The organism is Pseudomonas sp. P7548 (assembly GCF_013386585.1).
Lineage (GTDB): Bacteria > Pseudomonadota > Gammaproteobacteria > Pseudomonadales > Pseudomonadaceae > Aquipseudomonas.
Genome location: NZ_JACARO010000008.1, coordinates 1 through 175,199, shown reverse-complemented (window position 1 = coordinate 175,199; position 175,199 = coordinate 1). Strand labels below are relative to the sequence as shown.

Below are 175,199 nucleotides of genomic sequence, written 5' to 3'. Positions count from 1 at the left end.
AATTTGCTGAAGCGAGGCCAGCCGGTCACGATTCAGTACCCGAATTTCTTGACGACCATAGAGCATTGGAACCACCTGATCCCATCCCGAACTCAGTAGTGAAACGATGCATCGCCGATGGTAGTGTGGGGTTTCCCCATGTGAGAGTAGGTCATCGTCAAGATTAAATTCCAAAACCCCATTTGCGAGAGCAGATGGGGTTTTGTTTTGGGCGGTCGAAAACCGGATCACTCCACATCCCCCGACAAATTTGCACAGTTATTTCTGAACCAGACCACTAGAATAGCCACCTAACCTTTTTTAGAGTCTGAGCCCTACTTATGCCCGATCCGGTTGATGCCCTCGAGGTGTCGGATTTACCACTGGACGACCTGGTGGCATGCCATGAGTGCGATCTGCTGATGCGCAAACCAGCGCTCGCCCTCGGCGAAAAGGCCCAATGCCCGCGATGCGGTTACGAGCTCTACGCCCACCGTCACAACGTCGTTGAACGCAGCCTCGCGCTGGTGATCGCCGCGTTGCTGTTGTTCATTCCTGCGAACTTTTTACCCATCATGCAGCTCAACTTACTTGGGCAGACGTCCGAGGACACGGTATGGAGCGGCGTCGTCGGTCTGTTCGACACAGGCATGCAAGGTGTCTCCGTCGTGGTATTCCTGTGCAGCATGGGGATCCCCTTGCTCAAGCTGTTGTGCCAATTAGCCGTGTTGCTCAGCATTCGCTGGAACATCGGCCGCAGCTATGGGCTGCTGCTGTACCGCATCTACCACCACATGAAGGATTGGGGGATGTTGGAGGTCTACTTGATGGGCGTGCTGGTGGCGATCGTAAAACTCGCCGACATGGCCGCCATCACGATTGGCCTTGGGCTGGCCTGCTTTGTCAGCCTATTGATGGTTCAGGTGTTGCTTGAGGTGGTGATGTCGCCCCACCAGATCTGGGAAGCCCTATCAGGAGAGGACGAACATGCGGGCGATTGATGCAGGCATTCTGATTTGTACCGAATGCCACGAGTTGAACAAACAGGACCCCGACAGCGATGAGCAGATCTGCACCCGCTGCGGTGCGTTGATCCATGCCCGCCGTCCCAACAGTCTCACTCGTACCTGGGCGCTGCTGATTACCGCGGCCATCTTGTACATTCCTGCCAACCTGTTACCGATCATGACCATCAACTCGCTCGGTCAGGGTGACCCCAGTACGATCATGGCCGGGGTGATCCAGTTGATGCAGCATGGCATGTTCCCCATCGCTGCCGTGGTGTTTATCGCCAGCATCCTGGTGCCGACGTTCAAGCTGGTGGGCATCGGTCTGCTACTGTTCTCGGTGCAGCGCCATCAACCGCTGTCTGCGCAACAACGTATTGTGATGTACCGTTTTATCGAGTTCATAGGCCGCTGGTCCATGCTGGATATCTTCGTGATCGCCATCCTGGTGGCGGTTGTAAACTTTGGGCGACTTGCCAGTGTCGAGGCCAACCTCGGCGCTGCCGCGTTCGCCAGTGTGGTGATCTTGACGATGCTTGCCGCAGTAACTTTTGATCCCCGACTGATTTGGGATAACACGGAGTCGGACGACGACCATGAGTGATTTGCCAAAAGCTAAAACCCGCCCGGCCTCCAACTGGTCGGCCATTTGGGTCCTGCCCCTGATTGCGTTGATTATCGGCGGCTGGCTGGGATGGCGTGCCTATACCCAGCAGGGCATCGAAATCCAGGTTCGCTTTGAAAGCGGCGAAGGCATCCAGGTCAACAAGACCGAAGTGGTCTACAAAGGCATGCCGGTGGGCAAGGTCAAGGCCTTGGCCCTGGACGACGAGGGCAACAATCGCGGGGTGATTGCCACCATCGAGATGAACAAGGACGTCGAACAATACCTCAAGACCAACACTCGCTTCTGGCTGGTCAAACCGAGCGTCAGCCTCGCCGGTATCACCGGCCTGGAAACCCTGGTCTCAGGTAACTACATCGCCGCCAGCCCTGGCGATGGTGAGCCCACACGCAAATTCAAGGCGCTCTCCGAAGAGCCGCCGTTGTCCGATGCCAAGCCCGGCCTGCACCTGACGATCAAGGCCGACCGCCTCGGCTCCCTGAACCGCGGCAGCCCGGTGTTCTACAAGCAGATCCAGGTTGGCCAGGTCAAAAGCTACCTGCTGTCCGAAGACCAGAGCACCGTCGAGATCAAGGTCTACATCGAGCCGACCTACGCCAGCCTGGTGCGCAAACACACCCGTTTCTGGAACGCCAGCGGCATCAGCATCGACGCCAACCTCTCCGGCGTAAAAGTGCGCAGCGAATCCCTGTCCAGCATTGTCGCCGGCGGCATCGCCTTCGCCACACCGGAAAACCGCAAGGACAGCCCGCCCACCGACCCAAGCCTGCCGTTCCGCCTGTATGAAGACTTCGACGCCGCCGCAGCGGGCATCAAGGTCAAGGTCAAGCTCACCGACTTCGAAGGCCTGCAAGCCGGGCGCACACCGGTCATGTACAAAGGCATCCAGGTTGGTAGCCTGAAAACCCTGAAGATCGACCCGGACCTGTCCAGCGCCAACGCCGAGCTGACGCTCGACCCATTGGCAGAAGACTACCTGGTACAAGACACCCAGTTCTGGGTGGTCAAACCGTCGATCTCCCTGGCCGGCATCACCGGCCTGGAAGCCTTGGTCAAAGGTAACTACATCGCTATCCGCCCCGGCGACAAAGGCAGCGCGCCCCAGCGCGAATTCGTCGCCCGCGCCAAAGCGCCACCGTTGGACCTGCGCTCGCCAGGCCTGCACATGGTGCTGTTCACCGACAACCTCGGTTCCCTGGATGTGGGCAGCCCGATCCTCTACAAACAGGTCAAGGTCGGTTCGGTGCAGAGCTACCAGTTCTCGCGCAAGAACAAGCAACTGGTGATCGGCGTCCACATCGAGAAGGAATACGAAAACCTGGTCAACGGCTCGACGCGTTTCTGGAACGCCAGCGGCGTCACCCTGACCGGTGGCCTCACCGGCGGCATTCAGGTGAAAAGTGAATCCCTGGCCAGCCTGATGGCTGGTGGTATCGCCTTTGAAACCCCAGAGCCGAACGTGCCGTTGAAAAAGCGCATTCCGCGTTTCCGTCTGTTTGCCGACCGCGAAGCGGCCAATCAACACGGCACTCTAGTGACCATCAAGGTTGATCGCGCCGACGGCCTGCGCCCAGGCACACCGATCCGCTTCAAAGGGCTGGATGTGGGCAAGATCGAGAATGTCGACCTGAGTGCCGACATGCAATCGGTCCTGCTCAGCGCGCGCATTACCCAAGTGGCTGATCGCATTGCACGCACGGGCAGCCAGTTCTGGGTGGTCAAGCCTGAATTGGGCCTGATGAAAACCTCGAACCTGGAAACGTTGGTCACCGGCCAATACATCGAAGTGCAGCCCGCCGTCAAAAACGCCGGGCCGCAAAAAAGCTTCGTGGCGCTGGCCCAACCACCGGAAGCCGTGCACCAGGAAGAAGGCCTGAGCCTGACGCTCAGCGCGGCACGTCGTGGTTCGTTGAAGGAAGGCGTTCCCGTCACCTACCGTGAAGTGACCGTCGGCAAAGTCACCGGTTACGAGTTGGGCCAGACGGCCGACCGCGTGCTGATCCACATCCTTATCGAACCCAAATACGCACCGCTGGTACGCAGTGGCAGCCGTTTCTGGAACACCAGCGGTTTCGGCCTCGACTTCGGCCTGTTCAAAGGCGCAACGGTGCGCACCGAGTCCCTCGAAACCCTGGTGGCCGGTGGCATTGCCTTTGCGACACCAGACGGCGAGCGCATGGGCAACGCTGCACGGCCGCAGCAAACTTTCCCGCTGTTCGATAAGTTCGAGGATGAGTGGCTGACCTGGGCGCCCAAGATCCCACTCGGCAAATAAACCGCGTCGCCTTCATCGCGGGCAAGCCCGGCTCCCACAGTTGGAATGCGTACCTCTGTGGGAGCGGGCTTGCCCGTGAAGAGGCCAGAACAGGCAATAAAAAAGGCCCCTGGATTCTCATCCAGGGGCCTTTCGCATTTCAGCTGAAAAAATCAGACCTCATCCAACTCCGGCTCATCCGCCTGCACATTCACCGTCGCCTTCACCACATCATGACGACGGATGTACTTCCAATCCGCCTCATCGATATAGATCCCGTTCGGCCCGCTACCGCCCTCCAAGTCGATCGCCACCTGCGCCGACACCTGCGGCTTCACACTCGCCAGGATCGGCACAAAGCCCAACTGCAGGCTGGTTTCCAGCAACGCCGCCTGGTTCTTCTCGTCGATGTCCGCCGCTTCATCGAGGTAGTACGGCAGGCGCACGCGCCCCGCCTGGTCGCGGTCCATCAAGTGCAGCAACAAGTACATGTTGGTCAGCGCCTTGATGGTCATGGTGGTGCCGTTGGACGCCGCACCGTCGATGTCGGTATGAATCACCGGCTGGCCGTGCACCTTGGTGATCTCGAACGCCAGTTCGAACAAGTCCTTGAGGCCCAACTGGTTATGGTTGGCGGCCACCAGGCGAGCCAGGTATTCCTTGGCCTCTTCGTTCTTGTTGTCCTGCTCGGCGCTCTGGCTGAGGTCGAACACCGACAGCGTTTCGCCTTCCTCATACTGGCCGGCACTGTGGATGATCTGGTCGATGTGCTTGAGGGCTTCCTTGTTCGGCGCCAGCACGATGCGGAAGCTCTGCAGGTTGGACACCTGACGCTTGTTGATCTCGCGGTTGAACAACGCCAGTTGGTGCTCAAGGCTGTCGTAGTCGCTGCGGATATTGCGCAGGGTCCGCGCGATATCGGTGACCGCCGCCCGGCGTGCCTTGCCCAGGGTCAGGGCTTCGTCGGTACGGTGCGCATAGGCGTTGATCAGCAGTTGCAGGCGACGCTCAACGTCGTCCTCACTGTCGAACTTGGCCACGCCCTTGAGGCGCACTTGCGCATACAGCGCTTCGATCTGGCCATCAGCGCGCAGCAAGCCTTGCCAGCTGTCCTGATAGTCATTGAGCAGCGGCAGCAGGTTGTCCATGGAGTCGTCGACTGGGTCCATGAACGGTGTACCAAACGGCAAGTCAGCCGGTAGCAGCTGACGACGACGCAAGGCGTCATCCAGGGTGCGCTGCTTGGCTTCCATATCGCCAATCTGGCGGCCCACCAGTTGCAGCTTGGCCGACAGTTGCTGGACGCGCTCGGTAAACGCATCACTGGAGCGTTTCAACTCATCCTGGGCCGCTTCCATCTGCGCCAGGTTTTCGAGTTTCTCGCCTTCCTCTGCGCTCAGGGTTTGTGCGCGGCGGAAGTCTTCCAACGCTTTCTGCGCATCCAGCACCTGCTGGTACAACGCTTCGGTCTGGGTCTTGCTCGCTGCGCGGTCAGCGGCTACCGCCTGCTGGGTCTTGAGCTGCTTGAGTTCTTTTTCCAGGCGCTCCTTCTGGTCACGCAACGCTGCGCGGTCCGCCAGGGCCTGCAATGCCGGTGGCTCGATGTGCGAGATGTCGATGGACAGCCCCGGCACTTCAAAACGTTCACCCTTGAAGCCATCGAGGATCTGCTCCAGGGATTTGACCCAAAGGCCGTCCTCGTCCAGCGTGATGCCATGCTCGCCCAACGGCAGGCTGAACAACGAACTGTTGAACAGGCGCATCAGACGCTCGACGTCCTGCTGTGAGAATTCTTCGCGCAGCTTGGCGTAGCTGTTGTTGTCCGCGTGATCGAGCTGCTGCTTGACCGACTTCAGGCGCTTCTCCAGATCGCGCAAGCGTTCGTCCAAGTCCTCGGCGCTGAACTGCCGCGACTGCGCCAACGCGCCCGCCAGTTCATCGTGAGCATCCTTGGCCGCCAGCAACTGCTGCTCCAGCACCTTCACGTCATCGACCAGTGCAAAGCGATGCTTGAGCACCGACAGCTCGCCCAGCCAACGCTGGATGCCACTGATCTCCCGCTCCAGGCGCATCAGCTCCTGGGTGCCGCCGCGCTGGTCATTCTGCAGCGCGTCCTGCTCGTTACGGTAGTGCTCGGCCTGGATGGTCAGCTCTTCCTTGCGCGCACTGGCGTAGTCCGACCAAGTGCCCAGCAACGAATCCAGCAACGGCGACAGGCGATGCAGTTTGCCGCGCAGAACATCGCGCTGTTTCACCCCATTGGACAGCGCTTCCACCAGCGGCCCGGCGGCCACCAGCGAGTTGTAGTCCTGCTCCATGCGTCGCACATCACGGAAGGCTTCTTCGCACGCGGCGATGTAGTCCACGCTGCCGGAACGCAGGCTGTGTTCGAACGCATCGAGGAACAACTGCTTGAGCTTGGCCGCGGTGATTTCGCGCATGTGCAGCAGGTTGATAAACAGTGCGCGGAAGGTCTTCAGGCTCTGCTCGCTGGTGGAGCGCAGCGGAATCAACGTCAGGTCCAGTGGGATCGACGTGTGGCCACCCACCAGCAACCGGCGCAGTTCATCGGGCTTGAGTTCGTAGGCTTTCAGACCTTCGCGCTCAAGGTTGGTGAACAGCTCCTTCTGGCGCAGGCAGGTGTCGTTCTTCTGGTAGTGCGCCAGATCCAACTTGCCGGCATAGGCAAAGAACTGGTGACCGAAACCGCCGCCCGGGCCGCGACCGACCACACCGATCACGTGCGGGCCGTGGGGCAGGGACACTTCCACAAGGATGTAGCTGGTGTCGCTGGCAAAGTAGAACCGGCGCGATTGTTCCAGGGTGTACTTGCCGAAACTCATGTCCGACATGCGTGCCAAAATCGGGAACTGCAAGGCGTTGATCGACGCGGATTTACCCAGGTTGTTCGCGCCATACACCGACAACGGTTCTTCCAGCGGGAACAGGCCCAGGCTGTAACCGGCGGTGTTCAATAGGGCGAAGCGGCGGATGCCGTAGCGTTCCTTACTCATGCGTCGGTCTCCTGTTCTTCAGCAATGGCACGGGCCAGGGCGTCTTCTTCGCTCTCGTCTGCAAAGTCGCTCAGGTCCAGCGGGTCATCGGTTTTCAGCAGTTTTTCATCGCTGTCTTCATCGATGATCACCGGTGCCGGCAACGGCAACACGCTGTGGACGCTGGCCGCGAGGTCGCGGTCCTGCTGCACCGACAGACACACGTCGAGGAAGCGGTGCATCGGCGGCAGGAAGCGGTACACGCCGTTGTCTTCGCTGGCAAAGCCCAATTGGGTCATGCGGCGCATGATCTTTTCTTCGAGTTCTTCCTGGGTCTGCACTTCGGCCTGGATAAACAGGTCGCGGTACTTCTCCAGCAACGACGGCAACTCATCGCGGCCCAGACTGCCACCGTCGAGCACGGCAATCGGGTCGCGGCCCTGGTCGGCCAGGTGCTCGACGATGATGAAGGTGAACAGCGCCAGGCGTTGCGCGGTCTTGTTCACCTGTGCGGCGGCCACGGCAGTGTCCGGCACGAAATAGTAGAAGCCGCGCGTGTCGCACACCAGCTCAAAGCCCAGGGCCTTGAACAGCGTGCGGTACTGGTCTTGGAAGTTCGACAGTTGCGCGTACAGCTCCGGGTCGCGGCGGCTGACGTGGTAACCCTTGAACAGCTCGCGAAAGATCGGCGCCAGCTGGGACAGTTCGGAAAGATCAAGATGCATGAGGTGTGCTCGCGGAATTCTCGGTCGCTTCAACAGCGGCCGGGAGCAGGGCGAAGGAGCGCAGGCTGACCTGGTGCTCGTGTGTGTGGTAATCGCGGCGTTCCAGGCGTTCGCGCTTGAAGCGTTTTTCGCGGGACAGGCGCGAGAACCAGTACAGCAATTCGTCAGTGGCGCCGTTCGGTTCCTGCTCCAGCAGCCAGGTCATCAGGTCCGGCATCGGCAGTGCCTCTTCGCAGCGCTCGAGCATTTCCTTGACCGTGCGCGGTGCGCGCTGGGCGTCGCCTTTGTAGGACTTGTGCGCTTTTGGAAACTTTGCCGGTTTCGGTTCGAAGTTCGCCAGCGCGTACACATAAGCCTCCACCTGGCTCGCGCTGCCCAGAAAGGTGCTTTGCGGGCGGGTGAACATCGGCATGGCCGCCTGAGGCACCGCGTCCAGGCCTTTGCGGCGGATGGCCGACAGGGCCAGCGCCGCGCCACGGGTCACGGCGTTGTGGCGGCGTGCCTCTTCACGCAGGGGCAGCAGCAGTTCCCGCGCATGGCGCAAGGTCAGCTGGGCGCTGGTCTGCATTTCGAGAATGCGCGCGTGGGTGCGCAGCAGCATGTCGTCGTCCACCAGATGGCCTAGGCGCTGTTGCTCAGTCAGCAGGCGCAGCAACACGTTCTCCACCTTGCGCACGCCCTGCTCGAAGGCACCGTCGGCGTTCACCAGCTGGATCATTGGTTCGACGTATTCGTCCCAGGTCGCCAGGACCTCGGCGTAACGCTGGCGCAACGGGATCTGCCGGTCGCTGGTCTTGGCCCGGTCGGCCACGGCGGCGAGGGCCTGTTCGTCGTTGGCGAGTTTTTTCAGCACGTCCCGCACGCGCATGTCGAGCAAGCGCAGCTGGCGGGCCAGGTCGTGGCCATCACGGATGTCGAAGGCGTCCTGGATATAACCGGCCAGGCGCTCAAGGTGGCGCAGGTAGGCTTCGATTTCCAGGCACAGGCCAAGCCGGTGCTCCTTGCGAAGATAGGCCAGGAAGTCGTGGATCTGCGCATTGAGCTCGAAACGGTTCGGGCTCTTGGCGACAGGCACCAGGATATCCAGGCGAATCCACACGTCCAGCAGGCTGGTTATGTCCTGTGGCGTGCTGTCCAGTTGTTGGGCGGCCAATTGTGCGCGCAGTTCGCCCAGGCTCAAGGTGCCTTGGTCGAAGTGTTCGCACAGTGGCTCAAGTAAGGCCCAGTGTTCGGCGAGGGCGCGCAGGACGCGCTTGGGTTCGATCATGGGAAAGGCCGCTGGTTGGCGATGAAAAGTCGCGATTGTACTGCATCGGGCGGGGGATTTATCCACAGCCGGTCAGTGCGCAGTGGGCGATTGTTGCCGAACAGCGGTAGAATCCCCGCTCTTTAGTTATCCACAAGTGGCCGAGCTGTGCTTATCGAGTCCCGACGTCGCGCTTACTTGACCGCCATGCAGGTGGTCAACTGGCTGCCCCGCACCGAATTGCCGTTTGCCGCGCCGTCGCGGCCCGAGCTGCTGGAAGCGCTTGAGCCCTATGAGGCGCTCGAGGCGTCGGGCGAGGAGGCGGCGGCGCCGGTCGCGGTGGCCAAGCCGCCTGCGCCCGTACGTCCGGTGGCGGAACGCGCCAAGATCGAAGTGCCACGCCCTTCGACGGCGGCCAAGGCGACCGTGGTGGCCGAGGAGGCGGCCCCGGTGGTCAAGGCTCCTGTCGTGCCGCCGCCGCGTTTTGCCCTGCAATTGCTGCGCGCCGGGCGCTGCCTGCTGCTGGTGGAACTGCCCACCGGTGAACGCTTCCAGACCCGCGACCCGGCCTACATGCTGCTCAAGGACATGCTGCGCGCCGCCGGCCTGCCCGACAGCCCGCAAATCGTCGGTGACCCGGTGCGCTGGCCGCTTCTGGTACGCGGCAACATGGACCAGGGCCCCGAGGCAGCACGGGATTTTGTGCAAGGTTTTGTGTCGGCACGCCTGGAGGACGAACCCTGCGTGTGCCTGTGGCTGATCGGCCTGCCTGCCGTGCGCTTTGCCGGCGAGGCCAACGCCGAGTCCTGGTATCGCGAGCTGCAGGTCGAAGGCCTGGGCTCGGTATGGGCCCTGCCGGGCCTGGAACTATTAATGGAAGAGCCACAGCGTAAGGCTGATGTCTGGCAAGCCATGCGCCGGCTGATGGCGCGCTGGAAAACAACCGATGAGTGAGGCTTTATCCTTTCGCCCGATGACCGAGGCTGACCTCGACGCGGTGCTGAAAATCGAATACGCGGCCTTCAGTCACCCCTGGACCCGTGGGATCTTTCTCGATGGGCTGGGCAAATACCAGATCTGGCTGATGTTCGAAGGCGAGCAGCAGGTGGGCCACGGCGTGGTGCAGATCATCCTCGACGAAGCACATTTGCTGAACATCACCGTCAAACCCGAAAACCAGGGCCGTGGCCTTGGCCTGGCGTTGCTGGAACACCTGATGTCGCGTGCCTATGCCGCCAGTGCCCGGGAGTGCTTCCTGGAAGTGCGCGACAGCAATACTGGCGCTTTCCGCCTGTACGAGCGCTACGGTTTCAACGAAATCGGCCGCCGCCGGGATTACTACCCCGCCGTGGGCGGCCGTGAAGACGCGGTTGTCATGGCCTGCACCCTGGTCGATTAACCACACATTTCCAATGTGGACACCGGCCTCTGTGGGAGCCGGGCTTGCCCGCGATGACGGTGTTTCATTCACCGCCGCCTTCGCAGCGATGCGGCGATCCGACAAGCCAGCTCCCACAGGGTTCGCTCGACGATAAATCTATGTATCAAGGTTTACCGTCTATCGGGTCGACATCTGCCAATTCCGCCTCATCCAACCCATTCCCGCCGCCAATCTCATCTTCACCGACGATGCTCAAATCCCAGTCTGCCTGGTCACCCTCGCCAGGCTCGCGGGCATCCCGTGCACCGTCTTCATGGATCAGCGTTTCCGGGCTCAAATCATCGTCCGTCGGCTCGTGATCATCGGTGGATGCGCCGGTAAGCCCGGCCTCACGCACCCGTTCGTCGGGCAGCCGGTGTTCACGTTCACGCCGAGGGATCTCATCGCCGATTTCTGCTGTGGGTTCTTCTTCATCAAAATCCAGCTCGCGCATCGAACCCATGCGGTCTTCATTGTCATCGATGGGTTCCGGCTGTGTGGCACCGTAGGGACGTCGTGATTCAGTCATGGCCAATCCTCATACTGTGGGGCTTATAGTGTGTGGACAGGCTGCACGGCCCAAAGATTCAAGCGGATTCACGCTTGTTATTCACCGGCAGGGCGTGACCTGGACGTGGGGTTGTCAGTCACAAAACTGCGCATCATTCCTGAGGCTTTCCCTGATGAACGAACTACAAGACCTGCTTGATAACAACGAACGCTGGGCGGACGCGATCAAACAGGAAGATCCCGAATTCTTCGCCAAGCTCGCCCGCCAGCAAACCCCGGAATACCTGTGGATCGGCTGCTCCGACGCCCGCGTACCGGCCAACGAGATCGTCGGCATGCTGCCGGGTGATCTGTTCGTGCACCGCAACGTGGCCAACGTGGTGCTGCACACCGACCTTAACTGCCTGTCGGTGATCCAGTACGCGGTGGACGTGCTCAAGGTCAAACACATTCTCGTCACCGGCCACTACGGCTGCGGCGGCGTACGCGCCTCGATGCAGGACCGCCAGTTCGGCCTGATCGACGGTTGGCTGCGCACCATTCGAGACCTCTACTACGAAAACCGCGATGTGTTGGCCCAGTTGCCGACCGAAGAAGAACGCGTCGACCGCATGTGCGAGCTGAATGTGATTCAGCAAGTGGCCAACGTCGGCCACACCAGCATTGTGCAAAACGCCTGGCACCGTGGGCAGAGCCTGTCGATCCATGGCTGCATCTATGGCATCAAGGACGGTCGCTGGAAGAGCCTGAACACCACCATCAGTGGTTTCGAGCAGTTGCCGCCGCAATATCGCCTGCGTCCGCTGGGCGAAGCTTAAGGCCGGTTCCGTTCGCACCATTGCCTGCCTTCGGCGTTCGGGGCTTCCTCGCTTCCGGTGATCCAGCCCCGGCAGTTCTGCTCGCCGCACTGGCAGGCGAATTGCCGGAACAGCACGTCCTCGGTGGTGGCGTAATCCATGGTCAGTTGTTCGCCGGCCTCGATGTTACGCACGGTCCAGGCTTCCAGGTAATGCAAGTCGAGGAACACGTTCGGATTGCAGGAATGCATGACCAGGCCAGTGAACCAACAGTCGTACAGGTGGATGCGAGGGGATAACCGCAACGTGTGCACGCGTCGCTCGCTCAGTGCATAACCTGAGATCTTGGCGATGCACACGCGACTGTCAACGGCGACACGTGTCCGGATGCCGGTTTGCATGCCATTGGCCATTTGCATCACTTCAAAGTGCTCCGTCGAGGGGTAGCCCTCCGCCAGTAGCAACTTGAAGGGATAAAGGTAAGTGCTTGTGGCTTTTTTAGCCTTGTCCTTGGCTTTAGTGTTCATGACTCTCCTTGTATAGGCTGCATCGACCTGCGGAGAGTGTCTGACTGCCAGTCTTGCAGCGAATGGGCGCACTTCAAGACTTGCTCAAGTTACAACCAATTTCTACTGTCAAATCTGGCAGTAGAAATTGGTTTTTTTTCTGTGTGTCTTACAGCGCCGGGGCCGTGACGGAAGGGGCTGGCGCGGCGCTTTTCAACTGTTTGAGCTGTGCCTTGACGGTGGGCGTGGCGCATTGGGCATTGGCTCGCTCCGGCGACAGGTTGCGTACCGAGGTGTAGAACAGTTCGCAGGTCTGCTCTTTGCGGGTGACCTGCCAGGTGTTCATGCAGGCCTTGAGCAACACGTTCGGATCGCTCGCCGGTTTCTGTCCCATCCCGGCTTGCCAGCAAGCAGCGCTCAGGTCCTGGCCCATCACCTTCAAGCCGGCCTCATCGGCCTTTTGCTCGTTACCGTCATAGGTGTCCGGGTCGGCCGCGTACCAGATGTAACTGGGGTGGTTGGCGCCCAGCACCGACACGGTTTTGCCCGCTGCCGGGCTGATCTGCGCCAGGCCCAGCACGCCCACGGTCTGGCCATATTGCTGTTTGATCCAGCTGCGCACCGGCGCGCCGAACGCCACCATCGGCAATGAGCCGCCGGGTTGCAGGCTCAACTCCTTGACCATGCGCGTCTGGTAGTCGGTGAAGTAGCTGTAGACGTTCTCCAGGTCCTTGCCGGCGTTGGACGGCGCGGCAATCGGGGCAATGTCGATGATGGTCTGGTACGCCGGCGTTTCGGTGGCCGGGATGCCGTTGTCGGTGAGCAGGGTGGCCCAACGGTCGGTGGTCGCCGATTCCAGGTAATCCTGGGCCTGGGTCAGCGAATAATCCGGCGGGAAGTGCAGCAGTTCGATGCTTTTGCGGTTTTCCAGGGCCATGCCCAGCGGCAGGAACAGGTACCAGTTATAGGCCCATTTGCCGTCTGTGTTGAGCTTGCTGGCGCCCTGGTAGGCCAGGTCGGCCGTGTTGAGCAGCGTGGTCAGCGGTTGGCCGTAGTTGTCGGGCACGCCGCTGAAGGTGGCCGACACCTGCCCGTCATGGGTCTTCACACTGACTTTGGCCCGGCTGTAGCCGTCCCGCTGGAGGCTCTGGTTCAAATAATGCTCGGCGGTTTGCTCCAGCGTCCACGGGCGGTAGCAGATCACGTTGCAGTTATTGGGAAAAGCGAACAGCTGGGTCACACGTTGCGTGCTGCCCAGCGGCACTTCGATGTCGGCCTGTACGACCGCACTGGCCATCAGTGCGGCCAGGGTGAAGGACAACCTGGTCGGTTTAAACATTGTCGGTTCCTTGTCAGCGAAAGCCCGTCTGCGCGGGGTGAAAGCCCACGTGCACACAGTAGCGGTTGACCAGGAAAATCGCGTGCTAAATCGCCAGGTGTGTCGCTATTGGATAAGAAAACCTACAGGGTGAACTGCAACGCGTTGGTCAGATCGCCCATCGGTTTCTGGCCACGGGCGGTCATGGCGTCGTCACGCTGCTTGAGGCCGTCCAACGTCTCCAGTTGGAACACACGGGTGATCAGGCGCAGGATCGACGCCGTGTCGTAAACCGTGTGGTCCACCGTACCCTTGCGTGCAAATGGCGACACCACCAGTGCCGGAATCCGCGTACCCGGGCCCCATCGGTCGCCTTTTGGCGGTGCCACATGGTCCCACCAGCCGCCGTTTTCATCGACGGTCACTACCACCACCATGTTTTTCCACTGCGGGCTTTCCTGCAGCACCTTCAAGGCACGGGCGATATGGCGGTCGCCCGAGGCTACGTCGGCATAGCCTGCGTGCATGTTCAGGTTGCCTTGGGGCTTGTAGAACGTGACGGCGGGCAGCTTGCCGGCCTGGGCATCGGCGAAGAACGTGTTGGTGCTCGACTCATCGCCCAAACCACCGTCGCGCAGGCGTTTGTCTCGCTCGGCGCGGTTTTCCGGCCCTTGTTTCTTGAAGTAGTTGAACGGCTGGTGGTGGTACTGGAAGTTCGGGATCTTGGGGATACCGCCCGAGTCCTTGAACTGGTCCAGCGTGGCCTGCCAGGCTCCTGCATACCACGCCCAGTCGACGTTCTTTTTCGACAGCTTGTCGCCGATGTGCTCGTGGGTTTGCGGCACCAGCACGTTGGGCAGATCGGGTTTGGAATAATCCGGGTTTTCCGGGTCGCGGATCCAGGTCGGCCAGTAGGGCGGGGCCAGGGTGTTCACGCCGTAGCCGTCCGGGGTCAGCGCGCTGGGGCCGAACTGCGGCGGGCCGGTCATGGCGCTGGCCGGGGATTTGTCCAGAGGCTTGAGACGCGGATCGGTGGGGTCATCACTTTGCAGCGTGGCGATCTGGGCCTTGGCCACCGATTGCGCGGCATTCGGGTAAAACGGTGCCGTGGCGCTGATCAGGTACTGGTGGTTGAGGAACGAGCCACCAAACGCGCCCTGGAAGAAGTTATCGCAGAGCACAAACTCCTTGGCCACATCCCACAGGCGCAGGGAATAACGACTCTGGGCGTAATACCCCATCACCAGGCCACCGGAGTCGGCCCAGGCGACAAAGTTGTCGTTCTTGCCGCCGTTGATCTGCATCTGGTTCTGATAGAACACGTGCCACAGGTCGCGGGTCACCAGGCTCAAAGGCAGGTCTTCGGCGTTCGGGCCCTTGAGGGCGAAGGGCGCGTTGGGCAGGTTTTCCTGGAATTGCACTTCGCTGGGGTAGGTCACCCCGTCCACGGTTTGCGGGCCGACTTGCAGCACACCGCCCCAGGCCGGAGGCAGGGTGGTCAGCAGGCTGCCGTCGCGGTCGCGTTGTTGCACGTCGGCCGCAGAAAGGGCGGACAGAGGCTTCTCGACACCGGGGAAGTCAGCAAACAGGTTGTTGAAACTGCGGTTTTCGGCGTAGATCACCACCACGGTTTTCACCTGGTCGTGCAGGGCCTTGTCCAGCTCTTGCGGGGTGAGCGGTCGCGCCACCGGCTTGCCCGGTGCTTCGCTGGTGTTGCCGCACGCACTCAAGGTGGCGCCGACCCCCAGCACTGCCGCGCCTCCCAGGAAACGCCGGCGGCTGGTGTCAACCGGCGCCGGGTCTGCGGAATCGGGGGAAGGGCGGTCTTCGTGCTCATCACTCATTGCTGGGAGTCCTTGCTGGCGAGATGTTGCAAGATATTTCGCAGGACGGTAACAACGCAATGTGACGGAAAGAAGACAACGATTCGAACACCCGCCCTTTGTAGTGAGCGGGCTCGCCCCGCGCGGCGGTGTATCAGATAAGCACAATGCGCCTGACACGCCGCCGCGCGGGGCAAGCCCGCTCACTACAAGGGAGTTATGGCATGACGGGCGGCAAATACTTCAACGTGGTGCCAAGTGCCCACAACAGGAACAGCACCAACGGCGTGTGCACCAGCAACTGCACAAACGAGAACCCGATCAGGTCTCGCGCCTTCAACCCCAGTACGCCCAGCAGCGGCAACATATAGAACGGGTTGATCAGGTTCGGCAGCGCCTCGGCAGCGTTGTAGATCTGCACCGCCCAGCCCAGGTGGTATTGCAGGTCATTGGCCACCTGCATCACGTAAGGCGCTTCGATGATCCACTTGCCGCCACCCGACGGGATAAAGAAGCCCAGCACTGCCGAGTACACGCCCATCAACAAGGCATAGGTGTCGTGGGAGGCGATGGACGTGAAGAACAGCGAGATATGGTGCGCCAGGGTCTGGCCGTCGCCGCCCTTGACCACGGTCATCAGCGCCGCAATCGAGCCATACAGCGGGAACTGGATCAGCACGCCCGTGGTGGTCGGCACCGCACGCGCCACGGCATCAAGGAAGCTGCGCGGGCGCCAGTGCAGCAGCGCACCGACCATGATGAACAGGAAGTTGTAGGTGTTGAGCCCCGAGATGGCGCTGATCGCCGGCTTGGTCGAAAACTCGTGGAACAACCAACCTGCCGCCAGCAACGCCAGCAGGATGGTCAGCAACGGGCTGTGTTCCAGCCATTCGCCAGGGCGGGTAGGCGCTTGTACCTTAGGCAGATTGAACGCCGGGTCGACGCCGCAAGCCTTGGCATCACGGGCGCTGTTCGGCCCAGGTGCGGTGGCGTAGGCGATGATCAGCGAGACCACGATGAGTGCCAACAGCAGCACGCCCGATTGCCACAGGAAGATGGTGTCGGTGAACGGGATCACCCCGGTAATCGACAAAATCGACGGTGGCAGGCTGGCCGGGTTGGCCTGCAGTTGCGCGGCTGACGACGACAGTCCCAACGCCCAAACCGCACCAAGACCCAAGTAGGCCGCGGCACCCGCTGCACGGTAATCCATGCGCAAATCGGTGCGACGGGCCAGCGCACGCACCAGCAAACCACCAAACACCAGGGACAGGCCCCAGTTCAGCAGGGACGCAACCATGGAGATCAACGCCACCCACGCCACGGCCGAGCGGCCGTTCTTGGGGATGCGCGCCAGGCGGTCGATCAGCTTCTCCGCAGGCGGGGAGCTGGCGACCACGTAACCGCCGATCACCACAAAGGCCATCTGCATGGTGAACGGGATCAGGCTCCAGAACCCGTCGCCAAAGGCCTTGGCGGCTTCGGCCGGCGCAGCGCCCATGCCCAGGGTCGCCACGGCGACAATAATCACGGCGAGGGCGGCGAACACCCAGGAATCTGGAAACCAGCGCTCGGCAAAGTTGGAGCAACGCAGGGCAAATCGGGCATAGCGGCTTTCTTCGATAGCATCGGCCACGAGTCATTCCTCTTGTATTTATTATGGGTGTTGGCAGTTTTACGGCATGTTCCGCTACGGCCATTGATATGGGAATGCAGTTATCTTCATCGATCAATGAGGAAAACAAATATATCTGTCGTGATTGCCATCACCCGGCCCAGCTCATAACCTGCACGCCATTTTGTTTGTCTGCCGAGCCTTGTCATGACTGCCACCTCTTTCCCACGGGCGCAGCGTTTTTCCCGCTCCGACTATAAAACCCTGGGCCTGGCCGCCCTGGGCGGGGCCCTGGAAATCTACGACTTCATCATCTTCGTGTTCTTCGCGCTGACCCTCAGCCAACTGTTCTTCCCGCCGGAAATGCCCGAGTGGCTACGCCTGCTGCAAAGCTTCGGCATCTTCGTCACCGGCTACCTGGCGCGGCCGCTGGGCGGCATCCTGATGGCGCATTTCGCCGATCACCTGGGGCGCAAACGGGTGTTCAGCCTGAGTATCCTGATGATGGCGCTGCCCTGCCTGCTGATTGGCGTCATGCCAACCTACGCGCAAATCGGCTATTTCGCCCCATTGATCCTGCTGGCGTTGCGCGTGCTGCAAGGGGCCGCCGTGGGTGGTGAAGTGCCGAGCGCCTGGACCTTCGTCGCCGAACACGCGCCGAGAAACCATCGCGGCTATGCCCTGGGCTTCCTGCAAGCCGGCCTGACCTTTGGCTACCTGCTCGGCGCACTGACCGCCACGCTGCTGGCGCAAGTTTTCACCCCGGCCGAAATCCTCGACTACGCCTGGCGCTTCCCCTTCCTGCTCGGCGGTGTGTTCGGCGTGATCGGCGTGTGGCTGCGCCGCTGGCTCAGCGAAACCCCGGTGTTCCTCGACATGCAGGCCCGCCGCCAGGCCGCCGCCGAACTGCCGTTGCGCACGGTGCTGCGCGACCACCGCGCCGTACTGCTGCCGGCAATGATCCTCACCTGTGTGCTCACCTCCGCCGTGGTGGTGCTGGTGGTCATCACCCCGACCATGATGCAGAAAACCTTCGGCATGAGCCCCAGCCACACCTTCGCCTTGAGCGCCTTGGGCATCGTGTTCCTGAACATCGGCTGCGTGCTCGCCGGCCTGCTGGTGGACCGCATCGGCGCCTGGCGCGCGGTGCTGGTCTACAGCCTGCTGCTACCGGCGGGGATTGCCGTGTTGTACGCCAGCCTCATCGCCGGTGGCGTCTGGCTGGGCGCGGCGTATGCCGTGGCGGGCTTGAGTTGCGGCGTGGTCGGCGCGGTGCCGTCGGTGATGGTCGGCCTGTTCCCGGCGCAGGTGCGGGTGTCCGGCATTTCCTTCACCTACAACATTGCCTACGCGCTGTGGGCGAGCACCACGCCGCTGCTGCTGATCGCGCTGATGCCAACCAGCCCGTGGATCTGCGTGGGCTATTGCGTGGTGATGGGGGCGGTGGGCGTGGTGAGTGTGGCGCTGTTTGGCAAGCGCCACACCTTGGCCGCCTAGGACTCAGGTCAGGAAATGCCAGAGCAACAACGTACCGATCAAGCCGACGACTGAAACGATGGTCTGCAACACCGACCACACCCAGATCGTTTGCTTTAACTGCAGGCCGAAATACTCGCGCACCATCCAGAACCCGGCGTCGTTGACGTGGCAGAAGAACACCGAGCCGGCGCCAATCGCCAGGGCCACCAGTGAGCTTTGCGTCGCCGCCAGCCCCGCCATCATCGGCGCGAGGATGCCCGCCGTCGTGGTGGTGGCGACGGTGGCCGAGCCGGTGGCCTGGCGCAAGGCCACGGCGATCAGCCAGGCCAGCAGCAGGTACGGCATGTGCGCACCTTCGGCGACTTTACTGATGGTCTGGCTGACGCCCGCGTCCAGCAAGGTTTGCTTGAGGCCGCCACCGGCGCCGATGGTCAGCAGCAGCACGGCGATTGGCGCGAGGGCCTTGCGCAGGGTGTTGCCGACTTCGGCACGCGGCATGCCGGCAGCCCAGCCCAGGCAGATCACGGCGGCGATTACGGCCAGGCCGAGGGCGATCAGCGGTTCACCGAGGAACTTCAAGGTCAGCGCCACCGGGCTTTCCGGTGACATGGCGACCTTGGCCAGGGTGCTGCCGAGCATCAGGATCACCGGCAACAAAATAATCAGCAACGACACGCCGAAGCTTGGCTGGCGCGGTGCTTTAGGCGGTGCGCTGAACAGGGCGCCGATGTCGGCGGGTTCATCCACATGCAGGCGCTTGGACAACCAGTTGCCGTAGATCGGGCCGGCCAGGATCACCGCCGGCACCGCCAGGCAGAAACCCAGCAGCATGGTCAGGCCCAAATCGGCATGCAGCGCACCCACCGCAATCAGCGGGCCTGGGTGCGGCGGCATCAGGGCGTGCAGGGTGGTCATGCCGGCCAGCGCCGGGATGGCGATTTTCAGCAGCGGCAGGTTCGATCGATTAGCCATCACGAAGATGATCGGCACCATCATCACCAGGCCGACTTCGAAGAACAGCGGCAAGCCGATCACCATGGCCACCAGCGCCATGACCCAGGGCAATGACTTGCCCTTGCCCAGGCCGAGCAGGGTGGTGGCGATGCGGTCGGCGGCGCCGGACTCTGCCATCAGGGCGCCGAGCATCGAGCCCAGGGCAATGATGATGCCGGCTTCACCCAGGATCGCGCCGGCACCCTTGCTGAACGCCTTGGCGACTTCTTCCGGTGGCAGCCCGGCGCCGACACCGGCGATGAAGGTGCCAATCAGGATCGACAGGAACGGCGGCAACTTGGTCGCGCTGATCAGTACGATGATGCTGGCGATGGCCAGCAGTACACAAAACATGAGGCGGGTGTCGTGAACCATCCACGCGGCAGTCGATAACTCCAAAACGGGACTCCTTATCGAACAGGTTGGCTAATTTGTTTCTTTTTGTTTCCTGCACGAAAAGCATACCTGATAGAACCGTGGCAGAGCGCCCGTGTGCGATTTTGGTGCGGCAAAAATAACGCCGGACTGGCGGCCGGATGACAAATCCGCAAGGCATGCCACTTTTGGGCGTCAGGACTCTATCTTTGTAGGAGCCGGCTTGCCGGCGATGCCGCCCGCAAGGTCGACGCAATCCCCAAAACCGTTATCGCCGGCAAGCCGGCGCCTACATAACGAATCAGGAGTACCGTTTCATGAGCGCAGGACACAACCACGCCCAGGTACGCGCCGGCCACGAGCGCAAGTTATGGATGGCCCTGTGCCTGACGGGCAGCTTCATGATCGCTGAAGTGATCGGTGCCTTCGTCACCGGCAGCCTGGCGCTGTTGTCCGACGCGGCGCACATGATGACCGACGCCCTGGCCCTGGCGATTTCCCTGGTGGCCATTCAGGTCGCCAAGCGCCCGGCCGACCGCAAGCGCACCTTCGGCTATGCGCGCTTCGAGATCCTGGCGGCGGCGTTCAATGCGTTGCTGCTGTTCGCCGTGGCGTTCTACATCCTGTATGAGGCCTACCAGCGGCTGCAGGCGCCGGCTGAGATCCAGTCCACCGGCATGCTGGTGATTGCGGTGCTGGGGCTGATCGTCAACCTGATCTCCATGCGCCTGCTCAGCGCTGCCAGTGGCGAGAGCCTCAACGTCAAGGGCGCCTACCTGGAGGTGTGGAGCGACATGCTCGGCTCCATCGGCGTGATCATCGCGGCGGTGGTGATCATGCTCACCGGTTGGGGCTGGGTCGATTCTCTGGTGGCGGCGGCCATTGGTTTCTGGGTGCTGCCACGCACCTGGACGTTGCTCAAGGAAAGCATGAACGTGCTGCTGCAGGGTGTGCCCGATGGCGTGGATATCGATCAGGTCGAGCAGCGCATTCGCAGTGTGCCGGGGGTCAAGGACGTGCACGACTTGCACATCTGGGCCCTGACCAGCGGCAAGAATGTGCTGAGCACGCACCTGGTCGCCGATGCGTCCCAAGGCTCCGAGCAACAGATCCTCAGTCGAGTGACGGAGTTGCTGCACGAACAATTCGATATTTCCCACGCCACCATTCAGGTCGAGGGCGAAGGGTTCCAGCACGATGAGCATGACGAGGTGCATGCCTGACGGATTTGTAATCTTTCCTCCACCGCCGCGATAAGTGCCGAACGCTACAGTGCCCCCGCTGGGAAACCTCAGCAATTTCATGGGCGTGGAACTCTCGTTATGGCACTTTTGCTTAGAACACTGTTGGGGGCGGCGGCCTTATGGGCAGCCGCCAGTGCCGTCCAAGCACAAACCCTCACCCTCGACTCGGCCCTGCAAACCGCCTTCGCCAACAACCCGGACCTGGCGGCTGCGCAATGGGAAATCGACATCGCCAGGGGCGGTCGCCAGCAAGCGGGGTTGATCCCCAACCCGGTGGTTTCGCTGGATGCCGAAGACACCCGCCGCGACACCCGCACCACCACCCTCAAGCTCAGCCAGACCCTGGAACTGGGCGGCAAGCGTGGCGCGCGTATCGACGTGGCGACGCGGGCCCAGGACGCGGCGGCGCTGACCCTGGAGCAGCGGCGCAACGGCCTGCGCGCCGAGGTGATCGACAGCTATTACAGCGCCCTGCGCGCCCAGAAGCGCCTTGATCTGGCGCAGCGCTCGCTGGCCCTGGCCGAGCGCGGCCTGGTGGTCGCCAATGGGCGTGTGACAGCAGGCAAATCGTCGCCGGTGGAAGCCACCCGCGCTCAGGTGCAACTGTCGGAAATACGCCTGGAGCTGAACCGCGCCGAGGTCGGTCTCTCCGACGCCTATCGTCGCCTGGCCGCCAGCACCGGCAGCGCCGCCATCGACTTCCAGGCTGTTGCGGCGCCCACCCAAGTGGCACCGCAGTTGCCCGCCTCGGCCCAGTTGCTGGCACGCCTGGAACACACCACCGAACTGCGCCTGGCCGAACTGCAGATCGTGCAAAGCGAAGCCAGCGTCGGCCTGGAAAAAGCCCAGCGCATTCCTGACCTCGACCTGTCCATCGGTAGCCAATACGACGCCAGTGTGCGCGAGCGGGTGAACCTGATCGGCGTGTCGATGCCCATTCCGTTGTTCAACCGCAACCAGGGCAGCGTACTCGCGGCGAGCCGTCGTGCCGACCAGGCCCGCGACCTGCGCAACGCCATCGAGCTTCGCCTGCGCACCGAAACCCGCCAGGCCCTGGACCTGTGGCAAACCGCGAACACTGAAGTGCGTGCGTTCAACCAGCAGATCCTGCCCGCCGCGCAACGTGCGGTGGACAGTGCCACCCGTGGCTTCGAGATGGGCAAGTTCAACTTCCTCGACGTGCTCGACGCCCAGCGCACCTTGATCGCAGCCCGCACCCAATACCTCGCGGCCACCGCCCAGGCCACCGACGCCTGGGTGCGCATCGAACGAATCTACGGCGACCTCGCCCGGTTTTGATTTTCTGGAGTCCTCTATGAACCCTAAACATGGCGTGGCGCTTGCCGTCGCCCTCGGCCTGATGCTGTCCGGTTTTGCCAAGGCCGACGAAGAAGAAGGCGCACTTGAACTCACCGAACAGCAGATCCAGGCGGCCGGCATTCAGCTTGCTCAGGCGCAGCCCCGTGCGATCAGCACGATGCTCACGCTGCCCGGCGAAGTGCGTTTCGACGAAGACCGTACCTCGCACATCGTGCCCCGTGCGGCGGGCGTGGTGGAGTCGGTGAAGGTCAATCTTGGCCAGTCGGTAAAGAAGGGCGAGGTGCTGGCAGTGATCGCCAGCCAGCAGATTTCCGACCAACGCAGCGAGTTGGCGGCCAGCGAACGTCGGGTCGAACTGGCCCGCACCACCTTGCAGCGTGAGCGTCAGTTGTGGCAGGACAAAATCTCCGCCGAGCAGGATTACCTGCTGGCGCGCCAGGCCCAGCAGGAAGCCGAAATCGCCCTGAACAATGCGCGCCAGAAGATGAACGCCCTCAGCGGCAGCGCGGTGTTGGTGGGCGGCAATCGCTATGAATTGCGTGCGCCGTTCGCCGGCACCGTGGTGGAAAAACACCTGGGCGTGGGCGAGGTGGTCAGCGAAACCAGCAACGCCTTTACCCTCTCGGACCTGTCTCAGGTGTGGGTCACCTTCGGTGTGTTTCCCAAGGACTTGAACAAGGTGCGTGTCGGCAAACCGGTGACCGTCAGCTCCACGGAAATGGGCACCGAGGTGCAAGGCACCGTGGCCTATGTCGGCAACCTGCTCGGTGAGCAAACCCGCACCGCCACCGTGCGCGTGACCGTGCCCAACCCCGATGACGCCTGGCGCCCCGGCCTGTTTGTGTCGGTACAAGTGGCCACCGACACCTACCAGGCCAAAGTCACCGTGCCGCAGGCCGCGATCCAGACCGTCGAGGACAAACCCTCGGTGTTCGTGCGCACCCCGGACGGTTTTATCACCCGCCATCTGGAACTAGGCGTCAGCGAAAACGGTTACGTCGAAGTGCGCCAGGGCCTCGACGCCGGGACACAGGTGGCCACGGTCGGCAGCTTCATCCTCAAGTCCGAACTGGGCAAAGGCTCGGCCGAACACGCCCATTGATCCTGCGAGTGATTCCCCATGTTTGAACGCCTTATCCAATTTGCCATCGAGCAGCGCATCATCGTGCTGCTGGCGGTGCTATTGATGGCCGGTGTCGGCATCGCCAGCTATCAGAAGTTGCCTATCGACGCGGTGCCCGACATCACCAACGTGCAGGTGCAGATCAACTCCGCAGCGGCCGGTTACTCGCCGCTGGAAACCGAACAGCGCATCACCTTTCCCATCGAAACCGCCATGGCCGGGCTGCCGGGCTTGCAGCAGACCCGTTCGCTGTCGCGCTCCGGGCTGTCCCAGGTTACGGTGATTTTCAAAGACGGCACCGACCTGTTCTTCGCCCGCCAGTTGGTCAACGAGCGCCTGCAAGTGGCCCGCGAGCAGTTGCCCAACGGTATCGAAACCGCCATGGGGCCGGTTTCTACAGGCCTCGGTGAAATTTTCCTGTGGACGGTGGAGGCCAAGGAGGGCGCGCTCAAGGACGACGGCACGCCCTACACCCCGACTGACCTGCGGGTGATCCAGGACTGGATCATCAAGCCGCAACTGCGCAACGTGCCGGGCGTGGCCGAGATCAATACCATCGGCGGTTTCGCCAAGGAGTATCAGATCGCCCCCGACCCCAAGCGCCTGGCGGCCTACAACCTGACCTTGGGCGATCTGGTCACGGCGCTGGAGCGTAACAACGCCAACGTCGGCGCCGGGTATATCGAGCGCAGCGGCGAGCAGTTGTTGATTCGGGCACCGGGCCAGGTGGCGTCCGTCGACGACATTGCCAATATCGTGATCACCACCTCGGACGGCACGCCGATTCGTGTGCGTAATGTGGCACAGGTCGACATCGGCCGTGAGTTGCGCACAGGGGCGGCCACCGAAAACGGCCGGGAAGTGGTGCTGGGCACGGTGTTCATGCTGATCGGCGAAAACAGCCGCACGGTGTCCCAGGCGGTGGCGAAAAAACTTGAGGAGGTCAACCGTTCGCTGCCTGAAGGCGTGGTGGCGGTCACCGTGTACGACCGCACCCACCTGGTGGAGAAAGCCATCGCCACCGTGAAGAAAAACCTCTTCGAAGGCGCGCTGCTGGTGGTGGCTGTGCTGTTCCTGTTCCTGGGCAACATTCGTGCGGCACTGATCACCGCGATGGTGATTCCGCTGGCGATGCTGTTCACCTTTACCGGGATGTTCACCAACAAAGTCAGCGCCAACTTGATGAGCCTGGGCGCGCTGGACTTCGGCATCATCGTCGACGGCGCGGTGGTGATTGTCGAAAACGCCATTCGCCGCCTGGCCCATGCGCAAGAACGTCACGGGCGCTTGCTGACGCGCAGCGAACGCCTGCACGAAGTGTTCGCGGCCGCCAAGGAAGCGCGGCGTGCGCTGATCTTCGGGCAACTGATCATCATGGTGGTGTACCTGCCGATCTTCGCCCTCACCGGCGTGGCCGGGAAGATGTTTCACCCGATGGCGTTCACCGTGGTGATCGCCTTGTTCGGCGCGATGATCTTGTCGGTGACCTTCGTGCCGGCGGCCATTGCGCTGTTCGTCACCGGCAAGGTCAAGGAAGAAGACAACGGGGTGATGCGCACCGCACGTCGCACCTATGCGCCGGTGCTCGACTGGGTGATGGCGCGCCGTCCGCTGGTGTTCGGGTTGGCGGTGTTGACCATCGTGGGTTCGGGCTGGGTCGCCAGTCGCATGGGCAGCGAGTTTATCCCCAGCCTCAGCGAAGGCGACTTCGCCCAGCAAGCCCTGCGCGTACCCGGCACCAGCCTCACGCAATCGGTGCAGATGCAGCAGCAACTGGAAAAAACCTTGATGGCCCAGGTGCCGGAAATCGAGCGGGTGTTTGCGCGCACCGGCACGGCGGAAATCGCCTCGGACCCCATGCCGCCGAACATTTCCGACAGCTACGTGATGCTCAAGCCGAAGGACCAATGGCCGGACCCGAAAAAGTCCCGCGAAGCCCTGATCGCCGATATCCAACGGGCCAGTGCGATTGTGCCAGGCAGTGCGTATGAACTGTCGCAGCCGATCCAGTTGCGCTTCAACGAGCTGATTTCCGGGGTGCGCAGCGATGTGGCGGTGAAGGTATTTGGTGATGACATGGCGGTGCTGAACAAGACGGCTGCCGAGATCGCCGAGACCTTGCAAACCCTCAATGGCGCCTCGGAAGTGAAGGTGGAGCAGACGTCCGGCTTGCCGGTGCTGACCATCAATATCGACCGCGACAAGGCCGCGCGTTTTGGCCTGAATGTGGGCGATGTGCAGGACACCATTGCCGTCGCCGTCGGTGGGCGCCAGGCCGGCACGCTGTACGAAGGCGACCGCCGATTCGACATGGTCGTGCGTTTGTCCGACGCGTTGCGCACCGACATCGATGGTTTGTCGCGGTTGTTGATCCCGGTACCGGCGTTGGCCGGCAATGCCTCGGGGCAATTGGGGTTTATTGCGTTGTCCCAGGTGGCCAGCCTGGACCTGGTGCTTGGCCCCAACCAGATCAGCCGCGAGAACGGCAAGCGCCTGGTGATCGTCAGCGCCAACGTGCGTGGGCGTGACATCGGCTCGTTTGTCGAGGAGGCCGAGGCGGCCATTACCGCGCAAGTTAACGTGCCGGCCGGTTACTGGACCACCTGGGGCGGCCAGTTCGAACAGTTGAAAGAAGCGTCCGAGCGTTTGCGCATTGTGGTGCCGGTGGCCTTGCTGCTGGTGTTCGGGTTGCTGTTCATGATGTTCAACAACCTCAAGGATGGGTTGCTGGTGTTCACCGGCATTCCGTTCGCGTTAACCGGTGGTGTCATGGCGCTGTGGCTGCGGGACATTCCGCTGTCGATCTCGGCGGGGGTGGGGTTTATCGCGTTGTCCGGCGTGGCGGTGCTCAACGGGCTGGTGATGATTGCGTTTATCCGCAACCTGCGCGAGGAAGGGCGTTCATTGTCGGCGGCGATCCATGAAGGGGCGTTGACACGCTTGCGCCCGGTGCTGATGACGGCACTGGTGGCGTCCCTCGGGTTCATCCCCATGGCGCTGGCCACTGGCACCGGCGCCGAAGTGCAGCGCCCGCTGGCGACGGTGGTGATCGGCGGCATCATCTCTTCCACCTTGCTGACCTTGCTGGTGCTGCCGGCCCTCTACCAATGGGCCCATCGCAAAGAGGAGTCATGAAAACACTGTGGACAAAATGAGGGAGCTGGCTTGCCTGCGATGCAGGCACCTCGGTGTCTCCGTTGCAGTGCGGTGATGCTATCGCAGGCAAGCCAGCTCCCACCCGAAGCACAACAGAAGATGCTGATTTATAGGGGGAAGATCAGCCGGAACAACGTGAAGCCTCCAGGCAGGCTGCGCACATCAGCCTGGCCCTGATGCAGGCTCATGATCGAACGCACGATGGCCAGTCCCAGACCGGTGCCGCCTTCGGTGCGTGCACGGCTGCTGTCGACACGGTAGAAGCGCTCGAACAGGTGAGGCAAATGTTGCGCTTCAATCCCCGGGCCCGGGTTGCTCACTGACACTGAAGCGTGGTTGCCATAGGCCTCCACCAACAGCGAAATGTTTGAGCCTTGCGGCGTGTGGCGAATGGCATTGGACAGCAAGTTGGAAAGCGCGCGCTGGATCATCAGGCGGTCGCCCTGCACCTGGGCATCGCCGCTCAAGGTCAGGGTCAACTGCTTGTCCTCGGCGCTCAGGGCGAACAATGCCATCACCCGGTGGGCTTCGTCGGCCAGTGACACGGCGGTGAACGAAGCCCGTGCGGCGGGGTGGCTGACCTGGGCCAGGAACAGCATGTCGGAGACGATGCGCGCCAGGCGCTCCAGCTCTTCGGTGTTGGATTCAAGCACCGCCTTGTATTCCTCAGGCGGTCGCTGGCGCGACAGCGTCACCTGGGCCTTGCCCATCAGGTTGGTCAGGGGCGCACGCAGTTCGTGGGCGAGGTCATCGGAGAATTGCGAGAGCTGCTGCACCCCGGCGTCCAGGCGCTTGAGCATCACGTTGAAACCCTGCGCCAGCTCACCCAGCTCCTGCGGCAAGTTGTCGACGGACAGGCGATGGGTCAGGTCCTGGGTGGTGACCTTGGCCGCGACCTGGCTGAATTGCTTCAACGGCGCCAACCCACGTTGTACCAACCACCAGGCGCCCATGCCGATCAGGATCAGCAGCATCGGCAAGGCGATCACCGTGGCGCGCAGGTAGGCACTGAGCAAGGCCTGGTCGTCCATGCGGTCCAGGGACAGCACCACGCGCACCCGTTCGCCACTGGCCAGGCGCATCAGGCTTGAGGCACTCAGGACTTGGTTGCCGTAGCTGTCTTCCCAATTGAGATAACCGAGGGTGTCGCGATGGGCATAGTCAGTCAGCAACGGCTGCTGAGGCTTGGCTCCGACACTCAGCAACACGCGGTCATCCGGCGCGGTAGCGACGATGGTCAGGTAGAAATTGTCATGACCGATTACCAGGTCCATCAGCGAGTGCGGGCGGCCGCGAATGGCGTCGGTGTCCAGGCCTTGGGCGAGGCTGTGCTGAATCTGCTCCATCTTGCTCTCCAGGCCTTTGCGCGCGAGTTTTTCCAGCTCGTGGCTGAGCGCCACGTAGGCCAGGGTCGCCAACAGCAACACCAGGCCTGCGCCCATCAGGCTCACGGTCAGCCCCAGGCGCATCGACAGGCTGCCGGTCCTCATGGGCGCGCCTCCAACACGTAGCCCACGCCACGGATGGTGTGGATCAGCTTGACCTCGCTCTGGTCGTCCACCTTGGCCCGCAGGCGGCTGATGGAGACCTCCACCACGTTGGTGTCGCAGTCGAAATTCATGTCCCACACCAGCGAGATGATCTGTGTGCGGGTCAGCACTTCACCGGCCTGGCGCATCAACACCTGGAGCAGGGCGAATTCCTTGGTGGTCAGGTCGATGCGCCGTGTGCCGCGATAGGCGCGGTGGCGGCGCGGGTCCAGTTCCAGGTCCGACACGCAGAACACTTCGGGCTGCGGGATGTGTTCGCTGCGCCGCAGCAGGGTGCGCACCCGCGCGAGCAATTCGGGAAATTCGAAGGGCTTGACCAGGTAGTCGTCGGCGCCCATGTCCAGGCCTTTGATCTTGTCGTCCAGGCGGCCACGGGCGGTGAGCATCATCACGCGCTGGGTGCCGTTGCGGCGCAATTGTTCCAGCACTTGCCAGCCATCCTTGCCGGGCAGGTTGACGTCTAGGATCACCAGTTCGTAAGCGTGCTGCCCGGCCAGGTGCAGGCCGTCGATGCCATTGGTGGCGCAGTCGACCACATAGCCGCTTTCGCTGAGGCCTTGTTGCAGGTAAGCGGCGGTTTTTTGCTCGTCCTCAACCACAAGGATACGCATGGGGATTGACCTTTTTCGCAATGAGAAGGGGGATCCATTTCCTTATGGAGGGTGTTGCCGGGGAGTCGCAGACTCTGAACCGTGAAGTAACTTCAGGGTCAACTGCGACCATCGGTCGCAACTAAAGTGAACAGCCAAAAAAAACGCCCCAGTGGGGCGTTAAAAATCCATCTCTTTCCAAAGGAGCTACACAAAAGCTTCAGAGATGAATGTGCTCGGTGTTGCCAGTTGAGGCCAGTCTACGAAGTTCAACTTAACAAGAAGGTGAGGCCAATATTACAGTTTTGATAACTGGCAATTTGTGAACAGATGTTAGTCAAGCGCGAACGAATGTAATGAATCAGAGAAGGGTCATGGGGTATTCGGCAATCACGCGGAATTCTTCCAAGTCTGACTCGAATGCACTGGAACGCACCGTGGCCTGGCGCAAACGCAGTGACAAGTCTTTCAAGTTGCCACTTTGCACCACGTACTTGGCTTCGATATCACGTTCCCAACGACGTTGATCGGTCAGCGGGTTGCCCGCCCCGTCGCGGCGCATGTACACCGCGTTGGCGTTGCTGTAGTCGGCGCCGGTGCCCTTGCCGTAACGGGTCATGAACGACAGGCCGGGAATGCCGAACGCCTGCATGTCCAGGTCGTAGCGCACCATCCACGAACGCTCCTTGGGTGAGTTGAAGTCGCTGTACTGGATCGAGTTGTTGAGGAAGATCGAGTCTGACTGGCGCAGGTAATCAAAGTCGTCGTCACCGTTGTTGCGCTGGTGCGACACGGCCACGCTGTGGGCGCCGACCTTCACCCCGACCCTGGCACTCCAGATGCTGTTGTCGAATTCACCCAGCCGCTTCTTGCCCTCATCCACGGCCTTGTAATAGTTGACGTCGCCGAACAGCGAGACGTCTTCGTTCAGCGGGTAGCTGGCGGCGCTCCCCAGGTAATACTGATCCCAGGCGTCCTTGAGGCGGCTGCTGTACAGGCTCAGGCTGAGGTGCTTGTTCACCGTGTAATCGCCGCCGAAATAGCCGATCCAGGGCGAGTCGACCTTGCCTGCATAGAACGTTGCAAAGCCGTTGTTCATGCCACTTTCATTGGGCTGGCTCATGCCGCTCAAACGGCCACCTTGCAGGCTCAGGCCTTCGACGCTGGTGTTTTGCGCGGTCACGCCACGAAAGCTTTCGGGCAATAGGCGCGAGTCGCCGTAGGCCACCACCGGCGTGACTGGGAACACGTCGCCGGCCTTGATCACGGTGTCGAGTACACGCAGTTTTGCGGCGCCGCCGACTTTGCTGTAGCCGGTTTCCGGATGGTCTTCGCTGTCCACCGGCAGCACGCCGAACGAACCCTTGCCGCCGCTGCGACCGGTGCCCGAATCGAGCTTGAGGCCGTACAGGGCAAATGCGTCCAGGCCAAACCCCACCGTGCCTTGGGTAAAGCCCGATTCGAACTTGCCGATCAACCCCTGTGCCCAGGCTTCGGAATAGCCATTGCCGGTAGGGCTGGACTGGCCCTTGCGGTCATCGCGGTTGAAGTAAAAATTGCGCGCCAGCACATTCAGGCTGCTGCCTTCGATAAAGCCTTCGGGCTTGTCTTCCACAGCCACGGCGGCCAGGGGCAATGCGGCAATCAATGAAAAGGGAAGGGTGTAATACACAGTGCTCATGTTGCGCTCCTCGGTAGTGGCAGTGTTCAGCTTCTTATGGAGGTGGGCGTTCTTATTGATCTGGCCCGGGCTGATAGTTGCAAACCGCAGATAACGGCGAAGTGGCACGAACATTACAATTCTGGAAACTAACTTCCATCTAACAAATAAGTAATGTTCTGGTGAACATGTCGTCAGGGTTCGCTGTTTATTCTCGGCGCTGAACTTTAAGTCGAGGAACACGTGATGAACTTTTATAAACTTGGCCTGGGTGTACTGGCTGTGGTGTTGTCATTCGGTGCAGAAGCCGAGGGCGGTGGTGATCGCACCTTTGCCTTGATGATGGAGCGCAATGAAAAAGCGATGGCCGACTATGCCAACCGGGTCGGCAAGCCGGTGCCCGAAGTGCAGGCGTACCGCTACGGCATGAAGCTGGACATTGCCAAGGTGGTCAACGTCACGCCGCCGATCCGTTCGTGCAATCCGGTGCCGTCGCGCATGACCTATGAAGACTCCAGCGGCAAGCTCAATACCCTTGAATATCAGGTGATGGGCGTATGCCGAAATAACGGTGGTTAATGGATCCAAAAAATCAGTGGGGTACTGCAAAAAAAGCGCTTCAGAAAACGCCGGCAGCGCCGATGCAGGTCAGATCCTTCTCCCTATTTGACCCATCGGTGCCCCATGTTCAACACCCGTTTGAAGCAGGAGCTGTCGGCTCTTCGCGAAGAATTGTCCAGCTTGCAACAGGTCAAGGAGAGCCTGGAAAGCGAAATGCTGTGCCTGACGCTGGATGCTGACGGCCGTGTTGAGTGGGCCAATGCCAATTTCCTGCAGGAACTGGCTTACCAATCCGGCAGCATCGTGGGGCGCCCCATCGAAGACCTCGTGCCGGCGCATGTGCGTCAGGACGAATTTCAAAAGCGCTTCAAGAATGCCCTGGTGCGCGGTGAACACTTCGCCGGCACCGTGCGCCTGATGCGTGGCAATGGCCAGGAAGCCTGGCTGCGTTCGATCGTGCAGCCGGTGCGCAGCTCGGATGGGCGCATCAAGCATTTCTCGATCTACTCCAGCGACCTCACCCGCACCATCGAGGCATCGCGCGAGCATGAAAACCTGATCACTGCGCTGGTGCGCTCCACCGCTGTCATCGAGTTCGACCTCGGCGGCCACGTGCTCACCGCCAACGACCGTTTCCTGGGCGGCATGGGTTACAGCCTGGCGCAGATCCAGGGCAAACATCACCGCATGTTCTGCGAACCGGAGGAGTACAACAGCGCCGAGTACCAGCACTTCTGGAAGCGCCTGAATGCCGGAGAGTTCGTGGCGGCGCGCTTCAAGCGTGTGGACAGCCGTGGCAACACCGTGTGGTTGGAAGCCACCTACAACCCGGTCATGGATGCCACCGACCGGTTGTACAAAGTGGTCAAGTTCGCCACCGTGATCACCGACCAGGTCAACCGGGAACAAGCGGTTGCCGAGGCCGCCAATATCGCCTACAGCACGTCGCTGCAAACCGACAACAGCGCCCAGCGCGGCACCACCGTGGTGACCCAGGCGGTGGATGTGATGCGTGACCTGGCCAAGCACATGCAACAGGCGGGCGAAGGGATCGAGGCGCTCAACGACCAATCCCAGGTGATCGGCACCATCGTCAAGACCATCAGCGGCATTGCCGAACAAACCAACCTGCTGGCGCTCAACGCGGCCATCGAAGCGGCCCGCGCCGGCGAGCAGGGGCGCGGTTTTGCGGTGGTGGCCGATGAGGTTCGCCAGTTGGCCTCGCGTACCAGCAAGGCCACCGAGGAGATTGTCGGCGTGGTGCGCCAGAACCAGGACATGGCCCGCGATGCCGTGGCCCTGATGACCGACGGCCGCCTGCAGGCCGAGCAAGGCCTGGCCCTGGCGGCCGAGGCGGGCACCGTGATCGTGGAGATTCAGGACGGTGCGCAGAAGGTGGTCAGCGCCGTGGGGCAATTCGCCAATCAGCTGTCGAGCTGAACGTAGGGCTCAGGTATCGTAGGCTTCTTTCCTGCTTGATGAGCCGACCGTCCATGAGCCCTACCCACCGTCGCCCCGTTCCGCTGTCCAAGGCCTACCGCTTGCTCAACCACGGGCCGACCGTGCTGGTGAGCGCTGCGCACGAGGGCCGGCGCAATATCATGGCCGCTGCCTGGGCCATGCCGCTGGATTTCGAGCCGCCCAAAGTCGCGGTGGTGCTGGATAAGTCCACCTGGACCCGCCAATTGCTCGAAGGCGCCGGCACCTTTGTGCTGCAAGTCCCGTGCGTGGCCCAGGCCGACCTGGTGCAGACGGTCGGCAACACCAGCGGGGCTGATATCGATAAGTTCACCGCCTACGGCCTGCAGACCTTCCAGGGTGAACACACCGAAGCCCCGTTGTTGGAAGGCTGCGTGGCCTGGCTGGAGTGCCGCCTGCTGCCCGAGCCCCACATCCAGCAGACCTATGACCTGTTTCTGGGCGAAGTGGTCGCGGCGTATGCCGACGAGCGCGTGTTCAGCGAAGGGCATTGGCATTTCGAAGGGCAGGACCCGTTGCGTACCTTGCACCACATTGCGGGCGGAAATTTCCTGAGCATCGGTGAGCCGATTACCGGCCGCCAGTTGTAGGCCTTACCCCTCGGTGTAAAGCCGGGCCCAAACCAAATGTGGGAGCGGGCTTGCTGTGGCGAGCAAGCTTGCTTGCGCTGGGGTGCGAAGCGCCCCCAAAAAGCCGGCTCCAGCTGCGCTGTCGAGCGGGATCAAGCTCCCTCGCCACAGCAAGCCCCACATGTTTTGACCGCGTTTTCAACAGCGGTCCTCAGCGTCCGAGCATTTTTACCCAGCGCGACGGCGGCATGCCGTAGGTGCTGCGAAATTGCCGGGTCATGTGGCTCTGGTCGGTAAAGCCGGCCGTCATCGCCGCATCCACCAACGATTGGCCTTGGGCCAGCAGGCTGCGCACCAGGTCCAGGCGGCGCATGGTCAGGTAGCGGTAGGGACTGGTGCCGAACAGCAGGCGGAAATCCCGCGACAACGCCCAGCGGTCGCGGCCGGCGTGGTCGGCCATTTCTTCCAGGGTGATGCTGCGGCCCAGGGCGCTGTGGATAAATTCCCGGGCGCGTTCGGCGGCCACGTAATCGAAGCTCTTGCGACTGACGATCCCCCCCGAGACATTGCTCAGTGCGTGAGCCAGGTCGAACAGGGCGTCCTGTTCCTGCAGCGGGTCGATGGGGTTGTCCAGGTTCTGCAGCAGCACTTCGCTGGCGCGAAACAGCCTGGGGTCGGTGGACAGGCCATTGGGGATGAACGGCAACGGCTTGCCGCCGAGAATCTGCTGGATCAGCGACGGCTCGACGTAAATCATCCGGTACTTGAAGCCTTCCTCGCTGCCGGCGTGACCGTCGTGGGTTTCATCCGGGTGGAGCACCATGGTCGTGCCGGGCACGCTGTGGACCATGTCCCCGCGATAGTGAAAGCTCTGCACGCCGGACAAGGTCCGCCCGATGGCGTAGGTGTCGTGGCGGTGCGGGTCGAAGGCGAAGCCGGCAAAGTATGCCTCGATGCGGTCCAGGCCACTGGCGTGTGGCGCGCGGTGCAGCCAGTCGAGGGAGCGTGTGGAGTGGCCCATGGTGGCTTGTCACAAAAAAGAGGTGGAAACACGTTAACCCAGTCTGCATTCCTTGTCTGCCGGGGTCTTGTACGATTGTGCAGGGGTGGGGCGGGGCCTATGATCGCGGCACATGTGTTGCGTTGATGGAGCTGCCCCATGGATTTTTTCAAGCTTGCTTACCTGGCCCCACTGGTTTCATTGGGCTTGCTCTGGATCGTTGCCGTCGTCACCCCAGGGCCGAACTTCTTCAATATTGCCCAACTGGCCGCCAACGGTTCGCGTCGCCATGGTGTGGCGGCTTCGGCAGGTGTGGCTTCTGGAACGATCTTGTGGGGGCTGGCAGGGGGCTTGGGGATCAAGTCGCTGTTCACCGCCGCGCCCATGCTGTACCTGGCCTTCAAGATTGTCGGCGGCTGCTACCTGATCTACTTGGGGCTCAAGCTGTTCAAGCGTTCGGCGCCGGCCGCCGGCTCGGACCTGTTGCCGAATGAGCCTCGGCGCTCGATGTTTTCAGCCTGGCGCCTGGGGCTGCTTGGCAACGTCTCCAACCCCAAGTCGGCGTTGTTTGTCGCGACGATCTTTGCGTCGACCATGCCGCCCTCACCGTCGCCGATGTTGTTGACCCTGGCGGTGACCGTCATGGCCACCTTGTCGTTCAGTTGGTACTGCGCCGTGGCGTTGGTGTTTTCCAGCGAGCGCATGGCCAACCTCTACAGCCGTTCGCGCAAGTGGCTCGACCGCTTTGCCGGTGGCTGCTACGTGTTGTTCGGCGCACACCTGGTAGCGAGCCGCTGACCTGCCATGGTAAGAAGCCTTACTTTCAACAGTGAGGCTGGGTCATGAGCAAGGTGCGGGTAGGTATTATTTTTGGTGGCCGTTCGGCTGAGCACGAAGTCTCGCTGCAGTCGGCGCGCAACATTGTCGACGCCCTCGACCGCACACGTTTCGAGCCGGTGCTGATCGGTATCGACAAGGCCGGCCACTGGCACCTCAACGACACCTCGAACTTCCTGATCAATCAGGAAAACCCGGCCTTGATCGCCCTCAACCAGTCCAACCGTGAATTGGCGGTGGTGCCCGGCAAGGCCAGCCAGCAGGTGGTGGAAACCACCGGTAACGGCTTGCTCGAACATATCGACGTGATCTTCCCGATCGTCCACGGCACCCTGGGCGAAGACGGTTGCCTGCAAGGCCTGCTGCGCATGGCCGACCTGCCTTTTGTCGGCTCTGATGTGCTGGGCTCGGCGGTGTGCATGGACAAGGACATCAGCAAGCGCCTGCTGCGTGATGCGGGCATTGCCGTCACGCCGTTCATCACCCTGACCCGTGGCAACGCGGCGCGCACGTCCTTTGACAGGGCGGTGGATAAGCTCGGTTTGCCAATGTTCGTCAAACCCGCCAACCAGGGTTCATCGGTAGGCGTGAGCAAAGTCGGCAACGAAACCGAATACCTGGTTGCCGTTGAACTGGCGTTGGGCTTTGATGAAAAAGTGCTGGTGGAGTCGGCCGTGCAGGGCCGTGAAATCGAATGCGCCGTGCTGGGCAACGACAACCCCATCGCCAGTGGCTGCGGCGAGATTGTGGTGAACAGTGGTTTCTATTCCTACGACAGTAAATACATCGACGCCCAGGCCGCCCAGGTGGTGGTGCCGGCGGACATCAGCCAGGAAGCCAGCGAGCGAATCCGCCGCCTGGCCATCGAGGCCTTTGAAGTGCTGGGTTGCTCCGGCCTGGCGCGGGTCGACGTGTTCCTCACCGAAGACGGTGAAGTGCTGATCAACGAAATCAACTCGCTGCCCGGCTTCACCCGCATCAGCATGTACCCCAAGCTGTGGCAGGCAGCGGGGATGAGCTACAGCGAACTGGTCAGCCGGTTGATCGAGCTGGCGCTGGAGCGACATGCGGGGCGCAAGGGCCTGAAGATCAGCCGCTGACCTGATAAAAAACAATCTGCGCAGGTAAAACCCAGGCCGCCTTCATCGCTACACGGTTTGATCGACGGTTCCCTGTTGATTAACCCGTCAGTCGCCGACCGCTTCGCCTTCGCGCCGAGGGTCGGCTCCGCCGCTCAGCATTGCCTTGCCCTGGGTATCGCGGGTGCGAACGATGGCCTGTATGCCACTGGTCATGTCGATTTCGCTCAACGCGTGTCCCTTGTCCTTGAGCGCTTGTTTCAACGCTGGGCTGAACAGGCCTTGTTCCAGCTCGGTCGCCCCATTGCGGCTGCCGAAATTGGGCAGGCTGATGGCGGCTTGCGGGTCGAGCTTCCAGTCCAGCATTGCCACCAATGATTTGCTGACGTACTCGATGATCTGCGAACCACCGGGCGAACCTACCGTGGCCAGCAACTCGCCACTCTTGCGGTCGAACACCAGCGTCGGCGCCATGGCCGAACGCGGGCGCTTGCCGGGTTCGACACGGTTGGCCACCGGTTGCCCGTTTTCTTGCGGGATGAAGGAAAAGTCGGTCATCTGGTTGTTGAGCAAAAAGCCCTGGACCATCACATGGGCGCCGAACGCCGCTTCCACCGTGGTGGTCATCGACACGGCGCCGCCCTGGTCATCCACGGCCACCACTTGCGAGGTGGAGATGCGCAGCGGCGAGCGGTCCGGTGCATAGGCCACCTGGACGCCAGCAGGTGTGCCCGGCTTGGCGATGCCCATGCTGCGTTCGCCGATCAGGCTGGCGCGCTGGGCCAGGTAGCCCGGTGCGACGAGACCGGCGACCGGTACGGGCACGAAGTCAGCATCGGCCACGTACAAACCACGGTCGGCGAACGCCAGTCGACCGGCCTCTGCCAGCAGATGAACAGCCTCAGGCGTCGGTTCAAGGCCGGCAGCTGATGGGCTCTTGACTGGCGTCATCGGCGCGATGGCCAAGCGCGGGTCGCGGGCTTCCAGTGCCTGCAAGGTGCCCAGGATTTGCGCGACTGCGATCCCGCCGGAGGACGGCGGCGGCATGCCGCACACCTTCCACTGTTTGTAGTCCGTACATAGTGGTGCGCGTTCCTTGGCGGTGTAGCCCTTGAGGTCCGCCTGTGACAGGCTGCCCGCGTTGCGATGGCCCTGGACCTTGCGCGCGATCTCATCGGCAATCGGCCCGTGGTACAGCGCGTCCGGCCCCTCTTTGGCAATGCGCTTGAACACGGCGGCCAGCGCCGGGTTTTTCAGCAGCGTACCGGTGGCCTTGGGGGTGCCATCGGCGTTCAGGAAATACGCCGCCATGTCGGGCGACTGGGGAATGTAGCGGTCAGCGGCGATCAGCGCGTGCAGGCGCGGGGAAATCGCAAAGCCCTGTTCCGACAAGCGAATCGCCGGCTCAAACAGTTTGGACCATTGCAGGTGCCCGGTTTTCCTGTGCGCCATTTCCAGCGCGCGCAGTACGCCAGGAGTGCCCACCGAGCGCCCGCCGATCTGTGCCTCGGGGAACGCCATGGGCGTGCCGTCGGCCTTCAGGAACAAGCGCTCTGTCGCACCGGCTGGCGCGGTTTCGCGACCGTCGTAGGCGTGCACGTTTTTCCCGTCCCACAGCATGATGAACGCGCCACCGCCGATACCGGACGACTGCGGTTCCACCAGGGTCAACACCGCCTGCATCGCGATGGCGGCGTCAATCGCCGAGCCGCCCTGGCGCAACATCTCGCGCCCGGCTTCAGCCGCCAGCGGGTTGGCGGCGGCGGCCATGTAGCGCTCGGCATGGCGGGGGGTGAGGTCGGTGCGATAGCCCGAACCCAGTTCCGGTGCCGGTGGCTGTTCGTTGACTGGGGTATGGCAGGCCACCAGGGTGAGGGCTGCTGCAATGACCGACAACTGCCGGCGGGAAATCGATAACACGCGCTGAACTCCGTTCATTTTGAGAATGATCTGTTGTCCTTGGGGTACTGCCTTTTACAGGTAAATCGTGCCTTGCAGGTAGAGCACGGCATGGCCCGAGATGATCACTCGGTCACCCTGGAGCGCGCAACGCAGTTGACCACGGCGCAGTCCACCTTGTTCTGCCGTGAGTTGCTGCTTGCCCAGGCGTTCGGCCCAGAAAGGGGCGAGGGAGGTGTGGGCGGAGCCCGTCACCGGGTCTTCGTTGACGCCTACGTTCGGACCGAACCAGCGGGAAATGAAATCGAACCGCGCGCTTTTGGCGGTCACGGCGACCCCGCGTTTGGGCAAACCCTTGAGGCGGGCAAAATCCGGCGTCAACGCGGCGACCTGCGCTTCATCGTCAAGCAGCACGATGTAGTCATCGGTGGCGAAGACGTCGGCGTTCTCAATCCCCAGTGCGCTCAACAAGCCGGTCGGTGGTTCACACGGTTGGGGCTGCTTGGCCGGGAAATCCATTGCCAGTTCGTCGCCATTGCGCGTGACCCGAAGCTCGCCGCTGCGGGTGGCAAAGCGCAACACCTCGGGTGCATCCGCCAGTTTGTGGATCAGTACCCAGGCGGCGGCAAGCGTGGCGTGGCCGCACAGGTCCACTTCGACTTCGGGGGTGAACCAGCGCAATTCGTAGACCTCGCCACGGGGCACAAAGAAGGCGGTTTCCGAAAGATTGTTTTCGGCGGCGATGTTCTGCAGCTGTTCGCTAGGCAGCCACTCGGTGAGCGGGCAGACGGCTGCCGGGTTGCCACCAAAGGCGTGGCGGCTGAAGGCATCGACTTGGTAGATGTCCAGTTGCATCGGGGGCACTCCGTGTGGGGGAGGTGGGACACTAACAGCGGTGGCCTGGAGCGTCGCCGTACAGATGGCGTGTTTTTTTGTGCGCATGAGGTTGCTTCAGGGCCGCTTGTCGAGGCGCGCCCAGCGTGGGCTCAGCCCAGCCGCAATACCATCGCCCCGGCGGCGATGATGCAGGCTGCAATCACGCGCACCCGGGTCAGGTGCTCCTTGAGCACCAGGGCCGAGATCACCACGCCGAACAGAATCGACGTTTCCCGCAAGGCCGAAACGGTGGCGATGGGGGCGGCCGTCATCGCCCAGAGTGCCAGACCGTAGGACGCCACGGTGCCCAGGCCACCGATCACGCCCTGGCGCCAGTAGCGCACACAGTATTGGCCGAACACCGTGCGCTTTGCAGCCAGTGCCCAGGCCGCGAGGGGGATGCCGGTGAGCAGGAAAATCCACAGCGTGTACGCCGCAGGCGCCCCCGACTTGCGTACGCCCAGGCCGTCGACAAGGGTGTAGCCAGCGATCACGCCGGCGTTGACCAGCGCTAACACCAGCCCTTTGCGCTGGCCGCCCGAGGGCGCGACGGCCATGCTCAAGATGCCGCTGGAGATGATGGCAATGCCAGCCCATGCCGCCACCGACAAGGGCTCCGCCAGCAGCAATACACTCACCGCGGCCACCAGCAACGGCGCGGTGCCCCGCATGATCGGGTAGGTCTGGCTCATGTCGGCAATGCGATAGGTCGATGCGACCAGGACGAAGTAGAGCACCTGCAAGATCACCGACGCCCCAATGAACGGCCAACTTTCTCGCGCCGGCAAGGGGAGAAAGGGAATCACCGCCAAGGCCATCAGCGACGCGACGGACGTGATCATGCAAGTGGTCAGCAGCTTGTCCCCGCCACCCTTGACCACGGCATTCCAGGTGGCATGCAGCACAGCGCCCAGCATGATGACGGCGAACACATCAAGGCTCATGAATCGGGTTTCCTGTCGGGCTCAAGCCAGCAGCGTGGGGATGGACCGCTGCGAGTATGCCCCAGTACTTTTCTCGAGGCATAAAAAAACGGCCTACCTTTCGGTAAGCCGTTTTTAGTACTTGGTGGCTACACAGGGACTTGAACCCCGGACCCCAGCATTATGAATGCTATGCTCTAACCAACTGAGCTATGTAGCCAAGTGGCGCGCATTATTCGCGTAGAACGACAATGCGTCAAGCGTTTATTTTGAATTTTTATCTACGCTTTCAACTGTTTAACCGAAATCATCATTTGAAGCGACGAGCGGCGGGGGCTGACGGTCTCAACCGTCGAGATGTTCGTGCGTGCCTGGACGCCAGGTGATGTGGGAGCGATCGAGGGGGAGGGCTTCCATTGAGCGGGCATCCTTGCCGCCCAATAGTGGCTGATCAGCCAGGTTTACGGAGACAGCGGGTTGTGGGTGACGCGCTTGAGCTGTTCACGCGCTCGTGACAGACGTGAGCGAACGGTACCAATAGGAATGTCCAACACATCAGCGGTGTCCTGGTAGCTGCCGTCGGTTTCCAGCGAGGCATACAGCGTTTTGCGCATCTCCAGGGGCAGGTGATCAATCGCAATCAGGGTTTTCTCCAGTCGACGATTGATTTCAAACTCCCAGTCCAGGTTTCTATTTTCCTCCTGCCCATGCCAAAGCGCTTCGTCGAACTCACAATGCACGGGTTTGGCATACAGGCGCCGGAAGTGGTTGCGGATCAAATTTTGCGCAATTCCGCACATCCAGGTGCTGAGGGTGGCGTTACCGCTGAAACGCTCGCGGTTACGCCAGGCTTCCAGGTAAGTCAGCTGCAGAAGGTCGTCTGCATCCTCAGGATTGAGCACGCGTTTCTGGATGAAGCGCCGAAGCTTTTTTTGCTGGTCGTCTGTCAGTTGAAGCATGAATTGAGGCGAGCTACCGACGAGGTGCGCTAAAGCTTCAATCGGAATATTCATGATTTTTTCCTCAGGGTAGACACAGTCGAAAGGATGTCGACCGAACCCCTTTTGCATCGCCTGTGCCAAGCGGAAGAAATCACTAACTACTTGATTTTTATATGTAAATATCTTGAATTTAGATGGTTTTGCGCAACGGCTTGCACGAAGCGATCGAGGCTCGTGCAGGTTTTTTCAACCGGGGCGTGATGGTGAATGACGATGGAACCGTTTGGGGGGTGGCTGCCACGAAGGGGGACACTCTTTCAGTACTGGCCTGTCCATGAAAGTCGAATCCAGCAACGACGTCCGAACGATCCAGCATTTGGATCTACCTGTTGTCAGCCCTCCTGCCACGGCGCGTACGCCTGTGAAGGGGGTTGACGAGACGACCCAACTATTCAATCCGGAAGTGGAAGCCCATAGCCGAACGCTGAACCAGCGCGCGTTGGGCGTGCGTGTGCCCCCTGCCGAGAAGCTTGCGCAGTTGTACGAACAATTGGGGCACCCAGCCCAGGCGACCCTGGCGGCCACTTCACGGCGAATCAGGCTGCAATTGCTGCAGCAACCCGGTGTCGACAGGTTGCTCGAAATGACGGGGGGCGATCCGGCACGGGCATTCGTTGTACTCAAGCACGTGGCAGCCCGGGCGGACGCTGAGGTACGTAAGTCTGAAGCCGCCTTGGCGCGTGCCGCCATTACCAAGCTGGAGGTCCGCTTCAAGGGCGAGATCCAGGCCGGCTTGAATATTGCGGCGGCCTTGCAGGCTGTCGGCGTCGACCCAAAGGAGCGCCAGGCACTTCGTACGCTCTATTACGCGAGTGTCGTTACGCGTCAATCGTTGGCCACGATGATGCAGGCACTGTTGGGCATGTATGGGGGGGCGCGTTTCGGCGTTGGGCTCAAGTTGATGCGCAAAGCCCTGGCGGACGATATCGCGGCCATGGTTTCGTCCATGCCAACGCCTATGTTGCGTACGTTGCTGCAGGGGCTACAAAGCTGCGGGCAACTGAGCGGGGTGCTGGCGGGTTGCCAGGCGTTGACTCAGCGACTTTGCATCGAGCATGACGCGGTAGCCCTGCTGCAAGGCCTGCTGGGTTATGCCGGTAGCGGCATTGAGGCGGGTGAAGTCCTGCGGTTGGGGGATGAGTTGGGGGGTGGGCCGTTGGACCGGCAACTGGTGTCCCTCAATGCTCTTTATCCGTTGTTCCAGCAACTGCCCTTGGCCTTGTGGACCGACAGCCGAACCCGTCAAGAGACCCTGCAGGGCTTTCTGGTGGTGATGGATGAGCTGGATCGCATCCACCGTGGCCCCACGCGCTTTGCCGGTGAGCCGAGGCCACTGGCGTGACCGTGTTATCGGTCATTAACACCCTGTTGCTCAAAGTGGCGCAGCGCGCCGAAGTGTTGGGCGCGGTGGTGGTCTTGGCCATCGTTTTTATCTTTATTGTGCCGCTGCCCACATGGCTGGTGGATATTCTGATCGCCCTCAATATCTGCATTTCATGCCTGTTGATTGTATTGGCGCTTTACTTGCCCGGCCCCCTGGCGTTCTCGTCGTTCCCCTCGATCCTGTTGCTGACCACGATGTTTCGACTGGCGCTGTCGATCGCGACCACGCGCCTTATCCTGCTGGAACAGGACGCCGGCGATATCGTTGAAGCCTTTGGCAATTTTGTGGTGGGGGGCAACCTGGCGGTAGGGATGGTGATCTTCCTGATCCTGACGCTGGTCAACTTTCTGGTGATCACCAAAGGCTCGGAGCGGGTCGCTGAAGTGGCGGCGCGTTTCAGCCTGGACGCGATGCCTGGCAAGCAGATGTCCATCGACAGTGACTTGCGCGCAGGCCTGATCGACGGCGCCCAAGCACGAGACAAGCGCGAGCAGCTGTCCCGCGAGAGCCAGTTGTTCGGCGCCATGGACGGCGCCATGAAGTTCGTCAAGGGTGACGCTATTGCTGGTTTGATCATTGTCGTAGTCAACCTGTTGGGCGGTTTTTCTACGGGCATGTTCCAGCACGGCTTGAGCGCTGCAGACTCGATGGCGCTGTATTCGGTACTGACCATCGGTGACGGTTTGATCGCGCAGATTCCGGCGCTGCTGATCTCCTTGACTGCCGGCATGATCATCACCCGTGTGGCGCCGGATGGGCGTAAGGGCGTCAGTAACATGGGCGCTGAAATTGCTCGGCAAATGACCAGCGAACCCAAGAGTTGGGTGATCGCTTCTGTGGGAATGCTCGTCTTCGCTGCAGTGCCCGGCATGCCAACGGGGGTCTTCATGTTCATCTCGGCGATCACCGGTAGCCTCGGTTATTACCTGGTGCGCCAGCGTCAACGGGAAGCCCAGCCTGCCGCTGAAGCGGGCGAAGCGGTGCGTCCTGAGCAGAATGGCAGCGAGGATCTACGCGGGTTCGACCCGTCGCGGCCTTACCTGTTGCAGTTCTCCCCGGCCCTGCGTGGCACGCCTGAAGTGACGGACCTTATCCACGGGATTCGCCAGGCCCGAAATGCGCTGGTGGCCAATATCGGCCTGACACTGCCGCCATTCGAGGTGGAACTCGATGACTCGCTGGCCACCGATGAAATGCGTTTTTGTGTGCATGAAGTCCCGATGGTCAAGGCCTCGGTGGTCAACTATCTGGCTGTTGAGCGCAAGGCACTGAAGGATGAGCCCGCCCACGGCATACCGGGGTTGGCTGAGCGTGACGAACAGGACTGGATCTGGCTGGCGCCTGATGACCCGCTGCTCGAAGACCCGCAAGTGGAGCGCTTCAGCGCGGCGAGCCTGATCATTGAACGCATGAAGCAGGCGATGATGCTCAGTGGGCCACATTTCCTGGGCATCCAGGAGAGCAAAGCGATCCTCAGTTGGCTGGAGCACAACCAGCCGGAGTTGGTGCAGGAGCTACAGCGGATCATGCCACTGTCACGTTTTTCGGCGGTGTTGCAGCGCTTGGCCAGTGAAGGCGTGCCCTTGCGCGCGGTACGGCTGATTGTCGAATCGCTGATCGAGTACGGCCAGCATGAGCGCGAACCTGAGGCACTGGCTGATTATGCTCGTATCGCCCTCAAAGCGCAGATCATGCATCAGTACAGTGAAGCTGATGGCCTGCATGCCTGGTTGCTCTCGCCTCAAACCGAAAGCACGTTGCGGGACGCGCTGCGCCAGACCCAGACCGGTGTCTTCTTTGCGCTCGACGATGAGCACAGCGCAGCCATGATCAACCTGCTCAACCAGGCTTTTACCGTTCGGCCCAAATTCAAGAGTGTGATGCTGGTCGCCCAGGACTTGCGCAGCCCGCTGCGGACATTGCTGCTCGAAGAATTCAACTACGTGCCGGTGCTGTCGTTCGCGGAGCTGGGAAGCAGCTCCAAGGTAAAAGTGCTGGGGCGTTTTGACCTTGCTCAGGTTGATTTGGTGCGCGGGGTACAGGCATGAGCCCGTGGGTATTTACTAATCGATCGAGGCACTGGTGATGTTTGAGCTGCGTGTTTTGGACGGTCTGCATCAAGGGGCTGCACTGCCGCTGTTCGGTGAGCAGTGGAGCATCGGTGCCCATGCCGATGCCGACCTGATGCTCAATGATCCTGGTGTTGCACAGCAGCATGCTCGGCTGCTGCTGGTCGGCTCGAACTGGTCGGTACAGGCTGAAGCGGGGCTGTTGCAAGGCGCCGATGGGCAGGTTTTGGCGCAGATTGCGAGCCTGGCACCGAACGCTGTGTTTTGCGTGGGGTGTGTACGGCTCTGTGTCACCCTGGCTGATGAGCCTTGGCCGCAGGCGCCGACCCAGGCTCCGCTGGTGTCAGCTCCTGCCACGGAGCCGACGCCAACCCTCAATTTATCGTCCATTTCCCATCCACAACAAAAGCGCCTGATTACTGTGGTGCTGGTGATAACGGTCATCTTCATTCTGGTGGGCATGGCCTCTACAGGAGAGCCCGAGGCCCAGGCCTCCCTGATGCCGCAGGCCGTCCAGAAACGTGAACTGGCCTCGCCGTTTGAAGTGCGCGAGCAGTTGTTGAAGATGCTGGGCGAGCGTGAGCTGGGCGAGCGCGTTTCCCTCCAAGTCATCAATGGCCAGGTCACGCTCAGTGGGGATGTCTCCCAAGACGATGTGGACCTGGTGGCACGGATGCTCAGCCGTTTTGGAGAGCAGTTCGACAGCGCTGTACCGGTACTCAGTCGTGTACGTGTGCGCGACAGCGCGCTGCCCTTCAAGATCGTTCAGATCGTCGGCGGGCCGAATGGTCATGTGGTTCTGGAAGAGGGTACCCGGTTGTTTGTGGGGGATGAGGTGGAAGGACTGCGCCTGGTGTCGATCGATAACAGCAAAGTGGTATTTGACGGTGCGCAGCGGTATGAGGTGCGCTGGTGAGCCTGGAACTGCAAGCGCGTCTGGAGGCCTGGCAGCAACGCCAATCTCAGTCACTGGCGGCTTTTGCGCCGGTGACGATGCGCGGTCGTATCCAGCGCGTCAACGGCATGCTGCTGCAGTGCCGGCTGCCCCTGGCGCGTATCGGAGACTTGTGCCAGGTCGAGAAAGCCCCGGGTGATTGCATGCTCGCCGAGATCATTGGCTTCGATCAGCAGGATGCGGTGCTCAGCGCCCTGGGCAACCTGGAGGGCGTGCGGGTGGGGGCCAGCGTTGAACGCCTGGGTGTGGCGCATCGGGTACAGGTCAGCGATGCGTTGCTGGGCCAGGTGTTGGACGGTTTCGGCAGGCCTATCACGGGGGAGGGTGCCAGTGCTTTTGTGGAGGCGGACTTGCCTGATACGAGTGCAGTGCTGTGTGAAGCGCCGTTGCCCACTGAGCGTCCGAGGATCCACCGCGCACTGGCTACCGGAGTCCGTTCGATCGATGGTTTGTTGACGTTGGGTGAAGGCCAGCGTGTTGGGCTGTTTGCCGGGGCGGGTTGCGGGAAGACCACCTTACTGGCTGAAATCGCCCGTAATGTTGAGTGCGATGTGATCGTGTTCGGCTTGATCGGCGAGCGGGGCCGCGAGTTGCGTGAGTTTCTAGACCATGAGTTGGATGAGCAACTGCGTGCCAAAGCGGTATTGGTGTGCGCGACCTCCGATCGCTCAAGCATGGAGCGCGCGCGTGCTGCATTTACCGCTACGGCCCTGGCCGAAGGTTTCCGGCGCAAGGGGCAGCGGGTGTTGCTGCTGATCGACTCACTGACCCGTTTTGCCAGGGCCCAGCGTGAAATCGGCCTGGCGGCGGGTGAGCCGTTGGGTCGCGGTGGTCTTCCGCCGTCGGTCTACAGCCTGTTACCCCGTTTGGTGGAGCGTGCCGGGTTGACCCGTGAGGGGGTTATCACGGCGATCTACACGGTACTGATCGAACAGGACTCCATGAACGATCCGGTCGCCGATGAGGTTCGCTCACTGCTGGATGGTCATATCGTGTTGTCTCGCAAGTTGGCCGAGCGTGGGCACTACCCGGCAGTGGACGTGCTGGCGAGCCTGTCGCGAATCTTGAGCAACGTTGTCTCTCCGGCAGATATTCGCGCCGGCACCGCATTGCGCCGCTTGTTGTCGGCTTACCAGCAGATCGAGTTGATGCTCAAGCTGGGGGAGTACCAGCCTGGCACGGATGCCCTGACTGACCTGGCGGTGGACAGCCGCCAGGCGGTCGATGCTTTTCTGCGCCAGGACTTGCGTGAGCCCACGCCCATGGCGAGGACGCTGGAGCACATTCAGGAGCTGACCGCACATGTCCCATTCTGACGTGCTGCTTGGTGATGTGGAGACACTGCGACGCCTGCGCAGGCACCGGGCAGACAGGGCCGAACGCAGCCTGCGTGAGGCGAAGCGAGCCCAGCAAACGCTGCTTGCCCATATAGAACAGGCCAGCGACACGCTTGAAGAAAGCCGGCAGGACGAGGCGCGGGAAAGTGCTCAATTGCTCAGCCACTACCAGGGCCAGGTGATGACGTTGCAGGCCCTGAAGACCTGGGGTGCGCAGGAGCGTGTTTTATCGGCCAATACCCGTCGAGACAAAGCCCGGCTGGAAGCATTGCAAAGCCAGCAGGAAGAAAAGGCCATCCGCGTTGGCAGCGCCCAGAAGCAAGTCACCGAGTGCCTGCGACAGGTTGAAAAACTCCAGGAGCTGTCCCTTTTACTGGCGCAGGAGCCGACGTGAAACAGGTTTCCAATAAACCCACTGAGTACCCACGCCTACGTGGAATACGCGAAGACCGTGAGCCTATCGGCGCCGCTGTCGTGCCCTGGGAGCAAGGGCGATTATTCGCCCGACTGTTCGCGGATATGGACGAGGGTGCAGGGAGGGAGCCGTCGCTATCGAAGGCGAAGTCGAATGCCTCTGCCGCCTTGATTGGCGCCCTCGCAGACCAATTACTCCCTCGTATGCAGATGGGGTCGCAGTGGCCGCTTCAGGCGGTGCTGTACCTGCCCAGGCTTGGGCGGATCAACGCCAGCGTGCGTCGTGAACAAGGCGCTTGGGCCATTGAGCTGGAGCCTGAGCAAGACGCAACGGCACGCTGGCTCAGTGGTGTGCGGCAACAATGTGAAAGCCGCTTGGCGGCGGCGTTGGGGCTGCCGGTCAGCCTGCATTTACCTTGCATCAGGTCGACATGATAGTGCCGTCACTGGTGTTGCCTTTGATTAGGAGCGACATCGTTGCTGCTCGCCGTCGATTGGGACGTGGCTTGTGCCTGCCCTTTCAAGTGGCGGGGCAGGACGGTGAGTTGCGTCTGGAACCCGGGCGTCCGCCCACCGGAGGCGACATCGTTTGCCTTGAAACCCGGTGTGGTGTGCTCGCGCTTGCGGAGGCCGGGCCGCTGCTCAGCTTGCTGGGCGAATGCCCGGTCACGTTGGCCCAGGCGGGTAACGATTCAAACGACTGGTTTTGGGCGTTATTCCAGCACCACCTCAGCCCGCAGGTACGAACGCTGCTGGGCACCGTGCGACTGCTGGAGGTTGATCGTCCGGTCGGGTTCGGCTGCCAACTGAGTGTGACCCTGGGAGCATCTCGCGTCGTGGGCTACCTGTGGCTTGCCGCCGAAAGCTTCCTGACGTTATACGCGTCCGGCCCGTGGCGCCCGACTGCAGAGCCGATGACGGCGTCGTTTCAGTTGGCGATTGCCGTAACGCTCGGGCGTTTGCACTTGCCGGTAGGGCAGGCACAAGCGCTGCGCATCGGGGACGTGTTGTTGCTTGAGCAGCATTTTTTTCAGGCCTGCGGGACGGGCTATGTACGCACCGGCAGACGGTGCTTGCGAGGGTGTATTGACGATGCCAAAGGCGCTTTGTGCGTGACCCTTACTGCTATCGAGGAGACGTCCGTGGACGACAATTTTACTGCGCCCCACTACTCGGAGCATGAGAAGGATGAGCCGGTGGTAGATGTATTCGGCCATGAGCCTTTCGATGAGTTGAGCATCGCGCTGACGGTACGCTGCGGAGCGCTCAACCTCACCTTGGGTGAGCTGCGTAACCTTGCGCCCGGCGCGGTGCTGGGTATTGCCGGCTACGCCCCGGGTATGGCAGGCCTCTATTATGGCGACCGCCCGATTGCTCAGGGGCAGTTGGTGGAAGTTGATGGGCGCCTGGGGTTGCAGCTGTCCCGCGTGATGTTCGGTCGATGAATATCCAGGGGCTGGACCCCCTCATTCTTGCAGTGTTTCTGGGGGCGCTTACGTTGATGCCCATGCTGCTGATCATCTGCACATCGTTTTTAAAAATTGTCATTGTGCTGATGATTACCCGCAATGCCCTCGGCGTGCAGCAGGTCCCACCGAGCATGGCGATCAATGGCATCGCGCTTGCGGCCACCCTGTTCATCATGGCTCCGGTGGGGTACGAGATTGCTGAAAGCATCAAGGTCTCGCCGCTGGACCTGAGCAATGTGCAAACGTTTTTGCAGACGGGAAGCGAGGCCATCAAACCGCTGCGCGCCTTTATGTTGCGCAATGTGGACCCGGACACGCTGACGCACTTGCTGGAAAACACCGCGCGCCTTTGGCCTGCGCAAATGGCGCAGGACGTGCGGCGCGAGGACTTGATCCTGCTGGTGCCGGCGTTTGTGCTGTCACAACTGCAGGCGGGATTTGAGATCGGTTTCCTGATCTACATCCCCTTCATCGTCATTGATCTGATTGTCTCCAATCTGTTGCTGGCGCTGGGGATGCAAATGGTCTCGCCGATGACCATCTCACTGCCGCTCAAGTTGCTGTTGTTCGTGTTGGTCTCGGGGTGGTCGCGCTTGCTCGACAGCCTGTTCCTTTCCTACCTCTGAGTACCCTATGGAACCGATCGTGCTGTTCAAGCAGGGCATGCTGTTGGTGGTCGTACTGTCGGCGCCGCCGCTGATTGTGGCGGTGGTGGTGGGTGTGCTGACGTCCCTGGTACAGGCGTTGATGCAAATACAGGATCAGACGCTGCCCTTTGGCATCAAGTTGGTTGCCGTGGGTATCACGCTGATCCTGACCGGCCGCTGGATTGGGGTTGAGCTGATCCAGTTGATCAACCTGGCCTTCGACATGATTGGCCGCTCGGCCCTGAACTGAGGCGCTGCCTGTGCTGCTTTATCTTGAGTACCTGCCCAGCCTGATGATCGGTATGTCGCGCATCTACCCTTGTGCCATCTTGGTGGCTGCGTTCTGCTTTCAACATATCCGCGGCATGCTACGGCACACCATTGTGATGGTCATGGCGTTGATGCCAGCGCCGGGTATCCATGCCGTATTGGCGGTCGAGGAATACTCCGCGTTGATGCTCGGTGCGCTGGTGCTTAAAGAGGTGGCTCTGGGCCTTCTCTTGGGAGTGCTGCTGTCGATGCCGTTCTGGATGTTCGAATCGGTGGGAGCGCTGCTCGATAACCAACGTGGAGCCTTGGCGGGGGGGCAGCTCAATCCTTCACTGGGCCCGGATGCGACGCCGATTGGGCACTTGTTCAAGCAGTTGGCGATTTATCTTCTGATCGTCACGCTCGGACTGGGTACGTTGACTCAGGTGATCTGGGACAGCTACCTGATCTGGCCGCCCACGGTGTGGTTTCCGCTGCCGGCACCGAATGGCATGGGTGTATTCGTCGGGTTGCTGGGCGACACCTTCACCCACATGATGCTCTACGCCGCGCCTTTTATCGCGGTGTTGCTGTTGCTGGAATTCGGTATCGCGCTGCTGGGGGTTTACAGCCAGCAGCTACAGGTGAGCACGCTGGCGCCCCCTGTCAAATGCCTGGCGGGTATCGGCATTTTATTGGTGTACTTTGCGTTGTTGCAGGACCTTATCGTCGGGCGCATGAGCCAACTGGGTGACCTCAGGCATTCGCTGGGGTTGCTCTTCAAGGCGTCACTGCCGTGAGTGATTCAGGGGAAAAGAAGCACCCGGCGTCAGCCAAGAAGCTGCGTGATCAACGCAAGAAAGGCCAAGTCGCCCAAAGCCAGGACGTCGGTAAATTGCTGGTGCTGACGTCGATCAGTGAAATCGCGCTGTTCACGGCCGAGAGCAGCCTCCAACGGTTCCAGCAGTTGATGATCTTGCCGATCTCAGACCTGAATCAGCCCTTTGCACGGGCCCTGGAGGAGGTGCTGGTTGAAAGCCTGATTGTGTTTTTCTCGTTCTCTGTATTGATGGCAGGCGTGGCGATTGCTGTGAAGCTCATCAGCAGTTGGATGCAGTTCGGACTGTTGTTTGCGCCAGAGAGCCTCAAGCCCGACTTCAATCGCCTGAACCCGGTCAGCCAGATCAAGCAGATGTTTTCTGCTCAATCGCTGATGAACCTGTTGATGAGTATCGCCAAGGCGTTCCTGATAGGGCTGATTGTGTATGTGGTGGTCTGGCCCTCTTTGGGGGCGTTGATCAACTTGGCCAACAGTGACCTGCAAAGTTACATCCTGGCGTTGATCGTGCTGTTTCGGCACTTGCTGCATGCCTGCCTCGGCTTGTTGTTGATACTGGCGCTTATCGACCTGATGATGGTGAGGTATTTTTTTGCCAAACGCATGCGCATGACCCAGGTCGAGGTCGTCAAAGAGTACAAGGACATGGAGGGCGACCCGCATGTGAAGGGCCAGCGTCGCGCATTGGCCCAGCAATTGGCCCAGGAAGAGCCGAAGGTGAAGCTGCCCAAGCTGGAGGAGGCGGACATGCTGGTGGTCAACCCGACGCACTATGCGGTCGCCCTGTATTACCGCCCTGGTAAAACACCGCTTCCGTTGCTGGTGAGCAAGGGCACGGACGCTGAGGCCCGCAGGCTGATCGATCGTGCCAAGGCCGCTGAGGTGCCGGTGATCCAGTGCATATGGCTAGCGCGCACGATCTATACAAAAGAGTTGGGTGCGAGCATTCCCCGCGAAACCTTGCAGGCGGTGGCGCTGATCTATCGCACCTTGCGTGAGCTGGACGATGAGGCCAAGCGTGAAACGCTGGAAATCCCCGAGCTTGATCAGCGCTGACCTGGGCGCCATTGACATCCTGATAGGTCACACAGCCATTGAATAAAGGGGCGCTCGAAACGCTGCTCCAATACCCGTTGTAATTGCCCGGTTCGCAAGGCTTCGCGAGAGACGTGCAAGGCCAACCCCGGTCGTTGGCCGGCGTGAGGTGAACACACCGTGATACCGGGCGCGAGTGGCAGGTGAGCGGCCGCGCCGCTCACCCGTTTTTCCAACTTACCTGGCGTTGATGATCGGGCATTGGCGAGCACTCAGCGCTCCAGCGAGATGGTCTGGTAGTCCGCCCGCCCACCACTGGGGCCGGGTTCGACGCGCATCTGTGGCGGCCACCAGATTACCATTTGGTCATGGGTCGATTGTGGACGTGAGCAGGAGTCGCCCTTGCACGTGGGGGTACAGCCGGTGACGAACAACGCTGCGCTGATCAGTGTGATGCACAACAAGCGGCGATTCATGGCTTGGCCTTCTGAGCTGGGGTGATCAAGGAGGGGCGGGGTACGCTGAGGTGTTCGTCCTTCACCACCGGGCGCATCGCGATAAATACTTCTGCTTCCTCACCGGGCTTGAGCCAGGCACGCGGCCAGGCGCTGACTGCCAGGGTCTGCGAGTTGCTGCATTCTTTTTCGTCTATGCGCACATTGCGGTTGAACTGGTTGCGCAGCACCACGACTGCCACGTTGTACTCGGGGCCGGCATACCACTGGCTGCGATTTTCGTTCAGCGCCAGCAATTCGCGTGTGTTGCATAATGTCCGCAGCCCGAGTGGCATTGGCGCCGCTTTGAAGGTCTGGGGGACTTGCCCGCTGACCAGGTGCGCCAGGGTGCTGATGATGTCGTTGCGATTGATCACCGGCTGGTGAGGGCTGTTGCGCCTGGCGAGCGGTGTGAGCGCCGCTTGCAGATCGACTTGGTCGGCCTGGGGCAAATAGCGCGAGGGGTCGGACTGGTCGCCGATGACGCGCGGGGTGATGATAAACAGGCGCTCACGTCGATTGTTCTGTCGTTCGGTCGAGGAAAACAGCGCCTTGCCCAGCAGCGGAATGTCGCCCAGCAGAGGCACCTTGTTCTGCTTGTCGGTGCTTTCGGTGACATGGAATCCACCCACCACCAGCGAGCGTTTTTCAGCCATTACTGCCTGGGTACTGACCTTGCCTCGGCGCACATCCAGTTGGCCTGGCATGGGGTTGGTCTCGTCGAAATTCCCGTCTTCAATATCCACCGCCAAGTGGACCTGGTGACCACCGCGACTGGTGATGACTCGCGGTACGACCTGGAAGCTGGTCCCCACGGTGACCGGCAGAATGGTTGCGTTTTCTCTGCCGGGCGTCAGGTACTGAGTGCGGTTGAAGTCGATGACCGCTGGCTGGTTTTCCAGGGTGAGGACCGAAGGGTTGGAGACCATGGTTGCCAGCCCCTTGGCTTCAAGTGCGCGTATATCCGCGTAGAAGCGATCACGATTTTCAATCGATAACTGCGAGGTGGTGCCAGGCGCCTGGTTGGTGCCGAGGCCACGGAAACGACTGTTCTGGAAGCCCCAGTTCACGCCGAACTCGCGTAATTGTGTGCGCTCGATGTCGAGGATAATGGCATCGATCTCTATCAGCTTGCTTGCGACATCGAGCTGAGCGATCAACTCGCGGTACAGGGCCTGGCGCTCCGGCAAATCGTAGATCAGTACCGCGTTGTTACGCACATCAGCTTCGACGCGAATCCGGCTGGAGGGTGTTGGTGCGCGTGGGGTGAGCGTGCCGCCGGTCTCGAACTGCGCAGGGTTGCTGTTTACGCCAACCATCTGCCCGATCAGTGGGTTGTTCAGCCGGGGAATGTTTGGCGCAAGGGGGGAGGGTTGTGAAGGGGGGCGTTGGCCAAGCCCCGGAAGAGACGAGGTGGCGCGGGGCTCCAACAACCCGCGTAAAATGCTCGCAACGCCGGGAATGGCATGTTTTTCACCGCGATATTCCACTTGGCGATCCGTCGCGTTGGCGAACTTCAGCGGGTAGCTGAGCACGCTTTGTTTTTCTTCCGGTGAGCGGCGTTGGCTGCTGAAATGCTTGATCTGTTCTATATAGCGCCGCGGGCCGGAGACCAAGACGACGCCGTCTTCGGGGAGTTCGCCCCAGCCGAAGCGGCTGTCGAGCAGGCCAATATCCGTGAGTGCTTTTTTGAGGTCCGCGATGGTTTCGGAAGAGACCTCCAAACGTGCAGATTCCTGTTGATCCAGAGAGCTGATATAGAGCGTGTTGTTGTACAAATACCACTGGAAGCGATGTTCGACCCCCAGTCGATCAAGCAATGATTGCGGGGTGTTGGCGCGAATCTTTCCGTTGACGTTGCCCTCCAGTAGCCCCTCCACTTGCAGTTGCGTACCAAAGGTCTGCGCGAAGTCTTCGAGCACTTCTCGCAGCGGTTTTTGTTGGGCCTCGTAGGCGTAAGCGGTATTTTTCCATTCGGCAGGAATGGCTGCGTAGGTACTGACGACGGGCATCAGCAAGCATGGCAGTGCGACCACGCACCGCCATCCCGCTCGTTTTGACGATGAGCGGGGTGAATCAAAGCGCAAGCCGGTGTGCTTGGAGGGGGGGTTAAACATGAGGTGTTCTCTTGTTAGTAAGACGGCGAGCGTAGCGAGGTGGGTTTGAGGTTCAGTGCCGGCCGAACAGGGCGCGCGGCAGCGGAGCGCCAGATATCGCGTTGGTTGAGCAGTGTCTGGAGGCAACCGAAGAGCGTGGCCTCATCGCACGCTCCGCGCGGTCTCTGAGCCACTCACCGACCAGCGCTTTCATAGTTACTGGAAACTCTCAAAGGCACTTTTGAGCAGCAAGTGATTCACCCGGTTGTGCTCCAGGTAGGCCATCTGCGTCGTGGCTTTTTTCATGGCCAGTTCGAAGAACTCGGCGTCTGAACCATTGGCTGAGACTTCAGCGATATTCGCTTTGTAGGCCTTGTGGGCGACGTCGCTGTTTCTTAATAGCTGGCGAGATAGATCATTAAAAAAATCCATGGTTTTTCCTTCATGTCGGTGGGTTTGAATGCGCGATAGACCTGTTTGCAAGACGTTATGAAAACGCTGGCTCGCGTACTTTCAGGTCGTAATCCAAGTACTCTTGACTGCTGTTGAAGAACGCTTCGAGCAGTGAGTTCCAACTGATTCGGAAGTCGCCCTCGTCGGTTTGCAGAACGAGTGTCTGAGGCCGGATTGCTTCGTCGGTGTGAAGCTTCCAATACGTGGCATTGCGAAGGCTGAGGCACTGTTCGATCTCTTCAACGTCATGGGGATGACACAGCAGCGTCGCATTGACCTCCTGGACTTGGCTGGCCAGTAGTTGCTTGAGCAAGGCTGCCAGCCTTTGGGGAGGCGCGATGTCGTCAAGCAGGCGACGCATCGCCTGCTGGGTGATGCGGGTCGCATAGTGTTCGAGGCTGTCACACATCGCCTGACGGTCGAGGTCCCACTGCTTGAGTTGGGTATCTGCGCGCTGCCAGACCTGCAGTGAGGCTTCTTGCTGCAGCACTTCACATTTCCTTTCTGCCTGGCTTATCAGCTCGTCGGCCTGGGCACTGGCGTGGCGTAAAATCTGGTTGGCCTGGTCCCAGTCCTTAAGCTCTTCACGGAGGATCAGATTACGTGGCAAACCAGAGGCACCGCTGGGCAACTCAAGGGAGTGTCGGCATAGCATCGGCGTTCTCCTTACACGTTCGAGTCGGGGGGGATGGTGTCGGTTGCCGTTGTCGTCACCCGCCAGACGACGGCTTGCCAGAGTGTGTTCAGTTGGCTGGTTGCTCCCTCGACGGAGAGTTTTTTTTTTCCACTTCTTGCACGTGTCCACGGGGAAAGCGCAATCGCAGGCGCTGCCAGGTGGAGGGCGCTACCCAGCTACAGAGCAATTGCAACGGGTCGGCATCGCGCAGTGGCCGCGCAGGAGGCAGGGCCTTGGAAAGTCGTGTGCACCACAACTGATGACTGTCGCTCAAGCCTGACGAGGCTTGCGGATTGAAGATGTCGTGAACCAGTGTCAGCGCCAAATTGAGTTGCTCCGTGGAGGCAAGGGCCAGGCGGAGCACGGTGGTATGAGGCTCCGGAGGCAGGCAGGCGACAACACCCGGGAGCGTGCAGGGGGCCCATCCACCGCTACGATGGAGCGCGTCCATCGCACTATGAACGTCATCTCGCCAGTCTTCGTGGGCGTACTTCCAAGGGAACGCCCACCATTGGGCCCAGGCCAATTGCTCGCTCGCCGACTGATCGATGCTAGGCGTCATGGGCAGCGCCGATTGATTCGCCTGCTACAGGCCTCCCTTGCCGCGCGCGCTGGCGTCGTGCAAACAGGAATGATGCGGCGAGGGTGATGGCCACTAGGCTGAGCAGAAAAAGGGTTACGCTGGTTCGCCAGAACGGGAGGTCATCGTTGGGCACCAGGAAAGGGCCGAAGTAAGCCAGGCGTTGCTGTTCCTGATAGGCAGTGGCTGGCACGAAGATCACACTTAGTTTTTGCGGGTTGTCCACCGCAGCGGTCATGCCCGGGATGCTGCTCGCGACCATCCTGCGTACGCGGGCGCGGATGTTATCGGGGTCCAGGCGCGGGTCATGTTTGATGAATACCGACGCGGACGCGGGTTGGACCGGCTCACCCGGTGCTACGCGTTCCGGCAGCACCACGTGCACACGCGCAACGATCACACCGTCAATATTGGACAGGGTGGCCTCAAGCTCTTGGGACAGGGCATAGATGTAGCGCGCGCGCTCTTCCAGCGGCGTGGAAATGACCCCTTCCTTGCGAAACGTGTCACCCAGCGTAGTGCGTGCCGCTCGAGGCAACCCGGCGGCTTCCAGCGTGCGTACGGCGCGCCCGATGTCGACGGCATTGACGGCCACGGTGACGCCATCTTTGGCCGGGACTTTCTGCGCGCGAATGTGTTTGTCGGCCAACTCTGCGATGACCTCATTGGCCTCTTGCTCGGAGAGTTGGCGATGAAGTTCGACACGATCGCTGCAGCCACCCAACATCAGTGCAGCCGCCAGGAGTAACGCGACAGGCAGGAAATTGTTCATGGCCATTATTGCAAGTTGCAGATTTTGTCGAGGCACTGAGTGGCCTTGCCCAGGCTTTTTACCAGCAGTTGGGAGGTCAGTACGACGTTGGATAGCTCACGTGGGTATTGCTTGAAATCGTCCGGGTCGGAGCCTTTGTTGGTTGATTTGAGTGCATGCGCAAGACGGCTTTCCAAGGCCTTGACGTGCTGTCCGGCCTCTGCCAGCAGCGAAGGTCCCGCAGGATTGTCTACCCGGGTGGTAGTCGCTCCTGGGCGGTTCAGCGATGAGGTGAAAAAGTCTACGTCTGTATGAGAGGCAGGATGACTTCGTGTGTTAAAGGCTTCTTCGAGGGCGTTGCGTTGCACTGAAAAGTCAAGTTCTTCTATCTTCATGTAAAGCCTGCTATGTCGATACTTGAGGCAGCCTACCTGGAACGGCTGATATCAAAAGTTGCTATTTCAGCGAACAAGAAAGCCTCCCCGATGGACAACACGGGGAGGCGGTTGTGTTATCGAACTTCTTTAGCTGCCGCATATTTGTTGGTGATTTGCTTGGCTTTCAGGCTCAACTCGAAACCCTCTCGAGCAATGGCCTCTGCCTTGTCTAACAGATCATCACTGCTGTTGCCTGTGCCGGGTTTTGTTCCTGGGGCGGACAGGAAATTATTGTTGGTGCTGGGGGGCGTAATACTTGGAATAGACATAATAAACTCCAACTGCAATGTTTGAAGGGGATACACGTTCGCCGTTAGCCAAGCCCTATTTATGCCTTAGCATGTCAATAACGCCTTGAGCGTGGCCCTAGTTGTGTGGTGTTTAGCAACAAGGCGTTCCAAATGTTTCAGAGGTAGATGTTTCTAAATATTTGTAAGCGCGTTAAGCCAGGGATATATTCAACTGCTTCATTCTGTAGTAAAGCGTGCGCTTGGCCACGCTTAGCTCCACTGCGGCGCTATCCACACAGTAATCGTGGCGTAGCAGCGACTCTTCGATCAGTGCCTTTTCCAGCTGCTGCAGGCGTGCTTTCAGACCCATCACGGATTCCTGCCTGATGTTCAAGGACGTGGAGAGAAGCGGTAAGCCCAGGACGAAGCGTTTGGCCGTCGAACGCAGTTCACGAACGTTGCCCTGCCAGGGATGGCTTAGCAATTGCTGCAGCAGCCCGCTAGGCGGCGGCGGGGCCGAACAGCCGAAGTGGGCAGCTTCTTGCTGGATCATTTCCAGGAACAACGGAATGATGCGCTCACGCCGGTCGCGCAAGGCCGGGAGTTGGATGTTGACGACATTCAGGCGAAAGTACAGGTCGCGCCTGAAGGTGCCTTGTTCGACCATTGTGTGCAACGAGTGTTGGGCCGACGCAATGACACGCATATCGACGGGGATGAAACGGGTCGAGCCTAGGCGCTCCACGCCGCGGGATTCCAGCACCCGCAATAGCTTGGCTTGCAGAGTCAGCGGCATGCTGTCGATTTCATCAAGGTACAGAGTCCCCAGATGAGCAGCCTCCACAAAACCGGCCCGTGATTGCATCGCACCGGTAAAGGCCCCGCTGTTGACGCCGAACAGCTGGCTTTCCGCAAGGCTTTCGGGGATGGCTGCACAGTTCACAGCAATGAAGCTACCGCGCCGCCCCGACAAATGATGAACCCGTTGCGCCAAGGTGTCCTTGCCGGTACCCGTTTCGCCCATCAAGAGGATGTCAATATTGAGGGTGGCAGTAGTATTGATGGTTTCTTCAATATCAGATCCTTCAATAAAGAGTGGATCTACTGGCGTATCTATTTGAAACGAGGCCGACATCGTGCGGGTGCTCCACTATCGCTGTCACTTCATTGTTGGCCTGATGCTCTATCAATATCAGCCGATAACGGTAACTTACCAAGTTTCTCGTTGAGGCTGTAAGAGAGGAATGAGAAAGATCCTGTAAGAAAAGTAAGAGTTGTTCCGGGAGAGGCGAGTTGTGTATGTAAGGGGGTGCATAAAGGCACGGAAGAAAACAGGATTAATCTGAAGTGTGAGTCGTAATGGCTGCGATGAAGGTTATTGTCAGGGCGAGCGCCCACAAAAAAGCCGATGCAATGCATCGGCTTTTGTTTGCGGAAAAAACCGCAGAGAGCACTTATACGTTGAAGCGGAAGTGCATGACATCGCCATCTTTAACGACGTATTCCTTGCCTTCCAAACGCCACTTACCGGCTTCCTTGGCGCCGGCTTCACCCTTGTACTGAATGAAGTCGTTGTATGCGATCACTTCGGCACGGATAAAGCCTTTTTCGAAGTCGGTGTGAATCACGCCGGCAGCTTGTGGGGCGGTGGCGCCAACCTTGACGGTCCATGCACGGACTTCTTCCACACCGGCGGTGAAGTAGGTCTGCAGGTTGAGCATTTCGTAACCGGCGCGGATCACACGGTTCAGGCCAGGCTCTTCCAAGCCCAGGGCTTCGAGGAACATATCCTTTTCTTCACCGTCTTCGAGCTCGGCGATTTCCGCTTCGATCTTGTTGCACACCGGCACGACGATCGCGCCTTCTTCGTCGGCGATGGCCTTGACCACATCGAGCAACGGGTTGTTCTCGAAGCCGTCTTCGGCGACGTTGGCGATGTACATCACAGGCTTGGTGGTCAGCAGGTGGAAGCCCTTGATCACGGCCTTCTCATCGGCGCCCATGTTCTTCATCAGGCTGCGTGCAGGCTTGCCTTCAGTGAAGTGCGCGATCAACTGCTCCAGCAGGCCCTTCTGGACCACTGCGTCCTTGTCGCCACCCTTGGCGTTACGCGCGACTTTCTGCAGCTGTTTTTCGCAGCTGTCGAGGTCGGCGAAGATCAGTTCCAGGTCGATGATTTCGATGTCGCGTTTCGGGTCGACGCTGTTGGAAACGTGAATCACGTTCTCGTCTTCAAAGCAGCGGACCACGTGAGCGATGGCATCGGTTTCACGGATGTTGGCCAGGAACTTGTTGCCCAGGCCTTCACCTTTCGAGGCGCCGGCGACCAGGCCTGCGATGTCGACGAACTCCATGGTGGTCGGCAGGATGCGCTTTGGATTGACGATGGCCGCCAGGGCGTCCAGGCGTGGATCCGGCATCGGCACGATACCGCTGTTGGGCTCGATGGTGCAGAAGGGGAAGTTCTCCGCCGCAATACCGGACTTGGTCAGGGCGTTGAACAGGGTGGATTTGCCGACGTTGGGCAGGCCGACGATGCCGCAATTGAATCCCATGGTGTTTCCCCTCGGTAAGAGTCAGGCCTTCTGGCTGTGCAGGTTTTTCATCGCGCGGTTCCATTCACCGGCGAAGATATCCGGCAGCACGCCGAGGGCAAAGTCGATGCTGGCATCGAGTTTTTCCTGTTCGGCGCGTGGCGCACGACCCAGGACGAAATTTGAAACCATACTGGCAACGCCTGGGTGGCCAATGCCGAGCCGCAGACGGTAGAAATTATTCTGATTGCCCAACTGCGCGATGATGTCGCGCAGGCCGTTGTGCCCACCGTGCCCGCCGCCGAGCTTGAGCTTGGCAACACCGGGTGGCAGGTCCAGTTCGTCATGGGCCACCAGGATTTCTTCAGGCTTTATCCGGAAGAAGCCCGCAAGCGCCGCTACGGCTTGGCCGCTGCGGTTCATGTAGGTGGTGGGAATCAACAGGCGAACATCCTGACCCTGATGCGAGAAGCGTCCGGTCAGGCCAAAATATTTGCGATCAGCTACAAGGTTCACACCTTGCGCGTGGGCAATACGCTCAACAAAAAGGGCCCCCGCGTTATGCCGGGTCTGTTCGTATTCGGCGCCTGGATTTCCCAGGCCAACGATCAGTTTAATGGCAGTCACGACAGGGGCCCTTCCTTTGGAGTTGTGGATAACATCGCCTGACCTTGGTGCGGCGAAAGTGGACAACAGTAGCTCATTTACTCAAGAGTAAACGTCGCGTTATCGCCCGCTTTCTCGCTACGTTCCGGTCCGCGATGTTTCCTCAAGCTCCGGCAATACAGAGTGAATTACTCTGCAGCGCCTTCTTCAGCTTCTGGTGCAACGCGTGGAGCGTGTACGTTTGCAACAGCTTTGTCATCACCGTGAGCCAGTGCAACGAACTCAACGCCTTTAGGTGCTTTGAGGTCGGACAGGTGGATGATGGCGCCAACTTCAGCGGCCGACAGGTCGACTTCGATGAACTCAGGCAGGTCTTTCGGCAGGCAGGTCACTTCGATTTCGTTCACAACGTGAGAAATCTCGCCGCCTTTCTTGACCGGTGCTTCTTCACCGATGAAGTGCACAGGCACGATAGCGGTCAGTTTTTGGCCGGCTACAACGCGAACGAAGTCAGCGTGCATGATGAACTGCTTGGACGGGTGACGCTGCATCGCTTTAACGATGACGTTTTGCTTGGTGCCGTCGACGTTCAGCTCGATAACGTGGCTGTAGGCAGCTTCGTTTTCGAACAGCTTGGCGATTTCCTTGGCCAGGATGGTCACGGACTCAGCAGGCTTGTTGCCACCGTAAACAACGGCTGGGATGTTGGCGGCGTGACGCAGGCGGCGGCTCGCACCTTTCCCCAGGTCAGTACGCGCTTGGGCGTTCAGAATAAAGTCAGTCATTTTGTATCTCCAAAATAGCCATCATCGAGGGGCGTTTGCGACCAGCGCCGTACTCGACATGGGCAAAAAAGCCCCGCCCCAACAGAATGTCGGGGCGGGGCGCTTTTCGTCAGTGGGATGTGCCGAAGGTTTGACCCTTAGCGGAACATCGCGCTGATCGATTCTTCATTGCTGATGCGGCGAACCGCTTCGGCAACAACCGGTGCGATATCCAGTTGACGGATACGCGCACAGGCTTGAGCGGCGGCGGACAACGGGATGGTGTTGGTCACCACCAGTTCGTCCAGCACGGAATTCTCGATGTTCTCGATCGCTCGGCCCGACAGCACAGGGTGTGTGCAGTAGGCGAAGACTTTAGCCGCACCGTGCTCTTTCAAGGCTTTCGCCGCATGGCACAGGGTGCCGGCGGTGTCGACCATGTCATCAACCAGAATACAGGTACGCCCTTCGACATCACCGATGATATGCATCACTTCAGAGTGATTGGCTTTTTCACGGCGTTTGTCGATGATCCCGAGGTCCACGCCCAAGGATTTGGCAACAGCCCGTGCACGCACGACGCCGCCAATGTCCGGGGACACGATCATCAGGTTTTCAAAGCGCTGGTCTTCAATGTCATCCACCAATACCGGGGAGCCGTAGATGTTATCTACCGGAATATCGAAGAACCCCTGGATTTGGTCAGCGTGCAGGTCAACCGTGAGCACACGGTCGATGCCTACCACGGTCAGCATGTCAGCAACGACTTTCGCGCTGATAGCCACACGTGCGGAACGCGGACGGCGATCCTGACGGGCATAACCAAAGTAAGGGATTACAGCTGTGATTCGAGTCGCTGAGGAGCGGCGGAAGGCATCAGCCATCACGACGAGTTCCATCAGGTTATCGTTGGTCGGAGCGCAGGTCGGCTGAATAATGAAGACATCTTTACCGCGGACGTTTTCATTGATCTCGGCTGTAATTTCGCCGTCGGAGAATTTACCGACAGAGATGTCACCGAGAGGGATATGCAGCTGACGTACGACACGCCGAGCCAGATCGGGGTTAGCATTCCCCGTAAAGACCATCATCTTGGACACGCGCAGTACCTAGAGGCTGAGGGTAACCTGGATGAGTATTAGAAAATGGCAGGGGCGGCTGGATTCGAACCAACGCATGGCAGGATCAAAACCTGCTGCCTTACCGCTTGGCGACGCCCCTGTATCTGTTGCAACGAGTGCCTAACACTCGGTTCCTTTTAGAGCAGACTTTGCAGCTTGCGATGCAACATCGAAACGTTGCTTCCCTTTGCTACAAACCCTGTAAGGGTCTCTGTAAGAAGGGCCGAGACTTTATCAGCTTCAGCTTTGCTTGGGAAGCCCCCAAACACACAACTTCCAGTTCCGGTTAATTTTGCTTCGGTAAATTTACCTAACAAATTCAAAGCGTTACGTACCTCTGGATAACGCCTTGCTACAACCGGTAAGCAGTCATTTCGACTGTTTCCCTTGGGAACGGGGCGCACTTTAATGGGAGGAGAGTTACGTGTCAACAGTGGATCTGAAAAAATTTCTGCTGTACTTACAGATACTTGCGGAACAAGCACGACATACCACGGCTCTTCGGGGTATTCAGGGGTGAGTTTCTCCCCGACGCCCTCGGCGAAAGCCGCGTGCCCGCGCACGAAAACCGGGACGTCCGCCCCCAGCGAAAGGCCCAGCGCCGCAAGGCGATCAGGGTCCCAGCCCAGCTTCCACAAATGATTCAGGCCCAGCAAGGTGGTCGCGGCATTTGAGCTGCCGCCACCGATACCGCCGCCCATGGGCAGGATTTTATCGATCCAGATGTCGATACCGAGGGGGCAACCGGATTGCTCCTGAAGTTTTTTTGCCGCCCTCACAATCAGATTGCTGTCGTGAGGCACACCTTCGAATTCGGTGTGCAACTGGATCACGCCGTCGTCGCGTACGGCGAAGGTCAATTCATCGCCATAGTCGAGAAACTGAAACAGCGTCTGCAGCTCGTGGTAGCCATCTTCACGGCGACCCAGAATGTGCAGCATCAAATTGAGTTTTGCGGGGGAGGGCAGGGTCAGGCGTTCTACTGTCACGTTATTGCCCCAGCTTGCGTGGTTGCCAATCCTTGATCACCAGCGTGACGTCAAGGTCGGTGCCGTGCAGCTTGATGCGCTCGGGCAGCCAGTAACCGCTTTGTTCGACGTAGCTCAGATACTCGACCTGCCAGCCATCCTGCTCCAGGGTGGCCAGGCGGCTGTCGCCGTTGAGGCTCAGGCGGCTCTTGCTATCCGGTGCCGGCAAGCCGCGCACCCACCAGACCAGGTGAGACACCGGCAGCTTCCAGCCAATCTGTTCTTCCAGCAGCGCTTCCGGCGAGGCCGCTTCGTAGCGCCCCTGGTTGGCCACTTCAAGGCTCACTTGCCCCGGGCGCCCGGTCAGGCGTGCGGCGCCCCGGCCCAGCGGGCCGGACAGGCGAATGTCGTAGTAGTCCTGGCGTTGCAGCCAGAACAAGGTGCCGCTGCCGGAATCCTTCGGCGCGCGAACCCCGACTTTCCCTTCGATCTGCCAGCCGTCGATGCTGCTGAGCTGGTCCTTGTGCTGTTTCCATTGCGCCGGGTTGCCCTGGCCTTCAACGGATTCACGGCTGCCTATGCCCGCGCAACCGGCGAGCAGGGCGATAAAACTGAAGACTACAACGTGGCGCAAGAACATAAGCTTAAAGGGTCTCGGATCCGGTCAGGCGTTTGATGGTGCCGCGCAGGATGGGGCTTTCGGGTTGTTCCTTGAGGAATTTTTCCCAGATTTGGCGTGCTTCGCGCTGCTTGCCGTTGGCCCACAGCACTTCGCCGAGGTGGGCGGCGACTTCCTGGTCGGGGAAGCGCTCCAGCGCCTGGCGCAGCAAACGTTCGGCTTCATCCAGGTTGCCCAGGCGGTAATTCACCCAGCCCAGGCTGTCGAGCACGGCCGGGTCTTCCGGGTTCAGCTTGTGGGCTTGTTCGATCAGCACCTTGGCTTCGGCGTAGCGCGTCGTGCGATCCGACAGCGTGTACCCCAGGGCGTTGAGCGCCATGGCGTTGTCCGGGTCGCGCTTGATGATCAGGCGCAGGTCTTTTTCCATCTGTGCCAGGTCATTGCGTTTTTCCGCCTGCATGGCGCGGGTGTAGAGCAGGTTCAAATCGTCGGGATATTGCAGCAGGGCTTGCTGCAGCAACTTCCAGGCGCGCTCGCCCTGATTGTTGGCCGATAACGTTTCGGCCTGGATCAGGTACAGCTGGATCGCGTAGTCCGGTTCGGCATCGCGCGCCGCCGCCAGGCGTTTTTCTGCCTCGTCGGTGCGGCCGTTGCTCATCAGGATGTCCGCCTGGCGCAACTGAGCTGGCAGGTAGTCGTTACCCGGGCCGACCTGGGCGTATTCGAGCAAGGCCGCCTGCGGGTCGTTGCGCTCTTCAGCGATACGACCGAGGTTCAGGTGCGCTGAGTCCACATGGCTTTCGCGCTGGATCAACTCTTCCAGATACCCCTTGGCCTCGTCCCACGCCTTGGCTTCCAGGCAGACCAGCGCCAGGGAGTAGCGCAGTTCGTCGTCGTCCGGGTATTGCTGGACCAGGTTGGCGAACTGCACTTTGGCGTCCTCCATACGATCCTGCTCGACCAGCGTGCGGGCGTACGTCAGGCGCAGACGCTTGTCATCCGGGTACTTCTTGATGCTTTTTTCCAGCAGCGGAACCGCTTCCTTGCCGCGATTGAGATTCTGCAACAGGCGTGCACGCAGCAGGATCGGCGCGATCTCGCCGTCTTCCGGCGGGTTCTGCTCCAGCAATTTCAGGGCCGCGTCAGCCTCGTCATCCTGTTGCAGCAGCAGCGCCTTGCCGAAAATCAGCTGGCTGTTCTTCGGATGCTTTTGCAGCAGGCGGTCGAAACTCTTCATCAGGCCATTGCGCGTGTCCTGGTCGGTGTCGGCGGCCGACAGCGCGAGGAAATCGAAATGGGTGTCGCCCTTGCCCTGCAGGACTTTCTCCATATAGACCATGGAGTCGTCATAGCGCCCTGCGCGTGCCAGTTGAACGGCAGCGGCGCGTTGGGCTTCCAGATCGTCCGGCGCGTTTTTCGCCCAGATCAGCGAAGTATCCAGCGCAGCCTGGTCGGCGCCCAGATATTCGGCGATGCGAAACGCGCGCTCCGAAATGCCCGGGTCCTGGGTATTGATGGCCTGGGTCACGTAGTTATCCAGGGCAATATCGAAACGATTGCGCTGGCCGGCGAGTTCCGCGGTCAGCAGGCTGTAGATCGTTTCTTCCTTGAACGAGGAATAAACCTTGGGCTTTTCAGGGGCGGGGGTGCTGTCTTCGACCGGCGGCGTACCGTCCGGCGACACGGGGGCCAAGGCCTGGCAGCCGCTGAGGAAGACAAAAGCAAGGAGCAACGCGGAAGATCTATTCATATAGGAAGAGGACGACTAACCTGCGGTCGGATCATCATGACACAAGCCTTCGGTCAAACATAACCGAGACTCAGCGGATGCCTTTTATAGACACAAGGCATTAGGACAATAGCCTACGGTGGTTGTTCTGAATCATTCGAAGTAGGACAATTGTCGGCTTCCCGACATCATCAGCGATATTGAATGGCCTTCCTCGCACTCGGTATTAACCACAAGACTGCTACCGTAGACGTGCGCGAGCGCGTTGCGTTCACGCCAGAGCAGTTGGTTGAGGCCTTGCAGCAGCTCTGCCGGCTCACCGACAGCCGCGAAGCTGCGATCCTTTCGACCTGCAATCGCAGCGAGCTTTATATAGAGCAGGAACATCTTTCGGCGGATGGGGTGCTGCGCTGGCTGGCCGATTATCACCATTTGAGCCTCGACGACCTGCGCGCCAGCGCTTATGTGCACGAAGAAGATGCGGCAGTTCGTCACATGATGCGCGTCGCCGCAGGGCTCGATTCGCTGGTGCTGGGCGAACCGCAGATCCTGGGCCAGATGAAATCCGCCTACGCCGTGGCCCGCGAGGCCGGCACCGTGGGGCCGTTGCTGGGCCGCCTGTTCCAGGCCACATTCAATTCCGCCAAGCAGGTGCGCACCGACACCGCCATCGGTGAGAACCCGGTGTCCGTGGCGTTTGCCGCCGTCAGCCTGGCCAAACAGATTTTCAGCGACCTGCAGCGCAGCCAAGCCCTGCTGATCGGCGCCGGTGAAACCATCACCCTGGTCGCCCGTCACCTGCATGATCTGGGCGTAAAGCGCATTGTGGTCGCCAACCGTACACTGGAGCGTGCGAGCATCCTCGCCGAGCAGTTCGGTGCCCATGCGGTGTTGTTGTCGGACATCCCGGCCGAACTGGTGCGCAGCGATATCGTGATCAGCTCCACCGCCAGCCAGTTGCCGATCCTGGGCAAAGGCGCGGTGGAAAGTGCACTGAAGCTGCGCAAGCACAAACCGATCTTCATGGTGGATATCGCCGTTCCCCGGGATATCGAGCCCGAAGTCGGCGAATTGGACGACGTTTACCTCTACAGTGTCGACGACCTGCACGAAGTGGTCGCCGAAAACCTCAAGAGCCGCCAGGGCGCTGCCCAGGCCGCCGAGGAAATGGTCAGCACCGGCGCCGAAGACTTCATGGTGCGCCTGCGTGAACTGGCGGCGGTGGACGTGCTCAAGGCGTATCGTCAGCAGGGCGAACGCCTGCGCGACGAGGAGTTGAGCAAGGCCCAGCGCTTGCTGGCCAACGGCAGCAGCGCCGAAGAGGTGTTGATGCAACTGGCCCGTGGCTTGACCAACAAGTTGCTCCACGCCCCCAGCGTACAGTTGAAAAAGCTTACCGCCGAAGGCCGCCTCGATGCGCTGGCCATGGCCCAGGAACTCTTTGCCCTCGGTGAGGGCGCGTCAGATAGCTCTTCGGATAAAAAACCGCAATGAAAGCGTCACTGCTCAATAAACTGGACGTGCTCCAGGACCGTTTCGAAGAACTGACCGCCTTGCTCGGCGATGGCGAAGTCATTGCCGATCAGACTAAGTTCCGTGCTTATTCCAAGGAATACGCCGAAGTCGAACCGGTTGTCGCTACCTACAAAAACCTGCTCAAAGTGCAGGCCGACCTTGAAGGCGCCCAGGCGCTGCTCAAGGACAGCGACCCGGACATGCGCGAAATGGCCGTGGAAGAAGTCCGCGAGGCCAAGGAAAAACTCGCCGAGCTGGAAGGCGACCTGCAACGCATGCTGTTGCCCAAGGACCCCAACGACGGGCGCAACGTGTTCCTCGAAATTCGCGCCGGCACCGGTGGCGACGAGGCGGCGATTTTCTCCGGCGACCTGTTCCGCATGTATTCGCGTTACGCCGAGCGTCGTGGCTGGCGCGTGGAAATCCTCTCGGAGAACGAGGGTGAGCACGGCGGCTATAAAGAAGTCATCGCGCGGGTCGAGGGCGACAACGTCTACGGCAAGCTGAAGTTCGAATCCGGTGCACACCGCGTACAGCGTGTCCCGGCGACTGAATCCCAGGGCCGTATCCACACCTCCGCGTGCACCGTGGCCGTGTTGCCCGAGCCGGATGAACAGGAAGCCATCGAGATCAACCCGGCCGACCTGCGCATCGACACTTACCGCTCGTCGGGCGCCGGTGGCCAGCACGTGAACAAGACCGACTCCGCCATCCGTATCACCCACTTGCCGTCGGGCATCGTGGTGGAATGCCAGGAAGAACGTTCCCAGCACAAGAACCGTGCGCGGGCGATGTCGTGGCTGTCTGCCAAACTCAACGACCAGCAGACCAGCGCTGCCGCTAATGCGATTGCCAGCGAGCGCAAGTTGCTGGTCGGTTCGGGTGACCGCTCCGAACGCATCCGCACCTACAACTTTGCCCAAGGCCGGGTCACCGACCACCGGGTCAACCTCACCCTTTATTCCCTGGACGAGATCCTCGCCGGTGGCGTCGAAGCGGTGATCGAACCATTGCTCGCCGAATACCAGGCCGACCAACTCGCAGCGATCGGTGAATAAATGACCATCATCGCCAGCCTGTTGCGCGCCGCCGACCTGCCAGACTCGCCTAGCGCGCGCCTGGACGCCGAGTTGTTGCTGGCCGCCGCCCTGGGCAAACCTCGCAGCTACCTGCATACCTGGCCGGAAAAAATCGTCAGCAGCGAAGATGCGTTGACCTTCGCCGGTTACCTGCAGCGCCGCCGTGGCGGTGAGCCGGTGGCCTACATTCTCGGCCAGCAAGGTTTCTGGAAGCTCGACCTGGAAGTCGCGCCACACACCCTGATCCCGCGCCCGGACACTGAATTGCTGGTGGAAGCGGCACTGGAATTGTTGCCGGCCACGCCCACCCACGTTCTTGACCTGGGCACCGGCAGTGGCGCCATCGCCCTGGCCTTGGCCAGCGAGCGTCCGGCCTGGCAGGTGACGGCGGTCGACCGCGTGCTCGAAGCCGTGGCCCTCGCCGAACGCAACCGCCAGCGCCTGCACCTGAATAACGCGACGGTGCTGAACAGCCATTGGTTCAGTGCCCTGCAAGGCCGCACGTACGACTTGATCATCAGCAACCCGCCGTACATTGCCGCCAACGACCCGCACCTGGTGGCGGGCGATGTGCGCTTTGAGCCGGCCAGCGCACTGGTCGCGGGCCATGACGGCCTGGACGACCTGCGGTTGATCATCGCGCAGTCTCCAGCGCACCTGAATGCCGGTGGCTGGTTGTTGCTCGAACACGGTTATGACCAGGCTGCGGCCGTGCGTGACTTGTTGTCGGGCGAAGGCTTTGAAGAGGTCCACAGCCGTATCGACCTCGGCAACCACGAACGCATTACCTTGGGGCGCCGCCCGTGCTGACCGATCAGGAGCTGTTGCGCTATAGCCGGCAGATCTTGTTGCAGCAGGTCGACATCGATGGCCAGTTGCGCTTGAAAAACGGCCGTGCGCTGATCATCGGCCTCGGCGGCCTGGGCGCACCGGTGGCGTTGTACCTGGCGGCAGCCGGCGTGGGTGAGTTGCACCTGGCGGACTTCGACACCGTCGACCTGACCAACCTGCAGCGCCAGATCATCCATGACACCCACAGCGTGGGGCAGACCAAGGTCGATTCGGCGCTACAGCGCCTGGCGGGCATCAACCCCGAGATCACGCTGGTCGCCCATCGCGCAGCGCTCGACGCTGATTCCCTGGCGGCCGCCGTAACGGCGGTAGACGTGGTGCTTGATTGCAGTGACAACTTCTCCACCCGCGAAGCCGTAAATGCCGCATCTGTGGCGGCCGGTAAACCGTTGGTCAGCGGTGCCGCGATTCGCCTTGAGGGCCAGTTGTCGGTATTTGACCCGCGCCGCGCCGAGAGCCCGTGCTACCACTGTTTATATGGTCACGGCAGCGACACCGAACTGACCTGCAGCGAGGCTGGCGTGGTCGGCCCGCTGGTGGGCGTGGTCGGCAGCCTGCAGGCCCTGGAAGCGTTGAAACTGTTGGCCGGGTTTGGCGAGCCGCTGGTAGGCCGCCTGCTGTTGATTGATGCATTAACCACGCGTTTTCGCGAACTGCGGGTCAAGCGCGATCCCGGCTGCAGCGTGTGTGGAGTGCAGCATGGTTAAGGACGCGCCGATCGGTGTGTTCGATTCCGGCATCGGCGGGCTGACGGTGCTCGACGAAATCCAGCAGCTGTTGCCCCATGAATCGCTGTTGTATGTGGCCGACTGCGGGCACATTCCTTATGGCGAGAAAACCCCAGGCTATATTCTTGAGCGCTCGCGATTGGTGGCGGAGTTTTTCCGTGGCCAAGGTGCCAAGGCGTTTGTTATCGCCTGCAACACCGCGACCGTCGCCGCCGTTGCGGATTTGCGCCTGGACTATCCCGACTGGCCGTTGGTGGGCATGGAGCCGGCGGTCAAGCCGGCCGCTGCCGCTACCCGCAGTGGTGTGGTCGGTGTACTGGCTACCACCGGCACCCTGCAAAGCGCCAAGTTCGCCGCGTTGCTCGACCGCTTCGCCACCGACGTGCGGGTGATCACCCAGCCCTGCCCGGGCCTGGTGGAGCTGATTGAAACCGGCGATTTGTGCAGCCCCGCGTTGCGCCAGATGTTGCAGGGTTATGTCGAACCGCTGCTCAGCGCCGGTTGCGACACCATTATCCTTGGCTGCACCCATTACCCCTTCCTCAAGCCGCTGCTGGCCCAGATGCTGCCCCCCAGCGTCATCCTGATCGACACCGGCGCCGCCGTGGCGCGTCAGCTTAAGCGCCTGCTGAGTGAGCGCGACCTGTTGGCCAGCGCAAACCCGCAGCCTGCGCAGTTCTGGACCAGCGGCGACGCCGACCACCTCAGAAATATCCTACCAGCACTATGGAAATCTCCCGGCGTTGTGCGTAGTTTTGGCTCGTGAAAAATTCGTGAAATATCGGGGTTAGAAGCTGAACTTCTGTCTACACGCCAGCTTCTATAGCGAGTTAGCCTGCACAAAACCAAATAACGTCGTTCTCAAAGGATTGTTTCTTATGAAGCGCTTGTTCTGTTTGGCCGCGATTGCGGCCGTAGTGGTGGGACACTCGGTTTCGGCACAGGCCGCCGGCCTTGAATTCGGGGTGGGGAGTACCAGCGATTCAACCATGACCTATCGGTTGGGCTTGACGTCGGATTGGGATAAAAGTTGGTGGCAAAGCGATACAGGACGGCTGACCGGTTACTGGAGCGGCGCCTACACCTACTGGGATGGCGACAAGCGCGCCAGTGTCAGCAGCCTGTCATTCTCGCCGGTGTTTGTGTATGAGTTTGCCGGGGAGAAGGTCAAGCCGTACATCGAGGCGGGGATTGGTGTGGCGGTGTTCTCCCGCACGCGGGTCGAGGACAACAACATCGGCCAGGCCTTCCAGTTCGAAGACCGCTTGGGCTTCGGCCTGCGCTTTGCCGGTGGGCATGAAGTGGGCATTCGTGCCACGCACTATTCCAACGCGGGCATCAGCAGCAACAACGACGGGGTAGAAAGCTACTCGCTGCACTACACCTTGCCGCTGTAAATCCCCGAGCACCACAAACCTATGTGGGAGCTGGCTTGCCGGTGATGCAGGCACCTCGGTGTATCAGTCATACCGAGGTGATGCCATCGCAGGCAAGCCAGCTCCCACATTTGAATATCGCCATATTCGCGATCAGCGGTAAGCGGTGGCAATGCCCTGTCGCTCTTCCAGGCACTCCGGTGCGCCCATTTCGAACTCCCGGCAAATCAGTGGCCGTCGCTCATAGATCGTGCACATCATCGTGTCCCGGTCCAGCGCCGCGCACCAGCCGTCGTCCAGGCGCAGCATCACCTCGCCGCCCCAATCGTCGGTATCGATATAGCGCTCCGGCACGCCGGTGTCGGTGATCAGCATCACTTCCAACTGGCAGCAGCAGGCCGCGCACGTCGAGCAAGTGACGGCGGGTTCGGGGATCTGGAAGTGGGGGATGTCGGTCATAGGCGCGCAGTGTAAGGCAAGCGCGTCATGCGCGTATGAATGCTCTGACGGACGTCAGTGCCCCAACTGCCGCGCAACCCAGTGCAGCACCGGGAACACCACGGCCCACAGCAGCGCGAGGCCGATCAAGGTAGGCGCTGTGCCGTAGCCGAAACTCACACCGGCCAACTGGCTGCCCGCGTAATACGACAAGGGCCCGGCCGCCGCGCCCAACACGCTGGCACGCCACCAGGGGCGTGCGGTCCACGCCAGGCAATGGCGCAAAGTGGTCGCGAGCAATGCCCACAGCAGCACCAGCCAGAATGGAATCAGCGGCCCGGGCAGGCTGAAATGAAACACACCAAAGGTGCGCAACGAGGTGTCGATCACCGTACCGAGCAAGGTCACGGCGAGGATCACTTGGCCTTCCTCGGCCCAGGAACTTGTCCACAGCAAATGAATGGCCAGCGCGGCGAGCCCTACCAGCAGCCAGCGGCTGTCGCCACCGAGTACACAGGCAAACCAGCCGCCTTGGAACAGCGCGGCGTTGACCAGCGGTTTAAGCACTGAAGCGCCCGAGCAAGGGCGGGTTGATCGCCGCAGGCTTGGCCAGCAGCAACTGCGCGGTCCCAATCGTTCGTTCCATGAATCCCCCTTCGCAGTAGCACAGGTAGAACTCCCACAAGCGCAGGAAGTACTCATCGTAGCCCAACTCGGCGAGGCGACCATGGGCGCGGCGAAAGTTCTCGTGCCACAGGCGCAGGGTTCGCGCGTAGTGCAGGCCGAAATCCTCCATGTGCAGCAGGTTCATGTCGGTGTCGCGGCTGACAATGTGCAGCATGTTCTGCACACAGGGCAGCGCGCCACCGGGGAAGATGTAACGCTGAATGAAGTCGACACTGTTCTTGGCCTGCTCGAAGCGCTGTTCCCGAATGGTGATGGCTTGCAGCAACATCAGGCCGTCAGCCTTGAGCAGGTGGGCGCATTGCTTGAAGTAGGTCGGCAGGAAGCGGTGGCCCACGGCCTCGATCATCTCGATGGAGACCAGCTTGTCGTATTGGCCGGTGAGGTCGCGATAGTCCTGCAGCAACAGGGTCACCTGGTCGTTCAGGCCCAGGGTGTCGATGCGTTTTTCGGTGTAGGCAAACTGCTCCTTGGACAAGGTCGTGGTGGTGACCTTGCAGCCATAGTGCTGGGCCGCATACAGCGCCATGCTGCCCCAGCCGGTGCCGATTTCCAGCAAGTGGTCAGTCGGCTTGAGCGCGAGCTTCTGGCAGATGCGTTCCAGTTTGTTCAACTGGGCCTGTTCCAAGGTGTCGTCGGGAGTAAGAAATTGCGCCGCCGAATACATCATCGTCGGGTCGAGGAATTCTTCGAACAGGTCATTGCCCAGGTCGTAGTGGGCGGCAATATTTTTCTGCGAGCCTTTGCGCGTGTTGCGGTTGAGCCAGTGCAGGCCCTGGGTGAACGGGCGAGCCAGTCGTGCCAGGCCGCCCTCCATCGCATCCAGAACATCCAGGTTGCTGACCATCACGCGCACCACGGCGGTGAGGTCCGGGCTGCTCCAGTAGCCGTGGATAAACGCCTCGCCCGCACCGATGGAGCCGTTGGCCGCCACCAGGCCCCATACGGCCGAATCGAGGATCTGGATTTCCCCCAGCAGGTGCGCTTCCCGGGCGCCGAACACTTGGCGTTCGCCGTCTTCGATCACCACCAACTGGCCATGGCGCAACTGGCTGAGTTGGCGCAGCACCGCCTTACGCAGCAGCGCGGTGGTCATGCCGTTGACGTTCAGGCGGTTGGCCTTGACCGATAAGCTAGGGGTTTTCATGGCGGCGATCCTTGGTATACCCGACTGCGGTGCGAGAGGCGCCATCGGCGGCCCGGTGGGAAAAAATCGGTGTGCGTTTGAGCAACAGGCGCAGGGCCTGCCAGTAAATCGCCAGGCACGTCTTGGCGGTCATCCACGGAAAGCGCCACAGGTAGCGGTGCAGGCTGGCGCGGCTCAGGGCTTCTTTTTGCAGGTTCAGGGTGGCGTCGAAGACTTTAAAGTCGCCTTGCCAGTCGGCCATGTGCACACCGAGCTTGGCGGCGGGCGGGCTGAAACTCATGCGGTATTCCAGCTCGCGCGGCAAAAACGGCGACACATGAAAGGCCTTGGCCACGGAAAAATGCTGGTGCTCATCGGCACCCAGCGCCTGGGCGGGCAGCACGTAGTGATAGCGCTCGCGCCAGGGGGTGTTGGTCACTTCACACAAGATCGCAGCCAGTTGTCCGTCGGCCTCGAAACAGTAGAAGAAACTCACAGGGTTAAAAGCCAGGCCCCAACTGCGGGCCTGGGTCAGTAGGCAGATTACGCCCTGGGGTGTACGCCCCAGTGCCTTGCCGACTTCGTGGCGCACGGCATCGGTCAAGCTCATGCCGTGGCGCGTCAATTCACGCAGGTAATCCTGCTGGCGAAAGCCGAAGGGCGCCAGACGGCTCGCGCCGGCCAGGGGCGAGAGCCCGAGCACTTCGTCTTGTTCGCTCAAATCCAGGTACAGCAGGCCGATGCGGTAACGAAACGCGTGGGCCTTGGGCGCGAACCGCCGATGGGCGATCCAGCCGCTGTACAGGGCGCTGTTCACAGGCGCTCTCCAAAGGCTTCGGCCACACGCAAGGCGCTGGTCACGCCGTCTTCGTGGAAACCGTTGGCCCAGTAGGCGCCGCAATAAAAGGTATGGCGCGTGCCGTGCAACTCTTGCCAGCGCGCTTGGGCAGCCACGGCCGCCAGGCTGTATTGCGGGTGTGCGTAGGTGTAGCGGGCCAGGATCTTGAGCGGGTTGATCATTGGCGTCTGGTTGAGGCTGACGCAAAAGGTGGTGGCGCTGTCGATGCCTTGCAGGATGTTCATGTCGTAGGTCACGGCCGCCTGGGTCTGCACGCTGCCGGTCAGCCGGTAATTCCAACTGGCCCAGGCCAGTTTGCGGTCCGGCAGCAGGCGGGTGTCGGTGTGCAGCACCACATCGTTGTCGGCATAAGGCAGGGCACCGAGAATCTCTTGTTCGGCCTGGCTCGGGTCGGCGAGCAGGGCCAGCGCCTGATCGCTGTGGCAGGCAAACACCACCCGATCAAAGGTTTCGCGGCCGGCCGGGCTGTGGATAACCACGCCATCGTCTGTGCGCTCGACGTTATGCACAGGGCAATTGAGGCGCACCTGCTGGCGAAAACTGCGGGTGAGCGGTTCGATGTAGCTGCTGGAACCGCCCTCGATCACGCACCACTGTGGCCGGTTGTTCACCGAAAGCAAACCGTGGTTCTTGAAGAAGCGCACGAAGAACTGCAAGGGAAACCCCAGCATATCGGCCAGGGACATCGACCAGATCGCCGCGCCCATCGGCACGATGTAGTGCCGGATAAATCGCGGGCCGTAGCCACCGGCCTGGAGGTAGTCGCCCAGGGTCATCTCGGCACTGATGCGTTGCTCTTGCAGGTCCAGTGGCGCCTGGCGATTGAAACGCAAGATGTCGCGCAACATGCCCCAGAACCCCGGAGACAAAATATTGCTGCGCTGGGCGAACAGGCTGTTGAGGTTATTGCCGTTGTACTCGAAGCCTTCGTTCTGGTCACACACCGAAAAGCTCATCTCGGTGGGTTTGAAGGTCACCCCGATCTGTCCCAACAAGCGAATGAAGTTGGGGTAGGTCCAGTCGTTGAACACGATGAAGCCGGTGTCCACCGCGTAGCTTTTATCCTCCACGGTCACGTTGACCGTGTGGGTATGCCCGCCGATGCGCTCGCCGGCTTCGAACAGCGTGATGTCGTGGTTACGGTTGAGCAGGTAAGCACTGGTCAACCCGGCAATGCCGCTGCCTACAATCGCGATCTTCACAGGTCATCCTTCTGCGGCGGCGGGCTGCGCAGCATGCGTTTGCCGATGATCAGCTGCGCGCGGTTGGGCAGTTTCGACAAGGGCCACAAGGTGGCAATGAACAGCGCCGGGAAGGCGATTTCCAACGGGCGTTTTCCAAGCTTGGCAAAGATGTGCCGGGCGGCCTTGCCGGCAGGCCAGCTCAGGGGCATGGGGAAATCATTGCGCTCGGTCAGTGGCGTGTCGACGAAGCCCGGGCTGATCACCGTGACGTCGATGTTCTCCGGCGACAGGCTGATACGCAGCGATTCAAGCAGGTAACGCAGCCCGGCCTTGGACGCGCCATAGGCTTCGGCGCGCGGCATCGGCAGGTAGGTCACGGCGCTGGCAACGCCCACCAGGTGCGGCGTTTGCCCGGCGCGCAACAGGGGCAGCGCGGCTTCGATGCAGTAACTGCTGGCCAGCAGGTTGGTGCGCACCACGTGCTCGATGATCGATGAGTCGAACTGCCGGGCGTCCACGTATTCACAGGTGCCGGCGTTGAGGATCACGGTGTCGAGCGAGCCCCAGGCCGCGCCGATGTGCTCGCCGATTTCGCGTACGGCCTGGCTGTTGGTCAGGTCGCCGGCCACCACCAGCACCTGCCCCGGGTAGCGCTGGGCGAGGGCTTCCAGCGGGCCTATGGTGCGTGAGCTGAGGGCGACATGGGCGCCGCTGTTGAGCAGCTCCACGGCCAGCGCGGCACCGATGCCACTGCTGGCGCCGGTCAGCCAATAACGACGGGGCGGTACACGGCTCATCCCATCCTCCTTTTCAGCCAGCTGACCACACTGCCCAGCACGGGCAAGTGTTCGTAGAGCATCGCGCCGGCGTCGAAATAATCGCGATGGCGGTAGACCTTGTCGCGCCACATCAGGTGCGAGCAACCTTCCACTCGGATCACCTTGCCATTGGCCAGGCGCGGGTGACAAAAACTCATTTTCCAGCGCAGGTAGCCTTCGCCTTCGGCCACCTGGTCGAAGCCGTGGAAGTCGAAGCGCAACTGGCTGACGTTGCTGTACAGGTCGGCAAAGTAGCGGTGCATCGCGGGCAGGCCGTGAACTTCATGCAGCGGGTCGGCGAAGGCGATGTCCTTGCTGTACAGGCTGTCGAGCAGGTGCAGGTTGTGCTTGTCCAGCGTGGCAAACGCCTGGGCGAACCGGCGCAGGAAGTCACTCATGTGCGCCTCCGACGGCTTCACGTGAAGGCAGGCTGCGGAAGGCCGCCAATGCTCGCTCCCGGGATTTCTTCAGGTCGACGATCGCACGCGGGTAGTCCGCCACGCCGAACAGGCCGCCGACCGCCTCGGGGTTGTGCACTTCCTTTTTATTCAGCGCGGCCAGTTCGGGCAGCCAGCGCTTGATGAATACGCCTTCGCTGTCGAATTTCTCCGACTGGCTCAGCGGGCTGAAGATGCGGAAATAAGGTGCCGAGTCAGTGCCGGTGGACGAACTCCATTGCCAGCCGCCGTTATTCGCCGCCAGGTCGCCGTCGATCAGGTGGCGCATGAAGAAACGCTCGCCTTCGCGCCAGTCGATCAGCAGGTTCTTGGTCAGGAACATCGCCACCACCATGCGCAGGCGGTTATGCATCCAGCCGGTTTCGAGCAACTGGCGCATGGCGGCGTCGATGATTGGCAAGCCGGTACGCGCCTCCTGCCAGGCGGCGAGGTCCTTGGGCGCATTGCGCCAGTCCACGGCTTCGGTCTCGGGGCGGAACGCACGGTGGCGCGACACTCGTGGGTAACCGACAAGGATGTGTTTGTAGAACTCACGCCACAGCAGCTCGTTGATCCAGGTGATGGCGCCCATGTCGCCGCTTTCGAACTCCCCCTGATTGGTTTGCAAGGCGGCATGCAGGCACTGGCGTGGCGACACCACGCCAGCAGCCAGGTACGCCGAAAGCTGGCTGGTGCCGGGCTTGGCCGGGAAGTCGCGTTCGTCCTTGTAGTAGCTGATCTGCTGGTCGGCGAAGGCGTCGAGGCGGCGGCGCGCTTCGTCTTCACCGGCCGGCCAGAGGGCGCGCAAGCTGTCGCTGGGCGGCTCGAAGCCGTCGACGGTTTCAGGCACGGGGTCGCTGTGGATGGCGGTTTTTGCCTGGGCCTTTGGCGTGGCCACCAAGCGTGGCAAGGCGCTGTGCAGGCGGGTGTAGCAGACCTTGCGGAACTGGCTGAACACCTGGAAATAGGTGCCGGTTTTGGTCAAGACGCTGCCGGGTTGGAAAAACAGTTGGTCCAGATAGCTGTGGAACGTCACACCGTCGGCTTCCAGGGTCTTGGCCACGGCGGCATCGCGGCGGCTTTCGTGAATGCCGTATTCCTCGTTGACGTGCACCGATTCCGCCGACAACTCGCGGCACAGTGTGCTCAGCACGCCGGGCGCCTGGTCCCAGGTGGCGCAGGTGCGGATCAACAGCGGAATATTCAGTGCGCCGAGTGCCTGGCTCAGGTGCGTCAGGTTGCGCAGCCAGAAGTCCACTTTGCACGGGGCATCATCGTGGGCCAGCCATTGTCCGGGCGTGATCAGGTACACGGCCGCGATCGGGCCCCGCTGGCTCGCGGCGGCCAGGGCGGTGTTGTCGTGTAGGCGCAGGTCGGTGCGCAGCCAGATCAAATGCATTTAGACGATTCCACGCTGGATCAGTATCTGGTGAGCCGACAACGGGTCTTCGGCCACGAACAATTCAGGGATGTCACGGGTTAATACGGCCAGCTCGGCTTTGTGGATGCATACCGTTGGTCCGGTTATCAGTTTTGGGCAACTCACGCCGCCGAACAGTTTGGCCAGGGCCGATAGGTGCAGGGCTTTGCTCGAATACAGCAGAACCGCACGGGGTTGCAGGTGTTCCACCGCCAGGGCCAACTCGCCCGCCGGTAATGGCCAATCGAAGACTTCCACCGGGCAGTCGGCACTGCTCGCCAGCCAGGCGCTGAGCCACAGGTGTGGCTCCAGGGGCAGGTCCGAATGATTGACCAGCAACAGCGGAGCGCCTTGGAGCTGGCGGTTGTTGTGGTAGATGCGTGCGCCGAACTTGCTGCGCAGCCAGGACAAGAAAAACACCCGCTCCATCTGGGCGCCAAACTGGCCCTGCCAGCGTTGTTCCAGTTCCTGGAGCAGCGGCAGCATCAATTGCTCGCACAAGGTGCGCGGCGGGTACAGCGCCATGGCCTGGTTGAAGGCGTCGTCGACCCGGCGTTCAGCCAGTTCGCTGATGGCGGTCACCAGGTTCTGGCGCAAGGCATTCCATTCGTTTTCGACGGCGTCGGGGTTGGCTTGCGCGGAGTCGATCAGGCCTTTCACCTGGCTGACCGGTACGCCGCGATTGAGCCACGTCAGAATGGTGTGAATACGTTGAACATGCTCGGCGCTGAACAGTCGGTGCCCCTTGGGCGTGCGTTGGGGCACGATCAGCCCGTAGCGGCGCTCCCAGGCGCGCAGGGTCACGGCGTTGACGCCGGTCTGGCGCGCCACTTCGCGGATCGGCAACCAGCCGTCTTCGAGGGCTTTGGCAATGTCTTCGCCGGGTTCGTCTTGCAGGGCAGGTTTCATAGGTTAGATCGCGTTTCGCAGGCTGAGATTTTCCGGATGCGGTTGCAGGTAGGCCTGCTGCGCGATGTAGCGGTCCGGGTGTTGGCGAAAATGGTGTTTGAGCAGGGTCAGCGGCACCACCAGCGGCACGATGCCATGGCGGTACTGGCCGATGACGGTTTGCATTTCCTGCTTGTCGTCGGCGCTGATGGCCTGCTTGAGGTAGCCGCTGATGTGTTGCAGCACGTTGGTGTGGGTGCCGCGGGTGGCGCATTTTTTCAGGCCGGTCATCAGGTCGCTGAAATAGCCGTCGGCCAACGCTTCGAGGTGGGTGTCCTTGCTCATGCTGCCCAGCAGGTGGCCGAGGCTTTTGTAGTGCACCGGGCTGTGGGCCATCAGCAAGTATTTGTAGCGCGAATGGAAAGCCAGCAAGTCATGACGGGTCAGGCCGCTGGCGCGTAATTGCTGCCAGCTGGCATATACGAAGACGCGGGTCAGGAAGTTTTCCCGCAGCACCGGGTCATTCAGGCGGCCGTCTTCTTCCACGGGCAGGTTGGGGTGGCGGGCGCAAAAGGCCTGGGCATAAATACCGCGCCCGCCGCCGTCCACCGGGGTGCCGTTGTCGCGATACACCTTGACCCGCTCCAGGCCACAGGACGGCGACTTCTGCATGAAAATGTAGCCGCACAGGTCAGTGTGTTCCGCCGCCATCTGCTGGCCGTAGGCTTCCAGCGGCTGGGTGACGTTGAGGTCACGTTGCACGGTGCCGACGGCCTGGGGTTGGGCAGGATCGCCGACCAGGCGGATCGGCTCGCGGGGGATGCCCAGGCCGATGGCGACTTCGGGGCACAGTGGCACGAAGTCGAAGTAGTCAGCGAGGGTCTGGCTGCACAGCAGGGATTGTTTGTGGCCGCCGTTGAAGCGTACGTTCTCGCCTAGCAGACAGGCGCTGATGGCAATCTTCGGCTTTCCGATGGTGGACATGGTCAAACCCCTGCTGGATTCCTGTACAAGTCAAAAAAATTGTATAACTAAATCTCATCATAGATTTGATGCTGTACAAGTCAAATATTTTGTACAAGTATTTGCGGGGTGTTACTTCCAGCCCATCCGCCAGGCTTCGGCATTTTGCAGGGTTTGCCAGGCCAGGCGTTCAGCGCGTCGGGTCATTACGGCTTGCAGCTCGATTTCCAGCACGGTGCCTTCTTCGTCACGAAACAGCTCGGTGACCAGGAAGTGTTTTTCCTTGTTGCGTGGATGGGCTGCCGTCCACTTCGACAGCAGCAATTTGGCCGGGTTGACGCGGTTCATTGCAGGTGTTCGATCAGGCGCCGCGCGGCTTCCTGGCCGCTGAGCCATGCCCCTTCGACCCGGCCCGAGAGGCACCAGTCGCCGCACACATACAAGCCCAAGTCTGCGTCAGCCAACACGCCAAATTCGTGGCTGCTGGACGGCCGCGCATACAGCCAGCGGTGCGCGAGGCTGAAGGACGGCGCCGGCATGGCGCTGTGCAGCAGTTCGGCGAAGGCGCCGTGCAGGTGTTCAATCACCGCTTCTTTGGGTAAGTCCAGGTGCGCCTTGCTCCAGGCGCTGGTGGCGTGCAGCACCCAAGTGTCCAGGGTGGTGTCACGTCCGGGCTTGCTACGGTTGCGGGCCAGCCAATCGAGAGGGCTGTCCTGGACGAAGCAGCCTTCCATGGGGGTATCCAGTGGTTTGTCGAACGCCAGGGCAATGGCCCAGGTCGGATCCATCTTCACGCCAGCGGCGGCGCTCGCCAGTTTGGGCGCAGCGGCCAGCAAGGCTGTGGCTTGGGGTGCTGGCGTGGCGATGACCACATGGCTGAAGGGGCCGTGGTTGCCGCCGTCGGCATCCAGCAGGTTCCAGTGGTGGGTGCCCTGGAACACTTCGGTGATACGGCAGCCGAACGCCACCGGCAGGTCATCAAGCAGGGCGCGGGTGATGGCGCTCATGCGGGGCGTGCCGACCCATCGGATCTGTTCATCGGGGGAGGGGGTGAGTTGGCCGGACTTGAAGTTGTACAGCTGGGGTTTCCATTGCTCGGCCCAACCGTTGCTTTGCCAGCGTTGCACTTCGTTGACGAAGCGCCGGTCGCGGGCGGTGAAGTACTGTGCGCCCATGTCCAAGGCGCCGGCATCGCTGCGCTTGCTGGACATGCGGCCACCACTGCCGCGGCTTTTATCGAAGAGTTGTACAACATGCCCCGCGTCTCGTAACGCTCGGGCGGCTGAGAGACCGGCGATGCCGGTGCCGATGATCGCGATGGGAACAGTCATGGGAGGCCTCGTTTTACCGTTGGGTACAGACTACGCCGACACCAATAGCTGTACAATATTGTTTTTTGGTATAAGTTTTGGCATGCCTGTTCTAACGGTGTGACCTATGGTTAAAGCTGAGGCTTAGCCAACGTTACGCCCGTTTACAAATGATCCCTTTCTATAAAATAGACCAGTGATCGACGGCGAACGTTACATCAGGAGTGTCCCATGCATATTTTGCTGACCGGCGGTACGGGTCTGATCGGCCGCCAACTGTGCCAACGCTGGCTGGCGCAGGGGCATCAACTCACGGTATGGAGCCGTGAGCCGGAGACGGTCGCCAAATGGTGTGGTGCTCAAGTGCTGGGCGTCGGCCGTCTGCAAGAGGTGATCGGCCCGGTGGATGCGGTCATCAACCTGGCGGGTGCGCCGATCGCGGATCGCCCCTGGACCCGCAAGCGCAAGGCGTTGCTGTGGAGCAGCCGCATTAGCCTCACCGAAACCCTGCTGGCGTGGATCGAGGGTTTGGAGCACAAACCCGCCGTGCTGATATCGGGTTCTGCGGTGGGCTGGTACGGCGACGGCGGTGAACGCGAACTGACCGAGGCAAGCGGCCCGGTGCAGGATGACTTCCCCAGCCAGCTGTGTATCGCCTGGGAGGAAACCGCCCTGCGCGCCGAGGCCTTGGGTGTGCGTGTGGTGCTGGTGCGCACCGGCCTGGTGCTGGCGGCGCAGGGCGGCTTTTTGTCGCGGCTGCTGCTGCCGTTCAAGCTGGCGCTGGGCGGGCCGATCGGCGATGGTCGGCAGTGGATGCCGTGGGTGCATATCAAGGATCAAATCGCCCTGATTGATTTTCTTCTGCACAAGAACGACGCCAGCGGTCCTTATAATGCGTGCGCGCCACACCCGGTGCGCAACCGCGAGTTTGCCAAGACCTTGGGCCAGGTGCTGCACCGCCCTGCGTTCATGCCGATGCCGGCGTTTGCGCTGAAGGTCGGGTTGGGCGAGTTGTCCGGGTTGTTGCTGGGCGGGCAGAAAGCGCTCCCCGAACGCTTGCTGGCGGCCGGTTTCACTTTTCAGTTCACAGAGTTGCACGCGGCCCTGGAAGACCTGTCCAGCCGCCTCTAGCCATAGGATGTTGCATGACGGATCACGCGTTGTTACTGGTCAACCTGGGTTCACCGGCGTCCACCTCGGTGGCCGATGTGCGCCGCTACCTCAATCAATTCCTGATGGACCCCTACGTGATCGACCTGCCGTGGCCGGTGCGGCGTTTGCTGGTGTCGCTGATCCTGATCAAGCGCCCCGAGCAATCGGCCCACGCCTACGCGTCCATCTGGTGGGACGAGGGCTCGCCGCTGGTGGTGCTCAGCCGCCGCCTGCAACAGCAGATGACTTCTCAGTGGAGCCACGGCCCGGTGGAACTGGCGATGCGTTACGGCGAGCCTTCCATTGAAAGCGTGCTGACCCGTCTCGCCACGCAAGGCATTCGAAAGGTCACCCTGGCGCCGCTGTACCCGCAGTTCGCCGACAGCACCGTGACCACGGTGGTGGAGGAAGCCCGCCGCGTGGTGCGTGACAAAAAGCTCGACCTGCAATTTGCCACCCTGCAACCCTTCTACGATCAACCCGAATACCTCGACGCCCTGGTGGCCAGCGCCAGGCCGCATTTGCAGCAGGACTACGACCACCTGCTGTTCAGCTTCCACGGGCTGCCCGAACGGCACCTGCAAAAACTCAACCCGGGGCATTCCTTCGACGGCGCCACCGATTGCTGTGTGGATGCATCGCCCCAAGTGCGTGCCACCTGCTATCGCGGGCAGTGCTTCAGTGTGGCGCGTGACTTTGCGGCGCGCATGGGCTTGCCCGAAGACAAATGGTCGGTGGCTTTCCAGTCGCGCCTGGGTCGGGCCAAGTGGATCGAGCCTTACACCGAGGCCCGCCTGGAAACCCTGGCCCAGCAAGGTGTGAAAAAGCTGCTGGTGATGTGCCCGGCGTTTGTCGCCGATTGCATCGAGACGCTTGAAGAGATCGGCGATCGCGGGCTGGAACAATTCCGCGAGGCGGGAGGCGAGGAGTTGGTGCTGGTGCCGTGCCTCAATGACGACCCGCAGTGGGCGAAAGCGTTGAATGCCTTGTGCGAAAAAGCACCAGTGTCGCTATAGCTGAAGCCAGTGAAGATCAAAATGTGGGAGCGGGCTTGCCCGCGATGGGGGCGTGTCAGTCGATAGATTTGTTGGCTGATGCACCGCTATCGCGGGCAAGCCCGCTCCCACATTAGCCCTCCCACATTTTTTTACCGTGTTTACAGGTTAAGGGTGAGGCTGACGGTCAGGTTGCGCGGTTCGCCCGGGTTGACCCAGTAGCTGCTGTAGGACCGCTCGTAGTACTTCTCATCAAACAGGTTGTTGAGGTTCAGGCCCAGGGTGACGTTCTGCGTCGCCTTATAATGGGCGAGCAAGTCGACGGTGTGGTAAGCCGGTAGCTCAAAGCTTCCGCCTGCTTCGCCGGAGCGATCGCCCACATAGGTAAACGCCGCACCCAAGTCAGAACCGCGCAATGCGCCGTCCTGAAATTCATACACCCCCAACAGGCTGCCGCTGCGCTTGGCCACGCCCAGTATCCGGCTGCCGGCTGGAATCGCCTTGTCGCCTTCTGTCACTTCGGCATCGATATAGGCGAACGCGCCGATCACTCGAACAGCGTCTGTCACCTGCCCGGTCATTTGCAGGTCAAACCCTTGGCTGCGTGCTTTGCCCATGGCGCGGTTGAGGTTGGTGGCTGGGTCCAGGGCCAGCACGTTTTCCTTCTCGATATGGAAGGCGGCGAGGGTGGTGCTGAGGCGGTCGTCGAACAGTTCGCTCTTGATCCCCACTTCATAGCCCACGCCTTCTTCGGGTTTGAAGGGTTTTTTGTCGGCGCCCAGTCCGCTGTTGGGTTTGAACGAGGTGGAGGCGTTGGCGAATACGCCGACGTGCGGCGTGAGTTGATACAGCAGGCCCGCGCGCTGGGTGACGGCGTCGTGGGTCTGGTGGCTTTTGGGCGCGCCGGTGAAGTCTTCGATGTGTTGGTCGAAGTGCTCGAAGCGCGCCCCGAGCATGCCGCGCAGGCGGTCGGTGAAGATGATTTGGTCCTGCAGGTTCAGCGCGTGGCTTTTGGTCTGCTCGAAGAAATCGGTGCCCGAGCGCAGGCCGTTGGGTTTGGCCTGGCCGTAGACCGGGTTGTAGAGGTCGATGGCGTAGGGGCTGCCGGTGATGGCGGTCACGCGTTCTTTCTTGCGGTAGTCCTCGTATTCGGTGCCGATCAGCAGCTCGTGTTGCCAGCTGCCAACGTCAAACAGCCCGCGCAGTTCAAGCTGGGTGATGCTGTCGTGCCAACCGGTGGAGCGCTCGCGGTAGCGGCGGTTGACGGTATGCCCATCGGCGTTGAGTGCGCGGCTTTCCGATGCGTCACCCCACAGGCTGCCTTGTTTGTAGTGGCTGGCCAGGCGCAGTTTCCAGGCGTCGTTGAGGTGGTGTTCGAGGGCCGCCTGGAGGCGGTTGTTGTGGTTGCGGATGTCGCCATCGTTGGGCTCGCCGAGGAAGGTTCTGCGCGATACCCCGGGGGCGTCGACGATGCCGCGGTCGAAGGTGGAGCGATGGCGCACGAATTCGCTTTCGACGAGCAGGCTGGTGTCCGGGTCCAGTTGCCAGCTCAAGGACGGTGCGATGAAGATGCGCTTGGCGCCCACGTGGTCGCGAAAGCTGTGGTTGTCTTCGACCGCCAGGTTCACGCGTGATAGCACTCGGCCCTCGGGGTCCAGGGGCGTGTTCACATCCAGGGCGGTGCGATAGCGGTCCCAGCTGCCGGCGCTGGTTTGCAGGGTGGTGAAGGCGTCGGGCTGGGGTTTTTTGGTGACGATGTTCACGGTGCCGCCTGGGTCGCCACGCCCGTACAGGCTGGCGGCCGGGCCTTTGAGTACTTCAATGCGCTCGATATTGGCGGTGTCCGGTGTGCTCGGGTAGCCGCGGTTGGCGCTGAAACCGTCCACGTAGAACTCCGAGGTGGTGAAGCCGCGCACGCTGTATTCGTAAAGTGTCAGGCCGCCGAAGTTGTTTTGCTTGGACACGCCGCCAGCAAATTCCAGCGCGCGTTCCACGCTGGTGCTGCCCAGGTCCTTGAGTACGCTGGCAGGAATAACGCTGATGGATTGTGGGATGTCGCGCAGGGCCGTGTCGGTTTTGGTCGCACTGGCGGAGCGGGTGGCGCGATAGCCGTTGACCGGGCCAGTGGCGGACTCGTAAGCGTCAGAGGTGACGCTGATGGTGTCCAGTTCAACGGTGTTGTCTTCGGCGTAGGCGGGGTCGAGCAGCAAACCCAAGGCCAGGCCAGCCAAGGGGGCAAACTTTCGAGACGGCATGATAGAGCGTTCCAATAGCGATATTGAAATAATATGACATGCCTAATGAGAATGAATCGCTTCGAAACATTGCCTTACAGGTGCCCGCAAACGAGCACCTGTTCGCGGGCGTTATTCCTCTTCTTTCACCGGCGCAGGTGGTGGGCGCAGGCCGATTTCGGCCATCAGCTTGATCTCTTTGCCGTTGCGCATGACCTGGATCGCCACCTTGTCGGTCGGTTTGATCCGTGCCACCTGGTTCATCGACTTGCGGCCATCACCGGCCGGCTCGCCATCGATGTTCAGGATCACATCACCCAATTGCAGGCCGGCTTTCTGCGCCGGGCCGTCGCGGAAAATCCCCGCGACCACAATGCCCGGGCGCCCGGTCAGGCCAAACGATTCGGCCAGTTCCTTGGTCAGCGGTTGCACTTCAATCCCCAGCCAGCCGCGAATCACCTGGCCGTGTTCGATGATCGACTTCATCACCTCCATGGCCAGCTTCACCGGGATCGCAAACCCGATGCCTTGTGAACCACCGGACTTGGAGAAAATGGCGGTGTTGATACCGGTCAGGTTGCCATTGGCATCCACCAGTGCACCCCCGGAGTTGCCCGGGTTGATCGCCGCGTCGGTCTGGATGAAGTCTTCGTAGCTGTTGAGCCCCAGCTGGTTACGCCCGGTGGCGCTGATGATGCCCATGGTGACGGTCTGGCCCACACCGAACGGGTTGCCGATCGCCAGCGCCACGTCGCCTACGCGCAACGCTTCGGAGCGGCCGATGGTGATCGACGGCAGGCTCTTGAGATCGATCTTGAGCACGGCGAGATCGGTTTCCGGGTCGCTGCCGACCACGCGGGCCAGGGTTTCGCGGCCATCGCGCAGGGCTACCACGATCTGGTCGGCACCGGTGGTCACGTGGTTGTTGGTGAGGATGTAACCCTCGGGGCTCATGATCACCCCGGAACCCAGGCTGGACTCCATGCGGCGCTGCTTGGGCCCGTTGTCACCGAAATAGCGGCGGAATTGTGGGTCTTCAAACAACGGGTGAGCCGGCTTGTTGATGACCTTGGTGGTGTACAGGTTGACCACGGCGGGGGCAGCGATCACGACGGCGTCCGCGTAGGTCACCGGGCCTTGCACCACGGCGCTGGTCTGCGGGGCCTGTTGCAGGTTCACATCAAGGCTGGGCAAGCCTACAAACTCGGGGAAGCGCTGAATGATCAGCATCGCGATCAGCACGCCAGCCAACAATGGCCATCCAAAAAAACGCAGTGCCTTGAGCATCAAGTAAGTCCTGACAGGTTGCAGGGGGCGGGAGAGCGCCCATAATGTCGCGCATTATACGAGGCTGCGAGCGCCTCGGAACGGGATATTTAGGAGTCTTTTATGGCCGTCCCCCTTAGCACCCTCGTCGAGGAAGCGGACCGCTACCTCGGCAGCGCAAAAATTGCCGATTATTGCCCCAATGGCCTGCAGGTCGAAGGCCGCCCGCAGGTGATGCGCATCGTCAGTGGCGTGACCGCCAGCCAAGCCCTGCTGGACGCGGCCGTCGAAGCCCAGGCTGATCTGATCCTGGTGCACCACGGTTATTTCTGGAAAGGCGAGAACCCCTGCATCACCGGCATGAAGCAGCGCCGCCTGAAGACGCTGCTCAAGCACGACATCAGCCTGCTGGCCTATCACCTGCCGCTGGACCTGCACCCCGACGTCGGCAACAACGTGCAACTGGCCCGCCAGTTGGACATCACCGTCGAAGGCCCGCTGGACCCGGGCAACCCCAAGGTCGTCGGCCTGGTTGGTTCCCTCGCCGAGCCACTGTCACCCCGCGACTTCGCGCGGCGTGTGCAGGACGTCATGGGGCGCGAGCCGCTGCTGATCGAAGGCAGTGAAATGATCCGCCGCGTCGGCTGGTGCACGGGCGGTGGCCAGGGCTATATCGACCAGGCGATTGCAGCAGGCGTCGACCTCTTCATCAGTGGTGAGGCCTCAGAGCAAACCTTTCACAGCGCGCGCGAAAACGACGTCAGTTTCATCGCGGCCGGCCACCACGCCACCGAGCGTTATGGCGTGCAGGCGCTGGGCGATTACCTGGCACGGCGCTTTGCCTTGGAGCATCTGTTCATCGATTGCCCCAACCCCATTTGATCATCCTGTAGGCGCCGGCTTACCGGCGATGAGGCCCTTGGAGAGTGCATCGATGTATCGGCCGCCATCGCCGGCAAGCCGGCTCCTACAAGGGCTGTGCCCACCGAACGAGGCGGTATATCCATATATCGTTTCGATCTAGTTGGCTCCCTGAATAGAAGCAGGTGCTGTGCTAGCATGCCCCGCTCGAACACGGCCCGCTGGCCGTCCATAAGATCGTTTTCGTGAGTAGCCATGGTCGACAAACTGACGCATCTGAAACAGCTGGAGGCGGAAAGCATCCACATCATCCGCGAGGTCGCCGCCGAGTTCGACAACCCGGTGATGCTCTACTCGATCGGTAAAGACTCCGCCGTGATGCTGCACCTGGCACGCAAGGCCTTTTTCCCGGGCAAGCTGCCGTTCCCGGTGATGCACGTCGACACCCGCTGGAAATTCCAGGAGATGTACAAGTTCCGCGACAAGATGGTCGAAGAGCTGGGCCTGGACCTGATCACCCACGTCAACCCGGACGGCGTGGCGCAGGGCATCAACCCGTTCACCCACGGCAGCGCCAAGCACACCGACATCATGAAGACCGAAGGCCTCAAGCAGGCCTTGGACAAGCATGGTTTCGACGCCGCGTTCGGCGGTGCCCGTCGTGATGAAGAGAAATCCCGTGCCAAAGAGCGCGTGTACTCGTTCCGCGACAGCAAGCACCGCTGGGACCCGAAGAACCAGCGCCCGGAGCTGTGGAACGTCTACAACGGCAACGTCAACAAGGGCGAGTCGATCCGGGTGTTCCCGCTGTCCAACTGGACCGAGTTGGACATCTGGCAGTACATCTACCTGGAAGGCATCCCGATCGTTCCGCTGTACTTCGCCGCCGAACGTGAAGTGATCGAGAAGAACGGCACGTTGATCATGATCGACGACGACCGCATCCTCGAGCACCTGTCCGACGAAGACAAAGCCCGGATCGTCAAAAAGAAAGTCCGTTTCCGTACCCTTGGCTGCTACCCGTTGACGGGCGCGGTGGAGTCCGAAGCCGAGACGCTGACGGACATCATTCAGGAAATGCTCCTGACGCGAACTTCCGAGCGCCAGGGCCGTGTCATCGACCACGATGGTGCAGGCTCGATGGAAGATAAAAAACGTCAGGGTTATTTCTAAGGGGTTGTCATGTCGCACGTATCTGATTTGATCAGCGAGGACATCCTCGCCTACCTCGGCCAGCACGAGCGCAAAGAGATGTTGCGCTTCCTGACCTGCGGCAACGTCGACGACGGCAAGAGCACCCTGATCGGGCGCCTGCTGCACGACTCCAAGATGATCTACGAAGATCACCTGGAAGCCATCACCCGCGATTCGAAGAAAGTCGGCACCACCGGTGACGACATCGACCTGGCGTTGCTGGTCGACGGCCTGCAAGCCGAGCGCGAGCAGGGCATCACCATCGATGTGGCGTACCGCTACTTCTCTACCGCCAAGCGTAAATTCATCATCGCCGACACCCCCGGCCATGAGCAGTACACCCGCAACATGGCCACCGGTGCGTCCACCTGTGACCTGGCGATCATCCTGATCGACGCCCGCTACGGCGTGCAGACCCAGACCCGTCGCCACAGCTTCATCGCTTCGTTGCTGGGCATCAAGCACATCGTGGTGGCCGTCAACAAGATGGACATCAATGGCTTTGACCAGAACGTGTTCGAGTCGATCAAGGCCGATTACCTGAAGTTCGCCGATGGCATCGCCTTCAAGCCAAGCACCTTGGCCTTCGTGCCGATGTCGGCGCTCAAGGGCGATAACGTGGTGAACAAGAGCGAGCGTTCGCCCTGGTACACCGGCCAGTCGTTGATGGAGATCCTCGAAACCGTCGAGATCGCCAACGACCGCAACTACACCGACCTGCGTTTCCCGGTGCAGTACGTCAACCGTCCGAACCTGAACTTCCGCGGTTTCGCCGGCACCCTGGCCAGCGGCATCGTGCACAAGGGCGACGAAGTGGTGGTGCTGCCGTCGGGCAAGAGCAGCCGCGTCAAATCCATCGTCACCTTTGAAGGTGAGCTGGAACACGCAGGGCCTGGCCAGGCCGTGACCCTGACCATGGAAGACGAGATCGATATCTCCCGTGGCGACCTGCTGGTGCATGCCGACAACGTGCCGCAAGTGACTGACGCTTTCGACGCCATGCTGGTGTGGATGGCCGAAGAGCCGATGCTGCCGGGCAAGAAATACGACATCAAGCGCGCCACCAGCTACGTGCCGGGCTCCATCACCAGCATCGTGCACCGCGTGGACGTGAACACCCTGGCCGAAGGCCCGGCGAGTTCGCTGCAGCTGAACGAGATTGGCCGGGTCAAGGTCAGCCTCGACGCCGCTATCGCCTTGGACGGTTACGACAGCAACCGCACCACCGGTGCGTTTATCGTCATCGACCGCTTGACCAACGGCACCGTGGCAGCGGGCATGATCATCGCGCCACCGGTCAGCCATGGCGGCGCGGCGCAGCACGGCAAGTTGGCCCATGTAGCCACCGAAGAGCGTGCACTGCGCTTCGGCCAGCAACCGGCCACCGTATTGTTCAGCGGCCTGTCAGGCGCTGGCAAGAGCACCCTGGCCTATGCCGTTGAGCGCAAGCTGTTCGACATGGGCCGTGCGGTGTTCGTGCTCGATGGCCAGAACCTGCGTCACGACCTGAACAAGGGCTTGCCGCAGGACCGTGCCGGCCGCACCGAGAACTGGCGCCGTGCCGCTCACGTGGCGCGTCAGTTCAACGAAGCGGGCTTGCTCACCCTGGCTGCGTTCGTCGCACCGGATGCCGAAGGCCGCGAACAGGCCAAGGCACTGATCGGCGGCGACCGTCTGCTCACCGTTTACGTACAAGCGTCGCCGCTGGTGTGCGCCGAGCGTGATCCGCAAGGCCTGTACGCTGCGGGTGGGGATAACATCCCGGGCGAGTCCTTCCCGTATGACGTGCCGTTGAACGCCGATCTGGTGATCGACACCCAGGCCCTGTCGCTGGAAGAGAGCGTCAAGCAGGTGCTGGAGCTGTTGCGCAAGCGCGGCGCGATCTAAGCGTCACGCGCACAAAAAAGCCCGCCACCGATCACTCGGTGGCGGGCTTTTTCATTGTGGCTGAACGCATCGCCGGCAAGCCGGCTCCTACAGGTGACCGCATTCCGATATAGGAGCCGGCTTGCCGGCGATGAGGCCCTCAATCTCGGCCAGGATATTCCTCATGCAGCTTACCCAGCAGCGCATCCTTGTCTTCCCACAGCTTATTGATCCACCCCTGAAACGCCGTCCGATACTCCCCATCCTGCTCATAATTCTTGCCAATGAACGCGGCCGGGATCTGCACCTCTTCAAACTGCACCACCACGCCCTGCACATTCCCGCACAGCAAATCCCAATACCCCGGGCGGCCGGCCGGGTAGTGAATGGTCACGTTGACCAGTGACTTCAACTGCTCACCCATGGCATCCAGCACAAATGCGATACCGCCTGCCTTGGGCTTGAGCAGGTAACGGAACGGCGACTTCTGCTGTGCATGCTTGCCCGTCGTGAACCGCGTACCTTCGGCAAAGTTGAAGATGCCCACCGGGTTGTCGCGAAACTTCGCACAGGTCTTACGGGTGGTTTCCAGGTCCTTGCCTTTCTTCTCCGGGTGCTTTTCCAGGTACGCCTTGGTGTAGCGCTTCATGAATGGAAAGCCCAGTGCCCACCACGCCAGGCCAATCACCGGCACCCAGATCAGTTCCTGCTTGAGGAAGAACTTGAGTGGGCGAACCCGCCGATTGAGCACGTATTGCAACACCATGATGTCCACCCAGCTCTGGTGGTTGCTGGTCACCAGGTACGAGTGCTGGTAATCCAACCCCTCCAGGCCGGTCACGTGCCAGCGCGTGCGCCGCACCAGGTTCATCCAGCCCTTGTTGTTGGTCACCCAGGCTTCGTGGGTGTGGTTCATCAGCCATTCGCTGAAGCGCTTGGCAAACGGCAAGGCCTTGAACAGCGCGACGATGAACAGGAACGAACACAGCAGGATCGTGTTCAGCGCCAACAATAGCGATGCGATTACCCCGCGCACGGCAGCAGGTAGAAAATCCAGCATTTAGATATCCATAGGTCGGTTGGCGGCTTGGATCGCAGTCAGCGCGATGGTGTACACAATGTCGTCTACCTGGGCGCCGCGTGGCAGGTCGTTGACCGGTTTGCGCAGGCCCTGGAGCATTGGCCCCAGGCTCACGCAATCGGCGCTGCGCTGCACGGCCTTGTGCGTGGTGTTGCCGGTGTTGAGGTCGGGGAACACGAACACCGTGGCCTTGCCGGCGACCTGGCTGTTGGGCGCCAGTTGCCGGGCTACGGTTTCGTTGGCGGCGGCGTCGTATTGCAGCGGGCCGTCGATCAGCAGTGAGCTTTGTTGCTCGTGTGCGAGCAGCGTGGCTTCGCGGACTTTCTCAACTTCTTCGCCACTGGCCGAATCGCCGCTGGAATAGCTGATCATCGCCACGCGCGGGGTGATGCCGAACGCCGCCGCCGAGTCGGCGCTTTGCAAGGCAATCTCTGCCAGCTCGGCGGCGCTTGGGTGCGGGTTCATCACGCAGTCGCCGTACACCAGCACCTGCTCGGGGAACAGCATGAAGAACACCGACGACACCAGCGTGCAGCCCGGCGCCGTCTTGATCAACTGCAGGGCAGGGCGGATGGTGTTGGCAGTGGAATGAATGACGCCGGAGACCAGGCCGTCCACTTCATCCAGGGCGAGCATCATGGTGGCGATCACCACGGTGTCTTCCAGTTGCTGCTCGGCCATCGGCGCGTTGAGGCTCTTGCTCTTGCGCAGGGCCACCATCGGTTCGACGTAGCGCTGGCGGATCAGGTCCGGGTCGAGAATCTCCAGGCCTTCGGGCAATTCGATGCCTTGGGCGCGGGCGACCGCTTCCACATCAGCCGGCTTGGCCAGCAACACGCAGCGGGCGATGCCACGCGCCTGGCAGATCGCGGCGGCTTGCACGGTGAGCGGCTCGCTGCCTTCGGGCAGCACGATACGCTTGTTGGCAGCCTGGGCGCGCTGGATCAACTGGTAGCGGAACACGGCGGGCGACAGGCGCATTTCCCGTGGCGTGCCGCAACGTTGGTGCAGCCAGCGTGCATCGAGGTGGCTGGCGACGAAGTCGGTGATGATCTCGGCGCGTTCGCGGTCGTCGATGGGGATTTCTTTGTTCAGGCTATTGAGCTGGTTGGCGGTGTCGTAGGAGCCGGTGCTCACCGACAGCACCGGCAGCCCGGCCTGGAACGCGCCACGGCACAGGTCCATGATGCGCGGGTCGGGCAGGGTGTCGCTGGTCAGCAACAGGCCGGCCAGGGGCACGCCGTTGATCGCTGCCAGGCTGACGGCGAGGATGATGTCGTCGCGATCGCCGGGGGTTACCACCAAGACGCCGGGTTTGAGCAGCTCCACGGTGTTACGCATGGTGCGCGCGCAGATGATGATCTTGGTCATGCGCCGGCTTTCGTAGTCGCCGGCGTTGAGGATCTGCGCGCCCATCAGGTCAGCCACGTCGCGGGTGCGTGGGGCGTTGAGTTCGGGTTGGTAGGGGATGCAGCCGAGCAGGCGGAAATCGCCGCTGCGCAGCAATGGCGAGTGTTCTTTCAGGCGGGCCGAGAACACCTCCATGCTTTCGTCGGTGCGCACCTTGTTGAGGATCACACCCAGCACTTTCGGGTCTTTCGGGCCACCAAACAGCTGGGCCTGTAATTCCACGCGCCCGGAGAGTTCGGTGAGCACTTCGTTTTCCGGTGCGGAGACCAGGATCACTTCCGCATCGAGGCTCTTGGCCAGGTGCAGGTTGACCCGCGCCGCATAGCTGGCGCTGCGGGTGGGCACCATGCCTTCGACGATCAGCACGTCCTTGCCCACGGCGGCTTGCTGGTACAGGGTGATGATTTCTTCGAGCAGTTCGTCGAGCTGGCCGTCGCCGAGCATGCGCTCTACGTGCGCCAGGCCCAGCGGCTGCGGCGGTTTGAGGCCGTGGGTGCGCGCCACTAGCTCGGTGGAGCGTTCGGGGCCGGTGTCGCCCGGATGCGGTTGGGCAATCGGCTTGAAGAAGCCGACTTTCAGCCCGGCTCGTTCAAGGGTACGCACCAGCCCAAGGCTGATGGAGGTCAGACCCACACCAAAATCGGTGGGCGCGATAAAAAAAGTCTGCATGCGAATTCTCTGGAGGTGCATGGCTTCGGTGGCGCCCTATGGCTGAGTGCCTACCGGTGATCAGGCGCCAAGGTTATCGTTATTCGCGTGCTTGCGCACACCAGCCGCACGCAAAGGGCTGACCTATTTTCTCAAGGCGTTGCGCCGGGTCGAGCACCCAGGCGCGGGACTGCCAGGGCGGCTGGTGGCGCAGGTGTTGGGTATGGCCGCAGGACAGCTCGGCCACCCAGTGCTGGTCGTCGTCCAAGTGGAACCCGATGATGAAGGATGCCGTTGATCGGCCCCGTCTGTCCGGGTTCTGTTCGCTTTCGGGCAAATCCTTGTTTAGACTTGTCCGTTCTTCATTCTTATGCAAAAGGTCTCGCCCCATGACGATCGCCGCTAACAAGGCTGTCTCCATCGACTATACCCTGACCAACGACGCTGGTGAGGTCATCGACAGCTCCGCCGGCGGCGCGCCGCTGGTCTACCTGCAAGGCGCAGGTAACATCATCCCAGGCCTGGAAAAGGCACTGGAAGGCAAGAACGTCGGTGATGAGCTGACCGTTGCCGTAGAACCTGAAGATGCCTATGGCGAGTACTCGGCTGAACTGGTCAGCACCCTGAGCCGCAGCATGTTCGAAGGCGTCGACGAACTGGAAGTGGGCATGCAGTTCCACGCTTCCGCGCCGGACGGCCAAATGCAGATCGTCACCATCCGTGATCTGGACGGCGACGACGTGACCGTCGACGGCAACCACCCTCTGGCTGGCCAGCGCCTGAACTTCCAAGTGAAGATCGTTGCCATCCGTGACGCTTCCCAGGAAGAAGTGGCTCACGGCCACGTCCACGGTGAAGGCGGTCACCACCATTGATTGTGGTTTGATCAATAGGTAGCCAAAAGCCCCGACCTGTTCGGGGCTTTTTTTGTGCCTGAGAATGTATGCGGTCAAAAAATGTGGGAGCGGGCTTGCCCGCGATGGCGGTGGGCCAGTAACCCATATCAAGCTGATCCACCGCTATCGCAGGCAAGCCAGCTCCCACACAAGCCTGCTCCCGCGTTTTGATCTGTGTTTCCGAATATGAGGCACAAACAAAAATGCCCCGGACCTTTCGGTACGGGGCATTTCTTAACTGTTACGCAACCTGGGTTGCGTGGCAGTTGTTACCACTTAGGCTGCTGCAGCGACGTTCAGAGCCTTGATGTGGCCATTCAGGCGGCTCTTATGACGAGCGGCCTTGTTCTTGTGGATGATGCCTTTATCGGCCATACGGTCGATAACAGGCACAGCCAGAACGTAAGCAGCTTGAGCTTTTTCAGCGTCTTTGGTGTCGATGGCTTTAACTACATTCTTGATGTAGGTACGAACCATGGAACGCAGGCTGGCGTTGTGGCTGCGACGCTTCTCAGCCTGTTTTGCACGTTTTTTGGCGGAAGGTGTGTTGGCCACCGTCGAGCTCCTCGAAAGACTTTTTAGGAAATAGCAAACAAAATAGGCCGCGAATCATGCCGATGACTTGATGGGTTGTCAAGGGCGGCTGATGCGAACTGCTGAGTGGTCGATCTGAAGAGGCGGGTGATTTATTTCCGGCGCTTGACCTGTAAACTCGCGAGCTTTGGCTCTGTGCTGTTGCAGGCGCGCAGTATCGCATAAGTGGGCGCGTTGTTCGCCTGCTGTTTATCTAATAGGCGCAAACTCTTTCAATGAACCTCCTCAAATCGTTGGCCGCCGTCAGCTCTATCACGATGATCTCCCGGGTATTGGGGTTTGTGCGTGACACTCTGCTGGCGCGTATTTTTGGCGCCAGCATGGCCACGGATGCCTTCTTCATCGCCTTCAAACTGCCCAACCTGTTGCGAAGGATCTTCGCCGAAGGCGCATTTTCCCAGGCCTTCGTGCCGATCCTGGCCGAATACAAGACCCAGCAAGGCGAGGAAGCCACTCGCACCTTTATTGCCTACGTATCGGGCTTGCTGACCCTGGTGTTGATGCTGGTGACTGTCGTCGGCATGCTCGCCGCCCCCTGGGTGATCTGGGCCACGGCCCCCGGATTTGCCAATACCCCGGAAAAATTCGCGCTGACCGCCGACCTGCTGCGGGTAACCTTTCCTTATATATTGCTGATCTCACTGTCATCCCTGGCCGGTGCGATCCTCAACACCTGGAACCGCTTCTCGGTGCCGGCGTTCGTGCCGACCCTGTTGAACGTCAGCATGATCATCTTCGCGCTGTTCCTCACGCCGTACTTCGACCCGCCAGTGATGGCCCTGGGCTGGGCCGTACTGGCGGGTGGTCTGGCGCAACTGCTCTACCAACTGCCGCACCTGAAGAAGATCGGCATGCTCGTGCTGCCACGCCTGAACCTCAAGGACTCCGGCGTGTGGCGCGTGATGCGTAACATGCTGCCGGCGATCCTCGGGGTGTCGGTGAGCCAGATTTCGCTGATCATCAACACGGCGTTCGCCTCGCTGCTGGTCTCGGGCTCGGTGTCGTGGATGTACTACGCCGATCGCCTGATGGAGCTGCCGTCCGGCGTATTGGGTGTGGCCCTGGGTACGATTCTGCTGCCGACCCTGTCACGCACCTATGCCAGCAAGGACCGTCAGGAATACTCGCGCATCCTCGATTGGGGCCTGCGCCTGTGCTTTGTGCTGGTGCTGCCATGCTCTCTGGCCCTGGGGATCCTGGCCGAGCCGTTGACCGTCTCGCTGTTCCAATACGGCCAATTCAGCGCGTTTGACGCGTCCATGACCCAGCGTGCACTGATCGCCTATTCCGTTGGTCTGCTCGGCATCATCGTGATCAAGGTGCTGGCGCCGGGCTTCTATGCCCAGCAAAACATCCGTACGCCGGTGAAAATCGCGGTATTCACGTTGATCGTCACCCAACTGCTCAACCTGGTGTTTATCGGTCCGCTGGCCCATGCCGGTCTGGCGTTGGCCATCAGTGCCGGGGCGTGCATCAATGCCGGCCTGCTGTTCTACCAGCTGCGCAAGCAGCAGATGTTCCTGCCGCAGCCGGGCTGGGGCATGTTTGCCCTCAAGCTGTTGGTGGCGGTGGCGGCGATGTCGGCGGTATTGCTGGGGTTGATGCACTTCATGCCCGCCTGGGACACAGGCCCTATGCTGGAACGCTTCCTGCGCCTTGGCGTGCTGGTGGTCGCTGGCGTAGTGGTGTACTTCGGGATGTTGCTGCTGCAGGGCTTCCGTCTGCGGGATTTCAATCGCAAGTCCTTGGGATAGAGACTTTGCCGCGATAAAACGGGTGTTTTATCGATTCAATCCATTTGGCCTGTTCTGTTGCCTGTCGTCCGGGGCCGGGTGTGGTTATAATCGACCACTTTATGAGCAAGAAGCGCGTTATGCAGCTGGTTCGAGGTCTCCACAACCTGCGCCCCCAGCATCGGGGCTGCGTCGCCACTATTGGCAACTTTGACGGTGTTCACCGTGGTCACCAGGCTATCCTGGCGCGGCTGCGTGAGCGGGCGGTCGAGTTGGGCGTGCCCAGCTGCGTGGTGATTTTTGAGCCACAGCCGCGGGAATATTTCAGCCCTGAGACGGCGCCGGCACGCCTGGCTCGTTTGCGGGACAAGCTGCAACTGCTGGCCGAAGAAGGCGTGGACCGCGTCCTCTGCCTGGCTTTCAACCAGCGCCTGCAAAGCCTCAGCGCCGCCGAGTTCGTCGACCGTATCCTGGTGGATGGCCTGGGCGTACAGCACTTGGAGGTCGGCGACGACTTCCGTTTTGGTTGCGACCGCGTCGGTGATTTCGATTTCCTGCAGCACGCTGGCGTCAGCCAGGGTTTTACCGTCGAAGCCGCGCAAACCGTCGAACTGGACGGCCTGCGCGTGAGCAGCACCCAGGTACGTAACGCCCTGGCCGCTGCCGACTTCGCCTTGGCCGAGCGCTTGCTCGGTCGCCCGTTCCGCATTGCCGGACGGGTACTGCACGGCCAGAAGCTGGCGCGCCAACTGGGCACGCCAACCGCCAACGTGCAACTCAAGCGCCGTCGCGTGCCGCTGACCGGGGTTTACCTGGTGAGCGTCGACATCGACGGTCAATCGTGGCCGGGAGTCGCCAACATAGGCGTCAGGCCCACGGTTGCAGGTGATGGCAAGGCCCACCTGGAGGTTCACCTTTTGGATTTTGCCGGTGATTTGTATGACCGGCGTTTGACGGTGGTTTTCCACCAGAAGCTGCGTGAAGAGCAGCGTTTCGCCTCCCTTGAGGCGTTGAAAACGGCGATCAATGCGGATGTCGCCGCCGCCCGTGCACTAGCCGCACCTAGCGCCCATCGCTAACCGAAGAGCCTTAAATGACCGACTATAAAGCCACGCTAAACCTTCCGGACACCGCCTTCCCAATGAAGGCCGGCCTGCCACAGCGCGAACCGCAGATCCTGCAGCGCTGGGACAGTATTGGCCTGTACGGAAAGTTGCGCGAAATTGGCAAGGATCGTCCGAAATTCGTCCTGCACGACGGCCCTCCTTATGCCAACGGCACGATTCACATCGGTCATGCGCTGAACAAAATCCTCAAGGACATGATCCTGCGCTCGAAAACCCTGTCGGGCTTCGATGCGCCGTACGTGCCGGGCTGGGACTGCCACGGCCTGCCGATCGAGCACAAAGTCGAAGTGACCTACGGCAAGAACCTGGGCGCGGATAAAACCCGCGAACTGTGCCGTGCCTACGCCACCGAGCAGATCGAAGGCCAGAAGTCCGAATTCATCCGCCTGGGCGTGCTGGGCGAGTGGGACAACCCGTACAAGACCATGAACTTCAAGAACGAGGCCGGTGAAATCCGTGCCTTGGCCGAAATCGTCAAGGGCGGTTTCGTGTTCAAGGGCCTTAAACCCGTGAACTGGTGCTTCGACTGCGGTTCGGCCCTGGCCGAAGCGGAAGTCGAGTACGAAGACAAGAAGTCCTCGACCATCGACGTGGCCTTCCCGATCGCCGACGACGCCAAGCTGGCCGAGGCCTTTGGCCTGGCTAGCCTGAGCAAGCCTGCGGCCATCGTGATCTGGACCACCACCCCATGGACCATCCCTGCCAACCAGGCGCTGAACGTGCACCCGGAGTTCACCTACGCCCTGGTGGACGTCGGTGATCGCCTGCTGGTCCTGGCTGAGGAAATGGTTGAAGCCTGCCTGGCCCGTTACGAGCTGCAAGGTTCGGTGATCGCCACCACCACCGGCTCTGCGCTGGAACTGATCAACTTCCGTCACCCGTTCTACGACCGTCTGTCGCCGGTGTACCTGGCTGACTACGTCGAACTGGGTTCGGGTACTGGCATCGTTCACTGCTCGCCCGCCTATGGCGTGGACGACTTCGTGATCTGCAAGAAGTACGGCCTGGTCAACGATGACATCATCAACCCGGTGCAAAGCAACGGCGTGTATGTGCCGTCGCTGGAGTTCTTCGGCGGCCAGTTCATCTTCAAGGCCGACCAGCCGATCATCGAAAAACTGCGTGAAGTCGGTGCGCTGATGCAAACCGCCACCATCCAGCACAGCTATATGCATTGCTGGCGTCACAAGACTCCGCTGATCTACCGCGCGACTGCGCAGTGGTTCATCGGGATGGACAAAGCGCCCACCAGCGGCGACACCCTGCGTGTGCGCTCGCTCAAAGCCATCGAAGACACCAAGTTTGTTCCGGCCTGGGGCCAGGCGCGCCTGCACTCGATGATCGCCAATCGTCCCGACTGGTGCATCTCCCGCCAGCGTAACTGGGGCGTGCCGATCCCGTTCTTCCTGAACAAGGAAAGCGGCGAGCTGCATCCACGTACCGTCGAACTGATGGAAGAAGTGGCCCAGCGCGTTGAGCAGGAAGGCATCGAAGCCTGGTTCAAGCTGGACGCTGCCGAACTGCTGGGCGACGAAGCGCCGCAGTACGACAAGATCAGCGACACCCTCGACGTCTGGTTCGACTCGGGCACCACCCACTGGCACGTCCTGCGCGGCTCGCACCCGATGGGCCACGAGACCGGCCCGCGTGCCGACCTGTACCTGGAAGGCTCGGACCAACACCGTGGCTGGTTCCACTCGTCGTTGCTCACCGGTTGCGCCATCGACAACCACGCACCGTACCGCGAACTGCTGACCCACGGCTTCACCGTCGATGAGACGGGTCGCAAGATGTCCAAGTCGCTGAAGAACGTGATCGAGCCGAAAAAGATCAACGACACCCTGGGCGCCGACATCATGCGTCTGTGGGTAGCGTCGACCGACTACTCGGGCGAGATCGCCGTGTCGGACCAGATCCTGGCCCGCAGCGCCGATGCCTACCGCCGTATCCGCAATACCGCACGCTTCCTGCTGTCGAACCTGACCGGTTTCAACCCGGCCACCGACATCCTGCCGGCCGAGGACATGCTTGCCCTCGACCGTTGGGCCGTCGACCGTACCCTGTTGCTGCAACGCGAACTGCAGGAAAACTACGGCGAATACCGCTTCTGGAACGTGTACTCGAAGATTCACAACTTCTGCGTGCAGGAGCTGGGTGGTTTCTACCTCGACATCATCAAGGACCGCCAGTACACCACCGGCGCCAACAGCAAGGCGCGCCGTTCGGCGCAGACCGCGCTGTTCCACATCTCTGAAGCGCTGGTGCGCTGGATCGCACCGATCCTGGCCTTCACCGCCGACGAACTGTGGGAATACTTGCCGGGCGAGCGCAACGAGTCCGTGATGCTCAACACTTGGTACGAAGGCCTGACCGAACTGCCGGCCGACTTCGAACTGGGCCGCGAGTACTGGGAAGGCGTAATGGCCGTCAAGGTCGCGGTAAACAAGGAGCTGGAAGTGCAGCGTGCGGCCAAGGCCGTCGGTGGCAACCTGCAAGCCGAAGTCACCCTGTTTGCCGAGGAAGGCCTGACCGCCGACCTGGCCAAGCTGAGCAACGAACTGCGCTTCGTACTGATCACTTCGACCGCCAGCCTGGCGCCGTTTGCCCAGGCACCGGCAGACGCCGTGGCCACCGAAGTGCCGGGCCTCAAGCTCAAAGTGGTCAAGTCGGCTTTCGCCAAGTGCGCGCGTTGCTGGCACTGCCGTGAAGACGTCGGCGTGAACCCTGAGCATCCGGAAATCTGCGGCCGTTGCGTCGACAACATCTCGGGTACTGGCGAGGTTCGCCACTATGCCTAAAGCCAGTCGTTTTGGACGTCTGGGTTGGCTCGTACTGAGCGTGCTGGTCCTGGTCATCGACCAGGTCAGCAAGGCTCACTTCGAAGGCGCCTTGCAGATGTACCAGCAGATCGTGGTCATTCCCGACTACTTCAGCTGGACCCTGGCCTACAACACCGGCGCTGCCTTCAGCTTCCTGGCTGACAGCTCCGGCTGGCAGCGCTGGCTGTTCGCCGTGATCGCCGTGGTGGTCAGTGCGGTGCTGGTGGTGTGGCTCAAGCGCCTGGGCCGTGATGACACCTGGCTCGCCATCGCCCTGGCCCTGGTGCTGGGCGGCGCGCTGGGCAACCTGTACGACCGCATTGCCCTGGGCCATGTGATCGACTTCATTCTGGTGCATTGGCAGAACCGCTGGTACTTCCCGGCGTTCAACTTTGCCGACAGCGCCATCACCGTCGGTGCAATCATGCTGGCGTTGGATATGTTCAAAAGCAAGAAAACCGGAGAGACCGTCAATGACTGATCAGGTATTGGCTGAACAACGCATCGGCCAGAACACGGAAGTCACTTTGCATTTCGCACTGCGCCTGGAAAACGGCGACACGGTCGACAGCACGTTCGACAAGACCCCGGCGACCTTCAAGGTCGGCGACGGCAATCTGCTACCGGGTTTCGAAGCGGCCCTCTTCGGTTTCAAGGCCGGCGACAAGCGTACCCTGCAGATCCTGCCGGAAAACGCCTTTGGCCAGCCGAACCCGCAAAACGTGCAGATCATCCCGCGTTCGCAGTTCCAGGACATGGACCTGTCGGAAGGCCTGCTGGTGATCTTCAACGATGCAGCGAACACCGAACTGCCGGGCGTGGTGAAAACCTTCGATGACGCGCAAGTGACCGTCGATTTCAACCACCCGTTGGCCGGTAAAACCTTGACCTTTGACGTTGAAATCATCGACGTTAAAGCGATCTGACTGACGAAACCAGCCCCTGTGGGGGCTGGCCTGTGTAGGAGCCGGCTTGCCGGCGATGCAGACGCCCCGGTGTATAGGTTTCACCGCGGTGATGGTATCGCCGGCAAGCCGGCTCCTACAGGATTCGGCGCTCGCAGGGGCCCGAATTGATCCAACTTCTTGCCCAGCAAGACACGAGGCACAGCATGCAAATCAAACTCGCCAACCCCCGTGGCTTCTGCGCCGGCGTGGACCGGGCGATCGAAATCGTCAACCGCGCCCTGGAAGTCTTCGGGCCGCCGATCTATGTGCGCCATGAAGTCGTCCACAACAAATTCGTGGTCGAAGACCTGCGCGCACGCGGCGCCATCTTTGTCGAAGAGTTGGACCAGGTGCCGGACGACGTGATCGTCATTTTCAGCGCCCACGGCGTTTCCCAGGCGGTGCGTACCGAAGCGGCAGGCCGTGGCCTGAAAGTCTTCGATGCCACCTGCCCATTGGTCACCAAGGTGCACATCGAAGTCGCGCGCTACAGCCGTGATGGCCGCGAGTGCATTCTGATCGGTCACGCCGGCCACCCGGAAGTCGAAGGCACCATGGGCCAGTACGATGCCAGCAATGGCGGCGCTATCTACCTGGTGGAAGACGAAAAAGACGTCGCCAACCTCCAGGTGCATAACCCCGAGCGCCTGGCGTTCGTGACCCAGACCACCTTGTCCATGGACGACACCAGTCGCGTGATCGATGCGCTGCGCAGTCGTTTCCCGGCTATCGGTGGGCCGCGCAAGGACGACATCTGCTACGCCACGCAAAACCGCCAGGACGCGGTCAAGCAACTGGCCAATGAGTGCGACGTGGTCCTGGTGGTGGGTAGCCCCAACAGCTCCAACTCCAACCGCCTACGTGAGCTGGCTGAACGTATGGCAACACCGGCGTATCTGATCGACGGTGCCGAAGACCTGCAACGCAGCTGGTTCGAGGGTGTCGAGCGTATCGGCATCACCGCCGGCGCCTCGGCGCCGGAAGTGCTGGTGCGTGGTGTCATCCAGCAGTTGCACGCATGGGGCGCCACTGGTGCCGATGAACTGGCCGGGCGCGAAGAGAACATCACCTTCTCCATGCCCAAGGAGCTGCGGGTTCGCTCGCTGCTCTGAGTGCCAGGATGTCGGAGCTGCTCCGGCACAGCGCCTGCTCGGCGGCTTCGCTGCGCAGGCTGATGCGCCCACTGGGTGCCAGCACTACCTGATACAGGCTCTGCGCCTGGTCGGCGGCGCATACGTGCACAGTACCGGCTCGAAACCCGCCGCCTGAAAATACCGGTTCGCCCAGCCCGTTGAAGCGGACCTCGTGCTTGACTGGCCCATTTCCCACGATGGGCACTCGACCATCGTCCTGCTGTTCCAGCAGTACCGGGTTGTCATCGTCCAGTTGCCCGCGCCCGCTGACATCCAGAATGACCCGCCAACCCCGGCTCCAGTCCTCTTCCCGTGCGTGAATGATCACCGCGTGATTGCGTGAAATGGCCTCGGTGCGCGCGTAGCGCAGCCCGGCAGTCAAGGAGTGCGCGGCGCTTTGTCGTTGTTGCGACTCAAGCAAACCTTTGAAACCAGGCACGGCAAGGTGCGCCAGAAGGCCGCTCAGGACCAGACTGAGCAGCAGTTCGATCAGGGAAAAACCTCGTTGGGTCATGTGCCGTCCCTCCATGGACGCGGCGAACGTTAACGTTGCAGAGGTAGGTATAGCCCCGGGTATTGGGGGGTAAGTGATGGCCTTTATGTCCAAAGTATTTCCCTTTGTTCCGGGAGCAGCGCCAGGCAAAAACCGGCGCTAGTCTTGGCCCGCACAGCAGGAATGCCCTGCTTTTTTTGGCCTTCGACATGGACGACGACGGTAATGCTTACCTGCCCGAACCTATTGTTTCCAAGCATTTTGCCCCGGCGCCAAGCCGGCATGACGTTGATCGAGGTGCTCGTGGCGGTGCTGATACTCGCTATCGGCCTGCTGGGGGCTGCGGTCATGCAACTCAATGCGCTCAAGTACACCGACAGCTCAAGGATGACCAGCCAAGCCAGTTTCATCGCCTATGACATGCTGGATCGTATTCGTGCAAATGCGGGGGCCGATTACGCCTGGGGCCAGGACGAGCGTGCTCCGGCGAGCATCGCTGGGGCCAACGTACGTGATGTGGACCTGCACGATTTCGAAGCCAATATCCTCGGCTTTGCCGGCAAAAGTGCAAAAGGTTCGGTAACGATCAACGCCAATGAAGTGACCGTCAGTATCACCTGGGAGGACAGTCGCGGTACTCACCGCCCTGGAGCACGGGAGACCTTCACCTTGACCAGTCGCATTGGCAGCGAACCGCGGGTGGCGCCATGAGCGGTTCGGCCAGGGGATTCAGCCTGGTGGAGTTGCTGATCGCCCTGGCCGTCGGGCTGGTGATGGTGCTGGGGATAAGTCAGGTGATGATCAGCACCCGGGCTACCCAGGCCAGCCAGCAGGCGGCCATGGTGCTTCAGGATGATGCGCGGTTTGTCCTGGGCAAGATGGTTCAGGATATTCGACTTGCCGGCATGTTCGGCTGCCTCGCGCCAGCCTTTATCGATAACGTCCCGCCGGCGTTCGATCACCCTGTCAGTTGGAGTACAGCGGGCGATGCAAGGTCATTGACGGTGGTCACCGCCGATGTCGGGGAGGGCGGTGGCAAGCCCGATTGGACGGTGCTCTCCGACTGTACCGGGACTGCCCAGGCCTATGTCGGGGCGGCGCCAACCCCGGCGCCCGGGCAGATCCGGTTTGCCATGCGCCAGCTGACTTACACCTTTGAGGGCGGACAGTTGAAGGTCAGCACACCTGCGGCGCCGGCCAAGGCGGTGCTGGTGGATAACGTGCTGGCCTTCGACATCAGTTTTGGTCTGGCAGCCAGTCAGGATTCTTTGCCCGTGGTGCGCTATGACGCCAGCCCGGCCGACGAATCGCTGATACGCAGTGTTCGGCTGCTCCTCACGCTGCGAGATCCGACGGGGCGTGTAAAGGATCAAACCTACAGCGTCGTGGCGGCGCTGCGTAACCGGTTGGGGTAGGGCGATCATGAGGGTGAGTGGTGGCTTTTATTCGCGGCAGGCGGGCCTGGTGTTGCTGATCAGCCTGGTGTTTTTACTGTTGTTGTCCTTGGTCGGTTTGTCATCGATGCGGGGGGCGATGTCCCAGCAGAAAATGGCGGGCAGTGCCTGGCACCGCAATCAATCGTTTCAAAGTGCGGAAAGCGGCCTGTGGGTGGGTGAGTCGATTGTCCAGCGGGCAGGGGGCACGTTGCCGCTCTGCCACTCGATCATCACCTGCGCGCCGCCGAGCGAGTCCGTCTCGGTGGTGGGGGCGGGGACGAATCCGGTTTCAGCGGTCTCCTGGGTGGCGGTGAGCGGAGGGCTTTACGGCGTTCAATCGATAGGGCTGGGTGTGGGGCTGGCGCGTTTGCCGCCACTGACGCCTGCTGCGCTGTTCCGCGTGACAGCAGTGGGGTTCAGTGGTCAGTCGCGCACGGTGCTGGAGTCGGTGTTTGCTCGTTTCGACGAGGGCGCGAGCCCGCGCTTCAGGCGGGTTTTGTGGCGGCAACTTCAATAAGGAGTGTTTAATATGGGCAAGGATTGCCAAGGGTTTACCCTGTTCGAGTTATTGGTGGCGGTGACGATTATCGCGTTGTTGGCCGCTATCGCTTACCCCGGGTATACCCGCCATGTGAAAAAGGTCTATCGCGCAGAAATCGTTGCGTTGCTCATCGAGCAGGCCCATCACCTTGAGCGGTTTTATACGAGAAACGGCACTTTTATTGATGCAAACGGCATCAGTGCAGGTAATGATCGCTATAGAATCGACGCTGTATTGAACCCTCAGGATTTCAACCTGGTAGCCATACCTGTCGCCGATGCTGTCATGGCGGGTGATCCCTGCGCAGCGTTCCAGCTGACCAGTACGGGGGAGCGAAGCAACCCTGGCGCAGCATCCGGGCAATCGCGCAAGGCGTGCTGGGGGCAATGATGAGCGTACGGCATGCGTGGGCGCCTGGGGCGCTTTTCCCTTTTTTTCGGCTGGATCAAATGATGGCTAAGCAACAACAAGTGGTGATTGTCGGCGGTGGCGTGATCGGGTTGTTGACGGCGTTCAACCTGGCCAGCCAGGGGCAGGCGGTGGTATTGCTGGAGCGCTGTGGCCTTGGGCAGGAATCGTCATGGGCAGGGGGCGGCATTGTTTCTCCGCTGTATCCGTGGCGCTACAGCCCGGCAGTCACCGCGTTGGCCCATTGGTCCCAGGACTTTTATCCACAGTTGGCGCAACGGCTGTTTGCCGCCACGGGCATTGACCCCGAGGTTCACACCACGGGCCTTTACTGGCTCGACCTGGATGATGAGGCGGATGCCCTGGCGTGGGCAGCCCGTGAAGGCCGGCCATTGAGCAAGGTGGATGTGTCGGAGGCCCATGACGCGGTTCCGGTGCTGGGTGGCGGTTACTCGCAGGCGATCTACATGGCTGACGTCGCTAACGTACGCAACCCGCGCCTGGTCAAATCCCTGAAGGCGGCGCTGTTGGCGCTGCCCGGTGTTACGGTGCATGAGCAGTGCGAAGTGGCGGGTTTTGTCCTGGAAGGCGGCAGGGTAGTGGGGGTGGAAACGGCGACGGGGCCGGTTCTTGGCGATCAGGTCGTGCTGGCGGCAGGGGCCTGGAGTGGCGAGTTGCTGGGCAAGCTGGGCCTGTCGCTGCCCGTTGAGCCGGTCAAGGGCCAGATGATCCTGTACAAGTGCGCTTCGGACTTCCTGTCGAGCATGGTCCTGGCCAAGGGGCGCTACGCGATCCCTCGGCGCGACGGGCATATTCTGATCGGCAGTACGCTGGAGCATGAAGGGTTCGACAAGACCCCGACCGACGTGGCGCTTGAAAGCCTCAAGGCTTCAGCGGTTGAGTTGATTCCCGCGCTGGCGAATGCCGAAGTGGTGGGGCATTGGGCCGGATTGCGTCCTGGTTCACCCGAAGGCATCCCTTACATCGGAAAGGTGCCCGGACTTGACGGGCTTTGGCTCAACTGCGGGCATTACCGCAATGGCCTGGTGCTTGCCCCCGCGTCGTGCCAGCTGTTTGCTGATTTGTTGCTGGAGCGTGCGCCAATCATTGATCCGGCGCCTTATGCACCAGAAGGCCGGCTCAGCGCTGGATAGACTTCGGGCCTTGCTCAAGATGCGCCTGGGTGCAGTACCACTCCTGGCGTGAGCTCAGGGCGCGGTCCTGCGGCAGGTGCACGCCGCAGTGGGCGCAGCGCACCATCAGGGCTGCGTCGGGTTCGCTGGCTCTTTGCTGCTTGGCGGCCGGGCTTTTGAATTTGCGCCAGAACCATACCGCGGCAGCAATAACGGCAATCCAGAACAGTAGACGAACCATGATGGGCAGTTTCTCGACAGGGAATGCGCCAGTTTAGCCAAGGACGTGGCAGGCGCACAGCGCAATAATGCTTGCCCATTAAAAAGGGAGCCCCTAAGGGCTCCCTTTTGCGTTGCGCCGACGTATCAGTCGAACACACCGAAGGTCATGTAGCTGAACCACGAACGGTCCTCGTTGTTGCCCAGGGCCTGCGGCGTCTCTTCTTCAATCACGTCGCCATTTTCATCATGCGGCTTGAGGTCCGAAGGGATTGCATCCTTGGCGTCCTGGAACTGCTTCATCACGTCCTGGTTGGCGCGGGTTTCGCCCGGCGGCAGCGGTGGACGGGACTCGATCAGGCCCAGAGTGTATTTGCTCAGCCACGAACGGTTGTCCGCTTCGGCAACCTGAGGCACGAATTGACCGTCTTTCAGGCTTGGGTGATCCGGGTAGTTGAGTTTGAGGGTTTCCAGGCTGGTGGCCGCCAGGGCGTCCAGGTGCAGGCGCTGGTAAGCCTCGGTCATCACGGCCAGGCCATCACCCACGGAAGGGGTTTCCTGGAAGTTTTCCACGACATAACGGCCACGGTTGGCGGCAGCGACATAGGCCTGGCGGGTCAGGTAGTAGTGGGCTACGTGGATTTCGTAGGAAGCCAGCAGGTTGCGCAGGTAGATCATGCGCTGCTTGGCGTCTGGCGCGTAGCGGCTGTTCGGGTAGCGGCTGGTCAGCTGGGCGAACTCGTTGTAGGAGTCGCGGGCGGCACCCGGGTCACGCTTGGTCATGTCCAGTGGCAGGAAGCGCGCCAGCAGGCCAACGTCCTGGTCGAACGAGGTCAGGCCCTTCATGTAGTAGGCGTAGTCCACGTTCGGGTGCTGAGGGTGCAGGCGGATAAAACGCTCGGCGGCGGACTTGGCAGCTTCCGGCTCGGCGTTCTTGTAGTTGGCGTAGATCAGCTCGAGCTGGGCCTGGTCGGCGTAGCGCCCGAACGGATAGCGCGACTCCAGGGCCTTCAGCTTGGCTGTGGCGCTGGTGTAGCTATTATTGTCCAAGTCTTTCTGAGCCAGTTGGTACAACTCGACTTCGCTCAGGTTTTCGTCGACGACTTCCTTTGTTGACGAGCAAGCAGCAGTCATGGCGAGGATGGCGATCAGCAGCAGGTGTTTCACTTGCATGGCGGCTTGCGTCCCTATGACGGCCGCTGTCTTGGGCGGGGCCGTCCTGTTATGATGAGCGCCCCGTTGAAAGCCTCGGGGCAAAAGACGCCGTATTTAACCACAAGCGCGCAGCCGAAACCAAAGGCTGTGCCACGCCTAGTCTGAGCATGTCCGATAAAATTGAACTTCGCGCAGAGGTGCCGTCCGAATTGGGCGGCCAACGCCTCGATCAAGTCGCCGCACAATTATTCGCTGAGCACTCGCGCTCGCGCCTTTCCGCCTGGATCAAAGACGGCCGCCTGACTGTGGATGGAGCGGTTATCCGCCCGCGAGACATAGTCCATGGTGGTGCGATTCTTGAGCTGACTGCCGAGCAGGAAGCCCAGGGAGAATGGGTTGCCCAGGACATCGAGCTGGATATCGTCTATGAAGACGACGACATCCTGGTCATCAACAAACCCGCAGGCCTGGTGGTTCACCCGGCAGCCGGGCACGCTGATGGCACCTTGCTCAATGCCCTGTTGCACCACGTGCCGGACATCATCAACGTACCGCGTTGCGGCATCGTGCACCGCCTGGACAAGGACACCACCGGTTTGATGGTGGTGGCCAAGACCATCCAGGCGCAGACGCAGTTGGTCACACAATTGCAGAGCCGCAGCGTCAGCCGGATCTACGAGTGCATCGTGATCGGCGTGGTGGTGGCGGGTGGCAAGATCAACGCCCCGATCGGTCGCCACGGCCAGCAGCGCCAGCGTATGGCGGTGATGGAAGGCGGCAAGCAGGCCGTCAGCCACTACCGCGTGCTCGAACGCTTCCGCTCCCACACTCACGTGCGGGTCAAGCTGGAAACCGGCCGTACCCACCAGATTCGCGTGCACATGGCCCACATCAACTTCCCGCTGGTGGGGGACCCGGCCTACGGTGGCCGCTTCCGTATTCCGCCAGCGGCCAGTGCGACCATGGTTGAATCGCTGAAAAACTTCCCGCGCCAGGCACTGCATGCACGCTTCCTGGAGCTGGACCATCCGACGAGCGGTAAGCGCATGAGCTGGGAATCGCCTTTGCCAGACGATCTGGTCTGGTTGCTGTCGTTGCTCAAGCAGGATCGCGAGGCGTTTATCGGATGAGTGACTGGCTGATTCCTGACTGGCCCGCGCCGGCTCGGGTGAAAGCCTGCGTCACTACCCGTGCGGGCGGCGTCAGCCTGGCGCCGTTCGACAGCCTTAACCTGGGTGATCATGTCGAGGATGACCTTGAGGCTGTCCTTGAGAACCGCCTTCGTCTCAGTGATGCCTTCGATATCCAGCCGGCCTGGCTGCGCCAGGTTCACGGCGTGAACGTGGTCGAGGCAGACCCGGCTCGCACCGTCGAAGCCGATGCCAGTTGGACCAGCACCCCAGGCGTTGCCTGCGCATCGATGACTGCCGATTGCCTGCCCGCGTTGTTCTGCAACCGCGCGGGCACCCGCGTAGCGGCGGCTCACGCCGGTTGGCGTGGCCTGGCGGCAGGCGTGCTGGAAGCCGCTTTCGACAGCCTGGAGGCTGAACCCGGCGAAGTGCTGGTCTGGCTCGGCCCGGCCATTGGCCCGCAAGCCTTTGAAGTGGGTCCGGAAGTGCGTGAGGCCTTCATGCAGCAACTGCCGATTACCGCTGAGGCCTTCGTGCCCAGCCGCAACCCCGGCAAGTTCATGGCCGACATCTATCAACTGGCTCGCCTGCGCCTTGCCGCACACGGCGTCACGGCGGTGTATGGCGGCGGCTTCTGCACCGTGACCGACCCGCGCTTCTTTTCTTACCGCCGCAGCCCTCGCACCGGTCGGTTTGCCTCCCTTGTCTGGCTGGAACGCTAGACTCATCTGATCTGCGTCAACTGTCTGTCGCTTGAAACTCCCAGAATCCACCCCATCTATAAGGGTATCTGGCAGGTTTCTTCATTCAGGATGTTTTATAGCTCCGGCCTGCTCAAAAGGAAGGTGACTAATGCGTATTGATCGTTTAACCAGCAAATTGCAGTTGGCACTGTCTGACTCTCAATCCTTGGCGGTGGGCCTCGACCACCCGGCCATCGAGCCTGCGCACTTGATGCAGGCGCTCCTGGAGCAGCAAGGTGGTTCTATCAAGCCCTTGTTGATGCAGGTGGGCTTCGACGTCAACAGCCTGCGCAAGGAGTTGAGCAAAGAGCTCGACCAACTGCCGAAAATCCAAAATCCGACCGGCGACGTGAATATGTCGCAGGAATTGGCGCGCCTGCTCAACCAGGCCGACCGCCTGGCGCAGCAGAAAGGTGACCAGTTCATTTCCAGCGAACTGGTGCTGCTCGCCGCCATGGACGAGAACAGCAAGCTCGGCAAATTGTTGCTGGGCCAGGGCGTGAGCAAGAAAGCCCTGGAAAATGCCATCAACAACCTGCGTGGCGGCGACGCGGTAAACGACCCTAACCATGAGGAGTCGCGCCAGGCCCTCGACAAATACACCGTCGACCTGACCAAGCGTGCCGAAGAGGGCAAGCTCGACCCGGTGATCGGCCGTGACGATGAAATTCGTCGCACCATCCAGGTACTGCAACGCCGCACCAAGAACAACCCGGTGCTGATCGGTGAGCCAGGCGTGGGTAAAACCGCAATTGCCGAAGGCCTGGCCCAGCGCATCATCAATGGTGAAGTGCCGGACGGCCTTAAAGGCAAGCGCCTGCTGTCCCTGGACATGGGGGCGTTGATCGCGGGTGCCAAGTTCCGTGGTGAGTTCGAAGAGCGGCTCAAATCCCTGCTTAATGAGCTGTCAAAGCAGGAAGGGCAGATCATTCTGTTTATCGACGAGCTGCACACCATGGTCGGCGCCGGTAAAGGCGAAGGCTCCATGGATGCGGGCAACATGCTCAAGCCGGCGCTGGCGCGGGGCGAGTTGCACTGCGTGGGTGCCACGACGCTCAACGAGTACCGTCAGTACATTGAAAAGGATGCGGCCCTTGAGCGTCGCTTCCAGAAAGTGCTGGTGGAAGAGCCGAGCGAAGAAGACACCATCGCGATCCTGCGTGGCCTGAAAGAGCGGTATGAGGTCCACCACAAGGTGGCGATCACCGACGGTGCGATCATTGCGGCGGCCAAATTGAGCCACCGCTACATCACTGACCGTCAGTTGCCCGACAAGGCCATCGACCTGATCGACGAAGCGGCCAGCCGTATCCGCATGGAGATCGACTCCAAGCCGGAAGTGCTCGACCGTCTGGATCGGCGCCTGATTCAACTGAAAGTTGAGTCCCAGGCCCTGAAGAAAGAAGAGGACGAGGCGGCGAAGAAACGCCTGGAAAAACTCCAGGAAGAAATCGTGCGCCTGGAGCGTGAGTATTCGGACCTGGAAGAAATCTGGACCTCGGAAAAAGCCGAAGTGCAGGGCTCTGCGCAGATCCAGCAGAAAATCGAGCAGTCCCGCCAGGAGCTGGAAGCCGCACGCCGTAAAGGCGACCTGAACCGCATGGCCGAGTTGCAGTACGGGGTGATCCCGGACCTGGAGCGCAGCCTGCAGATGGTCGACCAGCACGGTCACAGCGAGAACCAACTGCTGCGCAGCAAGGTGACCGAGGAAGAAATCGCCGAAGTTGTCTCGAAGTGGACCGGCATTCCTGTGTCGAAAATGCTTGAAGGCGAGCGCGACAAGCTGCTGAAGATGGAAAGCCTGTTGCACCAACGCGTGATCGGCCAGGAAGAGGCGGTGGTGGCGGTGGCCAACGCGGTGCGGCGTTCCCGGGCCGGCTTGTCCGACCCGAACCGGCCAAGCGGCTCGTTCATGTTCCTCGGCCCGACCGGCGTGGGCAAGACCGAGCTGTGCAAGGCCCTCGCCGAGTTCCTCTTTGATACAGAAGAGGCCATGGTACGGATCGACATGTCCGAATTCATGGAGAAACACTCGGTGGCTCGCCTGATCGGCGCACCACCAGGCTATGTGGGCTATGAAGAGGGCGGTTACCTGACCGAAGCCGTGCGGCGCAAGCCTTACTCGGTGATCTTGCTGGATGAGGTCGAGAAGGCGCATCCGGATGTGTTCAACATCCTGCTGCAAGTGCTGGAAGATGGTCGCCTGACGGACAGCCACGGGCGTACTGTGGACTTTCGCAATACGGTGATCGTGATGACCTCCAACCTGGGCTCCGCGCAGATCCAGGAGCTGGTGGGTGATCGTGAAGGCCAGCGTGCGGCCGTGATGGACGCGCTGACCAGTCACTTCCGCCCGGAATTCATCAACCGGGTCGATGAAGTGGTGATCTTCGAGCCGTTGGCGCGGGATCAGATCGCGGGCATCACCGAGATCCAGCTGGGTCGCCTGCGTGGCCGGCTGGCGGAGCGCGAGCTGGACCTGGTGCTCAGCAGCGAGGCGTTGGACAAGCTGATCGCGGTGGGTTACGACCCGGTGTATGGCGCACGGCCTTTGAAACGTGCGATTCAACGTTGGATCGAAAACCCGCTGGCCCAGTTGATCCTGTCGGGCAGCTTCATGCCGGGCACCAGCGTCGAGGCAACCGTGGAAAACGACGAGATCGTCTTCCACTGAGCCCGGTTTGCAGGCAAATAAGAGAAGGCCCCGCATTGCGGGGCCTTTTTTTTCGATAGGGCGTTGAACTGTAAGGCAAAGGCTTGTAAAGTGCGCCCCGCAGCAACGTCAGCCCACGGGTTTCTTCTCCCCAAGAAGAAATCAGAAACAAGCGCAAATCATTGTCTTAAAAGCAATTTAAAGGGTTGACAGGGGTTTTTAAGATTGTAGAATAGCGCGCCTCAGAGACATGAACGTAGCGATACGGGCAAGTCAAAGAGAAGGTAGTAAGCAGTAACGCAGTAATTTGAAATATGTAGTTCCGTGATAGCTCAGTCGGTAGAGCAAATGACTGTTAATCATTGGGTCCCAGGTTCGAGTCCTGGTCACGGAGCCAATTTCAAAATCGGGGTATAGCGCAGTCCGGTAGCGCGCCTGCTTTGGGAGCAGGATGTCGGGAGTTCGAATCCCCCTACCCCGACCATATTTGGGTCGTTAGCTCAGTTGGTAGAGCAGTTGGCTTTTAACCAATTGGTCGTAGGTTCGAATCCCACACGACCCACCATTTTTGAAACCAGTTAACGCTGGAATCGAATCTTAAGATCAGAGGCCAAAAGCGCTGATCGAAGAAGGCGACTGAAAGGTCGCCTTTTTTTTACCGGGGTATAGCGCAGTCCGGTAGCGCGCCTGCTTTGGGAGCAGGATGTCAGGAGTTCGAATCCCCTTACCCCGACCATATTAAAAATCCTCGTATCGAAAGATACGGGGATTTTTTTGCTCACGATTTCTGAACTGACTGCTGGGCAAATGTGGGAGCGGGCTTGCTCGCGAATGCGGCGGATCAGTGACAGATGTACTGTCTGACACACTGCTTTCGCGAGCAATCCCGCTCCCACACTGGTTTGCGCTGTTAGTGGAGTTTCAGGCGTGGCTCGGTCCCGCGCCCAATCTTGCTGCCCAGCATCAGCATGGCCGTGCGGAAGAACCCGTACAGTGCCATCTGGTGCATGCGGTACAACGACACGTAGAACATCCGCGCCAGCCAGCCCTCCAGCATCACGCTGCCGGTGAGGTTGCCCATCAGGTTACCCACCGCCGAGAACCGCGACAGCGAGATCAGCGAGCCGTAGTCGGTGTACTTGTAAGTCGGCAGGTCCTTGCCCTCGATGCGCAGTTTCAGCGACTTGGCCAGCAACGATGCCTGCTGGTGAGCCGCCTGGGCGCGTGGCGGAACATTGCGGTCGGTGCCCGGTTGCGGGCAGGCGGCGCAGTCGCCAAAGGCAAAGATGTTTTCATCGCGAGTGGTCTGCAGGGTCGGCAACACTTGCAGTTGGTTGATGCGGTTGGTTTCCAGGCCGTCGATGTCCTTGAGGAACCCCGGTGCACGAATGCCGGCCGCCCATACCTTGAGGCTGGCGGGAATGACCTGGCCGCTGCTGGTGATCAGGGCGTCAGCCGTCACTTCACTGACCGCTGAGTTGGTCAGCACGGTCACGCCGAGCTTTTCCAGGGTTTTATGCACAGGCCCGCCGATACGCTCCGGCAGGGCAGGCAGCACCCGTGGGCCGGCTTCGATCAGGGTGATGTGCATGTTTTCCGGCTTGATGCGGTCCAGGCCATAGGCGGCCAGTTCGTGCGCGGCGTTGTGCAGCTCGGCGGCCAGTTCAACACCGGTTGCACCGGCGCCGACGATGGCGACACTGATTTTCTCTTCCACGTCGGTTTGCCCGGCATGGGCGCGCAGGTAGTGGTTGAGCAGTTGTTGGTGGAAGCGCTCGGCCTGTTTGCGCGTGTCGAGGAACAGGCAGTGCTGCGCCGCGCCTTCGGTGCCGAAGTCGTTGGTGGTGCTGCCGACCGCGATCACCAGGCTGTCGTAGCTCAGCACGCGTGCAGGTACCAGTTCACGGCCTTCTTCATCGAGGGTGGCGGCCAGCTGGATTTTCTTCTGCTCACGGTCAAGCCCGCTCATGCGCCCCAGCTGGAACTCGAAGTGGTTCCATTTCGCCTGGGCGACATAATTGAGTTCGTCTTCCGATGAGTTCAGGGAGCCGGCAGCCACCTCGTGCAACAGAGGCTTCCAGATGTGGGTGAGGTTGGCGTCCACCAGCGTGATGCTGGCCGTGCCGCGCTTGCCCAGAGTCTTACCCAGGCGGGTAGCCAACTCCAGGCCGCCGGCGCCGCCGCCGACGATAATAATACGATGGGTCATGGGGATATCTCGCAAGGCTAAAAGAAATCGGAGCAGTTACCCCCGCGAGCGCCAGGCAGCTCATAGCGTCAGGTAACTCAGAAGGCGACTCAGCAGGCCCAGCCCGATCACGGCCGCCAGCACCACAACGAGGAGCAGCCACGGCCTGAAAGGCTTGCGCTCGACTCTGTTCTGGGAGAGTTGCAGGTACTCTTCGACATGCTGTTGGTCATCGGGGTTCAGGCGGCTGGTCATAAAGGCCTCGTCAGGTAGACGTTGCAAAAGGGCGCCACGTTACAGTCTGTGAATGGGCGGCATTGCCACAAGCGTAGCCGGTGCCCGCCTCACAGGCTGATGCCCACGTCGAATACTATGCTGCGCCCCAGGTTGTTGCGCAAGAAATCCGGTGCGTCGGGGTGGGCGAACAGTACCCGTGCAAAGGTCGGTCCCACCAGCGACAGTGAGCGCCAACCCTGGCGCAGGTACTCGGTGGGCGGCGGAAAGTGACTGTTGAGGTCCAGCACCTCACGCTTGAGACTGGTGAAGGCGATCAGGTCCAGCTCGCCCAGGTCCATCCCGCGTTCTTTATAGTTATGGGCTTTTTTGCGCAGCGTCGGTGCCAGGCGCAGCAGAAATTCATGGGCGGGGATGCGTCGCGGCTTGGCTTCGCGCCGCACCAGTTGGCTCAGGGAGAAAGCGCTGCGCCGCCTGAGTAGCTCATCGCGCCATTCGTCGTTCAGGCGCCGGCCTTCATCCAAGACGAAAAACACTTCGAAACTGGCGTCGCGAAACAGCACGTCCGGCGGCTCTTGCCCGGCGGCATGAAATTCTTCAGCGCGGTAGGGCACATTCAAGCCTTGCAGCAGGCGCTGGCAGACCCAACGCTCACGCTCCCATTTGCGGGCATTGGACAAGAATGCATTGGCTTGTTCGGCCGCTACGGTGAGCAGGCGCAGGTAATCTGAGTCATCCATGCTTGCAGCTTAGCGCCCAAATGATGACCGCAGGAAGTCCTGCTGCAAAAGCTCGGTGTAGACTGGGCGTGCAGAGGTTTTCCAGGTATGGGGAGTGCGTCGTGAAGTGTTTTGTTGTGCTGTTTTTGAGTCTTCTGCCCCTTTGGGCCCAAGCCGTTGAAGTGGGTGAGCGGCTTGCGCCCTGGACCTTGCTGGACCAATTCGACCAGGCCTACAGCTTGAATGATCAGGCGCAAATTCTGTTGGTCGCCCGCAGCATGGATGCCGCAAAGCGGGTGGACGCGGCGTTGCAAGGCCAACCCAAGGGGTATCTGGAGGCGCGACAGGCCGTGTTTGTCGCTGACATCCAGCGCATGCCCCGGCTGATCGCCAAGTTGTTCGCGGTGCCGGCCATGCAGGCCTACAGCTATCGGGTGATGCTGGATCGCGACGCGCGTGTCGCGCCGCGCTACCCAGGGCCTGTGGATAAAGTGCTGTGGTTGCAACTGGATAAGGGCAAGTTGGTTGCGCAGCGTGAATACGGTTCTGCCGCTGAGCTGCGTCAGGCGCTGGAGCAGGTGGCACCGTGATCAGTGCCGCGGTGCTGGCGCCAGAGACCCTCACGGTCGGGTGGTTGTTGTTCGCACCCGTGGTGATGTGGGCGGTCCTGCGCTCGTCGTGGCTTGAGTTGTTCGCTGACCGGCGGCGTCAGCACCTGTTGTTCGGCACGGTGTTCGCGTTGTTCATGCTATGGCTGGTGCGGCGGGATTTCGACACCGGCGTTTCCTACCACTTTATTGGCATGACCGCCGTCACGTTGCTGCTCGACTGGCCGCTGGCAATCGTTGGCGGTGTTGCGGCCCAGATGGGCCTGGTGCTGTTGGGGCGTCAGGATCTGGCGGCGGTTGGGGTCAACGGTCTGCTGTTGATCGGCTTGCCCGTACTGGTGACCGAGACCTGTGCGCTGCTGGTCGAGCGGGCGCAACCCAGGAACCCCTTCGTGTACATCTTCTGCTCCGGCTTTTTTGCTGCTGCTTTGTCGGCGTTGCTCTGTCTGTTGATAGGGCTGGGCCTGTTGTGGTTCGACGGCCGTTTCGCGATGCCGGAATGGCTGGAAGATTTCGTCGGCTACCTCTGGCTGATCATCTTCCCCGAAGCCTTTATCAACGGCATGGTGATCAGCGCCCTGGTGGTGTTCTGCCCTGAATGGCTGGAGACCTTCAACCGCACGCGCTATCTCTCGGCCCCCTGGAAGGATGACGATTCGCAGCGTTGACCTGGATCAAATCCCGCGCAGCCGAGCAGGCCCATGCTCTGCGAAATTTTCCTGGGCAAGGTGGGAGCACGAATCATGAGTGTGTACGAATGGGCACGGCAAGAGCTGCGTAGAAGCCAGGATGCTGCGCAGGAAATCGGCTTTGACCCGGGCCTGACGCTGCGCGCCATGCTCAGTGCGGTGGTGCAGCAGAGCAAGGGCGTGCGCAGTTTCGAAGACCTGGCCGACGAGCTGCAATACCTTGCAGAAAATCTCGACGACCAGCAGGAATACGCCTTTATGCGCCCTTAATGGCGAGGCGGCAGGTCTTCGGAAAACAGCTCGTCTTCGGCATCCGGCGCTACGGGAATCTTGTGTTCCTCGGCGGCCCAGGCGCCCAGGTCGATGAGTTTGCAACGGTCCGAGCAGAACGGCCGGTTGAGGTTGGTCGCTTTCCATTCCACGGGTGCGCCGCAGGTTGGGCAGTCGACGGTCAGGGGTTGGCTCATGATCGGCCTCCACGCAAAGTAAGGTAAAAGTGATGCAGTCGCTCGACCTCGCTGTGCAGCCAGGCGAGGTCTCGGTCATTGACCAGCACGTCATCGGCATGGTTCAGGCGGTCTTCGCGGCTGGACTGGGCCTTGAGGATCGCCTGCACCTGTTGCTCGCTGATACCGTCGCGCTGCAGGGTACGCTGAATCTGCAACGATTGCGGCACGTCGATCACCAGGATGCGCTGGGTCATGCTGTACTGGCCCGACTCGATCAGCAGCGGCGACACGAGGATCGCGTAGGGTGAGCGGGCGCGGGCCAGGTGGCTGCGAATCTCTTCGCCAATCAGTGGGTGCAGCAGGGCTTCGAGCCAGCGGCGTTCTTCGGGCACTTCAAAGATCAGTGTGCGCAACGCGGCGCGGTCCAGCTGGCCGTCAGGTTGCAGCACACCCGCACCAAAGTGTTCGGCGATGCTGGCCAACGCCGGTCGGCCGGGTTCGACGACCCAGCGGGCAGCGTGGTCGGCGTCGACGAGGTCAATGCCCAGGTCAATGAAGTGCTGGGCGGCGGCGCTTTTGCCACTGCCTATGCCGCCTGTGAGGCCAAGAATCCAGGGTGTTGCGACAGAAGTGGTCATCTGAAACCGACAGACTGCAAATAGAAGTCGGTTATTTGACCACCCCAGAGCAATGCAATCCAGCCGGCAATGGCCAGATACGGACCAAACGGCATCGGTGTCGATGCCTGGGCCTTGCGCAGGCGCAGCAACAGCAGCCCGACAAACACCCCGACCAGCGATGACATCAGCAGTGTCATGGGCAGCACCTGCCAGCCGCCCCAGGCGCCGAGCAGCGCGAGCAGCTTGAAATCGCCGTGACCCATACCGTCCTTGCCCGTGACCAGCTTGAACAACCAGAACACCGACCACAGGCTCATGTAGCCGATCACCGCGCCCCACACGGCATCGGGTAATGCCACCAACAGGCCAAAGCTGTTGACGACCAACCCCAGCCACAACAGGGGCAGCACCAGCACATCCGGCAACAGTTGGTGGTCCACGTCGATCAGGCTCATTGCCAGTAGGCCCCAGCTCAGCAGCAGCACCCCACAGGCTTGCCAGCCAAAGCCGAAATGCCAGGCAACCATGGCCGAGAGCAGCCCGCACGCCAGCTCGGTGAAGGGGTAGCGGGCACTGATGGGCGTTTGGCAATGGGCGCAGCGCCCCTTGAGCATCAGGTAGCTGAGCAGTGGGATGTTTTCCCAGGGGCGAATCGGTTGGTTGCAGTGCGGGCAGCAGGAGTTGGGGCGCATCAGGTTGTAGGTGGGGCCGATAGGGTCAACGGGTAACCCGAGCACTTCCTGGGCCTGGATGCGCCATTCCCGTTCGAGCATTTTCGGCAGGCGCCACACCACCACATTGAGGAAGCTGCCGACGATCAGGCCAAGCACCAGCGCCATCGCGGTAAACGCCCACGGATGTTCACTCAGCAGCAGGTTCAAAATGCCGCACCAAGCTGGAAGACGGGCAGGTACATGGCGACGACCAGCGCGCCGACAATGCCGCCCAGCAGCACCATGATCAACGGCTCCATCAGGCTGGTCAGGTTATCGACCAGGTGTTCCACGTCGGCCTCGTAGTGGCTGGCGAACTTTTCCAGCATGTGGTCCAGGGTGCCGGACTCTTCACCTATTGCGGTCATCTGGATCGCCATGCCGGGGAACAGGTTGCTGGCGGCCATGGATTGATTCAATGGCATGCCGGTGGAGACGTCGTGACGCATATGTTCGATTGCCTGTTTGAATGGGCCGTTGCCCACGGCGCCCGCCACGGAGCCCAGTGCTTGCACCAGGGGTACGCCGGCTGCAAAAGTCGTGGAGAGCGTGCGGGCGTAACGGGCGACGGCGGATTTTTTCAGCAGTGTGCCTGCCAGGGGCGTGTTCAACAAACCGGCATCCACCCTGTAGCGAAACCCCGGGGATACCCGATAGGCCTGGCGCAGCCCGACAACCGCCACGCCCAGGCCGAGCGCCACGCCCCACCAGGCCTGTTGCAGGAACTCGGACAAGCCAATGACCTGCAGGGTAAAACCGGGCAACTGGCTGTCGACACCCGCGAACAGGCTCTGGAATTGCGGCACCACATGGATCAGCAGCACTGTACTGACCACGCTGGCGACCACCAGCACTGCGATGGGGTAGGTCATGGCTTTCTTGATGCGGGCCTTGAGCTGTTGGCTTTTCTCCAGATGGAGGGCTATGCGTTCCAGCAGCGTTTCCAAAGCACCCGCCAGCTCCCCGGCGGCCACCAGGTTGCAATACAGTTCATCGAAATGGCGCGGGTGCTTGCGCAGTGCTGTCGCCAGGCTGTTGCCGGTCGCGATCGCGTGTTTCAGGCCCTTTACCAGTTCGCGCACCTGCCGGTTCTCGAAGCCCTCGCCGATGATGTCGAAGGCTTGCAAAAGAGGAATGCCGGCCTTCAGCAGCGTCGCCAGTTGGCGGGTGAACAGGGCGATGTCTGCGGGCTTGATCGGTGTAACCAGGTTGGGCATGCCGGGAGATCGCTTGCGCACGCGTTCGGGGCAGATGCCCTGGCGGCGCAGTTGTGCCTTGACCAGCGCCACATCGTGGCCAGCGGTTTGCCCGGAAACCCTGCGCCCCTTGCGGTTGATGCCTTCCCAGGCGTAGATCGTCGAAGTGTCGTTCATGTCTTGTTTGCGCACAGAGGGAGTGGAAGATTTATAGCTTAGTCAGATGACGGATTCGGGCCGGCGGGTGTTGCACGATAAAATGTCAGAATGTGCGTCTTGTGCGCGATTGACCCCCTGCGGATGAGTACACTGGCGCGGCTGTACAACACGAGGCGCAGGACGCGCCTTGTCATGAGTTCTATCCTGGAGAGTGAATGTGATGCGTCAGAAAGGCTTTACCTTGATCGAGTTATTGATCGTCGTGGCAATCATCGGCATCTTGGCCACCATCGGCTTGCCCATGTATACCAAGCACCAAGCCAAGGCCAAGTTCACGGCGGGGCTGGCAGAAATCTCCGCATTGAAGGCCGGCTATGAAGACACCCTCAATCAAGGCACCGTACCGACCCTGGCCTTGATTGGCGGCACCAGCCCTACAGCCAACTGCAAGATCGATGTGACCGGGGATGTCGCCACGGGGGCAGGCTCCATCCGTTGCGAGATACTTGACGCCCCAGCGCCTGTGCTGGGCAAGACCATCACCCTGACGCGCAGCGCCACCACGGGCTGGACGTGCGCAACCACGGCGGATGCGCAGTACGTCACCAAGGGTTGCGGTGCCTGATCGCCCAGCCTCTCAACACGGAAGTAAAGGTGGCCCATGTCGTTGTCCATGCAGCAGCGAGGCAATGTATTCCTGGTAGCGGTGGCGTGCCTGTTGGCGGTGGGCATTTGCCTGCCGTTCAGTGGGCATGACCTGCAACGTACCACGCAGATTGTCCTGAGCTTGGGCGCGGTGCTGTATGGGGTGTCGGCCGGTTCGAGCGAGCGGTTGCTGGATCGGCCCAGTGCCTATGGGCTGGTGGCGATTGTCGGGTTGGGGCTGGTTTCTTCGGCGCTGGCCCACCAGCCGTTGTGGGCGTTCACCGAAGTGGCGCTGTTTATCGGTGGTGGGGCGATCGCCGTCGCGTTTGCCTTGCTCCGTCGTCATGGTGGCGAGCGGATGGATCGCGCCTTGGTCCTGATCGCCATGCTGCTATGCCTGGTCAAGTCGTTCCAGTACCTGTACGCAGCGGCATTGGCCTTTACCAGCGGCAACGATGTACTGAACCTTGATCATCTGCTGTCGGGGTTTTCCAACAAACGTTTCTATGGTCAGTTCCAGACCTTCACCTTGCCGCTGTTGGCGCTCCCATTGCTTCTACCGGGTGTTGCCCGCGCCTTGCGAGCAGGGGTGTTTGCGTTGCTGTGTGTCTGGTGGTTGATCGCCATCAGCGGCGGCTCGCGCGGTACCTGGCTTGGCCTGGCAGTGGCGGCTGTGGTGTTGACGGTGCTGGGGGCTTGGGGTCGACGTTGGGTGGCCTGGCAATTGGCGGCACTGTGTGGCGGCCTGGCGCTGTATTGGCTGTTGTTCGTGGGCTTGGCGGGCTATCTGGGGATTGAAGTCGGCAGTGGTGCGGGCGATCGCCTGACCACTTCGCTGTCGGGGCGTGGCCCGATCTGGTCGCAGGCCTGGCAGATGATTGTCGAGCGGCCCTGGCTGGGCTTCGGGCCCATGCATTTTGCCGATATCACCAATGACACCGCGGCCCACCCGCACCAGGCTGTTCTGCAGTGGGCCAGTGAATGGGGCGTGCTGTCAGCCCTGTGCGTGGCAGCGCTGGTGTGGCGGGCGGGCTGGGCTACGTTCAGAGTAGTGCGTGCGCGAGCATTGTCTGTGGCCGGTGAAGACTTGCTGCGTTTGTGCCTGTTTGCGGCGTTGATCGGTGCGTTGGTGCAGTCAATGGTCGATGGCGTCATCGTGATGCCCAACTCACAGGTATGGCTGGCGCTGGTGGTGGGTTGGCTGATGGCGCTGCATGCATGGCGAACCCCGCTGGGTACCGCGCTGCCGTGGGTGGGTGACGCGTGGAAAATAGCCACGCTGCTGGCCGTTGGTCTGCTGCTGTTTATCGCTGCGCGTGATCTGCCTCACACCATTGAAGACCAGGCCGATTACCTGCGTGCCGGCCACGATCACCTGCAGCCGCGCTTCTGGGCCCAGGGTGTGATCGCCTTCCCGCGCCAGTAAGTTGCCGGACGCCCAATGCGGTGCTAGCTTTAGCCCACCGCCCGTGTAGCTCAGCCGGTAGAGCAGCGCACTCGTAACGCGAAGGTCGCAGGTTCGATTCCTGTCTCGGGCAAAAAGGCAACACTGCTTCAAAGGCAACGTTTTCAGATGATCCCAGAATGGTTCTGAAGGCCAGACGAGCCGGCATTCGTGCCTGTTCTTTTGTATCTGCGCAACCTTGATGACCCAGATGCATCCCCATTCCTCGATCTAAGAGAACAACATGACCACGACTGAAATGACCCAGGAAGTTCGGCACGAAGAAGCCCTCAAGAAATACCTTGAGGACACGCCGCAGCTTAAAGAAGAGATCAAAGACCTGAGCGCGGATGATCAGCGCGACCAGATCCAATGGGCATTCGAGGACGAGGCAGAGAGCCAGGGCTACCAGCCTTGGGAGTTGACCCTCAAGTACACCTCCACACCGGAAGAGTTCGAAGCTGCACGGCTGGCCTTGCACAAGGAGGCTGCCGAGGTGCTGGGTGTCGAGTGGGAAGAATATTGCGAGATGAACGACCTGGTCGTCTGAGACTCTGTAGGAGCCGGCTTGCCGGCGATAGGGCCCGTAAGATCACCTTTAACCCTACAGGCCTCATCGCCGGCAAGCCGGCGCCTACAATGCGTCAGATACTGAGGCGCATCGACAGGTCCACTGCCTTCACATCCTTGGTCATCGCCCCGATGGAAATGTAGTCCACCCCGGTTTGCGCGATGGGCAGCAGGGTGGTTTCGTTGATCCCGCCGCTGGCTTCCAGCTTGGCCTTGCCGGCGTTCAGTCGCACGGCCTCACGCATGTCGTCCAGGCTCAGTTCGTCGAGCATGATGATATCGGCGCCCGCCGCCAGTGCTTCGCGCAGTTCCTCAAGGCTTTCCACTTCGATTTCCACCGGCTTGCCCGGGGCGATCTTGTGCGCGGCCGTGATGGCCTGGGCAATGCCACCGCTTGCGGCGATATGGTTTTCCTTGATCAGGAACGCGTCATACAACCCGATGCGATGGTTATGACAGCCGCCGCAGGTCACGGCGTACTTCTGCGCCAGGCGCAGGCCGGGCAGGGTCTTGCGGGTGTCGAGCAGCTTGACCTGGGTGCTGGCGACAAAATCTGCCAGGTACTGCGCACGGGTAGCCACGCCCGACAACAACTGCAGGAAATTCAGCGCGCAACGTTCACCGCTGAGCAGCGAGCGCGCCGGGCCTTCGAGGTGGAACAGCACCTGGTTGGGGCTGACACGCTCACCGTCGGCTACCTGCCAATGCACCGCCACACGCGGGTCCAGTTGGCGGAACACCGCATCCACCCAGGCTGTACCGGCGATCACGGCCGCATCACGGGTGATGATCGTGGCCTTGGCCAGCCGTTCGGCCGGGATCAACTGCGCAGTGATGTCGCCGCTGCCGATGTCTTCCAGCAGTGCACGGCGCACGTTGGCTTCGATTTCGGCGGTGAGGTCGGCAAGACGGAGATTCGGCATAACAGGCTCCACAAACAAAGTGCCTCGATTATAGGGGCAGTGTGCGTTTGAACCCAGCGACCTGCTCATTTACGACCAAATGACAGAGTTCGCTGGCGCAACGGGCCTCGTTTGCAAGATAATCTCGCGCCTTGCAATTGGCGTCATAGCTTTGACGTCTTGGTGATTCCCGGGTATTCGCAGCGCTCATCCCGGCCTGCACCCGAACATTTGCCCATCAATACCGCCGTTTCAGGAGGCCAGGATGCACAATGACGGAAAGGTGGTGCCTATCAATAAGGCACACGCCACGCCATCGCCGCTCGCGCGCCTGCCGGTGGTGTTGCTGCAGGTGCGTGACAAAGCGGCGCAGCAACTGCAGCAGGGCCTGCAGGAGCTGTTCGATAACGCCGACGACACCCTGTTCGAAATGGCCGACAAGGCCCGCAGTAATGCCGACCATCACATTTTTTTCGAAGCCATGCGCGACTTGCGCCTCAAGCGCAAGAATTTCGAGCGCGTGTTCATGGAGCACCTGTTTTCTGCCTTCGCTCATCTAGGGCACTCGGGGCGCGGCGAGTTGCACCTGGTGCCGGTGGTCTCGTATGACGCAGTGCCTGGTACGTCCCGCGATGAACTGGAAAAGGCCGTGGCGCTGGAGGCGATGCTCGGTCGCGTGCGACATCGCGATGGCTTGGCGTTGGGGCAACTGACCGCACGCTTGAGTGCGGTGCTGGGCAAGCACCTGGACGACCGCGAAAACCCCTTGGGCCCGGCGCTGCTCTGCGAGTTCTTCCTGCGGGCGGGGCGCAGCCTGGGGGTGGAGATCCGCGTCAAGCTGATCATGCTCAAACTGTTTGAGAAATACGTGCTCAGCGACGCCGACCAATTGTATGGCGAGGCCAATCAGTTGTTGGTCGCCACCGGTGTGCTGCCGCAGCTCAAGGCGGTGCCGTCTCGTCGCCCAGGCGGGCGTGTCGAGCGTGAGAGGCAGCACGAAGATCGGCAGCCGATGGCCGACCCGCCGCTCGATGAAAATGGCCAGCAAGCCTTCGCGGCCTTGCAAGCCTTGCTGGTGGTGGTGCGTGGCCGTGTGGCGCCTACCCTCGAGGCCAGCGCCGAACCGCAACCCATCGCCTCGCGGGACCTGTTGCGCCTGCTCTCTCACCTGCAGCAATACGTGCCAGAGCCCGAGGTCGAAGACGATTTCGACCTGCGCAACCACCTTGAACAACTGCTGACCCGGGTCAGCGTCAAGAGTGGCAAGTCCCGGGTGGTGGAGGACGCTGATGAAGACGTGATCAACCTGGTCGCGCTGTTGTTTGAGTTCATCCTCAAAGACACTGCCGTGCCGGACGCCTTCAAGGCCTTGATCGCGCGTTTGCAGGTGCCGCTGCTCAAAGTCGCGGTGCAGGACAAGAGCCTGTTCAGCCGTGCCAGCCATCCGGCGCGGCGCCTGCTCAACGAGATTGCCAGCGCCGCCATGGGCTGGAGCCCGAGCGATGACTACCTGCGCGACAGCCTGTACCTGCGCATCGAGCAGGTGGTGCAGCGTTTGTTGAATGAGTTCGTCGAGGACCCGGCGATTTTTTCCCAGTTGCTCGCCGAGTTCAGCGCGTTCACTGCCGAGGAGCGTCGACGCTGTGAGCTGCTGGAACAGCACACCCGTGATGCCGAAGAGGGGCGCATGCGCACGGATGCCGCCCGCCAGCGCGTGGCCGACGTGCTTAATCGGCGCCTGCTGGGCAAGACCCTGCCCCAGGCCGTGGTGCAATTTCTGCAGCAGGCCTGGAGCCAGGTGCTGTTGTTGGCCAGCCTCAAGCACGGCGAACAGTCGGTGCAGTGGCAAGCGGGGCTGCGCACCATGGACGAACTGATCTGGAGCGTGGGCCTGCAGAAAGACACCGAAGCCGGTCGACATCTGCTGGAGCAACTGCCCGGGTTGCTCAAGGCGTTGCGGGACGGGTTGACCAGCGCCGCGTTCGACCCGTTCAGCACCCGTGAATTCTTCGTGCGCCTGCAGGCCATGCATGTGCAGGCGCCTGACGGTGAGGGTCTCGAGGTGTTGATCGAGGTGCGCGAGCCGTTCGTGCTCGACAGCGGCTTGCCCGATGCCGTCGACAGCCTGCCCGGTGATGATCCCGACCTGCTCAAGGCCCGGCAATTGCAGGTTGGCCGCTGGTTCGAGTTCCAGGAAAGCGAGGCGCTGACGGTGCGCTGCAAGCTGATGGCGATTGTTGCGCCGGCCAATACGTATGTTTTTGTCAGCCGCATGGGGCTCAAGGTGCTGGAGAAAAGTGCGGGCCAACTGGCCATGGCGCTCAAGGCTGGCACTTTGCGTAGCCTGGACGAAGGGTTGTTGTTCGAACGTGCGCTGGCGTGTGTGATCGATAACCTGCGTCAACTCAATCGCGGCAAGTGATCGCAACCGCAGGGCTGAACGCGGCATACTGGTAACACCTCGTCTCAATCAAGGAACCCGTATGCAGTTGGACCCCGCCAGCGGTTGGTGCCAGGGCATTCGTCATTGCCCCTCGCCCAACTTCAATGAGCGCCCCGCAGGCGAAATCTCTCTGTTGGTGGTGCATAACATCAGCTTGCCACCGGCGCAGTTCGCCACGGGCAAGGTCCAGGCGTTCTTCCAGAATCGCCTGGATGTCACGGAGCATCCCTACTATGAGGGGATCGCTCACTTACGTGTCTCTGCGCATTTTCTGATTGAACGCGACGGCGCCGTCACGCAGTTTGTGGCGTGCCAGGACCGCGCCTGGCATGCGGGGGTTTCCAGCTTCGAAGGGCGGGACACCTGTAATGACTATTCCCTGGGGATCGAGTTGGAAGGCACCGATGACCTGCCGTTCACCGATGCCCAGTATGCGTCGCTGATCGACCTGACGCGCCAGTTGCTGGCGGCCTATCCAGGCATCACCCGCCAGCGTATATGCGGCCACAGCGACATTGCTCCGGGGCGCAAGACAGACCCCGGCCCCGCTTTTGATTGGACGCGCTTTCGCAGCGCCCTGCAGGATGGAGGACACGCACAATGAGTTTCCTGGTGTTGGTGCTGGCGGTGTGGATCGAGAAATTCTCGGCCTTGCGCCAGCGGTTGCAGCGTGACGGCGGATGGTTGCGTGAGCTGACCAGGCTTGAGGCGAGCCCGCGCCTGGGCAAACAACCCTGGTTGATCCTGGCATTGCTGGTGTTGCTGCCGGTGGCCTTGCTGGCCTTGTTGCTGGTGGTGCTGGAGCCGGTGGCCTATGGCCTGTTGGCATTGCCGGTGCACCTGCTGGTGGTGATCTACAGCCTGGGGCGTGGTGACCTGCTGGCCGGGCTTGGGCCTTTTCGTGATGCCTGGCGCCGGGGGGACTTGCAGGCGGCCGAACACGTGGCCGAGCGTGACCTGCAACTTGCCGCCGACAGCGGCGAGCAACTGCTCGAACGGGTCCAGGGCCATCTGCTGTGGCAGGCGTACCAGAGCTTCTTCGCGGTGATTTTCTGGTACTTCCTGCTCGGGCCGGTGGCGGCCCTGGCTTATCGCCTGCTGGCGCTGGCCAGCGAACACAGCCAGAACCCTTTGGTGGCCGAGCGCGTCGGGCAACTGCGCCACGCGTTCGACTGGTTGCCGGTACGCCTGCTGGCGGCGAGCTTTGCCCTGGTGGGCAACTTCGTCGCGGTCAGCCGGGTGATGCTCCATGAGCTGTTGAGCTGGGACATCAGCGCCGCTCAACTGGTGGAGAAAGTCGGCCTGGTGGCGGCAGAAATTCCGCCACCGGTGGTCGGTGCCGATGGCATCAACAGCCTGGATCGGCTGTGGGAACTGCTGCTGCGCGCCGCCGTGCTGTGGTATGCCGGGTTCGCCATCTGGACCGTATTGCCCTGACACCCTCCGGCAGGGAGGCGCCCTTCTTCCCTGCCGTTAACCTTACGTTACAAAACTCCCTTTCGAATTGAGCTATACAGACAGAGCGCCAAAAATGGTGGCTATCTGCCGCCGCCCTGCGCCTCAATAAAAATAAAAGAAAGGGAGTTCACCTGTGAAGAGCTTGCTCTATCCCGCCGTCGCGCTGATGAACCGCCTGAGCTTCGGCATGAAGTTCACTCTGATCAGCGTATTGTTCTTGCTGCCGATGCTGGCGACCAACTATTTCCTGGTGCGTGATTCCTGGCGGGAATTCCAGGGCACCCGTGTCGAGCTGCAAAGCCTGGATTTGCTCGGCAGCAGCCTGACCCTGCGGCGTGACCTGGAAACCCTCAACAACCAAGTGCAAATCAACGCCACCCTCGGCCAGTCCGGCAAGGCGGGTGATCTTGAGGGCCAGATCAGTACCCTGGAAAGCAGCGTGCTCGCGCGCCTGCAAGGCCTCAGCGCCATGGCCACCGACGCCGAGCAAATCGCGGCCTTTGATAGCAAGCGCGACGAGCTGATCGCCGCGTTCAAGGCCCAGCAACAGGAAACCTCACTGCTCAACAAAACCGCGCTGATCGGCAAACTGCTCAACAAAGCCCAGATGTTCAGCCAGATCATCGCCAGCCAATCCGGCTTGAGCCGTGACTCGCAAAGCGACCTGCGCCAGCTCAGTGACCTGGTGACCGGCGTGACCCCGCAAGTGACCCAGGTCCTTGGCGAAGGGCGAGCAATGGGCGCTTATTCCCTGGGCCAGGGGTTTATCAACTCGTCTTCCAGCACGCGGTTTGACGAACTGCTGCAGCAACTGGAAAAGCTGCAAGGCGAATATGTGTTGAAGCTCCAGGATGCACTGGGCGCCAGCAAAGCCGCCCATGGCGCGCTCGATTCACTGGCGCAGGCCAGCCAGGCCAGCCTCAAGCAAGGCAGCGAACTGTTTGAAGAGCAGGTGGTGATGGCCGAAACCCTCGATGCCCCGTGGCCAGGGTTTTATGACAGCGTCAGCCAACTGATGGCCAAGACCTACCAGCTGGATGACGCCACCCTGGCATTCCTCCGGCAGCAACTGGAACAGCGCCTGGCGCAGAACCGCACGCACATGGTGGTGCTGGTGTGTGCCCTGGCAGCGGTGTTTTCCCTTATTTTCTATCTGTATGCCGGCTTTTACGCGTCCACCCGCACCACCCTGCGACGCCTGGGGTTGATGATGGACAATGTGGCGGCGGGGGATATGACCGTAAGCTTTGTGGCGCACAGTCGCGATGAGTTGGGGGAGTTGGGCAAGGTGTTCAACGGTACGGTCGCCAAGATCCATGACCTGATCGAGCGCGTCGGGCAAACCGTCAGCCAGGTCGAACTGCAAGCCGGTCAGGTGGAGACGGTTTCGGCCCGGAGCAATCAGGCGGTTTCAGGCCAGCGTACCCAGATCGAACACGTGGCCACGGCCATGAACCAGATGTCGTCCACCGCCCAGGAAGTGGCGCGCAGTGCGGCGGCGGCGGTCAGCAGCGCCCATAGCGTGAACGATGAGACCGTCAGCGGTCGTGGCTTGGTGCAGTCCCAACAGGGCAGCATCGCGCGCCTGGCGTCGGAGATTGATGCGTCAGTGCAGGTGATCAACCAGTTGGCCACTGACAGCCAGGCCATCAGCAGTGTGCTGGAAGTGATCAAGAGCATTGCCGAGCAAACCAACCTGCTGGCGCTCAATGCCGCCATCGAGGCAGCACGTGCCGGCGAGCAGGGGCGCGGGTTTGCAGTGGTGGCCGATGAAGTGCGTACCCTCGCGCGGCGCACCCAGCGCTCCACCGAAGAAATCGAACAGATGATCGGCCGCCTGCACAGCGGTGTGGAGGCCGCGGTCAAGGCCATGGGCACCAGCCATACGATGGCCAGCGGTACGGTAGGGCAATCGGAAAAGGTCCAGCAAGCCCTGGAAAACATCCTTGGCGCGGTAGGCATGATCGTCGACCAGAACCAGCAGATTGCCGCCGCCGTGGAGCAGCAGACTGCAGTCGCCCATGACATTGACCAGAACATCGTTGAAATCAATCGCGCGGGTGAGCACGCAGCCCAAGGTGCGCATCAGACCGAAGCGGCCAGCCGTCAGCTATCGATGCAGGTCGTCGAGTTGAAGCAATTGATCGGGGCGTTTCGCGTGTAGGGCTTTTGGGTAGGAATAATCGGTGCGGAGCGTGGTGTATGTCTTGATTTCCCCTGCATCCATTTTTTGATCGAGTGAATGGGTGAGAATTTGTTTCAGCTAGTCACGGATCAGGGGAGGGCACCACGGTGACCATTGCCATCGGCATCAAAGGGCACTGTGCCCATTGCGACATCACATTTGAACTCAAGTCTTGGCAATTGAACGCCATTGCCATCCATGAACCTTTTGATTGCCCGTACTGCCAGCGAACCCTGCAACTGAATTGTCCCAAGCAATTGCGTCAGTTCAGGACACTGGACCACTGGGCCCTGGTGCACCCGAGCATGGTGATACTGACCTGCATGGTGCTGATCGTGGCGCTGGTCGCCGAGTGGGTGGGCCTGCTCAGTGTGGTCGGGCAACTGAATATTTCGCTGGCGGTGGTGCTGGTTCACTTCCTGGCACTGCGTTATGCCCATCAACGGCAACGGATCACGCTGAACCTGCAGGCTGCCAACCCTGTTGGCGGGTTACCAATTGAACAGCTCGCACGCATTGCGTGTGCTCGCCTCAGCCAGCCGTGAAGGGCTGATACCCATACGCTCGGCCAGGGCGGTGCAGATGTCTGGCAGGTGTTGCGGGCTGTTGCGCTGGCCGGGGTACATGGCGGGTGCCATATCCGGCGAGTCGGTTTCCAGCACCACGGCTTCCAAAGGCAATTGCGTGAGCACCTTGTGCATGCGCAGGGCCTGGGGCCAGGTGGCGGCACCGCCCAGGCCCAGCTTGAAACCGAGCTTGATGTACTCACGGGCTTCTTCGTAGCTGCCGGCAAACGCGTGGATGATGCCGCCCCGTGGCACGCGCATACGCTTGAGTGTGGCGATCACGGCGGCGTGGCTGCGGCGTACATGCAACAGCGCCGGCAGTTGCAAGTCCACTGCAAGTTTCAGCTGGGTTTCAAACAGGCTTTGTTGACGCTCGCGGTCCAGGTGTTCGAGAAAGTAATCCAGACCGATCTCGCCCACCGCGCACACTTGCCGATGACCCTGGAGGCGGGTGAGCCAGTCGCCCAGCTCCGTCAGGTCGGCTGGGCGATGTTCATCGAGGTAAACCGGATGCAGGCCGAAGGCAGCGAACAGGTTGTCATCGCCCTGCACCAGGTCCCACACGCGTTGCCAATTCTGCTGATACACCCCCAGGACCACCATGCGCCGCACCCCGAGTTGGCGGCTATGGGCGAGGACTTCCCGGCGATCGTTGTCGAAGTCCGGGAAGTCCAGGTGTGTGTGGGTGTCGATCAGCTCCACGTTCACGCCTCGTGAATACGCTGCTTGAAGGTACGGCTGATGGCATGCACGCCCGGTTGATACTGTTCTTCTTCAATCGCGGCCAGGGCCAGGCGCAGGGCGGTGTCGGCGATCAGTTGATGCTGCTGGGCCATGGCGTTGACCGGCAGTGGCAGGAAATCCAATAACTGCGTATCACCAAAGGTACCCAGGCGCAGCGGGCGCGACTTCAGCGGGAAGTCGTGCAGTGCGTCGAACACACCTTGCAGCAGCACGTAGGAAGTGGTCACCAGAGCATCCGGCAAATGCCCCAGGCGCTGCAGGAGTTGTTCCATCAACTGGCGGCCGCAGTCGCGGCTGAAGGCTTCGCCCTGTTCGATCAGCACCTCGCCCTTGAAGTCGCGCAGTGCCTCGCGAAAACCGGCGGCGCGTTCCTGGCTGATGCTCAGCTCGGGGTGCGCACCGATCAGCACGATCTGCTTGGGCAGCGGTTGCAGCAGGCTGCTGGTCAGTTGCTGGCAGGCTTGGCGGTCGTCGCTGACCACTGAGCAGAACTGGCCCGTGTCCATCACCCGGTCGATGGCGATTACCGGCAGGCCCTTGGCTTGCAGCTCGCGGTAGCTGTCATCGCTGGCGGGCAGGCAACTGGCCACGAACAGTGCGTCGCAGCGCCGTGCGCGGAACAGTTGCAGCAATTGGCGTTCGCTGTCGGCCTCGTCGTCGGAGCTGGCGATCAGCAGTTGATAACCCCGGGCCCGGGCGCCTTGCTCCAGCAGCTTGGCGATCCGTGCGTAACTGGGGTTTTCCAGATCCGGCAGGATAAAGCCCAAAGTGCGGGTGTGCCGGCTGCGCAGCCCGGCCGCCTGAGGGTTGGGCGTAAAGCCATGGGCTTCGACCACCGCTCGCACGCGCTCGACGGTCGCGTTGCTGATGCGTTGCTGTTCGGCCTTGCCATTGATGACATAGCTGGCGGTGGTTACGGACACACCGGCCAGACGTGCGATATCACTGAGTTTCAAACCGGGATTTCCTTGTTTTTTAGAGCTTGCCCCGACATTTTGTCCAATCGTAACCGATTCCTGCACACGACTAACGTCTGGGCTCAAGCGCCGAGTGGTTCTTCAAGGATGCTCAATTAGCGCGTAATCTGCCATAAATTCTAGATTAAACGTTTCAGCTGGCGTATTTTTACGACGTTCGTGACTAAGTGGCTACTGCCAATTGACCACTCAGTCAGTTATTTTTGAACACCTGTAGGCTGATTTATTCAAAACAATACCTAGTGCACCCCTCGCACTAACTAGGAGAACAGCATGCTTGAGCTCACTGTAGAGCAGATTTCCATGGGCCAGCTGGCTGTGGATAAATCTGCTGCCTTGCACCTGCTCGCTGACAAACTGGTGGCCGACGGCCTGGTCGCCGAGGGTTACCTCAGCGGGTTGCAGGCCCGTGAAGCCCAAGGCTCGACCTTTCTCGGCCAAGGCATCGCCATTCCCCACGGTACCCCCGAAACCCGCGACCAGGTGTTCTCCACCGGCGTGCGCCTGCTTCAGTTCCCCGAAGGGGTGGACTGGGGTGACGGCCAGATCGTCTACCTGGCCATCGGCATTGCCGCCAAATCCGACGAACACCTGCGCCTGCTGCAACTGCTTACCCGCGCCCTCGGTGAAACCGACCTGGGCCAGGCGCTGCGTCGCGCCGGTTCCGCCGAAGCCTTGCTGAAACTGCTGCAAGGCGCGCCACAGGAACTGGCGCTGGATGCACAGATGATCAGCCTGGGCGTGTCCGCCGATGATTTCGAAGAACTGGTGTGGCGCGGCGCACGCCTGCTGCGCCAGGCCGATTGTGTGAGCAATGGTTTTGCCGCCGTCTTGCAGCAAGTCGACGCCCTGCCCCTGGGGGACGGCCTCTGGTGGCTGCACAGCGAACAGACGGTGAAGCGCCCTGGCCTTGCCTTCGTCACCCCCGACAAACCCATGCGTTACCTCGGCCAGCCCCTTAATGGGTTGTTCTGCCTGGCCAGCCTCGGCGAGGCACACCAAGCGTTGCTTGAACGCCTGTGCGCCTTGCTGATTGAAGGTCGCGGCCAGGAACTGGGCCGCGCCACCAGCAGCCGTGCCGTGCTCGAAGTACTCGGGGGCGAGCTGCCTGCCGATTGGCCCAGCGCGCGCATTACCCTGGCCAACGCCCACGGCCTGCATGCTCGGCCGGCGAAGGTGCTGGCGCAGTTGGCGAAGCATTTTGACGGTGATTTGCGGGTGCGCGTCATCGATGGCCCGGTGGGCGCCGTGTCGGTGAAAAGCCTGAGCAAGTTGCTCAGCCTCGGCGCACGTCGCGGCCAGGTGCTGGAATTTGTTGCCGAACCCTCGATTGCCGGTGATGCGTTGCCCGCCCTGTTGGCAGCGGTTGAAGCGGGGTTGGGTGAAGAGGTCGAGCCGTTGCCGACGGCCAGCGCGCAGCCTGCAACCGTTGATAGCGAGCCCGTGATCAGCGCCCCAGTGTCCGGCAGCCAGATTCAGGCGATCGCCGCCGCGCCGGGCATTGCCATCGGCCCGGCGCACGTCCAGGTCCAGCAGGTGTTCGATTACCCGTTGCGCGGCGAGTCTTCCTCCATTGAGCGTCAGCGCCTGCAAGACGCGCTGGCCGACGTGCGCCGTGACATTCAGGGGCTGATCGAACGCAGCCCAGCCAAAGCCATCCGCGAAATTTTCATCACGCACCAAGAGATGCTCGACGACCCGGAACTCACCGACGAAGTCGACACTCGTCTCAAGCAGGGTGAAAGCGCCGAAGCCGCCTGGATGAGCGTGATCGAGGCCGCCGCCAAACAGCAGGAGTCGCTGCAGGATGCCTTGCTCGCCGAGCGTGCCGCCGACCTGCGTGACATCGGTCGGCGTGTGTTGGCGCAATTGTGCGGTGTCGAAAGCGTCCGGGAGCCCAGCCAGCCCTACATCCTGGTGATGGATGAAGTCGGCCCGTCCGATGTTGCGCGCCTGGACCCGGCCCGTGTGGCCGGCATCCTCACGGCCCGTGGCGGCGCCACGGCCCACAGCGCCATTGTTGCGCGTGCCCTGGGCATTCCTGCTTTGGTGGGCGCAGGTTCTGCGGTATTGCTGCTGGCTCCCGGTACTCCCTTATTGCTCGATGGCCAACGCGGTCGCCTGCACGTGGACGCCGACGCCGCGACCCTGCAACGCGCCACCGTCGAGCGCGATACCCGCGAACAACGCTTGCAAGCCGCTTCGGCCCAACGCCATGAGCCGGCCATGACCCGCGACGGCCACGCCGTGGAAGTATTCGCCAACATCGGCGAAAGCGCCGGCGTCGCCAGTGCCGTGGAGCAGGGCGCCGAAGGGATCGGCCTGCTGCGCACCGAGCTGATTTTCATGGCCCACCCGCAAGCACCGGATGAAGCCACCCAGGAAGCCGAGTACCGCCGCGTACTCGACGGCCTTGACGGTCGCCCGTTGGTGGTGCGCACCCTCGACGTCGGCGGTGACAAGCCGCTGCCTTACTGGCCCATCGCCCAGGAGGAAAACCCGTTCCTCGGCGTGCGTGGCATTCGCCTGACCTTGCAGCGTCCCCAGATCATGGAAGCGCAATTGCGTGCGCTGCTGCGCTCGGCCGACAACCGCCCACTACGTATCATGTTCCCCATGGTTGGCAGCGTGGACGAGTGGCGCGCAGCCCGTGACATGACCGAGCGCCTGCGCCTGGAAATCCCGGTGGCCGACCTGCAACTGGGCATCATGATCGAAGTGCCGTCCGCCGCCTTGCTTGCTCCGGTGCTGGCCAAGGAAGTCGACTTTTTCAGCGTCGGCACCAACGACCTGACCCAATACACCCTGGCCATCGACCGTGGCCACCCGACCTTGTCCGCCCAGGCCGATGGCCTGCACCCGGCGGTGTTGCAACTGATCGACATCACCGTGCGGGCCGCCCACGCCCATGGCAAATGGGTGGGGGTGTGTGGCGAGCTGGCGGCAGACCCGTTGGCGGTGCCGGTGCTGGTGGGCCTGGGGGTGGATGAGTTGAGTGTGTCGGCCCGCAGCATTCCTGAAGTGAAGGCGCGGGTACGTGAATTCAGTCTGAGCGAGGCCCAGGGCCTGGCACAAAAGGCACTGGCTGCGGGTTCGCCCGCCGACGTGCGTGCCCTTGTGGAGGCCGTGTAAATGGCAAGGATTTTGACCCTGACGCTGAACCCGGCGTTGGACCTTACTGTCCGCTTGGCACACCTGGAACCGGGTGAAGTCAATCGCAGCGAAACCCTGCTGACCCATGCCGCCGGCAAGGGCGTGAACGTGGCGCAGGTGCTGGCCGATCTAGGCCATCAGGTGAGCGTGGGCGGCTTTCTCGGTGAGGAAAACCCCCAGGCTTTCGACGCGTTGATTGCCCGTCGTGGGTTTGGCGATGCGTTTATTCGTGTGCCGGGTGAGACACGCAGCAATATCAAGATTGCCGAGCGGGAGGGGCGCGTTACCGACATCAATGCGCCGGGGCCGCTGGTGAGTGAGCGGGCGCAAAAGGAATTGCTCAAGATGATCGCGATCATCGGCCCGGAATTCGATGCCGTGGTGGTGGCCGGCAGCTTGCCGCGCGGCGTCAGTCCGCAATGGTTTCAAGAAATGCTCGAACAACTGAAAAGCCTGGGGTTGAAAGTTGCCCTGGACACCAGTGGCGAAGCCTTGCGCACCGGCTTGCAGGCGGGCCCGTGGCTGGTCAAGCCCAACACCGAAGAACTGGCCGAGGTTCTTGGCAATGCCACAGGCGCTATCCATCGTCTGCATCAGCAGGGCGTGGAGCATGTGGTGGTCTCCGATGGTGCGGCGGGCGTGACCTGGTACAGCCCGCAGACCGCGCTGCATGCCACGCCACCAAAGGTCACGGTCGCGAGTACCGTGGGCGCGGGCGATTCGTTGTTGGCCGGGATGCTTCACGGCTTGCTCGCTGGCGAAGCGCCCGAGCAGACCTTGCGCCGCGCCACGGCCATTGCCGCAATGGCGGTGACGCAGATCGGTTTCGGCATCAACGATGACGCGCAGTTGGCGCGTCTCGAAAGCGGCGTCCACGTGCGTGCGCTCACAGAACAATAAGAGGGTTTGTGATGAAGTTAGCCATTGTTACCGCCTGCCCGAACGGCATGGTCACCAGTGTGCTGTGCGCCCGCTTGTTGGACGCTGCCGCGCAACGCCAAGGCTGGAGCACCAGCGTCGAAGTGGTGGATGGGCAGCGCCCCGAGCGCCAGTTGTCCCAGGCCACCCTCGACGCCGCCGAGTGGGTGTTGCTGGTCAGCAGCACCCCGGTGGACATGCAGCGGTTTGTCGGCAAGCGCGTGTTCCAGAGCACGCCGGCCCAGGCACTGGCGGACGTCGAGGCGATCTTGCGGCGGGGCGCCGAAGAGGCGCAGGTGTACGTCGCCACTGAAGCAACCGCCAGGATCGCACCGCGCATCGTCGCGATCACTGCCTGCCCGACCGGGGTGGCGCACACCTTCATGGCCGCCGAAGCCTTGCAGCAAGCCGCCAAGCGCCTGGGCTACGACCTGCAGGTCGAGACCCAGGGTTCGGTGGGTGCGCGCACACCGTTGAGCGCGCAAGCGATTACCGACGCCGACGTGGTGCTGTTGGCGGCGGACATCGAGGTGGCCACCGAGCGGTTTGCCGGTAAGAAAATTTACCGTTGCGGCACGGGCATCGCCCTCAAGCAATCCGAAGCGACGCTGAAAAAAGCGTTGGCCGAAGGCGCGGTGGAAAGCACCGGCAGTGCAGCGGTGGCCAAGTCGGAAAAAACCGGTGTGTACAAACACCTGCTCACCGGCGTGTCGTTCATGTTGCCGATGGTGGTGGCGGGCGGTTTGTTGATCGCGTTGTCGTTCGTGTTCGGTATTCACGCCTTCGAACAGGAAGGCACGCTCGCGGCGGCGCTGAAAACCGTGGGTGATCGCGCGTTCATGCTGATGGTGCCGTTGCTGGCAGGCTACATCGCCTACTCGATTGCCGACCGCCCAGGCATTGCCCCCGGCATGATCGGCGGGCTGCTGGCGGGGACGTTGGGGGCCGGGTTTATCGGTGGCATCCTCGCCGGTTTCCTGGCCGGTTACTGCGTCAAGTTGATCACCCGTGCGGTGCAATTGCCCCAGAGCCTGGAGGCGCTCAAGCCGATCCTGATCATTCCGTTGCTGGCGAGCCTGTTCACTGGCCTCGCGATGATCTACCTGGTGGGCCCACCGGTGGCGCGCATGCTCACGGGGCTGACGGATTTCCTCAGCACCATGGGCACCACCAACGCAGTGCTGCTGGGCATCCTGTTGGGCGGCATGATGTGTGTCGACCTGGGCGGCCCGATCAACAAGGCGGCCTATGCGTTTTCCGTCGGCCTGCTGGCGGCACAGAGCGGTGCACCGATGGCCGCGACAATGGCCGCAGGCATGGTGCCACCGATCGGCATGGGCATCGCCACGTTCCTGGCGCGACGCAAGTTTGCCCAGACTGAGCGCGAAGCGGGCAAGGCGGCGATGATTCTCGGGCTGTGTTTTATCTCCGAGGGTGCGATCCCGTTTGCGGCCAAGGACCCGTTGCGGGTGATCCCGGCCAGCATCGCCGGTGGCGCGTTGACCGGCGCCTTGTCGATGTATTTTGGCTGCAAGCTGGCGGCGCCCCACGGTGGGTTATTCGTGCTGGTCATCCCGAATGCGATGAACCATGCGCTGCTGTACCTGCTGGCGATTGTCGCCGGTAGCCTGCTGACCGGTTTGGTGTATGCGCTGATCAAGCGCCCGGACGCAGAACCACTGTTGGTCACGGTCTAAAAATGTGGGAGCTGGCTTGCCTGCGATGACTGACTGACATTCAACATCAGTGTTGTTTGATTAGCCGCCATCGCCGGCAAGCGGGCTCCTACAAGTGTCATCTGGTTTTCATCCCCGCGTGGTTTAGTTTCCTTTTGACGCTCAAGAGGGAACCTGCATGAGCCACTTCGACCTCGGCCGCCGCCGCGTGATGCAAGCCGTCGGCGCTGGCCTGTTGCTGCCGGGCCTGGCGCCGGCGGTGATCGCTTCGGTGAAAGACCGGCCGCAACTCACCGACGGTGTGCAGTCCGGCGACCTGCTGGGCGACCGCGCCATGATCTGGAGCCGCAGCGACCGCCCGGCGCGGATGGTGGTGGAGTGGGACACCCGCAGCGTGTTCAGCAACCCGCGCAGGTTCATCTCGCCCCTGGCCGACACCCGCACCGACTTTACCGCCCGTGTCGAACTCACCGGCTTGCCCGCCGACCAGGCGATTTTCTATCGCGTGCACTTCGAAGACGCCCAGACCGGTGTCGCCAGCGAACCCTGGTTCGGCCACCTGCGCAGCGTGCCGCAGCAGCGTCGCGACATCCGCTTTGTGTGGAGCGGCGACACCGTCGGCCAAGGCTTTGGCATTAACCCGGATATCGGTGGCATGCGCATCTACGAAGCCATGCGCCTGCGTCTGCCGGACTTCTTTATCCACAGCGGCGACACCATCTACGCCGACGGCCCGGTGCCCGCGCAGCTCACCACGGAAGGCGGGCGCATCTGGCGCAATATCACTACCGAAGCCAAGAGCAAGGTCGCTGAGACCCTCGATGAGTATCGCGGCAATTATCGCTACAACCTGATGGACGAAAACGTGCGCCGCTTCAACGCCGAGGTGCCGCAGATCTGGCAGTGGGACGACCATGAGGTGGTCAACAACTGGTCGCCGAGCAAGCAACTGGACGAGCGCTACCAGACCAAGGACATCAACACCCTGGTCGGCCGTGCGCGCCAGGCCTGGCTGGAATATTCCCCCATGCGCCGGCAGGCCGCCGACGGTGGCGGGCGCATTTACCGCAAGCTCAGCTATGGCCCGCTGCTGGATGTGTTCGTGCTGGACATGCGCAGCTATCGCGGGCCCAACGATGACAACCTGGGCGGCGAAAAACCCTTCATGGGGCGTGAGCAATTGGAGTGGCTCAAGCGCGAACTCAAGGGCTCCCAGGCGCAGTGGAAAGTCATCGCCGCCGACATGCCCATCGGCCTCGGCGTGCCCGACGGCGAGGTCAGCCCGGGCGTGCCGCGCTGGGAAGCCATCGCCAATAACGACCCGGGTGCACCCCAAGGGCGTGAGTTGGAAATGGCCGAACTGTTGGGCTTTTTAAGGGCACAAAACGTGCGCAATCACGTGTGGCTGACGGCGGATGTGCATTACTGCGCGGCCCACCATTACCACCCGGATCGTGCGGCCTTCCAGGATTTTGAACCGTTCTGGGAGTTTGTCGCCGGGCCGTTGAACGCCGGGAGTTTCGGGCCGAATGTGCTGGATAAAACCTTCGGGCCCGAGGTGGTGTTCCAGAAAGCGCCTGCGGTGCAGAACAGTTCACCGTTTGCCGGGTTCCAGTTTTTCGGCGAGGTGCAGATTGATGGGCAGACGGCGGAGTTGACCGTGATATTGCGGGATCTGGATGGGGTCTCGGTGTTCGAACAAAAACTGCAACCCACCTGACTTGGAATACGATCAAAACGGTGGGAGCTGGCTTGCCTGCGATGACGATAGTGAATTCACCATCGCTATCGCAGACAAGCCAGCTCCCACATTTGAACGTCTTCGTCCGGGAGTCCTTAGTAGACGTCGCGCCGATAACGGCCTTGCTCGATCAACCGCTCCACCGCCTCGCTCCCCAGGATGTCCACCAGCGCCCGGTCAACGCCGGTTGCCATCCCCTCCAGACTGCCACACACATAAATCGCGGCGCCGTCGGCAATCCATTTGCGCAACACATCAGCCGACTCGCGCAGGCGGTCCTGCACGTAGATTTTTTCTTCCTGGTCGCGAGAAAACGCCAGGTCCAGCAGCGCCAGGTCACCGCTGGCCAGCCAGCCTTGCAGTTCGTCCTGGCACAGGAAGTCGTGCTTGATATTGCGTTCGCCAAACAGCAGCCAGTTGCGTGTATGGCCCTCAGCGATGCGCGCCTTGAGCAAGCTGCGCAGGCCCGCCAGGCCAGTGCCGTTACCCAGTAGAATCAGCGGCACCGGTGCTTCTGGCAGGTGGAAGCCACTGTTGCGGCGCAGGCGCAGGCTGATGCCCGAACCGATCGCGGCGTGTTCCGTCAGCCAGCCCGACCCTACGCCCAGGCTGCCGTCGGGGTGACGTTCCTGGCGCACGATCAGCTCCAGCACGCCGTCGCTGGCAATCGAGGCGATGGAGTATTCGCGCATGCCCAATGGCACCAGCGCGTTTACCAGCGCCTGGGCATGCAGGCCGACCAGATGGGTGCGGTTCTCTGGCAGTTGCCGGGTCGCCAATGCCTGGTTGAGGGACTGCGCCAGCCCGTCGATCACCACACCGTCACCGCCCGCCAGGCCGAGGCCTTCGAGGAAGTGTTCGATGGCCCACGGGCAGTTGCGTGGCAGGACTTCCACCAGGTCACCCGCCAACCAGTTTTGCGGCGACGGCGGTGTGAGGCCCAGCAAGTAGATGACCGAACCCACACTGTCGCGGTTGAGCAGCGTGCGCTGGCTCAGTGACCAGTTTTCGAACGGCGCCGCTTGCCAGGTCACGGCGGGCGCCTGGCCGGTGAGTTGGCCCAGTTGCTGTTGCCAGGTGAGCAGGGCGTCGGCGTCGCCGCTGTCGACTTCCACCGGCGCAAACAACGCGTTGCCGCCTTGGTGGGTCAGCCAGAAATGCAGGCGTCGGGCGAAGCCGCAGAAGTGTTCGTACTGGCGATCACCCAGGGCCAGTACCGAGTAGTTCAGGCCCTTGAGGGACAGGTCCTGGCCGAGCACGCTGCGTTCGAAACCACGGGCGCTGTCGGGGGCTTCGCCGTCGCCGAAGGTGCTGACCACGAACAGCGCATGGTGCGACTGGCTCAGGTCGTCGCGGCTGACGCTGCCCAACGGCTGCACCTTCACCGGTAGCCCGGCGGCCTGCAATTGCCCGGCGGTCTGCCAGGCCAGTTGCTCGGCAAAGCCGCTCTGGCTGGCGAAGCCGATCAACCAGGCTGGCGCATCGCTGCTGTTGGCGACGAGGCCTTGGCGGGCATCGCGGACCTGGCGCTTTTTGCGGCGGCGGTCGAGGTAGAGCAGCCAGCCGGTAATGAAGAACAGCGGCATGCACAGCGCGCTGATGGTGAGGATGATGCGCCCAATCAAACCGAAGTAGCTGCCGGTGTGCAGCGCATAGACGCTGGTCAGCAGTCGGGAGCCCAGGGACTTGCTGGCGTAGCGGTCGTGGGATTTGACCTCGCCGCTGGCCGGGTCGAGGTTGATCTGGTTCAGCGCCCGGTCATGGGGCGAGTCTTTGAGCAGGTAGTAGACGGTGGCCGGCTGGCCGGCGACCGCTGGCATGCGGATGTTGTAGGCGCTCAAGCCAGGGCCGGCATTGCTGTAGATGCTGCTCCAGATGGCGTCGTAGTTGGCCACCGGCGCCGGGCCTGCGGGCGGAGGACCGCGTTTGCGCATGCGTTCATTTTGTGGCGCGTCCGACAAGAGCTTCGTCACGCCTTGGTTGTACCAATCGTAGGACCAATACAGGCCGGTCAGTGCGGCCAACAGATAGGCCAGCAGGCACCAGGTGCCGAATACCGAGTGCAGGTCCCAATTGAAACTGCGGCCTTTTTTGCGCCAGTCCAGGGTCAGCCAGGCGCGCCAGCTTGTCACTTGGCGCGGCCAGCGCAGGTACAGGCCCGACAGGCAGAAGAACACCAGGATCAGTGTGCAGGCACCGGTGATCTGGCGGCCGGTATCCCCCATGACGAGGAAGCGGTGCAACTGCAAGATAAAGCCGAACACGTCCTGGCCGACGGCGTCGCCCATGTAGTCGCCGGTGTAGGGGTCGAAGTAGCGCATCTGGCCGCGACGCTCACCGGCTGGCGGGGTGAAGAACACGCGCGCGGCGTGGCCGCTTTCGCTTTCGACCCACAGCATCGACACGGTCTTGCCTTCGGTGGCTTCGAGCTTGCGCACCAACTCCGCAGGCGGCAGTACGCCGGCTTCGCGCTTTTGCACACTCAACACGGTCGGGTTGAGCGCCAGCAGTATTTCATCCTGAAACGAGACCGCAGCCCCGGTGATCCCCATCAACGCCAGCACCAGCCCGGCAGTGATGCCGAAGAACCAGTGCAACTGGAACAGGGTTTTCTTCAACACGTCGGACCGCCTCGCTCATCTGGATATTGTTGTCACGGCGCGCATTATGCCGTGGGTTATCGAGAAATATTCTGTTTAACACGCAAAAGCCCCACGCATCCGATGCGTGGGGCTTTTGCGCGTTTGTTGCCCGCGTTTAGAAGTGGAAGCTGGTGGACAACAGTGCGGTGCGACCGGCTGCCTGGTTGGCGAAGTGGGCCGCGTAGGCTTTGTCGTAATAGGTCTTGTCGGTCAAGTTCTGTACGTTCAATTGCAGGTCGACGTTCTTGGTCAACTTGTAGCTGGCCATGGCGTCGTAGCGGGTGTAGGACGGCACGTACACTGTGTTGGCCGGGTCGCCATAGACCTGATCGACGTAGAACGCGCCACCACCGATGGTCAGTTTTGGTGTCACGTCATACGTGGTCCACAGGCTGAATGAGTTTTCTGGCGTGTTAGGCATCTGGTTGCCTTTGTTGGAGCCCGCGACGACGGCACCCGTGCGGTTGCCGTTCTTGCCTGGGTCAACCAGTTCGGCTTTCAGGTAGCTGTAGCCGGCGAACACTTGCCATTGATCGGTGATCTTGCCGCTGGCCGACAGTTCCAGGCCGTCCACTCGCGATTCGCCTGCGGTCTCGTAGGTGTTGGAGTCCACCAGGATGCGCGTGTTTTTCTTCTCGGTGCGGAACACCGCAGCCGACAGGGACAGGCGGTTGTGGAACAGGTCCCACTTGGTGCCCAGCTCGTAGTTGACGGTTTCTTCCGGCTTCAGGTCGCTGGTGTTGATGCCGGTCGGGATCGCGTTGCTGTCCACGCCTTCGCCCACCAGGCCACCGGCCGGCGAAGCCGACGTCGCGTAGGAGGTGTAGATGCTGCCGTTATCCAGCGGCTTCCAGACCAGGCCCGCCTGCCAGTTGAAGAACTGGCTGTCGTCCTTGACCTTGCTGCGCGCCTTGACGGTGGAGGTCGGCACGGCGTTGGTGTTGGCTTCGGTGTCGAAGGTGTCGTAGCGCAGGCCGACGTTCAGCAACCATTTCGGGTCCAGTTCGATGGTGTCGAACACGTAGGCGGCACGGCTGGTGGCCTTGGTGTTGGTGCCCATATAGTTGCGTGCGATGGAGCCGGTCCAGGCGTCGTCGGGGGTCGGGTTGCTCAAGGAGGTGCACTGGCCGTTTGCAGAGCCCTTGATGACGGTGCACGACGGGTTGGTGTTGGGGCTGACGGTGTAGCCGCTGACACGGGTTTCTTCACCGGTGAATTCCAGGCCGGTGGAATAGCTGTGCTTGAAGCCGAGGGCCTGGAAGCTGCCAAACAGGTCGGTCTGGTTGGTGGTGGTCGTGGTGGTGGAAACGCGGGTATTGGCACGACGCCACACGGTGCCGAACTGGTTGACGTTGTGCTGGCTGTCGTCCGGCTGGGTGAGCACGTAGTCCTGGCCTGTACTGCCATGGCGCAGGGTGTTTTTCAGCGTCATGTTGTCGTTCAGGTCGTGCTCGATGGAGAACGTGCTGATGTCGGCGCGGGTCTTGCGGAAGTCACGGCTTTTCAAACCGTAGAAGTTGTTGCTGTCGCCACCGTCGGTGGGTTTGTCGTGGACGTGGGCGGCGTTTGAGGCGCTGCTGCTGTAGCCATACGGGATCCCGGAGTCGGGCAGGTCATTGCTTTCCATGTGGTAGTAGCTGAGGTTGACGCGGGTCGGGGTGCCCAGGCCAAAGGTCAGCGACGGGGCCACGCCCCAACGGTCGTAGTCGATTGCGTCGCGGCCGGCGACGTTTTGCTCGTGGCTCATCAGGTTCAGGCGGAACGCGGCGCTGTCGTCGAGGAACTGGCGGTTCACGTCGAGCACGTAGCGGCGGGTCTGGTCGGAACCGTAGGTGAAGCCGCCGTTGGTGAAGTCCCGCGCTTGTGGCGTCTTGCTCACCAGGTTGATGCTGCCGCCGGCCGAGCCACGCCCGCCGAACGAGGAGTTGGGGCCTTTGCTGACTTCGATCGATTCGATGTCGAAGATCTCACGGCTCTGGCCACCGGTGTCTCGCACGCCGTCCAGGTAGGTGTCGCCCTGCGCGTCGAAACCACGGATGAACGGGCGATCGCCTTGAGGGTTGCCGCCTTCACCGGCGCCGAACGTGATGCCCGGCACCGTGCGCAAGGCATCCTGCAATGAGGTGGCGGCGGTGTCTTTGAGCACTTGTTGTGGCACCACGGTGACGGAGCGCGGGGTGTCCACCAGCGGGGCGGTGTACTTCTGCGATGAGGCTTTTTCCACTTGGTAGGAGGTGTTGTCCTGCTCCTGGCCGGTAATGCTGGTGGCGCCGAGGGAGATGCTGTTGCGCTCGCCTTTTTGTTCGGTGTCTTCAGCCGCTTGCGCCAATTGGGCGGCAGAGCTGGCGCTGAGGGCAACGCCGATGGCCGAGGCCAGCATGCGTGGTGAACTGGCAGGTGTTTTTAGAGTAGTGCGCGGCATGACGTGTCCTTTCCCCAAGGATGTGAGGCCGCGGAATATAGGGTGAACAAGTATTTCTATCAATTGCGATACATTGCTAATTGCACTGAATTTACATTCTTTACACTTTTTGCTTACGGTTTTTACGAACTCGTTCGTCAGCTGTGTTTTACAGGGCGGATAAGAATCAATACCATTAGCGCCTCTCTGATTTCAGGTACTGTCCCATGCTGCTGCACATACCCGGCCTGTTCTCTCGTGAGGAAGTGCAGCGCATTCGCCAGGCCCTGGAAACCACCGAATGGGCCGACGGTAAAATCACCGCCGGGCACCAATCCGCCAAAGCCAAACACAACCTGCAACTGCCCGAAGGCCACCCGCTGGCCAAGGAAATCGGCGCGGCGATGCTTGAGCGGCTGTGGAAAAACCCGCTGTTTATGTCAGCGGCGTTACCGCACAAGGTCTTCCCGCCCTTGCTCAACTGTTACACCGCCGGTGGCAGCTTCGACTTCCATATCGACAACGCTGTACGCCAGGCCCGGGGCAGCCACGAGCGGGTGCGCACCGACCTGTCCTCCACGTTGTTCTTCAGCGACCCCGACGAATACGACGGCGGCGAACTGGAGATCCAGGACACCTTCGGCCTGCAGCGCGTCAAGCTGCCAGCCGGCGACATGGTGCTGTACCCGGGCTCCAGCCTGCACAAAGTCAATGCCGTGACCCGTGGTGCGCGCTACGCCTCGTTCTTCTGGACCCAAAGCCTGGTGCGCGAAGACAGCCAGCGCACCTTGCTGTTTGAAATGGACGGCGCGATCCAGCAACTGTCCCGCGATGTGCCCGACCACCCGGCCCTGATCCAGCTCACCGGCACCTACCACAACCTGCTGCGCCGCTGGGTCGAGGTCTGACATGGGCTTTTTATTACGCCGTGAAGAAGTGCTCAACGTCGAGCAACTGCAATCGATGCTCGACGACTCCCCGGTCCGTGCGGCCCAGGCGATCCTGGTGGCGGCAAAGGAGGGCGTGGTGGACGCCCAGGCGCTGCTCGGGCAAATCCTGCTGGAAGGCCGTGGCATTGCGCGGGATGAAGCCTTGGCACTGCGCTGGTTCCAGATCGCGGCACAGGGCGGCCACCTGATGGCGCGCAACATGGCCGGTCGTTGCCTGGAACATGGCTGGGGCTGCGCCGCCGACGAAGCGGCGGCCGCTCGGGCGTATCAGCAAGCGGCCGAGGCGGGCCTGGATTGGGCGCAATACAACCTTGCCAATTTGCTCGCGACCGGGCGCGGTGTCGCCGAGGATCAGCAACAGGCGTTGGCGCTTTATCGCCAGGCCGCGGAGCAGGGGCACGCCAAGTCGATGAACCTGTTGGGGCGTTATCTGGAAGACGGGCAAAGTTGCCCAAGGGATCTGGACGCTGCCGAGGCGTGGTATCGACGTTCAGCCGAAGGCGGCGATTTTCGCGGGCAGTTCAGTTATGCGGCGGTGCTGGCGGACAGAGGCCAGATCGATGCGGCGTTGGAGTGGCTGCGAGAGGCGTTGGCGGGCGGGAATCTGAAGTTTTTGCGTACGGCGCAAAAGGCGTTGGAAGCGGCGAATGATCCGCAGATTAGGGCGATGGCCGAGGCCTACAAAGAACGCGCTGTACACCTAAACCTGTAGGCGCCGGCTGTGGCGAGGGAGCAAGCTCCCGTCGGGATGCGTAGCGGCCCGAAGATTTCTGGGAGTGCTGCGCACTCCAGCGGGAGCAAGCTCCCTCGCCACAGGGAGCCGGCTTTTACACGATCAGACGTAGAAGGATTTCAGCGGCGGGAAGCCGTTGAATTCAACTGCGCTGTAGCTGGTGGTGTACGCACCGGTCGACAACCAGTACAGACGGTCACCAATGGCCAGGTTCAGCGGCAGGCCGTACTTGTAGTTCTCGTACATGATGTCGGCGCTGTCGCAGGTTGGGCCGGCGATGACCACTTCTTCCATCTCGCCTTTCTTCTCGGTCCAGATCGGGAACTTGATGGCTTCGTCCATGGTTTCGATCAGGCCGGAGAACTTGCCCACATCCGTGTACACCCAACGTTCTACTGCTGTGCGGGATTTACGCGCGACCAGCACCACTTCGCTCACCAGGATACCGGCGTTGGCGATCAACGAACGGCCTGGCTCCAGGATGATTTCCGGCAGGTCGTCGCCGAAGTCTTCCTTGAGGAAGCGGATGATTTCTTCAGCGTAGGTTTCCAGGCTGTTGGTGCGGGTGATGTAGTTGGCCGGGAAGCCACCGCCCATGTTGATCAGCTTCAGGTGGATGCCGTCTTCTTCTTTCAGGCGCTCGAAGATCACTTTGACCTTGGCGATCGCCGCGTCCCACACGCTGATGTCGCGCTGCTGCGAACCCACGTGGAAGGAGATGCCGTAAGGCACCAGGCCCAGGTCACGGGCCAGGATCAGCAGGTCCATGGCCATGTCGGTCTGGCAGCCGAATTTGCGCGACAGAGGCCAGTCAGCGGTGGTCGAGCCTTCGGTGAGGATACGCACATACACTTTCGAGCCCGGCGCGGCCTTGGCGATGTTGCGCAGGTCGGCTTCGGAGTCGGTGGAGAACAGGCGCACGCCCTTCTCGAAGAAGTAGCGGATGTCCTTGGATTTCTTGATGGTGTTGCCGTAGCTGATACGGTCCGGGCTGACGCCACGGCCCAGTACTTTGTCCAGCTCGTAGATCGAGGCGATGTCGAAGCTCGAACCTTTGTCTTTCAACAGGTCGATGATCTCGACGGCCGGGTTGGCCTTGACCGCGTAATAGACCTTGGCGAATTCGAAACCGGCGCGCAGGTCATCGTAGGCCTGGCTGATCATCGCGGTGTCGATCACCACGAACGGGGTTTCTTGCGTGTCGGCGAACGCCTTCATTTTGTCAAAAGTGGCGCGCGCGAAATAATCTTCGACGTTAATCGACATGCTGGGAACTCCTAAGGGCAAACTAGATTGATCAATGGGTGCAAATGAACGTCCTCCGTATCCCCACTTTGGTTCGCCTACTTCCCAAGGCATGTCGCCGAAAGCAAAAAGGCCATGGGATCAACCGCTTCCCTTGGCCTTGCTGTCTCGTCGTCAGTACTTGAGCCGGATGGATCGTTTCCAGCATGGACGTTCGGCGCGAACTTTAGGACGTGAGGGGCCATAGATCAACTAAAAATGTCGCGTTTTTGCACGCGTTCGTCGCGGGAACCCGTGCAGCTACTTATGTAACCGACCGGTGTGACGGATTGATGTTCCCCGAATGGGGTAAATCGATGGGATTTCCCTGATACACCACAGACCCAATGTGGGAGCGGGCTTGCTCGCGAAAGCGGTGTATCAGTCAACATATTCAGTGACTGACACTTCGCTTTCGCGAGCAAGCCCGCTCCCACATTTTTGACCGCGTGGTTTCAGGTCAGGCGAGGGCCGTCTCAGCAGGCGACACAATACTGGTCTTGCCCCCACGGGACTTACCAGAACTCAAATACTCGGCAATCGACTCCTGCGTCACCTCACCGAGGAACACCCGCTCAGCATCCATCACCGGCAACCACGAGCGATTGAACTCGTACATGCGCGACAGCAGGATGCGCAAATGCTCGTCATACGCCGCCGTGGCGTTGAACTCACGCAGGTACTGGCCGCAGGTGCCGGTCTGACGGTGCAGGTCGCGACGTCTTACGTACCCCAGCGCCTTGTTCTCTGCGCACGTGACCACCACATAGCGGCGGTCATGCTCATCCATCAGTTCCAGGGCATCGGCCACCGGCGTCTCAGGGCTCACCGACGGTGCGTTATCCGCCGCGTCTTCGGCCTTCACCAGCAGCAGGCGCTTGAGGGTACTGTCCTGGCCCACGAAGTTGCTGACGAACTCGTCGGCCGGGTGCGCCAGCAGCGTGTCCGGGTGGTCGATCTGCAGCAGCTTGCCGGCGCGGAAGATCGCAATCTTGTCGCCCAGCTTGATGGCTTCGTCGATGTCGTGGCTGACCATGATCACGGTCTTGTTCAGCGCGCGCTGCATCTCGAAGAATTCGTTCTGGATCATCTCGCGGTTGATCGGGTCGACTGCGCCGAACGGCTCATCCATCAGCAACAACGGCGCATCGGCCGCCAGCGCGCGGATTACGCCGATACGCTGTTGCTGGCCGCCCGACAGTTCACGCGGGTAGCGGTGCAGGTACTGCTTGGGCTCCAGCTTGATCATGCTCATCAGCTCGCGGGCGCGGTCGTGGCATTTCTGTTTGTCCCAGCCCAGCAGCTTGGGCACCACCACGATGTTTTCCTCGATGGTCATGTTCGGGAACAGGCCGATCTGCTGGATCACGTAGCCGATGTTGCGACGCAGGGTCACCTCGTCCAGGTCGGTAGTGTCTTCGCCGTTGATCAAGATCTTGCCCGAGGTCGGCTTGATCAGGCGGTTGATCATTTTCAGCGTGGTGCTCTTGCCGCAGCCCGAAGGCCCCAGGAACACGCAAATTTCGCCTTCGTTGACGGTCAGGCTGACATCGTTGACGGCGGTGATGGTTTTGCCGTTGCTTTGAAAGGTCTTGGACAGGTTTTGAAGTTCGATCATTTGAGCAATCCTTTTGGAGTCAGCGAGCGTTGCAGCCATTGCAGGAGCAGGTCGGCGAAGATGGCCAGGAGACTGACCAGCACGGCGCCGACGATCAGCATCGACATGTCGCTGCGGCTGATGGAAGCCAGAATCAGTACACCCAGGCCACCGGCGCCGATGGTGGCGGCGATGGTCATCACGCCGATGTTCATCACCACGGCGGTGCGCACACCGGCGAGGATCACCGGCACGGCAATCGGCAGCTCGACCATGCGCAGGCGCTGGCCGAAGGTCATGCCGATGCCGCGTGCGGCTTCGCGAATGCCCGGTTCCACGCCGGTGAGGGCCAGGTAGGTGTTACGCATGATGGGCAACAAGGAGTAGAGGAACACGGCGGTGATCGCCGGCATCGGCCCCAGGCCCTGGCCGAACTTGGAGTAGAACGGCAGCAGCAGGCCGAACAGGGCGATGGACGGCACGGTCAGCAGCACCGTCGCGCTGGCTTGCAGTGGCCCGGCCAAGGTCGGGAAGCGCGTCATCAGGATGCCCAGGGGCACGCCGATGAGGATCGCGAGGATCACGGCAATGCCGACCAGGGTGATGTGCTGCCCGGTCAGGTGCAGGACTTGGGCCCAATCAAGATGGGAAAAGGCGTTCAGGAATTCCATGTCTTCTCCTCGTTAGTTGATCGGATGCTGGCGCAGGAAATCGGCGGCCACGGCGGAGGGGCTTTCGTGGTCGACGTCGACCCGGGCGTTCAACTGACGCATGGTTTCGTCATCGAACAGCGCGGCCAGCGGCTTGAGGTCGGCGGCCAATTCCGGGTGGGCGTCGAGATACACCTGACGCACCACGGGCGCGGCGGTGTAGTCCGGGAAGTAGTGCTTATCGTCTTCCAGCAACTTCAATTTGAACGCGTTCAGGCGACCGTCGGTGGTGTAGACCAAGCCAGCAAACACTTGGCCATTACGCAGCGCGGTGTAGACCAGGCCAGCGTCCATCTGCCGGGTGTTCTTGCGGGTCAGGTTCATGTCGTACAGCTTGACCATGCCCGCCAGGCCGTCGGAACGGTTGGCGAACTCGGTGTCCAGCGCCACCAGGCGGTTTTCTTTGGTGTTTTCCGCCATGGCCTTCGTCAGGTCGCTGATGCTGCTGATTTCAGGATGCTCTTCGGCAACCTTCTCCGGCAGCGCCAGGGCGTAGGTGTTGCTGAAGCGCGACGGAGAGAGCCAGACCAGGCCTTTTTTCGCGTCGAGTTCTTTCACTCGGGCGTAAGACTGTTCACTGTCGAGTTTCTCGTCGACATGGTTGTAGGCCACCAGCGACACGCCGGTGTATTCCCAGATCAAATCCAGCTGCCCGCTTTCCTGGGCACTGCGCGCCAGGTTGCTGCCCAGGCCGCCGGTCACGCGGGTGTCGTAGCCTTTGGTACGCAGGTACTGGGAGGTGATTTCGGCCAGCAGGGTCTGTTCGGTGAACACCCGGGCGCCGATGCGGATCAGCGGTTTTTCAGCGGCTTGCGCAAAGCCTGCACACAGCAGGACGCAGCTCAGTATCAAGGTCAGTTTTTTCATGTCGATTCCTTAAGACGCCCGCAGCCCGCGTTCCAGCCAGAGGCGGCTGGCCAGGGTCACCAGACCGTCGAGCAGCAAGGCCAGCAACGCGGTACACGCGGCGCCGAGCAGCAATTGCGGCTGATTGTTCAGGGCGATGCCGGGGAAGATCAGGCTGCCCAGGCTGTTGGCGCCAATCAGGAACGCCAGGGGGGCGGTACCCACGTTGATCGCCAGGGCCACGCGCACACCGCCGATGATGATCGGCACGGCGTTGGGCAGTTCCACGCGAAACAGCACCTGGCGCGGCGTCATGCCGATGCCGGTGGCGGCTTCTTTGAGGGAGCCCTGGACGTTTTTCAGGCCTTCGTAGGTGTTGCGCACGATGGGCAGGAGGGAGGCGAGGAACAGCGCGAAGATGGCCGGGCCACTGCCGATGCCGAGGACGCCGAGGGCGATGGCCAGTACGGCCAGGGGAGGGACGGTGTTGCCGATGTTGAAGATCTGCATGAAGCGTTCTGCGCGCCCGACCATGTTCGGTCGGCTGAGCAGGATACCGGCGGGGATCCCTACAACGAGGGCAGCCAGCATGGAGACAAGAACGAGGATCAGGTGAGCTTGCAGGTAAAACAACAAATCGTCGCGGTACAGTTCGATCGTGTTGATGCCGATCCAGTGGACCAGCAGGGCCAGGAGCGCGACGACAACCACGCCTCCTATCAGCCCTTTGCCATAGCGAATAGCCACAGGCGGACTCCTTTTTTCTTTTGTCGGCGAACACATTCCCGAGCTAGGTGGCGCGTGTGGCGAGTTTTGCGCGCCCATCTTCGGCGCCAGAAGCTCATATCCTGCGTTGCTGTTCCTCGCCATAGCGGGCTATGACTCGTCACAGCGCCTTGGCTATGAACTTCTGACGCTCGAATCTGGGCACGCAAAACTCGCCACACGCGCCACATGCCATTCCTGGCTGTCGGCGAATAGGTTCGCGAAAAGCAGCTCGCCAATACCGGCAACGCGGTATGCGATCGAGCCATGAGCGCAGCCTCGTCAGGCTAACTTGCTGATTTATCAGCCCCTGTTCCGAGTGCGGTAGCAGGGGAGTGGACGTCTCGACCTTTTAAAAGGTTCCATACTTGGCAGCATTTAGCCACCCCCAATCGGGTGAACGGTGGTCCGGCGCCCGGGGTTTGCGCTATACTCGCCGCCCTTTTTTGACTCACCTGCCAGGCGATTTCCCATGACCCACCAGGCCGCCGAAGTCGCGAAACGCCGCACTTTCGCCATTATTTCCCACCCCGATGCCGGTAAAACCACCATCACCGAGAAGCTCCTGCTGATGGGCAAGGCAATCGCGGTGGCCGGCACGGTGAAATCCCGCAAGTCCGACCGCCATGCCACCTCCGACTGGATGGAAATGGAAAAGCAACGGGGTATTTCCATTACCACGTCGGTCATGCAGTTCCCGTATCGCGACCACATGGTCAACCTGCTCGACACCCCGGGCCACGAAGACTTCTCCGAAGACACCTACCGCACCCTGACTGCGGTTGACTCGGCATTGATGGTCCTCGACGGCGGTAAAGGTGTCGAGCCACGGACCATCGCGCTGATGGACGTGTGCCGTCTGCGTGACACGCCGATCGTCAGCTTCATCAACAAACTCGACCGCGACATCCGCGACCCGATCGAGCTGCTCGATGAAATCGAAGCCGTCCTGAAGATCAAGGCCGCGCCGATCACCTGGCCGATTGGTTGCTACCGCGACTTCAAAGGCGTGTACCACCTGGCCGACGACTACATCATTGTCTACACCGCCGGCCACGGTCACGAGCGCACCGAAACCAAGATCATCGAGAAACTTGACTCCGACGAAGCCCGCGCCCACCTGGGTGACGAGTACGATCGTTTCGTCGACCAGCTGGAACTGGTGCAGGGCGCCTGCCATGAGTTCAACCAGCAGGAATTCCTCGACGGCCAGTTGACTCCAGTGTTCTTCGGCACCGCCCTGGGCAACTTCGGCGTCGACCACGTGCTCGACGCCGTGGTGGACTGGGCGCCGCGTCCATTGGCCCGTGTCGCCAACGAGCGCACCGTGGAACCGGTGGAAGAGAAGTTCTCGGGTTTCGTGTTCAAGATCCAGGCGAACATGGACCCCAAGCACCGCGACCGTATCGCCTTCATGCGTATCTGCTCCGGCAAATACGAAAAAGGCATGAAGATGCGCCACGTGCGCACCGGCAAGGACGTGCGCATCGGCGACGCCCTGACGTTCTTCTCTTCCGAGCGTGAACAGCTCGAAGAGGCCTACGCCGGCGACATCATCGGCCTGCACAACCACGGCACCATCCAGATCGGCGACACCTTCACCGAAGGCGAAGCGCTGGGCTTCACCGGTATCCCGCACTTCGCCCCGGAACTGTTCCGCCGCGTACGCCTGCGTGATCCGCTCAAATCCAAGCAGTTGCGCCAAGGTTTGCAGCAGCTCGCGGAAGAGGGCGCTACCCAGGTGTTCTTCCCTGAGCGCAGCAACGACATCATCCTCGGCGCCGTCGGTGTGCTGCAGTTCGATGTGGTGGCCAGCCGCCTGAAAGAGGAATACAAGGTCGAATGCTCCTACGAGCCGATCACCGTGTACTCCGCGCGCTGGATCGAGTGCAGCGATAAGAAGAAGCTGGAAGAGTTCTCCAACAAGGCCGTGGAAAACCTCGCGCTCGACGGCGGTGGTCACCTGACCTACCTGGCGCCAACCCGGGTCAACCTGGCGCTGATGGAAGAGCGCTGGCCGGATGTGAAATTCCGCGCGACCCGCGAGCACCACTAAGGTCCGGGCGGTACAGAAAAGGGCGAAGCTGTGATGGCTTCGCCCTTTTTCATGCCCACCACAAACCCAAAACTGTGGGAGCGGGCTTGCTCGCGAATGCGGTGTATCAGGCGCAAACTCAGTGACTGACACGGCCTATTCGCGAGCAAGCCCGCTCCCACATGTTGATCTTCATTCAGTCCGCAGCATTGGCGCTAAGCGCGCATCCGGTCTAGCGTTCACATATTTCACCGATTCACCGACGGAATAGGAGTTCCTGATGCGTTTAACTCGACGCGCCATTCAACTGGTGCTGCTGGGCGTCTTGGGGTTGTCCGCCTCCTGGGCGCTGGCGGGTGCAGGCACCCCTCAGTGGAAGGACACCGGCCCGGTCACCAAACGTAAACAAAACGAGGTCAACTCCGGCAGCTGGCAGCCCCAGGCTCAACCGGCGCCGAAGGAGGATGCAGAAAACCCTTACAACGAGGGGGAAGACAGCGAAACCTACGATGATGGCGATACCTGAGGCGTGATTGGCGCAAACCCGGGATCGGAACTAGCTTAATCCACAGCGACGGCGGAATGCCGGCGTACGTGATTCACTGACTGGACGGAAATCGACCATGACTATCTTTCAACGTGTAGTGCTGTTGCTGAAAGTGTTGGTGATGTTATCGCTGGGCGTTTCGTCTGCATGGGCCAATGCGGCCGTGCAGAGCCAGGCGCCGGGTTTTGTGGCGGCGAAGACGGCGCAGGCCGGTGGTTTGCAACTGGCCAAGAGCGAGTCGGAGCCCGGTGACGAAGACCAGGGCGGCTCAAAGGATGATGACGACCAGCAAGCGCCGCCAGATGACGATGACACCGAAGGTGACAGCGATACATAAGGCGCTATAAAAAAGCCCCACCTACCGGACTGATGCGCAATCCGACGGGAGGGGCGGTAGAACTCATACAATGCCCCGGGCTCAACACCCGGGGCATTTTTGTGGCGGTTCAGGCCACGAACTGCTCCGCGTAGTGGCAAGCCACTTGGCGGTTGTCCAACGCGCGCAACTGCGGCTCTTCGCTGCTGCAACGCGCGGTCGCGTACGGGCAACGCTTGTGGAAGGCGCAGCCAGGCGGCGGGTTCAGCGGGTTGGGCAGCTCGCCGACGATCTTGATCTTCGGCTTGTTCGGGTCCGGGTGGATGGTCGGGGTGGCCGACAGCAACGCCTGGGTGTACGGGTGCAGCGGGCGCGCGTAGATGTCTTCCTTTGGACCGACTTCCACCGGGCGGCCGAGGTACATCACCATCACGTCGTCGGCAACGTGTTGCACCACCGCCAGGTTGTGGGAGATGAACACGTAGGCCGTGTTGAATTCCTGCTGCAGGTCCATGAACAGGTTGAGCACCTGGGCCTGGATAGACACGTCCAGTGCCGAGGTGGGTTCATCCGCCACCAGCACTTTGGGTTGCAGCATCATGGCGCGGGCCAGGGCGATGCGCTGGCGCTGACCACCGGAGAACATGTGCGGGTAGCGCTGATAATGCTCGGGGCGCAGGCCCACTTGCTTCATCATTGCCTGCACTTTTTCGCGGCGTTCGGCAGCGGACAGGTTGGTGTTGATCAACAGCGGCTCGCCGAGTTGATCACCGACCTTCTGCCGTGGGTTCAGCGAGGCGTACGGGCTCTGGAACACCATCTGCACGTCTTTGCGCAGTTGCTTGCGCTGGGCCTTGTCGGCGCCGGCGACTTCCTGGCCGGCAATTTTCAAGGAGCCCGACGACGGCTCTTCAATCAGCGTGAGTGCACGGGCCAGGGTGGATTTGCCGCAACCCGACTCGCCTACCACGGCGAGGGTCTTGCCGGCTTCCAGTTCGAACGACACCCCATTGAGAGCACGCACGGTGGCATGGCCCTTGAACAGGCCACGGGACACTTCGTAGTGACGGGTCAGGTCGCGGGCGGTAAGAACGACGGCCATTACGCCACCTCCTGGTTCAAGGGGTAGAAGCAGCGCGCAAGGCTGTTGGTTTTTGGATCAAGGCCCGGGCGCTGGGCGCGGCAGGACTCCTGCACATACGGGCAGCGCGGCGACAACAGACAACCCTGCGGGCGGTCATAACGACCCGGAACGATACCCGGCAGCGTGGCCAGGCGCGTGGCGCCCAGGCTGTGCTCGGGGATCGCCTTGAGCAGGGCTTCGCTGTACGGGTGTGCCGGAATGTCGAACAACTGTGGCACCTGGCCGACTTCCACGGCTTGGCCGGCGTACATCACACACACGCGCTGGGCGGTTTCCGCCACGACGGCGAGGTCGTGGGTGATCAGCACCAAGCCCATGTTCTGTTCTTTCTGCAAGGCCAGCAGCAGTTCCATGATCTGCGCCTGGATCGTGACGTCCAACGCGGTGGTCGGTTCGTCCGCGATCAGCAGTTTTGGCTCGCCGGCAATTGCCATGGCGATGGCCACACGCTGGCTCATACCGCCGGACAGTTGGTGCGGGTAGGCATCCATACGGCTGGCAGCGCCCGGGATCTCCACTTTTTCCAACAGCTCGATGGCCCGCTTGCGGGCTTGCTTGCCAGACATTTTCAGGTGCAGGCGCAGCACTTCTTCAATCTGGAAACCCACGGTGTAGCTCGGGTTCAGCGCGGTCATCGGGTCCTGGAAGACCATCGCCAGGTCTTTGCCGACGATCTGGCGGCGCTGGCGGCTGCTCAGCTTGAGCATGTCCTTGCCGTCGAAGGTCAGCGAGTCGGCGGTGACGATGCCGGGGTGCTCGATCAGGCCCATCAGCGCCATCATGGTCACGGATTTACCCGAGCCCGACTCGCCAACGATTGCCAGTACTTCGCCTTTGTCGACCGACAGGTCCAGGCCATCGACCACCGGCACGGCGGTCTTGTCGCCAAAGCGCACGTTGAGATTCTTGATTTCTAACAGTGACATGGGAATCTCCTCAGGCGGCGTTCTTGAGTTTCGGGTCCAGCGCGTCGCGCAGGCCGTCACCCATCAAGTTGATTGCCAGCACGCTGAGCAAAATGGTCAAGCCAGGCAGGCTCACGACCCACCAGGCGCGTTCGATGTAGTCGCGGGCCGAAGCCAGCATGGTGCCCCACTCAGGGGTTGGCGGTTGTACGCCAAGGCCCAGGAAGCCCAGTGCGGCGGCATCGAGAATCGCCGAAGAGAAGCTCAAGGTGGCCTGCACGATCAGCGGTGCCATGCAGTTGGGCAGCACGGTGATGAACATCAGGCGTGGCAGGCCGGCGCCGGCGAGGCGGGCGGCCGTCACGTAGTCGCGGTTCAGTTCGCCCATCACCGCAGCGCGGGTCAGGCGGACATAGGACGGCAGGGACACGATCGCAATCGCAATCACAGTGTTGATCAGGCCAGGGCCGAGGATCGCGACAATCGCGACAGCCAGCAGCAGCGACGGCAGGGCCAGCATGATGTCCATCAACCGCATGATGGTCGGGCCGAGCAAACGCGGGAAGAACCCGGCGAACAAGCCCAGCAGGATGCCCGGGATCAGCGACATCACCACCGACGACAAGCCGATCAGCAACGACAGGCGCGAGCCCTGGATCAGGCGCGAGAGCAAGTCACGGCCCAGTTCGTCGGTGCCCAGCAAGAATTGCATCTGCCCGCCTTCCAGCCAGGCCGGTGGGGTCAGCAGGAAGTCGCGGTACTGCTCGCTCGGGTTATGCGGGGTGACCCACGGGGCGAAGATCGCGCAGAACACGATCAGCAACATGAACAGCAGGCCGGCGACCGCGCCTTTGTTGCGGGAGAAGGCTTGCCAGAATTCTTTGTATGGGGACGGGTACAGCAGGCTTTGATCGACTGCCGACGCTTGGGTAGGTGTGGTCATGGTCATGATCTCAGCGCTGGTGACGGATGCGTGGGTTGGCGAAGCCGTAGAGGATATCCACCACGAAGTTCACCAGGATCACCAGGCAGGCGATCAGCAAAATGCCGTTTTGCACCACCGGGTAGTCCCGCGCGCCAATGGCTTCGATCAGCCATTTGCCGATGCCGGGCCACGAGAAGATGGTTTCGGTCAGGACCGCACCGGCCAGCAGGGTACCGACTTGCAGGCCGACCACGGTCAGTACCGGGATCAGCGCGTTACGCAGGCCGTGCACGAACACCACGCGCGCCGGCGACAGGCCTTTGGCCTTGGCGGTGCGGATGTAGTCTTCGCGCAGCACTTCGAGCATCGACGAACGGGTCATCCGCGCGATCACGGCCAGCGGGATGGTGCCGAGCACGATGGCCGGCAGGATCAGGTGGTGCAGGGCGTCGAAGAACGCGTCCGGCTCGTCAGCCAGCAGGGTGTCGATCAGCATGAAGCCGGTGCGCGGCTCGATGTCGTAGAGCAGGTCGATCCGCCCGGACACCGGGGTCCAGCCCAGGCTCACCGAGAAGAACATGATCAGGATCAGGCCCCACCAGAAGATCGGCATCGAATACCCCGCCAGGGAGATGCCCATCACCCCATGGTCGAACAGGGATCCTCGCTTGAGTGCCGCGATCACCCCGGCCAACAGGCCCAGGACGCCGGCGAACAACAGGGCGGCCATGGACAGTTCCAGGGTCGCGGGGAACAGTGCGGTGAACTCGGTCCACACGCTGGTACGGGTACGCAGGGACTCGCCAAGGTCGCCCTGGGCCAGCTTGCCGACGTAATCCAGGTATTGCGCATACAGCGGCTTGTTAAGGCCAAGGCGTTCCATTGCCTGTGCGTGCATCTCGGGGTCGACGCGCCGCTCGCCCATCATGACTTCAACGGGGTCGCCAGGGATCATGCGTATCAACGCAAACGTGAGCAACGTGATGCCGAAGAACGTGGGGATCAATAACCCCAATCGGCGGGCAATAAAACTAAACATCTTGTTGTGTACCTCAATCAGCCGGTTAGGCAGGTCCGGCACCGTCAGTGTCGACGGTGCCGAGCGTCTCTTATTTACTTCACCTGGGTGGTGGCGAAGTTATTTGTGGTCAGAGGGCTTTGGGTATAACCCTCGACGTTTTTGCGCATGGCGGTGAACATTTTCGGATACGCCATTGGAATCCAGGGTTGGTCTTTCTCGAAAACCTCCTGGGCTTGTTGATAGAGTTCAGCGCGCTGGCCAGGTTCAGCGATGGCACGCGCCTTGTCGATCAAGTCTTGAAACTCTTTGTTACACCAGCGGGCGTAGTTTTCGCCGTTTTTGGCAGCATCGCAACTCAGGTTCGGGGTAAGGAAGTTATCCGGGTCCCCGTTATCCCCGGCCCAGCCGGCTGAAACCATGTCGTGCTCACCGTTTTTAGCACGCTTGAGCATTTCGCCCCATTCCATGACTTTGATATTCACTTTCAGGCCGATCTGCGCCAGATCCGCCTGCATGCGCTGCGCGCCGAGCATCGGGTTGGGGTTGGTCGGGCCACCACCGTTGCGGGTGAACAGGGTGAACTCAGTGCCTTCCGGTACGCCGGCTTCCTTGAGCAGGGCGCGGGCCTTGTCCAGGTCGCGTGGCGGGTTCTTCAACTGGTCGTTGAAGCCCAGCAGCGTCGGCGGGTAAGGGCCGGTGCCGACCACGGCATTGCCTTTGCCGTACAGGGCTTCGGTGTAGCCGGCCTTGTCGAAGGCGATGTTGATCGCGTGGCGCACCCGCGCGTCGCTCATGTACTTGTGGGTGGTGTTCAGTGCGGTGTAGCTGGTAGTCATCGCCGCCAGTTCATCGACCTTCAGGTTCGGGTCGGCCTTGACGCTCGGCACGTCATCGGGCTTGGGGTACAGCGCGATCTGGCACTCGTTGGCCTTGAGCTTCTGCAGGCGCACGTTGTTGTCGGTGGTAATCGCCAGGATCAGTGGGTCAGCCGGCGGCTTGCCACGGAAGTACTCCGGGTTGGCCTTGAAGCGCACCTGGGCGTCCTTGGCGTAGCGGGTGAAGATGAACGGGCCGGTGCCGATCGGCTTGGCATTCAGGTCGTCGGTCTTGCCGGACTTGAGCAACTGGTCGGCGTATTCGGCGGAGTGGATCGAGGAAAACGCCATGGCCAGGTCGGCCAAGAACGGTGCTTCAGGACGGGTCAGGGTGAAGACCACGGTGTGATCGTCGGTCTTTTCTACGCTCTTGAGCAGTTCCTTGAAGCCCATGCTTTCAAAGTACGGGTAGCCCACGCTGGACTTTTTGTGCCACGGGTGATTCGGGTCCAGCTGGCGCTGGAAGCTCCAGAGCACGTCGTCGGCGTTCAGGTTGCGCGTGGGTTTGAAGTAGTCGGTGGTGTGGAACTTGATGTCGTCACGCAGGTGAAAGGTGTAGGTCAGGCCATCGGCGCTGATCTCCGGCAGGGCCTTGGCCAGTGCGGGGATCACTTCGGTGGTGCCGGGCTTGAAGTCCACCAGGCGGTTGAACATGGTTTCAGCGGCGGCGTCTGCGGTGACGGCCGTGGTGTACAGGACCGGGTCGAAACCTTCCGGGCTGGCTTCGGTGCAGACCACCAGTGGTTTGGCCGAAACGCCGATCGCAACGCTCAGCAGCGCGGCGGCCATGGCGGCTTGGAGTGGGAGCATATTCATTCAGAGCCCTCTGCAATCGATTGAACCAGACAAGCGTAGACGGCAGGCTCGTCCTGAGCCCGCCGTCTACCTGGCGCTAATTAAAGAATGTTGAACGGGATGGTGGTCACCAGACGGAACTCACGGATGTTGCCGTCAGCCTGTTGGGCGCTGGCACGGTGAGTGACGTAAGTGCCACGGATGGTGGTGGCCTTGAGCGGGCCGCTTTGCAGGGCGTACGACGCGCCAACACCGTATTCCTGGTGGGTTTCGCCGTCCATCAGGCGCAGGTCGCTACGCGATTTGCCAGCTTCGCCGTAGGCGGTGCCGGTGTAGTGAGTACCGTCGATGCCCCAGCCGCGAGCCGAGTACACGTTGAACTTCAAGCCTGGCACGCCGTACTCAGCCATGTTCAGGCCGTAGGCAACCTGGAAGGACTTCTCGTTCGGTCCGTTAAAGTCGGACGTCAGGGAGTTGGCCAGGTAGATGCCGTTGGTTTCGTGCAGGTAATCGAAGTACTCGTTACCGTTGATCGCCTGGTAGGAGAAGGTCAGGCTGTGGGCTTGGTGAGTCAGGCCCAGGGACAGGGAGTAGGTATCGTTATCGATATTCCCCATCAGCTTTTTGCCGGTATCGGTGGTTTTGTAGTAGTTCAGGCCGGTGGTCAGTGCCAGGGTCTGAGCATCACCCAATTCGTGGGTTGCGCCGAAGTAGTACTGGTTCCAGAAGTCTTCGACGTTGGCGGCGAAGAGGCTGGTTTTCAGACTCTTGAACGGCTGATAGTTAACGCCGAAGGTGTTGACCTTGTCAGTTTCCTGGCCGTTGCCGTACTCGGAACGGAATTTCGACAGGCTCTGCTCGGTACGTGGGGACACGCGATCGAACACGCCGCCCTGGAAGGACAGGTTGCTGAACTCTTCGCTGTTGAAGCTCACACCTTCAAAGCTCGAAGGCAGGGCACGGTTACCGATGGTGTCGACGATGCCGCTGCTGAAGTTCTGGCGACCGGCGGTCAAGGTGGTGTTAGACACACGGAACTTGACGTTAGCCAGGCCCAGTTTGCTCCACTGGCCTACTGCGTCACCGTCGGAGTCAGCCAGGGTACGGTTGGAGCCGCCCTTGATGTCGCGCTTGCTGCGGTCCAGCACCACGGCGTTGTAGGCCGCCACTTCAGTTGCCACACCTACGGTGCCTTGGGTGAAGCCCGAGGAGTAGTTGAGGATGGTGCCTTGTACCCAGTTGGTACGGTTCGCGTCGGTGCGCGTTTGACCGTGCTTCTCGTAGGAGAAACGCTGACCACGGAATTTATTCTCGCTGGAGAACCAGTTACGCGTTGTACCGCCCAGGCTTTGACCGTCGATAAAGCCTTTGGCCTCGCTTTGGGCGCTGGTGCCGGCCAGGGTGGTAGGAACGAAGTCCTGGCTCTGGGTTTCAGCGAAGGCGGTTGCCGTGATGCTGCTGATGGCCAGGGCCAGAAGCGCTTTGCTGCTCAGTTTCATTTGATGAAGCTCCTTTGGTTCTCTTTTTTAATGCCAGTCTTTTTAGGTGAACCGGCTATTGGGTGTGTAACTCGTTCAAGCCTTTGCAAACGTTTGCCGTAGGAAATTTCCCAATAAAAGGCTGCACGTTTGCAGCAGGGCAGACTTCGCCCTGCGCAATCCGGTTATTTTCTTATGGGTTGATACTGACGCCCGAGAATACGTTGCGGCCGAAGGGGCTCACTTTGAAGCCTTCGACTTTGGCGCTTAACGGCTGGTTGACCGTCGAGTGGGCGACTGGCGTGATGGGCACCTGCTGCTTGAGCAGTTGCTGCGCCTGTTTGTACAGAACAGTCCTTTGTTCGCGGTCGGTCACGACCTTGGCTTGCTTGACCAGCTTGTCGTACGCCGGGTCACACCACATGGAGTAGTTGTTCCCGCCGATGGCGTCGCAGCTGTAGAGGGTGCCCAGCCAGTTGTCCGGGTCACCGTTGTCACCGGTCCAGCCGATCAGGCTGATATCGTGCTCACCGTTCTTGGTGCGCTTGATGTACTCGCCCCATTCGTAGCTGACGATCTTCACTTTCAAGCCGATCTTGGCCCAATCGTTCTGCAGCATTTCAGCCATCAGCTTGGCGTTGGGGTTGTACGGCCGTTGCACCGGCATCGCCCACAGAGTGATCTCGGTGCCTTCCTTCACGCCGGCCGCCTTGAGCAGTTCCTTGGCTTTTTCCGGGTTGTAGGCGGCGTCCTTGATGGTGTCGTCGTAGGACCACTGCGTCGGCGGCATGGCGTTGACCGCCAGTTGGCCCGCGCCCTGGTACACGGCGTTCAGGATGCTCTGCTTGTTCACCGCCATGTCCAGCGCCTGGCGCACTTCGAGTTGGTCGAAGGGTTTATGGCGCACGTTGTAGGCGATGTAGCCGAGGTTGAAGCCTGGCTTGGTCAGCAGTTGCAGGTTGGGGTCGGCCTTGAGGGCGTCGACGTCGGCCGGGCGAGGGTGCAGGGTCACCTGGCACTCATTGGCCTTGAGCTTCTGCACCCGCACCGAGGCGTCGGTGTTGATCGCGAAAATCAGCTGGTCCAGCTTGACCTTGCTCGGGTCCCAGTACTGTTTGTTGGCCACATAACGGATCTGCGAGTCCTTCTGGTAACGCTGGAACACAAACGGACCGGTACCGATCGGCTTCTGGTTGATGTCGCTGGGCCTGCCGTCCTTGAGCAACTGCTCGGCGTACTCGGCCGAGAGGATCGCGGCAAAGCTCATGGCGATGTTCTGCACGAACGCGGCGTCGACCGAGTTCAGGGTCATCACCACGGTGTGCGGGTCGATTTTCTCGACCTTGGCAATGTTCTTGTTCAGGCTCATCCCGTTGAAGTACGGAAACTCGGTGGGGTAGGCCTTGCGAAACGGGTGTTCGGGGTCAAGCATGCGGTTGAAGGTGAACAGCACGTCGTCGGCATTGAAGTCGCGCGTCGGATTGAATTCCTTGTTGCTATGGAATTTCACCCCTTCACGCAGGTGAAAGGTGTAGGTCAGGCCATCTGGCGAAATGTCCCACTTGGTCGCCAGGCCTGGCACCACGTTGGTTGCGCCTTTTTCAAACTCAACCAGGCGGTTGTACAGCGGCTCGGCCGCATCGTTGTCGGTGGCGGTGGTGTACTGCGCAGTATCAAAACCCGCCGGGCTGCCCTCGGAGCAGAACACCAGGCTCTTTTTCTCGGCGGCGTAGCCGGTGGTGGCCACAGCCAGCAGGCTGGCGGCAAACAATGCAGGTAGAACGGTGGTATGGCGCATGACGATCCCGATCCCTAGTTGTATTTGTCATCAGCGAGCAATCACCCAGGCATACAGCCTGGGGACATCACTGATCCCACACACAGCAAGTGCCTTTCTCAGACTGAAGCCTCTGCTGTCCTGCGACGTTATGGGTCGTGGACCTTGCAGTAAATGCATCAAATCTGACTGACCTTGTAGGCAGCGGAGCCGCAGATCGCAGTTCATTGCTGTAGGACAACAATGAGTGCGGGCGTGGTCTGATTCCTACGGTCTAGGCGGATGCAATAACGGCGACGCTATGAAGCGTCGCCGTCATCGATCCTTACTTGCCGCTGACGCTAACGCCGTAGAAGGAGTTCAAGCCAAACGGGCTGATCTTGAAGTCCTGCACGGTGTTGCGCATGGGTTGATACACCGTCGAGTGCGCGATAGGTGTGTAAGGCAGTTCTTTCTTGAGGAGTTGCTGCGCCTGTTTGTACAGTTCAGTGCGCTTGGCGACGTCCGTGGTCGACTTGGCCTGGCTGATCAGGTCGTCGTACTGCTTGTTGGTGAACTTGGAGAAGTTGTTACCGTTCAACGCCGAAGAGGCGAAGAGGGTGCCCAGCCAGTTGTCCGGGTCACCATTGTCACCGCTCCAGCCAATGATCATGGCCTGGTTCTCGCCACCTTTGGAACGCTTGATGTACTCGCCCCACTCGTAGCTCACGATGTTGACCTTCAGGCCGATCTGTTTCCAGTCACTCTGCAGCATCTCAGCCATCAGCTTGGCGTTCGGGTTGTACGGACGCTGAACCGGCATCGCCCACAGGGTGATCTCGGTGCCTTCCTTGATGCCCGCTTCCTTGAGCAGTTCCCGCGCCTTGGCTGGGTCGTACTTGGCATCCTTGATGGTGGTGTCGTAGGACCATTGGGTCGGCGGCATGGCGTTGACCGCCAGTTGGCCTGCGCCCTGGTACACGGAGTCGATGATCTGCTGCTTGTTCACCGACATGTCCAGGGCTTGGCGAACACGCAGGTCAGCCAATGGGTTTGGCGCGGTCTGGCCCTTGAGCACAGGCATCACGTTGTAGGCGATGTAGCCGAGGTTGAAGCCCGCTTGGTGCGGCATCTTCATGTCCTTGTCCGCTTCCAGGGGCTTGATGTCCGCCGGGCGAGGATAGGCTGTGATCTGGCACTCGTTTTTCTTCAGCTTCTGGATACGCACCGAGGCGTCGGTGGAGATCGAGAAGATCAGGTTGTCGACCTTGACGTCTTCAGGCTTCCAGTAATCCTTGTTGCCGGTGAAACGGATGTTGGAGTCTTTCTGGTAGCTCTTGAACACGAACGGGCCAGTGCCGATTGGCTTCTGGTTGATGTCCGCGGCCTTGCCTTCCTTCAACAGCTGGGCGGCGTATTCGGCCGACTGGATGGAAGCGAAGCTCATTGCCAGGTTCTGGATGAAAGCGGCGTCCACGGTGCCAAGGGTGAACTTGACGGTGTGGTCATCGACTTTCTCGATGTTCTTGATGTTCTTGTCCATCTCCATGTCGGAGAAGTACGGGAACTCGGTTGGGTAGGCTTTGCGGAACGGGTCGTCCTTGTTGATCATGCGGTTGAACGTGAAGAGCACGTCATCGGCATTGAATTCACGAGTCGGCTTGAAATACGGGGTGGTGTGGAACTTGACGCCTTCACGAAGGTGGAAGGTGTACGTCAGGCCATCCGGGGAAACGTCCCAACGGGTGGCCAGGCCAGGAACCACGGCGGTGCCGCCACGTTCGAACTGGCTCAAGCGGTTGAACACGGTTTCGGCCGAGGCATCGAAGTCTGTTCCGGTGGTGTACTGGCCTGGGTCAAAACCGGCCGGGCTCCCTTCGGAGCAGAACACCAGGTTAGTCGCCGCGTGGGCAAAAGGAGCTGCGGCCATAAGGCCAGCGCTAACTAAAAGCGGAAGGACTGCGTGTTTAAGCATGTTGGCCTCATGATTTGTTGTCATTTTTGGTAGTGAGGGCGACCTCGTGAGTCGACCTGCGGATACTTATGCAGGGGCCATACCCAATGCAAGATGCTGAACCCTTGCAAGGATGAAAGTGTGGTACGAACGTACAGGAATGTCGCATTTATGAAAGTTTGTACATAAATGCATATATATAGAGGTTTTTTTCGGTGCACGAGACGCACCAAAAAAGACCAACCGAGGCGTCTAGCGCACTCGGTTGGGGCGTTGCTGTTACTTATCTAGACTCACGCCATAGAAGGGCGTCAGGCCAAACGGGCTGATTTTGAAGTCGCGTACTTCCTTGCGAAGTGGCTGGAAAACCGTCGAGTTCGCAATAGGCGTTATAGGTACTTGTTCCTTAAGGATTTTCTGCGCCTGTTGATACCACTTGATGCGCTGGTCGCGGTCGTTGCTGACCTTGGCCTGCTGCACCAGTTTGTCGTAGGCCGGGTTACACCATTTGGCGTAGTTGCTGCCCTTGACCGCGGCACAACTGTAGAGCACGCCGAGCCAGTTGTCGGGGTCGCCATTGTCACCGGTCCAGCCATAAATCATTGCATCGTGCTCGCCATTTTTGGCGCGCTTGATGTATTCGCCCCACTCATAGCTGACGATGTTGGCTTTGATGCCGACCTTCTCCCAATCCTGCTGGATCATTTGTGCCGACATCCGCGCGTTCGGATTGGAGGCGCGTTGTACGGTCATCGCCCACAGGTTGATGGTCGTACCAGGTGCAACCCCTGCTTCTTTTAGTAGCGCCCGTGCCTTGGTCGGGTCGTAGGGCGCATCCTTGATGTTGGGGTCATAAGACCACTGCGCCGGAGGCAGGGCGTTCTGCGCCAATTGTCCGGCGCTCTGGTACACGGCCTTGATGATCGCAGGCTTGTCGATCGCCATGTCCAGGGCCTGGCGTACCTTGAGCTGGTCCAGTGGCGGATGGGTCACGTTGTAGGCGAGGAAGCCCAGGTTGAAACCGGCCTGTTGCAGCACGCGCAGGTTCGGGTCCTGCTTCATTACTTCAATGTCAGAGGGGCGCGGGTAACCACTGACCTGGCATTCGCCGGCCTTGAGTTTCTGCAGGCGTGCGGCGGCGTCCGGTGTGATGGCGAATACCAGGTTGTCGAGCTTCACATCCTCGGGCTTCCAATATTGTTTATTGGCCGCGTAGCGAATCTGCGAGTCTTTCTGGTAACGCTTGAACACGAACGGCCCGGTGCCGACGGGTTTTTGGTTGATGTCCTCGGCTTTGCCTTCCTTTAATAGCTGCGCGGCGTACTCGGCCGACTGCACCGAGGCGAAACTCATGGCCAGGTTCTGCACGAACGACGCATCGACGTTGTTCAGGTTGAAGCGCACGGTGTGGTCATCGAGTTTTTCGATGTTCTTGATCGTGGTGTTCAAGCCCATGTCGGTAAAGTACGGCGACTCGGACGGGTACGCCTTGCGGAACGGACTCTCGGCGTCCAGCAGGCGATTGAAGGTAAACAACACGTCATCCGCGTTGAAGTCGCGGGTAGGGGTGAAGAAATCGGTGGTGTGGAACTTGACGCCATCGCGCAGGTGGAAGGTGTAGGTCAGGCCGTCTTTGGAAATGTCCCAGCGCGTGGCCAGGCCAGGTTCGACTTCGGTACCGCCGCGCTTGAACTGGGTCAGGCGGTTGAACACGGTTTCGGCGGAAGCATCAAAATCGGTGCCGCTGGTGTACTGGCTGGGGTCGAAACCGGCAGGGCTGGCTTCGGAGCAGTAGACCAGGGCAGTGGCCGCGTGGGCCATCGGCATGAAAGCCAGCAGGCCTGCAGCCAGGAGGAGCGGTTTGAAGGCGATTCTTTCCATGGAGACCCCTGAAGTGGCAGGCTTATAAAAGCCGTCCAAACGAAAACGGCGGAACCGAGGTTACCGCCGTTCGCGTTTATCTGACAGGGGCCGATAGAGCTCTCTGATTTAGCCCTCATCGGTCATCAATAATTAAGAGGGGGTAACTGCAACTTCTATTTTGGTCGGTGCGTTCTTGTCGAGGACATAGGGGGTCTCCACATTGCCAGTGTGATGAATAGTGAATGTTCTGTTGATGGTTATTTTTACATTGCCCAACTTGCCTTCATCCGGGCGGCTGAGACGATATTCGCCAGTGGAAGTCACGCGCGTGACGTTGTTCGCTGGGTCATATTCGATGTGGTACTTCGAAACATCATTCGCGATGAAGGTGTCATTGATCAGTAAGCCTTTTTTCAGGTCCCCATTACTCAGGCGGTAACCCAGAAAGTCTTTCATCGCGGGCTCCATCGATCCCTGGTGCGCAACCTCGGAAATGAGGGTGCGCAGTTCGGGGGCTGGAATGAGCTGTTCGAGTTGATTGATCTTGTCCGTTTTTATGTCAGGCGCACTCTTCGCCGCACTGGTCAGGGGGTGCTGCGTTTTTTTGCCGGAAACGTTTATTTCTACCGTGTAGCGATCACGATTGATGTCGTTGATGAAGTTGTGTGAGTAATCATTTGAACCATAGTCGGAGGGACCTGCCTTTTCACCGGGTAGTACGGCATAATTTTTTTCCTCGAGGGTCCAGGAAACATACAGGCGTTTCTTGATGACGGCGTTTTCTTCATAGCCGACCGAGGACAGTACGTAGTCCGTGTTTTTGTCGAACTCGAAGTAATCGTCCAAGGGCGCTGTGCCCTCCATTTTTGATCCGTCACCTTCCACGAACTGGTCTGAAAATTTTGGTGGTGACTTCAACTCGTCACTCGGGGTTGGCGACGGCGTTCGCTGCCATGGCCACTTGCGCGCGCCCCCCTGGCCAATCTCGCGGGCCCACTCACCGTCGGCGGTAGAGTGCACGGTCATCACCGGCTTGCGTGTCTCAGGGTCAATGATCTGTACATAGTCGTCGCGCAGTTTGAAGTCACTGCGAATTTCATACACCTTTGGTTGGCCGGTCGCGTGGTTGTAGCGAATAAGCCACCGGTCCGCGCCAGTACCGTTTTTGACCTGGTATATACCTTTTGAATTGCGGGTAGCACCTTCAATCAATTGCTCGCCATTGGGCACGGCGTTAGCACTGATGTCCGACGACTGCGACGGGAGGATGCGATCAACTGCGGGCTCAACGCCAACCGGGCCCTTGGGGGGCGACTCAACAGGTTTTATCACGGGTGTCTCGGCGGCTTCATCCACGACTTTACCCGTGGCGACTCCTCCCGTTTCAAGCCCCTTGACCACTCTGCCCGCGCCCCCGGCCACAGCCGGCAGTGCATTCAATACGCCGAACACTACTTGGTCAGTACCACCCGGTTTGCCATGCTTGATATTGTCCGCGCCGATCCCGACTTCAGCCGCGCCGGAGGCCAGGTAAAACACCTCAAGGGCAGCCGCCACTTCGGGCATGACCAAGGCCAGTGGAGTCATCAGCACGGCAACCTTGGTCGCTGTTTCCAGTGCCTCCAGGATCGTCGTCTTAGTGACGTCACCGTCGGTGGTGATTTGGGTTTCTGCATCGGCATAGGAGCGTTCTTTTTGCCGCGTGGTCATGGCCTTGAACGGGTCTTCGTCGAGAGGCTCGGTCGTGATGAAGGTTTGCGGGTTGTACTGGTTCAGTCGCTCCAGCACACCGGCATCCGATGCATCCTTTTTCGGCCACCCGCTGAGGCCTACCAGGGTTTGGTTGACGCCCTCGGACAGTGTCCGGTCGGCTTGATCGCGCAGTGGAAAATGCATCGACAAAGCTTCGCGTTTCACAGGGTCGGCGGCTTGCTCGGCCAGCCAGTTCTTCATCTGCTCCTGGCTGTCGAAACGATGAATCGGCGACGAGTTGCCGGGGATGTGCAGCAGGGTGGTTTTGGTCTGCTTGTCGGTGATGTACATCAAATCCGTGGACTTGAAGCCATTGATCTTCAGCAGGCCGGTTTCTACGTTAGGGTCTTTTTGTGTGGCGGCGTCCAGGTCTTTGAGGGTCATGCCCGACCAGGTTTTGTCTGTTGGCAGGCCTGCTGCGCGCATGGCCAGGCTCACGTCGCTTTCGCTGAGGCTGTCGTTGTCGAATTGCGCCAGGGCGGCGCCGACGAAGGCGGCCTTGCTCAGTTGGGCGTACTTTTGCTCATGCGCTGACCAAAAACCGTTGAGGAACTCGGCGTAGGGTTTGCTCAGTTCGGTGTTCCACACGATGTCGCGAAAGGTGGCGGGCGTTTGCGCAAGTTGGGTGGTCGAGTTGTAGACCTGGCGACCACCGGGTTGGGGGCCGACAAATATGCCCTCATAGGTCTTGGGTTCGTTGAGCTTGTGGACGATGTTGTAGATGGCGATGGGCGCCGCGGCCAGGGGCGCGAGCCTATTGATCCATTTGTGCAAGGTCGACTGCACTTTTTCGTCGGCCGTCTGGTGCTCATTGTGTTTGTTCTTGTGGCGCATGTTGTGCAATGCGGCGTCGGTCAGGCTGATTTGGTTCAAGACTTTCCCCCCAGGCGGTTTTCGCAGCTTGGGGTCGTAGTTGAAGGTGGTGATGAAGGTATTGTCCGGGTCAATGTCCTTGCCCCAGCGCTTTTTCAGTTCGGCCCGTATGATTTCTGATGTGCTTTGGCTGGCTGTCTTGAAACCCTCGGTAGCACGGTCGACATAGCGGTCTACGGCAGGGTTGTAAGGCAGCCCCGGGATCAACGGTTGGTGATGGTTGCGTCGTTTTGGGCTTTTTTTGCGTGGCAGTTCAGCAGCTGCTTGTGGCGGCTGGGTACGATTATTGACTTGGAGTGGTTGGAAAGCAGGGGTGTTGTGCGTAGTTGTTATCATCGGGTATCGATCTCTGGAGCAGTTATGCGTATCCCTCGCTGTTTAAGATTCCGATACTTGTGTGGGATATGTGTTTGCAGGCGTTCCCCTTCGTCTGTTACCCCTCATGTTTGCGGTTGGCGCGCTACTCCAAAAAAAACGGCGCGTACCTGAGGCCGCGCCGTTTTCGTTGATACCTAGAAACGTTTATTGCAGTACTTCAATCACACCATCGGCACTCATATTGACCTGGCTGGTGCCGGCTTCCACTTCAGGCGTGGGCGCCGAATCGGCCATGGCGGCTTTCATCATCATCCCGCCATTGCGCGCGTAGGGCATCGGGTAGCCGTTGGTGTTGAAGTTCAGGTTGACGATCTTGTAACCCTTGCCGCCTAGCGCGTCGGTTGCCAGTTGCGCGCGGGCCTTGAAGGCGGCGACGGCGTCTTTGAGCAGCGCATCTTCGCTGGCCTTGCGCGTGGCGTCGGCGATGGCGAAGTCCATGTTTTCCATTTTCAGGGTGTTCAGCAATTCGCCGGTGAGCTTGGACAGCGCCGGGAAGTCCGCGCTTTCCAGGCGCAGTTCGGCGCGCTCACGCCAGCCGGTGATCTTCTGGTTCTTGTTGTCGTAGATCGGGTAGCTGTTGCGGCTGCCCTGGCGCAGGGTCACGCCTTTGACTTCGCGGGCTTCGCCAAGAGCCTTGTTCAGGGTGTTGGTGATTTCAGCGGCGAGCTTGGCCGGGTCGCTGTTCTGGGATTCGGTGTAGAGGGTCACGATCATCTTGTCGCGGGCAACCTCCTGGCTGACCTCGGCGCGCAGGGAAATCTGGTTGTAGTTCAGGCCTTCGGCGGCCAGGGCGGGGAGGCTGGCAAGGGTGGCGACGCCGAGGGTGATAACGGCTGCACTGCGAGTGAAACGAGACATGGAAGCTCCTTGGGGGTGTGCGTGTTCGGTATGACTGTAGACGGTGACATCGGGTTCTTCGGGTTTACACATTACCTACAAGTTGTGGCGGTGCCGACGAACGGTCATTTGCCCGGCCTGCGTCAAAGAGCCACACAGGCCGTGGCAGGGGGCCTGCTTCGTTTATACTCCTGCCGATCCGCCTGCAGCGCTCACCGGGAGAGCTCATGCTCGCCGCCGTAAAACTGACTTCCGCCACCCGCCAGAACCTCTGGCGCCTGACGTTCATCCGCACCCTGGTGCTGGCCGCACAGGCCGGTTCCGTCGGGCTTGCCTATTGGTTCGACCTGTTGCCGCTGCCATGGCTGCAACTGGGCGTGACCCTGGGTTTCTCCATCGTGCTTTGTGTGTTTACCGCGATCCGGTTGCGCACCACCTGGCCGGTCACCGAGCTGGAGTACGCCCTGCAGTTGGCCTGCGACCTGTTTATCCACAGTGTGTTGCTATATTTCTCCGGTGGCTCCACCAACCCGTTCGTCTCCTATTACCTGGTGCCCCTGACCATCGCCGCCGTGACGTTGCCGTGGCGCTATTCGGTGGTGCTGTCGGGCATTGCCCTGACGCTGTACACCCTGTTGCTGGCACGCTTCTACCCACTGCAAACTTTCCCCATCGCCCGGGAAAACCTGCAGATCTACGGGATGTGGCTGAGCTTTGCCCTATCTGCCGCGGTCATCACCTTCTTTGCCGCGCGCATGGCTGAAGAGCTGCGCCGCCAGGAAGAATTGCGCGCCATCCGCCGCGAAGAGGGCCTGCGCGACCAGCAACTGTTGGCCGTCGCCACTCAGGCTGCCGGCGCTGCTCATGAACTGGGCACACCGCTGGCGACCATGAGCGTGTTGCTCAACGAAATGACCCAGGACCATCACGACCCTGTGTTGCAAGAGGACCTCGGCGTGCTGCGCGAACAGGTCAAGCAGTGCAAGCAGACCTTGCAGCAACTGGTGCGCGCCGCCGAAGCCAATCGCCGCCTGGCGGTGGAGATGCAGGACGTGACCCAGTGGCTCGACGAGGCCCTGAACCGCTGGCACCTGATGCGCCCCGAAGCCAGCTATCGTTTTCATCTATTAGGGCAGGGCACTGTGCCGCGCATGGCACCGCCGCCCGATCTGACCCAGGCATTGCTCAACCTGCTGAACAATGCAGCCGACGCTTGCCCCGAAGGGTTGGGTGTACAACTGGATTGGGACGCGGAAAACGTCACCATCAGTATTCGTGACCACGGCGCGGGCGTGCCGCTGGCCATTGCCGAGCAGATCGGCAAACCCTTCTTTACCACCAAGGGCAAAGGCTTCGGCCTGGGCCTGTTCTTGAGCAAGGCCAGCGTGACCCGCGCGGGCGGCTCAGTAAAGCTCTATAGTCATGAGGAAGGCGGCACGCTCACCGAGCTGCGCCTGCCCCGTGTCGCACGAGGAGATATCGATGAGTGACGAGATCCAAGTCGAAGGCGAAGAACTGCCGCACCTGCTGCTGGTAGATGACGACGCCACCTTTACCCGGGTGATGGCGCGTGCCATGAGCCGTCGCGGTTTTCGCGTAAGCACCGCAGGTTCTGCCGAAGAAGGCCTGACCATCGCCCAGGCCGACCTGCCGGACTACGCCGCGCTCGACCTGAAGATGGACGGCGACTCAGGCCTGGTACTACTGCCCAAATTGCTGGAACTCGACCCGGAAATGCGCGTGGTGATCCTCACCGGTTATTCCAGCATTGCCACGGCCGTCGAGGCGATCAAGCGCGGCGCCTGCAACTACCTGTGCAAGCCGGCCGACGCCGATGACGTGCTCGCTGCCTTGCTCTCTGAGCACGCTGACCTCGACACCCTGGTGCCGGAAAACCCGATGTCGGTGGACCGCCTGCAGTGGGAACACATCCAGCGCGTGTTGACCGAGCACGAAGGCAATATCTCCGCCACCGCCCGGGCCCTGGGTATGCATCGCCGCACTTTGCAGCGCAAACTGCAAAAGCGTCCGGTACGCCGCTGAACGGTATCGGCTAGTGCCTTTTGCGCGACCACAGCCGATACCGTCCCATGGGTGTCGGCTGCTTAGTACGGGCGCGCAACACTGCCGTCGAACAGGTTGTAGCGTTGATCTGGCATTTTTGCCGGGGACTCCAAGTACACGTATAAAACCCCGTCTTGTGTTTTTGTCGCTTTGACCTCCAATGAGGCTTCCGGCTCGACGGCCACATGGTCAAATAAGAAGCTGCTGGACAGGTTCTTTTTCGGAACTGATTCGTCGAACACATAGACCACGGGCTTGTTATTCGAAGCGCCTGAAGCGTTTTTCGCCCAGGCTCCCCAACTCTTTGCATTGAAGGCTTGGGTGGAGGCTGATTGAACAGCTGCGTCTCTGAACACTTTCCCCACTCCGTTTTTCAATGCGGCTTCGCCATCGGCAGTGACATAGGCGTAGCGATAGGCTTTACCGGTGTAATCCGCTTGGCTGTCGAAATCCGCCAGGAACGCTTGCAGTTGTTCAGAGTATTGACGCTCATCCGGCTGACGGCGCAGTTCACTGTTTATTTCGTCCGATCCCGCTTCGGTATATTCATTCAGGCTTTCAGAGAGCTCCGCTTTGGACGCCCGGATCAGGTTGGATAAATCATCCTGTATTTGCGTGGTCTCGGCCTCGCTGAATGAATTACTGTCCCGGTTAATGTTTGCAATCGCCTCGTTAAGCTGTGCTTTTGCAGAGGGCTGGCTGCGCTGCCATGGAAACTTCATTCCTCCGGCGCCTTCAAACCGTACCCACTCGCCGGCGGTATTCAAATGCACCGTCATGACGGATTGCCTGGAAGCAGGGTCAATAATCTCTACATAGCCATCGCTAAGTTTGAACGTCGATTTGATTTCATAGATGTGTACGATCGCAGAATGATCGGTATGTTTGATCAGCCAGCGGTCCATTCCGTCAGCACCGGGAACCTGATAAATGTGATTGGCGTTGCGTGGTATACCGTCGATAAGCCTTTCGCCATCTGTAACGGCATAGGCGCTGATATTGCCCGACGCTTGCGGGCGTAAGCGGTTGAACGTTTCCCAGGGTGTGTGCTCTTCAGCTAGCGGCATAAGGCTGTCGGGAGTGGGTTCGGCAACGTTGTCCGCAAACGCTATTTCGACGGTCTCTGCGCCTTTGCCCAGCCTGGATGCTCCGCCTGCGATCCCGGGGGCCGCATTGAGTAAGCCAAACACGATCCGGTCTGTCCCGGCCGATTTACCGTGGGCCAGGTCATCAATGCCAATACCTGTTTCCATGAGACCTGCGCCGGCGTAAAGGACGTCCAGTGCCAAGCCAATCTCCGGCATCAGAAATGCCAGGGGGGTCAGCATCAGGGCCGTGGCGGTTGCCGCCTCCGTAACCCTTAATAAGGTCGCCTTGTTGACGTCGGAGTCGGTGGTAATGTCGTGATTGGCGTCAGCGTAGGAGCGCTCTTTCTGGTTTAGGGTAATGGTGTTGAAGGGGCAGCCCTCGATGGGCTCCAGCGTGATATAGCGTTGGGGGTCCCAACCATTGGGTGATGTGAAACCCAGGGGGTCTGGTTTATGGGCCTCGGTCCAGCCACCGAGGCCTTTCAGGGATTGGTCCACACCGTCGGAAAAATACTTGTCGTCCTGATCGGATTTTTTGAAGTGAGCGCGCAAGGCCGCGCGCTTTTTCGGGTCAGCCGCTTGATCCGCGACCCAGGTTTTCATCTCTTCGGGGCTGTCAAACCGGTGGATGGGGGAGGCGTTACCGGGAATATGTAGCAGGGTGGCCTTTATGTCTTTGCCATTGGCGTCCTGCCGGACTGTTTTGTCGATGACATACATCAAGTCGGTGGACTTATCACCGTTGACAGACAGCAGGCCGATCTCAAGTTTTGGATCCTTGGCATAGGTGGCCTCCAGGTTTTTCATACTGGTTTCCAGCCAGGGCTTGCCCGGTGCAAGCCCGGCAGCCCGCATTGCCAGGTGTGCATCCTGTTCACTCAGGCTGCCTTCCTGCGCCTGTGTATGGGCGGCTTGGGCAAACGCGATCTTGCTCAATTGCTGGTAGGTGGTTTCATGGGACCGCCAGAAACTGTCCAGATACTTTTTATACGGGGCGGCGAGTTCCGTATTCCAAACGAGATCACGGAACGCTTGGGGGGCAAACGGGAGTTTTGAGGATAGATCCGGTGATGGTGTTTTTTGGTTCGCAATACTCCCCACGACGTATTCAAACATGTTGTCAGGATTGGGCAGGGT

At 60.9% G+C, this 175,199-nt stretch carries 157 protein-coding genes, 7 tRNA genes, 1 rRNA gene and 2 pseudogenes; 83 read left to right on the top strand and 84 right to left on the bottom strand.

Translation table 11 applies throughout. From position 1 onward, the window contains the following. Positions 1–47: 47 nt before the first annotated feature. The 4 genes from rrf (at position 48) to HX803_RS04600 (ending at position 3,886) form a co-directional block, all read left to right on the top strand. Positions 48–163 (top strand): 5S ribosomal RNA (gene rrf, locus HX803_RS04615). A 157-nt stretch (positions 164–320) separates the two neighbouring features. After that, positions 321–980: a paraquat-inducible protein A gene (locus HX803_RS04610; protein WP_178919293.1), complete on the top strand. Its 660-nt coding sequence runs from the start codon at positions 321–323 to the stop codon at positions 978–980. Next, positions 967–1,590, top strand: a complete 624-nt coding sequence (locus HX803_RS04605) for a paraquat-inducible protein A (protein ID WP_178919291.1) — start codon at positions 967–969, stop codon at positions 1,588–1,590. The genes HX803_RS04610 and HX803_RS04605 overlap by 14 nt, the downstream gene beginning before the upstream one ends. Then, on the top strand, positions 1,583–3,886 hold the full coding sequence (locus HX803_RS04600; protein ID WP_178919289.1) for a PqiB family protein: 2,304 nt from the start codon (positions 1,583–1,585) through the stop codon (positions 3,884–3,886). Before HX803_RS04605 ends, HX803_RS04600 begins: the two co-directional genes overlap by 8 nt. Before the next feature lie 152 nt (positions 3,887–4,038). Here the strand turns inward: HX803_RS04600 and mksF are convergent, their stop codons facing one another. Genes mksF through mksB form a run of 3 tightly spaced genes read right to left on the bottom strand, consistent with a single transcriptional unit; the run spans position 4,039 to position 8,850 of the window. Further along, entirely contained in the window at positions 4,039–6,879 is a 2,841-nt protein-coding gene (gene mksF / locus HX803_RS04595; RefSeq protein WP_178919287.1) for an Mks condensin complex protein MksF, read from the bottom strand. After that, the gene (mksE, locus tag HX803_RS04590; protein ID WP_135290752.1) at positions 6,876–7,583 is read right to left on the bottom strand and encodes an Mks condensin complex protein MksE; all 708 of its coding nucleotides are present in this window, start codon (positions 7,581–7,583) and stop codon (positions 6,876–6,878) included. Before mksE ends, mksF begins: the two co-directional genes overlap by 4 nt. Next, a complete protein-coding gene (gene mksB, locus HX803_RS04585; protein WP_178919285.1) occupies positions 7,573–8,850 on the bottom strand; it encodes an Mks condensin complex protein MksB in 1,278 nt (425 codons plus the stop codon). The genes mksE and mksB overlap by 11 nt, the downstream gene beginning before the upstream one ends. 186 nt (positions 8,851–9,036) lie before the next feature. Here mksB and HX803_RS04580 point away from each other — a divergent pair, with 186 nt between their 5' ends. Both HX803_RS04580 and rimI read left to right on the top strand, forming a co-directional pair. After that, entirely contained in the window at positions 9,037–9,783 is a 747-nt protein-coding gene (locus tag HX803_RS04580) for an energy transducer TonB (protein WP_178919305.1), read from the top strand. Next, positions 9,776–10,228 carry a ribosomal protein S18-alanine N-acetyltransferase gene (gene rimI, locus HX803_RS04575; protein WP_005784514.1) on the top strand — a complete coding sequence of 151 codons (453 nt, stop codon included), beginning with the start codon at positions 9,776–9,778 and terminating at the stop codon, positions 10,226–10,228. The genes HX803_RS04580 and rimI overlap by 8 nt, the downstream gene beginning before the upstream one ends. 145 nt (positions 10,229–10,373) lie before the next feature. Here rimI and HX803_RS04570 read toward each other — a convergent pair whose 3' ends face one another. After that, positions 10,374–10,778 (bottom strand): serine kinase/phosphatase, encoded by a 405-nt coding sequence (locus tag HX803_RS04570; protein WP_178919284.1) that lies wholly within the window; start codon positions 10,776–10,778, stop codon positions 10,374–10,376. Between the two features lie 154 nt (positions 10,779–10,932). On the opposite strand from HX803_RS04570, the gene can reads away from it, so the two are divergent. Beyond that, positions 10,933–11,577 (top strand): carbonate dehydratase, encoded by a 645-nt coding sequence (gene can, locus HX803_RS04565; protein ID WP_003188288.1) that lies wholly within the window; start codon positions 10,933–10,935, stop codon positions 11,575–11,577. On the opposite strand, the gene HX803_RS04560 is transcribed toward can, so the two are convergent. The 4 genes from HX803_RS04560 to HX803_RS04545 form a co-directional block, all read right to left on the bottom strand. After that, positions 11,574–12,083: an SET domain-containing protein-lysine N-methyltransferase gene (locus HX803_RS04560; protein WP_178919282.1), complete on the bottom strand. Its 510-nt coding sequence runs from the start codon at positions 12,081–12,083 to the stop codon at positions 11,574–11,576. The two genes, can and HX803_RS04560, sit on opposite strands and share 4 nt — an antisense overlap. 148 nt (positions 12,084–12,231) lie before the next feature. Continuing rightward, positions 12,232–13,401: a hypothetical protein gene (locus HX803_RS04555; protein WP_178919280.1), complete on the bottom strand. Its 1,170-nt coding sequence runs from the start codon at positions 13,399–13,401 to the stop codon at positions 12,232–12,234. A gap of 122 nt (positions 13,402–13,523) precedes the next feature. Further along, a complete protein-coding gene (gene acpA / locus HX803_RS04550) occupies positions 13,524–15,224 on the bottom strand; it encodes an acid phosphatase (RefSeq protein WP_178919278.1) in 1,701 nt (566 codons plus the stop codon). 196 nt (positions 15,225–15,420) lie between these two features. Further along, positions 15,421–16,839 carry a TIGR00366 family protein gene (locus HX803_RS04545; RefSeq protein WP_178919276.1) on the bottom strand — a complete coding sequence of 473 codons (1,419 nt, stop codon included), beginning with the start codon at positions 16,837–16,839 and terminating at the stop codon, positions 15,421–15,423. A 186-nt stretch (positions 16,840–17,025) separates the two neighbouring features. On the opposite strand from HX803_RS04545, the gene HX803_RS04540 reads away from it, so the two are divergent. Next, on the top strand, positions 17,026–18,315 hold the full coding sequence (locus HX803_RS04540; RefSeq protein ID WP_178919274.1) for an MFS transporter: 1,290 nt from the start codon (positions 17,026–17,028) through the stop codon (positions 18,313–18,315). Positions 18,316–18,318: 3 nt separating this feature from the next. On the opposite strand, the gene HX803_RS04535 is transcribed toward HX803_RS04540, so the two are convergent. Continuing rightward, entirely contained in the window at positions 18,319–19,689 is a 1,371-nt protein-coding gene (locus HX803_RS04535; protein WP_178919272.1) for a gluconate:H+ symporter, read from the bottom strand. A 293-nt stretch (positions 19,690–19,982) separates the two neighbouring features. On the opposite strand from HX803_RS04535, the gene HX803_RS04530 reads away from it, so the two are divergent. The 4 genes from HX803_RS04530 (at position 19,983) to HX803_RS04515 (ending at position 26,487) form a co-directional block, all read left to right on the top strand. Then, complete coding sequence (locus HX803_RS04530; RefSeq protein ID WP_178919270.1) at positions 19,983–20,888, top strand: cation diffusion facilitator family transporter; 906 nt, start codon at positions 19,983–19,985, stop codon at positions 20,886–20,888. Between the two features lie 99 nt (positions 20,889–20,987). After that, the gene (locus HX803_RS04525) at positions 20,988–22,208 is read left to right on the top strand and encodes a TolC family protein (RefSeq protein WP_178919268.1); all 1,221 of its coding nucleotides are present in this window, start codon (positions 20,988–20,990) and stop codon (positions 22,206–22,208) included. A gap of 16 nt (positions 22,209–22,224) precedes the next feature. Then, complete coding sequence (locus HX803_RS04520) at positions 22,225–23,331, top strand: efflux RND transporter periplasmic adaptor subunit (protein WP_178919266.1); 1,107 nt, start codon at positions 22,225–22,227, stop codon at positions 23,329–23,331. An 18-nt stretch (positions 23,332–23,349) separates the two neighbouring features. Then, the gene (locus tag HX803_RS04515; protein ID WP_178919265.1) at positions 23,350–26,487 is read left to right on the top strand and encodes a CusA/CzcA family heavy metal efflux RND transporter; all 3,138 of its coding nucleotides are present in this window, start codon (positions 23,350–23,352) and stop codon (positions 26,485–26,487) included. 128 nt (positions 26,488–26,615) lie between these two features. Here the strand turns inward: HX803_RS04515 and HX803_RS04510 are convergent, their stop codons facing one another. The 3 genes from HX803_RS04510 to HX803_RS04500 all read right to left on the bottom strand — a co-directional run bounded on the left by HX803_RS04510 (position 26,616) and on the right by HX803_RS04500 (position 30,329). Beyond that, a complete protein-coding gene (locus tag HX803_RS04510) occupies positions 26,616–27,998 on the bottom strand; it encodes a heavy metal sensor histidine kinase (RefSeq protein ID WP_178919264.1) in 1,383 nt (460 codons plus the stop codon). Then, complete coding sequence (locus HX803_RS04505) at positions 27,995–28,669, bottom strand: heavy metal response regulator transcription factor (RefSeq protein WP_178919263.1); 675 nt, start codon at positions 28,667–28,669, stop codon at positions 27,995–27,997. The genes HX803_RS04510 and HX803_RS04505 overlap by 4 nt, the downstream gene beginning before the upstream one ends. 340 nt (positions 28,670–29,009) lie before the next feature. Next, positions 29,010–30,329: an OprD family porin gene (locus tag HX803_RS04500; RefSeq protein WP_178919262.1), complete on the bottom strand. Its 1,320-nt coding sequence runs from the start codon at positions 30,327–30,329 to the stop codon at positions 29,010–29,012. 225 nt (positions 30,330–30,554) lie between these two features. Here HX803_RS04500 and HX803_RS04495 point away from each other — a divergent pair, with 225 nt between their 5' ends. The 4 genes and pseudogenes from HX803_RS04495 (at position 30,555) to HX803_RS04485 (ending at position 32,938) form a co-directional block, all read left to right on the top strand. Continuing rightward, the gene (locus HX803_RS04495) at positions 30,555–30,887 is read left to right on the top strand and encodes a DUF2790 domain-containing protein (RefSeq protein ID WP_178919261.1); all 333 of its coding nucleotides are present in this window, start codon (positions 30,555–30,557) and stop codon (positions 30,885–30,887) included. Positions 30,888–30,992: 105 nt separating this feature from the next. Beyond that, positions 30,993–31,769, top strand: a pseudogene (locus HX803_RS33075) (PAS domain-containing protein); the annotation flags it as partial. Between the two features lie 108 nt (positions 31,770–31,877). Beyond that, on the top strand, positions 31,878–32,309 hold the full coding sequence (locus HX803_RS33070; RefSeq protein ID WP_371319329.1) for a methyl-accepting chemotaxis protein: 432 nt from the start codon (positions 31,878–31,880) through the stop codon (positions 32,307–32,309). Positions 32,310–32,362: 53 nt separating this feature from the next. Beyond that, positions 32,363–32,938, top strand: a complete 576-nt coding sequence (locus HX803_RS04485) for a flavin reductase family protein (protein WP_178919259.1) — start codon at positions 32,363–32,365, stop codon at positions 32,936–32,938. Between the two features lie 190 nt (positions 32,939–33,128). Here HX803_RS04485 and HX803_RS04480 read toward each other — a convergent pair whose 3' ends face one another. Next, positions 33,129–33,938: an AraC family transcriptional regulator gene (locus HX803_RS04480; protein WP_178919258.1), complete on the bottom strand. Its 810-nt coding sequence runs from the start codon at positions 33,936–33,938 to the stop codon at positions 33,129–33,131. 138 nt (positions 33,939–34,076) lie between these two features. Here HX803_RS04480 and HX803_RS04475 point away from each other — a divergent pair, with 138 nt between their 5' ends. Both HX803_RS04475 and ddlA read left to right on the top strand, forming a co-directional pair. Beyond that, entirely contained in the window at positions 34,077–34,715 is a 639-nt protein-coding gene (locus HX803_RS04475; protein WP_178919257.1) for a LysE family translocator, read from the top strand. A 44-nt stretch (positions 34,716–34,759) separates the two neighbouring features. Continuing rightward, complete coding sequence (gene ddlA, locus HX803_RS04470) at positions 34,760–35,854, top strand: D-alanine--D-alanine ligase (RefSeq protein WP_178919255.1); 1,095 nt, start codon at positions 34,760–34,762, stop codon at positions 35,852–35,854. A gap of 87 nt (positions 35,855–35,941) precedes the next feature. Here ddlA and ggt read toward each other — a convergent pair whose 3' ends face one another. The 5 genes from ggt to HX803_RS04445 all read right to left on the bottom strand — a co-directional run bounded on the left by ggt (position 35,942) and on the right by HX803_RS04445 (position 40,544). Continuing rightward, on the bottom strand, positions 35,942–37,771 hold the full coding sequence (gene ggt, locus HX803_RS04465) for a gamma-glutamyltransferase (protein ID WP_178919254.1): 1,830 nt from the start codon (positions 37,769–37,771) through the stop codon (positions 35,942–35,944). Positions 37,772–37,807: 36 nt separating this feature from the next. Further along, complete coding sequence (locus HX803_RS04460) at positions 37,808–38,587, bottom strand: PhzF family phenazine biosynthesis protein (protein WP_178919253.1); 780 nt, start codon at positions 38,585–38,587, stop codon at positions 37,808–37,810. 131 nt (positions 38,588–38,718) lie between these two features. Next, positions 38,719–39,552, bottom strand: coding sequence for an EamA family transporter (locus HX803_RS04455; RefSeq protein WP_178919252.1), 834 nt, complete (start codon positions 39,550–39,552; stop codon positions 38,719–38,721). Positions 39,553–39,674: 122 nt separating this feature from the next. Beyond that, a tRNA-Met gene (locus tag HX803_RS04450) sits at positions 39,675–39,751 on the bottom strand. Positions 39,752–39,992: 241 nt separating this feature from the next. Beyond that, on the bottom strand, positions 39,993–40,544 hold the full coding sequence (locus tag HX803_RS04445; protein ID WP_178919303.1) for an RNA polymerase sigma factor: 552 nt from the start codon (positions 40,542–40,544) through the stop codon (positions 39,993–39,995). A gap of 262 nt (positions 40,545–40,806) precedes the next feature. Between HX803_RS04445 and sctW the strand changes: the two genes are divergently transcribed. Genes sctW through sctU form a run of 11 tightly spaced genes read left to right on the top strand, consistent with a single transcriptional unit; the run spans position 40,807 to position 50,950 of the window. Then, positions 40,807–41,874, top strand: a complete 1,068-nt coding sequence (gene sctW, locus HX803_RS04440) for a type III secretion system gatekeeper subunit SctW (protein ID WP_178919251.1) — start codon at positions 40,807–40,809, stop codon at positions 41,872–41,874. Next, positions 41,871–43,964: a type III secretion system export apparatus subunit SctV gene (sctV, locus tag HX803_RS04435; RefSeq protein ID WP_178919250.1), complete on the top strand. Its 2,094-nt coding sequence runs from the start codon at positions 41,871–41,873 to the stop codon at positions 43,962–43,964. The genes sctW and sctV overlap by 4 nt, the downstream gene beginning before the upstream one ends. Positions 43,965–44,001: 37 nt before the next feature. Next, positions 44,002–44,901 carry an FHA domain-containing protein gene (locus HX803_RS04430; RefSeq protein ID WP_178919249.1) on the top strand — a complete coding sequence of 300 codons (900 nt, stop codon included), beginning with the start codon at positions 44,002–44,004 and terminating at the stop codon, positions 44,899–44,901. Then, positions 44,898–46,256 (top strand): FliI/YscN family ATPase, encoded by a 1,359-nt coding sequence (locus HX803_RS04425; RefSeq protein ID WP_310522010.1) that lies wholly within the window; start codon positions 44,898–44,900, stop codon positions 46,254–46,256. Before HX803_RS04430 ends, HX803_RS04425 begins: the two co-directional genes overlap by 4 nt. Next, the gene (locus HX803_RS04420) at positions 46,243–46,671 is read left to right on the top strand and encodes a YscO family type III secretion system apparatus protein (RefSeq protein WP_178919248.1); all 429 of its coding nucleotides are present in this window, start codon (positions 46,243–46,245) and stop codon (positions 46,669–46,671) included. Before HX803_RS04425 ends, HX803_RS04420 begins: the two co-directional genes overlap by 14 nt. After that, entirely contained in the window at positions 46,668–47,126 is a 459-nt protein-coding gene (locus tag HX803_RS04415; RefSeq protein ID WP_178919246.1) for a type III secretion system HrpP C-terminal domain-containing protein, read from the top strand. Before HX803_RS04420 ends, HX803_RS04415 begins: the two co-directional genes overlap by 4 nt. After that, positions 47,123–48,136, top strand: coding sequence for a FliM/FliN family flagellar motor switch protein (locus HX803_RS04410; protein ID WP_178919244.1), 1,014 nt, complete (start codon positions 47,123–47,125; stop codon positions 48,134–48,136). Before HX803_RS04415 ends, HX803_RS04410 begins: the two co-directional genes overlap by 4 nt. Continuing rightward, positions 48,133–48,786: a type III secretion system export apparatus subunit SctR gene (sctR, locus tag HX803_RS04405; protein ID WP_178919242.1), complete on the top strand. Its 654-nt coding sequence runs from the start codon at positions 48,133–48,135 to the stop codon at positions 48,784–48,786. The genes HX803_RS04410 and sctR overlap by 4 nt, the downstream gene beginning before the upstream one ends. A gap of 7 nt (positions 48,787–48,793) precedes the next feature. Beyond that, entirely contained in the window at positions 48,794–49,057 is a 264-nt protein-coding gene (sctS, locus tag HX803_RS04400; protein ID WP_178919240.1) for a type III secretion system export apparatus subunit SctS, read from the top strand. Between the two features lie 10 nt (positions 49,058–49,067). After that, positions 49,068–49,856 (top strand): type III secretion system export apparatus subunit SctT, encoded by a 789-nt coding sequence (sctT, locus tag HX803_RS04395; RefSeq protein ID WP_178919238.1) that lies wholly within the window; start codon positions 49,068–49,070, stop codon positions 49,854–49,856. Continuing rightward, complete coding sequence (gene sctU, locus HX803_RS04390) at positions 49,853–50,950, top strand: type III secretion system export apparatus subunit SctU (protein WP_178919236.1); 1,098 nt, start codon at positions 49,853–49,855, stop codon at positions 50,948–50,950. The genes sctT and sctU overlap by 4 nt, the downstream gene beginning before the upstream one ends. Before the next feature lie 251 nt (positions 50,951–51,201). On the opposite strand, the gene hrpT is transcribed toward sctU, so the two are convergent. From hrpT to HX803_RS04310, 16 genes are all read right to left on the bottom strand, one after another. Then, entirely contained in the window at positions 51,202–51,405 is a 204-nt protein-coding gene (hrpT, locus tag HX803_RS04385; protein WP_178919234.1) for an HrpT family type III secretion system protein, read from the bottom strand. Next, complete coding sequence (gene sctC / locus HX803_RS04380) at positions 51,402–53,540, bottom strand: type III secretion system outer membrane ring subunit SctC (protein ID WP_178919299.1); 2,139 nt, start codon at positions 53,538–53,540, stop codon at positions 51,402–51,404. The genes hrpT and sctC overlap by 4 nt, the downstream gene beginning before the upstream one ends. Positions 53,541–53,735: 195 nt before the next feature. Further along, a complete protein-coding gene (locus HX803_RS04375) occupies positions 53,736–53,951 on the bottom strand; it encodes a hypothetical protein (protein ID WP_178919232.1) in 216 nt (71 codons plus the stop codon). Between the two features lie 55 nt (positions 53,952–54,006). Beyond that, positions 54,007–54,582 carry a type III secretion system stator protein SctL gene (gene sctL, locus HX803_RS04370; protein ID WP_306172752.1) on the bottom strand — a complete coding sequence of 192 codons (576 nt, stop codon included), beginning with the start codon at positions 54,580–54,582 and terminating at the stop codon, positions 54,007–54,009. Between the two features lie 617 nt (positions 54,583–55,199). Further along, entirely contained in the window at positions 55,200–56,000 is an 801-nt protein-coding gene (gene sctJ, locus HX803_RS04365; protein WP_178919228.1) for a type III secretion system inner membrane ring lipoprotein SctJ, read from the bottom strand. Between the two features lie 5 nt (positions 56,001–56,005). Further along, the gene (locus HX803_RS04360; RefSeq protein ID WP_178919227.1) at positions 56,006–56,374 is read right to left on the bottom strand and encodes an EscI/YscI/HrpB family type III secretion system inner rod protein; all 369 of its coding nucleotides are present in this window, start codon (positions 56,372–56,374) and stop codon (positions 56,006–56,008) included. A 116-nt stretch (positions 56,375–56,490) separates the two neighbouring features. After that, positions 56,491–56,685, bottom strand: a complete 195-nt coding sequence (locus HX803_RS04355) for a hypothetical protein (RefSeq protein ID WP_178919225.1) — start codon at positions 56,683–56,685, stop codon at positions 56,491–56,493. 172 nt (positions 56,686–56,857) lie between these two features. After that, positions 56,858–57,781 carry a sigma 54-interacting transcriptional regulator gene (locus HX803_RS04350; RefSeq protein ID WP_178919222.1) on the bottom strand — a complete coding sequence of 308 codons (924 nt, stop codon included), beginning with the start codon at positions 57,779–57,781 and terminating at the stop codon, positions 56,858–56,860. Between the two features lie 319 nt (positions 57,782–58,100). Beyond that, the gene (ychF, locus tag HX803_RS04345) at positions 58,101–59,201 is read right to left on the bottom strand and encodes a redox-regulated ATPase YchF (RefSeq protein ID WP_178919220.1); all 1,101 of its coding nucleotides are present in this window, start codon (positions 59,199–59,201) and stop codon (positions 58,101–58,103) included. A gap of 21 nt (positions 59,202–59,222) precedes the next feature. Continuing rightward, a complete protein-coding gene (gene pth, locus HX803_RS04340; protein WP_010213318.1) occupies positions 59,223–59,807 on the bottom strand; it encodes an aminoacyl-tRNA hydrolase in 585 nt (194 codons plus the stop codon). A gap of 167 nt (positions 59,808–59,974) precedes the next feature. Beyond that, positions 59,975–60,571, bottom strand: a complete 597-nt coding sequence (locus tag HX803_RS04335) for a 50S ribosomal protein L25/general stress protein Ctc (RefSeq protein WP_178919218.1) — start codon at positions 60,569–60,571, stop codon at positions 59,975–59,977. Positions 60,572–60,708: 137 nt separating this feature from the next. Beyond that, positions 60,709–61,650, bottom strand: a complete 942-nt coding sequence (locus tag HX803_RS04330; RefSeq protein WP_003171603.1) for a ribose-phosphate pyrophosphokinase — start codon at positions 61,648–61,650, stop codon at positions 60,709–60,711. Positions 61,651–61,696: 46 nt separating this feature from the next. Next, a tRNA-Gln gene (locus HX803_RS04325) sits at positions 61,697–61,771 on the bottom strand. Between the two features lie 37 nt (positions 61,772–61,808). Further along, positions 61,809–62,612, bottom strand: a complete 804-nt coding sequence (gene ispE, locus HX803_RS04320; RefSeq protein ID WP_218646939.1) for a 4-(cytidine 5'-diphospho)-2-C-methyl-D-erythritol kinase — start codon at positions 62,610–62,612, stop codon at positions 61,809–61,811. Between the two features lie 49 nt (positions 62,613–62,661). Beyond that, positions 62,662–63,279 carry a lipoprotein insertase outer membrane protein LolB gene (gene lolB / locus HX803_RS04315; protein ID WP_178919214.1) on the bottom strand — a complete coding sequence of 206 codons (618 nt, stop codon included), beginning with the start codon at positions 63,277–63,279 and terminating at the stop codon, positions 62,662–62,664. A gap of 4 nt (positions 63,280–63,283) precedes the next feature. Then, positions 63,284–65,008 (bottom strand): tetratricopeptide repeat protein, encoded by a 1,725-nt coding sequence (locus tag HX803_RS04310; RefSeq protein ID WP_178919212.1) that lies wholly within the window; start codon positions 65,006–65,008, stop codon positions 63,284–63,286. Between the two features lie 183 nt (positions 65,009–65,191). On the opposite strand from HX803_RS04310, the gene hemA reads away from it, so the two are divergent. The 6 genes from hemA to HX803_RS04280 all read left to right on the top strand — a co-directional run bounded on the left by hemA (position 65,192) and on the right by HX803_RS04280 (position 70,558). Further along, positions 65,192–66,481 carry a glutamyl-tRNA reductase gene (gene hemA, locus HX803_RS04305; protein ID WP_176995193.1) on the top strand — a complete coding sequence of 430 codons (1,290 nt, stop codon included), beginning with the start codon at positions 65,192–65,194 and terminating at the stop codon, positions 66,479–66,481. Then, positions 66,478–67,560, top strand: coding sequence for a peptide chain release factor 1 (prfA, locus tag HX803_RS04300; RefSeq protein ID WP_176995192.1), 1,083 nt, complete (start codon positions 66,478–66,480; stop codon positions 67,558–67,560). The genes hemA and prfA overlap by 4 nt, the downstream gene beginning before the upstream one ends. Next, positions 67,561–68,391, top strand: a complete 831-nt coding sequence (gene prmC / locus HX803_RS04295) for a peptide chain release factor N(5)-glutamine methyltransferase (RefSeq protein WP_178919210.1) — start codon at positions 67,561–67,563, stop codon at positions 68,389–68,391. After that, on the top strand, positions 68,385–69,140 hold the full coding sequence (locus tag HX803_RS04290; protein ID WP_178919208.1) for a molybdopterin-synthase adenylyltransferase MoeB: 756 nt from the start codon (positions 68,385–68,387) through the stop codon (positions 69,138–69,140). The genes prmC and HX803_RS04290 overlap by 7 nt, the downstream gene beginning before the upstream one ends. Continuing rightward, entirely contained in the window at positions 69,133–69,927 is a 795-nt protein-coding gene (murI, locus tag HX803_RS04285; RefSeq protein WP_178919206.1) for a glutamate racemase, read from the top strand. Before HX803_RS04290 ends, murI begins: the two co-directional genes overlap by 8 nt. A gap of 112 nt (positions 69,928–70,039) precedes the next feature. Further along, positions 70,040–70,558 carry an acyloxyacyl hydrolase gene (locus HX803_RS04280; protein ID WP_176995188.1) on the top strand — a complete coding sequence of 173 codons (519 nt, stop codon included), beginning with the start codon at positions 70,040–70,042 and terminating at the stop codon, positions 70,556–70,558. Between the two features lie 132 nt (positions 70,559–70,690). Here the strand turns inward: HX803_RS04280 and HX803_RS04275 are convergent, their stop codons facing one another. The 12 genes from HX803_RS04275 to HX803_RS04220 all read right to left on the bottom strand — a co-directional run bounded on the left by HX803_RS04275 (position 70,691) and on the right by HX803_RS04220 (position 80,685). Next, on the bottom strand, positions 70,691–70,996 hold the full coding sequence (locus tag HX803_RS04275; protein ID WP_178919204.1) for a YkgJ family cysteine cluster protein: 306 nt from the start codon (positions 70,994–70,996) through the stop codon (positions 70,691–70,693). Positions 70,997–71,050: 54 nt separating this feature from the next. After that, a complete protein-coding gene (locus HX803_RS04270) occupies positions 71,051–71,542 on the bottom strand; it encodes a DUF2878 domain-containing protein (RefSeq protein ID WP_178919202.1) in 492 nt (163 codons plus the stop codon). Continuing rightward, positions 71,535–72,806, bottom strand: a complete 1,272-nt coding sequence (locus HX803_RS04265) for a cyclopropane-fatty-acyl-phospholipid synthase family protein (RefSeq protein WP_178919200.1) — start codon at positions 72,804–72,806, stop codon at positions 71,535–71,537. The genes HX803_RS04270 and HX803_RS04265 overlap by 8 nt, the downstream gene beginning before the upstream one ends. Then, positions 72,793–73,602 (bottom strand): DUF1365 domain-containing protein, encoded by an 810-nt coding sequence (locus HX803_RS04260; protein WP_178919198.1) that lies wholly within the window; start codon positions 73,600–73,602, stop codon positions 72,793–72,795. The genes HX803_RS04265 and HX803_RS04260 overlap by 14 nt, the downstream gene beginning before the upstream one ends. Further along, a complete protein-coding gene (locus HX803_RS04255; protein ID WP_178919196.1) occupies positions 73,599–74,846 on the bottom strand; it encodes an FAD-dependent oxidoreductase in 1,248 nt (415 codons plus the stop codon). The genes HX803_RS04260 and HX803_RS04255 overlap by 4 nt, the downstream gene beginning before the upstream one ends. Beyond that, entirely contained in the window at positions 74,843–75,625 is a 783-nt protein-coding gene (locus HX803_RS04250) for an SDR family oxidoreductase (RefSeq protein WP_178919194.1), read from the bottom strand. Before HX803_RS04250 ends, HX803_RS04255 begins: the two co-directional genes overlap by 4 nt. Beyond that, a complete protein-coding gene (locus tag HX803_RS04245; protein WP_178919193.1) occupies positions 75,622–76,044 on the bottom strand; it encodes a nuclear transport factor 2 family protein in 423 nt (140 codons plus the stop codon). Before HX803_RS04245 ends, HX803_RS04250 begins: the two co-directional genes overlap by 4 nt. Continuing rightward, positions 76,037–77,482 (bottom strand): deoxyribodipyrimidine photo-lyase, encoded by a 1,446-nt coding sequence (gene phrB, locus HX803_RS04240; RefSeq protein ID WP_178919192.1) that lies wholly within the window; start codon positions 77,480–77,482, stop codon positions 76,037–76,039. Before phrB ends, HX803_RS04245 begins: the two co-directional genes overlap by 8 nt. Then, positions 77,483–78,412 (bottom strand): MerR family transcriptional regulator, encoded by a 930-nt coding sequence (locus tag HX803_RS04235; protein WP_178919191.1) that lies wholly within the window; start codon positions 78,410–78,412, stop codon positions 77,483–77,485. A 3-nt stretch (positions 78,413–78,415) separates the two neighbouring features. Then, positions 78,416–79,375, bottom strand: coding sequence for a DUF523 and DUF1722 domain-containing protein (locus HX803_RS04230; protein ID WP_178919190.1), 960 nt, complete (start codon positions 79,373–79,375; stop codon positions 78,416–78,418). Positions 79,376–79,486: 111 nt separating this feature from the next. Further along, the gene (locus HX803_RS04225; RefSeq protein ID WP_178919189.1) at positions 79,487–79,702 is read right to left on the bottom strand and encodes a TIGR02450 family Trp-rich protein; all 216 of its coding nucleotides are present in this window, start codon (positions 79,700–79,702) and stop codon (positions 79,487–79,489) included. Next, positions 79,699–80,685 carry an NAD(P)/FAD-dependent oxidoreductase gene (locus HX803_RS04220; protein WP_178919188.1) on the bottom strand — a complete coding sequence of 329 codons (987 nt, stop codon included), beginning with the start codon at positions 80,683–80,685 and terminating at the stop codon, positions 79,699–79,701. Before HX803_RS04220 ends, HX803_RS04225 begins: the two co-directional genes overlap by 4 nt. A gap of 210 nt (positions 80,686–80,895) precedes the next feature. On the opposite strand from HX803_RS04220, the gene HX803_RS04215 reads away from it, so the two are divergent. Both HX803_RS04215 and hemH read left to right on the top strand, forming a co-directional pair. Next, positions 80,896–81,795 (top strand): TIGR01777 family oxidoreductase, encoded by a 900-nt coding sequence (locus HX803_RS04215; RefSeq protein ID WP_178919187.1) that lies wholly within the window; start codon positions 80,896–80,898, stop codon positions 81,793–81,795. A gap of 14 nt (positions 81,796–81,809) precedes the next feature. Further along, positions 81,810–82,832, top strand: coding sequence for a ferrochelatase (gene hemH, locus HX803_RS04210; RefSeq protein WP_178919186.1), 1,023 nt, complete (start codon positions 81,810–81,812; stop codon positions 82,830–82,832). 140 nt (positions 82,833–82,972) lie between these two features. Here the strand turns inward: hemH and HX803_RS04205 are convergent, their stop codons facing one another. Both HX803_RS04205 and algW read right to left on the bottom strand, forming a co-directional pair. Continuing rightward, positions 82,973–85,066, bottom strand: coding sequence for a TonB-dependent siderophore receptor (locus HX803_RS04205; protein ID WP_178919185.1), 2,094 nt, complete (start codon positions 85,064–85,066; stop codon positions 82,973–82,975). A gap of 111 nt (positions 85,067–85,177) precedes the next feature. Beyond that, positions 85,178–86,332, bottom strand: a complete 1,155-nt coding sequence (algW, locus tag HX803_RS04200; protein ID WP_178919184.1) for a Do family serine endopeptidase AlgW — start codon at positions 86,330–86,332, stop codon at positions 85,178–85,180. Between the two features lie 102 nt (positions 86,333–86,434). Here algW and HX803_RS04195 point away from each other — a divergent pair, with 102 nt between their 5' ends. The 3 genes from HX803_RS04195 to cysN all read left to right on the top strand — a co-directional run bounded on the left by HX803_RS04195 (position 86,435) and on the right by cysN (position 90,253). Continuing rightward, positions 86,435–87,193, top strand: a complete 759-nt coding sequence (locus tag HX803_RS04195; RefSeq protein ID WP_178919182.1) for a Nif3-like dinuclear metal center hexameric protein — start codon at positions 86,435–86,437, stop codon at positions 87,191–87,193. Between the two features lie 234 nt (positions 87,194–87,427). Further along, complete coding sequence (cysD, locus tag HX803_RS04190; protein ID WP_005784641.1) at positions 87,428–88,345, top strand: sulfate adenylyltransferase subunit CysD; 918 nt, start codon at positions 87,428–87,430, stop codon at positions 88,343–88,345. A 9-nt stretch (positions 88,346–88,354) separates the two neighbouring features. Beyond that, entirely contained in the window at positions 88,355–90,253 is a 1,899-nt protein-coding gene (cysN, locus tag HX803_RS04185) for a sulfate adenylyltransferase subunit CysN (RefSeq protein ID WP_178919180.1), read from the top strand. Positions 90,254–90,392: 139 nt separating this feature from the next. Here the strand turns inward: cysN and HX803_RS04180 are convergent, their stop codons facing one another. The 3 genes from HX803_RS04180 to HX803_RS33065 form a co-directional block, all read right to left on the bottom strand. Next, the gene (locus HX803_RS04180; protein WP_178919178.1) at positions 90,393–91,292 is read right to left on the bottom strand and encodes an acyltransferase; all 900 of its coding nucleotides are present in this window, start codon (positions 91,290–91,292) and stop codon (positions 90,393–90,395) included. After that, positions 91,293–93,392, bottom strand: a complete 2,100-nt coding sequence (gene pta / locus HX803_RS04175; RefSeq protein WP_176995168.1) for a phosphate acetyltransferase — start codon at positions 93,390–93,392, stop codon at positions 91,293–91,295. Positions 93,393–93,471: 79 nt separating this feature from the next. Beyond that, complete coding sequence (locus tag HX803_RS33065) at positions 93,472–93,762, bottom strand: DUF3565 domain-containing protein (RefSeq protein ID WP_176995259.1); 291 nt, start codon at positions 93,760–93,762, stop codon at positions 93,472–93,474. Between HX803_RS33065 and HX803_RS04165 the strand changes: the two genes are divergently transcribed. After that, the gene (locus HX803_RS04165) at positions 93,761–94,246 is read left to right on the top strand and encodes a peptidylprolyl isomerase (RefSeq protein WP_003188398.1); all 486 of its coding nucleotides are present in this window, start codon (positions 93,761–93,763) and stop codon (positions 94,244–94,246) included. The two genes, HX803_RS33065 and HX803_RS04165, sit on opposite strands and share 2 nt — an antisense overlap. Before the next feature lie 297 nt (positions 94,247–94,543). On the opposite strand, the gene rpsT is transcribed toward HX803_RS04165, so the two are convergent. Further along, on the bottom strand, positions 94,544–94,822 hold the full coding sequence (gene rpsT, locus HX803_RS04160; RefSeq protein ID WP_003171647.1) for a 30S ribosomal protein S20: 279 nt from the start codon (positions 94,820–94,822) through the stop codon (positions 94,544–94,546). A 254-nt stretch (positions 94,823–95,076) separates the two neighbouring features. Between rpsT and murJ the strand changes: the two genes are divergently transcribed. The 6 genes from murJ (at position 95,077) to ispH (ending at position 102,599) form a co-directional block, all read left to right on the top strand. Continuing rightward, on the top strand, positions 95,077–96,615 hold the full coding sequence (murJ, locus tag HX803_RS04155) for a murein biosynthesis integral membrane protein MurJ (protein WP_178919176.1): 1,539 nt from the start codon (positions 95,077–95,079) through the stop codon (positions 96,613–96,615). Between the two features lie 119 nt (positions 96,616–96,734). After that, positions 96,735–97,673 (top strand): bifunctional riboflavin kinase/FAD synthetase, encoded by a 939-nt coding sequence (gene ribF, locus HX803_RS04150; protein WP_178919174.1) that lies wholly within the window; start codon positions 96,735–96,737, stop codon positions 97,671–97,673. 14 nt (positions 97,674–97,687) lie between these two features. Beyond that, positions 97,688–100,519: an isoleucine--tRNA ligase gene (gene ileS / locus HX803_RS04145; RefSeq protein ID WP_178919172.1), complete on the top strand. Its 2,832-nt coding sequence runs from the start codon at positions 97,688–97,690 to the stop codon at positions 100,517–100,519. After that, positions 100,512–101,021, top strand: coding sequence for a signal peptidase II (lspA, locus tag HX803_RS04140; RefSeq protein ID WP_178919171.1), 510 nt, complete (start codon positions 100,512–100,514; stop codon positions 101,019–101,021). The genes ileS and lspA overlap by 8 nt, the downstream gene beginning before the upstream one ends. Positions 101,022–101,028: 7 nt before the next feature. Beyond that, a complete protein-coding gene (gene fkpB, locus HX803_RS04135) occupies positions 101,029–101,466 on the top strand; it encodes an FKBP-type peptidyl-prolyl cis-trans isomerase (RefSeq protein WP_178919297.1) in 438 nt (145 codons plus the stop codon). Between the two features lie 185 nt (positions 101,467–101,651). Then, positions 101,652–102,599, top strand: a complete 948-nt coding sequence (gene ispH / locus HX803_RS04130; protein WP_178919169.1) for a 4-hydroxy-3-methylbut-2-enyl diphosphate reductase — start codon at positions 101,652–101,654, stop codon at positions 102,597–102,599. Here ispH and HX803_RS04125 read toward each other — a convergent pair. After that, positions 102,553–103,134 carry a GspH/FimT family protein gene (locus tag HX803_RS04125; protein WP_178919168.1) on the bottom strand — a complete coding sequence of 194 codons (582 nt, stop codon included), beginning with the start codon at positions 103,132–103,134 and terminating at the stop codon, positions 102,553–102,555. The two genes, ispH and HX803_RS04125, sit on opposite strands and share 47 nt — an antisense overlap. Before the next feature lie 204 nt (positions 103,135–103,338). On the opposite strand from HX803_RS04125, the gene pilV reads away from it, so the two are divergent. From pilV to thiO, 5 genes are all read left to right on the top strand, one after another. Continuing rightward, the gene (gene pilV, locus HX803_RS04120; protein ID WP_178919165.1) at positions 103,339–103,824 is read left to right on the top strand and encodes a type IV pilus modification protein PilV; all 486 of its coding nucleotides are present in this window, start codon (positions 103,339–103,341) and stop codon (positions 103,822–103,824) included. Beyond that, positions 103,821–104,528, top strand: a complete 708-nt coding sequence (locus HX803_RS04115) for a PilW family protein (RefSeq protein ID WP_178919163.1) — start codon at positions 103,821–103,823, stop codon at positions 104,526–104,528. The genes pilV and HX803_RS04115 overlap by 4 nt, the downstream gene beginning before the upstream one ends. 7 nt (positions 104,529–104,535) lie before the next feature. After that, positions 104,536–105,066, top strand: coding sequence for a PilX N-terminal domain-containing pilus assembly protein (locus HX803_RS04110; RefSeq protein WP_178919161.1), 531 nt, complete (start codon positions 104,536–104,538; stop codon positions 105,064–105,066). 12 nt (positions 105,067–105,078) lie between these two features. Next, a complete protein-coding gene (locus tag HX803_RS04105; protein ID WP_178919159.1) occupies positions 105,079–105,480 on the top strand; it encodes a type IV pilin protein in 402 nt (133 codons plus the stop codon). A 62-nt stretch (positions 105,481–105,542) separates the two neighbouring features. Then, positions 105,543–106,652: a glycine oxidase ThiO gene (gene thiO, locus HX803_RS04100; protein ID WP_178919157.1), complete on the top strand. Its 1,110-nt coding sequence runs from the start codon at positions 105,543–105,545 to the stop codon at positions 106,650–106,652. On the opposite strand, the gene HX803_RS04095 is transcribed toward thiO, so the two are convergent. Then, positions 106,639–106,872, bottom strand: coding sequence for a PP0621 family protein (locus tag HX803_RS04095; RefSeq protein ID WP_178919156.1), 234 nt, complete (start codon positions 106,870–106,872; stop codon positions 106,639–106,641). The two genes, thiO and HX803_RS04095, sit on opposite strands and share 14 nt — an antisense overlap. 125 nt (positions 106,873–106,997) lie before the next feature. Then, positions 106,998–108,023: an outer membrane protein assembly factor BamD gene (locus tag HX803_RS04090; protein ID WP_178919153.1), complete on the bottom strand. Its 1,026-nt coding sequence runs from the start codon at positions 108,021–108,023 to the stop codon at positions 106,998–107,000. Positions 108,024–108,172: 149 nt separating this feature from the next. Here HX803_RS04090 and rluD point away from each other — a divergent pair, with 149 nt between their 5' ends. The 7 genes from rluD to HX803_RS04055 all read left to right on the top strand — a co-directional run bounded on the left by rluD (position 108,173) and on the right by HX803_RS04055 (position 113,267). After that, positions 108,173–109,135 (top strand): 23S rRNA pseudouridine(1911/1915/1917) synthase RluD, encoded by a 963-nt coding sequence (gene rluD, locus HX803_RS04085; protein WP_105697438.1) that lies wholly within the window; start codon positions 108,173–108,175, stop codon positions 109,133–109,135. Then, positions 109,132–109,857: a peptidoglycan editing factor PgeF gene (pgeF, locus tag HX803_RS04080; RefSeq protein ID WP_178919152.1), complete on the top strand. Its 726-nt coding sequence runs from the start codon at positions 109,132–109,134 to the stop codon at positions 109,855–109,857. Before rluD ends, pgeF begins: the two co-directional genes overlap by 4 nt. 130 nt (positions 109,858–109,987) lie before the next feature. Then, complete coding sequence (gene clpB / locus HX803_RS04075; protein WP_178919150.1) at positions 109,988–112,552, top strand: ATP-dependent chaperone ClpB; 2,565 nt, start codon at positions 109,988–109,990, stop codon at positions 112,550–112,552. Positions 112,553–112,852: 300 nt separating this feature from the next. Further along, positions 112,853–112,928, top strand: a tRNA-Asn gene (locus tag HX803_RS04070). A gap of 10 nt (positions 112,929–112,938) precedes the next feature. Continuing rightward, positions 112,939–113,015 (top strand) — tRNA-Pro (locus HX803_RS04065). Between the two features lie 5 nt (positions 113,016–113,020). Then, positions 113,021–113,096 (top strand) — tRNA-Lys (locus HX803_RS04060). 94 nt (positions 113,097–113,190) lie between these two features. Next, positions 113,191–113,267, top strand: a tRNA-Pro gene (locus HX803_RS04055). Between the two features lie 174 nt (positions 113,268–113,441). Here HX803_RS04055 and HX803_RS04050 read toward each other — a convergent pair. The 3 genes from HX803_RS04050 to HX803_RS04040 form a co-directional block, all read right to left on the bottom strand. Then, complete coding sequence (locus HX803_RS04050) at positions 113,442–114,740, bottom strand: NAD(P)/FAD-dependent oxidoreductase (protein ID WP_176995150.1); 1,299 nt, start codon at positions 114,738–114,740, stop codon at positions 113,442–113,444. 60 nt (positions 114,741–114,800) lie between these two features. After that, on the bottom strand, positions 114,801–114,974 hold the full coding sequence (locus HX803_RS04045; protein ID WP_176995149.1) for a DUF3094 family protein: 174 nt from the start codon (positions 114,972–114,974) through the stop codon (positions 114,801–114,803). 89 nt (positions 114,975–115,063) lie between these two features. Further along, positions 115,064–115,693: a DUF1780 domain-containing protein gene (locus HX803_RS04040; protein WP_083360208.1), complete on the bottom strand. Its 630-nt coding sequence runs from the start codon at positions 115,691–115,693 to the stop codon at positions 115,064–115,066. Between the two features lie 101 nt (positions 115,694–115,794). Between HX803_RS04040 and HX803_RS04035 the strand changes: the two genes are divergently transcribed. From HX803_RS04035 to HX803_RS04025, 3 genes are all read left to right on the top strand, one after another. After that, the gene (locus HX803_RS04035) at positions 115,795–116,262 is read left to right on the top strand and encodes an FAD/FMN-containing dehydrogenase (RefSeq protein ID WP_178919148.1); all 468 of its coding nucleotides are present in this window, start codon (positions 115,795–115,797) and stop codon (positions 116,260–116,262) included. After that, a complete protein-coding gene (locus tag HX803_RS04030) occupies positions 116,259–116,948 on the top strand; it encodes an energy-coupling factor ABC transporter permease (protein WP_178919146.1) in 690 nt (229 codons plus the stop codon). Before HX803_RS04035 ends, HX803_RS04030 begins: the two co-directional genes overlap by 4 nt. A gap of 75 nt (positions 116,949–117,023) precedes the next feature. Then, the gene (locus tag HX803_RS04025) at positions 117,024–117,239 is read left to right on the top strand and encodes a hypothetical protein (protein WP_003171680.1); all 216 of its coding nucleotides are present in this window, start codon (positions 117,024–117,026) and stop codon (positions 117,237–117,239) included. Here the strand turns inward: HX803_RS04025 and yacG are convergent. Genes yacG through HX803_RS04005 form a run of 4 tightly spaced genes read right to left on the bottom strand, consistent with a single transcriptional unit; the run spans position 117,236 to position 120,124 of the window. Continuing rightward, positions 117,236–117,436, bottom strand: coding sequence for a DNA gyrase inhibitor YacG (gene yacG / locus HX803_RS04020; protein WP_003188437.1), 201 nt, complete (start codon positions 117,434–117,436; stop codon positions 117,236–117,238). The genes HX803_RS04025 and yacG overlap by 4 nt on opposite strands. Beyond that, entirely contained in the window at positions 117,433–118,056 is a 624-nt protein-coding gene (coaE, locus tag HX803_RS04015) for a dephospho-CoA kinase (protein WP_178919144.1), read from the bottom strand. Before coaE ends, yacG begins: the two co-directional genes overlap by 4 nt. Then, positions 118,053–118,919 carry an A24 family peptidase gene (locus HX803_RS04010; RefSeq protein WP_178919142.1) on the bottom strand — a complete coding sequence of 289 codons (867 nt, stop codon included), beginning with the start codon at positions 118,917–118,919 and terminating at the stop codon, positions 118,053–118,055. The genes coaE and HX803_RS04010 overlap by 4 nt, the downstream gene beginning before the upstream one ends. Next, positions 118,916–120,124 carry a type II secretion system F family protein gene (locus HX803_RS04005; protein WP_178919141.1) on the bottom strand — a complete coding sequence of 403 codons (1,209 nt, stop codon included), beginning with the start codon at positions 120,122–120,124 and terminating at the stop codon, positions 118,916–118,918. Before HX803_RS04005 ends, HX803_RS04010 begins: the two co-directional genes overlap by 4 nt. Before the next feature lie 202 nt (positions 120,125–120,326). On the opposite strand from HX803_RS04005, the gene HX803_RS04000 reads away from it, so the two are divergent. From HX803_RS04000 to HX803_RS03985, 4 genes are all read left to right on the top strand, one after another. Further along, positions 120,327–120,731, top strand: a complete 405-nt coding sequence (locus HX803_RS04000) for a pilin (protein ID WP_178919295.1) — start codon at positions 120,327–120,329, stop codon at positions 120,729–120,731. A 36-nt stretch (positions 120,732–120,767) separates the two neighbouring features. After that, the gene (locus HX803_RS03995) at positions 120,768–122,177 is read left to right on the top strand and encodes an O-antigen ligase (RefSeq protein WP_178919139.1); all 1,410 of its coding nucleotides are present in this window, start codon (positions 120,768–120,770) and stop codon (positions 122,175–122,177) included. A gap of 39 nt (positions 122,178–122,216) precedes the next feature. Next, positions 122,217–122,289, top strand: a tRNA-Thr gene (locus HX803_RS03990). A gap of 150 nt (positions 122,290–122,439) precedes the next feature. Then, positions 122,440–122,745, top strand: a complete 306-nt coding sequence (locus tag HX803_RS03985; protein WP_178919138.1) for a DUF6388 family protein — start codon at positions 122,440–122,442, stop codon at positions 122,743–122,745. A 94-nt stretch (positions 122,746–122,839) separates the two neighbouring features. Here the strand turns inward: HX803_RS03985 and nadC are convergent, their stop codons facing one another. Then, positions 122,840–123,688, bottom strand: coding sequence for a carboxylating nicotinate-nucleotide diphosphorylase (gene nadC / locus HX803_RS03980; RefSeq protein ID WP_178919136.1), 849 nt, complete (start codon positions 123,686–123,688; stop codon positions 122,840–122,842). Between the two features lie 244 nt (positions 123,689–123,932). On the opposite strand from nadC, the gene HX803_RS03975 reads away from it, so the two are divergent. From HX803_RS03975 to HX803_RS03955, 6 genes and pseudogenes are all read left to right on the top strand, one after another. Further along, positions 123,933–126,089 (top strand): DUF1631 domain-containing protein, encoded by a 2,157-nt coding sequence (locus HX803_RS03975; RefSeq protein WP_178919134.1) that lies wholly within the window; start codon positions 123,933–123,935, stop codon positions 126,087–126,089. A 61-nt stretch (positions 126,090–126,150) separates the two neighbouring features. After that, positions 126,151–126,714, top strand: a complete 564-nt coding sequence (ampD, locus tag HX803_RS03970; protein WP_178919132.1) for a 1,6-anhydro-N-acetylmuramyl-L-alanine amidase AmpD — start codon at positions 126,151–126,153, stop codon at positions 126,712–126,714. Then, entirely contained in the window at positions 126,711–127,547 is an 837-nt protein-coding gene (ampE, locus tag HX803_RS03965; protein ID WP_178919131.1) for a regulatory signaling modulator protein AmpE, read from the top strand. Before ampD ends, ampE begins: the two co-directional genes overlap by 4 nt. Positions 127,548–127,734: 187 nt before the next feature. Further along, a pseudogene (locus tag HX803_RS33060) lies at positions 127,735–128,826 on the top strand (methyl-accepting chemotaxis protein); the annotation flags it as partial. Beyond that, positions 128,803–129,732 (top strand): methyl-accepting chemotaxis protein, encoded by a 930-nt coding sequence (locus HX803_RS33055; protein WP_372339891.1) that lies wholly within the window; start codon positions 128,803–128,805, stop codon positions 129,730–129,732. The pseudogene HX803_RS33060 and the gene HX803_RS33055, both read left to right, overlap by 24 nt. A gap of 128 nt (positions 129,733–129,860) precedes the next feature. Continuing rightward, positions 129,861–130,298 (top strand): hypothetical protein, encoded by a 438-nt coding sequence (locus HX803_RS03955; protein ID WP_178919127.1) that lies wholly within the window; start codon positions 129,861–129,863, stop codon positions 130,296–130,298. Here HX803_RS03955 and HX803_RS03950 read toward each other — a convergent pair. Both HX803_RS03950 and cra read right to left on the bottom strand, forming a co-directional pair. Beyond that, complete coding sequence (locus HX803_RS03950; RefSeq protein WP_178919125.1) at positions 130,245–131,021, bottom strand: TatD family hydrolase; 777 nt, start codon at positions 131,019–131,021, stop codon at positions 130,245–130,247. The two genes, HX803_RS03955 and HX803_RS03950, sit on opposite strands and share 54 nt — an antisense overlap. Positions 131,022–131,023: 2 nt before the next feature. Beyond that, a complete protein-coding gene (gene cra / locus HX803_RS03945; protein WP_178919123.1) occupies positions 131,024–132,019 on the bottom strand; it encodes a catabolite repressor/activator in 996 nt (331 codons plus the stop codon). Positions 132,020–132,313: 294 nt separating this feature from the next. On the opposite strand from cra, the gene ptsP reads away from it, so the two are divergent. The 4 genes from ptsP to HX803_RS03925 all read left to right on the top strand — a co-directional run bounded on the left by ptsP (position 132,314) and on the right by HX803_RS03925 (position 139,507). Then, entirely contained in the window at positions 132,314–135,172 is a 2,859-nt protein-coding gene (gene ptsP, locus HX803_RS03940; RefSeq protein ID WP_178919121.1) for a phosphoenolpyruvate--protein phosphotransferase, read from the top strand. After that, positions 135,173–136,093 carry a 1-phosphofructokinase gene (gene pfkB, locus HX803_RS03935; RefSeq protein ID WP_178919119.1) on the top strand — a complete coding sequence of 307 codons (921 nt, stop codon included), beginning with the start codon at positions 135,173–135,175 and terminating at the stop codon, positions 136,091–136,093. Between the two features lie 11 nt (positions 136,094–136,104). Beyond that, the gene (locus HX803_RS03930) at positions 136,105–137,808 is read left to right on the top strand and encodes a PTS fructose-like transporter subunit IIB (protein ID WP_178919117.1); all 1,704 of its coding nucleotides are present in this window, start codon (positions 136,105–136,107) and stop codon (positions 137,806–137,808) included. A gap of 157 nt (positions 137,809–137,965) precedes the next feature. Beyond that, positions 137,966–139,507 (top strand): alkaline phosphatase, encoded by a 1,542-nt coding sequence (locus tag HX803_RS03925; protein ID WP_178919115.1) that lies wholly within the window; start codon positions 137,966–137,968, stop codon positions 139,505–139,507. A gap of 116 nt (positions 139,508–139,623) precedes the next feature. On the opposite strand, the gene HX803_RS03920 is transcribed toward HX803_RS03925, so the two are convergent. After that, complete coding sequence (locus HX803_RS03920; RefSeq protein ID WP_178919113.1) at positions 139,624–142,149, bottom strand: sulfite reductase flavoprotein subunit alpha; 2,526 nt, start codon at positions 142,147–142,149, stop codon at positions 139,624–139,626. 136 nt (positions 142,150–142,285) lie between these two features. Continuing rightward, positions 142,286–144,592 (bottom strand): TonB-dependent siderophore receptor, encoded by a 2,307-nt coding sequence (locus HX803_RS03915; RefSeq protein ID WP_178919111.1) that lies wholly within the window; start codon positions 144,590–144,592, stop codon positions 142,286–142,288. Positions 144,593–144,798: 206 nt separating this feature from the next. Here HX803_RS03915 and HX803_RS03910 point away from each other — a divergent pair, with 206 nt between their 5' ends. Together HX803_RS03910 and HX803_RS03905 are read left to right on the top strand one after the other, a co-directional pair. After that, positions 144,799–145,479 (top strand): Fe2+-dependent dioxygenase, encoded by a 681-nt coding sequence (locus HX803_RS03910; RefSeq protein ID WP_176995127.1) that lies wholly within the window; start codon positions 144,799–144,801, stop codon positions 145,477–145,479. Position 145,480: 1 nt separating this feature from the next. After that, positions 145,481–146,233, top strand: a complete 753-nt coding sequence (locus HX803_RS03905) for a tetratricopeptide repeat protein (RefSeq protein ID WP_178919109.1) — start codon at positions 145,481–145,483, stop codon at positions 146,231–146,233. A 123-nt stretch (positions 146,234–146,356) separates the two neighbouring features. Here the strand turns inward: HX803_RS03905 and HX803_RS03900 are convergent, their stop codons facing one another. The 5 genes from HX803_RS03900 to HX803_RS03880 form a co-directional block, all read right to left on the bottom strand. Beyond that, entirely contained in the window at positions 146,357–147,520 is a 1,164-nt protein-coding gene (locus HX803_RS03900) for a type III PLP-dependent enzyme (RefSeq protein WP_176995125.1), read from the bottom strand. A 478-nt stretch (positions 147,521–147,998) separates the two neighbouring features. Then, positions 147,999–149,156: a betaine/proline/choline family ABC transporter ATP-binding protein gene (locus HX803_RS03895; RefSeq protein ID WP_135307767.1), complete on the bottom strand. Its 1,158-nt coding sequence runs from the start codon at positions 149,154–149,156 to the stop codon at positions 147,999–148,001. Continuing rightward, a complete protein-coding gene (locus tag HX803_RS03890; protein ID WP_016971596.1) occupies positions 149,153–149,806 on the bottom strand; it encodes an ABC transporter permease in 654 nt (217 codons plus the stop codon). The genes HX803_RS03895 and HX803_RS03890 overlap by 4 nt, the downstream gene beginning before the upstream one ends. Before the next feature lie 12 nt (positions 149,807–149,818). Beyond that, on the bottom strand, positions 149,819–150,712 hold the full coding sequence (locus HX803_RS03885) for a glycine betaine ABC transporter substrate-binding protein (protein ID WP_178919107.1): 894 nt from the start codon (positions 150,710–150,712) through the stop codon (positions 149,819–149,821). Between the two features lie 9 nt (positions 150,713–150,721). Then, positions 150,722–151,474, bottom strand: a complete 753-nt coding sequence (locus tag HX803_RS03880; RefSeq protein WP_256349799.1) for an ABC transporter permease — start codon at positions 151,472–151,474, stop codon at positions 150,722–150,724. Between the two features lie 454 nt (positions 151,475–151,928). On the opposite strand from HX803_RS03880, the gene HX803_RS03875 reads away from it, so the two are divergent. The 3 genes from HX803_RS03875 to HX803_RS03865 all read left to right on the top strand — a co-directional run bounded on the left by HX803_RS03875 (position 151,929) and on the right by HX803_RS03865 (position 154,375). Beyond that, entirely contained in the window at positions 151,929–153,512 is a 1,584-nt protein-coding gene (locus tag HX803_RS03875) for a peptide chain release factor 3 (RefSeq protein ID WP_025856262.1), read from the top strand. Between the two features lie 259 nt (positions 153,513–153,771). Continuing rightward, complete coding sequence (locus HX803_RS03870) at positions 153,772–154,017, top strand: hypothetical protein (RefSeq protein ID WP_176995123.1); 246 nt, start codon at positions 153,772–153,774, stop codon at positions 154,015–154,017. 97 nt (positions 154,018–154,114) lie between these two features. Continuing rightward, entirely contained in the window at positions 154,115–154,375 is a 261-nt protein-coding gene (locus tag HX803_RS03865) for a hypothetical protein (RefSeq protein ID WP_178919105.1), read from the top strand. A 109-nt stretch (positions 154,376–154,484) separates the two neighbouring features. Here the strand turns inward: HX803_RS03865 and HX803_RS03860 are convergent, their stop codons facing one another. From HX803_RS03860 to HX803_RS03810, 11 genes are all read right to left on the bottom strand, one after another. Continuing rightward, entirely contained in the window at positions 154,485–155,456 is a 972-nt protein-coding gene (locus tag HX803_RS03860) for a peptide ABC transporter ATP-binding protein (protein WP_016971590.1), read from the bottom strand. Next, entirely contained in the window at positions 155,456–156,424 is a 969-nt protein-coding gene (locus HX803_RS03855; RefSeq protein ID WP_178919104.1) for an ABC transporter ATP-binding protein, read from the bottom strand. Before HX803_RS03855 ends, HX803_RS03860 begins: the two co-directional genes overlap by 1 nt. 10 nt (positions 156,425–156,434) lie before the next feature. After that, positions 156,435–157,346: an ABC transporter permease subunit gene (locus HX803_RS03850; protein WP_178919102.1), complete on the bottom strand. Its 912-nt coding sequence runs from the start codon at positions 157,344–157,346 to the stop codon at positions 156,435–156,437. Positions 157,347–157,356: 10 nt separating this feature from the next. Continuing rightward, positions 157,357–158,367 (bottom strand): ABC transporter permease subunit, encoded by a 1,011-nt coding sequence (locus HX803_RS03845; protein ID WP_176995119.1) that lies wholly within the window; start codon positions 158,365–158,367, stop codon positions 157,357–157,359. A gap of 74 nt (positions 158,368–158,441) precedes the next feature. Beyond that, a complete protein-coding gene (locus tag HX803_RS03840) occupies positions 158,442–160,040 on the bottom strand; it encodes an ABC transporter substrate-binding protein (protein WP_178919100.1) in 1,599 nt (532 codons plus the stop codon). A gap of 80 nt (positions 160,041–160,120) precedes the next feature. Further along, entirely contained in the window at positions 160,121–161,518 is a 1,398-nt protein-coding gene (locus HX803_RS03835; RefSeq protein ID WP_178919098.1) for an OprD family outer membrane porin, read from the bottom strand. Positions 161,519–161,690: 172 nt separating this feature from the next. After that, positions 161,691–163,295: an ABC transporter substrate-binding protein gene (locus HX803_RS03830; protein ID WP_178919097.1), complete on the bottom strand. Its 1,605-nt coding sequence runs from the start codon at positions 163,293–163,295 to the stop codon at positions 161,691–161,693. 304 nt (positions 163,296–163,599) lie between these two features. Beyond that, a complete protein-coding gene (locus tag HX803_RS03825; RefSeq protein WP_178919095.1) occupies positions 163,600–165,228 on the bottom strand; it encodes an ABC transporter substrate-binding protein in 1,629 nt (542 codons plus the stop codon). A gap of 258 nt (positions 165,229–165,486) precedes the next feature. Then, positions 165,487–167,088, bottom strand: a complete 1,602-nt coding sequence (locus tag HX803_RS03820; RefSeq protein ID WP_178919093.1) for an ABC transporter substrate-binding protein — start codon at positions 167,086–167,088, stop codon at positions 165,487–165,489. Positions 167,089–167,220: 132 nt separating this feature from the next. Continuing rightward, a complete protein-coding gene (locus HX803_RS03815; RefSeq protein WP_178919091.1) occupies positions 167,221–170,031 on the bottom strand; it encodes a dermonecrotic toxin domain-containing protein in 2,811 nt (936 codons plus the stop codon). 186 nt (positions 170,032–170,217) lie between these two features. Next, positions 170,218–170,931, bottom strand: coding sequence for an SIMPL domain-containing protein (locus HX803_RS03810; RefSeq protein ID WP_178919089.1), 714 nt, complete (start codon positions 170,929–170,931; stop codon positions 170,218–170,220). Between the two features lie 206 nt (positions 170,932–171,137). On the opposite strand from HX803_RS03810, the gene HX803_RS03805 reads away from it, so the two are divergent. Further along, a complete protein-coding gene (locus HX803_RS03805) occupies positions 171,138–172,400 on the top strand; it encodes an ATP-binding protein (protein ID WP_176995111.1) in 1,263 nt (420 codons plus the stop codon). Continuing rightward, positions 172,393–172,953 (top strand): response regulator transcription factor, encoded by a 561-nt coding sequence (locus tag HX803_RS03800; protein ID WP_003171731.1) that lies wholly within the window; start codon positions 172,393–172,395, stop codon positions 172,951–172,953. Before HX803_RS03805 ends, HX803_RS03800 begins: the two co-directional genes overlap by 8 nt. 62 nt (positions 172,954–173,015) lie before the next feature. Here HX803_RS03800 and HX803_RS03795 read toward each other — a convergent pair. Further along, a partial coding sequence (locus HX803_RS03795; RefSeq protein WP_372339888.1) for a dermonecrotic toxin domain-containing protein occupies positions 173,016–175,199 on the bottom strand: 2,184 nt, incomplete at its 5' end.

What these genes read in the sequence shown, in the direction of transcription:
- HX803_RS04610 (WP_178919293.1), top strand. Translation starts at nt 321, where the DNA reads ATGCCCGATCCGGTTGATGCCCTCGAGGTGTCGGATTTACCACTGGAC.
- HX803_RS04605 (WP_178919291.1), top strand. Translation starts at nt 967, where the DNA reads ATGCGGGCGATTGATGCAGGCATTCTGATTTGTACCGAATGCCACGAG.
- HX803_RS04600 (WP_178919289.1), top strand. Translation starts at nt 1,583, where the DNA reads ATGAGTGATTTGCCAAAAGCTAAAACCCGCCCGGCCTCCAACTGGTCG.
- mksF (WP_178919287.1), bottom strand. Translation starts at nt 6,879, where the DNA reads ATGAGTAAGGAACGCTACGGCATCCGCCGCTTCGCCCTATTGAACACC.
- mksE (WP_135290752.1), bottom strand. Translation starts at nt 7,583, where the DNA reads ATGCATCTTGATCTTTCCGAACTGTCCCAGCTGGCGCCGATCTTTCGC.
- mksB (WP_178919285.1), bottom strand. Translation starts at nt 8,850, where the DNA reads ATGATCGAACCCAAGCGCGTCCTGCGCGCCCTCGCCGAACACTGGGCC.
- HX803_RS04580 (WP_178919305.1), top strand. Translation starts at nt 9,037, where the DNA reads ATGCAGGTGGTCAACTGGCTGCCCCGCACCGAATTGCCGTTTGCCGCG.
- rimI (WP_005784514.1), top strand. Translation starts at nt 9,776, where the DNA reads ATGAGTGAGGCTTTATCCTTTCGCCCGATGACCGAGGCTGACCTCGAC.
- HX803_RS04570 (WP_178919284.1), bottom strand. Translation starts at nt 10,778, where the DNA reads ATGACTGAATCACGACGTCCCTACGGTGCCACACAGCCGGAACCCATC.
- can (WP_003188288.1), top strand. Translation starts at nt 10,933, where the DNA reads ATGAACGAACTACAAGACCTGCTTGATAACAACGAACGCTGGGCGGAC.
- HX803_RS04560 (WP_178919282.1), bottom strand. Translation starts at nt 12,083, where the DNA reads ATGAACACTAAAGCCAAGGACAAGGCTAAAAAAGCCACAAGCACTTAC.
- HX803_RS04555 (WP_178919280.1), bottom strand. Translation starts at nt 13,401, where the DNA reads ATGTTTAAACCGACCAGGTTGTCCTTCACCCTGGCCGCACTGATGGCC.
- acpA (WP_178919278.1), bottom strand. Translation starts at nt 15,224, where the DNA reads ATGAGTGATGAGCACGAAGACCGCCCTTCCCCCGATTCCGCAGACCCG.
- HX803_RS04540 (WP_178919274.1), top strand. Translation starts at nt 17,026, where the DNA reads ATGACTGCCACCTCTTTCCCACGGGCGCAGCGTTTTTCCCGCTCCGAC.
- HX803_RS04530 (WP_178919270.1), top strand. Translation starts at nt 19,983, where the DNA reads ATGAGCGCAGGACACAACCACGCCCAGGTACGCGCCGGCCACGAGCGC.
- HX803_RS04525 (WP_178919268.1), top strand. Translation starts at nt 20,988, where the DNA reads ATGGCACTTTTGCTTAGAACACTGTTGGGGGCGGCGGCCTTATGGGCA.
- HX803_RS04520 (WP_178919266.1), top strand. Translation starts at nt 22,225, where the DNA reads ATGAACCCTAAACATGGCGTGGCGCTTGCCGTCGCCCTCGGCCTGATG.
- HX803_RS04515 (WP_178919265.1), top strand. Translation starts at nt 23,350, where the DNA reads ATGTTTGAACGCCTTATCCAATTTGCCATCGAGCAGCGCATCATCGTG.
- HX803_RS04510 (WP_178919264.1), bottom strand. Translation starts at nt 27,998, where the DNA reads ATGAGGACCGGCAGCCTGTCGATGCGCCTGGGGCTGACCGTGAGCCTG.
- HX803_RS04505 (WP_178919263.1), bottom strand. Translation starts at nt 28,669, where the DNA reads ATGCGTATCCTTGTGGTTGAGGACGAGCAAAAAACCGCCGCTTACCTG.
- HX803_RS04500 (WP_178919262.1), bottom strand. Translation starts at nt 30,329, where the DNA reads ATGAGCACTGTGTATTACACCCTTCCCTTTTCATTGATTGCCGCATTG.
- HX803_RS04495 (WP_178919261.1), top strand. Translation starts at nt 30,555, where the DNA reads ATGAACTTTTATAAACTTGGCCTGGGTGTACTGGCTGTGGTGTTGTCA.
- HX803_RS33070 (WP_371319329.1), top strand. Translation starts at nt 31,878, where the DNA reads ATGCGTGACCTGGCCAAGCACATGCAACAGGCGGGCGAAGGGATCGAG.
- HX803_RS04485 (WP_178919259.1), top strand. Translation starts at nt 32,363, where the DNA reads ATGAGCCCTACCCACCGTCGCCCCGTTCCGCTGTCCAAGGCCTACCGC.
- HX803_RS04480 (WP_178919258.1), bottom strand. Translation starts at nt 33,938, where the DNA reads ATGGGCCACTCCACACGCTCCCTCGACTGGCTGCACCGCGCGCCACAC.
- HX803_RS04475 (WP_178919257.1), top strand. Translation starts at nt 34,077, where the DNA reads ATGGATTTTTTCAAGCTTGCTTACCTGGCCCCACTGGTTTCATTGGGC.
- ddlA (WP_178919255.1), top strand. Translation starts at nt 34,760, where the DNA reads ATGAGCAAGGTGCGGGTAGGTATTATTTTTGGTGGCCGTTCGGCTGAG.
- ggt (WP_178919254.1), bottom strand. Translation starts at nt 37,771, where the DNA reads ATGAACGGAGTTCAGCGCGTGTTATCGATTTCCCGCCGGCAGTTGTCG.
- HX803_RS04460 (WP_178919253.1), bottom strand. Translation starts at nt 38,587, where the DNA reads ATGCAACTGGACATCTACCAAGTCGATGCCTTCAGCCGCCACGCCTTT.
- HX803_RS04455 (WP_178919252.1), bottom strand. Translation starts at nt 39,552, where the DNA reads ATGAGCCTTGATGTGTTCGCCGTCATCATGCTGGGCGCTGTGCTGCAT.
- HX803_RS04445 (WP_178919303.1), bottom strand. Translation starts at nt 40,544, where the DNA reads ATGAATATTCCGATTGAAGCTTTAGCGCACCTCGTCGGTAGCTCGCCT.
- sctW (WP_178919251.1), top strand. Translation starts at nt 40,807, where the DNA reads ATGAAAGTCGAATCCAGCAACGACGTCCGAACGATCCAGCATTTGGAT.
- HX803_RS04430 (WP_178919249.1), top strand. Translation starts at nt 44,002, where the DNA reads ATGTTTGAGCTGCGTGTTTTGGACGGTCTGCATCAAGGGGCTGCACTG.
- HX803_RS04420 (WP_178919248.1), top strand. Translation starts at nt 46,243, where the DNA reads ATGTCCCATTCTGACGTGCTGCTTGGTGATGTGGAGACACTGCGACGC.
- HX803_RS04410 (WP_178919244.1), top strand. Translation starts at nt 47,123, where the DNA reads ATGATAGTGCCGTCACTGGTGTTGCCTTTGATTAGGAGCGACATCGTT.
- sctR (WP_178919242.1), top strand. Translation starts at nt 48,133, where the DNA reads ATGAATATCCAGGGGCTGGACCCCCTCATTCTTGCAGTGTTTCTGGGG.
- sctS (WP_178919240.1), top strand. Translation starts at nt 48,794, where the DNA reads ATGGAACCGATCGTGCTGTTCAAGCAGGGCATGCTGTTGGTGGTCGTA.
- hrpT (WP_178919234.1), bottom strand. Translation starts at nt 51,405, where the DNA reads ATGAATCGCCGCTTGTTGTGCATCACACTGATCAGCGCAGCGTTGTTC.
- sctC (WP_178919299.1), bottom strand. Translation starts at nt 53,540, where the DNA reads ATGTTTAACCCCCCCTCCAAGCACACCGGCTTGCGCTTTGATTCACCC.
- HX803_RS04375 (WP_178919232.1), bottom strand. Translation starts at nt 53,951, where the DNA reads ATGGATTTTTTTAATGATCTATCTCGCCAGCTATTAAGAAACAGCGAC.
- sctJ (WP_178919228.1), bottom strand. Translation starts at nt 56,000, where the DNA reads ATGAACAATTTCCTGCCTGTCGCGTTACTCCTGGCGGCTGCACTGATG.
- HX803_RS04360 (WP_178919227.1), bottom strand. Translation starts at nt 56,374, where the DNA reads ATGAAGATAGAAGAACTTGACTTTTCAGTGCAACGCAACGCCCTCGAA.
- HX803_RS04355 (WP_178919225.1), bottom strand. Translation starts at nt 56,685, where the DNA reads ATGTCTATTCCAAGTATTACGCCCCCCAGCACCAACAATAATTTCCTG.
- HX803_RS04350 (WP_178919222.1), bottom strand. Translation starts at nt 57,781, where the DNA reads ATGTCGGCCTCGTTTCAAATAGATACGCCAGTAGATCCACTCTTTATT.
- ychF (WP_178919220.1), bottom strand. Translation starts at nt 59,201, where the DNA reads ATGGGATTCAATTGCGGCATCGTCGGCCTGCCCAACGTCGGCAAATCC.
- HX803_RS04335 (WP_178919218.1), bottom strand. Translation starts at nt 60,571, where the DNA reads ATGACTGACTTTATTCTGAACGCCCAAGCGCGTACTGACCTGGGGAAA.
- ispE (WP_218646939.1), bottom strand. Translation starts at nt 62,612, where the DNA reads ATGCTGCACATTCTGGGTCGCCGTGAAGATGGCTACCACGAGCTGCAG.
- lolB (WP_178919214.1), bottom strand. Translation starts at nt 63,279, where the DNA reads ATGTTCTTGCGCCACGTTGTAGTCTTCAGTTTTATCGCCCTGCTCGCC.
- HX803_RS04310 (WP_178919212.1), bottom strand. Translation starts at nt 65,008, where the DNA reads ATGAATAGATCTTCCGCGTTGCTCCTTGCTTTTGTCTTCCTCAGCGGC.
- hemA (WP_176995193.1), top strand. Translation starts at nt 65,192, where the DNA reads ATGGCCTTCCTCGCACTCGGTATTAACCACAAGACTGCTACCGTAGAC.
- prfA (WP_176995192.1), top strand. Translation starts at nt 66,478, where the DNA reads ATGAAAGCGTCACTGCTCAATAAACTGGACGTGCTCCAGGACCGTTTC.
- prmC (WP_178919210.1), top strand. Translation starts at nt 67,561, where the DNA reads ATGACCATCATCGCCAGCCTGTTGCGCGCCGCCGACCTGCCAGACTCG.
- murI (WP_178919206.1), top strand. Translation starts at nt 69,133, where the DNA reads ATGGTTAAGGACGCGCCGATCGGTGTGTTCGATTCCGGCATCGGCGGG.
- HX803_RS04280 (WP_176995188.1), top strand. Translation starts at nt 70,040, where the DNA reads ATGAAGCGCTTGTTCTGTTTGGCCGCGATTGCGGCCGTAGTGGTGGGA.
- HX803_RS04275 (WP_178919204.1), bottom strand. Translation starts at nt 70,996, where the DNA reads ATGACCGACATCCCCCACTTCCAGATCCCCGAACCCGCCGTCACTTGC.
- HX803_RS04265 (WP_178919200.1), bottom strand. Translation starts at nt 72,806, where the DNA reads ATGAAAACCCCTAGCTTATCGGTCAAGGCCAACCGCCTGAACGTCAAC.
- HX803_RS04250 (WP_178919194.1), bottom strand. Translation starts at nt 75,625, where the DNA reads ATGAGCCGTGTACCGCCCCGTCGTTATTGGCTGACCGGCGCCAGCAGT.
- HX803_RS04245 (WP_178919193.1), bottom strand. Translation starts at nt 76,044, where the DNA reads ATGAGTGACTTCCTGCGCCGGTTCGCCCAGGCGTTTGCCACGCTGGAC.
- phrB (WP_178919192.1), bottom strand. Translation starts at nt 77,482, where the DNA reads ATGCATTTGATCTGGCTGCGCACCGACCTGCGCCTACACGACAACACC.
- HX803_RS04235 (WP_178919191.1), bottom strand. Translation starts at nt 78,412, where the DNA reads ATGAAACCTGCCCTGCAAGACGAACCCGGCGAAGACATTGCCAAAGCC.
- HX803_RS04230 (WP_178919190.1), bottom strand. Translation starts at nt 79,375, where the DNA reads ATGTCCACCATCGGAAAGCCGAAGATTGCCATCAGCGCCTGTCTGCTA.
- HX803_RS04225 (WP_178919189.1), bottom strand. Translation starts at nt 79,702, where the DNA reads ATGAACCGCGTCAACCCGGCCAAATTGCTGCTGTCGAAGTGGACGGCA.
- HX803_RS04220 (WP_178919188.1), bottom strand. Translation starts at nt 80,685, where the DNA reads ATGACTGTTCCCATCGCGATCATCGGCACCGGCATCGCCGGTCTCTCA.
- HX803_RS04215 (WP_178919187.1), top strand. Translation starts at nt 80,896, where the DNA reads ATGCATATTTTGCTGACCGGCGGTACGGGTCTGATCGGCCGCCAACTG.
- hemH (WP_178919186.1), top strand. Translation starts at nt 81,810, where the DNA reads ATGACGGATCACGCGTTGTTACTGGTCAACCTGGGTTCACCGGCGTCC.
- HX803_RS04205 (WP_178919185.1), bottom strand. Translation starts at nt 85,066, where the DNA reads ATGCCGTCTCGAAAGTTTGCCCCCTTGGCTGGCCTGGCCTTGGGTTTG.
- algW (WP_178919184.1), bottom strand. Translation starts at nt 86,332, where the DNA reads ATGCTCAAGGCACTGCGTTTTTTTGGATGGCCATTGTTGGCTGGCGTG.
- HX803_RS04195 (WP_178919182.1), top strand. Translation starts at nt 86,435, where the DNA reads ATGGCCGTCCCCCTTAGCACCCTCGTCGAGGAAGCGGACCGCTACCTC.
- cysD (WP_005784641.1), top strand. Translation starts at nt 87,428, where the DNA reads ATGGTCGACAAACTGACGCATCTGAAACAGCTGGAGGCGGAAAGCATC.
- cysN (WP_178919180.1), top strand. Translation starts at nt 88,355, where the DNA reads ATGTCGCACGTATCTGATTTGATCAGCGAGGACATCCTCGCCTACCTC.
- HX803_RS04180 (WP_178919178.1), bottom strand. Translation starts at nt 91,292, where the DNA reads ATGCTGGATTTTCTACCTGCTGCCGTGCGCGGGGTAATCGCATCGCTA.
- pta (WP_176995168.1), bottom strand. Translation starts at nt 93,392, where the DNA reads ATGCAGACTTTTTTTATCGCGCCCACCGATTTTGGTGTGGGTCTGACC.
- HX803_RS04165 (WP_003188398.1), top strand. Translation starts at nt 93,761, where the DNA reads ATGACGATCGCCGCTAACAAGGCTGTCTCCATCGACTATACCCTGACC.
- HX803_RS33065 (WP_176995259.1), bottom strand. Translation starts at nt 93,762, where the DNA reads ATGGGGCGAGACCTTTTGCATAAGAATGAAGAACGGACAAGTCTAAAC.
- murJ (WP_178919176.1), top strand. Translation starts at nt 95,077, where the DNA reads ATGAACCTCCTCAAATCGTTGGCCGCCGTCAGCTCTATCACGATGATC.
- ribF (WP_178919174.1), top strand. Translation starts at nt 96,735, where the DNA reads ATGCAGCTGGTTCGAGGTCTCCACAACCTGCGCCCCCAGCATCGGGGC.
- ileS (WP_178919172.1), top strand. Translation starts at nt 97,688, where the DNA reads ATGACCGACTATAAAGCCACGCTAAACCTTCCGGACACCGCCTTCCCA.
- lspA (WP_178919171.1), top strand. Translation starts at nt 100,512, where the DNA reads ATGCCTAAAGCCAGTCGTTTTGGACGTCTGGGTTGGCTCGTACTGAGC.
- ispH (WP_178919169.1), top strand. Translation starts at nt 101,652, where the DNA reads ATGCAAATCAAACTCGCCAACCCCCGTGGCTTCTGCGCCGGCGTGGAC.
- HX803_RS04125 (WP_178919168.1), bottom strand. Translation starts at nt 103,134, where the DNA reads ATGACCCAACGAGGTTTTTCCCTGATCGAACTGCTGCTCAGTCTGGTC.
- pilV (WP_178919165.1), top strand. Translation starts at nt 103,339, where the DNA reads ATGCTTACCTGCCCGAACCTATTGTTTCCAAGCATTTTGCCCCGGCGC.
- HX803_RS04115 (WP_178919163.1), top strand. Translation starts at nt 103,821, where the DNA reads ATGAGCGGTTCGGCCAGGGGATTCAGCCTGGTGGAGTTGCTGATCGCC.
- HX803_RS04110 (WP_178919161.1), top strand. Translation starts at nt 104,536, where the DNA reads ATGAGGGTGAGTGGTGGCTTTTATTCGCGGCAGGCGGGCCTGGTGTTG.
- HX803_RS04105 (WP_178919159.1), top strand. Translation starts at nt 105,079, where the DNA reads ATGGGCAAGGATTGCCAAGGGTTTACCCTGTTCGAGTTATTGGTGGCG.
- thiO (WP_178919157.1), top strand. Translation starts at nt 105,543, where the DNA reads ATGGCTAAGCAACAACAAGTGGTGATTGTCGGCGGTGGCGTGATCGGG.
- HX803_RS04095 (WP_178919156.1), bottom strand. Translation starts at nt 106,872, where the DNA reads ATGGTTCGTCTACTGTTCTGGATTGCCGTTATTGCTGCCGCGGTATGG.
- HX803_RS04090 (WP_178919153.1), bottom strand. Translation starts at nt 108,023, where the DNA reads ATGCAAGTGAAACACCTGCTGCTGATCGCCATCCTCGCCATGACTGCT.
- rluD (WP_105697438.1), top strand. Translation starts at nt 108,173, where the DNA reads ATGTCCGATAAAATTGAACTTCGCGCAGAGGTGCCGTCCGAATTGGGC.
- pgeF (WP_178919152.1), top strand. Translation starts at nt 109,132, where the DNA reads ATGAGTGACTGGCTGATTCCTGACTGGCCCGCGCCGGCTCGGGTGAAA.
- clpB (WP_178919150.1), top strand. Translation starts at nt 109,988, where the DNA reads ATGCGTATTGATCGTTTAACCAGCAAATTGCAGTTGGCACTGTCTGAC.
- HX803_RS04050 (WP_176995150.1), bottom strand. Translation starts at nt 114,740, where the DNA reads ATGACCCATCGTATTATTATCGTCGGCGGCGGCGCCGGCGGCCTGGAG.
- HX803_RS04045 (WP_176995149.1), bottom strand. Translation starts at nt 114,974, where the DNA reads ATGACCAGCCGCCTGAACCCCGATGACCAACAGCATGTCGAAGAGTAC.
- HX803_RS04040 (WP_083360208.1), bottom strand. Translation starts at nt 115,693, where the DNA reads ATGGATGACTCAGATTACCTGCGCCTGCTCACCGTAGCGGCCGAACAA.
- HX803_RS04025 (WP_003171680.1), top strand. Translation starts at nt 117,024, where the DNA reads ATGAGTGTGTACGAATGGGCACGGCAAGAGCTGCGTAGAAGCCAGGAT.
- yacG (WP_003188437.1), bottom strand. Translation starts at nt 117,436, where the DNA reads ATGAGCCAACCCCTGACCGTCGACTGCCCAACCTGCGGCGCACCCGTG.
- coaE (WP_178919144.1), bottom strand. Translation starts at nt 118,056, where the DNA reads ATGACCACTTCTGTCGCAACACCCTGGATTCTTGGCCTCACAGGCGGC.
- HX803_RS04005 (WP_178919141.1), bottom strand. Translation starts at nt 120,124, where the DNA reads ATGAACGACACTTCGACGATCTACGCCTGGGAAGGCATCAACCGCAAG.
- HX803_RS04000 (WP_178919295.1), top strand. Translation starts at nt 120,327, where the DNA reads ATGCGTCAGAAAGGCTTTACCTTGATCGAGTTATTGATCGTCGTGGCA.
- HX803_RS03995 (WP_178919139.1), top strand. Translation starts at nt 120,768, where the DNA reads ATGTCGTTGTCCATGCAGCAGCGAGGCAATGTATTCCTGGTAGCGGTG.
- HX803_RS03985 (WP_178919138.1), top strand. Translation starts at nt 122,440, where the DNA reads ATGACCACGACTGAAATGACCCAGGAAGTTCGGCACGAAGAAGCCCTC.
- nadC (WP_178919136.1), bottom strand. Translation starts at nt 123,688, where the DNA reads ATGCCGAATCTCCGTCTTGCCGACCTCACCGCCGAAATCGAAGCCAAC.
- HX803_RS03975 (WP_178919134.1), top strand. Translation starts at nt 123,933, where the DNA reads ATGCACAATGACGGAAAGGTGGTGCCTATCAATAAGGCACACGCCACG.
- ampD (WP_178919132.1), top strand. Translation starts at nt 126,151, where the DNA reads ATGCAGTTGGACCCCGCCAGCGGTTGGTGCCAGGGCATTCGTCATTGC.
- ampE (WP_178919131.1), top strand. Translation starts at nt 126,711, where the DNA reads ATGAGTTTCCTGGTGTTGGTGCTGGCGGTGTGGATCGAGAAATTCTCG.
- HX803_RS33055 (WP_372339891.1), top strand. Translation starts at nt 128,803, where the DNA reads ATGACCGTAAGCTTTGTGGCGCACAGTCGCGATGAGTTGGGGGAGTTG.
- ptsP (WP_178919121.1), top strand. Translation starts at nt 132,314, where the DNA reads ATGCTTGAGCTCACTGTAGAGCAGATTTCCATGGGCCAGCTGGCTGTG.
- pfkB (WP_178919119.1), top strand. Translation starts at nt 135,173, where the DNA reads ATGGCAAGGATTTTGACCCTGACGCTGAACCCGGCGTTGGACCTTACT.
- HX803_RS03930 (WP_178919117.1), top strand. Translation starts at nt 136,105, where the DNA reads ATGAAGTTAGCCATTGTTACCGCCTGCCCGAACGGCATGGTCACCAGT.
- HX803_RS03925 (WP_178919115.1), top strand. Translation starts at nt 137,966, where the DNA reads ATGAGCCACTTCGACCTCGGCCGCCGCCGCGTGATGCAAGCCGTCGGC.
- HX803_RS03915 (WP_178919111.1), bottom strand. Translation starts at nt 144,592, where the DNA reads ATGCCGCGCACTACTCTAAAAACACCTGCCAGTTCACCACGCATGCTG.
- HX803_RS03910 (WP_176995127.1), top strand. Translation starts at nt 144,799, where the DNA reads ATGCTGCTGCACATACCCGGCCTGTTCTCTCGTGAGGAAGTGCAGCGC.
- HX803_RS03905 (WP_178919109.1), top strand. Translation starts at nt 145,481, where the DNA reads ATGGGCTTTTTATTACGCCGTGAAGAAGTGCTCAACGTCGAGCAACTG.
- HX803_RS03900 (WP_176995125.1), bottom strand. Translation starts at nt 147,520, where the DNA reads ATGTCGATTAACGTCGAAGATTATTTCGCGCGCGCCACTTTTGACAAA.
- HX803_RS03895 (WP_135307767.1), bottom strand. Translation starts at nt 149,156, where the DNA reads ATGATCGAACTTCAAAACCTGTCCAAGACCTTTCAAAGCAACGGCAAA.
- HX803_RS03890 (WP_016971596.1), bottom strand. Translation starts at nt 149,806, where the DNA reads ATGGAATTCCTGAACGCCTTTTCCCATCTTGATTGGGCCCAAGTCCTG.
- HX803_RS03885 (WP_178919107.1), bottom strand. Translation starts at nt 150,712, where the DNA reads ATGAAAAAACTGACCTTGATACTGAGCTGCGTCCTGCTGTGTGCAGGC.
- HX803_RS03880 (WP_256349799.1), bottom strand. Translation starts at nt 151,474, where the DNA reads ATGTGTTCGCCGACAAAAGAAAAAAGGAGTCCGCCTGTGGCTATTCGC.
- HX803_RS03875 (WP_025856262.1), top strand. Translation starts at nt 151,929, where the DNA reads ATGACCCACCAGGCCGCCGAAGTCGCGAAACGCCGCACTTTCGCCATT.
- HX803_RS03870 (WP_176995123.1), top strand. Translation starts at nt 153,772, where the DNA reads ATGCGTTTAACTCGACGCGCCATTCAACTGGTGCTGCTGGGCGTCTTG.
- HX803_RS03865 (WP_178919105.1), top strand. Translation starts at nt 154,115, where the DNA reads ATGACTATCTTTCAACGTGTAGTGCTGTTGCTGAAAGTGTTGGTGATG.
- HX803_RS03860 (WP_016971590.1), bottom strand. Translation starts at nt 155,456, where the DNA reads ATGGCCGTCGTTCTTACCGCCCGCGACCTGACCCGTCACTACGAAGTG.
- HX803_RS03855 (WP_178919104.1), bottom strand. Translation starts at nt 156,424, where the DNA reads ATGTCACTGTTAGAAATCAAGAATCTCAACGTGCGCTTTGGCGACAAG.
- HX803_RS03850 (WP_178919102.1), bottom strand. Translation starts at nt 157,346, where the DNA reads ATGACCACACCTACCCAAGCGTCGGCAGTCGATCAAAGCCTGCTGTAC.
- HX803_RS03845 (WP_176995119.1), bottom strand. Translation starts at nt 158,367, where the DNA reads ATGTTTAGTTTTATTGCCCGCCGATTGGGGTTATTGATCCCCACGTTC.
- HX803_RS03840 (WP_178919100.1), bottom strand. Translation starts at nt 160,040, where the DNA reads ATGAATATGCTCCCACTCCAAGCCGCCATGGCCGCCGCGCTGCTGAGC.
- HX803_RS03835 (WP_178919098.1), bottom strand. Translation starts at nt 161,518, where the DNA reads ATGAAACTGAGCAGCAAAGCGCTTCTGGCCCTGGCCATCAGCAGCATC.
- HX803_RS03830 (WP_178919097.1), bottom strand. Translation starts at nt 163,295, where the DNA reads ATGCGCCATACCACCGTTCTACCTGCATTGTTTGCCGCCAGCCTGCTG.
- HX803_RS03825 (WP_178919095.1), bottom strand. Translation starts at nt 165,228, where the DNA reads ATGCTTAAACACGCAGTCCTTCCGCTTTTAGTTAGCGCTGGCCTTATG.
- HX803_RS03820 (WP_178919093.1), bottom strand. Translation starts at nt 167,088, where the DNA reads ATGGAAAGAATCGCCTTCAAACCGCTCCTCCTGGCTGCAGGCCTGCTG.
- HX803_RS03815 (WP_178919091.1), bottom strand. Translation starts at nt 170,031, where the DNA reads ATGATAACAACTACGCACAACACCCCTGCTTTCCAACCACTCCAAGTC.
- HX803_RS03810 (WP_178919089.1), bottom strand. Translation starts at nt 170,931, where the DNA reads ATGTCTCGTTTCACTCGCAGTGCAGCCGTTATCACCCTCGGCGTCGCC.
- HX803_RS03805 (WP_176995111.1), top strand. Translation starts at nt 171,138, where the DNA reads ATGCTCGCCGCCGTAAAACTGACTTCCGCCACCCGCCAGAACCTCTGG.
- HX803_RS03800 (WP_003171731.1), top strand. Translation starts at nt 172,393, where the DNA reads ATGAGTGACGAGATCCAAGTCGAAGGCGAAGAACTGCCGCACCTGCTG.